This window comes from Noviherbaspirillum cavernae (genome assembly GCF_003590875.1).
Classification (GTDB): Bacteria; Pseudomonadota; Gammaproteobacteria; order Burkholderiales; family Burkholderiaceae_D; genus Noviherbaspirillum; species Noviherbaspirillum cavernae.
This window is the reverse complement of record NZ_QYUN01000003.1, coordinates 57,672-288,357: the sequence shown is the minus strand read 5'-3', so window position 1 is coordinate 288,357 and position 230,686 is coordinate 57,672. Positions and strand designations below refer to the sequence as shown.

At 60.8% G+C, this 230,686-nt stretch carries 206 protein-coding genes and 6 pseudogenes (1 of these 212 running past the window's edge); 97 read left to right on the top strand and 115 right to left on the bottom strand.

The genetic code is table 11. The features are described 5' to 3' along the window. Positions 1-316 carry the 5' portion of a Crp/Fnr family transcriptional regulator gene (locus D3870_RS19865; RefSeq protein ID WP_119742780.1) on the bottom strand. It extends 293 nt beyond the left edge of the window, so 316 of the gene's 609 nt are visible here — the first part of the coding sequence; it begins with the start codon at positions 314-316; the stop codon falls past the left edge of the window. A gap of 192 nt (positions 317-508) precedes the next feature. On the opposite strand from D3870_RS19865, the gene D3870_RS19860 reads away from it, so the two are divergent. The 11 genes from D3870_RS19860 (at position 509) to D3870_RS19805 (ending at position 17,449) form a co-directional block, all read left to right on the top strand. Then, positions 509-2,284: a thiamine pyrophosphate-binding protein gene (locus tag D3870_RS19860; protein WP_119742779.1), complete on the top strand. Its 1,776-nt coding sequence runs from the start codon at positions 509-511 to the stop codon at positions 2,282-2,284. Between the two features lie 28 nt (positions 2,285-2,312). Continuing rightward, positions 2,313-3,560: a formyl-CoA transferase gene (gene frc / locus D3870_RS19855; RefSeq protein WP_119742777.1), complete on the top strand. Its 1,248-nt coding sequence runs from the start codon at positions 2,313-2,315 to the stop codon at positions 3,558-3,560. A 54-nt stretch (positions 3,561-3,614) separates the two neighbouring features. Continuing rightward, positions 3,615-5,747, top strand: coding sequence for an acetate--CoA ligase family protein (locus D3870_RS19850; protein ID WP_119743163.1), 2,133 nt, complete (start codon positions 3,615-3,617; stop codon positions 5,745-5,747). A gap of 141 nt (positions 5,748-5,888) precedes the next feature. Further along, positions 5,889-7,610, top strand: coding sequence for an NADH-ubiquinone oxidoreductase-F iron-sulfur binding region domain-containing protein (locus D3870_RS19845; RefSeq protein WP_119742775.1), 1,722 nt, complete (start codon positions 5,889-5,891; stop codon positions 7,608-7,610). Between the two features lie 98 nt (positions 7,611-7,708). Further along, a complete protein-coding gene (gene fdhF / locus D3870_RS19840) occupies positions 7,709-10,540 on the top strand; it encodes a formate dehydrogenase subunit alpha (protein ID WP_119742773.1) in 2,832 nt (943 codons plus the stop codon). Between the two features lie 621 nt (positions 10,541-11,161). Continuing rightward, positions 11,162-11,929, top strand: coding sequence for a fumarylacetoacetate hydrolase family protein (locus D3870_RS19830; RefSeq protein ID WP_277986379.1), 768 nt, complete (start codon positions 11,162-11,164; stop codon positions 11,927-11,929). Positions 11,930-11,948: 19 nt separating this feature from the next. Beyond that, positions 11,949-12,959 (top strand): 2-dehydropantoate 2-reductase, encoded by a 1,011-nt coding sequence (locus D3870_RS19825; RefSeq protein ID WP_119742767.1) that lies wholly within the window; start codon positions 11,949-11,951, stop codon positions 12,957-12,959. Positions 12,960-13,271: 312 nt separating this feature from the next. Further along, the gene (locus D3870_RS19820) at positions 13,272-14,003 is read left to right on the top strand and encodes a TerC family protein (protein ID WP_119742765.1); all 732 of its coding nucleotides are present in this window, start codon (positions 13,272-13,274) and stop codon (positions 14,001-14,003) included. A 226-nt stretch (positions 14,004-14,229) separates the two neighbouring features. Beyond that, positions 14,230-15,225 (top strand): Bug family tripartite tricarboxylate transporter substrate binding protein, encoded by a 996-nt coding sequence (locus tag D3870_RS19815; RefSeq protein ID WP_422879681.1) that lies wholly within the window; start codon positions 14,230-14,232, stop codon positions 15,223-15,225. Positions 15,226-15,320: 95 nt separating this feature from the next. Continuing rightward, the gene (locus D3870_RS19810) at positions 15,321-15,842 is read left to right on the top strand and encodes a tripartite tricarboxylate transporter TctB family protein (protein ID WP_119742761.1); all 522 of its coding nucleotides are present in this window, start codon (positions 15,321-15,323) and stop codon (positions 15,840-15,842) included. 77 nt (positions 15,843-15,919) lie between these two features. Continuing rightward, entirely contained in the window at positions 15,920-17,449 is a 1,530-nt protein-coding gene (locus D3870_RS19805) for a tripartite tricarboxylate transporter permease (RefSeq protein WP_119742759.1), read from the top strand. Positions 17,450-17,557: 108 nt separating this feature from the next. Here the strand turns inward: D3870_RS19805 and D3870_RS19800 are convergent, their stop codons facing one another. Continuing rightward, positions 17,558-18,526 (bottom strand): GlxA family transcriptional regulator, encoded by a 969-nt coding sequence (locus D3870_RS19800; protein WP_119743162.1) that lies wholly within the window; start codon positions 18,524-18,526, stop codon positions 17,558-17,560. An 89-nt stretch (positions 18,527-18,615) separates the two neighbouring features. On the opposite strand from D3870_RS19800, the gene D3870_RS19795 reads away from it, so the two are divergent. Further along, positions 18,616-19,443 (top strand): MBL fold metallo-hydrolase, encoded by an 828-nt coding sequence (locus D3870_RS19795; protein ID WP_119742757.1) that lies wholly within the window; start codon positions 18,616-18,618, stop codon positions 19,441-19,443. Between the two features lie 27 nt (positions 19,444-19,470). Here the strand turns inward: D3870_RS19795 and glxR are convergent, their stop codons facing one another. Genes glxR through gcl form a run of 3 tightly spaced genes read right to left on the bottom strand, consistent with a single transcriptional unit; the run spans position 19,471 to position 23,012 of the window. Further along, positions 19,471-20,436, bottom strand: a complete 966-nt coding sequence (glxR, locus tag D3870_RS19790; RefSeq protein WP_119742755.1) for a 2-hydroxy-3-oxopropionate reductase — start codon at positions 20,434-20,436, stop codon at positions 19,471-19,473. 6 nt (positions 20,437-20,442) lie between these two features. Beyond that, on the bottom strand, positions 20,443-21,222 hold the full coding sequence (gene hyi, locus D3870_RS19785; protein ID WP_119743161.1) for a hydroxypyruvate isomerase: 780 nt from the start codon (positions 21,220-21,222) through the stop codon (positions 20,443-20,445). Between the two features lie 41 nt (positions 21,223-21,263). Next, positions 21,264-23,012 (bottom strand): glyoxylate carboligase, encoded by a 1,749-nt coding sequence (gene gcl, locus D3870_RS19780; RefSeq protein ID WP_119742753.1) that lies wholly within the window; start codon positions 23,010-23,012, stop codon positions 21,264-21,266. A 357-nt stretch (positions 23,013-23,369) separates the two neighbouring features. Between gcl and D3870_RS19775 the strand changes: the two genes are divergently transcribed. Continuing rightward, positions 23,370-24,281: a LysR family transcriptional regulator gene (locus D3870_RS19775; RefSeq protein ID WP_119742751.1), complete on the top strand. Its 912-nt coding sequence runs from the start codon at positions 23,370-23,372 to the stop codon at positions 24,279-24,281. Between the two features lie 77 nt (positions 24,282-24,358). Here D3870_RS19775 and D3870_RS19770 read toward each other — a convergent pair whose 3' ends face one another. Both D3870_RS19770 and D3870_RS19765 read right to left on the bottom strand, forming a co-directional pair. Further along, positions 24,359-25,207, bottom strand: coding sequence for an alpha/beta hydrolase (locus tag D3870_RS19770; protein ID WP_119742749.1), 849 nt, complete (start codon positions 25,205-25,207; stop codon positions 24,359-24,361). Between the two features lie 116 nt (positions 25,208-25,323). Then, positions 25,324-26,301: an NAD(P)H-quinone oxidoreductase gene (locus D3870_RS19765; protein WP_119742747.1), complete on the bottom strand. Its 978-nt coding sequence runs from the start codon at positions 26,299-26,301 to the stop codon at positions 25,324-25,326. 369 nt (positions 26,302-26,670) lie between these two features. On the opposite strand from D3870_RS19765, the gene D3870_RS23115 reads away from it, so the two are divergent. Next, complete coding sequence (locus D3870_RS23115) at positions 26,671-28,236, top strand: methyl-accepting chemotaxis protein (RefSeq protein ID WP_277986378.1); 1,566 nt, start codon at positions 26,671-26,673, stop codon at positions 28,234-28,236. A 130-nt stretch (positions 28,237-28,366) separates the two neighbouring features. Here D3870_RS23115 and D3870_RS19755 read toward each other — a convergent pair whose 3' ends face one another. From D3870_RS19755 to D3870_RS22190, 3 genes are all read right to left on the bottom strand, one after another. Next, entirely contained in the window at positions 28,367-29,578 is a 1,212-nt protein-coding gene (locus tag D3870_RS19755; RefSeq protein WP_119742744.1) for an MFS transporter, read from the bottom strand. Positions 29,579-29,732: 154 nt separating this feature from the next. Continuing rightward, positions 29,733-30,374 (bottom strand): DUF2242 domain-containing protein, encoded by a 642-nt coding sequence (locus D3870_RS19750; protein WP_119743160.1) that lies wholly within the window; start codon positions 30,372-30,374, stop codon positions 29,733-29,735. Between the two features lie 130 nt (positions 30,375-30,504). Further along, positions 30,505-31,377, bottom strand: coding sequence for an NUDIX hydrolase (locus D3870_RS22190; RefSeq protein ID WP_158590526.1), 873 nt, complete (start codon positions 31,375-31,377; stop codon positions 30,505-30,507). A 178-nt stretch (positions 31,378-31,555) separates the two neighbouring features. Between D3870_RS22190 and D3870_RS19740 the strand changes: the two genes are divergently transcribed. The 5 genes from D3870_RS19740 to D3870_RS19720 all read left to right on the top strand — a co-directional run bounded on the left by D3870_RS19740 (position 31,556) and on the right by D3870_RS19720 (position 36,412). Next, positions 31,556-32,587 carry a putative 2-aminoethylphosphonate ABC transporter substrate-binding protein gene (locus D3870_RS19740; RefSeq protein WP_119743158.1) on the top strand — a complete coding sequence of 344 codons (1,032 nt, stop codon included), beginning with the start codon at positions 31,556-31,558 and terminating at the stop codon, positions 32,585-32,587. A 91-nt stretch (positions 32,588-32,678) separates the two neighbouring features. Next, positions 32,679-32,864 carry a hypothetical protein gene (locus tag D3870_RS19735; RefSeq protein ID WP_119742742.1) on the top strand — a complete coding sequence of 62 codons (186 nt, stop codon included), beginning with the start codon at positions 32,679-32,681 and terminating at the stop codon, positions 32,862-32,864. Beyond that, complete coding sequence (locus D3870_RS19730; protein ID WP_119742740.1) at positions 32,861-33,973, top strand: putative 2-aminoethylphosphonate ABC transporter ATP-binding protein; 1,113 nt, start codon at positions 32,861-32,863, stop codon at positions 33,971-33,973. Before D3870_RS19735 ends, D3870_RS19730 begins: the two co-directional genes overlap by 4 nt. Further along, on the top strand, positions 33,970-35,682 hold the full coding sequence (locus D3870_RS19725) for a putative 2-aminoethylphosphonate ABC transporter permease subunit (protein WP_242490114.1): 1,713 nt from the start codon (positions 33,970-33,972) through the stop codon (positions 35,680-35,682). The genes D3870_RS19730 and D3870_RS19725 overlap by 4 nt, the downstream gene beginning before the upstream one ends. A gap of 466 nt (positions 35,683-36,148) precedes the next feature. Then, the gene (locus tag D3870_RS19720; RefSeq protein WP_147375877.1) at positions 36,149-36,412 is read left to right on the top strand and encodes a hypothetical protein; all 264 of its coding nucleotides are present in this window, start codon (positions 36,149-36,151) and stop codon (positions 36,410-36,412) included. 54 nt (positions 36,413-36,466) lie between these two features. Here the strand turns inward: D3870_RS19720 and D3870_RS19715 are convergent, their stop codons facing one another. Continuing rightward, a complete protein-coding gene (locus D3870_RS19715; RefSeq protein ID WP_119742736.1) occupies positions 36,467-37,696 on the bottom strand; it encodes a nucleoside recognition domain-containing protein in 1,230 nt (409 codons plus the stop codon). Between the two features lie 195 nt (positions 37,697-37,891). Here D3870_RS19715 and D3870_RS19710 point away from each other — a divergent pair, with 195 nt between their 5' ends. Further along, positions 37,892-39,310: a mannose-1-phosphate guanylyltransferase/mannose-6-phosphate isomerase gene (locus tag D3870_RS19710; protein WP_119742734.1), complete on the top strand. Its 1,419-nt coding sequence runs from the start codon at positions 37,892-37,894 to the stop codon at positions 39,308-39,310. Positions 39,311-39,350: 40 nt separating this feature from the next. On the opposite strand, the gene D3870_RS19705 is transcribed toward D3870_RS19710, so the two are convergent. The 11 genes and pseudogenes from D3870_RS19705 to D3870_RS19655 form a co-directional block, all read right to left on the bottom strand. Continuing rightward, positions 39,351-44,270 carry an NAD-glutamate dehydrogenase gene (locus tag D3870_RS19705; protein ID WP_119742732.1) on the bottom strand — a complete coding sequence of 1,640 codons (4,920 nt, stop codon included), beginning with the start codon at positions 44,268-44,270 and terminating at the stop codon, positions 39,351-39,353. Between the two features lie 240 nt (positions 44,271-44,510). Then, a complete protein-coding gene (locus D3870_RS19700) occupies positions 44,511-44,921 on the bottom strand; it encodes a very short patch repair endonuclease (protein WP_119742730.1) in 411 nt (136 codons plus the stop codon). Further along, entirely contained in the window at positions 44,921-46,195 is a 1,275-nt protein-coding gene (gene dcm / locus D3870_RS19695) for a DNA (cytosine-5-)-methyltransferase (protein ID WP_119742728.1), read from the bottom strand. The genes D3870_RS19700 and dcm overlap by 1 nt, the downstream gene beginning before the upstream one ends. Positions 46,196-46,480: 285 nt before the next feature. Continuing rightward, positions 46,481-47,086: pseudogene (locus tag D3870_RS19690) on the bottom strand (transposase); the annotation flags it as partial. Positions 47,087-47,222: 136 nt separating this feature from the next. Beyond that, positions 47,223-47,702: a VOC family protein gene (locus D3870_RS19685; protein WP_119742726.1), complete on the bottom strand. Its 480-nt coding sequence runs from the start codon at positions 47,700-47,702 to the stop codon at positions 47,223-47,225. 336 nt (positions 47,703-48,038) lie between these two features. Next, entirely contained in the window at positions 48,039-48,722 is a 684-nt protein-coding gene (locus D3870_RS19680; protein ID WP_119742725.1) for a DUF899 family protein, read from the bottom strand. 345 nt (positions 48,723-49,067) lie between these two features. Further along, positions 49,068-49,268, bottom strand: coding sequence for a hypothetical protein (locus D3870_RS19675; protein ID WP_147375875.1), 201 nt, complete (start codon positions 49,266-49,268; stop codon positions 49,068-49,070). A gap of 300 nt (positions 49,269-49,568) precedes the next feature. After that, on the bottom strand, positions 49,569-51,824 hold the full coding sequence (gene katG, locus D3870_RS19670) for a catalase/peroxidase HPI (RefSeq protein WP_119742721.1): 2,256 nt from the start codon (positions 51,822-51,824) through the stop codon (positions 49,569-49,571). A gap of 518 nt (positions 51,825-52,342) precedes the next feature. Beyond that, positions 52,343-53,529, bottom strand: a protein-coding gene (locus tag D3870_RS19665) for an IS3 family transposase (RefSeq protein WP_242489871.1) whose coding sequence is annotated in 2 segments (ribosomal slippage) — positions 52,343-53,253 and positions 53,253-53,529 — 1,188 coding nt in all. Because the reading frame shifts where the segments join, the coding sequence is not laid out codon by codon here. A 238-nt stretch (positions 53,530-53,767) separates the two neighbouring features. Next, positions 53,768-54,193 carry a hypothetical protein gene (locus tag D3870_RS22910; protein WP_119742719.1) on the bottom strand — a complete coding sequence of 142 codons (426 nt, stop codon included), beginning with the start codon at positions 54,191-54,193 and terminating at the stop codon, positions 53,768-53,770. A gap of 10 nt (positions 54,194-54,203) precedes the next feature. After that, positions 54,204-54,638 carry a nuclear transport factor 2 family protein gene (locus D3870_RS19655; RefSeq protein WP_119742717.1) on the bottom strand — a complete coding sequence of 145 codons (435 nt, stop codon included), beginning with the start codon at positions 54,636-54,638 and terminating at the stop codon, positions 54,204-54,206. An 87-nt stretch (positions 54,639-54,725) separates the two neighbouring features. Here D3870_RS19655 and D3870_RS19650 point away from each other — a divergent pair, with 87 nt between their 5' ends. Continuing rightward, a complete protein-coding gene (locus D3870_RS19650; protein WP_119742715.1) occupies positions 54,726-55,403 on the top strand; it encodes a TetR/AcrR family transcriptional regulator in 678 nt (225 codons plus the stop codon). Between the two features lie 504 nt (positions 55,404-55,907). On the opposite strand, the gene D3870_RS19645 is transcribed toward D3870_RS19650, so the two are convergent. After that, positions 55,908-57,332, bottom strand: a complete 1,425-nt coding sequence (locus tag D3870_RS19645; RefSeq protein ID WP_147375873.1) for a HupA family protein — start codon at positions 57,330-57,332, stop codon at positions 55,908-55,910. Positions 57,333-57,592: 260 nt separating this feature from the next. Between D3870_RS19645 and D3870_RS19640 the strand changes: the two genes are divergently transcribed. Then, positions 57,593-58,627, top strand: coding sequence for a class I fructose-bisphosphate aldolase (locus tag D3870_RS19640; protein ID WP_119742711.1), 1,035 nt, complete (start codon positions 57,593-57,595; stop codon positions 58,625-58,627). Between the two features lie 35 nt (positions 58,628-58,662). Here D3870_RS19640 and D3870_RS19635 read toward each other — a convergent pair whose 3' ends face one another. Beyond that, positions 58,663-59,877, bottom strand: coding sequence for a 6-phosphofructokinase (locus tag D3870_RS19635; RefSeq protein WP_119742709.1), 1,215 nt, complete (start codon positions 59,875-59,877; stop codon positions 58,663-58,665). A 277-nt stretch (positions 59,878-60,154) separates the two neighbouring features. On the opposite strand from D3870_RS19635, the gene D3870_RS19630 reads away from it, so the two are divergent. The 5 genes from D3870_RS19630 to D3870_RS23185 all read left to right on the top strand — a co-directional run bounded on the left by D3870_RS19630 (position 60,155) and on the right by D3870_RS23185 (position 63,852). Continuing rightward, positions 60,155-60,865, top strand: a complete 711-nt coding sequence (locus D3870_RS19630; RefSeq protein ID WP_119742707.1) for an RNA polymerase sigma factor — start codon at positions 60,155-60,157, stop codon at positions 60,863-60,865. Beyond that, positions 60,862-61,389, top strand: a complete 528-nt coding sequence (locus D3870_RS19625; RefSeq protein WP_119742705.1) for a DUF4142 domain-containing protein — start codon at positions 60,862-60,864, stop codon at positions 61,387-61,389. The genes D3870_RS19630 and D3870_RS19625 overlap by 4 nt, the downstream gene beginning before the upstream one ends. A 10-nt stretch (positions 61,390-61,399) precedes the next feature. After that, positions 61,400-61,753, top strand: a complete 354-nt coding sequence (locus tag D3870_RS19620) for a cupredoxin domain-containing protein (protein ID WP_242490113.1) — start codon at positions 61,400-61,402, stop codon at positions 61,751-61,753. Positions 61,754-61,830: 77 nt separating this feature from the next. Further along, positions 61,831-63,423, top strand: coding sequence for an FAD-dependent oxidoreductase (locus D3870_RS19615; protein ID WP_242490112.1), 1,593 nt, complete (start codon positions 61,831-61,833; stop codon positions 63,421-63,423). Positions 63,424-63,615: 192 nt separating this feature from the next. Then, complete coding sequence (locus tag D3870_RS23185; protein ID WP_158590525.1) at positions 63,616-63,852, top strand: LuxR C-terminal-related transcriptional regulator; 237 nt, start codon at positions 63,616-63,618, stop codon at positions 63,850-63,852. A gap of 286 nt (positions 63,853-64,138) precedes the next feature. On the opposite strand, the gene D3870_RS19605 is transcribed toward D3870_RS23185, so the two are convergent. Further along, on the bottom strand, positions 64,139-64,579 hold the full coding sequence (locus D3870_RS19605; RefSeq protein ID WP_119742699.1) for a thioesterase family protein: 441 nt from the start codon (positions 64,577-64,579) through the stop codon (positions 64,139-64,141). 265 nt (positions 64,580-64,844) lie between these two features. On the opposite strand from D3870_RS19605, the gene D3870_RS19600 reads away from it, so the two are divergent. Further along, positions 64,845-66,020, top strand: coding sequence for a DUF3182 family protein (locus D3870_RS19600; protein ID WP_242490111.1), 1,176 nt, complete (start codon positions 64,845-64,847; stop codon positions 66,018-66,020). A gap of 79 nt (positions 66,021-66,099) precedes the next feature. On the opposite strand, the gene D3870_RS19595 is transcribed toward D3870_RS19600, so the two are convergent. After that, positions 66,100-66,555: an Hsp20 family protein gene (locus D3870_RS19595; RefSeq protein ID WP_119742697.1), complete on the bottom strand. Its 456-nt coding sequence runs from the start codon at positions 66,553-66,555 to the stop codon at positions 66,100-66,102. A 200-nt stretch (positions 66,556-66,755) separates the two neighbouring features. On the opposite strand from D3870_RS19595, the gene D3870_RS19590 reads away from it, so the two are divergent. From D3870_RS19590 to D3870_RS19580, 3 genes are all read left to right on the top strand, one after another. Continuing rightward, entirely contained in the window at positions 66,756-67,307 is a 552-nt protein-coding gene (locus tag D3870_RS19590) for a dihydrofolate reductase family protein (RefSeq protein ID WP_119742695.1), read from the top strand. 60 nt (positions 67,308-67,367) lie between these two features. Next, positions 67,368-68,222, top strand: coding sequence for a bifunctional hydroxymethylpyrimidine kinase/phosphomethylpyrimidine kinase (thiD, locus tag D3870_RS19585; RefSeq protein ID WP_119743154.1), 855 nt, complete (start codon positions 67,368-67,370; stop codon positions 68,220-68,222). Positions 68,223-68,320: 98 nt separating this feature from the next. Further along, on the top strand, positions 68,321-68,854 hold the full coding sequence (locus tag D3870_RS19580; protein WP_242490110.1) for a gluconokinase: 534 nt from the start codon (positions 68,321-68,323) through the stop codon (positions 68,852-68,854). A gap of 27 nt (positions 68,855-68,881) precedes the next feature. Here the strand turns inward: D3870_RS19580 and D3870_RS19575 are convergent, their stop codons facing one another. Continuing rightward, on the bottom strand, positions 68,882-69,502 hold the full coding sequence (locus D3870_RS19575; RefSeq protein WP_242490109.1) for a GntR family transcriptional regulator: 621 nt from the start codon (positions 69,500-69,502) through the stop codon (positions 68,882-68,884). Positions 69,503-69,668: 166 nt separating this feature from the next. Between D3870_RS19575 and pruA the strand changes: the two are divergent. From pruA to D3870_RS19545, 6 genes and pseudogenes are all read left to right on the top strand, one after another. Continuing rightward, a pseudogene (pruA, locus tag D3870_RS19570) lies at positions 69,669-71,291 on the top strand (L-glutamate gamma-semialdehyde dehydrogenase). Between the two features lie 64 nt (positions 71,292-71,355). After that, entirely contained in the window at positions 71,356-72,561 is a 1,206-nt protein-coding gene (locus D3870_RS19565) for an ABC transporter substrate-binding protein (RefSeq protein ID WP_119742691.1), read from the top strand. Positions 72,562-72,709: 148 nt separating this feature from the next. Continuing rightward, entirely contained in the window at positions 72,710-73,483 is a 774-nt protein-coding gene (locus D3870_RS19560) for an ABC transporter ATP-binding protein (protein WP_119742689.1), read from the top strand. Continuing rightward, on the top strand, positions 73,480-74,187 hold the full coding sequence (locus tag D3870_RS19555) for an ABC transporter ATP-binding protein (protein WP_119742687.1): 708 nt from the start codon (positions 73,480-73,482) through the stop codon (positions 74,185-74,187). Before D3870_RS19560 ends, D3870_RS19555 begins: the two co-directional genes overlap by 4 nt. A 10-nt stretch (positions 74,188-74,197) precedes the next feature. Beyond that, positions 74,198-75,085: a branched-chain amino acid ABC transporter permease gene (locus D3870_RS19550; RefSeq protein ID WP_119742685.1), complete on the top strand. Its 888-nt coding sequence runs from the start codon at positions 74,198-74,200 to the stop codon at positions 75,083-75,085. A 28-nt stretch (positions 75,086-75,113) separates the two neighbouring features. Next, positions 75,114-76,145: a branched-chain amino acid ABC transporter permease gene (locus D3870_RS19545; RefSeq protein ID WP_119742683.1), complete on the top strand. Its 1,032-nt coding sequence runs from the start codon at positions 75,114-75,116 to the stop codon at positions 76,143-76,145. A 220-nt stretch (positions 76,146-76,365) separates the two neighbouring features. Here D3870_RS19545 and D3870_RS19540 read toward each other — a convergent pair whose 3' ends face one another. The 9 genes from D3870_RS19540 to D3870_RS19500 form a co-directional block, all read right to left on the bottom strand. Further along, positions 76,366-77,109: a Mut7-C RNAse domain-containing protein gene (locus tag D3870_RS19540; RefSeq protein ID WP_119742681.1), complete on the bottom strand. Its 744-nt coding sequence runs from the start codon at positions 77,107-77,109 to the stop codon at positions 76,366-76,368. A 64-nt stretch (positions 77,110-77,173) separates the two neighbouring features. Continuing rightward, positions 77,174-77,731 carry a hypothetical protein gene (locus D3870_RS19535; RefSeq protein ID WP_242490108.1) on the bottom strand — a complete coding sequence of 186 codons (558 nt, stop codon included), beginning with the start codon at positions 77,729-77,731 and terminating at the stop codon, positions 77,174-77,176. A gap of 218 nt (positions 77,732-77,949) precedes the next feature. Further along, positions 77,950-79,236, bottom strand: coding sequence for a TRAP transporter large permease (locus D3870_RS19530; RefSeq protein WP_119743151.1), 1,287 nt, complete (start codon positions 79,234-79,236; stop codon positions 77,950-77,952). A gap of 19 nt (positions 79,237-79,255) precedes the next feature. After that, on the bottom strand, positions 79,256-79,768 hold the full coding sequence (locus D3870_RS19525) for a TRAP transporter small permease (protein WP_119742679.1): 513 nt from the start codon (positions 79,766-79,768) through the stop codon (positions 79,256-79,258). A gap of 56 nt (positions 79,769-79,824) precedes the next feature. Beyond that, on the bottom strand, positions 79,825-80,763 hold the full coding sequence (locus D3870_RS19520) for a TRAP transporter substrate-binding protein (protein WP_422879680.1): 939 nt from the start codon (positions 80,761-80,763) through the stop codon (positions 79,825-79,827). 178 nt (positions 80,764-80,941) lie between these two features. Then, positions 80,942-81,721, bottom strand: coding sequence for a 2-oxo-tetronate isomerase (gene otnI, locus D3870_RS19515; protein WP_119742675.1), 780 nt, complete (start codon positions 81,719-81,721; stop codon positions 80,942-80,944). A 26-nt stretch (positions 81,722-81,747) separates the two neighbouring features. Next, entirely contained in the window at positions 81,748-82,383 is a 636-nt protein-coding gene (gene otnC / locus D3870_RS19510) for a 3-oxo-tetronate 4-phosphate decarboxylase (protein WP_119743150.1), read from the bottom strand. Then, entirely contained in the window at positions 82,380-83,648 is a 1,269-nt protein-coding gene (gene otnK, locus D3870_RS19505) for a 3-oxo-tetronate kinase (protein WP_119742673.1), read from the bottom strand. Before otnK ends, otnC begins: the two co-directional genes overlap by 4 nt. A gap of 42 nt (positions 83,649-83,690) precedes the next feature. Beyond that, positions 83,691-84,470, bottom strand: coding sequence for a FadR/GntR family transcriptional regulator (locus tag D3870_RS19500; protein ID WP_119742671.1), 780 nt, complete (start codon positions 84,468-84,470; stop codon positions 83,691-83,693). A gap of 174 nt (positions 84,471-84,644) precedes the next feature. Between D3870_RS19500 and denD the strand changes: the two genes are divergently transcribed. From denD to D3870_RS19485, 3 genes are all read left to right on the top strand, one after another. Then, on the top strand, positions 84,645-85,625 hold the full coding sequence (gene denD, locus D3870_RS19495) for a D-erythronate dehydrogenase (protein WP_119743149.1): 981 nt from the start codon (positions 84,645-84,647) through the stop codon (positions 85,623-85,625). Positions 85,626-85,812: 187 nt separating this feature from the next. Further along, the gene (gene fcl / locus D3870_RS19490; protein WP_119742669.1) at positions 85,813-86,787 is read left to right on the top strand and encodes a GDP-L-fucose synthase; all 975 of its coding nucleotides are present in this window, start codon (positions 85,813-85,815) and stop codon (positions 86,785-86,787) included. Positions 86,788-86,980: 193 nt separating this feature from the next. Continuing rightward, complete coding sequence (locus D3870_RS19485) at positions 86,981-87,373, top strand: VOC family protein (RefSeq protein WP_119742667.1); 393 nt, start codon at positions 86,981-86,983, stop codon at positions 87,371-87,373. Here D3870_RS19485 and D3870_RS19480 read toward each other — a convergent pair. From D3870_RS19480 to D3870_RS19440, 9 genes are all read right to left on the bottom strand, one after another. Next, positions 87,370-89,073, bottom strand: a complete 1,704-nt coding sequence (locus tag D3870_RS19480) for a Na/Pi cotransporter family protein (protein WP_119742666.1) — start codon at positions 89,071-89,073, stop codon at positions 87,370-87,372. The genes D3870_RS19485 and D3870_RS19480 overlap by 4 nt on opposite strands. Next, the gene (locus tag D3870_RS19475) at positions 89,057-89,860 is read right to left on the bottom strand and encodes an HAD family hydrolase (RefSeq protein ID WP_119742664.1); all 804 of its coding nucleotides are present in this window, start codon (positions 89,858-89,860) and stop codon (positions 89,057-89,059) included. The genes D3870_RS19480 and D3870_RS19475 overlap by 17 nt, the downstream gene beginning before the upstream one ends. Further along, positions 89,857-90,705, bottom strand: coding sequence for an endonuclease/exonuclease/phosphatase family protein (locus D3870_RS19470; protein WP_119742662.1), 849 nt, complete (start codon positions 90,703-90,705; stop codon positions 89,857-89,859). The genes D3870_RS19475 and D3870_RS19470 overlap by 4 nt, the downstream gene beginning before the upstream one ends. An 11-nt stretch (positions 90,706-90,716) precedes the next feature. Beyond that, entirely contained in the window at positions 90,717-91,553 is an 837-nt protein-coding gene (locus D3870_RS19465; protein ID WP_119742660.1) for a carbohydrate ABC transporter permease, read from the bottom strand. Further along, positions 91,550-92,425, bottom strand: a complete 876-nt coding sequence (locus D3870_RS19460) for a carbohydrate ABC transporter permease (RefSeq protein WP_119743148.1) — start codon at positions 92,423-92,425, stop codon at positions 91,550-91,552. Before D3870_RS19460 ends, D3870_RS19465 begins: the two co-directional genes overlap by 4 nt. 291 nt (positions 92,426-92,716) lie before the next feature. Next, a complete protein-coding gene (locus tag D3870_RS19455; protein WP_119742658.1) occupies positions 92,717-94,012 on the bottom strand; it encodes an ABC transporter substrate-binding protein in 1,296 nt (431 codons plus the stop codon). A gap of 48 nt (positions 94,013-94,060) precedes the next feature. After that, positions 94,061-95,113, bottom strand: a complete 1,053-nt coding sequence (locus D3870_RS19450; RefSeq protein ID WP_119742656.1) for an ABC transporter ATP-binding protein — start codon at positions 95,111-95,113, stop codon at positions 94,061-94,063. A 9-nt stretch (positions 95,114-95,122) separates the two neighbouring features. Beyond that, a complete protein-coding gene (gene glpD, locus D3870_RS19445; RefSeq protein WP_422879679.1) occupies positions 95,123-96,688 on the bottom strand; it encodes a glycerol-3-phosphate dehydrogenase in 1,566 nt (521 codons plus the stop codon). 5 nt (positions 96,689-96,693) lie between these two features. Continuing rightward, the gene (locus D3870_RS19440) at positions 96,694-97,695 is read right to left on the bottom strand and encodes a sugar-binding transcriptional regulator (RefSeq protein WP_242490107.1); all 1,002 of its coding nucleotides are present in this window, start codon (positions 97,693-97,695) and stop codon (positions 96,694-96,696) included. A 373-nt stretch (positions 97,696-98,068) separates the two neighbouring features. Between D3870_RS19440 and D3870_RS19435 the strand changes: the two genes are divergently transcribed. Then, positions 98,069-98,548, top strand: a complete 480-nt coding sequence (locus D3870_RS19435) for an Hsp20/alpha crystallin family protein (RefSeq protein WP_119742651.1) — start codon at positions 98,069-98,071, stop codon at positions 98,546-98,548. Between the two features lie 234 nt (positions 98,549-98,782). Here the strand turns inward: D3870_RS19435 and D3870_RS19430 are convergent, their stop codons facing one another. Beyond that, the gene (locus tag D3870_RS19430) at positions 98,783-99,145 is read right to left on the bottom strand and encodes an SPW repeat protein (protein WP_119743147.1); all 363 of its coding nucleotides are present in this window, start codon (positions 99,143-99,145) and stop codon (positions 98,783-98,785) included. A gap of 248 nt (positions 99,146-99,393) precedes the next feature. On the opposite strand from D3870_RS19430, the gene D3870_RS22425 reads away from it, so the two are divergent. Both D3870_RS22425 and D3870_RS19425 read left to right on the top strand, forming a co-directional pair. Further along, positions 99,394-99,558, top strand: coding sequence for a hypothetical protein (locus D3870_RS22425; RefSeq protein ID WP_158590524.1), 165 nt, complete (start codon positions 99,394-99,396; stop codon positions 99,556-99,558). Positions 99,559-99,665: 107 nt separating this feature from the next. Next, positions 99,666-99,974, top strand: coding sequence for a hypothetical protein (locus D3870_RS19425; RefSeq protein ID WP_119742649.1), 309 nt, complete (start codon positions 99,666-99,668; stop codon positions 99,972-99,974). Between the two features lie 278 nt (positions 99,975-100,252). Here D3870_RS19425 and D3870_RS19420 read toward each other — a convergent pair whose 3' ends face one another. The 5 genes from D3870_RS19420 to D3870_RS19400 form a co-directional block, all read right to left on the bottom strand. Further along, positions 100,253-102,946 carry a bifunctional diguanylate cyclase/phosphodiesterase gene (locus D3870_RS19420; RefSeq protein WP_158590523.1) on the bottom strand — a complete coding sequence of 898 codons (2,694 nt, stop codon included), beginning with the start codon at positions 102,944-102,946 and terminating at the stop codon, positions 100,253-100,255. A gap of 634 nt (positions 102,947-103,580) precedes the next feature. Beyond that, positions 103,581-103,793 (bottom strand): GDCCVxC domain-containing (seleno)protein, encoded by a 213-nt coding sequence (locus D3870_RS22900; protein WP_119742645.1) that lies wholly within the window; start codon positions 103,791-103,793, stop codon positions 103,581-103,583. A 108-nt stretch (positions 103,794-103,901) separates the two neighbouring features. Continuing rightward, positions 103,902-104,198, bottom strand: a complete 297-nt coding sequence (locus D3870_RS22185; protein WP_147375869.1) for a hypothetical protein — start codon at positions 104,196-104,198, stop codon at positions 103,902-103,904. 232 nt (positions 104,199-104,430) lie between these two features. Beyond that, entirely contained in the window at positions 104,431-106,167 is a 1,737-nt protein-coding gene (locus D3870_RS19405; RefSeq protein ID WP_119742641.1) for a methyl-accepting chemotaxis protein, read from the bottom strand. 56 nt (positions 106,168-106,223) lie between these two features. Then, entirely contained in the window at positions 106,224-106,700 is a 477-nt protein-coding gene (locus D3870_RS19400) for a chemotaxis protein CheW (protein WP_199710824.1), read from the bottom strand. Positions 106,701-106,968: 268 nt separating this feature from the next. Between D3870_RS19400 and D3870_RS19395 the strand changes: the two genes are divergently transcribed. The 11 genes from D3870_RS19395 (at position 106,969) to D3870_RS19340 (ending at position 119,537) form a co-directional block, all read left to right on the top strand. After that, complete coding sequence (locus tag D3870_RS19395; RefSeq protein ID WP_119743146.1) at positions 106,969-108,141, top strand: NAD(P)H-dependent flavin oxidoreductase; 1,173 nt, start codon at positions 106,969-106,971, stop codon at positions 108,139-108,141. Between the two features lie 318 nt (positions 108,142-108,459). Beyond that, positions 108,460-109,887, top strand: coding sequence for an oxygen-independent coproporphyrinogen III oxidase (hemN, locus tag D3870_RS19385; protein WP_119742635.1), 1,428 nt, complete (start codon positions 108,460-108,462; stop codon positions 109,885-109,887). A 19-nt stretch (positions 109,888-109,906) separates the two neighbouring features. After that, on the top strand, positions 109,907-110,695 hold the full coding sequence (locus D3870_RS19380) for a sulfite exporter TauE/SafE family protein (RefSeq protein WP_422879672.1): 789 nt from the start codon (positions 109,907-109,909) through the stop codon (positions 110,693-110,695). Beyond that, the gene (ccoS, locus tag D3870_RS19375; protein WP_119742632.1) at positions 110,692-113,433 is read left to right on the top strand and encodes a cbb3-type cytochrome oxidase assembly protein CcoS; all 2,742 of its coding nucleotides are present in this window, start codon (positions 110,692-110,694) and stop codon (positions 113,431-113,433) included. Before D3870_RS19380 ends, ccoS begins: the two co-directional genes overlap by 4 nt. A 329-nt stretch (positions 113,434-113,762) precedes the next feature. Further along, positions 113,763-115,190 (top strand): cytochrome-c oxidase, cbb3-type subunit I, encoded by a 1,428-nt coding sequence (ccoN, locus tag D3870_RS19370; protein WP_119743145.1) that lies wholly within the window; start codon positions 113,763-113,765, stop codon positions 115,188-115,190. A gap of 14 nt (positions 115,191-115,204) precedes the next feature. Further along, positions 115,205-115,819, top strand: coding sequence for a cytochrome-c oxidase, cbb3-type subunit II (ccoO, locus tag D3870_RS19365; RefSeq protein ID WP_119742630.1), 615 nt, complete (start codon positions 115,205-115,207; stop codon positions 115,817-115,819). Then, positions 115,819-116,007, top strand: coding sequence for a cbb3-type cytochrome oxidase subunit 3 (locus tag D3870_RS19360; RefSeq protein WP_340638456.1), 189 nt, complete (start codon positions 115,819-115,821; stop codon positions 116,005-116,007). The genes ccoO and D3870_RS19360 overlap by 1 nt, the downstream gene beginning before the upstream one ends. After that, positions 116,000-116,932 carry a cytochrome-c oxidase, cbb3-type subunit III gene (gene ccoP, locus D3870_RS19355; protein WP_119742628.1) on the top strand — a complete coding sequence of 311 codons (933 nt, stop codon included), beginning with the start codon at positions 116,000-116,002 and terminating at the stop codon, positions 116,930-116,932. Before D3870_RS19360 ends, ccoP begins: the two co-directional genes overlap by 8 nt. 105 nt (positions 116,933-117,037) lie before the next feature. Beyond that, a complete protein-coding gene (gene ccoG, locus D3870_RS19350; RefSeq protein WP_119742626.1) occupies positions 117,038-118,444 on the top strand; it encodes a cytochrome c oxidase accessory protein CcoG in 1,407 nt (468 codons plus the stop codon). Between the two features lie 219 nt (positions 118,445-118,663). Further along, complete coding sequence (locus D3870_RS19345) at positions 118,664-119,203, top strand: FixH family protein (protein ID WP_119742624.1); 540 nt, start codon at positions 118,664-118,666, stop codon at positions 119,201-119,203. A gap of 94 nt (positions 119,204-119,297) precedes the next feature. Beyond that, entirely contained in the window at positions 119,298-119,537 is a 240-nt protein-coding gene (locus D3870_RS19340; protein WP_119742622.1) for a hypothetical protein, read from the top strand. A 7-nt stretch (positions 119,538-119,544) separates the two neighbouring features. On the opposite strand, the gene fnr is transcribed toward D3870_RS19340, so the two are convergent. Beyond that, positions 119,545-120,321, bottom strand: a complete 777-nt coding sequence (gene fnr, locus D3870_RS19335; RefSeq protein WP_119742620.1) for a fumarate/nitrate reduction transcriptional regulator Fnr — start codon at positions 120,319-120,321, stop codon at positions 119,545-119,547. A 237-nt stretch (positions 120,322-120,558) separates the two neighbouring features. On the opposite strand from fnr, the pseudogene D3870_RS23110 reads away from it, so the two are divergent. From D3870_RS23110 to D3870_RS22420, 4 genes and pseudogenes are all read left to right on the top strand, one after another. Continuing rightward, positions 120,559-121,356 (top strand): annotated as a pseudogene (locus D3870_RS23110) (IS5 family transposase). Further along, complete coding sequence (locus D3870_RS19325; RefSeq protein ID WP_242490145.1) at positions 121,357-121,578, top strand: type II toxin-antitoxin system RelE/ParE family toxin; 222 nt, start codon at positions 121,357-121,359, stop codon at positions 121,576-121,578. A gap of 9 nt (positions 121,579-121,587) precedes the next feature. Then, complete coding sequence (locus tag D3870_RS23105) at positions 121,588-121,710, top strand: helix-turn-helix domain-containing protein (RefSeq protein ID WP_277986377.1); 123 nt, start codon at positions 121,588-121,590, stop codon at positions 121,708-121,710. Further along, positions 121,707-121,883: a hypothetical protein gene (locus tag D3870_RS22420; RefSeq protein ID WP_158590522.1), complete on the top strand. Its 177-nt coding sequence runs from the start codon at positions 121,707-121,709 to the stop codon at positions 121,881-121,883. The genes D3870_RS23105 and D3870_RS22420 overlap by 4 nt, the downstream gene beginning before the upstream one ends. Before the next feature lie 217 nt (positions 121,884-122,100). On the opposite strand, the gene D3870_RS19315 is transcribed toward D3870_RS22420, so the two are convergent. The 13 genes from D3870_RS19315 to D3870_RS19255 form a co-directional block, all read right to left on the bottom strand. Then, on the bottom strand, positions 122,101-123,231 hold the full coding sequence (locus D3870_RS19315; RefSeq protein ID WP_158590521.1) for an ABC transporter substrate-binding protein: 1,131 nt from the start codon (positions 123,229-123,231) through the stop codon (positions 122,101-122,103). Positions 123,232-123,341: 110 nt separating this feature from the next. After that, complete coding sequence (locus D3870_RS23100; protein ID WP_158590520.1) at positions 123,342-124,832, bottom strand: methyl-accepting chemotaxis protein; 1,491 nt, start codon at positions 124,830-124,832, stop codon at positions 123,342-123,344. A 96-nt stretch (positions 124,833-124,928) separates the two neighbouring features. Continuing rightward, on the bottom strand, positions 124,929-126,383 hold the full coding sequence (locus D3870_RS19305) for an NAD-dependent succinate-semialdehyde dehydrogenase (RefSeq protein WP_119742614.1): 1,455 nt from the start codon (positions 126,381-126,383) through the stop codon (positions 124,929-124,931). 10 nt (positions 126,384-126,393) lie between these two features. Next, complete coding sequence (locus D3870_RS19300) at positions 126,394-127,191, bottom strand: aldolase/citrate lyase family protein (protein WP_119742612.1); 798 nt, start codon at positions 127,189-127,191, stop codon at positions 126,394-126,396. A gap of 126 nt (positions 127,192-127,317) precedes the next feature. Beyond that, entirely contained in the window at positions 127,318-128,121 is an 804-nt protein-coding gene (gene hpaH / locus D3870_RS19295; RefSeq protein ID WP_119742610.1) for a 2-oxo-hept-4-ene-1,7-dioate hydratase, read from the bottom strand. Positions 128,122-128,156: 35 nt separating this feature from the next. Then, positions 128,157-128,558 (bottom strand): 5-carboxymethyl-2-hydroxymuconate Delta-isomerase, encoded by a 402-nt coding sequence (locus D3870_RS19290; RefSeq protein ID WP_119742608.1) that lies wholly within the window; start codon positions 128,556-128,558, stop codon positions 128,157-128,159. Between the two features lie 21 nt (positions 128,559-128,579). After that, a complete protein-coding gene (hpaD, locus tag D3870_RS19285; protein ID WP_119742606.1) occupies positions 128,580-129,428 on the bottom strand; it encodes a 3,4-dihydroxyphenylacetate 2,3-dioxygenase in 849 nt (282 codons plus the stop codon). A 24-nt stretch (positions 129,429-129,452) separates the two neighbouring features. Continuing rightward, positions 129,453-130,907, bottom strand: coding sequence for a 5-carboxymethyl-2-hydroxymuconate semialdehyde dehydrogenase (hpaE, locus tag D3870_RS19280; protein ID WP_119742604.1), 1,455 nt, complete (start codon positions 130,905-130,907; stop codon positions 129,453-129,455). Between the two features lie 9 nt (positions 130,908-130,916). Further along, positions 130,917-131,693, bottom strand: coding sequence for a fumarylacetoacetate hydrolase family protein (locus D3870_RS19275; RefSeq protein WP_119742602.1), 777 nt, complete (start codon positions 131,691-131,693; stop codon positions 130,917-130,919). Continuing rightward, positions 131,690-132,379, bottom strand: a complete 690-nt coding sequence (locus D3870_RS19270; RefSeq protein WP_158590519.1) for a fumarylacetoacetate hydrolase family protein — start codon at positions 132,377-132,379, stop codon at positions 131,690-131,692. Before D3870_RS19270 ends, D3870_RS19275 begins: the two co-directional genes overlap by 4 nt. Before the next feature lie 294 nt (positions 132,380-132,673). After that, positions 132,674-134,002, bottom strand: coding sequence for a TRAP transporter large permease (locus D3870_RS19265; protein WP_119742598.1), 1,329 nt, complete (start codon positions 134,000-134,002; stop codon positions 132,674-132,676). Then, on the bottom strand, positions 133,999-134,631 hold the full coding sequence (locus D3870_RS19260; protein WP_199710822.1) for a TRAP transporter small permease: 633 nt from the start codon (positions 134,629-134,631) through the stop codon (positions 133,999-134,001). The genes D3870_RS19265 and D3870_RS19260 overlap by 4 nt, the downstream gene beginning before the upstream one ends. Before the next feature lie 34 nt (positions 134,632-134,665). Next, a complete protein-coding gene (locus D3870_RS19255; RefSeq protein ID WP_119742596.1) occupies positions 134,666-135,682 on the bottom strand; it encodes a TRAP transporter substrate-binding protein in 1,017 nt (338 codons plus the stop codon). Positions 135,683-135,898: 216 nt separating this feature from the next. Here D3870_RS19255 and hpaR point away from each other — a divergent pair, with 216 nt between their 5' ends. After that, positions 135,899-136,465, top strand: a complete 567-nt coding sequence (hpaR, locus tag D3870_RS19250) for a homoprotocatechuate degradation operon regulator HpaR (protein ID WP_119742594.1) — start codon at positions 135,899-135,901, stop codon at positions 136,463-136,465. Between the two features lie 101 nt (positions 136,466-136,566). Here hpaR and D3870_RS19245 read toward each other — a convergent pair. Beyond that, positions 136,567-136,851, bottom strand: a pseudogene (locus D3870_RS19245) (IS3 family transposase); the annotation flags it as partial. Positions 136,852-136,894: 43 nt separating this feature from the next. Then, positions 136,895-137,806, bottom strand: a complete 912-nt coding sequence (locus tag D3870_RS19240; protein WP_119742590.1) for a LysR family transcriptional regulator — start codon at positions 137,804-137,806, stop codon at positions 136,895-136,897. Positions 137,807-137,947: 141 nt separating this feature from the next. Between D3870_RS19240 and D3870_RS19235 the strand changes: the two genes are divergently transcribed. The 5 genes from D3870_RS19235 to D3870_RS19215 all read left to right on the top strand — a co-directional run bounded on the left by D3870_RS19235 (position 137,948) and on the right by D3870_RS19215 (position 143,809). Then, positions 137,948-139,144 carry an ABC transporter substrate-binding protein gene (locus D3870_RS19235; protein ID WP_119742588.1) on the top strand — a complete coding sequence of 399 codons (1,197 nt, stop codon included), beginning with the start codon at positions 137,948-137,950 and terminating at the stop codon, positions 139,142-139,144. A 63-nt stretch (positions 139,145-139,207) separates the two neighbouring features. Further along, positions 139,208-139,996 (top strand): 3-oxoadipate enol-lactonase, encoded by a 789-nt coding sequence (gene pcaD / locus D3870_RS19230; RefSeq protein WP_119742586.1) that lies wholly within the window; start codon positions 139,208-139,210, stop codon positions 139,994-139,996. Positions 139,997-140,025: 29 nt separating this feature from the next. Continuing rightward, on the top strand, positions 140,026-141,066 hold the full coding sequence (locus tag D3870_RS19225) for an aromatic ring-hydroxylating dioxygenase subunit alpha (RefSeq protein ID WP_119742584.1): 1,041 nt from the start codon (positions 140,026-140,028) through the stop codon (positions 141,064-141,066). Between the two features lie 103 nt (positions 141,067-141,169). Beyond that, a complete protein-coding gene (locus tag D3870_RS19220; protein WP_119742582.1) occupies positions 141,170-142,126 on the top strand; it encodes a PDR/VanB family oxidoreductase in 957 nt (318 codons plus the stop codon). A 651-nt stretch (positions 142,127-142,777) separates the two neighbouring features. Further along, positions 142,778-143,809: a tyrosine-type recombinase/integrase gene (locus tag D3870_RS19215; protein WP_119742580.1), complete on the top strand. Its 1,032-nt coding sequence runs from the start codon at positions 142,778-142,780 to the stop codon at positions 143,807-143,809. Between the two features lie 235 nt (positions 143,810-144,044). Here the strand turns inward: D3870_RS19215 and D3870_RS19210 are convergent, their stop codons facing one another. The 8 genes from D3870_RS19210 to D3870_RS19175 all read right to left on the bottom strand — a co-directional run bounded on the left by D3870_RS19210 (position 144,045) and on the right by D3870_RS19175 (position 152,944). Further along, positions 144,045-145,250: an acyltransferase family protein gene (locus D3870_RS19210; RefSeq protein WP_119742578.1), complete on the bottom strand. Its 1,206-nt coding sequence runs from the start codon at positions 145,248-145,250 to the stop codon at positions 144,045-144,047. A 462-nt stretch (positions 145,251-145,712) separates the two neighbouring features. After that, entirely contained in the window at positions 145,713-147,101 is a 1,389-nt protein-coding gene (locus D3870_RS19205) for an FAD-dependent oxidoreductase (protein WP_119743142.1), read from the bottom strand. Between the two features lie 38 nt (positions 147,102-147,139). Then, on the bottom strand, positions 147,140-148,714 hold the full coding sequence (locus D3870_RS19200; RefSeq protein WP_119742576.1) for a methyl-accepting chemotaxis protein: 1,575 nt from the start codon (positions 148,712-148,714) through the stop codon (positions 147,140-147,142). Continuing rightward, positions 148,711-148,869, bottom strand: a complete 159-nt coding sequence (locus D3870_RS22415) for a hypothetical protein (protein ID WP_158590518.1) — start codon at positions 148,867-148,869, stop codon at positions 148,711-148,713. The genes D3870_RS19200 and D3870_RS22415 overlap by 4 nt, the downstream gene beginning before the upstream one ends. 87 nt (positions 148,870-148,956) lie before the next feature. Next, the gene (locus D3870_RS19190) at positions 148,957-149,502 is read right to left on the bottom strand and encodes a phosphonate degradation HD-domain oxygenase (protein WP_119742572.1); all 546 of its coding nucleotides are present in this window, start codon (positions 149,500-149,502) and stop codon (positions 148,957-148,959) included. A 4-nt stretch (positions 149,503-149,506) separates the two neighbouring features. Then, the gene (gene phnY / locus D3870_RS19185) at positions 149,507-150,970 is read right to left on the bottom strand and encodes a phosphonoacetaldehyde dehydrogenase (protein ID WP_242490105.1); all 1,464 of its coding nucleotides are present in this window, start codon (positions 150,968-150,970) and stop codon (positions 149,507-149,509) included. Positions 150,971-150,998: 28 nt separating this feature from the next. Then, on the bottom strand, positions 150,999-152,225 hold the full coding sequence (gene phnA / locus D3870_RS19180) for a phosphonoacetate hydrolase (RefSeq protein WP_119742570.1): 1,227 nt from the start codon (positions 152,223-152,225) through the stop codon (positions 150,999-151,001). A gap of 32 nt (positions 152,226-152,257) precedes the next feature. Then, the gene (locus tag D3870_RS19175; protein ID WP_119742568.1) at positions 152,258-152,944 is read right to left on the bottom strand and encodes a phosphonate utilization associated transcriptional regulator; all 687 of its coding nucleotides are present in this window, start codon (positions 152,942-152,944) and stop codon (positions 152,258-152,260) included. 242 nt (positions 152,945-153,186) lie between these two features. Here D3870_RS19175 and D3870_RS19170 point away from each other — a divergent pair, with 242 nt between their 5' ends. The 4 genes from D3870_RS19170 to D3870_RS19155 all read left to right on the top strand — a co-directional run bounded on the left by D3870_RS19170 (position 153,187) and on the right by D3870_RS19155 (position 158,372). After that, positions 153,187-154,236, top strand: a complete 1,050-nt coding sequence (locus tag D3870_RS19170) for a putative 2-aminoethylphosphonate ABC transporter substrate-binding protein (protein ID WP_119742567.1) — start codon at positions 153,187-153,189, stop codon at positions 154,234-154,236. Positions 154,237-154,345: 109 nt separating this feature from the next. After that, positions 154,346-155,446 (top strand): putative 2-aminoethylphosphonate ABC transporter ATP-binding protein, encoded by a 1,101-nt coding sequence (locus D3870_RS19165; protein WP_242490104.1) that lies wholly within the window; start codon positions 154,346-154,348, stop codon positions 155,444-155,446. After that, a complete protein-coding gene (locus D3870_RS19160) occupies positions 155,443-157,170 on the top strand; it encodes a putative 2-aminoethylphosphonate ABC transporter permease subunit (RefSeq protein WP_119742563.1) in 1,728 nt (575 codons plus the stop codon). The genes D3870_RS19165 and D3870_RS19160 overlap by 4 nt, the downstream gene beginning before the upstream one ends. Positions 157,171-157,244: 74 nt before the next feature. Next, positions 157,245-158,372: a 2-aminoethylphosphonate--pyruvate transaminase gene (locus D3870_RS19155; protein ID WP_119743140.1), complete on the top strand. Its 1,128-nt coding sequence runs from the start codon at positions 157,245-157,247 to the stop codon at positions 158,370-158,372. A 391-nt stretch (positions 158,373-158,763) separates the two neighbouring features. Here D3870_RS19155 and D3870_RS19150 read toward each other — a convergent pair whose 3' ends face one another. From D3870_RS19150 to D3870_RS19095, 12 genes are all read right to left on the bottom strand, one after another. Continuing rightward, positions 158,764-160,020, bottom strand: coding sequence for a CaiB/BaiF CoA transferase family protein (locus D3870_RS19150; protein WP_119742561.1), 1,257 nt, complete (start codon positions 160,018-160,020; stop codon positions 158,764-158,766). 1 nt (position 160,021) lies between these two features. Next, positions 160,022-161,209, bottom strand: a complete 1,188-nt coding sequence (locus tag D3870_RS19145) for an acyl-CoA dehydrogenase (RefSeq protein ID WP_199710820.1) — start codon at positions 161,207-161,209, stop codon at positions 160,022-160,024. A 28-nt stretch (positions 161,210-161,237) separates the two neighbouring features. Then, on the bottom strand, positions 161,238-164,825 hold the full coding sequence (locus D3870_RS19140; protein WP_119742559.1) for a molybdopterin cofactor-binding domain-containing protein: 3,588 nt from the start codon (positions 164,823-164,825) through the stop codon (positions 161,238-161,240). Then, on the bottom strand, positions 164,822-165,310 hold the full coding sequence (locus tag D3870_RS19135; protein WP_119742557.1) for a (2Fe-2S)-binding protein: 489 nt from the start codon (positions 165,308-165,310) through the stop codon (positions 164,822-164,824). Before D3870_RS19135 ends, D3870_RS19140 begins: the two co-directional genes overlap by 4 nt. 13 nt (positions 165,311-165,323) lie before the next feature. Then, complete coding sequence (locus D3870_RS19130) at positions 165,324-166,100, bottom strand: ABC transporter ATP-binding protein (protein WP_119742555.1); 777 nt, start codon at positions 166,098-166,100, stop codon at positions 165,324-165,326. Beyond that, positions 166,100-166,879 (bottom strand): ABC transporter ATP-binding protein, encoded by a 780-nt coding sequence (locus D3870_RS19125; RefSeq protein ID WP_119742553.1) that lies wholly within the window; start codon positions 166,877-166,879, stop codon positions 166,100-166,102. The genes D3870_RS19130 and D3870_RS19125 overlap by 1 nt, the downstream gene beginning before the upstream one ends. Beyond that, positions 166,879-168,801, bottom strand: a complete 1,923-nt coding sequence (locus D3870_RS19120) for an ABC transporter permease (protein WP_119742551.1) — start codon at positions 168,799-168,801, stop codon at positions 166,879-166,881. The genes D3870_RS19125 and D3870_RS19120 overlap by 1 nt, the downstream gene beginning before the upstream one ends. Positions 168,802-169,048: 247 nt before the next feature. Further along, entirely contained in the window at positions 169,049-170,254 is a 1,206-nt protein-coding gene (locus tag D3870_RS19115) for an ABC transporter substrate-binding protein (RefSeq protein WP_119742549.1), read from the bottom strand. 59 nt (positions 170,255-170,313) lie between these two features. After that, positions 170,314-170,898 (bottom strand): amino acid synthesis family protein, encoded by a 585-nt coding sequence (locus D3870_RS19110; RefSeq protein WP_119742547.1) that lies wholly within the window; start codon positions 170,896-170,898, stop codon positions 170,314-170,316. Positions 170,899-170,945: 47 nt separating this feature from the next. Further along, positions 170,946-171,587: an amino acid synthesis family protein gene (locus D3870_RS19105; protein ID WP_119742545.1), complete on the bottom strand. Its 642-nt coding sequence runs from the start codon at positions 171,585-171,587 to the stop codon at positions 170,946-170,948. Positions 171,588-171,652: 65 nt separating this feature from the next. Beyond that, the gene (locus D3870_RS19100) at positions 171,653-172,585 is read right to left on the bottom strand and encodes a UPF0280 family protein (protein ID WP_119742543.1); all 933 of its coding nucleotides are present in this window, start codon (positions 172,583-172,585) and stop codon (positions 171,653-171,655) included. 15 nt (positions 172,586-172,600) lie between these two features. Next, positions 172,601-174,223, bottom strand: coding sequence for a 6-hydroxynicotinate reductase (locus D3870_RS19095; RefSeq protein WP_119742541.1), 1,623 nt, complete (start codon positions 174,221-174,223; stop codon positions 172,601-172,603). 178 nt (positions 174,224-174,401) lie between these two features. On the opposite strand from D3870_RS19095, the gene fdxA reads away from it, so the two are divergent. The 8 genes and pseudogenes from fdxA to D3870_RS23265 all read left to right on the top strand — a co-directional run. After that, a complete protein-coding gene (fdxA, locus tag D3870_RS19090; RefSeq protein WP_119743138.1) occupies positions 174,402-174,725 on the top strand; it encodes a ferredoxin FdxA in 324 nt (107 codons plus the stop codon). Between the two features lie 39 nt (positions 174,726-174,764). After that, on the top strand, positions 174,765-175,538 hold the full coding sequence (locus D3870_RS19085; RefSeq protein WP_119742539.1) for a ferredoxin--NADP reductase: 774 nt from the start codon (positions 174,765-174,767) through the stop codon (positions 175,536-175,538). A gap of 65 nt (positions 175,539-175,603) precedes the next feature. Then, positions 175,604-176,344, top strand: coding sequence for a TetR/AcrR family transcriptional regulator (locus D3870_RS19080; protein WP_119742537.1), 741 nt, complete (start codon positions 175,604-175,606; stop codon positions 176,342-176,344). Positions 176,345-176,466: 122 nt separating this feature from the next. Continuing rightward, positions 176,467-177,657, top strand: coding sequence for an amidohydrolase family protein (locus D3870_RS19075; RefSeq protein WP_119742535.1), 1,191 nt, complete (start codon positions 176,467-176,469; stop codon positions 177,655-177,657). A 133-nt stretch (positions 177,658-177,790) separates the two neighbouring features. Continuing rightward, entirely contained in the window at positions 177,791-178,804 is a 1,014-nt protein-coding gene (locus D3870_RS19070) for an XdhC family protein (RefSeq protein WP_119742533.1), read from the top strand. Between the two features lie 25 nt (positions 178,805-178,829). Next, on the top strand, positions 178,830-179,432 hold the full coding sequence (locus tag D3870_RS19065; RefSeq protein WP_119742531.1) for a nucleotidyltransferase family protein: 603 nt from the start codon (positions 178,830-178,832) through the stop codon (positions 179,430-179,432). A 163-nt stretch (positions 179,433-179,595) separates the two neighbouring features. Next, positions 179,596-180,696, top strand: coding sequence for a hypothetical protein (locus D3870_RS23270; RefSeq protein WP_422879678.1), 1,101 nt, complete (start codon positions 179,596-179,598; stop codon positions 180,694-180,696). Beyond that, a pseudogene (locus tag D3870_RS23265) lies at positions 180,657-181,546 on the top strand (NAD-glutamate dehydrogenase domain-containing protein); the annotation flags it as partial. The gene D3870_RS23270 and the pseudogene D3870_RS23265, both read left to right, overlap by 40 nt. A gap of 168 nt (positions 181,547-181,714) precedes the next feature. Here D3870_RS23265 and D3870_RS19055 read toward each other — a convergent pair. Next, entirely contained in the window at positions 181,715-182,164 is a 450-nt protein-coding gene (locus D3870_RS19055) for a winged helix-turn-helix transcriptional regulator (protein WP_119743137.1), read from the bottom strand. 138 nt (positions 182,165-182,302) lie between these two features. On the opposite strand from D3870_RS19055, the gene D3870_RS19050 reads away from it, so the two are divergent. The 7 genes from D3870_RS19050 to D3870_RS19020 all read left to right on the top strand — a co-directional run bounded on the left by D3870_RS19050 (position 182,303) and on the right by D3870_RS19020 (position 187,860). Then, a complete protein-coding gene (locus D3870_RS19050) occupies positions 182,303-183,745 on the top strand; it encodes a DHA2 family efflux MFS transporter permease subunit (protein WP_119742529.1) in 1,443 nt (480 codons plus the stop codon). Between the two features lie 43 nt (positions 183,746-183,788). Further along, positions 183,789-184,325, top strand: a complete 537-nt coding sequence (locus tag D3870_RS19045; protein WP_119742527.1) for an SRPBCC family protein — start codon at positions 183,789-183,791, stop codon at positions 184,323-184,325. A 111-nt stretch (positions 184,326-184,436) separates the two neighbouring features. Beyond that, entirely contained in the window at positions 184,437-184,862 is a 426-nt protein-coding gene (locus tag D3870_RS19040) for a YciI family protein (RefSeq protein WP_119742525.1), read from the top strand. Between the two features lie 75 nt (positions 184,863-184,937). After that, entirely contained in the window at positions 184,938-185,354 is a 417-nt protein-coding gene (locus D3870_RS19035) for a VOC family protein (protein WP_119742523.1), read from the top strand. Positions 185,355-185,454: 100 nt separating this feature from the next. Next, positions 185,455-185,883 (top strand): YciI family protein, encoded by a 429-nt coding sequence (locus tag D3870_RS19030; protein ID WP_119742521.1) that lies wholly within the window; start codon positions 185,455-185,457, stop codon positions 185,881-185,883. Next, entirely contained in the window at positions 185,880-187,172 is a 1,293-nt protein-coding gene (locus D3870_RS19025) for an RNA polymerase sigma factor (RefSeq protein ID WP_119742519.1), read from the top strand. Before D3870_RS19030 ends, D3870_RS19025 begins: the two co-directional genes overlap by 4 nt. 70 nt (positions 187,173-187,242) lie before the next feature. Beyond that, positions 187,243-187,860, top strand: coding sequence for a hypothetical protein (locus D3870_RS19020; RefSeq protein WP_119742517.1), 618 nt, complete (start codon positions 187,243-187,245; stop codon positions 187,858-187,860). A gap of 218 nt (positions 187,861-188,078) precedes the next feature. Here D3870_RS19020 and D3870_RS19010 read toward each other — a convergent pair whose 3' ends face one another. Then, positions 188,079-189,263 (bottom strand): hypothetical protein, encoded by a 1,185-nt coding sequence (locus D3870_RS19010; RefSeq protein ID WP_119742513.1) that lies wholly within the window; start codon positions 189,261-189,263, stop codon positions 188,079-188,081. Between the two features lie 309 nt (positions 189,264-189,572). Between D3870_RS19010 and D3870_RS19005 the strand changes: the two genes are divergently transcribed. The 3 genes from D3870_RS19005 to D3870_RS18995 all read left to right on the top strand — a co-directional run bounded on the left by D3870_RS19005 (position 189,573) and on the right by D3870_RS18995 (position 196,582). Beyond that, positions 189,573-192,752 carry an AfsR/SARP family transcriptional regulator gene (locus D3870_RS19005; RefSeq protein ID WP_119742511.1) on the top strand — a complete coding sequence of 1,060 codons (3,180 nt, stop codon included), beginning with the start codon at positions 189,573-189,575 and terminating at the stop codon, positions 192,750-192,752. Between the two features lie 263 nt (positions 192,753-193,015). After that, positions 193,016-195,133 (top strand): hypothetical protein, encoded by a 2,118-nt coding sequence (locus D3870_RS19000; RefSeq protein WP_119742509.1) that lies wholly within the window; start codon positions 193,016-193,018, stop codon positions 195,131-195,133. 378 nt (positions 195,134-195,511) lie between these two features. Then, positions 195,512-196,582 carry an MBL fold metallo-hydrolase gene (locus D3870_RS18995; protein ID WP_119743136.1) on the top strand — a complete coding sequence of 357 codons (1,071 nt, stop codon included), beginning with the start codon at positions 195,512-195,514 and terminating at the stop codon, positions 196,580-196,582. Positions 196,583-196,611: 29 nt separating this feature from the next. On the opposite strand, the gene aqpZ is transcribed toward D3870_RS18995, so the two are convergent. Together aqpZ and D3870_RS18985 are read right to left on the bottom strand one after the other, a co-directional pair. Next, a complete protein-coding gene (gene aqpZ, locus D3870_RS18990; protein ID WP_119742507.1) occupies positions 196,612-197,301 on the bottom strand; it encodes an aquaporin Z in 690 nt (229 codons plus the stop codon). Between the two features lie 410 nt (positions 197,302-197,711). Then, positions 197,712-198,428, bottom strand: coding sequence for a glutathione S-transferase N-terminal domain-containing protein (locus D3870_RS18985; protein WP_119742505.1), 717 nt, complete (start codon positions 198,426-198,428; stop codon positions 197,712-197,714). A 341-nt stretch (positions 198,429-198,769) separates the two neighbouring features. Here D3870_RS18985 and D3870_RS18980 point away from each other — a divergent pair, with 341 nt between their 5' ends. Further along, the gene (locus D3870_RS18980) at positions 198,770-199,435 is read left to right on the top strand and encodes a hypothetical protein (RefSeq protein WP_119742503.1); all 666 of its coding nucleotides are present in this window, start codon (positions 198,770-198,772) and stop codon (positions 199,433-199,435) included. A 50-nt stretch (positions 199,436-199,485) separates the two neighbouring features. Here the strand turns inward: D3870_RS18980 and D3870_RS18975 are convergent, their stop codons facing one another. Next, a complete protein-coding gene (locus D3870_RS18975) occupies positions 199,486-200,541 on the bottom strand; it encodes an AraC family transcriptional regulator (RefSeq protein WP_119742501.1) in 1,056 nt (351 codons plus the stop codon). A 148-nt stretch (positions 200,542-200,689) separates the two neighbouring features. On the opposite strand from D3870_RS18975, the gene D3870_RS18970 reads away from it, so the two are divergent. The 3 genes from D3870_RS18970 (at position 200,690) to D3870_RS18960 (ending at position 203,506) form a co-directional block, all read left to right on the top strand. Beyond that, the gene (locus D3870_RS18970) at positions 200,690-201,517 is read left to right on the top strand and encodes an alpha/beta fold hydrolase (protein ID WP_340638455.1); all 828 of its coding nucleotides are present in this window, start codon (positions 200,690-200,692) and stop codon (positions 201,515-201,517) included. Between the two features lie 541 nt (positions 201,518-202,058). Next, a complete protein-coding gene (locus D3870_RS18965) occupies positions 202,059-202,892 on the top strand; it encodes a class I SAM-dependent methyltransferase (RefSeq protein WP_119742499.1) in 834 nt (277 codons plus the stop codon). A 206-nt stretch (positions 202,893-203,098) separates the two neighbouring features. Next, positions 203,099-203,506, top strand: coding sequence for a hypothetical protein (locus D3870_RS18960; RefSeq protein WP_119742497.1), 408 nt, complete (start codon positions 203,099-203,101; stop codon positions 203,504-203,506). A gap of 165 nt (positions 203,507-203,671) precedes the next feature. On the opposite strand, the gene rnk is transcribed toward D3870_RS18960, so the two are convergent. The 10 genes from rnk to D3870_RS18910 form a co-directional block, all read right to left on the bottom strand. After that, positions 203,672-204,079: a nucleoside diphosphate kinase regulator gene (gene rnk, locus D3870_RS18955; protein WP_119742495.1), complete on the bottom strand. Its 408-nt coding sequence runs from the start codon at positions 204,077-204,079 to the stop codon at positions 203,672-203,674. A 225-nt stretch (positions 204,080-204,304) separates the two neighbouring features. Further along, a complete protein-coding gene (locus D3870_RS18950) occupies positions 204,305-204,919 on the bottom strand; it encodes an REP-associated tyrosine transposase (protein ID WP_242490102.1) in 615 nt (204 codons plus the stop codon). After that, positions 204,903-205,595: a hypothetical protein gene (locus D3870_RS22180; protein ID WP_147375867.1), complete on the bottom strand. Its 693-nt coding sequence runs from the start codon at positions 205,593-205,595 to the stop codon at positions 204,903-204,905. The genes D3870_RS18950 and D3870_RS22180 overlap by 17 nt, the downstream gene beginning before the upstream one ends. A gap of 67 nt (positions 205,596-205,662) precedes the next feature. Continuing rightward, entirely contained in the window at positions 205,663-206,082 is a 420-nt protein-coding gene (locus D3870_RS18945; RefSeq protein ID WP_422879677.1) for a DUF4440 domain-containing protein, read from the bottom strand. Positions 206,083-206,239: 157 nt separating this feature from the next. Then, a complete protein-coding gene (locus tag D3870_RS18940) occupies positions 206,240-206,746 on the bottom strand; it encodes a DinB family protein (protein WP_119742491.1) in 507 nt (168 codons plus the stop codon). A 155-nt stretch (positions 206,747-206,901) separates the two neighbouring features. After that, positions 206,902-207,318 (bottom strand): DUF1801 domain-containing protein, encoded by a 417-nt coding sequence (locus D3870_RS18935; protein ID WP_119742490.1) that lies wholly within the window; start codon positions 207,316-207,318, stop codon positions 206,902-206,904. 76 nt (positions 207,319-207,394) lie between these two features. Next, positions 207,395-207,793 (bottom strand): RidA family protein, encoded by a 399-nt coding sequence (locus D3870_RS18930; RefSeq protein WP_119742488.1) that lies wholly within the window; start codon positions 207,791-207,793, stop codon positions 207,395-207,397. Between the two features lie 174 nt (positions 207,794-207,967). Beyond that, entirely contained in the window at positions 207,968-208,756 is a 789-nt protein-coding gene (locus D3870_RS18925; protein ID WP_119742486.1) for a class I SAM-dependent methyltransferase, read from the bottom strand. A 456-nt stretch (positions 208,757-209,212) separates the two neighbouring features. Beyond that, the gene (locus tag D3870_RS18915; RefSeq protein ID WP_158590517.1) at positions 209,213-210,292 is read right to left on the bottom strand and encodes an alpha/beta fold hydrolase; all 1,080 of its coding nucleotides are present in this window, start codon (positions 210,290-210,292) and stop codon (positions 209,213-209,215) included. Between the two features lie 79 nt (positions 210,293-210,371). Beyond that, positions 210,372-210,899 carry a GrpB family protein gene (locus tag D3870_RS18910; protein WP_119742480.1) on the bottom strand — a complete coding sequence of 176 codons (528 nt, stop codon included), beginning with the start codon at positions 210,897-210,899 and terminating at the stop codon, positions 210,372-210,374. Between the two features lie 7 nt (positions 210,900-210,906). On the opposite strand from D3870_RS18910, the pseudogene D3870_RS18905 reads away from it, so the two are divergent. Then, a pseudogene (locus tag D3870_RS18905) lies at positions 210,907-211,079 on the top strand (IS256 family transposase); the annotation flags it as partial. Positions 211,080-211,383: 304 nt separating this feature from the next. On the opposite strand, the gene D3870_RS18900 reads toward D3870_RS18905, so the two are convergent. Both D3870_RS18900 and D3870_RS18895 read right to left on the bottom strand, forming a co-directional pair. Beyond that, a complete protein-coding gene (locus D3870_RS18900; RefSeq protein ID WP_119742478.1) occupies positions 211,384-211,899 on the bottom strand; it encodes an OsmC family protein in 516 nt (171 codons plus the stop codon). 87 nt (positions 211,900-211,986) lie between these two features. Beyond that, positions 211,987-212,382, bottom strand: coding sequence for a VOC family protein (locus tag D3870_RS18895; protein WP_119742476.1), 396 nt, complete (start codon positions 212,380-212,382; stop codon positions 211,987-211,989). Positions 212,383-212,627: 245 nt separating this feature from the next. Between D3870_RS18895 and D3870_RS18890 the strand changes: the two genes are divergently transcribed. Next, a protein-coding gene (locus D3870_RS18890) for an IS5 family transposase (RefSeq protein ID WP_199710509.1) occupies positions 212,628-213,453 on the top strand; the annotation gives its coding sequence in 2 pieces (ribosomal slippage) (positions 212,628-212,996 and positions 212,998-213,453; 825 coding nt in all). A gap of 3 nt (positions 213,454-213,456) precedes the next feature. On the opposite strand, the gene D3870_RS18885 is transcribed toward D3870_RS18890, so the two are convergent. Further along, on the bottom strand, positions 213,457-214,350 hold the full coding sequence (locus tag D3870_RS18885) for a J domain-containing protein (RefSeq protein WP_158590516.1): 894 nt from the start codon (positions 214,348-214,350) through the stop codon (positions 213,457-213,459). A gap of 237 nt (positions 214,351-214,587) precedes the next feature. Here D3870_RS18885 and D3870_RS18880 point away from each other — a divergent pair, with 237 nt between their 5' ends. Next, on the top strand, positions 214,588-215,133 hold the full coding sequence (locus D3870_RS18880) for a phage integrase N-terminal SAM-like domain-containing protein (protein ID WP_479724601.1): 546 nt from the start codon (positions 214,588-214,590) through the stop codon (positions 215,131-215,133). Between the two features lie 296 nt (positions 215,134-215,429). Here D3870_RS18880 and D3870_RS18875 read toward each other — a convergent pair whose 3' ends face one another. From D3870_RS18875 to D3870_RS18830, 10 genes are all read right to left on the bottom strand, one after another. Continuing rightward, complete coding sequence (locus D3870_RS18875; protein WP_119742470.1) at positions 215,430-216,059, bottom strand: hypothetical protein; 630 nt, start codon at positions 216,057-216,059, stop codon at positions 215,430-215,432. 227 nt (positions 216,060-216,286) lie between these two features. Beyond that, on the bottom strand, positions 216,287-216,997 hold the full coding sequence (locus D3870_RS18870; protein ID WP_119742468.1) for an ABC transporter ATP-binding protein: 711 nt from the start codon (positions 216,995-216,997) through the stop codon (positions 216,287-216,289). Further along, positions 216,994-217,731 (bottom strand): ABC transporter ATP-binding protein, encoded by a 738-nt coding sequence (locus D3870_RS18865; RefSeq protein WP_242490101.1) that lies wholly within the window; start codon positions 217,729-217,731, stop codon positions 216,994-216,996. The genes D3870_RS18870 and D3870_RS18865 overlap by 4 nt, the downstream gene beginning before the upstream one ends. Beyond that, positions 217,728-218,645 (bottom strand): branched-chain amino acid ABC transporter permease, encoded by a 918-nt coding sequence (locus D3870_RS18860; protein WP_119742466.1) that lies wholly within the window; start codon positions 218,643-218,645, stop codon positions 217,728-217,730. Before D3870_RS18860 ends, D3870_RS18865 begins: the two co-directional genes overlap by 4 nt. Continuing rightward, the gene (locus tag D3870_RS18855) at positions 218,642-219,517 is read right to left on the bottom strand and encodes a branched-chain amino acid ABC transporter permease (RefSeq protein ID WP_119742464.1); all 876 of its coding nucleotides are present in this window, start codon (positions 219,515-219,517) and stop codon (positions 218,642-218,644) included. Before D3870_RS18855 ends, D3870_RS18860 begins: the two co-directional genes overlap by 4 nt. Positions 219,518-219,767: 250 nt before the next feature. Beyond that, the gene (locus D3870_RS18850) at positions 219,768-220,967 is read right to left on the bottom strand and encodes an amino acid ABC transporter substrate-binding protein (RefSeq protein ID WP_119742463.1); all 1,200 of its coding nucleotides are present in this window, start codon (positions 220,965-220,967) and stop codon (positions 219,768-219,770) included. Positions 220,968-221,162: 195 nt separating this feature from the next. Further along, positions 221,163-222,638 (bottom strand): benzaldehyde dehydrogenase, encoded by a 1,476-nt coding sequence (locus tag D3870_RS18845; RefSeq protein WP_119742461.1) that lies wholly within the window; start codon positions 222,636-222,638, stop codon positions 221,163-221,165. A gap of 138 nt (positions 222,639-222,776) precedes the next feature. Next, entirely contained in the window at positions 222,777-223,505 is a 729-nt protein-coding gene (locus D3870_RS18840; protein ID WP_422879676.1) for a GntR family transcriptional regulator, read from the bottom strand. Positions 223,506-223,685: 180 nt separating this feature from the next. After that, positions 223,686-225,119 (bottom strand): MFS transporter, encoded by a 1,434-nt coding sequence (locus tag D3870_RS18835; protein ID WP_119742457.1) that lies wholly within the window; start codon positions 225,117-225,119, stop codon positions 223,686-223,688. A 244-nt stretch (positions 225,120-225,363) separates the two neighbouring features. Further along, entirely contained in the window at positions 225,364-226,236 is an 873-nt protein-coding gene (locus D3870_RS18830; RefSeq protein ID WP_119742455.1) for a LysR substrate-binding domain-containing protein, read from the bottom strand. Between the two features lie 136 nt (positions 226,237-226,372). On the opposite strand from D3870_RS18830, the gene D3870_RS18825 reads away from it, so the two are divergent. From D3870_RS18825 to D3870_RS18810, 4 genes are all read left to right on the top strand, one after another. Continuing rightward, positions 226,373-227,017 (top strand): ankyrin repeat domain-containing protein, encoded by a 645-nt coding sequence (locus D3870_RS18825; RefSeq protein ID WP_199710861.1) that lies wholly within the window; start codon positions 226,373-226,375, stop codon positions 227,015-227,017. Next, a complete protein-coding gene (locus tag D3870_RS18820) occupies positions 227,017-228,285 on the top strand; it encodes a cyanate transporter (protein ID WP_119742453.1) in 1,269 nt (422 codons plus the stop codon). The genes D3870_RS18825 and D3870_RS18820 overlap by 1 nt, the downstream gene beginning before the upstream one ends. A 149-nt stretch (positions 228,286-228,434) precedes the next feature. After that, a complete protein-coding gene (locus D3870_RS18815) occupies positions 228,435-229,616 on the top strand; it encodes an NAD(P)/FAD-dependent oxidoreductase (RefSeq protein WP_119743131.1) in 1,182 nt (393 codons plus the stop codon). Between the two features lie 50 nt (positions 229,617-229,666). Further along, positions 229,667-230,152, top strand: coding sequence for an LEA/WHy family protein (locus D3870_RS18810; RefSeq protein ID WP_242490100.1), 486 nt, complete (start codon positions 229,667-229,669; stop codon positions 230,150-230,152). The last annotated feature ends 534 nt before the right edge of the window (positions 230,153-230,686 follow it).

The following is a 230,686-nucleotide window of genomic DNA, read 5'->3' as shown; positions in this document are numbered from 1 at the left end:
TGCTGTAGGGCGTCGGCGTCTTGAGGCGCCATGCGGCATAGCTCGTTTCGATGTTCCGCTCGTCGGAAAAGCGCAGGATCATTTCCTTCGCGAGATTGTTTGTCACCACGCGCTTGAGTATGCCGTCGAGGATGAAGTACTGCTCCATCTCGCGTATGCCCTGATGCAGGAGGAAGTCGCCCTTGCGGCAATCGACCACGGTGAGATGCGATTCCAGCTCGGCCATCTCGCTGTCAGTCAGATCCTTGAGAACCACGTTCTGCCTGAGCTGCACGCGAATGATGTTTCGTTCCTGATGATCTGATACTGACGGCATGGCGGTCTGTTCTGGTAATCGATCGTGTCGGACATGATCTTGTGAAAATTGACCCCGGTCAATGAGAAAAACAGACATCGCTCGGTAAGATGAATGTGAGTTCAATGAAGATTGAGTTAGCTCAAATCTGCATGGAGCCGGCTCCACTTCCGCACATGAATCCACCCTGCCACCGAACCGATAGGAGAAACCATGTCTTCAGTATTGACCGATACCAAGCCGGAAACGCCCGCGGCAACGACCACCACGACGGCAGAGGACACGCTCAAGCGAAAGAGCCGGGATGCCGACGTCATTTCAGGCGGACATCTGGTGGCGCGGGCACTGAAGAACGAAGGAGTCGATACGATCTTCACGCTGTGCGGCGGCCACATCATCGACATCTATGACGGCTGCGTGGATGAAGGCATTCGCATCATCGACGTGCGTCATGAACAGGTGGCCGCGCATGCGGCGGACGGTTACGCACGCCAGACCGGCAAGCTCGGCGTGGTGGTGACGACGGCGGGTCCCGGCTGCACCAATGCCGTGACGGGCGTGGCGACGGCCTTTCGTTCCGAGAGTCCGGTGCTGCACATCGGCGGCCAGGGCGGCATGACGCAGCACATGATGGGCTCGCTGCAGGATCTGCCGCACGTTGACATGATGCGGCCCATCACGAAATTTTCTGCCGGTGTGCATTCGACAGAACGCGTGGCCGACATGGTGGCGATGGCGATACGCGAATGCTTCGCCGGCGCGCCGGGGCCGGCCTATCTGGAAATCCCGCGGGACATACTGGATCGCGAAATCGATTTGAGCCGCGCCGTGATTCCGCAACCGGGCAAATACCGCGCCTCGGTCAAGACGCTGGGCGACGCCCACGACATCGAAAAGCTCGCCGACATCCTGGTCAATGCAGAGCGTCCGGTGGTCCTGTACGGCAGCCAGGTGTGGGCATCGCGCGGCCATGAAGAAGCGATTGCGCTGGTGCGCGCGCTCGACATCCCGGCCTACTTCAACGGCGCGTCGCGCGGCCTGCTGCCGCCTGGCGATCCGCATCACTTCGATCGCACACGGCGCGAAGGTTTTGACAAGGCAGATGTGATCGTGATCGTCGGCACGCCCTTCGATTTCCGCATGGGTTACGGCAAGCGCCTCGGATTGAACGCGACGCTGGTGCAGATCGACCAGGATTACCGCACGGTGGGCAAGAATCGCGACGTCTCGCTCGGTATCGTCGGCGATCCCGGCACGGTGCTGGCTGCAGTGTTGCAGGCGACAACCGGACGCATCGACCATGGCGCGCACGCCAAGCGCAAGGAATGGATGCAGTACTTGCAAGGCATGGAGGAAGCGGCGACCGCGAAGCTCATGTCGAAATTCAAGTCGGACAGCACGCCGATCAATCCGTTTCGCGTCGCGTATGAAATCAACGAATTCCTGCGCGATGACACGATCTACATCGGCGACGGCGGCGACGTCGTCACCATCTCGGCGCAGGCGGTGCGTCCGCGCCGTCCGGGACAGTGGATGGATCCCGGTGCGCTGGGCAGCCTCGGCGTGGGCACCGGCTTTGCGATCGCGGCAGGACTCGCACATCCAGACAAGGAAGTGCTGTGCTACTACGGCGACGGCGCTTTCAGCATGACTGCATTCGACATGGAAACGGCCAACCGTTTCGGCGTGCCGTACATCGCGGTGGTGGGCAACAACTCGGCGATGAACCAGATCCGCTACGGCCAGCTTGCCAAGTACGGCGAGGAGCGCGGCAATGTCGGCAATCTGTTGGGCGATGTTCCATTCGGCACGTTTGCCGAAATGCTCGGCGGGTATGGCGAAGAAGTGCGCGACCCGGCCCAGATCGCACCGGCCTTGCAGCGCGCACGCGAATCGGTGGCGAAAACCCGCCGCAGCGCCGTCATCAACATCTGGGTTGATCCGCGCGTATACGCGCCCGGCACGATGGCGCAGACCATGTACAAGTGATATCAAACGACGCATAAGGAGACATCGCATGAGTAAAGCATTAGATGGCGTTCGCATACTGGATTTCACCCACGTGCAATCGGGGCCGACCTGCACGCAGCTTCTGGCATGGTTCGGCGCCGACGTGATCAAGGTGGAGCGCGCCGGCGAGGGCGACGCCACGCGCGGACAGTTGCGCGACATTCCCGACGTGGACAGTCTGTATTTCACCATGCTCAACCACAACAAGCGCTCGATCACGCTCGATACCAAGCACAGCATGGGCAAGGAAGTGCTGGAAACGCTGATCAAGGAGTGCGACGTGCTGGTCGAGAATTTTGCGCCTGGCGCGCTCGATCGCATGGGGTTCAGCTGGGAGCGTATTCAGGAAATCAACCCACGCATGATCGTCGCCTCGGTCAAGGGCTTCGGTCCCGGTCCGTACGAAGACTGCAAGGTCTACGAAAACGTCGCGCAATGCGCGGGCGGCGCGGCGTCCACCACCGGCTTCGACGACGGTCCGCCGGTCGTCACCGGCGCGCAGATCGGCGACAGCGGCACCGGCGTGCATCTGGCGCTGGGCATCGTGACCGCGCTCTATCAGCGCAACGCGACGGGGCGCGGACAGAAGGTGCTGGCGGCGATGCAGGACACCGTGCTCAATTTGTGCCGCGTCAAGTTGCGCGACCAGCAGCGGCTGGAGCGCACTGGTGTCATGAAGGAATACCCGCAGTATCCGAACGGGACATTCGGTGACGCCGTACCGCGCGCCGGCAATGCGTCGGGCGGCGGCCAGCCGGGCTGGATTCTGAAGTGCAAGGGCTGGGAAACCGACCCCAACGCGTATATCTACTTCATCACGCAGGCGCCGGTGTGGGGCGCGATATGCAAGGTGATCGGCAAGGAAGAGTGGATCACCGATCCCGACTACGCCACGCCGCCGGCGCGCCTGCCGCACCTCAAGGCAATCTTTGCGACGATCGAGGAATGGACCAAGACCAAGACCAAGTTGGAGGCGATGGACATTCTGAACAAGTACGACATTCCCTGCGGTCCGATCCTGTCGATGAAGGAAATTGCCGAGGAGCCATCGCTGCGCGCGACCGGCACCGTGGTCGAAGTCGATCATCCCAAGCGCGGCAAGTATCTCTCGGTCGGCAATCCGATCAAGCTGTCCGACAGCGCCACTGAAGTGACGCGCTCGCCGCTGCTGGGCGAGCACACCGAAGAGGTGCTGGCGCAACTGGGCTACAGCGCGGAACAGATCGCGGTGCTGCGTACCGAACGCGTGATCTGACGAACGTATTTTTGATTGCTTACTTTTTCAGGCGGATACGATATGGAAAACGACATGGAAAACGCTAAAACGAAAGTCAGAGAAATTCTCGATACGGTGAAAGCCGCCGGACGAGATTCGCTCACCGCCCCCGAGGGCAAACTGGTGTGCGATGCGTATGGCATCGCCGTGCCGCAGGAAGGCGTGGTCGGCAGCGCGGAGGAGGCATCCACGCTCGCGGCATCGATGGGATTCCCGGTCGTGATGAAAATCGTTTCGCCGGACATCCTGCACAAGACGGAAGCCGGCGGCGTGGTCGTCGGCGTCAAGAGTGAAGAGGAAGCCGTCGAGGCTTACGAGAAGATCCTAGCCAATGCCAGGAACTACAAGCCGGAAGCGCATATCGTCGGCGTGCAGGTCCAGCAAATGCTTAAAGGCGAACAAGAGGTGATCATCGGCGCCGTCACCGACGGCAGCTTCGGCAAGCTGGTTGCCTTCGGGCTGGGCGGCGTGCTGGTGGAAGTGCTGAAGGACATTACCTTCCGTCTGGCTCCCGCTACCAAGGCGGATGCGCTCTCGATGCTGGACGGCATTCAGGCGGCGGAGATGCTCAGGGGCGTGCGTGGCAGCGAGCCGGTCGATCGAGACGCGCTGGCGAACATGATCGTGCGCGTCAGCGAACTGGTCAGCGATTTTCCGGAAATTGCCGAGATGGATCTGAATCCGGTATTCGCAACCAAAAACAGCGCGGTGGCGGCGGACGTGCGCATCGTGGTCGATTTCGAAGCGAAGGAGCCGCGCTATCGTCCGAGCGAAGAAGAGGTTCTCGCCAGCATGAACCGCATCATGCAGCCGCAGTCGGTCGCAGTGATCGGCGCATCGTCGGAAGACGGCAAGATCGGCAACTCGGTCATGAAGAACCTGATCAACGGTGGCTACAAGGGCAACATCTACCCGATCCATCCGAAGGCCGAGGAAATTCTCGGCTACAAGGCGTACAAGAGCGTGAAGGACGTTCCGGGTGAGATCGACACCGCCGTGTTTGCGATCCCCGCCAAGTTCGTCGCTGCCGCGCTGACCGAGTGCGGCGAGAAAAAGATTCCCGGTGCGGTGCTGATCCCGTCCGGCTTCGCGGAAACCGGCCAGCATGCATTGCAGGAAGAGCTGGTGTCGATCGGACGCAAGTACAACATCCGCATGATGGGGCCGAACATCTACGGCTTCTACTACACACCGGCCAATCTCTGCGCCACCTTCTGCACCGCCTATGACGTCAAGGGCTCCGCCGCCTTGTCCTCGCAGTCCGGTGGTATCGGCATGGCGATCATCGGCTTCAGTCGCTCAGCCAAGATGGGCGTGTCCGCGATCGTCGGACTGGGCAACAAGTCCGATATCGACGAAGACGACTTGTTGCTGTTCTTCGAGCAGGACCCGAACACCAAGGTGATCGCGCAGCATTGCGAAGACCTGAAAGACGGCCGGGCCTTCGCGGAAGTGGCGCGCCGCGTCTCCAGGAAGAAGCCGGTCATCGTTCTGAAGGCGGGTCGCACCTCCGCCGGTGCGAAGGCAGCCAGCTCGCATACCGGCGCGCTGGCCGGCAACGACAAGATCTATGAAGACGTGTTCAAGCAGGCCGGCGTGATCCGCGCCCGCAGCCTGCGTGACCTGCTCGACTTCGCGCGCGGTGTGCCGGTCCTGCCGACGCCGAAGGGAGAGAACGTCGTCATCATCACCGGCGCGGGCGGTTCCGGCGTGCTGTTGTCCGATGCCTGCGTCGACAACAACCTGAAACTGATGCCGATGCCGGAGGATCTCGACAAGGCTTTCCGCAAGTTCATTCCGCCATTCGGCGCTGCCGGCAACCCGGTCGACATCACCGGCGGCGAGCCGCCCTCGACGTACAAGAATACGGTCTTGCTCGGCCTGGAGGATGAGCGTATTCATGCGCTGATCCTGGGCTACTGGCACACCATCATCACGCCGCCAATGACCTTCGCCAGAATCATTGTCGAAGCGCGTGACGAAATGCGCGCCAAGGGCATCGAGAAGCCGATCGTTGCTTCGCTGGCCGGCGATGTGCAGGTGGAGGAAGCGGCGCAATACCTGTACGAACACGGCATCCCGGCGTATGCATACTCGACGGAAATACCGGTGGCCGTGCTGGGTGCGAAGTATCAGTGGGCGCGGGGTGCTGGGTTGCTTGAATGATGGCATGATGAAGTAACTGTAGGCGGTAGGGTGGGCACGCAGTGCCCACGCTGAATCTCGGTCCGCGCCCGCGTGGGCACTGCGTGCCCACGCTACAGATTCCTGCGTTCAATAAAGTAGTCAGATCGACCAGGAGCAAGAATGAACCAACGATTCATTCCGATTGCAGTGCAAGGAGCGTCGAAAGAACGCAAACGCCAGGGCCCGAAGGGCCGCCGCGTCGATCCTGCTGCATTGGCGGAAGTTCAGGCGCTGCTGGGCTGTGCGCCGCGCCGGCGCGATTTGCTGATCGAGCATCTGCACAAGATACAGGACCACTTCGGCTGCCTTTCCGCTGCACACCTGGCGGCGCTGGCGCAGGAAATGCGCATGGCGCAAACCGAAGTGTTCGAGGTGGCAAGCTTCTACCATCATTTCGATATCGTCAGGGAAGGCGAGGTTGCGCCACCCGCGCTGACCGTGCGGGTGTGCGACGGCTTGTCATGTGAAATGGCCGGTGCGCGCGATCTACTGTCGAAGCTGCCGGCGATACTGGGACAGGACGTGCGCGTGATCGCCGCGCCGTGCGTCGGCCGTTGCGACCATGCGCCGGTCGCGGTCGTCGGACAGAATCCGGTGCCGCATGCAAGTTGCGATGCAGTTGCCGCAACAGTCGCCTCCGGTGCTGTAGAGCATGATCTGGACGGCTTCATCGACTGCGTGCAGTATCAATCGGAGGGCGGTTACGCCTTGTTGAAGGAATGCGTATCTGGCGAACGCGATGTCGAGTCGGTCATCCGGACAATGGAGAGTTCGGGCCTGCGCGGTTTGGGAGGTGCTGGTTTTCCGGCCGGACGCAAGTGGCGCATCGTGCGGACGGAGCCCGGGCCGCGCCTGATGGCTATCAATGTCGACGAAGGTGAGCCGGGCACCTTCAAGGACCGCGCCTATCTCGAGCACGACCCACATCGCTTTATCGAAGGCATGCTGATCGCAGCTTGGGCGGTCGGGGTGGAGAAGATCTATATCTATCTGCGCGACGAGTATCACGGCAGCCGCTCCATGTTGGCAGCCGAGCTCGAAAAGTTGACAGCCTCTCTGCCGATGTACGACGTGCCGGAAATCATTCTGAGGCGCGGCGCGGGCGCCTACATCTGCGGCGAAGAATCGGCGATGATCGAATCGCTCGAAGGCAAGCGCGGCATGCCTCGCTTGCGTCCACCGTATGTGGCGCAGGTCGGTCTGTTCGGACGGCCGACGCTGGAACACAATTTCGAAACCCTGTACTGGGTGCGCGACATTCTGGAGAAGGGCGGCGAGTGGTTTGCCTCGCATGGCAGGCATGGCCGCAAGGGACTGCGTTCCTTCTCGGTCTCGGGGCGTGTCAACAAGCCCGGTGTGCATCTCGCGCCCGCAGGCATCACCATCCAGGAACTGATCGACGAATACTGCGGCGGCATGCAGGACGGACATCGCTTCTACGCCTATCTGCCGGGTGGCGCATCCGGCGGCATTCTGCCGGCATCGATGAACGATATTCCGCTCGACTTCGATACGCTGCAAGCGTACGGCTGCTTCATCGGTTCCGCAGCGGTGATCGTGCTGTCGGACAAGGATACGGCGGTTGGTGCGGCGCGCAACCTGATGCGGTTCTTCAAGGAAGAATCCTGCGGTCAATGTACCCCCTGCCGTGTCGGTACAGCGAAAGCATCCGCCTTGATTGAACAGCCGAAGTGGGATCTCGCCTTGCTTGCGGACCTGTCAGCCGTGATGCGCGATGCATCGATCTGCGGCCTGGGACAGGCAGCGCCCAATCCGGTCGATTGCGTGATCAAGTATTTTCCGCATGAACTATTGGAGCATCCAGATGAGGCTGACGGATAACGAAGGTAGGGTGGGCACCTGTGCTCACGCTGAACCTGACAACCCGTGGGCACAGGTGCCCACCCTACGTCGCATGCAAATACGCAGAGAACATCGTCATGAATGCAATCAGCAGAAATGAAATCGTGGAACTCGATGCGCCGCTTGTCAGCTTCACATTGAATGGCCGCGAAGTCAGCGGCAAGCCGACGGAAACTATCATCGAGATTGCAAAGCGCGAAGGCGTGGAGATACCGCATCTCTGCTACAAGGAGGGACTCGACACGGCAGGCAACTGCCGCGCCTGCATGGTCGAGATCAACGGCGAACGTGTGCTCGCGCCTTCCTGCTGCCGCACGCCGACCGCCGGCATGGTCGTTTCCAGCAGCAGCGAACGCGCCGTCAAGGCGCAGCAGATGGTGCTGGAACTGCTGCAGTCGGACATGCCGGAATCCGCTTATACCCGCGACAATGAAGTCGATTACTGGGCGGACCAGTTAAAGATTGGCAAGCCGCGCTTCGCGCCGCGAACCCAGGTCGTCCAGGATGCGTCGCACGCGGCAATTACCGTCAACCTCGACGCCTGCATTCAATGCACACGTTGCCTGCGCGCCTGCCGCGACGAACAGATGAATGACGTGATCGGCCTCGCGTTTCGCGGTGACCAGGTCAAGATCGTATTCGACATGGATGACCCGATGGGCGCGTCCACCTGCGTGGCCTGCGGCGAATGCGTGCAGGCCTGCCCGACCGGCGCGCTGATGCCGGCGCGCGATGCGGCATTGAATGTGCCCGACAAGAAGGTCGATTCGGTTTGCCCGTATTGCGGCGTCGGTTGCCAGCTCACTTACAACGTCAAGGACAACAAGATTCTTTACGTGGAAGGCCGCGACGGCCCGGCCAACCATCAACGGCTATGCGTAAAAGGGCGCTACGGATTCGATTACGCGCATCACCCGCATCGCCTGACCGTGCCGCTGATCCGGCGCGCCGATGCGCCCAAGCGCGGCGACTTCACGATGGACCCGGAGCGGGTGATGGATGTGTTTCGTCCGGCGAGCTGGGAAGAAGCGCTGGCGCTCGCGGGCGGCAAGCTGAAGGAAATCCGGGACACGTACGGGAAGAAATCACTGGCCGGCTTCGGCTCGGCCAAAGGCAGCAACGAAGAAGCCTACCTGTTCCAGAAACTGGTGCGCACCGGCTTTGGCAGCAATAACGTCGACCACTGCACAAGGTTGTGTCATGCGTCATCGGTAGCCGCGCTGCTGGAGGGGATCGGTTCCGGCGCGGTGTCCAATCCGGTGATGGACGTGACCAAGGCGGAAGTCGTAGTCATCATCGGTGCCAATCCCACCGTCAATCATCCGGTTGCCGCGACATGGATCAAGAACGCCGTGAAGAACGGCACCAAACTGATTCTGATGGACCCGCGTCGTTCGGAAATGGCGCGCATTGCGCATCGCTTTCTTCAGTTCAAGCCGGACACCGACGTCGCCTTGCTGAACGCGATGATGCACGTCATCGTCAATGAAGGATTGGTCGATCCGGATTTCATCGCCAGCCGTACCGTCGGCTACGACGAACTGGAAAAAAATGTACAAAGCTACAGTCCGGAGCTCATGGCGCCGATCTGCGGCATCGATGCCGACACGATCCGCTACGTCGCTCGCCTCTATGCCACGTCCAAGGCATCCATGATCCTGTGGGGCATGGGCATATCGCAGCATATTCACGGCACCGACAATGCGCGCTGCCTGATCTCGCTGACGCTGATGACCGGACAGATCGGCCGCGCCGGCACCGGCCTGCATCCGCTGCGCGGCCAGAACAATGTGCAAGGCGCATCCGACGCCGGCCTGATCCCGATGATGTATCCGGATTACCAGCGCGTGGACAATGCGGCGGCGAAGGAAAAATTCGAGAAGCTGTGGGGCATGCCGCTCGATCCGCAACCGGGACTGACCGTGGTGGAAATCATGCACGCCATCAAGGACGGCAACAAGGAAGGCAAAATTCGCGGCATGTACATCATGGGAGAGAATCCGGCGATGTCGGACCCGGATGCCAATCATGCGCGCGAGGCGCTGGCGGCGCTGGATCATCTGGTGGTGCAGGACATCTTCCTGACCGAGACGGCGTACTTGGCCGACGTCGTCCTGCCGGCATCGGCGTTCGCGGAGAAGACCGGGACATTCACCAATACGGACCGACTGGTGCAACTCGGGCGGCAAGCGCTCGATCCGCCGGGCGAGGCAAAACAGGATCTGTGGATCATTCAGCAGATGGCAATGCAACTCGGGCTGGATTGGAATTACGCGCACGTCTCGGACGTGTTCGACGAGATGCGGCAGTCGATGCCCAGCATAGGTGGTATCACCTGGGACCGGCTGGAGCGCGAGCATGCGGTGACCTACCCCTGCCGCACGGAAGGCGATGCAGGACAATCGGTGGTCTTTACCGACGACTTCCCGACCGCCACCGGCCGCGCGCGCTTTGTACCGGCCGATATCATCCCGGCGGATGAGCGCCCGGATGCACAGTATCCGATGGTATTGATTACAGGACGCCAGCTTGAGCATTGGCATACCGGCAGCATGACGCGTCGCACAATGGTGCTGGATGCAATCGAACCAGATCCGGTCGCGTTGGTGCATCCGCTCGATCTGGAGGAAATGGGCGGCAAGCCTGGCGACATCGTGACGATCGAATCGCGGCGCGGTACCGTGTCGCTCTTTGCACGCGCCGACGACAGTTCTCCGCGCGGTGCGGTCTTTGTGCCGTTCTGCTATTACGAGGCGGCGATCAATATGCTGACCAATGCCGCGCTGGACCCGTACGGAAAAATCCCTGAGTTCAAGTACTGCGCGGTACGCATGACTTTGGGCGGCGAAGTGCCGCTTCAGGGGAGTTACGGCGGAGGACAGGTTCTCGCGGGATTCATAGAGAAATAGTGCTACTGCGTTAGAAAAATCATGTTGTTTTTCTCCGGTGCTGCAAGGCGGTAGTCTCTCCGTGGAGGCTCGCCGGGGGCGGCCCGGCAGCCGCTCACTTTTCTTGTCTCGCCAAGAAAAGTAAGCAAAAGAAGGCGACCGCACAGTCGCTGCCCCTTCGGGGTTCCCGAAAAACGGCAGGGGAAGGCGGGAAGCGTGCAAACTCGCTGCGCTCAGACATGCGCGCTTCCCGCCTCACCGTCTGGTTTTGCGGGTACCCGAAGGGCAGCGACTGTGCGGTCGCCTTTCTTTGCTTACTTTCTTTGGCGAAGCAAAGAAAGTGAGCGGCTGCCGGGCCGCCCCCGGCGAGCATCCACGAAGACACTACCGTATTGCAGCACCGAAGAAAAGCAAGGTAATGAGGGGATTTTCTGACGCAGCAGTAATCCGAATAGAAGACATGCATCGTAGGTTGACGGTGAGCGCAGCGAACCCCAACATTGAATCGCGTCCGCATGATCGTGACATGAACAGCCGAATATTTTGATTCTTAACCGAAGTCAAGGATAGCGCTGAGCGCCTCTCGCACAATCCAAATGTCGCGTCTTAATAACGCCAGACTGATACGGGAAAGGTCATCACGTGACACAGCATTGGATCAGATTCATGCACGCAGGAGTCATTCAATTCGGCACGCTCGAGAATGACCGGATCCGGGTGTACACCGGCGACATGTTCTCCAATCCGCTGCCATCTGATAAAACACTGCGGCTGCATGCGGTCAAGCTTCTCACGCCCACCCAGCCGAGCAAAATCATCGCGATGTGGAACAACTTTGGCGCGCTCGGCCGGAAACTGAATCTGGCGAAGCCGGCCGAGCCCTTGTATTTGATCAAGGCCCCGAATTCGTATCTCAATCCCGGCGAAACGATTCGCAAGCCGTCATGCGAAGGCAAAGTCGCTTTCGAAGGCGAACTGGGCATCGTCATCGGCAAGCCGTGCAAAGGCGTGTCGGAAGCAGAGGCGATGAACCACGTGTTTGGCTATACCTGCGGCAATGATGTGACTGTCGTCGATATCCTGCACCGCGACCCGTCCTTTGCGCAATGGGTTCGCGCCAAGGGCTTCGACACCTTCTGTCCGTTCGGTCCGGCGGTGGCGACCGGCCTTGATCCCTTGAGCTTGATTGTGACGACGAGGCTCAACGGTGAATTGCGTCAGGATTATCCGATCAGCGACATGCATTTTTCAGTCGCGCAGCTCGTCAGCCTGATTTCCAACGACATGACTCTCGATCCCGGCGACATCATTTTATGCGGCACCTCCGTCGGTGTCGGCTCCATGAAGCCAGGCAGCATCGTCGAAGTCGAAATTGCCGGCATCGGCAAGCTCGGCAACCGATTCGAATAGCCCTACCGAAAGGACGGAAATGAAAATTGCGATCATCGGCGCCGGTGCGATCGGCGGTTACGTCGGCGCGAAGCTCGCCCTCGCGGGCGAAGATGTCACCTTCATCGTACGCGGCGCGAACCTGGACGCGATTCGCGGGAACGGCATCAAGCTGATTACCGCCGAAGGCGGCGAGCAGGTGACGAGCAATGTAAATGCGACTGATCGCTATGAAGAAGCAGGTCCGCAGGACATCGTGATTCTTGCCTTGAAAGCACATCAGCTGGAAGCGGTTGCGAATGACGTACCCAAGCTGTTCGGGGAAGACACTACCGTGGTGACGATGCAGAACGGCATTCCCTACTGGTATTTCCACAAGCATGGCGGCGAACTTGAAGGCACCCGCGTCCATAGCGTCGATCCGGATGGGCTTATCAGTGAAAGGATTCCCGTGCAGCGCGTCATCGGCTGCGTGGTCTATCCGGCCTCCGAACTGATCGCGCCGGGAGTGGTGAAGCACGTCGAAGGCGACCGCTTCCCGGTGGGCGAGCTCGATGGCTCTGTCAGCGATCGCGTCACGCGGGTGTCGGAATGCTTCATCAACGCCGGCTTCAAGGCCCCCGTTCTGGACAATATCCGCGCCGAGATCTGGCTCAAGCTGTGGGGCAACCTGACATTCAATCCGATCAGCGCCTTGTCGCATTCGACGCTGGTCGATATTTGCCGATATCCGCTTTCGCGGGAACTCGCCGCCGCCATGATGCGCGAAGCACAGACCATCGCCAACAAGCTCGGCATCGAATTCCGCGTGAGCCTGGAAAAACGCATCGCCGGTGCCGAAAAGGTCGGCAGGCACAAGACATCCATGTTGCAGGACATCGAAGCGGGACGCGCGGCGGAGATCGATGCGCTGGTGGGTTCCGTGGTGGAGCTGGGCCATCTCACGAACACGCCGACGCCGCATATCGATACCGTATACGCACTGGTGAAACTGCTGTCCAGGACAATGGAAGAAGAGCGCGGCCACGTCAGGCTGCGGAAGATAGCTTGAATGTGCGGTAACGAACGCATTCCGGGATCCGCCAGCGCACGGCAGGCCGCACGGGTCCGCCCTGCCGGCGGGTTTGTTTGCCAGGACGGGCCGGAAAAAATTTCGAATCTTAGCCGCAGTCAAGGAAATCGGCCGCGACTGCGAGCACAATCGAATGCATCGCGTGATTCCGGACAAGGGCCTCCATGGAGCCGGCAATCTGGCGCGGCGGGAAAAAGTGCGGTGCTTGCGCGTTCCGTCACCAACGACGTCATCCAATCGGTAATACTGGCTAGCGGCTTTTCCGGCGCTTAGGCAGGTTCTGGAGCCGGCATGGACTTTCTGCTTCAATTGAATTGGGTTGCCATCGGTCAGATCATTCTCATTGATCTATTGTTGGGTGGCGACAATGCCATTGTGATCGCGCTTGCCTGCCGCAATCTGCCGCCGCATCTGCGCCGGAAAGGAATCCTCTGGGGCACGTTCGGCGCAATCGCCATTCGCGTCGTTCTCATCGCATTCGCCGTCACGCTGTTGCAGGTAGCTTTCATCAAGTTTGTGGGAGGACTGCTGCTTCTCTGGATCGGCGTCAAGCTGCTGGTCGATAACGATGAAGGCCATGGGGAAATCGCAGCGAGCGACCGTCTTTTCAGCGCAATCAAAACCATTGTCGTTGCCGACTTGGTGATGAGCATCGACAACGTCATCGCTATCGCCAGTGCGGCGGAGCAGGCGGGCGGCGATCATCGGATGGCACTGGTGGTATTCGGCATCCTGGTCAGCATTCCCATCATCGTCTGGGGCAGCGCCCTGGTACTGAAGCTGATGGAGCGCTTTCCGATCATCGTCACGCTGGGTGCCGCGCTGCTCGGTTATCTGGCCGGCGGAATGATCGTCACCGATGTCGCGTTCCTGCCATGGATGGAAGCCCATGTTCCGCCTCATGCATTGTCGGTTTCCTTGCTGGGGATGCAAGTGAGTATTCCGGGATTGACCGGCGCTGTCGCGGTCGTGTTGGCGGGAACCCTGCTGGCAAAAGGCAGATGCAGTCCGCAGGCCGGATGACCATTGCCAGTCACGATGCGGGGAAGAATTGAGGGATGCGGATGATGGAGAGCGTGTTTGCTTTTTGATGTGAGGTGTTTGACCGGTTTTTGATGGCGTCGTGGCCCGCGCAATGCGGATGTCTGAAAGCTCGCCGGAGGAGATTCTTTCTCGGGCGAGACGAATATAAACAGGAGACAACATGAAAAAAGTCGTGACTTCGAATGCCAAGTGTCGCTTGGCGAAAATGTCCGCCGGTGCGTTGGCGGTAGCGGCGGTAGCGGCGGTAATGGGATTCGCGGCAGCGCCCGCGTACGCCTGGGAACCGACCAAGCCGGTGGAGTTCGTGGTGCCGGCGGGCACCGGCGGCGGCGCGGACCAGATGGCGCGTCTGCTGCAAGGCATTGTCATCAAGCACAACCTGATGAAAGAGCCGCTGATCATCGTCAATAAATCGGGTGGCGCGGGGGCGGAAGGCTTCCTGGATGTCAAGGGCGCCAAGGGCAACCCGCACAAGATCATCATCACCCTGTCCAATCTGTTCACTACGCCGATGGCGACCGGCGTGCCTTTCAACTGGAAGGACATGACCCCGGTGGCAATGCTGGCGCTGGACCAGTTCGTGCTGTGGACGAACACCGACAAGCAGTACGCTGACGCCAAGAGCTACATCGCTGCGGTGAAGGCCGCCGGTCCCAACAAGTTCAAGATGGGCGGTACCGGCTCCAAGCAGGAAGACCAGATCATCACGGTGGGGCTGGAGAAGGCGACCGGCACCAAGTTCATCTATGTCCCCTTCAAGGGAGGCGGTGACGTCGCCGTGCAATTGGTGGGCGGACACATCGATTCGAGCGTGAACAATCCCATTGAAGCGGTGGCGCAATGGCGCGCAGGCAAACTCAAGCCGCTATGCGTGTTCGACGACCAGCGGATGCCTTACAACGCGAAGGTCACCGACACCCAATCCTGGAATGATATTCCGACCTGCAAGGAAGCCGGCGTGCCAACCGACTACGTGATGCTGCGCGGCATTTTCATGCCTTCGGGAGTGAGTGCGGAGCAGAGCGCGTTCTATGTGAATCTTCTCCAGAAAATCACCCAGACTCCGGAATGGAAGGAATACATGGAAAAGGGTGCCTTCAATCAAACCTTCAAGACCGGTCCGGATTTCGTCAAGTGGCTGGAGGACGCAGAAGCCTCGCATCGCGCCCTGATGAAGGAAGCCGGATTCCTTACCCAATAACGGGACTATCCCGAGCCGGAATTGTAGGGTGAGCACGCGGTGCTCACCCTGCCTCCTTACCTTGTTCCCGTTGAAAAATCTGAAAAGGGTTCGCGATGGAAGACATCCAGGAAGCCGACGCCGGCAGCCGCACCGGCATCGCCACCAATGTCGTCGAGGCGGTCGTTGCTTTCATGATCTTCGTGATCGGTGCCGTCGTTGTGTACGGCAGCCGGAAGCTGGGTTCCGGCTGGACCAGCGATGGCCCGGGCGCGGGATATTTTCCGTTCTATATCGGACTCATCCTCTGCATCTCCAGCGCGGCGATCATTTACCAGGCATTGCTGGGCAAGGATAAAAACACCCGGGTATTTGTAGACAGCGAGCAGTTGAAGCGGGTCATGTCGGTCCTGATCCCGGCAGGCATCTACATTCTCGCGATTCAGCTATTGGGCATCTACGTGGCGTCGGCGCTGTACATCGCCCTGTTCATGGTGATACTCGGGAAGTATTCGTGGTTCAAGAGCGTGATTGTCGCGCTTGCGGTGAACACGCTGTTTTTCTTCATGTTCGAGGTGTGGTTCAAGGTTCCTCTGTTCAAGGGAAAGTTTGAACCATTGAGTTTCCTCGGCTACTGAATCTGTCACTCGCACGGGGATTTTCCCCACTCGCAGATCGCCCGCCGGCAAACCGGATTTCAAGGAGTTGACGCAAAATGGAAGAAATCAGCGCGCTGTTTCAAGGATTCGCGGTCGTGTTGAGTCCGATGAATATATTGCTGATGTTCGTCGGGATCGTGCTCGGCGTACTGATCGGCGTGCTGCCGGGGCTGGGCGGTGCCAACGGTGTGGCCATCCTGCTGCCCCTGACCTTCACGATGTCGCCTACCTCGGCCATCATCATGCTGTCCTGTATCTATTGGGGCGCATTGTTCGGCGGCGCGATCACCTCGGTCCTGTTCAATATTCCGGGCGAGCCATGGTCGGTGGCGACTACCTTCGACGGTTACCCGATGGCGCAGCAGGGGCGGGCCGGCGAGGCCCTTACCGCCGCATTCACCTCATCGTTCGTCGGCGCCTTCATGGCGGTGCTGATGATCACCTTCCTGGCGCCATTGGTTGCGAAGTTCGCGTTGAAGTTCGGTTCGCCGGAATTCTTCGCGGTGTATTTTCTGACCTTCTGCAGTTTCGTCGGGATGGGAAAGGGATCGCCGTTCAAGATTCTCACCTCCATGGCGCTAGGCTTCGCTCTCGCGGCGGTGGGCATGGATACGGTGACCGGCCAGTTGCGTCTGACGTTCGGTTCGGCGGAATTGATGCGCGGTTTCGATTTTCTGATCGCAGTCATCGGCTTGTTCGGCATCGGGGAGATTTTGCTGTCGATGGAGGAGGGGCTGCGATTCTCCGGCAAGAACGCCAGGATCAATCTCCGCGTGGTTCTCGATACCTGGAAAAAACTGCCGCAATACTGGATGACGTCCCTCAGAAGCTCCTTGATCGGCATATGGATGGGGATCACTCCCGGCGGCGCCACGCCGGCATCCTTCATGGGTTACGGCATTGCCAAGAAAACGTCCAGGAACGGTGCCAAGTTCGGCACCGGCGAAATCGAGGGTGTCGTCGCGCCGGAGACCGCAGCGCATGCCGCCGGTACCAGTGCGTTGCTGCCGATGCTGGCGCTGGGTATTCCCGGCTCGCCGACCGCGGCCGTTCTCCTCGGGGGTCTGTTGATCTGGGGATTGCAACCCGGCCCGCTGCTGTTCGTGGAGCAGAAGGATTTCGTGTGGGGCCTGATCGCCAGCATGTATCTGGGCAACATCGTCGGCTTGGTCGTCGTGCTCACCACGGTGCCGCTGTTCGCGTCGATCCTGCGGATTCCATTCGCCATCATCGCGCCCGTCATCATTGTGATCTGCGCCATCGGCGCCTACACGGTGCACAACGCGATGCTGGATATCTGGTTCATGCTGATGTTCGGCGCTGTGGGTTATCTGTTCAAGAAACTGGACTATCCGCTGGCCCCGCTGGTTCTCGCGCTGGTGCTGGGGGACAAGGCCGAGGACGCGTTCCGGCAATCCATGCTGGTATCGCAGGGCGATCTTTCCATCATGTGGTCCAATCCGCTGGTGGGCAGCATCACTACCCTGGCATTGATACTGCTGTTCTGGCCCCTGATTTCCAAAGGATGGAAAAAGCTCAGCGCCAGCCGGCGGGAAGAACTTCCCGTGGAACGTCCTGTCGATTGAGGGCGCGCGGTATCGATGGAGCCGAGGCCTGACCAAGGTCTGACTAAGGTCTGACTATTGCGAGGTGCCTGCTTCGCCGCCGATGCCCTGAAACCGCGCGGGTCCGTATCAGTTGCGTCCGTAACGCTGTCGGTACTCGGCCGGCGTCAGCGCAGTCAACTCCTTGAACATGCGCCGCATGTTCGAATCGCTGCTGAAACCCAGCTCCGCACTGATGGTGCTGGCCGGAACCGAAGTCAGGATCAGACGTTCGCTGGCCTGATTGAGCTTGATCCGGCGCGCATAGGCAGCGACCGCGAGGCCCGATTCCGCACGCACCTTGCGCGCCAGCGTGCGCTCCGACATGCCAAGCGTTTGTGCCAGTCTTTGTACCGTGATGGCCTCGGCGGGAAGCTGCTCGACAAGCATATGCAGCTTGCGCAAAAAGCGGCCGGATTGCTCGATCAGGCTGAGCGACTGGAACGCGAGATGCGCCTGTTCCGGCCGCGGCAACACCATCAGCCTGGTCAAGTCGCGAAACGCTTCCGCACTGAGGTATCGCTCGATCAGCGCCTGCGCGATCGGCAGATAACCATTGACGCCCGACGCCGTGGCGGTCCGCTGATTGACGATGCAGTTCCGTTCGCTTTGCCATTGCACCTTTGCGTGCTGCCGAATCATCGCGTCGGCCAGCCACCAGGTCACGGTCGCCGGCTGGCCGTTCAGCTTTCCGGTCGCGGCAAGCAAACAGACGCCGGTGCAATAACTCCATAGCTGTATTTTCTTCGGCAACGCAGACAGCGCGGCAATCAGATCGCCATTGTCGGCCAATGCATCGGCGACCTGCTGCGGCGACTCACCCCAGAAACCGGGAATCAGGATGGCATCGAGGTCGCCGTCGCCGGTCGATGATGCGGCGGTTAGCGAGATGCCGTGCGCGCATTCGACCGTCCCGGCATCGAGCGCAACGAAGCGCGTGTCAAACAGCATGCGGCCGGCGCGGCGATTGGCGGCGCGGACCAGGTCGGCAAACGCGAACAGGCCGGCTGGCATGCAGCGCGGGAATAACAGCAATCCGATGCGAAGGGTTGCGGGCATGGCGGAAAATGAATGTTTTATGTCGTTTTCTGCCATTGTAGCCAGCGTGGCGCAGCCTGACAATGAACCTTCTTTCGGGAGGACACATCATGAAAATCACGCAGCTTCGCAATGCCACCATCCTTATCGACATCGGGGCCGATCGCATCCTGGTCGATCCCATGCTGGCGCGCAAGGATGCGCTGCCGCCGCTACGGATTCTGGGCGGCAGAACGCAGCGCAATCCGATTGTCGAATTGCCGGCGGAAGCGGAAGCGGCGCTGGAATCGGTGACGCATTGCCTGATCACGCACTGCCAGAAGGGCCATTTCGATCATCTCGACCGGGCCGGAATGAAATGGCTGCGCGAAAAGCGGATTCCGGTCATCTGCACGCCGCACGATGCAGGCTATTTGTCCGAGCGCGGGTTGAATGTGCGGCCACTGCCTCCGCATCACGAACAGCCGAGCTCTTTTTTGGGCGGACACATCCGGACCGTGCGCTGCACGCATGGACGCGGGATGATCGGCATGTTGATGGAGCACGGCGTGGGCTATCTGATCGAAGTGCCCGGTGAGCCCAGCCTGTATCTGAGCGGCGACACGGTGCTGACACCGCGCATACGCGACTTCGTATCGCGGCATCAGCCCGATATCAGCATCGTGCCGGCGGGGGGCGCACGCATGGATATCGGGCAGGACATCATCATGGGTGTGGATGAGGTGATTGAATTCACGCACCTGTCCCGCGGCCTGGTTGTCGCGAACCATCTGGAGGCGCTCAGCCACTGCCCGGTAACGCGCACGGAACTGGCCGACGCGGCAACGCGCGCCGGCGTCGCGTCGCAGCTGCGCATTCTGGCGGACGGCGAGAGCTGGCTGGCGTCCGCTCCAGGTTCCGTGCTTTCTTCCTCGTTGCAGAGGGAAATGGTGTCTTGATGATGGCGCAGTGCGCTGTGCCGCGTATCAAGCCTCGGCGATTTGGTGATTCGACATCATTTCAATCGCGCGGCACAGCGCCGAATGGTCGAGACCGCTTATGCCGTTGGCGGCGCACGCATTCATCAATTCCTGCGCGGCGGCCGTGTTTGGCAGCGACACGCCGAGGCTCTTTGCGCCCTGCAATGCGAGGTTCAGATCCTTCTGATGCAATTCGATGCGAAAGCCGGGATTGAAGGTGCGCTTGACCATGCGTTCGCCGTGGACTTCCAGTATGCGCGACGCGGCAAAGCCACCCATCAAGGCCTCCCGCACCCTGGCGGGATCGGCTCCCGCCTTCGATGCGAACAGCAGCGCTTCCGCCACTGCCTGAATGTTCAGCGCCACGATGATCTGGTTGGCCACCTTGGTGGTCTGGCCGTCGCCATTGCCGCCGACCAGCGTGATGTTCTTCCCCATCAATTCGAACAATGGCTTGACGGTGTTGAAAGCTTCCTCCGGGCCTCCAACCATGATGGTCAGCGACGCGGCCTTTGCGCCGACCTCGCCGCCGGAGACGGGCGCATCCAGATATGGGCAGCCAAGCGCATTGATCTTTTTGGCAAAGTTCTTCGTCGCGATCGGCGAAATGGAACTCATGTCGACCACGATCTTGCCGGCGGCCAAACCCTTGGCAACACCTTTTTCTCCGAATAACACTTCTTCCACCTGCGGTGTGTCAGGGACCATGACGATGACGATCTCCGATCGATTGGCGACCGCTTCGGCGGAGGTGCATATCGTGGCGCCGCGTTCGTTGAGTTCGGCGGGGGGATTCCTGATGTCATGCAGGTACAGCTTGTGTCCGCCTTTTTGCAGATTCGCCGCCATCGGCGCACCCATGATGCCAAGACCGATAAATCCGACTTTCGCCATGTTGTTCTCCACTGTGAAAATTGATCGATGCAAGCTGGCATCCTTGCCCGCGCGGTTTGTTTGATTGAGCCGATTCAATACCTCTTACACGTCGTCCATGGCGCGCCAACCCAGTCCTTCCAGCGTGCCGGCCCTCGGCTTGTACTCGCAACCGATCCAGCCCTTGTAGCCGAGCCGGTCCAGTAGCGCCAACAGGTAGCGGTAATTGATCTCGCCGGTGCCGGGCTCGAAGCGGCCGGGGTTGTCCGCCAGCTGGATATGCTTGATGGACGGCAGATTGGTCTTGATGGTATTGGCGAGTTCGCCCTCCATGCGCTGCATGTGATAGATGTCGTATTGCAGGTACAGATTGCCGGAGCCGGTTTCCCTGATCAACTCCAGCGCCTGCCGGGTGTGCGACAGATAAAAACCGGGGATATCGAAAGTGTTGATTGGTTCGATCAACAAACGGATGTTGTGCTGTTGCAGCTTGTCGGCAGCAAACCTGAGATTGTTTACCAGCGTCGCATGCGCGATTTCCTCATTCAGTCCTTGCGGTGCAATCCCGGCCAGGCAATTCAGCTGCTTCACGCCCAGCACTTGCGCATATTCGATCGCTGTGCCGACGCCATCCTGAAATTCCCCGACGCGCTCCGGATGGCAGGCGATGCCGCGTTCTCCGGCTTCCCATTTGCCGGCCGGCAGATTGTGCAGCACCAGCTCCAGCCGATGCTGCGCTAAGCGATCGGCGATTTGCGCCGGATGAAATGCGTACGGGAAGAGGAATTCCACGCCACGGAAACCTGCCTGGGCAGTGGCTTCGAATCGTTCCATGAAATCCAGCTCGTTGAAGAGCATGGTGAGATTGGCGGCAAATTTCGGCATGATTTCTCCTTTTTCGAACAGCTGACTGCTCAAGGTTTCGCTCACTTGTCGATGATGTCGAGCACGTCTTCAAATTCGTTGATGGCGTTGATCTCGGTGCCCATCGCAATATTCGTGACGCGCTCCAGAATGATTTCCACCACCACCGGGACCTTGTATTCCCGCATCAGTACGCGCGCCTGCTTGAAAGCGGGGATGATGCCTTCCGGTTTGTGAACGCGCAGCGCCTTGCAGCCGAGGCCTTCGACGACCGCGACATGATCGACGCCGTAACCGTGGAGCTCGGGTGCATTGATATTCTCGAAAGACAGCTGCACGCAATAATCCATATCGAATCCGCGCTGCGCCTGACGGATCAAGCCCAGGTAGGAGTTGTTCACCAGAACATGGATGTAGGGCAGCTTGAACTGCGCGCCTACCGCCAGTTCCTCGATCAGGAACTGGAAATCGTAGTCGCCGGATATCGCCACGATGTCGCCCTCCGGATCGGCCGCCCGCACACCCAATGCCGCCGGAATGGTCCATCCCAACGGACCCGCCTGGCCGCAGTTGATCCAGTGGCGCGGTTTGTAGACGTGCAGGAACTGGGCGGCGGCAATCTGCGACAGCCCGATGGCGGTGACGTACCGCGTATCCTTGCCGAAGAACTTGTTCATCTCTTCGTAGACGCGCAGCGGTTTGATCGGCACGTTCTGATGATCACTGCGGCGCAGCATGGTGCGCTTGCGGTGCCGGCATTCCGCCACCCATGCGGAACGCTCCTTCAGCTTGCCGGCGGCTTTCCATTCCCGCGCGACTTCGATAAACAATTGCAGCGCCGCTGCGGCATCGGAAACAATGCCGTAGTCCGGTTCGAAAACGCGTCCGATCTGCGTCGGCTCGATATCCACATGCACAAACGTGCGCCCCTTGGTGAAGACATCGATGGAGCCGGTATGCCGATTGGCCCATCGGTTGCCGATTCCCAGCACGAAATCGGATGCCAGCAGCGTCGCATTGCCGTAACGATGGCTGGTCTGCAAACCGGCCATGCCGGCCATCAACGGATGGTCGTCGGCAATCGTCCCCCAGCCCATCAGCGTCGGAATCACCGGCACGTTCACCAGCTCCGCAAACGCCACCAGCAAGTCGGCGGCATCCGCGTTGATAATGCCGCCGCCCGCGGTGATCAAGGGACGATACGCCTGGTTCAGCATGGACAATGCCTTTTCCGCCTGCGCGCGGGAGGCCTTCGGGCGATAGACCGGCAAGGGCGCATAGGTTTCCGGATCGAACTCGATCTGCCCGACCTGTACATCGAACGGCAAGTCGATCAGGACCGGGCCGGGACGGCCGGAGCGCATCACATGGAATGCCTGCTGGAATACGCGTGGCACCAGAGCAGGTTCGCGCACGGTCACGGCCCACTTGGAAACCGGCCTGGCGATCGATTCGATGTCCACCGCCTGGAAATCTTCCTTGTATAAACGAGCGCGAGGCGCCTGGCCGGTAATGCACAGGATCGGGGATGAATCCGCCTGCGCGGAGTACAGGCCGGTGATCATGTCGGTGCCGGCAGGACCCGAGGTGCCGATGCACACGCCGATATTGCCAGCCATGGCCCGCGTGTAGCCTTCCGCCATATGCGATGCGCCTTCCACATGGCGCGCCAATACATGCCTGATACTGTCCCGTTTCCTGAGCGCAGCGTAGAGCGGATTGATGGCGGCGCCAGGCACGCCGAATGCCGCGCGGATGCCTTCCTTTTCCAGTACGCAGACAGCTGCTTCTGCCGCAGTCATTTTTGCCATGTTGAATCTCCATATGTGCAATATCCGAACCGATGGGGTCGATCGCGCTGCTGGAGAATGCGGAGCGACACACGGCGGTGCGCGGCAAGATGCGTGGCGCGTATTGAAACTTGCTTGTCGAACGCACTCGTCAATGACCTGTGATTTCCAGAGGCTCGGCAGGTGTGTCAAATGCTATCGGCGAAGCGGATTTTTGATAAGAACACGGAATGTCGTTTTATTCGATACAGAGGGTATGGAATAATCGAAAGGCCGTCTCCACATGAATCGAGATGGATGCACGGCACACGGAAAGTGAAGCGCACTTTTCGTTCACGCCAATCGCGCTGACGGTTTATTCCTGGATAGGTTCCGGCAATGGACAGACTCAAACAGATCGAGGCCTTCGTCGAAGTCGTGGAGAAGGGAAGCCTGGCACGCGCCGCACTGGAGCAGAAGGTCACGCCGGTGATGCTGGGACGCCGCATCGATGCGCTCGAGAAAAGGCTGGGAGCCAAACTCATGCGCCGCACGACGCGCCATCTGACATTGACCGAGGAAGGCACGGTATTCCTGGACCATTGCCGCAAATTGCTGGCCGAGTTGAATGCCGCCGAAAAGATCATTTCCGAAGGACGCCACAAGGCTACCGGCCATCTGGTCGTTTCCGCACCTGCAGCCTTCGGACGCAAGCATGTCGCGCCGCACGCGCCGGGGTTCGTTGCGGCCAATCCGGACGTAAAGATTTCCTTCAATCTGACCGACCATGTCATCGATCTGATGCGGGAAGGATATGACCTCGGCATTCGCATCGGCGGCGTGATCGAGCCCAGCTTCGTGGCGGTCAAGCTGGCTGCCAACCGTCGCGTGGTATGTGGCACGCCGGATTATTTCAGCCGCTACGGCATACCGAAAACCCTCGACGACCTTGCCCGGCACAACTGCCTCGCCTTCAATTTGCAAGGCGGTCAGCAGCGCGGCTGGTATTTCCAGAAAAACGGCAAACCCGTCACGATCAAGGTCAACGGCAGTCTCGACTGCAACGATGGCGAACTGCTTCATCGCTGGGCCTGCCAGAGCCTCGGCCTCGCATGGCGCTCCACCTGGGAAATCCAGCCGCAGCTTGCATCCGGCGAACTGGTCACGGTTCTCGACGAATACGCGCTTCCTCACTACGACATCATGGCGGTGTATCCGCAGCAGCGGCATCTGCCGGCAAAAATCCGTTTCTTCATCGACGTATTGAAAGCGATCTATGCCGGGCCCAACTACTGGGCCCGGACGGACTGATGGTCTGGCAGGCTGTGGGAGGCATTTTCGTTTTCATGCAGCCGGAATTTCCTGCATAACTACTGCATCCGGGCTTCTTACCGTGGAACTGGATTCACGCTGCCTTGCGGGAGGTGCTGCTCCAGGAAGCGCCCGAGCTCCACACGCCATGCTTCGCGGCTGAACAGAAAAGCGTCGTTATGACCGCCGGCTAGTTCCAGAAATGCTTTCGGCCCCTTGACGGCGGCAAACAGCCGCTCCCCATGATGAAACGGCACGATTTCGTCCTGGGGACTGTGGGCGATGAGCACCGGACACGAGACACGCTCGAGGGCGGCCAGCGTGTCGTACCGGTAGCGCGTGAGCCACCGCGCCGGCAACCAGGGATAGAGATCTGCGGCCAGTTCTGGCACGGAGACAAAGCTCGAAGCAAGTACCAGCGCACCCGGCCGCTCATCCGCGGCAAGCCGGGCGACGACGGCGCCGCCCAGGGACTCGCCCACCAGCACGATTCGTTCGGGAGGAAAGCCGCGTTCCGTCACGAGGTGGCGCCACGCGGCGCGAGCATCGGCGTAGGTGCCGGCCTCGCTCGGCTTTCCTTCGCTGCGACCGTAGCCGCGATACTCAAGCAGCAACAGCGAGTAGCCGAGGCGATGGAACAGGAGGGCGTAGTCCACCCGGTGAGAGATGTTGCCGGCGTTGCCATGGGCGAGCAGCGCCACTCCGCGCGCCGCTGGCGCGGGGATATACCAGGCCTCGATCCTGACGTCGTCTTCCGTCGTCAGCCACACCGTCTCGTAGTCGAGCCCGACGTCTCCGGGCGTCCGCAGCATCTGCCGTCCCATGTCGGGGAAGTAGAGGAGAGACCCCTGCAGCAGGAACACGCCGGCCAACAACGCGGCATACGCCGCGCCGCCCGCGCCCAACACTTTCAACAGGATTTCCATGACCGCACCGAAAAGTGGTGAAGAATGGGATCAGGCCCGATTTTGTCAGCTCAGGCCCGAGCTGATCCAGTCCGGCTTCACTGGAACGATCGCGCGTGGGATGTTGTCCGACCTGCTTAAATCGCAAGCACGATCTTGCCCACATGTGTGCTTGTCTCCATCAGCGCGTGCGCCTGGGCGGCTTGCTCCAACGGGAAGGTGCGGTAGATCGCCGGCTTGATCTTCCGCGATTCGAGCAGGGGCCAGATACGCTCGCGCAGTTGCGCCGCGATCGCCGCCTTGAACGCGACCGGACGCGGGCGCAAGGTTGAACCGGTGATCGTCAGGCGGCGCAGCAGGATCTGCCCGAGATTGATTGTCGCCTTCGAGCCGCCGAGGAGGGCGATGAACACCAGCCGTCCATCGTCGGCGAGGCAGCTGATCTCGCGCGCCACATAGTCGCCGCCGACCATGTCGAGAATCACGTCCACGCCTTTGCCGGAGGTCGCGGTCTTGACGATCTCGACGAAATCCTCCGTCCGGTAATTGATGCCGCGTTCTGCGCCGAACGCTTCGCATGCCCGGCATTTTTCATCGGAACCGGCGGTGGCGAATACACGGTGTCCCAGCGCGGTCGCCATCTGGATCGCTGTCACGCCTATGCCGGATGTGCCGCCTTGCACCAGCAGTGTTTCCTCACCCGTCAACCCTGCACGGTCGAACACATTGCTCCAGACAGTGAAAAATGTCTCAGGCAGGGATGCTGCTTCAAGCGCGCTCAATCCATTCGGCAACGGCAGGCATTGCGCAAGCGGCGCCACGCAATATTCCGCATAGCCGCCGCCCTGCAGCAGGGCGCAGATCATGTCCCCTTTCTTGAAGCCGCTCCCGCTCAAATCGCCGTCCGCGATTTCTCCGGCAACTTCCAGGCCGGGAATGTCCGATGCTCCCGGGGGAGCCGGGTACTTGCCGATGCGTTGCAATACGTCAGGCCGATTCACGCCCGCCGCATGAACCTTGATCAGGACTTCACCAGCCTTGGGAATGGGTACGGGGTGTTCGCAGATTTGCAATACATCAGCGGGGCCGGGCTGGCTTATTTCGATGGCGCGCATGGGAAAGGATCTCCGGAATGCAATGGGTTCAATGGCGATGGTAACGAGTTCAAGCTTATGAAGAAACACGGTTTCCTACCTTACGCAAGCGCAGAATCGGAATCGATCAGGCAGGAACGTCCCTATAGGTCTTCCTCAACGGCGACCTGATCGGCCCCATCGAACGTGGCATGCGAAGCCAGCCCCAGCCTGCCATTCAACATCGCCCATCAAACATCCCCTTGCCAGGCGGTTTCCCGGACGAAATTGATTTAGGTCAAAAATTCTGAAGGATTCTTTGCTACCGTGGCGCCCGGTCATGCCATTACGGCAACTTCCCGATGCTGTGCCAGATCTCAAGAGAAAGAGAAATTTCGTATGCGGTCCAACATGCCTGTCACCGATGTCGAAACCATCCTGAAGGATTCCGACATCATCGTCTCCAAGACGGATCTGGAGGGGACGATTACCTACGTCAACGACGATTTCGTGCGCATCAGCGGCTTCTCTGTGGATGAACTCATCGGGTCGCCGCAAAACATCGTGCGCCATCCGGACATGCCGCGCGAAGCCTTTGAGGATTTCTGGCGCACCATCAAAAGCGGCAAGGCGTGGACCGGGCTGGTGAAGAATCGATGCAAGAACGGGAATCACTACTGGGTGGAAGCAAACGCCGCACCGATGCTCGATCACGGCCGAATCGTCGGATACACCTCCGTCAGAGTCAAGCCATCGCGGCAACAGGTGGAAGCGGCAGACCGCGTGTACCGCGACATGCAGACCGGGGCCGGCAGATTCGTCATTCGCGAAGGCGCGGCCGTCAGGCGTTCCCTGTTCGGCGGCTTCAACCCGCTGCAAGCGCTGACGATCAAGGCAAAAATCCTTTGTTCGTTCGCATTCCTTGTCGCCATGTTCGGCATCATCCTGCTCGGCCTGCTGGCAAACGACAGGACTCTGCATCTGCTCGCCGTTGCCGGTGCCGTGCTCGGCCTGATTGTGGTCGCCGGTTTTGGCGTCGCAGAGTATTACAGCGTGGTACTTCCGGTGGAGCGCGCCAGGCGCGAAGCCGATCGCATGAGTGCCGGCGACCTGTCGGGCAGCATCACGTCGCCCGGCAATGACGAAATTTCCGCCGTGCTGCAATCACTGCGCATTTTGCAGATCAACATGAAATTGCTGGTGGGGCAAATCAAGGAGGCGAGCGAGATCGTCAACTCCGGTGCCAGCGACATCGCGACAGGAAATTCCGACCTGTCCGCGCGCACGGAATCGCAAGCCAGCGCGCTCGAAGAAACCGCATCCTCGATGGAGGAACTCACCGGCACGGTGAAGCAGAATGCGGAGAATGCGCAGCAGGCCAACGCCCTGGTGGTGGCGTCATCCGAGACGGTGGCGCAGGGCGCCTGCACCATGCGCCAGGCAGTCGAGATGATGCGATCGATCAGAGAAAGCTCGCACAAGATGGCCGAGATCATCAATGTGATCGACGGCATTGCATTCCAGACCAATCTCCTGGCATTGAACGCGGCAGTGGAAGCCGCGCGCGCGGGAGAGCATGGGCGCGGATTCGCCGCGGTCGCGGCGGAAGTGCGCGGTCTGGCGCAACGATCCGCGAACGCAGCGCGGGAAATCAATGGCTTGATCAAGGATTCGGCCGACAAGGTCAGTTCAGGCACCAGGGCGGTGGATGACGCGGGCCGCACCATGGAAGACATCGCAAGCTCGGTGCGCCGCGCCGCAGAGATCATGGCGGAAATCGCGGCTGCCAGCCGCGAGCAGAGCGCCGGAATCGAGCAGGTCAACGAGGCGGTTGCCAGAATGGACCTGGTCACTCAACAAAACGCGGCGCTGGTCGAAGAAGCGGCAATCGCAGCGGAAGGCATGAGCGCACAGGCGCTCAAGCTGGCACAGCTGATCAGCGCGTTCAAGCTGGTGTCCGAGGGGAAGAGCGGTTAGCGGCTGTAGCGGAGGTGTGTGACGCTGGCATGTTCCGTCACGGATGGGGACGGGGATGGTCCAGGTGCGGGGCACGGCGCGCAGCCGCCATACGGATATCGGTGTGCGCCATGCCTTGCCGTTCATCACGCTACGCCGGCGTCACCAGCGTGTGGCGCCGCGCCAGCCCCGGAAACAGCCTGATCCACGCAGCGACGACCAGCAGGGTGCCGACGCCGCCGATCAGCACCGACGGCACCGCGCCGAACCAGCCTGCGGTCATGCCGGATTCGAATTCGCCCAGCTGATTCGACGCGCCGATGAAGATCGAATTGGCCGCGCTCACCCTGCCGCGCATCTCGTCAGGCGTGTCCAGCTGCACCAGCGACTGCCGGATGACCACGCTGACCATGTCGAACATTCCGCTGAATGCCAGCGCCGCCAGCGACAGCACGAACGAGGTCGACAGCGCGAACACCAATGTGGCGACGCCGTACAGCGCCACCGAGCCGAACATCACCCTGCCGACGTGGCGCTGGATCGGATGCTGCGCGAGATACAAGGACATGATCAGCGCGCCGACCGCCGGCGCCGAGCGCAGCATCCCCAGACCCCAGGGGCCGACATGCAGGATGTCCTTCGCATAGATAGGCAGCAGCGCGGTCGCGCCGCCCAGCAGTACCGCAAACAGATCGAGCGAAATCGCGCCCAGCACCTCCTTGCGATTCCAGATGAAGGAGATGCCCGCGAACAGGCTCTGCAGCGTCACGGGCTGCGGCGCCCGGGGAAGCTGTGCGACGCGAATGAAAAACACGCAGGCGGTCGCCGCCAGAAACAGCAGGCCGCACGCGATATACACCACCTGCGCACCCGCCACATAGATGAAACCGCCCACCGCCGGGCCGACGATGATGGCGGCCTGATTGCCCGAGGATGCCGCTGCAAGCGCGCGCGGCAGGATCGCGAGCGGTACCAGTTGCGGCGTGAGCGCCTGCTGGGTCGGCATCTGGAATGCCTTGGTCGCGCCGAGAGCAACCGACGCCAGCAGGATCGTCTCGCGGTTCAGCCAGCCTTCCAGCGTGCCGGCCACGAGCGCCACGGCAATCAGAAACTGGCCCGCAAGGCACCACGCCAGCACGTAACGGCGGTCGAAGCGGTCGGCGACCTGCCCCGTAACCAGCACCAGCGCGAGCGATGGCAGAAACTGCGCCAGCCCCACCATGCCGAGATCGTAGGCGCTGTTGGTCAGATCGTACATTTGCCAGGCGACGACCACCATCATCATCTGGTTCGCCATCGTGGTGAGGACGCGCAGGACAAGGAAGAACAGGAAGGAGGGGTAGGCGAACAGGGGATTTTTCATTACTTGTCATCGGCACGGCAGACAACGGCATGCGTGGTCTGGTGCTTGTTCTTTCGTCGCCGGGTCAAAGAGTGCATCCGGCGAAGTGTTCCGGGCCTTGTCGCATCGACCTGCCGTGCTGCCAGCATCGAACGTCAGGGCATTGCGCCATGCATCATTCATCGACCGGCTTGACGGACAGGGTGTTCTTGTCGTCCTTGCTGCTCTGCCTGTCAACTTGCGCCGGACTGTCGCCGGCGGCGTCGAGATAGCTCTCCAGCAGCTCGAAGAAGCTTCCGTAGAATTTCTTGTTCGAGACGGTTTCGCTCGCCACCTTGACCAGCGAGTCGTCGGAAGAGCCGAACGGCAGGGACACCGAGCCCAGCGCACCGACGCCGAGGCTGGCGGAATTGCTGCTCTTGCGCAGTGAATAACGGTCGTTCACCGCATTCGCGAACACGGTCGTGCTGTTGCTTCCCTTGCTGTTAGGCGCGCATACCACATGGAACTCGGTCTGCATGTGGATGCCGCTTTCCGGCTGAAAGTTCTTGCGGCCCCTGACCAGCGACGGGCTCGCTTCATGAATGACATAACCCTGGCTGAGGAGCGCCCGCCGCCCCGCTTCGCAGGTCGCCTGCGCCGATCCGGGAAAGCTGCGGGCATACACATTCGACGAGGAAAAATCCTCTTCGTGATAACTGTCTTGCCTGTCTTGCCGGGGGATGGAACAGGCTGACAAAGCGACAACGACAATCAACGGAAACAGGGAAGTGAAGTGGAATGGCTTGTGCATCGACACGAACTCCGACAATGACATGCCCAAGATTGTATTGCCTATTGCCACCTGTTGCTGCCTATTGCCGTCCATTACCCTTTGCAAGATGTTTTCCATGCAATGCGCGCCGGGATGATTATCATGCCGGCAACAGATGACATGCGCACGCGCCTCATGCTGTGGCGTGAATGAGCGCGCGCAATTTCGCGCAGCCCTTGTCCTGTGCGCCGATCAGGCCGCGCTGCATCAGATATGCGCAAATGATGCAGCTGGCGTCGAGGGTGAGGTCGTCGGTTTCCGCAAGCCGATGCAGCAACGCATTCAGCGGAAGCAGAACGAATTCCGACACTTCGCCATCCTGATTCCGCGGTTCGAATTCCGGCGGCAGACTCAGCGCGCGGGTGTGGATCAGTTCGTCATGCCAGCCTTCGGCAACGGCTCTTTGCACCCTGATCTGTCCGGTGTCGATCGCCCCGTGCAATTGCTCTTGCCTGAGGCCGGCTTCCTCCCAGGCTTCCTTGACCAGCGTTTCGTCCGCCGTCATGTCGCCGCCGATGCCGCCGCCGACCAGCGTATCCAGCAGATTCGGATCGATAGTCTTGTTTGGGCTGCGGCGCGCGAGCCACATCGCTTCATCCTGCGCAGCATGTACGGCAAGCATGCCGAGCAGATGGACCGAACGCAGTTCCGCGCCCAATGGGCGCAGCGCGGCCCGCTCGACGAACAGCAAGGTTCGCCCGCTGTCGCTCCTGACCGGCATCTGCTCGTTGCGCCAGCCGGTAATGAGGCCCGAGTCGTGCAAGGCCTGCACGACTTCGGCAAATGCCTTCGTGCGCGACTCGGCCGAATTCAGGGTGGGGGAAACATCGACCCGGCCCGGTGAAACCTCAAAGTAGTGCGGCCAGCGCGCGAGCGCGCGCTGCATGGATTCGTTCAGTCTGCCGATGCGCTCGCCGTTCGCGTAGAGCAGCGTGCATGGCGGAGATGACGGCAGCCTTGCCTTCAAGCGTTGATGGATGAGGAGGGGGAGTGAACTTGTCGGCATGGCACGGGCGGCATGGAGGCGGCAGACGATTGTCCCATATCGGCTGCCCGCCCATCTCTGCGGCTCAGCAGGTCGTCTAGCAGCCTGCAAGACGTCACGACCTCGTAACAATCCCTCCCTAAGATTCTGCGTGCCGGTGCATTGCCATGCCGGTTCGCTCAATCCCAAGGAGTTGTACATGCCCATTCCGAAATTCCTGAAATCCCTGACACCCATTGCCGCGCTCTTCGCTTTGACGGCCGGTGCGGCGCATGCCGAAACGACGCTGGTCGTCTACACCGCGCTCGAGGCCGATCAGCTCAAGGCGTATCAGGCCAGGTTCGAATCCGAATATCCCGACATCAAGATCAAGTGGGTGCGCGATTCCACCGGCATCATCACCGCCAAGCTGCTCGCCGAAAAGGCCGCGCCGCAGGCCGATGTCGTGATGGGCGTTGCCGCAACTTCCTTGCTGGTGCTCGAGAAGGAAGGCATGCTGCAGCCGTATGCGCCGAAGGATGCCGACAAGCTGAACAAGCGTTATGTCGATTCGGCCAATCCGCCGGCATGGGCCGGCATGGACGTGTGGGGCGCAACCATCTGCTTCAACACCGTCGAAGCCGCGAAGCAGGGCCTGCCCAAACCGGAATCGTGGAAAGACCTGCTCAAGCCGCAGTACAAAGGCAAGATCGTGATGCCCAATCCGGCTTCCAGCGGCACCGGCTATTTCGACATCACTGCATGGCTGTCGCTGTTCGGCGAGAAGGAAGGCTGGGCCTACATGGACAAGCTCCACGAGAACATCGGACAGTACACGCACTCCGGCTCCAAGCCATGCAAGCAGGCTGCCGCCGGCGAATTCCCGATCGGCATCGCCTTTGAATACCGCGCCGCGAAGCTGAAGGAAGGCGGCGCGCCGATCGATCTGGTGTTCCCGAAGGAAGGTCTCGGCTGGGACGTCGAAGCCACGGCAATCATGAAAGGCACGAAAAATCTCGATGCGGCCCGCAAGCTCGCGGACTGGTCCGCGTCGAAGTCGGCCAATGCGCTGTACGCGAAGAACTTCGCAATCGTCGCCTATCCCGGCGTGGCGGCGCAGGTACCGGGCATTCCGTCCAACTACGAGCAGTTGCTGATCAAGCAGGACCTCAAGTGGTCGGCGCAGCAGCGCGACCGCATCCTCGCCGAGTGGAGCAAGCGTTACGACGGCAAGTCGGAGCCGAAGCAGTAAGACCGCCGACCGAGGCCCGGCTGTCCGGCCGGGCCGCAGCATCATTCCCTGTTTTCAAGGCGTTGCTCCGGCGCGCCCATCTGGATTTTCCATGTCTCTTTCGATCGAAGATATCCGGCATCTGTTCGCCACCGCCGGCTCCCGGCTCTACGGCGGCGAGGTGACTGCGCCCATCGGCATGCACGACGATGCCGCCAAGGTCATCGGCTTGAGCACGCCGGATGCCGAACATTTCCTGCCGCGCATCGAGGCGCTCGTGAAGAAGGAGGCGCGATGAAGTCCTTCGACCTTCCGCTGAACAATCAGGAAACCGGCGCGCATGACGGCAGCGATGCATGGTTGCGCATCGCGAACGTGAGCAAGGCGTTCGGCGCATCGCATGTCCTTTCCGACGTTTCGCTGCAGGTGCGCAAGGGGGAATTTCTCTGCCTGCTCGGTCCTTCGGGATGCGGCAAGACGACGCTCTTGCGCATCCTCGCCGGACTGGAGCAGCAGGATGCCGGCACGATCGCGATGGCGGGCCGGCGCATCGAGGCATTGCCTCCGGCCAGGCGCGATTACGGCATCGTGTTTCAATCCTACGCGCTGTTTCCGAACATGACGGTGGCCGACAACGTTGCCTATGCGCTGCGCAGCCCGCGCGAGGAGCGCATGCGGCGCGTCGGCGAATTGCTGGACCTCGTGGGACTGACGGGCAAGGAAGGACGCTATCCCGCGCAACTCTCCGGCGGACAGCAGCAGCGCGTGGCGCTGGCGCGTGCGCTCGCGACCTCGCCCGGCCTGTTGCTGCTCGATGAACCGCTTTCCGCGCTCGACGCCAAGGTGCGCGAGCACCTGCGGCAGGAGTTGCGCTCGCTGCAGCGCACGCTGGGCATCACGACCATCATGGTCACCCACGACCAGGACGAGGCGCTGGCGATGGCCGACACGATTGCGGTGATGGCGAACGGCCGCATCGAGCAGATCGGCACACCGGAACAAATTTATCGCACGCCGGCGACCCGCTTCGTGGCCGACTTCATCGGTCGCGCCAATTGGCTGCCGGTGCAGGTCTATGGCAACGGCGTCGCGATCCTCGGCGATCTGTCCTTCGACGTGCAGCTGCCCGCCGGACGTGCGACGACCGCATTCTGCCGGCCCGAGTCGGTCTGTGTCGAGAAGAACTGGCGCTCGGGAGAAAACATGACGCTGGCCGTGGTCGAGCGCGTCGATTTCCATGGCGGCGTGCGGCGCGGCGTGCTGTCGCTCTGCGTCAATCGGGCCATCCGCGTTTTCGCCGATGCGAGCCCGAATGAAGCGGGTTACGACAGCCTGGTGGTCGGCAAGCGCGTGCCGATCAGCTTTCCGGCACACCAGATGTGCTTTTTCCTGGATGCCGCAGCATGAACATGTCCATCTCCATCGGCATCCGCAAACCGGCGCCGGCTTTGGTGCGCAGTGCCGACGAACAGATCGCCGGCATGCTGGCATGGCTGCTTGTCATCGTCCTCACGCTGTTCATCGCCGGCCCCCTGGTGAGCATCTTCGTCAAGGCCCTGCACGCGCGCGACGGCAGCTTCGCCGGCTTCTCGCAGATACTGCAGGTGATTGCCGAACCGCGATTGCTGGCGGCGGCCGGCAACAGCGTTCTGCTCGCGCTCGTCACCACTGCGATCGTGGTGCCGATGGCGCTCGCCTTTGCGTTTGCGATGACGCGCTCGCGCATGGCAGGGCGCTCCGTTTTCCGCTTGATCGGTTTGTCGCCGCTGCTGGCGCCTTCCCTGATGCCGGCGATCTCGCTGGTCTACCTGTTCGGCAACCAGGGCATATTGAAAGGCTGGCTGGGGCCGCTCTCGATCTATGGTTTCCCCGGCATTGTGATGGGCGAGGTGTTCTACACGTTTCCGCATGCATTGCTGATCCTGACCGCTGCCTTGTCGGTCGCCGATGCGCGGCTCTACGAGGCGGCGGAAGCGCTCGGCGCCAGCCGGATGCGCCGCTTTCTGACGGTCACGCTGCTCAATGCGCGATACGGCATGGTGTCCGCCGCGACGCTGGTGTTTGCGATGGTGGTGACCGACTTCGGCGTGCCCAAGGTGATCGGCGGACAAACCAATGTGCTAGCGCTGGAAGCATACAAGCAGGTGATCGGCCAGCAGAATTTCAACAAGGGCGCAGTCATCGGTCTGCTGCTCCTGCTGCCGGCTGTGATCAGCTTCCTGGTGGAGCGCCGCATCAGCAGGCGTCAGGGCGCGACGATGACCGGCAAGTCGGTCGCTTACGCGCCGAAGTCGAACACCGTGCGCGATGCGGCACTCTGGATGTTCTGCGCGTTCGTCTCGGTGTTCCTGATTGCGCTGGCCGGTGTCGCGATTGCCGCGGCATTCATGAAGCTTTGGCCCTACAACCTGAGCCTGACTCTCAACCACTTCGATTTCGATCAGCTTGACGGTGGCGGCTGGCTGGCGTTCCGCAACAGCATGATGTTGTCTGCGTTGACGTCCGTGGCGGGAACGGGGCTCGTTTTCCTGACCGCATATCTGGTGGCGAAACTGCCGATCCCCCGCATGGCCTCGACCCTGATCCGCAGCCTGGCGCTGTTGCCGATGGCAGTGCCCGGCATGGTGCTGGGTCTGGGCTACGTGCTGTTCTTCAATGCACCCGGCAACCCGCTGAACGTGCTGTATGCCGGCATGACGCTGCTGGTCGCTTCGACGGTCAGCCATTTCCATACCACGGCATATCTCACGCTCGTGGCGTCCCTGCGCCAGATCGACGGCGAGATCGAGGCCGTGGCGCGCAGCCTGCAACGTCCGTGGTGGCATACCTGCATGAAAGTGACGCTGCCGATGGTCGTGCCTTCACTGCTGAACGTGGCGCGCTACCTGTTCGTTTCCAGCATGACCACGGTCAGTTGCGTGATCTTCCTTTACACCCCGGACACCGTGCTTGCATCGGTTGCCGTCATGAACATGGATGACGCTGGCGATACGGCCGCAGCGGCCGCGATGGCAAGTCTCATCTTCTTCAGCTCGCTGGCGGTGTCGCTGCTCATCAACGCCGCTGGCGCGATGATCGAGCGGCGCACCCAGAGATGGCGTAGTGCGCGTGCATAGCCGCCGCCTGAACTGTTTTCACGATTGCTCGTGAGATTGCCATTCTGATTCTCCTGTCGATTCAGGCCTGTTCCGGCAAGCGGATGCAAGCGTCATTTGTGCAATGCCTGGCAGGCAATGAACTGGTTTGCCAAGAAAAACCATACAGAAAATATCGCCGGCGCGGCATGGCCCGTTTGATATAGGCCCAGGCTTCACAGGCGGCGTTTTGGCTACTGCAATTGGCATGTCGCGAGAGCATCAATATGCACACGAGCGCACCACGTCTTTGCCATCCGTTCAATGGAAAACGTCAGAGCGTTGCCATAAGTTCTTCAAAGGAACAATTCTCCCATTCCTGCCGGAACCTTTTCCGGGCATCAATCTCATACCATGGGCTTGCGCTGCATCATCAATTGAGCGATGGCAAGTGCGTTGAAGAGAAGGAATGTCTTTGGAGAAAACACTTATAAGCAGCAATATCTTGATGTCACTTTTGTCCGCTTCCTGTGCTGCCATTTTCTTGACGGCGTGCGGCGGCGGCGGGCCGCTTGACGAAACAGAGCTGGCTGCGGCCGGTCCGCAGGCAAGCGCTGCGGCAGCCGTGGCAGCGCGCGCGCCCAAGCCGAGTGATACGTTCGGCAACTTCAATCCCGACATCTGGAACCAGCACGATTGGTACGAGTGCAATTGCGCCCGCAATCCGGAAACGACGCAGCCCGCCTCCACGCCGTGGGCGGCGGCAAACTGAAGCAGCACGCGCGAGGCACCATGCCGGTCGTCCGGCCCGCCCTTGCCGCAAGACCTACGCAAAAAACCAGTAGCACACCGCAATCGATGCCAGCACGCCGGCCGCATCGGCCAGCAACGCGCATCCGACGGCATGCCGCGCACGCTGTATGTCGACCGCGCCGAAGTAAACCGCCAGCACATAGAAGGTCGTTTCCGTACTTCCCTGCACCGTCGCCGCCAGCAGCGAGGGGAAGCTGTCGACGCCGGTCGTTTTCATCGTCTCGATCAGCATGGCGCGCGCCGAGCTGCCAGAGAACGGCTTGACCAGCGCGGTCGGCATGGCGTCCACGAAACGACTGTCCAATCCCGCGATCTCGACCAGCGCGCGCAAGCTGTTCAGAGCGACATCAAGCGCGCCGGATGCGCGCAAGACACCCACTGCGCACAGCATGACGACCAGATACGGCAGCAGGTTCCTTGCAACCTCGAATCCCTCCTTCGCGCCTTCGACAAAGCTTTCGTAAACCGGCACACGCCGCAGTGCGCCGAACAGCAGAAACAGCAGTATCAATCCGAACAACACCAGGTTGCCGAGAAGCGAAGACAGCGCCGCCAGCGCTGCCGCCGACATGCCGGCCAGCGTCGCCATCAGCGCGCCCAGCAGCAGCGCGCCGCCCGCGAGCCATGCGAGCACCACCGGATCCCGCAGCTTGAGCCTTTGCACTGCCGCGACCGACAGAAAGCCGGCCGGGGTCGATGCGGTGGTTGCGATCAGGATGGGCAGAAACACCAGCGTCGGATCGCTCGCGCCCTGCTGTGCGCGGTACATGAAGATCGAGACCGGCAGCAGTGTCAGCGACGAGGCATTGAGGACGAGAAACAGGATCTGCGCATTGCTTGCCGTATGCGGCAGTGGATTCAGTTCCTGCAAGGCGCGCATCGCCTTCAGCCCGATCGGCGTGGCGGCATTGTCCAGCCCCAGCGCATTCGCGGTGAAATTCAGGGTGATCAAGCCGAGTGCCGGATGACCGGCGGGCACGTCCGGCATCAGGCGCCGGAAAAGCGGGGAGAGCAGGCGCGCCAGCACGTCGACCAGGCCGGCCTTTTCCGCGATGCGCAAAAAGCCCAGCCACAGGGTCAGCGTGCCGAACAGCAGGATCATCACGTCCACCGACAGCTTCGCCATCGCGAACAGGCTTTCGACCATGGCGGCGAATACATTCGCGTCACCGCCAAGCAGCCAGCGACCCAGCGCACTCAGCGCGGCGATCACAAAAAAGCCCAGCCACAGGCCGTTCAGCATCGTTATTCTCCCTGTTGTTCAGGCGGGAATTTTGCCTGTGGAAAGATGCTGCATAGCATGCAAACGATGCTTGCGCTGGCATGCTCCGGCCAGGACCGTTGCGCCAGTTGATATACTTCGTGACAACATTTTTTCCGGCATGCCATCTGCAGCAACGGAAATTCATCCCGAAGAACGCAAAGCTGAAAGGTATCCATGCGTCTGGTTCCCATCATTCTGTGCGGCGGCGTAGGATCACGCCTCTGGCCGGTGTCACGCGACCATCATCCCAAGCCTTTCATCCGGCTCGCCGATGGCCAAAGCATGTTGCAGAAGGCCTTCCTGCGCGGCGCGGCGCTGCCCGATGTGGAAGACATCCTCGTCGTCACCAACCGTGAACTGTTCTTCAAGGCCGACGATGAATTCCGCGAAGTCAACCAGGACCGGCGCGCGCTCTCCTTCATTCTCGAACCCTGCGGCCGCAACACGGCTGCCGCCATCGCGGCCGCCACGCTGCAGGTCGCCGCGGCACATGGTCCCGACGCGCTGCTGCTGGTGCTGGCGGCGGACCATCTGATCGCCGATCAGGCCGCCTTCGGCAAGGCGGTTGGCGACGCCGCGGCGCTGGCGCAACAGGGCAATCTGGTGACCTTCGGCATCACGCCCGAAACGCCGGAAACCGGCTATGGCTACATCGAAGCCGAGGGCAGCAAGGTGCTGCGTTTCGTGGAAAAGCCCTCGCTCGACAAGGCGCAGCAATACCTCGCCTCCGGCCGCTTTCTGTGGAATTCCGGCATGTTCTGCTTCAGTGCGGGCGCGATGCTGCAGGCGATGCAGGAACATTGCCCCGCGATACTCGACGCCACCCGCACATGCATCGCGCAGTCGCGCATGGCGGAAGGCAAGGGCGTGCGCCAGCTCGATCTCGATCCGGAACTGTTCGCACAGGTGCCCGACGATTCGATCGACTATGCCGTCATGGAAAAATCAGACCGGGTCGCGGTCGTGCCGTGCAACATCGGCTGGAACGACATCGGCTCGTGGACCGCGCTGGGTAATCTCGCCGAGCCGGATGGCAGCGGCAATCGCGTCGAAGGCGAGGCCTTGCTGCACGACGTGACGAATTGCTACATCAAGGCCGGCAAGCGCATCGTCGGCGCGGTGGGCATCGAGAACCTCGTCATCGTCGACACCCCCGACGCGCTGCTGGTGGCCGACAAGGCGCGCGCGCAGGATGTGAAGCATCTGTACGCAAAACTGAAGGAGCAGGGCCACGACAGCCACCGGCTGCACCTGACCGTGCATCGTCCGTGGGGCACGTACACCGTGCTGGAAGAAGGGCCGAACTTCAAGATCAAGCGCATCGTGGTCAAGCCCGGCGCTTCGCTGTCACTGCAGATGCACCATCATCGCAGCGAGCACTGGATCGTCGTCAGCGGCATGGCAAGAGTCGTCAATGATCAGGACGAACTGTTCGTGCGCACCAATGAATCGACCTTCATCCGCGCCGGGCACAGGCACCGGCTCGAAAACCCGGGCGTGCTGGACCTCGTGATGATCGAGGTGCAGAGCGGCGAATATCTCGGCGAGGACGACATCGTGCGGTTTGACGATGTCTACGGGCGCTGCGTATAGACTGGTCATCCTGTGCAGACCTGCCGGCACAGGTCTGCAATCACCCCCCCGAATCATTGGCGGCGACGGCTTTCTCGTTCGCCTGTCCGGCGTAACGGATCGTCTGGATCGCCCGCATTTCCTTCACCAGCACCGACAGCATCGCCAGGTCAACCATGCTGGCCGATTGCAGATCGGCCAGGACCCCGTGATAGCGCTGCAGCGTTGCCTGGTTATACGCCTGCCATGCCGCAATCAGCTGCGCCGGCGCATCGAGCGCGGGCGACAGATTGAGCAGGTCCGTGGTCAGCGTCCGCTGCAGCGAGGTCAAGTCGTTATGCAAGGCGGTACGCGCCAGCATCTGCCAGTGCGTGTCCGCAGGCAAGGCCGCCACGCGTTCGCGGATTGCGTTGTAGTTGAGGTAGACATCAAGCGAGAAATAGATGCTGGCGACCAGTTCCAGATTGCGCCTGGTGGCGCTGGCGACTTCCGCGATGTCGAGCACCGCGCCGACGATTTCCGCGCTGGCGATACGCCGCGCCAGTTCCTGCGGCACGCCTGCATCCATCAATGCGTCGCGTTTGGCGGCGAGGATTTCCGCATCGCGGGCCGCCAGCAGGGTGACCAGTTTCGGTCCGAGGTCGTCGGCCGCGACGCGCAGCCGGGCGGCCGTGGCCTCCATCGATTCGCGCGCATCGTGGTGACGCAGGAACCATAGCGTCGCGTATTCCATCAAACGGCCGATGGCGATGAACATGTCCGTTTGCAGATCGGCGGATATCCGGTTGTCCAGCGCATCGATGCCGGCCCAGATGTCGTCCAGGCCGAACGCTTCGCGCGCGATGACGCCGGCGCGCATGATGTCCGCCGCGCTGCGTCCGCTTTCCTCCGACAGCCGATGCACGAAGGTCGGGCCGACCCGGTTGACCAGCACATTGGTCTGATAGGTCGCGATGATCTCGCGTTTGAGCGGATGCTGCTCCATCGTCGTGCGGTAGCGCTCGCGCAGCTGCTCCGGGAAATACTGCGCCAGCGCGCGTGCGATGACCGGCTCTTCGGGCAGATCGGAGTTGAGCATCTCGTGGGAGGTCCACATTTTGCTGTACGCAAGCAGCACGGCATGCTCTGGCGAGAACAAGCCTTGCTTCGCGAGCTTGCGTTCCGCGATTTCATCATCGGCTGGAAGAAACTCGATGGCACGATTGAGCCGTCCCGCCTGTTCGAGAAAGCGCATCAGGCGCGCCTCCGGTTCCAGCATGTCAGCGGCGACATGGCGGGCCAGCGCGAGCGCCTGCGTCTGGTAGTAGTTGTCGGACAAGACCATGCGGCCGACGTCGTCCGTCATGTCGGCGAGCAGGACATTGCGCTGCTTCTCCGTCATTTCGCCGTCGGCGACCACGAGGTTGAGCAGGATCTTGATGTTGACTTCATGGTCGGAGCAATCGACGCCGGCCGAATTGTCGATGGCATCGGTGTTGATGCTGCCGCCACCGGTACTACTCTGGGCAAATTCGATGCGGCCCAGTTGCGTGACGCCAAGGTTGCCGCCTTCGGCCACCACCTTGCAGCGCAGTTCGGCGCCGTTGACGCGGATCGCGTCGTTCGCCTTGTCGCCGACCTGTGCATGCGTCTCGCGCGTGGCCTTGATGTAGGTGCCGATGCCGCCGTTGTAGAGCAGATCGACCGGCGCGAGCAGGATCGCGCGGATCAATTCCGCAGGCGACAGTTCGGCGGCGCTGATGCCGAGCGCAGCGCCGACTTCCGGTGAAATCGGAATCGCCTTCAGCGAACGGGGATAGACACCGCCGCCCGGCGAGATCAGCTCGCTCTCATAGTCCGCCCAGCTCGAACGCGGCAGACGGAACAGGCGTTCGCGCTCGGCAAAACTGACGGCCGGATCGGGATCTGGGTCGAGGAAGATGTGGCGATGGTCGAAGGCGGCCAGCAACTTGATGTGCCGCGACAGCAGCATGCCGTTGCCGAACACGTCACCCGACATGTCGCCGATGCCGGCCACCGTGAAATCCTCCTGCTGCGTATTGACGCCGAGCTTGCTGAAGTGGCGCTTGACCGATTCCCACGCGCCGCGCGCGGTGATGCCCATCTTCTTGTGGTCGTAGCCGACCGAGCCGCCCGACGCAAACGCATCGCCGAGCCAGAAGCCGTATTCCGCCGAGATCGCATTGGCGTAATCGGAAAAGGTCGCGGTCCCCTTGTCGGCGGCCACGACGAGGTAGGGGTCGTCGCCGTCGTGGCGTATCACGTCCGCTGGCGGCACCACCGCGCCGCCAGCCAGATTGTCGGTGAGGTCGAGCAGGCCGCGCAGGAAGGTCTGATAGCAGGCAATACCTTCCCTCATCCAGGCGTCGCGATCGGACGCGGGAGGCGGATTCTTGACGATGAAACAGCCCTTGGAGCCGACCGGCACGATCACCGCGTTCTTCACCATTTGCGCCTTCACCAGACCCAGCACTTCGGTGCGGAAATCCTCGCGTCGATCCGACCAGCGCAAGCCGCCGCGTGCCACCTTGCCGCCGCGCAGATGAACGCCCTCGACGCGCGGCGAGTACACCCATATCTCGAACATCGGTTTCGGCTCGGGCAGTCCCGGCACCATGGCCGGATCGAACTTGAAAGAGAGATAGGGTTTCGGCGCATCGCCGGAAGCATGCTGAAAGTAGTTGGTGCGCAGCGTGGCATCGATCATGCCAAGGAACTGCCGCAGAATGCGGTCTTCGTCGAGCGACGGCACCTGCTGCAAGTCCTCCTCGATTTCCTGCTGCAATGCAGACATCCGCTCGGCGCGATCGCCGGACGACGCGAGCGCGAAGCGCGCCAGGAACAGCTCCACCAGCCTGCGCGCAATCGTCGGATTACCGTTGAGCGCCTGTTCGACATAGGCATTGCTGAAGGTCGATCCGACCTGGCGCAGGTATCTGGCATAGGCGCGCAGGATGACTACTTCGCGCCAGTCCATTCGTGCCAGCAGGACGAGGCGATTCAGATCGTCGTTCTCCGCCTCGCCCGACCATACGCGGGCGACGGCGGTCTCGAAAACCTTTTTGACGAGACCGATGTCGATCTCGCTGCCGTCCGCCGTCTCCATGTCGAAGTCGTGCATCCACACCGGCTGCGCCTCGTTGCGATCGATGCGGTAGGGACGTTCGTTGTGCACCTTCACGCCCATGTGTTCCAGCATGGGCAGGCTCTTTGACAGGGCGATCGGCGTGGCGGCGTGATAGATCTTCAGGCGCACCGAAGGGGCAGGTGCCTCGATCGGTCGATACAGGCTCATCGTCGGGTCGCCGTTGCCCTCGCTACCATTTAAGCTTTCCATCAATTCGATATCACGCACCGTGGCGCGCGCCGAATAATCGGCACGGAACGCCGCCGGAAACGCACCCGCATAGCGGCGCAGCAGCAGGCTGCCTTTTTCCTCGCCGAAGCGCTCCAGCAGCGATTCGCGCAGCTCGTCGTCCCAGCCGCGCGTGGCCTGCACGATCTGTTCTTCCAGCTCGCCGATGTTCACGTTCGGCAATCCCTCCGGACGCGCATGCACCGTGATGTAAAGACGCGCCAGCACCGATTCCGACAGCAGGGGAGTGAACTCGACACTGCTGCCGTTGAACGACTTCAACAGCAGCTTCTGTATCTGCACGCGCAACTCCGTGGTGTATTTTTCGCGCGGCACGAAAATGATGCAGGACACATAGCGATCCAGCACATCGCGCCGCACGAACAGGCGCGTGCGCTGCCGTTCCTCCAGCCGCAGAATGCCCATCGCCGTGTCGAACAGGTCGTCTTCCTCGATCTGAAACAACTCGTCGCGCGGGAACTGATCGAGGATCGCGGCGAAGGCCTTCGCCAGATGCCCGCCATGCACAAAGCTGGTACGGCCGATCACGTTCGCCACCTTCTTGCAGACCATGGGGATGTCGCTGGTCGAGCCACTGTAGGCCGGCGAGGTATAGAGGCCGAGAAAGCGGTGTTCGCCGATCACCCTGCCGTCCGCACCGTAGCGCTTGACGCCGACGTAATCGAGATGGCCCGGACGGTGAACGGTGGCGCGGGAGTCGGCCTTGGTCAGGAACAGCGGCGACGTCGCTTCGATGATGCGCCGCGCCCCTGCCGACAGTCTGGCGGCATCGCCTTCCTGGGCGCGTGCGCTACTGCGCAGGATGCCCAGACCGGTATCGGCTTTTCCCTGAAGGAAATTGTCGCCATCCTTCGTGATCAGATCAAAGTCGCGGTAGCCGAGGAAGATGAAATGCCCTGCCGTCAGCCACTCCAGAAACGCCCGGGCTTCCGTGACCTCGGCCTGGCGGGCTGCATCGCCTTGATGATCGTCCGCCAGCTCCTTGATGCTGCGCCGGGCCGCGTCCAGCATCGCCGGCCAGTCCGTCACCGCTGCGCGAACATCGCTCAATGCCTTGGCGATGCCGGTGCGCAGTGCTTCGAGCTTCTCCGGTTCGCTGCAGCGGTCCACCTCGAAATGCATCCAGGACTCCAGCGTGGCGTGTGTGGAGCCCTCGGGAAGATTGTCCGACGCCGGCTGCAGTTTCTCGATGCGGCCCTGCGCATCGCGCCACACGCGAAACACGGGATGGATGGCGGAATGCAGCGTCAGGCCAAGCCGGTTGATTTCCATCGTCACTGAATCGACCAGAAAGGGCATGTCGTCATTGACGATCTCGATCACCGTATGCGCGGACTTCCAGCCATGCTCTTCGAGTTCCGGGTTATACACATGCACACGCGGAGCGCCGCTGACGAAGCCGCGCGCAAGCTGCCAGTGAGCAAGGGCGGCGCCATACAAATCCTCGACGTTCGTGCCAAGCACGCCATCCGCCCCGACTTGCGCGTAGTAATGCGCGAGAAAGGGCTGAATGGTTGCAAAGCCATCCTGCTGCAAGCGGTCCCGTGCAAAATCGCACATGCCGGCAAGCAACTGTTGTTTCCTGTCTTCGGCTTGACTGGTCATGCTGGCCTCCCAAATGGGTGAAGCAGTCGGCTGGAACGGCTGATGATGGATCGTCACGTCTGAATGCTCATGATGCCAATGAAATTGCATCAAACCTTGATCGGCATCGGGAAAAGCGATCCGGTGCGGGGAAAGATGGCTTGAGGGCAATGGGGAGGTTCGGCATCGGTGGCGGGCCCGGTGCCATGTCCGGCGGCCGGGTCGTGATGTGCGAACGACGCGCGTGGCGTCGTTCCCGGATCATTCCGCCTTTGTAATCCGGCGATACAACGAAGCAAGTCTGCTCTCGTTGATTTCACACTCCCATATGACAAGCACGCGCCATCCCGCCTTTTGCAGTTCCTTCACGACTTTCCTGTCGCGGCGCTGGTTGTCGTCGAACTTCTTTTGCCAGAAATCGGTGTTGCTGGCCGGCGTGGTCGCATATCGGCATCCGGCATGCCGATGCCAGAAGCAGCCGTGCACGAACAAGGCGACGTTGTATCGGGCGAATACGAGATCGGGCTTGCCCGGCAGTTGTTTGACATGAAGGCGGTATCGCAGTCCGCGCGCATGGAGGAATCGACGAACCGCAAACTCGGGCGACGTATCCTTCCCCCGGATGCCTGCCATCATTCTGCTGCGCGTCGACTTGTCGACGACGTCAACCATCAGGCGGCCAATATCGGACGTTGCGGTGCAAGCGTGCCTTCCGGGGAAATGAAGGGGCGCATCACGCGCGCCATTTCGCGCATGACATCGACCACCACCGAGTTGCCGAACTGCTTGTAGGCGCGCGTGTCCGAGACCGGGATCACGTAGGTGTCGGGGAAGCCCATCAGCCGCGCGCATTCCCGCGGCGTCAGCCGGCGCGGATTCCTGCGCTTGCCCTGATCGACGAGGATTTCCGAACCATCCTTGTAATAGCGCGCCGACAGCGTGCGCGTCACCGACTCTTTTCCCGCGAGTCCGAAGCCGAATCCGTTGCCCCTGGCACGATGCTTTTCCGCGTATGCCTGCAGATAGGTCCACAGGCCATCCGTCAGGGTGTACTTGTCGTTGACCTTGCGCTTCCTGTGGTCGAAGAATCGGTCCTGGTCCCATGGCAGCAGCGGTTCGGAGCCATCGGTGCGATGCAGAATATCCTTGAGCTTCCTGCTGCCCTTTTGCGGAAGGTTCAGCGTGTTCCAGTCGAATGCGACCGGCTCGCGGAAGCCGGCGATGATGATGCGCTCGCGATGCTGCGGGACGAAATGGGCGCCATCGATGACGCGGTAGTGGACGTCATAGCCGAGCTCGTGCGTCAGCGTCCGGTGAATGACATCGAAGGTACGTCCCTTGTCGTGCGATTGCAGGTTCTTGACGTTCTCCAGCAGGAAGGCCTTCGGTTTCTTTTGCGCGATGATGCGCGCCACGTCGAAGAACAGGGTTCCCTGCGTGTCGCAGGAAAATCCGTGCGCCCGCCCCAACGAGTTCTTCTTCGACACGCCGGCGATCGAGAAGGGCTGGCAGGGAAAGCCGCCGAGCAACACATCGTGATCGGGAATGTCATCCTCGCCGATTTGCGTGATGTCGCCGGCGATGGCATGCGTCGCCGGAAAATTCGCCGTGTAGGTCTTGCGTGAGTAGGCGTCCCATTCGCTGGTGAAAATGCAGCGTCCGCCAGCATCCTCGAATCCCTTCCGGATGCCGCCGATGCCGGCGAACAGGTCGATGAAGGTGAACGCGGCATCCTCGGTCGCGGCCGGCGGCGCAGGGAGCAGTTGCTGCAGCGCATGCACGATCCGGACTGGCGGTTGCGACAGCCGCGCTTCCCAGCGGCGTATCGTGCTCACATGGACGCCTAGATGGGCCGCGATTTCAGACTGGGTGTGCTGCTGTCGTGCAGCCGCGAGAGATTCGAACACCTTTGCGGAATCCGGAGAAGGATGTGTTGCGCTGGACATGGTGCCTCTGACAGGAACAATGGCGGACATTATGACCTCAACACATCCGGGCCGCCAGGCGGCAGATCGTTTCACTGGCGAGTTCTCGCCTGGCGATTCAGGATTCGGCAGTGCCCGGCATGCCGAACTCGGCCGGCATCCTGACGTAAAACAGATGCACGTTTTCCTGTGCCAGCAATGCGAAGCGGCGATCCGCTTCCGCCGCGCTTACCATCATCGTGATCTTGCACCGGCTGATCCGCCACCTCGAAGAAATGCGCGGCATGCGTCCGGCGGTGATGACCGTATCTTGTCCTTGATGTGCTTGACGCGCCCGCAGGTCGAGAACTCCGGTTGCCGATCCGCCCGGTCGAGTTCTTCCATGTACCGGGCAATACTGTCCTCGACCTGTTCGATCCGGGTCTTGAGCTTGCGCTGCGTATAGTTCTTGTCACGGTTGTTCACCGCCTTGAACTTGCTGCCGTCGATGGCCACCTCGCCGCCCTCGAACATGTTCAGCTTGTGGCAGAGATAGACGAATTGCCGGCACACGGCGCGGATTGCCTCGCCATTGTCCTTGCGGAAGTCGGCAATCGTCTTGAAGTCGGGTGTAAGCCGGCCGCTGAGCCACATCAGTTCGACGTTTCGCTGCGTCTCACGCTCCAGGCGTCGACTGGATTGAATACGATTGAGATAGCCGTAGATGTAGATCTTCAGCAGGACTGACGGATGGCAGGACGGCCTTCCGGTATCAGCCGGTACTGTTCACCCAAACCCGAGTCCTTCGAGGTTGAGCGTGTCGACGAATGCGTCGATGACCCGGACTGCGTTGTCATCAGCTACATAGTCGTCCAATGCCGCGGGAAAAAGAATGCTCTGGGTACGGTCGGCTCCCTCAATATAGCGCTTCATCCGGATCTCCCAACGTAGTAGGCAGTATCCGTTTGATGCTTTAGACGTAAGTTCGTTTACTAAAAAGCCTCGTTTTCACACAGCCTAGACCCAAAGCAGCCGTTTACGACCAGCAGAAAAGGACGACCAATGAGCGTCAACCGCGCCGAGCCGCCTCGATCGCAGCAATGTCGATCTTCCCCATCTGCATCATCGCCTCGAAAACGCGCTTGGCCGCCGCGCGATCAGGATCGGCGATCGCGGCAATGAGGGCGCGTGGCGTGATCTGCCACGACAGGCCCCACTTGTCCTTGCACCAGCCGCATGCGCTTTCCTGACCGCCGTTTCTGACAATCGCATTCCACAAGCGGTCGGTTTCGGCCTGGTCGTCGGTCGCAACCTGGAAGGAGAAAGCCTCGTTGTGCTTGAACGCCGGGCCCCCGTTCAGGCCGATACAAGGGATGCCAATCACGGTGAGCTCGACCATCAAGACGTCGCCCTGCTTGCCAGCGGGATAGTCGCCGGGTGCGCGATGGATCGTTCCCACCGCGCTGTCTGGAAACGTCTCGGCGTAGAACTGCGCGGCTTCTGCTGCGGTGCCGTTGAACCAGAGACAAATCGTGTTCTTGCTGACCATTTTCGTTCTCCTACGGAGGATAAGAAGTACATGGCTCAAACCATAAAGACTGCCCGATTTCTTAAGCAATTGGCGTTCCTTAAGGTGGCGCATCCGCGCGATCGTCCGCCACGGCAACTGTCGTGAGTGACCGCTCATGGCCGGCTACGGAAATCTGATTGGCTGCTGTGAACGGCTACTCAATGCCGTGGAGCCGACGTTCGAAAGCGGCTCGCGAATTGGCGAGATCGACCCGGAGGCGACATTGGAGTCTGTCTTTGTGAAGACGACTTGATGACAGCTTTGCAGATTGCCTCACTATTCACAAGTCCGCGTGATTGGGCGCCAAACTACCCCTTATTCAGGATAGTTTTTTTCCAAGAATTCGGACCTGAAATTTTGTGGCGGCGTGGGAATGTCTGGCCGACCCTCTGGCGTAAAGTCCATGAGATTCCAATACGGCCACACCGTGTCGACATGATTCGCCGACAATTCAGTTCCCCAGAAATGAAAAATCTTTCCATCCTGCTTCCTGAATACATGCATCACCGGCCATTGCATATCATCAGAGTCGCCCTGGCATTTGTAATCGGCTTGATAGGGAGACTCCGATCCTGAAACCAGCGCAATCTGCGACCATCCACGTTGTTTAGCCCACGCATTGATTTTCTCGGCCGGGGCTTTGGCAATTGCGACAAACGCGGCGTGGTGAGTGACCTGATACCAGGTTCGATCAAACCCATCGACCAGCGACGTACAGGAAGGACAGGGATTGTCCCAGTTCGGACCGTACATAAATGAGTAAAGCAGCAGGGTGTTTTTGTCCCCAAATAGCTCGGAGAATTTCACACTTTTCCCTACTTTCCCATCGTTGGCCCATTGGAAGACGTAGTCCTCTTTCAACTGCCCGCCGAGAGGGAGATTGCGGCGTCTTTCTGCCACAGACCTTACTTTGTCGATAAGCTCTTGTTCGTCTTTGAGCAATGATTCGCGCGCATCGCGATACTCTCTGCTTTCGTTTGGATACCGTAGTTCACTCATTTTCGTCTCCAATTTGAAACTACTATTCGAATGTCCTCCAGGCTGTTCGTGGCCGAAAGCGCTAAACGACCAAGGGACGCAACGCGACCCAAAAGCTAACGTTCGCGGCGAGAGATCCCGCTCGTTCTTCGCTAACCATTGAATGGTAGGTGACAGGTGGCCGGTCGTTACTCCGGCTGCTATGTCCGCAACACTGTGTCGGGCGAATTCTTCCGACCATACGCTGGCGAGTGATGCGCACCTTCACACCTGCGGCGCATGCATGCGCTAACCGAGCAGGCACCCGTAGCATGAGTGGCGCCGTGAAGCGCGTAACGCTGAACCGCTTTCGCCTCGAACGCGCGGCTACGCATGCCCATCCACGCCACTGTGTCGGAGTACCGCTTCAATGAAGGATTCGGCATTGAAGAACGGCTCCTTCTCCATAAAGAGAATCGATTCTTTCGCGGCAGCAACAAAAATCGGTTCAGCAACCATTCGACCGCCATCGCTCATTTCAGCGACAAGGACCAGAGGGAGTTTGCCGCTTGTGATAAGGGCAGCCATGGCTTGCAGCCTGGAGTGAACTGCAAACGCCTTGTAATGCTGCTCTTTAAAGAGACGCGCAACGCAGGTCGTTTGTCCTCCCAATTCCGTTGCTCAGGCGGAAGCTTATGAACTTCGTGGCTCGCAAAAACCAACTCTTCCACGGAGACAGCAACCGAGTTGAGGAGAACAATCAGATTCGCGGTGTCTTGATCCATGGGCATGCCTCATGTGATGTTGCGCGCCGCGCCCAAGCAACGCGGCGCAGACGTCCCTCCGAAGGGGCGCCTGCGCTTGCTGCAGCGGTGTCGTCACACTCGTTTAGGACGCGGCGACAACCGCGCGTCGACCGTTGCCCCGCGCGAGGAGGTCGAAGCGATCGAGGTTCATGACCTTGTTCCACGCCGCCACGAAGTCGCGCACGAACCTCTCCTTCCCGTCGTCGCTCGCATATACCTCGGCCAGCGCGCGCAGTTGAGAATGGGCGCCGAAAGCGAGATCAGCGGCGGTCGCGGTCCACTTCGGATTGCCCGTAGCGCGATCGCTGCCTTCGTACACGTTCTTCTCCGAGACGGAAGGTCTCCACGCCGTGCCGAGGTCGAGCAGGTTCACGAAGAAGTCGTTGCTCAACGTGCCCGGCTGGTCGGTGAACACGCCGTGCTTCGATTGCCCGTGGTTCGCATCGAGCACGCGCATGCCGCCCAGGAGAACCGTCATCTGGGGCGCGGTCAGCTTCAGGAGGTTGGCCCGGTCCAGGAGGCGGGTCTCCGGCGACAGCGGATCTTCCGCCCGGAAATAGTTGCGGAAACCGTCGCCGATCGGTTCAAGCACATCAAAGACCTTCTCATCCGTCTGCTCCTGCGAGGCATCGGTGCGACCTGGCGCGAACGGGACGGTAAGGTTGTATCCCGCCTTTCTAGCCGCATCCTCGACAGCAGCGCAACCGCCGAGGATGATCAGGTCGGCAAGCGAAACCTTCTTGCCGCCCGATTGCGCGCCGTTGAAGTCCTTCTGGATCTGCTCGAGGGTCGTCAGGACCTTTGCCAGCCGCGGCGGCTCGTTGGACTCCCAATCCTTTTGCGGAGCAAGGCGAATCCGCGCTCCGTTGGCGCCACCGCGTTTATCGGTACCACGGAAGCTGGCCGCGGCTCCCCAAGCCGTGGAAACCAGCTCAGGGACGGACAGACCCGCGTCGAGGATCGTGCGCTTGAGGGCGGCGATGTCCTGATCGCCGATCAGCTCATGATCAACGGGTGGTACCGGGTCTTGCCAAAGTTGCGCCTCGGGAACCCAGGGTCCCAGATAGCGTGAGCGGGGCCCCATGTCTCGGTGAAGCAGCTTGAACCAGGCTTTGGCGAACGCGTCGGCGAGCTGGTCCGGGTTCTCGTGGAAGCGCTTCGCAATCGGCGCGTAGATCGGGTCGATTCTCAGCGACAGGTCTGTGGTCAGCATCGTCGGGGTATGCCGCTTCGACGGGTCGTGCGCATCCGGCACGGTGTCTTTCGCCTCGGGATTCTTCGGCGTCCACTGCTTCGCACCGGCGGGGCTCGTCGTGAGCTCCCACTCGTACTTGAACAGGTTCTCGAGGAATCCGTTGTCCCACTTCGTCGGGTTGTTGGTCCATACGCCTTCGAGGCCGCTGCTGATCGCGTGGGAGCCCTTGCCGCTAGCGTACTTGCTCTTCCAGCCCAGGCCCTGCTGCTCGATAGGGGCGCCCTCGGGTTCCGGACCGACGTTGTCAACCGCCGGCCCAGCACCATGGGTCTTGCCGACCGTGTGGCCGCCCACGATGAGTGCAACCGTCTCCTCGTCGTTCATCGCCATGCGTGCGAAGGTCTCGCGGATGTCCCGGGCAGCAGCCGCCGGATCGGGTTTGCCGCCGGGCCCTTCGGGATTCACGTAGATGAGGCCCATCTGCACGTTGGCGAGCGGCTTGGCGAGTTCCCGGTCGCCGCTATAGCGTGCGTCTCCTCCGAGCCAAGTGTCCTCAGGACCCCAGAAGATGTCCTCGGGCTCCCAGACGTCGGGCCGGCCGAAACCGAAGCCGAATGTCTTGAAGCCCATCGATTCATAAGCCACGTTGCCGGCCAGGATCAGCAGATCGGCCCACGAGATTTTCTGGCCGTACTTCTGCTTGATGGGCCAGAGCAGCCGCCGCGCCTTGTCGAGATTCACGTTGTCCGGCCAGCTGTTGAGGGGGGCAAACCGCTGCTGGCCCTCGCCGCCGCCGCCGCGGCCATCGGCGATGCGATACGTCCCGGCGGCGTGCCACGTCATGCGAATGAGCAACGGTCCATAGTGACCGTAGTCGGCCGGCCACCAGTCCTGCGACGTCGTCATGACCTCGATGAGGTCCTGCTTGAGCGCCTCGACATCGAGCGACTTGAAGTGTTCTGCGTAGTCGAAATCCTCCGCCAGCGGATTGGACATGTGCGAGTGATGATGGAGCACCGACAGATCCATCTGATTCGGCCACCAGTCCCTGTTCGTCCTCGGCTGGCTGACCTTAGGAGTTGGGGAGGGGATTGCAGGACTTTCGCTTTCGCTGACACTTTGGGTGTTTTGTTTGTCGGACATATCGATCCTCCATCGGTTAGGTGGCACTTCTTTGGGGTAATTTCTGCCGGAAGAAAGTCAAGCGTAGGCGCCTATCAATTAAGCGTGGGCCACTGTTAATAAGCGTAGGCTGTTGTTAGTGATTGTGTAATAAATTTTTTCAATTAAGGCGATAGGGCGAGCAATCGACGGTATTCGAACGGTGTATCTGGAAGCAAACGACGGCACCCTAAACTGATTGCCTACGGCGACTGCGGCTCGCCCGAGGGAACGGCCCAGTCAGGGACGCTTCGATGCGGGAGTTGTAAATCGGCACTTAATTTCGCCAACACCCTCCATGAAACGCCGCAGGCCGGTGCAGCCTGAATCCTAAATCGCATCCGTCCCTTAGACGTTGCGCAGTATTAAGTTGACTGAGTTTTAGGCCATCTTCCCTCTGGCAAGAACATGAAAATAACGCAACTTAATACTGCGCGACGCCTTGCGATGAAGAACGCTGTGATGTCTGCTTTGGGTATCTGACAGGCTCTATGTAGTGGTCAAGTATTTTCAGACACCCCGATAGGTAAAATTGCGGCCATTTTCTGTTCATAAGCGGCGGGTGGCAGATAACCCAAGGTTGAATGCAAACGGGTGCAGTTGTAAAAGCTGACGATGTAATCGGCGATGTCGCGTTGGGCCTCGCCATGATTGGCATAATCGCGCTGCCATACCCGTTCCATTTTCAAGTTCAGGAAGAAGCGCTCCATCACGGCATTGTCCCAACAATTGCCCTTGCGGCTCATGCTGCAGACGATGCCGTGCTGCTCAAGCAGCGCCTGGTACCCCAGACTTGCATACTGGCTTCCCCGGTCTGAATGCAGCAGCAATCCGCGCGGCGGCTGGCGTTGTTGCAGTGCCATGCATAACGCCGACGCGACCAGTTCGGCCGGCATGGTCGGTGCCATCGCCCAGCCCACCACTTTGCGCGAGAACAGATCCATCACGGCGGCCAGATACAGCCAGCCTTGCCGGGTGCGCACATAGGTAATGTCCGACACCCAGGCGCGATTCGGCGCGGCCACGTCGAATTGGCGATCCAGCACATTGTCCGCCACCGGCAACGCGTGCCTGCTGTCGGTGGTGTGGATGAACTTGCGCTTCCACACAGGGCGTACTGCGGCCTCCCGCATCAAGCGCCGCACGCGGTAGCGGCCAATGATCACGCCTTGCGCTTGCAACGCGCGACACAGGCGACGGCTGCCGTAAGACTTGCCGCTGGCAACAAAGGCCGCCTTGAGCTGAACGCTGGCGACGACGTCGGCCTTGCGCTCGCCACGCCGCCGATGTTGATAGTAACCGGCACGGCTGACCGCCAATACCCGGCATGCCTGCTGGACAGGAACGGCCTTCTGTTGCAACTGATGAATCAGGCGATAAGTCATTTCAGTTCGCGCGCAAAGAAGGCCGAGGCTTTTTTTAATAGGTCGTTATCCGCGCGTAATTGACGGTTCTCGGCTTCCAACTGGCGGATGCGTTGCTGCTCCGCCGTCAGCGGCTTGCCGATACCCGGCTGGCCTTCCAACTCGGCTTCATGCTGCTTGATCCAGCGTCGTACGACTGAGTCCACCAGGTCCATGCTCTGGCAAACATGGACAATGCTCAAACCCTGGTCTTTTACCATCCGCACCACTTCCAGCTTGAAGTTCGCGTCGAAGTCCCGGCGCTCCCTGCGTTTCTTGTTCATATAACTCCCTCGATAGGTGAATGATCCACCTATCGAGGTGTCTGTGTAAATTAGACCACTACACTATGAGGGTCTGTTCCTGGCCGCACAGCGCCGGATTGACGATCACTAGGAGCGGCGGCTATAGGTTGGCTTCCGGACTGTCGCCCGTCTGGCAAGAAATGACGCAGTCGACCCGAGGCGGACGCTCACACCACGCCGACACGCCGCCTGAAAGCTGCCGCTGGTTGTCCGAGTACTACGATGCGCGCAATTCGCGCGTCGCGCTGCTCAAGCTCTCGGGCCGTGCGCCGATGCGCGTGAATACCAGCCACGCAAACAGCAGCACGCTGCAGCCGACGACGATCGATGCGATACCGATCAATGGTTCGGCCGACTGGAAGCCCTTGATGCGCAGTGCCAGTGCGCCGAGCATCACTGGGGCACCAACGTTGTACATCCAGAACTGCCAGGCAGCGATGCGCCCCTCGTTGATCGACGGATGCACTGTGCCGATGAGCCCGAACAGCGCCATCGACACCCATCCCAGCAGGTTGATGTGGGCATGTACCGGGAACAGCGAGTGGTCGCCTGAAGCGCCCATCGCCACGCCGAGCATCACGCCGACTGCGAAGTAGGCGGCGGCGAGCCGAAACCATGCGCGCGAACGGAGGTTGTGAGTCATGACGTGCTCCTCATGCGCCGTGCGGCGCGTTCAGTTGCTGAAGGATGGATGCGAAGTCGAGCCAGACGTTCTCGCGCCTGATCTGGCCGTCCGGTGCCATGTCGAAGACGTGCAGCAGCCGGAAAGCCAGGCGCCGCCCGTGCCCCGGAATGCCGAACGGCGTGCCAGGCGCGGTGCCCTCCCACAGACTTTCGTCGACGACGAAGTCCGGGCCGTAGTAGCGGCGTAGCGTGGTCACCTTCTCGCCGGCAAGATCGGCGAACAGGCTGTCGTAGAAGCCCCGCGCTGCGGTCTTGCCGCGCACCGGCCCGGTGGGATATCCCACGACATCATGCTCGACGTCGTCGACCATCGTACTCAACACACCGTCGATATCGTCTTCGGCCTCGAAACGGAAATGGCGGTCAATCATGCGATCGAATCGCTGTTGCAACTCAGCATCCATAAGAGACACCCTCCTGCTTGGTTGGTTGAATAAGCGTGTATAATGAGACCATCGTCTCATTATGAGACATTTATCTCATTATTTTCCATGCCAACCACAAAGTCAAGCCCACCGCTCAGCGACACTGATCCGGAAGGCCGCGCCAACCAGAGGCGCCGCACGCGTCAGGCGCTTATCGATGCCGCCCTCGCATTGCGCGACGAGGGCCACAACCCCACCTTGGCGGAAGTCGCCGAGCGCGCGCTGGTGTCGCGCGCCACGGCGTATCGCTACTTCCCATCGATCGAGGCGCTGATTCGCGAGACCGCGACCGATCGTGGCATGAAGCCGCTCGAGCGCTTCTGGCAACCGGGCGACGACCCCGTCGAGGGCATTGGCCGGGCGGCGAACGAGTTGAACCGGCTCTTGATCGCCGACGAAGTCGGCCTGCACGTCATGGAGCGTTCGTTCATGACGGTGTGGCTCGAAAGTGAGTCGCATGAGACGCCGTTGCGGCCGGGCCGGCGCATGAACTACATCGAGCCGATCGTCGACTCGCTGAAGGACGTGTTAACGCCGGCGGCGCGCAAGCGGCTGAAGCAGGCGCTGACAATCGTGATGGGCACCGAGGCTTTGATCGCTGTGCGCGACATCAGCCGCGCGAGCATCGACGAGGCACTCGACGCCGCCGCCTGGGCGGCTCGGTCGCTCGTACGCCAGGCACTTGCGGAGGCCGAGCAAGCGCGCCGCAAGCGCAGCGCCAAGTCCCCACTTGAGAGAACCTGAGCCCTGCGTGCGCCGCGCCCAGGAGCGCCTGCGATACGGGCATGCGTCACGAGAGCCGGAAGCGCTCATGCGAAGCGCCCCGAAAGCGGCCGGTCGCGTGGGGCCGTTCCTGGCCGACTGCTGTCTGACGACAATTTTCATTGAACGGCCGGATATCATTCGAAACCGGACCATTGGGCAGAGCCGACGGCTGGTTCGTATGGGCGGCCAAGGTATCGGCATTCCGCTGATCGCCCCGAAATGAACGAGTGCGATCTGCCGAAATCACTGATCACGACCTAAACAACAGAGAACAGCGTAATCACGAGAGGCCCTAATAAAGTGCTCTCAAAGCCCGGCATGCATGTGCCATAAAAGGAGGTTTGCAACAGAATTCATCGTTGCAAACTGAAAAACCAGCATTGGCGACGTGGCTGGAATGTAAAACCCCTCTTGCTTGCTTTTTCACGAAAAAACAAGGCGACCGCGCCTTGCAGCAGCGGCCGCCCGTCAATATGCGATGCCTTACTGTCTGCGCCCGATGAAACCGCCAATTGCAGTCTGGCCGGAGGTGTCGTTCGAGAGCGAGAACGCGCCGCCGATCTCTGCGGGAATCGCGGCAGCGGTGTTTTCGGGGCCGAAGTAGCGGCCGCTCAATCCACCCTTCAGCGTGCCGTTGTCCACCGTGCCGGTCAGGTAGTTCGCGGTACTTGCGCCGGCCGCGCCCATTGCTGTCGTTGCCCGCAGCGTGACCGGTAACGCCGTCGCCGCAGCGTCGTTGCTCACCGTCTGGTCGACCGTGACGATGACTTCGCGTGCAGCGAAATTCACCGTGACCGAGGCGTTCCCGCGGAACGGTATCGCGTCGTCGGACGCATTGCGTGCGTACCAGCCATAGGCAATACCGGTGTACACGGCGGTGCCGCTGGCCGGAATGCTGGCGGGTGCGGCGACCTTGCCGAACGCGACGATGCCGCGGCGGTTCTTGTTGTGCTCCTTGCCCAGGCGGGCCCATTCATTGAGCAGCACGGTGTCCTGCGTGGTCCATGCAGCCAGGTTGCCGTACTGGAAGCTCAAGCCGTCGAAGCTGCGATAGCCCTTCGAGCCGGGGAAGGGAACGCTGAAGCCGTTGCCGCCGGGAAGAGCGGTCGGATTGCCGCCCGCGTCCGGCACATCGTTGCCGGCATGGACATCGCCGTCGCCATGCAGACGACCGGCTCTCGCCACGTCGGGATCGCTGCCGCCGCTGCGCCAATCGCCCTGATGAAAAGCCAGCCCGGCGGTCTCGATGTCGGGGCAGAAGGCGGCAGCCGGTGCGCAGCGCGACGGATTTCCGGTACGCGGGAAATAGCGGTTGTTCGCATAGTTGGCCTGCGTAGCGGCAACGTCCTTGCGCGCAAAGTCGAAGAAGTCGAGATCGGAGCTCGGCGGCAGCGCGAGCGAAGTGATCGCATCGTTTGTGCCGAGTACGGTGCGTCCCTGAGTGGGATCGAAGGTTTCGACGATCACCGGCCGCTCGACCTTGCCATCCCACGACAGGCCCAGCGTACGCAATATCAGTTCCGCCTTCGAGATCACGCCGCTCGCATCCCGTGCGAGCCGCACTTCGGCCAATCCGCCGGACGCCAGAGCGAGACCGGTGGCGGTGGTCGGATCGGCGATCACTGCGGCGAGGTCGCTGGTCGACTTGCCGTAGACCTGCACGCCGGAGCGCGTCAATGTCACGCCGTTGTCGGTCCGGATGACGCTGCCGCCGCTGCACTGGAATCCATCGTTGCAGCTCATCATCATCGCTGTGTCGCTTGCCGAGTTCGATTGGTCGGTCGGCGTTGTGGTGCCTTTGGTATTCGGATTTGCATTGCCGCTGGAGTCTCCACCGCCGCCACCGCAACCGGCCATCAATAGCGAGAGGTAAAGCGGAATGAGTTTTCTCTGCATGGTTCGCGTCATGAGTGTGCTCCTTTTGGTTAATCTCAGGAAAGTTGTCGTTAATGTAATCAGGCAACAAACCCCTCGCATTGCGCTTGCGCAAGAAAAAGAAATCTTACAGGCAACGATGATCAATTCCGTATCGCAACGTTCATGTGTCTGCATGGACACATGTTGGAAATCAAGCTCGAATCAATTGCATATGGCGATGTCACATCATCAGTGACAGCATGGTTTCAGTGCTTGTCGGGATGCGTCATTGGAGTTCACAGGAGACCGCAATGAATATCGACGAACTGAAATCGGTGGCGCGCGCCATCGTTGCGCAGCAGAAGGGCATCCTGGCTGCGGATGAAAGCGGGCCGACGATCAAGAAGCGCTTCGATTCCATCCAGGTGGAATGCACGGAAGAAAGCCGCCGCCGCTACCGCGAGCTGATGTTTACTACCGCAGGCGTCGAGCAATATCTGGGCGGCGTCATTCTCTATGACGAAACGCTGCGTCAAGCGGCGAAGGACGGCACTCCCTTCGCGACGCTGCTGTCGAGTCGAGGCATCATTCCCGGCATCAAGGTGGACAAGGGCGCGAAGATCCTGGCGATGCATCCAGCGGAAAAAATCACGGAAGGGCTGGACGGCTTGCGCGAGCGGCTGGCGGAATACAAGCAACTCGGAGCGCAGTTCGCGAAATGGCGCGCCGTGATCGAGGTTGATGCGCATGCGGTTCCGACGCCGCTTGCGATTCGCGCCAACGCCCATGCGCTGGCGCGCTACGCCGCGCTGTGCCAGGAGGTCGACATCGTGCCGATCGTGGAGCCGGAAGTCTTGATGGACGGCGCGCACGGCATCGAGCGCTGCGAAGCCGTCACGTCAGAAGTGCTGGAGCAGGTATTCATCGAGTTGGATGCGCATTGCATCGTGCTGGAAGGCATGCTGCTCAAGCCGAACATGGTGATCCCCGGCATGAAATGCGCACAGCAGGCCAGCGTGCATGAAGTCGCCGAAGCGACGCTGCGCTGCCTCAAGCGCCATGTACCGGCGGCGGTTCCCGGCATCGTGTTCCTGTCCGGCGGACAGAGCGCGGCGGATGCCACCGATCATCTCAACGCGATGAACATGATGGGGCCGCAGCCGTGGCAAGTCAGCTTCTCTTACGGGCGCGCCTTGCAGGCGCCGGTGCTGGCGGCGTGGAAGGGGCAGGAAGACAATGCGGACGAAGCGCAAAAGGCATTTTTCGCGCGCTGCCAGTTGAACGGACTGGCGCGCGCCGGAAAATATTCGCGCGCAATGGAGGGAACGGCATCTGCGGGAATATGATGCCGGACGCGTCGTTGTTCAGCGCGCAATGCCCGTCACTTGCCACGCACCTTCGCAACCGGACTCGCCCGCAGCCGGAATGCGTCTGGCATGCCGGATCCCAGTAGCGGACGCAGATAGCGGCGGAAGGCATCGGTGATGTCGGTGCCGCTGGCGGAGATGAATTCATCTTCCATCACGCGCGTCTTGCCGGCGACCGCATCCAGCGCGAGCAATTCGTAATCGACCGCATAGTCGCCGATGCGCTTGATCGCGACCGAGCCGTCGCGCTCGCCCCACATCGCGAACTGCACTGCCTTCTCGCCGGCCTCGCGCGCTTCGCGCTGATCCACGTCGGACACGCAGCCGATGAAAGAACGCTGCAGATAGCCGAAGGTGTCGCCGCGCACGCGCTTGATCCTCAGCTTCGACTTGATTTCCTCGCACAGCAGATCGGCCAGCGCGCCGGTGCCGGACAGTTGCACGTTGCCATGCGCATCGCGCTCCACTTCCTTCGCCAGCAGGCTGGCGATCGGTGCGCCCGATGCATCGTGGATGCCTTCGGACACGGCAATCACGCAGCGCCCGAAACGTTCATATGCCGTCTTCACGTCAGCCAGAAAGCTGTCGATCGCAAAGGTGCGCTCCGGCAAATAAATCAGGTGCGGCCCATCATCGGGAAACTTCCTTCCCATGGCCGATGCCGCCGTCAGGAAACCGGCATGGCGTCCCATCACCACGCCGACGTACACGCCGGGCAGGGAGGCGTTGTCCAGATTCGCGCCGGCAAAGGCCTGCGCCACGAAGCGCGCCGCGGAAGGGAAACCGGGCGTATGGTCATGTCCGACCAGATCGTTGTCGATCGTCTTCGGCACGTGAATGCAGCGCAGCGGATAGCCCGCTTTCTGCGCCTCGGCGCTGACGATGCGCACCGTATCGGCCGAGTCATTGCCGCCGATGTAGAAGAAGCTGCCGATTCCGTGCGCACGCAGCACTTCGAAGATGTCCTGGCAATACTTGACGTCCGGCTTGTCGCGCGTGGAACCCAGCGCGGAGGAGGGGGTGTTCGCCACTAACTCCATGTTGTGGCTGGTTTCCTGCGTCAGATCGAGGAAGTCCTCGTTCACGATGCCGCGCACGCCGTGCCTCGCGCCGTAGACCCGCTCGATGTCGGGGAAGCGGCGCGCTTCAAGCACCACACCAGCCAGCGACTGATTGATTACCGCTGTCGGACCGCCGCCTTGAGCAACCAGGATTTTTCCGGAACGCATCTTGATCTCCTCTCGTTGTGCCTGAATTGAAATCTTCTGGATGATTGTAGTGCGATCGGACGGCGAGTATCGCGATTGCATCAAGCTTGCCGGTCGCCGGGGAGGAAACAAAGACCGGCGTACTCGCTGCACAAGGTTGGCGGGGGGCGCGCGAATTGCCATTTTGCATATCCGCCGAGAAGCCGTGCTGCCTGGCGCATCCGCGTCTTCGGATCCGGGAACGCCGCAAGAACCGCTTTCATCTAATGCAATGACATCGTAAAAATACGACGAGACCATGCACAAAACCGCCAGCACGGCCATCAAGGCCATCGACAGGGACATGCCGGACATCGAGCTTGCGCGGCAAGTCGCGGCCGGCGATCAGCAGGCATTCGAACTGCTGATGCGGCGCTGCAACCGGCCGCTGTATCGCACGGCGCGCAGCATCGTGCGGGACGATGCCGAGGCGGAGGATGTGGTGCAGGAGGCGTATCTGCATGCGTATCGCAGCATCGGCAATTTCAGGAGCGACGCAAAACTGCAGACATGGCTGACCCGCATCGTCGTCAACGAAGCCATCGCGCGCTCGCGCAAGGCCAGCCGCCGTGCCGAGGTGATCCGGCTCGACGGCGACGTGGAGTCGATGGCAGAGGTGGATACGCATGATGAATTTGGCGAACAACCGGAGCGTGCCGCCATGCGCGACGAAACAAGACGCTTGCTCGAAAAGAAGATAGACGGATTGCCCGCCGCATTCCGCACGGTGTTCGTCCTGCGCGCGCTGGAGGAAATGAGCGTCGAGGAAGTCGCGGTTGCCCTCGGCATCCCGGAAGCGACGGTGCGCACGCGATTCTTCCGCGCCAGAAGTCTGTTGCGCGAAGCCCTGTCGCGTGAAATCGATTTCGCGCTTGAGGATGCTTTCACTTTCGGCGGCGAGCGGTGCGACCGCATCGTTGCCGCTGTACTGAAGCGTCTGGACGATTCCAATGAAAGGAACCAACCATGAAACAGCTTTCCATCACTCTCGCAGCAGCCGTATTTTCCTTGACGAGCGCAGCATCCCTGGCGCAATCGGCCGGTGCGCCCAACGATGCGCAGATTGCAGCCATCGTTGTCGCTGCCAACACGGCGGACATCAACGCCAGTACGCTGGCGAAGTCCAGGGCGCAAAGCAAGGAAGTGAAAGGCTTTGCCGAGCACATGGTCACGGATCACTCCGGCTCCAACAAGCAGGCGACGGCGCTGGTGACGAAACTCAAGGTGAAACCGGAAGAAAGTGAGACCAGCAAGAAACTCAAGGATGACGGCGCTGCGAACGTGAGCAAACTGAAAGGCATGAAGGATGCCGAGTTCGACAAGGCCTATATCGACAATGAAGTGACCTATCATCAGGCCGTGCTCGATGCCATGGACAAGACGCTGATACCGAGTGCGAAAAACGCCGAACTGAAGAGCCTTCTGGAAAAGACGCGCCCCGTTTTCGACGACCATCTGCAAATGGCGAAGAAGATTCAATCGTCGATGAAGTAGAGGCGGCATCGTGGCTATCGTGCCGGCACGGAACAGGCTTCGATACCTCGCGGTGGCGACATGCGTTGTGACTGCATTGTTGTCGGTTGACCGGGACACGCATGCAGATCCGCCGCGAACGCGCACCGTGGTCATCGAAGCCTTGCGCTATACGCCGCAGACGCTGGAGGTCAATAGCGGCGACACGGTCATCTGGCGCAACAAGGATCCTTTCCCTCATACCGTTACTTCGGAAGGCCGCGGCTTCGACTCCGGAGAAATCGCCGACGGCAAGTCGTGGAAATTCAAGGCAAGTCAGAAAGGCAGCTTTCCGTATGTATGCACGCTGCATCCGACGATGAAGGGAAGCCTGATCGTCAAGTGACAAGGGAGTAATGAGAAACCCTCGGACCGGCATGCGCCCTCCGGGCGTTTCTGGTTTGCATTGCAAGGATAGAAGACATGAATCACCTCCAACATGGATCAACTTCCGTCTGGATGGCGACGGCAAGCATGCCGCAGTTTCCCGCACTGCAGGCAAACATCGACACTGAAGTCTGCGTGATCGGCGCGGGCATCGCGGGGCTGACCACTGCGTACTTTTTGTCGAGGGAAGGCAAGGCGGTCGTGTTGATTGACGCGATGGATGTCGGCGCGGGCGAAACCGGCCGGACTACCGCGCATTTCTTCCCGCCTGACGACCGGTATTTCAAAATCGAAAGCGCGTTCGGCACCGACAAGGCAAGGCTCGTTGCGGACAGCTATCGCGAAGCGACCAGCCTGGTCGAATCGATCGTGCGGAATGAAAAGATGGATTGCGAGTTCGAACGTCTGGATGGCTATCTATTCTCGATGACGCAAGAGGGCTATCCCGACCTCGACAAGGAACTGGCAGCTGCCCGCAGGGCGGGCGTTGACGTGGAAAAACGTGAACGGGTGCCGGGCCTGAGCTTCGATACCGGGCCGTGCCTGCGATTCACGAACCAGGCGCAATTTCACCCGCTCAAATACCTGAGCGGACTGGCGGCTGCCTTGGTTCGCAACGGCAGTCATATTTACACCCACACTCGCGCATTGAGCGTCGATGGTGACAATGCTCTTCAGGTAGTAGCAACCCGGAATGGCGAGATCCGCGCCAAGGCCGTAGTGGTGGCGACCAACACGCCTTTCAATGATCGTGTGGTGATGCACACGAAGCAGGCCGCTTATCGGACGTATGTGCTGGGATTGCGCGTGCCAAGGGGCGCGGTGCCACGCATCCTGCTATGGGATACCGGAGATCCGTACTACTACGTTCGCCTGGAAACGTCCAACCGGAATGCGGAACACGAAATTCTTGTGGTCGGCGGCGCGGATCACAAGGTGGGACAGGATGAGCATCCGGAGCATCGCTACGACGAGATCGAGGCCTGGGTGCGGCAGCGATACCCGTTGGCCGGAGCGGTCGAGTTCAAATGGTCCGGCGAAGTCATGGAACCGGCGGACGGGGTGGCGTATCTCGGCCGCAATCCGATGGATGACAGAAATGTCTATGTGATCACCGGTGACTCCGGCAACGGCATGACGCACTGCACCGCCGGAGCCATGCTGATCACCGACCTGATCATGGGACGCAGCAATGCGTGGGAAGACCTCTATGCTCCATCGCGCAAAGCCCTGCACGGCATGTCGGATTTCATCAAGGAGCAGGCGAACACCTTGTCGCAATATCGCGACTGGCTGCAAGGCGGCGAGGTCGAATCGGTGCGGGAAATCGCGGCAGGGCAGGGCGCAATCGTTCGCGAGGGCACAAGGAAACTGGCGGTTTATCGCGACGAGGGAGGCGGACTGCACGTGCTGTCCGCCGCCTGCACCCATCTGGGCTGCGTCGTGGCCTGGAATTCGGCCGAACAATCGTGGGATTGTCCATGCCATGGATCGCGTTTCAGCGTTGAGGGCGAAGTTCTTCACGGTCCTGCAATGGCCTCGCTGGAAATGACGTCGTCATGCGAGCAATCGGATATTCCGAATCCGCCGAAAGATTCCCGTTCGGCCAAGGGACACAAGCAGTTGTAGGAGGATGCAAGCGGCGGAGAAATTCATTCTGGCAAGCTGCGTTCTCCTGCAGCAGCGCGGCCATGGCATCCGTCATTGCCTTGACGCGCGGCGAACGCCGGACATCCGGATGCATGATCATCCAGATGTCCGGCTCGCCGGCGCTCCATGGTCGTGAAGAGGAAGCAGCGTCCGATCGTTTTGCGCGAGAGAATGCGCGACACCATCGCACGACTGGCCTGTGATCGCCATTTTCTGCTCAGTCACGGCCTGTTGATGGCCTCCTCGCCGCTGACACCGACCGAGTACAAGCTGCTCCAGTTGCTGCTGACCGATGCATCTGATAAGCGGATTGCGGAACGCATCGACCTTGCCGAGTCCATCACGCACCAGCACGTCATGACGATCTTCCGCAAGTTCGGCGTGCGCCGCCGAGCGGGGCTGATTTGATCGGTTGGGTTCGGTCCAGTTTTTTCCCCCATGTACTGCACGTACCGACGAACTGTCGGCCATCACGAGAGAGAAATCCAGCCGGTCGGCACCGCGCAGCCGGGCAAGAAAAACGAGCTGTAGTTTGGTCCATACCCCTGCCTTTTGCCATTGTTCTGTGTCATCGCCGGAAGGCAGACTCCCTCGACCGCGCATGACGATTTGCTTCCTGCTCCCAGACTGGCAGCCGAACACGCTGAACAACGCGTGTCCATGGCGCGCGACACCATGTCTTTGCGGATGTGATTTATACCCAGTTGACCTTCGCGAACTTGCGATGGAAGGCTTCCGGCATCGGCACCACTTTCGTGCTTTTGTAATTGAAGAACACGAAGCCGGACTTGGCCATGGCGATCAATGCGCCATCGTGCGGGCGGGTGATGCGGAACGTGATGTCGCCGCCGTACTTGTTGAAGTCCATCACGCCGACTTCAAACTGCAAGCGGTCGCGCGCATGCGCTTCGGTCTTGTAGGTCGTTGCGAGGTCGGTGACGATGATGCCGACGCCGTCTTCGCGGGTTTCTTCAATGCCATATTCGAACAGAAAGCGCGCCCGCGCCTCGGAGATCATCGAAATCATCGAGTCGTTGCCCAGATGGTTGGCGGAGTTGATGTCGGTGACACGCACGGTGAGCTGGGTCGAGTAGCAGTATTGGTCTTCGGGGAATTCGAGTTGCAGGCGGGCCATCGTGGGTCTCGGTGAAGGTGCACATTTGGTGCACGCCTCGCGGGGATGAGGGAGGCGGATTGGCATTCTACCTGCCGTGGGCGCGTTCTGCGGACGCCCATGTTCGGCATCAATCCGACCGGACGTTGTCGTGCGGGCAACGCCGGGTGCGAATGCTCTGTGGCAATTCGTGCAACAGGCGGCACTCCGTAATAAATTCTGGATTCGTTGCATTGGCGGTTGCACAATGCTCTGTGCAACGCGAAAACCCATGGAAGGGGCGCCCATGAAGTCCATTCGTCAGCTGCGGCAGCAATATGCGGAGTCATGCATGGCCGGCCCGTCGGACATCGGGCGCGGTACGGTCGTGTTGTGGCCGGATCGCTTGCATGGCGATCCACTCGGCCATGAGCATGTCACGCACGATGCGCTGGCCAGGAGACTGGCGGCACTCAAGGGTTGCGAATTCGGCGGATGCTTCGATGCGGCATGCCGGTATGACGGGCCGCTGTATTTCGTGCCGGGCGATACGCTGTCGTCCATCGATCATGCGCAAGGACTCGGCATACGTGACGAACAGGATCTGTTCGGCGGCGTCGTGCCGTTTCCGTTTGCGGCGACCAAGGTCATCACGCATCCTCTGGTGCATGCCGAAGCCGCTGCGCCTTGCGGCTGGCCATGTGATTTTTCCCGCTGCACGGGCGACGCGGTGTTGCACGGTTTTTCGGCATTCACGCCGCAGGATGCCAGGAGTGCCGGCCTGCGTCTCCTGACGCTGGGCAGTGTGCGCATCAAGAAGCCGCGCGGCGTCGGCGGATCGGGACAATCGCTTGCGGTCGATGCCGATCAACTGGAAGCGCAGCTCGATGCAATCGATGACGACGACTTGCAGCGCTGTGGATTGGTGCTCGAACAGAACCTGTCGAATGTGACGACGCGCAGCGTCGGGCAGGTGCGGGTCGGTCCTTTGCTGGCAACGTATTGCGGTGTGCAGCGTTTGACCGTCGGCAATGACGGCAGGCAAGCATATGGCGGTTCGGATCTGCTGGTGGTGCGCGGAGGCTTCGATGCGCTGCTTGCGCTCGGGCTTGCGGGCGAAGTGACGCTCGCGATCATGCAGGCTCGCGCGTACCATGCGGCGGCAATGCAATCGTTTCCCGGCATGTTTGCGTCGCGCTGCAATTATGACGTTGCGCAGGGCATCGATGATGCAGGGCGCTGGCGTTCCGGCGTGCTGGAGCAATCGTGGCGGATCGGCGGCGCAAGCGGTGCGGAAGTGGCGGCGCTCGAAGCCTTCTGCGACGATCCCGCGCTCGCTGCAGTCCGTGCTTCGACCACGGAAATTCACGGCGACAATCCGGTTGTGCCGGATGACGCAATCGTGTACTACCGTGGCGTCGATGCCGATATCGGCGCGCTGGTCAAATACTCGACGCTGAAACCGCACGCGGCGGAGCGATGAGCATTCCGGTAATGAAAAACGCCAGCGGGTTGTTTTCCGCCGGCGTCATGCAGCTGATGGTGGGGATGGTGGCGATGGTTTATGCAGCCTGGCGATTGAACAGTTCCACGTTGCCGCTGCCGTTGATCTCGATCTTGCGCGGCTTCAGCGCCTCGGGGATTTCGCGCACGAGCTCGATACTGAGCAAGCCGTTGTCGAGGTTCGCGCTCACCACCTTGACATGGTCGGCCAGTTGGAAGCGCTGTTCGAAGTCGCGCGCCGCGATGCCGCGATGCAGGAAGGTACGCTTGGTTTCATCGCGCTGCTTGCGGCCGATGACCTTGAGCGTATCGTGTTCGCTCTCGATATCGAGTTCCGAACGCTCGAAGCCGGCCACGGCCATCACGATGCGGTATTTGTCCTCGCTCACCAGTTCGATGTTGTAAGGCGGGTAACTCGGCTGCGAATCGGTGCGCTGCGCTTCGTCGAAGAGTTGCGCCAGACGGTCGAATCCGATGGCGGAACGGTAAAGAGGGGTGAAGTCATAAGTACGCATGGCTATCTATCCTTTCAAATTAAGCGATATGATGTGGCGGACCTCCGATGAGCATCCGCTGAGTCCAACGTAGGTATGGCCGCCATGCTTTTCAAGGCCTTGAAAAATCGGTGGGCGATCATCATCTATTGATGATTTTTCGTGCAAATGCCTTCTCGCCTCGGACATGCAGAAATCTCTTTCTCACTGATCACACCGCCATGCAAGTATCCGTGTACATCGCAACCAGTCTCGATGGATTCATCGCGCGCCCCGACGGCAGCATCGACTGGCTGATCAACGCCGGTAATCCGGGCGATTCGGAGGATTACGGCTATGCGGATTTCATGGCGACGGTGGATTGCCTCGCGATGGGCAGAAATACTTTCGAGAAGGCACTGAGCTTTCCCGAATGGCCCTACGAGGGCCGGCGGGTTGTGGTGCTCAGTCGCAGCTTGAGCGAAGTGCCGGAATCGGCAAAGGGCAAAGTGGAATTGTTTTCCGGCACGGTGGGGGAGTTGACGCGAACATTGAAGGCCCAGGAGGTGCGTCGCTTGTATATCGATGGCGGCAAAGTCATTCAATCCTTCCTGCAAGCCGGCCTCGTCACCGACATGACGCTCACCCGCATACCTGTCCTCATCGGCGATGGACTGCCGCTGTTTGGCACGCTGCATGAGGACGTGTATGCGGAACACGTCGAGACAACATCGTTCAAGTCGGGCTTCACGCAATCGGTATACAAATTGCGTGCGCAGCAGGACGCGAACTGAACAGCAACCAATTCAATCAACAGGAAGAATGCAGTGACGCAGCAGAACACCCCGGACGACATGCAATTTCCCGACATGCCTTTTCGCTACCCGCGTGTGTTGAGCATCGCCGGCTCCGACAGCGGCGGCGGTGCGGGCATCCAGGCCGACCTGAAAACCTTCGCCGCGCTCGGCTGTTTCGGGATGACAGCCATCACCGCGATCACCGCCCAGAATACGCGCGGCGTGACCGGCATTCATGCCGTACCGGCGGAGATGCTGGCAAGGCAGATCGATGCGGTCGCGACCGATATCGGCGTCGATGCCGTCAAGATCGGCATGCTCCATGATCCCGAAGTGGCGCGCGTGGTGGCGCAGGCGATCCGGCGCTACGGATGGCAACGGGTGGTGCTCGACCCGGTGATGGTGGCAACCAGCGGCGACCGCCTGATTGCGCAGGAAACGGTCGCCGTGCTGGTGCAGGAACTGTTCCCGCTGGCGGCGGTGGTGACGCCGAATCTCGACGAGGCGGCGCTGCTGCTGGGACGTCCCTTGCAGGATGAATCGCAACTGGACGAAGCCGCCGCCGACCTGATGAAACTGGGTGCGCAGGCGGTGCTGCTGAAAGGCGGCCATCTTCCGGGCGAGCATTTGACCGATGTGCTGCTGCAAGCGGATCAGGCTGCGCTGCGCATGTCCAGCCTGCGCATCGCCAGCCGCAATACGCACGGTACAGGCTGCACGCTGTCATCGGCCATCGCATGTCATCTGGCGCTCGGCGATTCGCTCCCCGATGCCGTGCAGCGCGCTCGCAGCTTCATCTACCAGGCGATCGCGGAAGGGGCCGATGTCAGAACCGGCAATGGGCACGGCCCTCTCAATCATGGCCATGCGCCGCTGCCGTTGAAGAAACTTCCGTTGGCGAAGAGGGACTGACGCGAATATTTTCGCGGCAGGGCGGGAGCCGGGCGGCAACAGGCTGTCCGGACAATCGCAAAGCAGCTCGTCACGCGGCAGAAAGGATGTCAATCGCCATGGCGACGAAGGCAAACGGGACGGCAACTCCACCGCGGCGCTGGATCGTCATGGGCGTCAGCGGCACCGGCAAGAGCGAGATCGGGAGTCGGCTTGCCGCGCGGCTGGGCGTCGAGTTTGTGGAAGGCGATGCGGATCACTCGCCGGCCAACATTGCCAAAATGGCGGCCGGCATCCCCTTGAACGACGAGGATCGCCACGGCTGGCTATTGCTGTTGCAGGCGCGGATCGGAAAGGCGGCGGACGAGGGCAGGGGACTCGTGCTTTCCTGCTCCGCATTGAAGCGGCGCTATCGCGACATCCTGCGCGGCGGCGACCCGAATCTGGCGTTCGTGCATCTTGCCGGCGACCGCGAATTGATCGCGGCGCGCATGCTGGCTCGCCGCGGACATTTCATGCCGATGACGCTGCTCGACAGCCAGTTCCGTGATCTGGAATCCTTGCAGGATGATGAGCGAGGCATTCGCGTCGATATCCGGCTGCCATCCGAAGCAATCATCGAGCAGCTCATGCAGTCTTTTCAGAACGATTAGGGCCTGCTGCCGTTCCTGCAAACCGCCCTACAGGGCTTGCTTCATCCTGTCAGTTGCCAGCAGGTTCTTCTTGGTTTCCAGAATGTGCAGTTCCAGCAGCTTGACCGCCGCATCTGCATCCCCTTTCTTGCAGGCATCGAGAATCTCGTAGTGATCGGATTGCGGGCCTTCCTTGCCGGTCGCAATCGACATCATTTCATGCGTGTAGCGGTCGGTATTCAGGCAGAACTCCTCGATCAGTCGCCGCAGCTTGAGGTTGTTGGCGGGCGCGCTGAGGGCGAGGTGGAAGCGGCGATTGTATTCCGCCCATTCCGTGATGGATTCCGAGGCGGAATACGCGTCGAGGATCTCCTGCATCTGGTCGAAATCCATCTGCACCATGTTCGGAATGCTGAGTCTGATTGCGTGGCATTCCAGTGCGACGCGGATATCGAGCAATTCGCAGATCTGGGTGACATCCATCTCGATCACGATCGCGCCCCGATTGCGCTCGTAAGACACCAGACCTTCCGTTTCAAGTTTCCGCAAGGCTTCCCTGACCGGGATGCGGCTGGTACTGAAGCGTTCTGCCAATGCATCCTGCCGCAACTGGGTGCCGGCGGGAAGGGTGCCTTTCAGGATTTCGTCGCGCAACTGGTCGCGAATCATTTGAGGCAAGCCTTTGGATGGGGCGGAAGAAGAGCTTCGGGGGTGGGCCATGAGGGCGGATTCTTGATGTCAAAAGTCAACGAGGGCTCTATTGTGCCTGAATAAATCTCCTGCTACACTGCATCCACTCTTTTATATTTTGGATCCAATTTAGAAAAATCGTATTATGTTGACATCTAACCAGTATCCAACGTTCCCGAACGAGCCGGTTCTTTCCTACGCTCCGGGCTCCCCCGAGCGTGCAGCGCTTCAGGCTGAACTCGAAGTCCAGAAGAACCGTAGCATCGACATCAGCGTCGTGGCGAACGGCGAACGCCTGTTTGACGAAGATGGCACGACAGTGCGCGCGCCGCATGATCATCAGCGGGTACTGGCGAAGGTCAGCCTTGCGGGAGCCGATGGCATTCAAAAGGCGATCGATGGCGCATGCGCGGCCCAGCGCGACTGGAGCCGCTGGACCTTGTAGGAACGCTCCGCCGTCTTCCTGAAGGCCGCGGATCTGCTGGCCGGACCGTGGCGCGCAAAACTGAATGCGGCCACGATGCTCGGTCAGAGCAAGACCGCCTATCAGGCGGAAATCGATTCGGCCTGCGAACTGATCGACTTCCTGCGCTTCAATGTGCAGTTCGCGCATGAAATCGAGGCCGGGCAGCCGCTGTCGTCCGCCGGTGTGCGCAATCGTCTGGAATACCGTCCGCTGGAAGGCTTCGTCTACGCCGTGACACCGTTCAATTTCACGGCTATCGGCGGCAATCTCGCCATCGCGCCGGCATTGATGGGCAATACGGTGGTGTGGAAGCCCGCCACCACTGCTGCCCTCAGCAACTACCTGTTCATGGAACTGCTGGAAGAGGCCGGTTTGCCGAAAGGCGTGATCAATTTCGTCCCGGCCGATCCGATGGAGATGAGCGATATCGTCCTCAAGCATCCGTCGCTGGCAGGGATTCACTTCACCGGATCGACCGCCGTGTTCGATTCACTGTGGTCCGAAGTCGGTCGCAACATCTCCAACTACCGCGCCTATCCGCGTCTGGTCGGCGAAACCGGCGGCAAGGATTTCGTGCTGGCGCACGCGTCGGCCGATGTCGATGCGTTGGTGGTCGGGCTGGTGCGCGGCGCCTTCGAATACCAGGGCCAGAAGTGCAGCGCGGCCTCGCGTGCCTACATCCCGGCATCGCTCTGGCCGGCGGTGAAGGAACGCCTGGTCGGCATGGTGCAGACCATCAAGATGGGCGATGTCTGCGACTTCAGCAATTTCATGAGTGCCGTGATCGATCGTCGTGCGTTCGAACGGATCGGCAACGCGATCGGCCAGGCAAAGGCGGACGCCTCGGCCTCCATCCTGGTGGGCGGCGGCACGGACGACAGCGTCGGCTATTTCGTTGCGCCGACCGTGATCGAGGTCAGCGATCCGCAACACGCGCTGATGAAGAACGAAATCTTCGGCCCGGTCCTGTCGGTCTACGTCTATCAGGACAGCCAATGGGATGAGGTGCTCAAGCTGGTTGACGGCACCAGCCCCTACGCATTGACCGGCGCGGTTTTTGCTCGTGATCGCGCAGCAGTGCAGCAGGCTGCACAGGCATTGCGCTTCGCGGCCGGTAATTTCTACGTCAACGACAAGCCGACAGGCGCTGTCGTAGGTCAGCAGCCCTTCGGCGGTGCGCGTCGCAGCGGCACCAACGACAAGGCCGGGTCCGCGCTCAACCTGCTGCGCTGGGTTTCGCCGCGCACGGTGAAGGAGACATCGGCGCCACCGACCGACTATACCTATCCGTTCATGGCGTAGCAAAAACCGTCCGGGGTTCCGGATTCATTCGAAGTTCGAAGTACAACAACCAGGGAGTCAACACATGAAGAAATCCGTTTTGATGTGCAGCATCGCACTGGCCTTCGCTGCGGCAGGCCCCGCCCGTGCGCAAGTTTCCGACGACGTCATCAGGATCGGCGTGATGACGGACCTCTCCGGCGTCTACCTGGACTACGCCGGCAAGGGTTCGGTCGAGGCGGCACGGATGGCGGTCGAGGATTTCGGCGGCAAGGTGAATGGCAAGAAGATCGAGCTGATCATGGCCGATCACCAGAACAAGGCCGACATCGGCAGCGCCAAGGCGCGCGAATGGTTTGACCGCGACGGCGTCGATGCCGTCGTCGACCTGCCGAACTCGTCGGTCGCGCTGGCCGTGTCGCGCATGGCTTCCGACAAGAAGCGCGTGGCCCTGATCACCGGCGGCGCCAACCTGCGCCACACCAACGAAGAATGCTCGCCGTACATCGTGCACTATGTGTACGACACTTTTTCGCTCGCCAACGTGGCCGGCAAGGCGATGGTCAAGCAGGGATACAAGAGCTGGTACTTCCTGACCGCCGACTATGCTTTTGGTGCGTCGCTCGAAAAAGATACGTCCGAAGTGGTGAAGGCCAACGGCGGCACTGTGCTCGGCAGTGTCAAGCACCCGCTGAATGCGTCCGACTTCTCCTCCTTCCTGCTGCAGGCACAATCGTCGAAAGCGCAAGTGGTGGGTCTGGCGAACGCCGGTGGCGACGTGATCAACTCGATCAAGGCGGCCAATGAATTCGGCATCACGCCGAAGCAGACCCTGGTCGGCCTGTTGATGACGATCAGCGACGTGCACAGCCTCGGCCTCCAGCAGACGCAAAAGATGAAGTTCACCGACGCGTGGTACTGGGACATGAACGCGGATTCGCGCGCATTCGGCAAGCGCTTCTTCGACCGCATGAAGCGCATGCCGAACATGGTGCACGCCGGAACCTACTCGGCCGTGTCGCAATACCTGAAGGCGATCGCCGCCACCGGCAGCGATGATGCGGACAAGGTCATGGCGCAGATGAAGAAGGTCAAGATCAACGACATGTTCGCCAAGAATGCGTACATCCGTGAAGACGGCCGCATGATGCACGACATGTACATGATGGAAGTGAAGACCCCGGCGGAATCCAAGTCCCCGTGGGATTACCTGAAGCTGGTTGCGACCGTTCCCGCAGCGGAAGCCTTCCAGCCTCTGACGGCTTCGCGCTGCAGCATGGTCAAGCGTTAAGCCTCCGTCTGCTGTTGTAATCAACACCGAAGGATGCACCGCGTCGCCCTGATGGGTTGCGTGGTGCGTCAACGCGCAGTCTCCGTGTCTGCACTTTGTCTCCAGGCAAGGTGTCGGACGCCATCCTGTCGTTTTCAATTTCTACACTATGCAAACCAACGTACTCGAAGTGCGGAACCTGACGAAGGAATTCAAGGGGTTCACCGCCGTGAATGACGTCAGTCTCAAGGTCAGGCGCGGTTCGATTCACGCCCTGATCGGGCCGAACGGCGCCGGCAAGACGACGTTCTTCAATCTGCTGACGAAGTTCCTGACGCCCACGGCCGGCGCGATCCTGTACAACGGCGACGACATCACGGCCCTGAAGCCGGAGCAGATCGCGCATCGCGGCGTGATCCGCTCGTTCCAGATCTCGGCCGTGTTCCCGCACCTGAGCGTGCTGGAGAACGTGCGCATCGGCCTGCAGCGCGCGCTCGGCACCTCCTACCACTTCTGGAAGAGCGAACGCACGCTGGATCAGCTCAACGGCCGCGCCATGCAGCTGCTGGCCGAGGTCGATCTGGAGAGCTTCGCCGACACCCTGACGGTCGATCTGCCCTACGGCCGCAAGCGCGCGCTCGAGATCGCCACCACGCTGGCGATGGAGCCGGAACTGATGCTGCTGGACGAGCCGACCCAGGGCATGGGGCACGAGGACGTGCACCGCGTGACGGAACTGATCCGGAAGGTGTCCGCAGGCCGCACGATCCTCATGGTGGAGCACAACATGAGCGTGGTGTCGGGCATCTGCGACCGCATCTCGGTGCTGCAGCGCGGCGCGCTGCTGGCCGAAGGCAACTACGAGGAAGTATCGAACAATCCGCAGGTGATGGAAGCCTACATGGGCACCACCAGCGGCGCGCTGGAAGGAGCGCACGGATGAGCAAGGCACTCGAAATCACCAACCTGCAGGCGTGGTACGGCGAATCGCACATCCTGCACGACGTCAATCTTTCCGTGGACCAGGGCGAGGTCGTCACGCTGCTGGGCAGAAACGGCGCGGGTCGCACCACCACGCTGCGCGCCATCATGGGCCTGACCGGACGGCGCACCGGCTCGATCAAGGTCGGCGGGGTGGAATCGATCCACCTGCCGACACACCAGATCGCGCATCTCGGCATCGGCTACTGCCCGGAGGAACGCGGCATCTTCGCCTCGCTGTCGGCGGAGGAAAACCTGCTGCTGCCGCCATCGGTGTCGAAAACCGAGCGCGGCATGTCGGTCGAGGAAATCTACGCCATGTTCCCGAATCTGGCCGAGCGCCGCATGAGTCAGGGCACGCGGCTGTCGGGCGGCGAGCAGCAGATGCTGGCGGTGGCGCGCATCCTGCGCACCGGCGCGCGCCTCTTGCTGCTGGACGAGATCTCGGAAGGACTGGCGCCGGTGATCGTGCAGGCGCTGGCGCGCATGATCACGACCCTGAAGGCGCGGGGCTACACGATCGTGATGGTGGAGCAGAACTTCCGCTTCGCCGCGCCGCTGGCCGACCGCTTCTACGTGATGGAGCACGGCCAGATCGTGGAATCCTTCGCTGCATCCGAACTGAATGACAAGATGCCGGTATTGAATGAATTGCTGGGCGTGTAGTGAGGACGATATGACAGAAATCTTTGGAATTCCGCTGCAAGCGATGTTGAGCCAGCTCTTGCTGGGACTGGTCAACGGCTCGTTCTACGCCATGCTGTCGCTGGGGCTGGCGGTGATCTTCGGCCTGCTCAACGTGATCAATTTCGCGCATGGCGCGCTGTACATGATGGGCGCGTTCCTCGCCTGGATGGGGCTGAACTACCTCGGCATCGGCTACTGGCCGATGCTGCTGCTGGCGCCGCTGGTGGTGGCGGCCTTCGGCATCGTGATCGAGAAGACCATGCTGCGCTGGCTGTACAAGCTGGACCACCTGTACGGCCTGCTGCTGACGTTCGGCATCACGCTCATGGTGGAAGGCCTGTTCCGCTCCTTCTACGGCGTCTCCGGCCAGCCGTATTCGGTGCCGGAGGCGCTCTCGGGCGCCTTCAACCTCGGCTTCATGATCCTGCCGAAGTACCGCGCCTGGGTGGTGGTCGCCTCGCTGGCGGTGTGCCTCGCCACCTGGTTCGTGATCGAGAAGACGAAACTGGGCGCCTACCTGCGCGCCGGCACCGAGAACCCGCGGCTGGTGGAGGCGTTCGGCATCAACGTGCCGCTGATGGTGACCCTGACCTACGGCTTCGGGGTGGCGCTGGCGGCCTTCGCCGGGGTGCTGGCGGCACCGGTGATCCAGGTCTCGCCCTTGATGGGCAGCAACCTGATCATCGTGGTGTTCGCGGTGGTGGTGATCGGCGGCATGGGCTCGATCCTCGGCTCGATCGTGACCGGGCTCGGGCTGGGCGTGATCGAGGGCCTGACGCGGGTGTTCTACCCGGAACTGTCGGCCACGGTGGTGTTCATCATCATGGCGATCGTGCTGATGATCCGGCCGGCCGGGCTGTTCGGCAAAGAGAAATGAGCAAAGAGAGAAACAAGGGGAGTTGGTGATGGACAAGAGAGTCGGATATGCAATCGCAGTGGCGGCCGCCGTGGCGGCGCCATTCTTCCTGTACCCGGTGTTCCTGATGAAGGTGCTGTGCTTTGCGCTGTTCGCGTGCGCCTTCAACCTGCTGATCGGCTTCACCGGCCTGCTGTCGTTCGGCCATGCCGCCTTCTTCGGCGGCGCCGGCTACGTCGCCGGCCATGCGCTGAAGGTGTGGGGTGTGCCGTTCGAGCTGGGCCTGCTGGCCGGCACGGCGGCGGCCGCCGCCATCGGCCTCGTGATGGGGGCGCTGGCGATCCGCCGCCAGGGGATCTACTTCACCATGATCACGCTGGCCTTGGCGCAGATGCTGTACTTCGTGTGCCTGCAGCTGCCGGCCACCGGCGGCGAGGACGGCCTGCAGGGCGTGCCACGCGGCAAATTGCTGGGGATCATCGATCTGGGGCACGACCTGACGCTGTACTACGTGGTGCTGGCGATCGCGGCGGCCGGCTTCGCGCTGATCGTGCGCACCGTGCATTCGCCGTTCGGCCAGGTGCTGAAGGCGGTCAAGGAGAACGAGCCGCGCGCCGTTTCCCTGGGGTACGACGTCGACCGCTTCAAGCTGCTGGCGTTCGTGCTGTCGGCGGCGCTGGCGGGGCTGGCGGGGGCCACCAAGACGGTGGTGCTGGGCTTCGAGACGCTGACCGACGTGCACTGGAGCATGTCGGGGCTGGTGGTCTTGATGACGCTGGTGGGCGGCCTCGGCACCCTGACCGGGCCGATCGTCGGCGCGATCGTGATCATCGCGCTGGAGAACAAGCTGGGCGACCTCGGCAACTGGCTGGCGGTGACGACCAATGTCGAGTGGTTCCGCACCATCGGCGAATCCGTCACCATCGTCACCGGCGCCATCTTCATCGTCTGCGTGCTGGCCTTCCGCAGGGGCATCGTGGGGGAGTTGGGCGCGTTGTTCAAGAAGCTCAGGAAGCCGAAAGAGACGAAACAGGCTGCATCCTCGCTTCATGCAACGGCGGTCAAGACCACGGAGGGGTAGCATGCCAACACTTGCCTGACTGCGGATGGCATCGTTGTCGGGCAAGTGCCTCCCTTGAGCGGCGTGCCGCGTTCAAAACGCTTGAACGTCCTGCGCCGACTGGCATGGCTTTTTGAATCGCATACCACTCATCGCTCCAGCCTGGCTGCCCTGCGGCCATCATTGCCGCATTCACGGTCGATGACATATCGGCCGCTCTTGCATGCGGAATGATTTCACTTCAAGCCGGCGGCACGAGCCCCGCGAGCAATGCTTGCATGCGTTCCCAGTGTGTCCCTTCCCAGAAGATTCCATGACATACCTCGCAGGTGCTGAATTTCTCGTAACGGGAAAGTACGCCAGATGGAACAACATGCTTCGCCCTTTCCTTGCCTATGGATTGCAAGGGCGTATTGCAATGCAGACACAAGGTGAAGGGCCGCATGCTGCCGACCAGATCGAGGCGCTCGAAAATTTCGCGCAGCTGCCGCGATGATTTCAATTCGCGCACATAACAGCCATGCGTGATTTCCCGTCGCATGAGCAATTCGCGGTCGCGCGTGAGGACAATGCGATTGTCGCGTGCCGAGATGGCGGAAATTTCCTCGTCGCGGAAATATGTTTCATAAAGCGTATCGAATCCGGCCATGCGCAAGAGCCGCGCCAGCCCTCCCAGATGCACATCGGCAATGAATCGCGTCACGCGCAACGGATATTCGCGCACGCGTAACAGGGGCGTGATATCCAGCGTCTCGCACATCGGATAGACGGCGACACGGTCGCCTTGTTGCAGCAGGCGGTCGAAGCCGGCCGACTCGCCATTGACCAGGATGAATTCGACTTCAGTATGCGGTACGCCGAGCGCCTCGATCATGTGCTTGGTGGTCGCGGCGCGCGCGCAGCGGCAGTCGAATTCGTGCTTGCGCCGCTCGGGCGCGAGGAAGTCGTTCAGTTCCTCATAGAAACGGAATGTCGCCGTGACCATACGGCCATCTTACGCTCCGCGGAACACGGAATGCGCGTCACCGGGCGCATAGTGCGCGTCGAGATCATGTCGACACTTTCTTGTCCTCGCTCTTGGCTTCCTTCATCGCCTCGGGCTCGATTTCCTCGACGCTTTTGTTCAGCTTCACGAACACGCCCCATGCCGCAAGCAATACTGCGGCAGCGACTCCGATGGACGAGGCCTGCGGCAGATGCATTGGATCGTCGTGAATGAATTGAAACACCGCGACCAGGCATTCGATGGAGAGCGACACGATGATCACGACCATGAATCGTGACAGAAACCGTCGCACCCGCGTTGGCGCGCTCATCTGCGCCGTTCGAAGCACTTCTTCCTCAAGAATCATTTGCCCCAGCTCAAGCGCCGCGACGGCGATGGTGAGCAAGCCGACGCATTCGACGACGGAGTTGAAGCGGGCCCGTAACGGAACATCGGCTCCCGCGCCGATCCCGTGCCATAGCTCGAGAATGGCGAACACGATCAGGGCAAGGGCGCAACAGAAGAACAGCACGATGATGGCGATATAGCCGGCCGCGAATATCCTGTTGATGAATTTCATCGCCGAGCCTTTGTCGAGATTGGAGGTGGTCGACAAAAGCATACAGGGCGATTGCGGGCGGGCACTTGATCTTTTTACAGACAAGACACGTTTTATCGCAGCAATGCGCGCAAAGCCTGTGCCGTCTCGTCATTCCGGCGACGGCCGGAATGACGAGGTCTTTGCGACGCGGCCGGCTGTTCGCAGCCGCTATGCATGATGCCGGCCTGTTCAATGATGACGCTGAACAGGCCGGTGTTTCCGACAAGAAGTCAGTCAGGCTACTTGAATCCCAACAAATGAGGCAGCCCGGTCGAGAGCGACGGGATGAAGGTCAGCAGCATCAGCACGATCGCGTGCGCCACAAGGAACGGTTTCAGTTCGCGGGTGAGTTCGGGCAGCGGGATCTTCGCCACATTGGACGTCACAAACAACAGACCTCCCACTGGCGGCGTAATCATGCCCAATGTGAGATTGAAAATGACGATCATCGCGAAGTGAATCGGATCGACCCCGGCGGCGGCGGTAACCGGCGCAAGAATCGGCACGAGAACCATTACGCCGGGCAGCGGTTCGATAAAGATTCCGAAAATCAATAACAGGATATTGATGGCAATGAGCAGAAGCCAGGGCGACAACTGCAACTGCGTGATCCATTCGGCCATCGCATAAGGAACCCGTTCCACCGTCAGGATCCATGCGAACGCTGCCGAGAAGCCGATGATGATCAGTACCGCAGATGTCAGCAGCGCGGATCGCACGAGAATGTGCGGGAGCGCTTCCCACTCCAGCGTGCGATACATCCATTTGCCGCAAATCAGCGCATAGAAGACCGCGACGACGGAGGCTTCAGTCGGGGTGAACCAACCGGCCCGCATGCCGCCCAGGATGATGATTGGCAGCAGCAAGGCCGGAATGGCGGTCCATGTGTTGTGCAAGACTTCCCTGATGGGCGGAAAGCAGCCGTCGCCGCGATAATTCCGCTTGTTGGAGACATACCAGTTCACGACCGACATCGCGATGGCGATCAATATGCCTGGGACGAATCCGGCCACAAACAATGCCCCGATCGAGACCCGTTCATCCTGCAGTCCATAGATGATCATGATGATCGAAGGCGGGATGATCGGCCCGACAATCGCGGTCGATGCGGTCAGTGCACCGGCATATGCGCGGCCATAACCTGCCTTGTCCATCATCTTGATCATCATCGAACCCGGTCCTGCGGCATCGGCAAGCGCCGAGCCGGAAATTCCGGAAAAGAATGTCAGCGAAACGATGTTCGTGTAGCCCAGGCCGCCCCGCTTGTGTCCGACAAACTGTCCGGCAAAACGCAGCAGAACGTGCGTCAGCGACCCGCCGCTCATCAGTTCCGCTGCCAGGATAAAGAAGGGCACTGCCATCAGCGGGAAACTATCGATGCCGGTGAAGGTCTCCTTCAGCACAACGATCATCGAGAACTGGCCGACGGCCAGCACCGCTATGCATGCGGAAAGGCCGAGCGCAAATGCGACAGGCATGCCGATCGCCATCAGCACGCAGACGGAAATCACCAGAATTAAACTCATGCTCATAATCAGTTCCGATCTACAGTGATGCGCTCGCCGTGGCGTCGAAGTCTTCGTCGGCGATGAATTCCCGGCTTTTCAGCCAGGGGCGCGCGATCAATGCCAGATGCACCAGCATGAGTGCGCATCCAAGCGGCATCGCCAGATAGATGTAGCCGAAGGGGATCTCTGTCGCAGCCGTCGTCTGAACCATGGTGCGGCTGACGTAGATGCAGCCGAAATAGAGAAGCAGCGACAAGAAGGCCACCATCAGCAGCAGCACGATGCCGCGCAAGACGCGCGCATATCGCGGCGCAAGGGCATCCTGCAGATTGTCGATTGCAATATGGCCTCCGCTGCGCAGCACCAGTCCGCTTCCCAGGAAGGTGAGCCAGATCATCATGTGGCGCGATACCTCTTCCGACCACGGGATCGATGCATCCGTGACGTAGCGCATGACGACATTGGCAAACACGATGACCGACATGGCCGCCAGCAAGGCAATCAGGATCCAGCGGTTGAGCGCAATGAATCCTTCTTCAAACTTGTTCATAGGGATTCTCAATAAGGGAATGCCCCGCATCAGCGGGGCATTCGGTCAACGGTGATTTACTTGACGTCTTTGATCTTGTCGAGATTGGCTTTGCCAAACTGCTTTTCAAAGTCGGCAAACACGGGAGCCAGTGCGGCCTGGTATTTTGACTTGTCTACCTTGTCAACAACTTGCATGCCCTTGCTGCGCAGATCATTCACAGCGACCTTTTCGTCGGCGTCGACGCGTGCGCGGTTCGCTTTTGCGGCTTCCTTCGCGGCGTCGAGGAATGCCTGCTTATCCGCCGCCGACAGCTTTTCGAATACCGCCTTGTTCATCAGGAACACGCCCGGCGAGTAGACGTGGCCGGTCAGTGTCAGATGCTTCTGCACTTGCTCGAACCTGTTCGCGGTGATGACGGACAAGGGATTTTCCTGGCCATCGACCGTGCCCTGCTGCATGGCGGAAAACACTTCGGTGAAGGACATCGGCGTCGGGATGATGCCAAAGCCCTTGTATGCCTGGATGTGCACCGGATTTTCCATGGTGCGCAGTTTCAAGCCCCGCAGGTCTTCCGGAGCATTCACTGCACGCTTGTTATTCGTCATGTGGCGGAATCCGTTCTCGCCCCAGGCCAATGCCTTGAATCCTTTTGGCTCGAACTTCTTCAGCATGTCCTGGCCGATCGGGCCGTCCAGCACTGCGCGCGCATGGCCATAGTCGCGGAACAGGAAAGGCACGTCGAAAATCTTCACGTCCGGTACAAAATTCGGAATCGGGCCGGTGGAAGTCCAGGTGAGCTCCTGCGTGCCCAGTTGTACCGCCTCGGTCGCTTCGCGTTCCGCGCCAAGCGCGCCGCCGTAGAAGGTCTGAATCTTGTAGCGGCCGTTGGTGCGCTTTTCCACTTCCTTGGCAAGCGTATCGATCGCCACGCCCTGATGCGAGTTCTGCGCGGTGGATACGCTGATGCGCATGACGGTCTGCGCCGATGCGGATTGGGATGCGAAGCCGAACATCAGACCGGATACGGCGAGTGCGATGACGCTGGAACGGTAAATCTTCATGTGTGTCTCCTCGATATTGATTTGAGTTGGGGTGAATCGTGGTGCAGGGTGAAGCGAGGTCTCGGGATTATCTCCAAAAAACCGGAAAAAGCGAATGTTGTGAAATGGTTAATCTCCTCTGAATGGCAAATCAAGGGCACAGCGCCTTCATCCATCCGAGTCCTTCGACCGTGCCTTTCGCCGGACGGTACTCGCATCCGAGCCAGCCGTCGTAGCCGAGCTCGTCGAGCAGTCGGAACAGATAAGCGTAGTTGATCTCGCCGGTATCCGGCTCATGGCGCTCCGGCACGCCGGCGATCTGGATGTGGCCGACATGCGGCAGATAGCGCCGCAGCTTCATCGCGATGTCGCCCTCGACGATCTGCACATGATAGAAATCCATCTGCACCTTCAGATTGTCCGCACCGACTTCCTCGCGGATCGCGTGCGCATCGGCCTGGGTGTTCAGGAAGTAGCGCGGGATGTCGCGCGTGTTGATCGGTTCGATCAGGATCGTGATGCCGTGCTGTGCCGCTTCCGCGCACGCGTAGCGAAGATTGTCGATAAATACCTTGCGATGCACCGCTGCGTCCGCGCCTTCGGGAAGCAAGCCGGCCATCGCGTGCAGGCGCGGCGTGCCCAATGCCTTTGCATACGCAATCGCCTTCGCCACACCTGCGCGGAATTCCGCTTCGCGTCCCGGCAGTGAGGTGATGCCGCGCTCGCCCGCCGTCCAGTCGCCGGGTGGCATGTTGAACAGCACATTCTCCAGCTTGTTGGCCTTGAGTTGCGCGGCAATTTCATCGGCGCCGTGCTCGTAGGGGAACAGGAATTCGACCGCCGTGAAGCCGGCCTGCGCGGCAGCAGGGAAGCGCTGCAGGAACGGCACTTCGTTGAACATCATGGTGAGATTGGCGGCGAACTTGGGCATGGTGCTTGGTTTCTCGTTGAATGGATTTAATCGAGCTGGAACACGCGCCTGAGTTCCGCGATCTGCTCTTCGTTCAGCGCGCGCGGATTGTGGCCGCGCAGCATCAGAAACAGCTTGGCGGTCTCCTCCAGTTCTTCGCTCGCATACATGGCTGCTTCCAGCGTCTTGCCCGAGACGACGGGACCGTGGTTGGCGAGCAGCACCGCGCTGTGCTTGCCAGCCAGGCCGCGAATCGCATCGCCGAGCTGCGGGTCGCCTGGACGGTGATACGGCACCAGCGGCAGCTTGCCGATCTTCATCACGAAGTAGGCGGTCAGCGGCGGAATGCAGTCGCAGGCATCGAGCCCCGACATGCAGGACACGGCGGCAGAGTGGGTCGAATGCAGATGCACGATCGCGCCGGCGCTGCCGCGCTCCTCGTACATCGCGCGGTGCAGGAAGGCTTCCTTCGAGGCCGGATCGCCGGAGATCAGATTGCCCTGCCAGTCGAGCTTGGACAGGCGGGCCGGATCGAGATGGCCGAGGCAGGCGTTGGTCGGCGTCAGCAGCCAGCCGTCGTCCAGCCGCACGCTGATGTTGCCGCTGCTGCCGGTGGCAAGTCCGCGGTCGTACAGCGACTTGCCGCAGCTGCAGATGTGTTCACGCAATGCCGATTCGTTCATCGCAACATGCTCCATGCCTTGGTAAAGAAATCCGTCGTGCCGAAATTACCCGACTTGAGCGCCAGCGCCAGCGGCCGCTCGCCGATGCTGGTCGTCCACGGCACGCCGGGGTCGATCTGCGGACCGATGTGCAGGCCCGTCACGTTCAGCGCCTGCACCACCGCGCCGGAGGTCTCGCCGCCTGCCACGACCAGTTGTCGCACGCCGCGTTCGACCAGGCCTTGCGTGATCGCGGACAAGGCTTCCTCCACCAGCGCGCCGGCACGCTCGATGCCGATGCTTTCCTGCGCCGCCTTCACGCGGGCCGGGCTGGCCGTCGCATAGATCAATGGCGGGCCGTCCGCCAGCAAGGGCGTCGCCCATTCGAGTGCTTCCGCGACAACGTCCTCGCCAGCCGCCAGCCGCAGCGGATCGACCGCAAACGCAGGCCGTCCCGCATTGATGAAGTGCGCAACCTGCGCCTGCGTCGCCACCGAGCAGCTGCCGGATATCACGGCGCGCAGCCCGGCCGGATACGTCAGCGCGTCGGCAGCCGACTGCGTGTCGAGCAAGCCCCATGCGCGGAAATTCTGCGGCAATCCGAGCGCGATGCCGGAGCCTGCCGTGAGCAGCGGCAGGTCCGCACAGGCGGCGCCGATCTGCATCAGGTCATCGTTCGAGATTGCATCGACGATGGCGATTTCCACACCCTCATCCTGCAATTGGCGGATGCGTTTCTCGATGGCTTCCTTGCCGCCGCCGATTGCCTCATGACCGATCAGGCCGACCTTGCGCGCCGTCTGTCGTTGCAGCACGCGGACCAGGTTGGAGTCGGTCATCGGCGTCAGTGGATGGTGGCGCATGCCGCTGTCGCTCAACAACTGATCGCCGACGAACAGATGGCCCTTGAATATCGTGCGCTTGTTTTCCGGGAAGGCGGGGCAGGCGATGGTGAAGCGCGTATCGAGCGCCGTCATCAGCGCGTCGGTCACGGGCCCGATGTTGCCGACATCGGTGGAATCGAAGGTCGAGCAGTACTTGAAATAGAACTGCCGGCAGCCGGCATCGCGCAGCCACTGCAACGCGGCCAGCGATTCCTCGACCGCCTCGCGCGGCGGCGTGGTGCGCGACTTCAGCGCGATCACCACGGCATCGACGTCGCGCGGCAGCGGCGTCGTTGGCACGCCGATCATCTGCACGGTGCGCATGCCGGCGCGCACCAGCATGCCCGCCAGATCCGTCGCGCCGGTGAAGTCGTCGGCAATGCAGCCAAGTAAGAGAGTCATGTCGGTATTACTCGTTGTTCGTTTGTTGTCTTGCATCGCAGTTCATGTCTGCCGAGGCTTGCTTGTGCGCCGTCGCGGCTTGCTGCCGCCGTTGGTCTTCGGCTCCATGGTCTGGATGCGTTGCGATGCCATTTCCATGTGCTGCCGCGCCGCTGTGCGGGCGGCCTCCGGGTCCTTGCTCGCGATCGCCTCGTAAATCGCCTTGTGCTCGTCGATCACCTGGCGGCGCGTCGCTTCCTGTTGCGCTTCGAGAGAACGGGTGATCGCCATCGCGCCTTTCAGGAACTGGCCGACGAAATCCCACAGCGCGACGAAATGCGGATTGCCGGTTGCGCGCGCGATGCTGCGATGAAATTCCATGTCCGCATCGACGCCATCCTTGCCGGCGGCAACATCGGCATCGATGGCCTTGAGCGCGGCGCGGATTTCCGCAATCTGCTTTTTCGTGCAGCGTTCGGCGGCCAGTGCGGCAATCTCCGCTTCCAGGCTGCGCCGCAGTTCGGCGACCTGCAATACCGCCTGTACCGACTCGACCACCATCGGATCGATGCGGAACGGCGTATCCAGGCTGACCTCGCGCACGAACACGCCGCTGCCCTGGCGCGACTCGACCAGCCCTTCGGACTTCAGGCGTGATACCGCTTCGCGGATCACGGTGCGGCTGACACCGAAGCGCTCGGCCATCTGCGCTTCCGACGGCAAGCGTGACTTCGCCGGGTATTCGCCGCTGCGGATCAGTTCCAGCAATGCCTGCGTCACCCGTTCCGGCATGGTGGCCGAAGCGTTCAGGGGCGTGACTCGGAATTGAGGGGCATTCGCCATTTTTCACCGACCTTGTGTGCGGGGTCAACAAGCCAAAAGATATATGATGTATGCTTATCATACAACTTGAATCGGCGGACCACAACTGGCCGCGCTAGGGCGGTCGGAGCGGGTTCATTGGCGTGCCTGCGGATACGACAGGCACGACGCATCTTGAAAATTGGAAAGGGAATCATGCAGGTACTGATCACAGGCGGCGCGGGATTGCTGGGTGCGCGATTGGCGCGGGAACTGCTCAAGCGCGGCACATTGACCAACGCGCAGGGCGAACAGACACCGATCACGCGCATCACATTGCTCGATGTCGTGCCGGCCAGGGGCTTCGACGATCCGCGCATTCAGATCGTGACTGGCGACATCGCCGATGAAAAGGTGATCGACAGCGTGCTGACGCCGCAGACGCAATCCATCTTTCATCTGGCGGCCATCGTCAGCGGCCAGGCCGAGGCGGACTTCGAACTCGGCATGCGCATCAACTTCGATGCGACGCGCCTGATTCTCGAACGGGCGCGCAAGAACGGCAATTGCCCGCGCGTTGTCTTCACCAGTTCGGTCGCGGTGTTCGGCGGCGACCTGCCGGCCGTCGTGCCGGATGCGCAAGTGCTGACGCCGCAGAGTTCCTACGGTGCGCAAAAGGTGATGGGCGAACTGCTGGTCAACGATTACAGCCGCAAGGGCTTCATCGACGGCCGTGCGCTGCGCATGCCGACGGTGTGCGTGCGTCCCGGCGCGCCGAACAAGGCCGCGTCCAGCTTCGCCAGTGGCATCATCCGCGAACCGCTCAACGGTGCCGAAGCGATCTGCCCGGTCGCTCCAGAAACCCCGATGTGGCTGCTGTCGCCGCGCCACGCGATCGAGAGCCTGATTCATGGTCACGACATCGACGGCAGTCTGTTCGGCAGCAGTCGCGCGCTGAGTCTGCCGGGTCTTGCCACCACGGTCAGCGAGATGGTGGCCGCGCTGGAACGCGTCGTCGGCGCGGAAGTCGTCAAGCGCATCCGCTGGCAGCCGGATCCGGCCATCATCCGCATCGTCAATACCTGGCCCGGCAACTTCGCCACCGTGCGCGGCGACGCGCTGGGCTTCCAGCGCGATGCCAGCTTCGACGACATCGTGCGCGGTTACATCGAGGACGAGTCGATACGCGTGGTGTGATACTGCATACGCGGATAGCTGTTTCAGGAGAAAAACGGGAGCGCACAGGTTCCCGTTTTTTGTTCGGAGCGGGAAACGCGATGCGCCTGTATTTGAGGAAAGTCCACATGCTTGTGCGAAAGTTGGCATAGGATTAACTTCCCTTGACATTCCTGCGTGCCAGCAGACTCTGTGGAGAACAATCACCGTGATTCGTGAACTTGATGCAAGCATCTTCGTGGCCGGCGACCGTGGCATGGTGGGTTCGGCCATCGTCCGGCGCCTGAAGAATCTCGGGTACCGGAACATCGTAACCGCCAGTCGCGGCGAGCTCGATCTGACGCGCCAGGCGGAAGTCGAGGCGTTCTTCGAGAGCCGGGTGATCGACCAGGTGTATCTCGCGGCTGCGAAGGTGGGCGGCATTCACGCCAACAATACCTATCCGGCGGAATTCATCCACGCCAATCTGATGATCGAAGCCAATGTGATGCATTCGGCGCACGTCTCCGGCGTGCAGAAACTGATGTTTCTCGGCTCGTCCTGCATCTATCCCAAATACGCGGCGCAGCCGATGGTCGAGGAGGCCCTGCTTACCGGCACGCTGGAAGCCACCAACGAGCCGTATGCCATCGCCAAGATCGCCGGCATCAAGCTGTGCGAAAGCTACAACCGGCAGTACGGGCGCGATTATCGCAGCGTCATGCCGACCAACCTGTACGGGCAGGGTGACAACTTCCATCCGGAGAACAGCCATGTCATCCCCGCCTTGCTGCGCCGCTTTCACGAAGCCGTCGAGCAGGGCGCGCCAGAGGTCGTGATCTGGGGCAGCGGCACGCCCATGCGCGAATTCCTGCACGTCAATGACATGGCCGCAGCCAGCGTGCACGTGATGGAACTCGATCATGCCACCTATGCCGCCAGCACGCGGCCAATGCTGTCCCATATCAACGTCGGCACAGGCATCGACTGCACGATCCGCGAACTGGCAGAAAGCATCGCGCGTACCACGGGATTCACAGGACGCCTGACATTCGACAGCAGCAAGCCCGACGGCACGGCGCGCAAATTGATGGATGTGTCGCGTCTGAAATCGCTCGGCTGGCAGGCCTCGATCGGACTGGACGACGGCTTGCGCGACACGTACCGCTGGTTTCTCGACAACGAGGGCAGGGTGCGAGACTGACACCGCGTCTCATTGATTGCATCGGTGCGGGACAGACATGCACTGCCGGCCCTGCCGAGCTGCCCGATGTTGAACAGCATGCCCGCCTTGACGTGGAAAGGCGGAGGAAATTCATCCAGCCATTCAAGCCGAGCCCGCTTTGCGGCTCGGCTTGAATCCGGCGTTACGCTTCATTCAAAGGAGTTCCGTGCAAATGAAATTCGGCTACACCATCATTTACGTCCCCGATGTCGCGGCATCTCTCGCATTTTTCGAGCGCGCGTTTGGCTTCTCCTGCCGCTTCCTTCATGAATCCGGAACGTACGGCGAGCTGGAAACCGGCGAAACCACGCTCGCCTTTGCAGTGCACCAGCTTGGAGAAATGAACTTCCCGTCCGGTCATGTGGCCGCGCACGAATCGCCGCAACCGCTCGGAATGGAGGTGGCGTTCGTCACACCCGAAGTCGAAAAAGCGCATGAGAAAGCGCTCTCCGCCGGTGCAACGGAACTGTCGTCACCGACAGCCAAGCCATGGGGTCAGGTTGTCTCCTATGTGCGTTGTCCGGATGGAACGCTTGTCGAACTTTGCACGCCGGTCGGTACTTAGGGCGGGAAAGCCCCTGCTGCCGCATCGCTGACACTATTCGCAACCAGCACGACCGCTTCCTGCTCGGTATTGATTCTGCTCTTGTGCAGCATGCCCGCCGCGTCCAGTACGGAGTAGGCGGTCGAGCAGAACAGGGAATGCAGGCGCTTCATGTCGCTGATCAGGTCCAGGTGCAGTGAGCTGGTTTCGATGCTTTGCTGCGTTTCGCCGGCGAGTCTGATCAGGTGGGTCTTGGCGTAGGTGCGTTCCAGATCGCGGAATGCTTCTTTTTCGGATATCAGGCGCTGGGCATTTTTCAGGTCGCCGTTCAGGAAGACCGACAGGCCGAGGCGAAGGCTTGCCAGCAGGCGCGCATGCAACTCGCTCACTTCGGTCATGCCGGCGCTGGAGAACGTTCGTTGCGGCGCGATCTTCTTGCTTTCGACGTCGGTGACGATGCGCTCGATGATGTCGCCTGCCTGCTCGAGGTTGATCGTCAGCGTGATGATCTCGGTCCAGCGCCGCACTTCTTCGGCATTCATTTCTTCGCGCGATACGCGGGCGAGAAACATTTTGACTTCCGTATAGAGCCGGTCGACATCGTCATCGAGCTTGCGCACATTGTTGGCCTGAAGCAGATCATTGTCGCGGATGACGAGCATCAGGCTGGCCAGCATGTTCTCGATGATGTCGCCGATGCGCAGGACTTCACGCGCGGCGTTGGCAAGCGCCAGCGACGGCGTGCCAACGGCGGCCGGGTCCAGATAGCGGGCTTGAATCACGTCGCTGTCCCTGGGCGATGCCGGCAGAAGTTGCATGCACAATCTGGACATCGGTCCGACCAGCGCCAGCAGCAGGCTGCAGCGCACCGTGTTGTAGATCACGTGGAAAGCGACGACGCCGACGCGCACATCGCTGCTGAGGTAGCCGATCCAGATTTCCGCATACTGAATCAGTGGCAGCGCGACGGCCGCGCCGGCGAGGCGGAACAGCATGCTGCCGAGCGCGACGCGGCGGCCGGCGGCATTCTGCCGGCTTGCGCTGATCAATGCCAGGATGCCGCTGCCGAGGTTCGCGCCGATCACCATGCACAGCGCCACCTTCAGCGAAATGACGCCGGATGTGGCCAGCGTCGCCGCCAGCAGCACCGCAGCCAGGCTGGAGTAGGTCAGCATGGCGAATACCGCGCCGACCACAGCGTCCAGCATGACGTCGCCGGTCAGCGAGGAAAACAGTACCTTGAGGCCGGCGGCCTGCGTCATCGGACGCGTCGCCGCGGCAATCAGTTCCAGCGCGAGAAGGATCAATCCGAGGCCGATCGCGGCACGCCCGAGACGGCCGATGCTGGTATGCCGGCGCGAGAGGTAGACCATCACGCCGCAGAAGATCAGCAAGGGCGATATCCACGACAAGTCGAAGCTGAGAACGCCGGTCATCAGCGCCGTGCCGACATCGGCACCCAGCATGATCGCCAGCGCCGGTGCCAGCCCGACCAGGCCTTGCGCGACGAAGGAGCACACGATGACGGCGGTGGCATTGCTGCTCTGTACCAGGCTGGTGACGCCAACGCCGGCCAGAAAGGCATAGCCGCGCCGCGTAATGCTCGTGCTCAGGATGCGCCGCAGTTGCGCGCCGTACACGCGCAGGATGTCGGTGCGCACGATATGCGTGCCCCACACCAGCAGGGCCAGCGCCGAGAGCAGATTAAGAAGCGTGACCATGGTCCGACAGGAGATGCTGCGCCAGTTCCGCGAACCCGGCACCGCAGGCATCGTGCGTGATGTAATGCGGCGGATGCGGCAGTCGATCGGAAAATGCCAGTACGTTCGCCACGCCGACCGACAGGGGGAAGTAGGCGAACATCGGCGCGTCGTTCGGCGAGTCGCCGGCAAACACGCAGCGTGCGCGCTGCTCCTCGTCGCCCAGATCGATGCCGTAGCGCTCGCGCATCATGAGTCGCGCCATGCTCAGTTTGTCGTAGTCGCCAAACCAGCCGTTGACATGGATCGAGCTGATCTTCGCAGTCATCCCGGCCTGTTCCATGATCCGGACGATGCGATCAACATCGTCCCGCTCCAGCGCCGGTACGTCTTCGCAGAAATCGATGGCGAGATCGTACTGGCGGCAGAACTGGTCGGAGGCGACTGCGCAGCCCGGCACCTCGCGCAGAACCTGTTCGCGGACCTGCGCCAGGCGCGCCGCGTTGCCGGCCCGCTCCGGCGCATCGAGCAAGTGGCGCGTGCGCAGCTTGCCCGATGCATGGTCATGCCACATGTACAGCGCACCGTTTTCTCCAATGATGCCGTCCACCGGCCACATGCGCGCGATATGGTCGCACCATCCGGCCGGGCGTCCGGTGACGGGGATGACGCGCAGTCCTGCGTCCTGCAATGCCTGCAGCGCCGCGTATGCCTGTGCGCCAAGCTTGCCTTCGGTGGTCAGCGTGTCGTCGATGTCCGTGAAGACGGTGGTCACCTGTGCTGCCGGCAACTGGTTGACGGGTTTCATGCAAGCTCCAGCAGTTGCGGTTGATGATCGGATGAGCGCGTTGCGCCATCGACCTTGAAATTGCGCACCCGCGGCAGCAGGTCCTCGCTCGCGAAGATGAAGTCGCAGGTGAAGGCTTCCGGCCATTGCTCGCGGTCGTAGATGCCGACGTTGTGCGGATGGGGTTCATTGCCGTGCAGGTATTGCCAGGTATCGCGCAGACGCGGGATGCCGTTGTCGAAATCCTGCTGCAGGCGCGCGTGAAGCGGGTCCTCGGGGCGGAAATTGAAATCGCCGGTCACGATCGTGCGGGTGGAGTCGGCAAATGCGTGATAGGGCGATCCGCTCGTGTCGCGCACGCGGCTGCCGGTTGCGCGCAGGCAGGCTTGCGCGTGGAGCGTGCGGATCGCTTCGACCTGCTGCTGCCGTTGCGACGCGGAGTAGTACTCCAGATGGGTATTCATGACGCGGATTGCGCCGAGCGGCGTGTCCAGCGTCGCCTCGATCAGGATACGCGGCATGCTGATGACGCCGGCATCGAGCGGCCACGGCAATTGATGCCGCAGCACGCGCAGCACGGGGTAGCGCGACAGCAGCATGTTGCCGAAGCAGCGGCGCGAGCCATCCGGGGCCGCAACGTCCACCGCGGCAGCAGGCACCGGCGTGAAGCCGGGAAGCAGTTCGGCGAACATCGCGAACTGGTTTTCGCCCTTGCTGCCGGCCAGCGACGGATAATTGGCGGCGACCTCCTGCAGGCACAGCACGTCGAAGTCGCCGAGCTTGCTTGCGTCGTCGATGATGCGCTGCGGATCGACGATGCCGTCGACGCCGCGCGACCATTGGATATTCCAGCTGATCAGTTTCATCCGTGTTCCTCCTAGCGAATGCCGGCGCGCATGAACGATTGCACGAACTGGCGCTGGAACAGCAGGAAGGCCAGCAGCAGCGGAGCCGATGTCATCAGGGTGGCCGCCGTGATGATCGACCAGTCGACGCCCTGGTCGGTCGATGAGAAGACCTGCAGGCCGACGGTCAGGGGCCGCGACTCGACCGAATTGGTGACGATCAGCGGCCACAGGAAATTGTTCCAGTGGGTGCTGACCGATACCAGGCCGAACGCCAGGTAGATCGGCTTGGCCAGCGGGACATACACCTTCCACAAGGTCTGCAAGGCGCTCGCGCCTTCCACCGTCGCGGCTTCATCCAGTTCGCGCGGCACCGTCTTGAAAGTCTGGCGCAGCAGGAAGATGCCGAAGGCCGAGGCGAAATAGGGCAAGCCGATTGCGAGAATCGTGTCGCGCAGCGAGAGCAAGTTCATCGTGTTGTAATTTTCGACGATCAGAATGTCGGGCATGACCATCAATTGCATCAGCACCAGCATGAACATCAGGTTGCTGCCGCGGAACTGGTAGCGGGCGAATGCGTAGGCCGCCATTGTTGACAGCACGATCTGCGCGGCGAGAATCATCGTCACGAGCAGGAAGGTGTTCAGGAAATAGCGGGGGAAGGGCGCGGCATGCCATGCGTTGACGAAATTCTGCAGGCTCAGGGGCGCTGTCAGCGAAAAGCGCGTGGCGAATTCCGCCGGATGGAACGCGGTCCAGATCGCGTACAGCAGCGGCAACACCCACAGCAGCCCGAGCGTCCAGGCGGCGACGGTTTCCAACAGCTTGCTTTGTTCGCCGAACGGATTGGCGGCTTGTGCATTGATCATTGGTAATGAGTCCTTCGGTCGAGAATGCGGAACTTGACCAGCGCCACGAGCGCGAGCACCAGCAACAGCACCACGGTCAGCACGGCGGCGTAGGACGAATCCCAGAAGCTGAAGCCGACTTCATAGATGTAATAGAGCAGCAGCGAGCTGGCATTGTCCGGCCCGCCCTTGGTCATCACGACGATGTGATCGACCAGCCGGAAGGAATTGATGAGGGCGTTGATCAGCACGAACAAGGTGGTTGGCATCAGCAGCGGGAACTGCACGCGCCAGAAGTACTGCCAGCGCGAAGCGCCTTCCAGTCCGGCCGCCTCGGCCAGCGTCGGGGAGATCTGCTGCAGCGCCGCCAGGTAGAAGATCATGAAGAAGCCGGCTTCCTTCCAGATCGCCACCACCATCATCGAACCGAGCACGGTGTTCGGATTGCCGAGCCAGTTGTGGGAGGGCAGTCCGAGCGCCTGCGTCACCTGTTCCAGCAGGCCGTATTGCGGTGTGTAGAAGAACAGCCAGATGTTGGCCACCGCGATCATCGGCAGCACGGTCGGCGTGAAGAACGCCATGCGCAACAGGCCGCGTCCCGCCAGCCTGTCGTTGACCCAGAGCGCCATCATGATCGCCAGTGCGATCGAGACCGGGATCGTGCCGAGCGCAAACCAGATATTGTTGGTGAGCACGCGCCAGAAAACCGGGTCGTCGATCATCAATGCATAGTTTTCCAGGCCGACGAAGACCGCGGGATTGGCTCCCTTGGGCGTCGAGAAGAAGCTGTGCCAGATCGTGGCGACGGCCGGATAGTGCGTGAAGCCGAGCAGCAGCACCATCGCGGGCAGCAGGAGCAGCCACGGTGTGAGTGGAGAGTGAATGCGATTCATCAAAAGCCTTTGCCGCAATGCGGCGATATTCATGGCGTGTGTTGCGGTTGTCATGCGATGCGTTGCCGTTCAATGAGTATCCGGCGAAGCAGCAGGCGACGATGCGCGGCCACCATCGGCCACCATCGGCCACGTTCCCTCCCTTTCACGAAGAGAGGTAGGGAGGGGATGGGTTAAAGCAGACCACTTCAAACCCATCCCCATCCCATCCTTCCCCTTGAAGGGGAGGGAGACTCTGGACAAACGATCGTTATCCGGATTCCGGATCGATACGCAAGCCGCCGCGAGCGATCAACGCTGCCAGCTGCGCAGGATGCGCGTCGCTTCGCGCTGCGCATCCTTGAGTGCGGCTTCCGGCGTCTTGGTGCCGGACAGCGCAGCCTGCAGGTTGTCGTTGAGTGCCTTGGTCACGCGCTGGTTGTCGTGGGTCGACAGCTCGGCGACGCTGTACTGCAGCTGATCGCGTGCCACGCCTGCGGCCGGGACTTCCTGCAGATACTTCTTCATCTCGGGCGTCTCCCATGCGTCCGGACGGGTCGCGACGTAGCCGGTGGCGATGCTCCATTGCGCGGCGCGCTGCGGTTCGGTGGCCCAGCGGATGAACTTCATGGCCGCCTTCTGCTGTTCTGGCGAGGTCTTGTTGAAGACGTAGAAGTTGCCGCCGCCGGTCGGGCTGCCCGGATGCTTGTTGGCCGGCAGCATCGCGACGCCGAACGGGAAGGTGGCATTGGCGCGCAGATTGGTCAGGTTGCCGGTGGTGGTCCAGACCATGGCGGCCTTCTGTTCGAGAAAATCCTTCGGCGTGGTGCCCCATTCGATCACGCCGCTCGGCATGACCTTGTGCTTTGCGGACAGGTCGACCCAGTACTGCAGGGCCTCGACCGCGCCGGGCTTGTCGAAGTAGGTTTGCGTTCCGGCCGAGTTCATCAGGATCGTGTCGTTCGGCGTGGTCATGCCCTGGAAGATCCAGTACGTGAAGCCGGTTGACGGAATCTTGACGCCCCATTGCGTGACGTTGCCGTTGGCGTCGGCCTTGGTCAGCTTCTTCGCGTAGCTCACGGTTTCGGCCCAGTTGGCGGGCGCCTTGTCCGGATTCAATCCGGCTTCCTTGAACAGGTTCTTGTTCCAGAACATGACGATGGTGGAGCGCTGGAACGGAATGCCCCAGGTCTTGCCGCCGGTCTGGCTGTTTTCCATGAAGCTCTTGTAGAAGCCGCCGATCCATTTCTTGTCGTCCGGCGTCGATGCGAGGCCGTCGATCGGCACGATCGCGTTCTCATCGATCAGCGTGAACAGATCGGTCGACAGCAGCACCGCAATCGTCGGCGGGGTGCCGCTCTTGTAAGCGGTCAGCGCCTTGACGATGCTTTCCTGATAGGTGCCGGCATACACCGCCTTGATCTTGATGTCCGGATTCTGCTTCTCGAATTCGGCAACCATGCCGTCGATGGTCTTGGTGACCGGTCCGCCGACGGCGACCGGGTAATACAGACTCACTTCGACCGGATTGGCAGCCAGTGCCGGTGCGACGCCAAATGCCGTGCTGACGGCCAGGGCGGCCATGGATTTCAGTAGAACTCTGCGCATGCTAGTCTCCTCGGTTGATGATTCGCTTCAATTTTCCGGCCTGCGGGTCTAGGCCAGGTGACGCCGCAAGCCTGTCTTCTTGTCGAAGAAATACTGGTTCGACTCATCCCAGCCGAGTTGAACCGTGTTGCCTGCATCCAGTGCCAGTTGACCCGGCACTCGTATCAGCAGCGGTGCGTTGCCTACTCTGGCGCCGACGATGGTGTCGGCGCCAAAATATTCGATGTTCTCGACGACGGCGGGGATGCCCCGCTCGACGAGGCGGATATGTTCGGGCCGCACGCCGAGCTGCCATTCCTCGGCGGCGTTGTGCGGCAGGACGGCCGGGCCGTTGCTGCCGTCGATCACCATGCCGGCCGGGGTGGCGCTCAATGGCAGGATGTTCATCGGCGGCGTGCCGATAAAGCGCGCGGCGAAGATCGACGCCGGCTGCGCATACAGTTCGCCGGGCGGTGCGTTCTGCTCGATGCGGCCGTCGCGCAGCAGGATGACCTGGTCGGCCATGCTCATCGCTTCGGTCTGGTCATGCGTGACGTAGATCATCGTCATGCCCAGCTGCTGCTGCAATGCGCGGATTTCGCGACGCATTTCCTGGCGCAGCTGCGCATCGAGATTGGAAAGCGGTTCGTCCATCAGGCACACCGGCGTCTCGGCGATGATGGCCCGGCCCAGCGCGACGCGCTGCTGCTGGCCGCCGGAGAGCTGGCCGGGACGCCGGTCGAGCAGGTGGCTCAGACCGAGAATGTCGGAAACGCGCTTGAGCCGGGTTTCGAAATGCTTGCTGGGTTCCTTGCGCACGCGCACGCCGAACAGGATGTTGTCGCGCACATTCAGATGCGGAAACAGGGCATACGACTGGAAGACCATCGCGATCTTGCGTTGCGCCGGCGGCAGGTTCGTGACGTCGCGCTCGCCGATGCGGATGTTGCCCGTGGACGGCGTGTCAAGGCCGGCGATCAGGCGCAGCGTGGTCGACTTGCCGCAGCCGGACGGGCCGAGCAGCACCGTGAAGTCGCCCGATTTGACCTCGAAGTCGATGCCCTTGACGGCTTGCGCCTCTCCCCAGTTCTTTGTGATGCCTTGTAGCGAAATTGCTGCCATCGCAGTCCTTTAATTTGTGATTGGATGTTGAGTCCGGTCCGCTGCGCCGTCGGCCGCAGCACGCGTGCCGCGCGCAGCGAAATATTCGGCGAATGCGGATCTTTGCTGCTCGCTCATGTGCAGGCCGCACTTGGTGCGCCGCCAGAGAATGTCGTCGGCGCTGTGCGCCCATTCGTGCAGCACCAGGTAATCGACCTCGCGCTGTGTCAGGCCGCCGCCGAAATCGCGCCCCAGCTCCTCATGGGTTTGCGCTTCTCTCAAGATGTTGTATGCATTCAATCCGTGACGGGAAAACAGCTGTCCGAGGAAGCGTGGCGCAAGTTTGCCAAACTTTTCTTGCAGGCGTGTGACTTCCTTTGCGCGGTCGGCGCGCTTGAAATTCCCGCCGGGCAGCGGCTCCTGTTTCGTCCACGATCCGCGGCGGGTGCTCGTCCATGGTGCGAGCTTGTCGAGCACGGATTCGGCCAGGCGGCGGTAGGTCGTGATCTTTCCGCCATAGATGGACACGCACGGAATATTCTGTTCATCCTGAAGGACGAGCGTGTAGTCGCGCGTGACGGCCGAAGGATTGTCGGATTCGTCATCGAACAGCGGCCGCACGCCGGCATATCGCCAGACGATATCGCCGCCGGCGATCGGCTTCTCCAGGTAGGCATTGACGGCGCGCAGCAGGTAGGCCTCCTCGTCCGCGCTGATGCGCGCGCCCTTGTCCATGTTTTCCTGCGGCACATCGGTGGTGCCGATCAGCGTGTAGCGCTCCTCGTAGGGGATCATGAAGACGATGCGCCGGTCGTCGTTCTGCAGGATGTATGCATGTTCGCCGGCGAACAATCGCGGCACGACGATATGGCTGCCGCGCACCAGCTTGACCGCGGCATGTCCCGATGCCGACTTCGGCGCAGGATTCAGCAGGCGATCCATCGTCGCGACCCAGGGGCCGGTCGCATTGACAATCGCCCGTGCGGTGACCGTCTGCTGCGCATGAGTGAGCGTGTTTTCCAGTACGCACCGCCACGCCCCGTCCGCACGCTCGGCGGCAGCGAGCCGGGTGCGCGCAAGGATGTCGGCGCCATGTTCCTGGGCACTGAGCAGATTGAGGATCACCAGCCGCGCATCATCCACCCATGCATCGGAGTAGGCAAAACCTCGGGCGATGTCATGGCGCAGACCGCTGGATGCGGGCAGCCGGTTCAGGTCCACCGCCTGCGAATGCGGTAGGCTGATGCGCCCGCCGATGTGATCGTACAGCCACAGGCCGAGCCGGATCATCCAGCGCGGACGCAGGCCTTTGACGTGCGGCATGATGAAACGCAGGGGCCAGGAAATGTGCGGCGCGATATCGAGCAGGTGTTCGCGCTCGGCCAGCGCCTCGGACACCAGGCGGAACTCGTAATACTCCAGATAGCGCAGGCCGCCGTGAATCAGCTTGGTGCTGGCGGACGAGGTCGCGCCCGCGAAGTCGTTCTGCTCGCACAGCGCCACGGACAGGCCGCGGCCTGCCGCATCGCGGGCGATGCCGGCGCCATTGATGCCGCCGCCGATGATCAACAGATCGTAAGTAGCCGTGTTTGTCATCTTGGTCATCTTGTATTCTTGCGTCGTTTCTTTTCCGCGACCGGCCGCGCCATGCCGATGTCGCCAATGAGGAGTCGCGCGGTCGGTTCGTCGATGACCAGCTCGTTGATGAAACCGCCCAGGAGCGCCGCCTGCAGACCGGGGATCTTGCCCTTGCCTGACACCACGCAGATCGAGTGGTCCGCGCGTTGAAAGCGGTTCAGATCGGGGCCGCTGCTGCGTGCGTTCAGCGTGATGTCGCGCCAGCTGCCGTCGCCGCGGAAGAACATCGTTGCGATATCGCCGACCACGCCGTCCTTGCGGATGTCCTGCAGGTCCTTCTTGTCCAGGTAGCCGCCGGTATAGATGTGGCTGCTGGTTTCCATTGCGCCGATGCTGAACAGCAGGATCGATGCGTTGTCCTGCAGGCTGCGGATGGACTTGATGCTGCGTTCCCGCCACAGCGCCGCACGGGTTTCTGCATAGTCAAAGAACGCCGGAACCGGAAAGCTGTGCGCTCTGCCGCCGTAGTTCTGCGCAAAGCGCGACACGATCGATTCGCCGAATGTGTTGACGATATCGAGGCCGGTGGCGGAACCGTTCAACTGCACCACGTCGATGGCATGCACATGCTTGGGCATCAGGTTGTCGGCAATGGCGGCAACCGTGTTTCCCCATGCCAGACCCAGCACCGACGAAGGCACAACCAGGGTATTGAGGTAGGCGGCGGCATGCGCGGCGACGCGCTGCAGTTTCTCCTGTTCGCTGGCCGTGTCGGACACCGGAACGACCTGAATCGAGCGCAGTTGATAGTGTTCCTTGATCGCTTCTCCCAGCGAGCCGGATTGCTCGCTCGGATCGTGCACGCGGATCTCGACCAGGCCTTTTTCCTTTGCGTACGACAGCAGGCGCGACACCGTTGCCCTGGACGTTCCCATCTCTTCCGCAATGACGGCGGTCGTCATCTCCTGAAAGTAGTAAAGGCGCGCCACGCGCACAGCGGCGAGGGCGGTTTCCTGGCGATCCATGTTGGTCATTGCATGCTTTGAACAGATGATCACGGCTATTGAACGTTTGTACAATAGCTGAACGATTCGCGAAAATCAAGAAGTGCGCATGCTGCGTTGCGTCATGCGCATGCGGCACGCAAGCCGGGCCGCAGGAGTGCAGCAACTCGCCGCAGCGGCACGCTGAATAATGAACAGGATCGCGTCGCAGGGTTATCAAGATTGCATTCAAATATTGAAGTCATGCGAATGCCTCTACGTAGATCCGCACGGCGAGCTGCTTCGGCAGCCTGCACGCGCAGCCGCACTCTTGAAATCGCTGTCTGGAAGGCTATAAAGAAAGCATGGGGCGAGATGAGCCCGATGTGATGAAAGACAGTGAAAGGAGGCGGTCATGAACATCATCAGACGTCATGCTTCACCGCTTTCAACGTACCGTCCCGCGTCGATGGACGATTCCTTCGGACGGATGGTTGAAAACATGTTTGAGGATTTCCTTGCGCCAGGTTCGCCGTATTCCGCGTTGTCGCGGCAGGGTGCGGACGACATCGCCAGCCCGCGGCTGACAGTCACGGAAAACGACAAGTCGTTCGAGGTCGAGGCGGAAATGCCCGGCGTCAAGAAGGAAGACATCAAGGTCGCGGTCGAGAATCAGCGCGTCTCGATCGAAGGCGAAGCCAAACGCGAGTCGGCGCAAAAAGAGGGCGAGAGCATCGTCTATGCGGAACGCATAACGCGGCATTTCGCACGCAGCTTCACGCTGCCCTCGGAAGTGGACGAGAGCGCCGCCCAGGCCCGGCTGGAGAACGGCATCCTGATGCTGTCCCTGCCGAAGAAGCGCGCGACGGAGGCGAAAAAGCTTACCGTGCAATAGTCGTCATGCCGTCGGCATGCGGCCAGAGAGCCGTGCAGCGATGCACGGCTTTTTTGTTGCCGATTTTTGCCGATAAACGGGAGCATAAAAAAATCCCGCAGCGGTATCTCTACCGGCGGGATAGTCGCACCGCTCGTTGCGGCGGGCGGACCGCTTCAGCGGCTCCCGGCTGCATCCTGATGCGCCTTGATGCTCCTGCGGCGCATCCTCATGCCGCCTGTGTCGTCGCTCCAGTCAGACATGCAGCTTTTGCCGCCATGCGGCGAACTCCTTGTCATGCGTCATCGCCCATGCAGCGAGTGCCGCCACAAACACGCCGACGATTACCGCATTTGCCGTGATGTCCCTGTACATGGAGAATCCCAGCACCCAGGGAGAAATGACGAGCCAGAGGCCAAACAGCATGTTCAAGCCTTCTTCCCATGCGCGCGGCAAGTATATTGCGATGATCGCAAACACCACGATCGCGCTGCCGAGAATGTAGGCGTTCCACATCGCACTCGGTACATCAGCCGGATACAGCATTACCCAAGGGGATACAAACAGCCATGCTCCAAGCAACAAGTTGCCCCAGTCTTGCCATCGCCTGGTTGTCATTTTCGCGTCCATATCCTTGCTCCTTTACGTATGCGCCCCCTTGCCTTCCTGAACATTAGATATTTCAAAAATGGAAATGTTCCAGGATGTGCATCAGGCCGCCGTTCAGCGGCAGCGCCGCCTCGCTGCGGCAGGTGTGACGCCTGCCGCAGCGCGCCGCAAAATCATTTGTTTCTTGTGTGGAACTAATTACCGAATTGACGATCTAGAGCAAATGTTGCAAGTGTTTTAGTTCCAAGGGGATGACAATGAAATGGTATTACCGGCTGAAGTTGAGGAAGATGCTCGCCGAAATCGAAACGCTCAAAAGATCGACAGAATCTCCACTGACAGACAGTTACTACACGGATCACGCGAGGTTGCGTATGCTGAACGTGCTGGCGGCACAGCTGGAGCAGCGGCTGGCGAGCTGATCCGCATTTTCAAACAAGAATTGCAACGCGCCGTAGTTGCCCGTTCTCGCGGACCCGTGCCCGGTTTTTACCGGCGCGGCCCGTGAACGGATCGGAATGGGAGTCCGATGGAACAATCAAAACAACAGGAAAGCGAACGCCACGACAGTCTGGCAAAGCTGCTGGCCATGGTGGAGAAAGCCGCGCAGGCGATCGAACAGCTGCAGGCAAAGGCGGAACTTCAGCACCGGAGAATCATGGAGTTCGAGCAGGCCGAATCCACGCTGCGCCAGGATGCCGAACGCTATCGCCGCTTCAGGACATACGTGCAGTCGCTGCCCGAATCGGAAGGCGGATTCAATGCGCACGGCAATTCGTATGCATCGTTTGACGAGGCGTTTGATGCGGCGTATGCGGTTATCCGGAAGCCGGAGTGAAACGGGCGGGCAAGAGCCCGTTCACTTCATTCATCGGCCATGAAGGCAATTGCATGAGCAATTCATGTTTCCACATGCGGATGCCTGGTCCTAGTGTCCCGAGTTCGAAATTCGTTGCGAATAAAAGTGATGAAATCGCGACGAGACAAGGAAAAAAGCGCAGCAAGGCCGAGGCCTTGCGCGCATTTTTGACGCGGTATCGGTGCGATTCTCGTCATCTTTTATGCAGCGAATTTCCAACTCGGGACACTAGTTCAATGACGGATGGTTCGCAAGCGTCACGCTGTCGACGGGAAAAACCACCTGGGCAGAATGGGTTGCGTGTCGGACGGGGGCAATGGCCTTGAAATATAGAACCCTTGAATCTCATCGCACTTGAGCGACTTGAGTATTCTTATCTGTTCGAGGGTTTCAACGCCCTCGGCCACTACCCGCATCCCGAGTGCATGCGCCATGGTGATGATGGCCTTGAAAAACACGTTGCCTTCCCCGGTTCTCTCCAGCCCGGATGTAAACGCGCGGTCGACTTTCAGTACATCAAAATCCAGCCGTTGCAGCTGTGACAGCGATGAATAGCCAGTTCCGAAGTCATCGACCAGCAGTTTGATGCCCATTTTCTGGATTGCCGTGAGCGCATTGGCAACATCGTGACTGTCTCCCATCATCGACGATTCGGTGAGTTCGATTTCAATCAGTCTCGGATCGACGTTGTGGCGTGCCAGAGACGTTGAAAGGATTTTGGCGACGTCCGTCTCATTGAATTGACGGGGAGAGACATTGATGGACACAGGTACCAGTTGCTGACCCCGTTGCGCCCAGCATGCCAGCTGGGCGCACACCTTGTCGATCACCAGCGCGCCCAGGTCCAGGATAAGGCCGGTCTCTTCTGCCAGCGGAATGAATTCGAGCGGTTCTAGCACCCCTCTTGATGGATGCGCCCAGCGTACCAGTGCTTCCATGCTGGATGTCGTGCCAGTCGAGATATCGACACGCGGCTGGTAGTGCATCACCAACTGGTCATGCCCTATGGCATGCCGAAGCTCTGCTTCTCTCTCCAGACGCGCACGCAAGGCGTCATGGAACTTCTCATCATAAAAGCGGTAGTTCCTTTTTCCGCTGGTTTTTACCGAATACATGGCAATGTCGGCATTGCGTAACAATGTTTCGGAGTCTGTTCCGTCAGTCGGGAAAATGCTGATTCCGATCGATGTTCCAATCGCGTGCACGCCCTGCAAAAGATGGAAACCATCCTGGAAGGCATGCAGTATGCGTTCCGCGACATGCGCGGCGTCCGCCTTCTGCGCAATGCGTTCGAGGATAACCACGAACTCGTCGCCGCCCAGACGGGCCACGCAGTCATGAGGGCGAACAGCAACTTTCAAACGCCGGGCTGCATTGCGCAAGACCTCATCTCCCGCCTCATGGCCCAGCGTGTCGTTGACCGCCTTGAATCCGTCCAGGTCGATGAACAGCGCCGCCAGCATGTCATTGTTTGCCGCCGCATGTTCGATTGCCGTCGGGAGCGAGGTCTGGACCCAATGTCGATTCGGCAGGCCGGTCAATGCATCTTCATTGCTGCGCCGTTCAAGTTCCGCGACATGCGCTTTTGTGTCACTGATGTCGCGTAGTGTTACCGCAAGGTCGCCGTCGGAGCGGATGGCTTTCAGGTGTGCCCATCGGCCCGTAAACGGGCTTTCGCCAGGCACTTCCAACTCGGTTTCATGCGAGCCGGCCTCCATGGCCAGGCAAAGCAATTTGATTATTCGGTCAGATGGGGTCCGGTCATAGAGGGTCGAAATCGTCTTGCCGATCAGCTCTTCACGTCGATGAAGGAAAAGCTCTGCACCTCGCTGGTTGCAGTCAATTGTCATGAAGTCCACAATTGCCCCATGCACATCCCGAATGGGACGAGATATGTAAAATCCCTCGTTCCCTCCTTCCGTGGCCATGCGATAGGTAGTGCGGGTCATCTCCAGCTGATGCTTCCTCCAGGCCAGGCGTAGCGAAAGTATCATCGCGATCAGTGTGAATACTGCCAATGCCAGCGTGGCTCCCAACGCGGTGCGGATTGCAGCGGCCCGATTTTCCCGGTAAGGCGTCAGCATGTCCTGCGCGTCCAGCCCGGCCATTGCAATAAGGGGATATCGCTCAACGGCGTGCCACCCGACGTACCGGCTGCGTTTGTCAGCGAACCATTCATTGCCGTTCAGGACGGCGCTTCCGCTTTTTTGTGGAGCAAAACGCGGCACCGAAACAAAGGCGTGCACGTTTGCGGAGTGAACGGTGTGACCTATGCGCGTGACGCGCATTTTATGGTCATCACCGACGATCCCCAAAAGACCATTCTTTCCAAGAATTGCTTCGTTATAGCTCGACGTAAAGTAATCAGGAGAAACGGAAACCACCACGATGCCGTCAAAGCTTCCATCCTGATCCAATAGTCTCCGCGTGAACGGAATGGTGTTTCTTCCGGAAACGGGGCCGACAAAGGACGCACCGACATACAGGAAATCTTCGGTCGCCGCTTTTTGCGCCAGAAAGTCTTCTGTATTTCCCAGGAATCTATTCTTCGGTGGTGGTAGCGTACCCGTGATGAGCATGTCATTGCGATCAATGACAGCGACGAAAAAGATGGAGGTGGGAGGGAATAATCCTTCTGCCTTGGCGTCGTCCAATTGGAGCTTGCCGTTCGAAAGCTTCCAGTCATATCGAACGTGAAGCGTGATCTGGTCAATTGCCTCCACGGTTCGGGTAACCTGGTCGGCATAGCGTCTGGCCATGGCTTCCGCTTCTCGCAGAGCGTGTGTTTCAAGCGATTCCCGGTCTGCGTTCAACCCCGAAAGCAGGAAGTTCCATCCGACGATGCCTGAAATCAGTGCGACGATCGGCCACACAGCTGCCAAGCGGTAATTTCCGGACAGGAAGGCCAGCCTTTCACGAATGTTCGCCAGATAACTCGTAGCCATAGCCATTGTCAGCGCCGTTATTTCTTGAACTTCACATGTCGTCGTGGGAAGGATCAGTCCTTGAATGTGCGGCCGCACAAGAGTGCGCTCGCACATTCAAGAAGCATAAGTCAGCGGAGCCTGTTTGACTTTGTGCTGGTGCATGCTTTGTATTAGCAATTTCATTGCCGAGATGAAAGCTCACAGTGAATGGGCGAGGGCAATGGCCGCACGTTCGGCAACGGTGGCTGGCGCCGTTGCCGTCGGCTATGCCGGGAATGTGATCAAGAAGCGCGCACGTTCGGCAACGGTCAATGATATCTCGGCGCGCGCGTAAAGATGCTTATCTGCGGGTAGAACGGACGATTTGTAACCGCTGCGTTGCTGTTACGGCAGAACTTCCGGAGGCCGACTTAAGGCTACGCTGAACAAGTCCTCACGCTTCGGTGCATTGTGCATCCTGAGTTCGGGCGGTCCGCGGCGTTGCAACCCCTGCAGGGCGCGCACAGGCTTGCAAGCCTGTGCCGTTACGCAGGCGGACAGCATGCTGTCCGAATTCCCTGCTTCACCCTCGCCATGGCCCCGCCATGTCTGCGGTTTGCGCCTTGCAGCCCATCCCGAACTCAGGCGCGCGCCATCGCGGGACTTGTTCAGCGCAGCCTTAATCACGGCATCTGCGTTGTTCCTGTACTGACGGACACTTCACCGACCCGTAGGAACAATAGACACAGCAGTCACCAGGCGTTGGGCGTAAAACTGCGTGGCAATTTTCGCATTCGTAATAGAACTGACAGGCATTCGTCGGCATGATTTCCTGCTTTGCAAAACCGCATTGCGGACAGGTCACGATTGATTCAAGAGCAGTTGTTTTCATCCTTGTTGCTCTTGCCAATCGGATTACGGCAGCTTTTGTCACACGTGCGCATGACATCGATCTCCTGGCGAGAACATGCCGTTGCGTTCGCCTTTCACGACAAAGGGCTCATGCGCCTTTCGTTGAATCTGTTCGTGCGCTGCCGGTCGGTCCGGCATGCTCCTGACCGGGTCTTTCACGCCGTTCCATGCTTCTTATGGCGTTTTCAACGCTATCGATTTCGCCCAGAACGGACGCCAGCAGGGTCCCGATAGTCAACGGACTGGGGGCTGGCACTTTGCAGGCTTGTACTTCCTTCACGAGAGGATCATGCAGCTCCAACCGGGTGCTGAGCCATCGTTGGTCTGCCGTAAGCTGATCCAGCACGCCTTTCAGATTGGACCAGCGGACTTTCAAGTCCGGCAAGCGGGTTTCCGACTCTAAACGTGACAACTTGGGTGCCTTTGTCAGATGGTCATGCTGCTTTCACTATAGGCATGTCCCTCTCTGATGCGTTTGAGCGATGAACCTCACCTTGATCAATATCAATATTCGACGTTGAGTCAGCGCCCTTGCTCGTGAAATAACGGCGATCAAGGGACGGAGATGAAACAAGGGCGGGAGACGAAGCTCCCGCCCGTTCCTGTTTTTCAACGGTTCAGAACTGTTCCCATTCATCGCCGCTGACTGCTTGCGCATTGGCGATACGCGCTGGTTTGGGCGCGTTGATGCCAACGCCGCCGATGCTCCGTTTTGCCGTGACCTTGGGAGTCAAGCGATTGACATTGGCTTTCACTTTCGCAAGGTCGACCGTTCGCCCGGCATTGGCAGACAGCCGCGCCTGGTGTCCATCCACCTTGAACACGCTGACCGTTTGCGCCAGCTTGCCGGCCTGTTCCTGCAAGGCCTCGGAGGCGGCGGCGGCTTCCTCCACCAGCGAAGCGTTCTGCTGCGTCACCTCGTCCATCTGGCTGATCGCCTGGTTGATCTGTTCGATGCCGGCGGTCTGCTCCTGGCTGGCGGCACTGATCTCACCCATGATGTCGGTCACGCGCTTGACGCTGTCGACGATCTCCTGCATCGTCGCGCCGGCCTCGTCGACCAGCTTCGCGCCGGTGTCGACCTTGTTGACCGAGTCGTCGATCAGGGACTTGATCTCCTTTGCCGCCGAAGCCGAGCGCTGCGCGAGACTGCGCACCTCCGATGCCACCACCGCGAAGCCGCGGCCCTGCTCGCCGGCGCGGGCCGCCTCGACCGCCGCGTTCAGTGCGAGGATGTTGGTCTGGAAGGCGATGCCATCGATTACGCCGATGATGTCCACGATCTTCTTCGACGACGCATTGATCGAGGCCATCGTGTCCACCACCTGGCCGACCACCGCGCCGCCCTTGCTCGCCACTTCCGAGGCCGACAGCGCGAGGCCGTTGGCCTGGCGCGCATTGTCGGCGTTCTGCTTGACGGTACTGGTCAGTTCCTCCATCGAGGAGGCGGTTTCCTCCAGCGAACTGGCCTGCTCCTCGGTACGCGAGGACAGGTCGAGGTTGCCGCTGGCAATCTGGTTGGAGGCGGTGGCGATGGTGTCGGTGCCGCTGCGCACCTCGCTGACGATGGTCACCAGGCTCTCGTTCATGTTCTTCAGTGCCACCAGCAGCTGGCCGGTCTCGTCCTTCGATTTGACCTCGATGCGGCTGGTGAGGTCGCCGGCAGCCACGGCCTGCGCCACGGTCACGGCTTCCTGCAGCGAGTTGGCGATCATGCGCGACAGCCACAGCGCCAGCACGAAGCCGAGCGCGATCGAGCCCACCAGCAGGGAGATGATCCAGATGCGCGAGGTCGCATAGAGTTCGTCGCCGAGGTCGCTGGCCTTGACACCGCTGTCCTCGTTGAATTGGACGATCTGTTGTATCTTGGCTTCCATTTCGCTGTACAGCTTCAATCCATCGCCCCGCATCAGTGCCGCGGCTTCCGCCGTATTCATCGCACGAGACAGGTCGATCGCGGTCTTTCGCTGCACCGTGTACGCTTCCCGCAGCTTGATGAACTCACCGTAGATCTTCTTCTCCTCCGGTTCGGACATGAGCGATTCATACTTCTGCAGGTCCTGCTGCAGCTTGTCCAGCATTTCTCCTATCGTCTTCTCGTATCTGTCCTTGGAGGCCATGTCGTCCGACATGATGTGTTGCAGGGTTGCCGAACGCAGCCGCGAGAGGCCGTATTTGATATCGCCTGCAGCCTTGATGGATGGCATCCAGTTGTCCGCCAGATCGGTGGCGGTCTGGTTCACCCGCTGCAGCTGGATGATGGAAAAGATGCCGAGGCATGCCGTCAGCAACAGCACGACAATGAACGACACAAGCAGCTTGGTCGCGATTTTCAGGTCATAAAACCATTTCATGATGTCTTCTCGATGTTGGAAACTGTAAAAGGGGAGGCTATGTGTCCGTTGGACGCTTACGCGGCAAGCTGTTCAATCAATCCCATTTCCGTACTCGACATGAGGCGGTCGATGTCGACCAGGATCACCATGCGCTGGTCGATGGTGCCCAGACCGATCAGGTAGTCGGTGTTGAGCGCGGTGCCCATCTCCGGCGCCGGCTTGATCTGCTCGGCGGGTAGCGTGATCACGTCCGACACGCTGTCGACCACCATGCCGACCACGCGCTCGCCGATGTTGAGGATGATGACGACCGTGAACTGGTCGTAGGTGGGCGTGCCGAGATTGAACTTGATGCGCATGTCGACGATCGGCACGATCACGCCGCGCAGATTGACCACGCCCTTGATGAACTCCGGCGCGTTGGCGATCTTCGTCACCGCGTCGTAGCCGCGGATTTCCTGCACCTTCAGGATGTTGATGCCGTATTCCTCGCTGCCGAGCTTGAATGCCAGTGCTTCGATCTGGCCTTGATTGTCTTGAACGTTTTCCATTGTTTGCATCCAGTGTTTGCCTGTGTCACCAACATGCCGGCGCAATCTTGTCGTCCTGACGCTGTCGCCGGTTCTCCCTGTAACGACGGCACGCCATGTGACTTGATAGATGAAACTGTTCATTCGCTGACGCCATGCGGCATCGGCTGGACATTTCGACAATGCGCACGGCTGTTCTCCTCAAGACGGCAATGCTTGATCAAGATCAAACAAATTGAAGTTGCGCTTTGCTACATTCGCTGCCGACAATGAAACGGGAGGAATCGAGATGCTGCAAACCGAATGCCGGTCACTGAACATCAGGGGCAAAGCCTTGCTGCCCATCGTGCAAGGCGGCATGGGCGTGGGCATTTCGGCGCACCGGCTGGCCGGCAGCGTGGCAAGGCAGGACGCGCTCGGCACCATCTCCAGCGTCGATCTGCGGCGGCATCATGCCGACCTGATGGCGCAAACCGGAAAGTCGCGCGACAAGGAATTGATCGACCGCGCCAACCTGATAGCACTCGACCGCGAGATCAAGGCAGCCAGAGTGCTCGCGGAAGGCAAGGGCATGATCGCGGTCAACATCATGCGCGCAGTGGCGGAGTACGCCGCGTATGTCAGGCAGTCCTGCGAGAGCGGTGCGGACGCGGTGGTCGTCGGTGCCGGCCTGCCGCTGGACTTGCCCGAACTGACGGCGGACCATCCGCAGGTCGCATTGATCCCGATCCTGTCCGACGTGCGCGGCATCTCCCTCGTGCTGAAGAAGTGGATGCGCAAGAATCGCCTGCCGGATGCCATCGTGATCGAGAATCCGCGCCACGCGGCCGGACATCTCGGCGCATCGCGGCTGGAGGACGTGAACGATCCGCACTTTGCATTTTCCGTGGTGATCGAGGGTACGCTGGAATTGTTCCGGCAACTGGGTATCGAGCGCGAGCGCATTCCGCTGATCGCGGCGGGCGGCGTGAACAGCCACGACACCGTGCGTGAATTGTTTGCGATGGGCGCGGCTGCCATCCAGCTCGGCACGGCATTCGCGGTGACGGCGGAAGGAGACGCGCAGCCCGCTTTCAAGAAGGTGCTGGCGCAGGCGAAGCCGGAAGACATCGTGACCTTCATGAGCGTTGCCGGATTGCCGGCGCGTGCGGTGCGCACGCCGTGGCTGGCGAACTATCTGGACAAGGAGGCGAAGCTGCAGAAGAAGGCAGGGCAGAAGCCATGCACCGTCGGCTTCGACTGCCTGCAGCAGTGCGGCCTGCGCGACGGCATCGGCAAGGCGGGGCAATTCTGCATTGACACGCAGCTTGCCTTCGCGCTGAACGGCGATATCAAGCGCGGCCTGTTCTTCCGTGGCTCGGAGCCGCTGCCGTTCGGCAGCGAGATCAGGTCTGTGGTCGAGCTGATCCGGTATCTGCTTTCGGGCGTGCGTCCGCCGTTGCCGGAGCCGTCTGCGGCGTAGGCGCGGCATCGCGCTTGTCGCGTGCATTGTTGACATGATGCTATGCGCGGCCCGCGCGACGTGAAACGGCGGCAGCAAGTCGCAGTGAACAAGCGTGTGCCGCAAAACCCATGCCGCCGATTTCGCATTCTGCAGAGCGCGATTCGACACATGCCGCCTGCCGGTTTTCCAGACGATGGCGCGGTGCACGCCCATCCGTTCGCGAGGATCAACCCGGCCATTTTTGACATGGATCAAGGTAGCGCCGCGTATCGCAAACGTACACTGCCTCCCGGTTGAACCATTCCCCACCCCGGGGACACGGCAGGAGTTGGCAACATGACATTCCACGCAGCACAGTCCGCGATTGCGCCCATCCAGTTCGATGCGCCGCTGATCCACAAGCTCTCGCAGCAGGGGCCGCGCTATACCTCGTACCCGACGGCGGATCGTTTCACCGAGGATTTCCGTTCCGGCGATTATCTGCAGGCGGTGTCCGGCGTGCGCGCAATGGGCGCACGCAATCCCTTGTCGCTGTATGTGCACATCCCGTTCTGCGATACCGTCTGCTATTACTGCGCCTGCAACAAGATCGTCACGAAGAACCGCGGCAAGGCCGACACCTATCTCGCCTATCTCAAGCGCGAGATCGACATGCAGGGGCGGCTGTTCGCCGGCATGAACCGGGTGGAGCAGATGCATTTCGGCGGCGGCACGCCGACCTACCTGAGCGACGCGCAGCTGGGCGACCTGCTGGCGCATCTGCGCCGCTGGTTCAGTTTTGCGGCGGACGGGGATGGCGAGTATTCGATCGAGATCGATCCGCGCACCGTCACGGCGGCGCGCATTCATTCGCTGCGCGCGCAGGGATTCAACCGCATCAGCCTCGGCGTGCAGGATTTCGATGCGGATGTGCAGAAGGCGGTCAACCGCATTCAGCCGGAAGAAAAGACGCTCGAAGCGATTCGCGCCGCGCGCGATGCCGGTTTCCGATCCGTCAGCATCGACCTGATCTACGGCCTGCCGAAGCAGTCCGTCGTCACGATGGAACAGACCCTGGCGAAGGTCATCGCCGCCGACCCGGATCGCATCTCGATCTACAACTATGCGCATCTGCCGCATCTGTTCAAGCCGCAGCGCCGCATCGACGAGGCGGAACTGCCGAGTGCCGAAACCAGAATCGACATGCTGTCGCTTTGCATCGAACGGCTGACCGGGGCCGGTTATGCGTATATCGGCATGGATCATTTCGCCAGACCGGGCGACGATCTGGCGATTGCGCAAAGGCAGGGACGATTGCATCGCAACTTCCAGGGGTACTCGACCCACGCCGAAGCCGAGATGGTGTCCTGCGGCGTGTCCGCCATCAGCTCGGTCGGCGGCACTTACAGCCAGAACGAAAAAACGCTGGATGCCTATTACGAGTGCATCGAGCAGGGCCGGCTGCCGATCACGCGCGGCATCCGGCTGGACATGGATGACCTGCTGCGTCGCATTGTCATCCAGACATTGATGTGCAACTTCGAGTTGTCGATCGCGTCTCTGGAGCTGGCTTATCCGATTGCGTTCACGGCGTACTTCGCGGAGGAAATGGACAAGTTGCGCTCGTTCGAGTCGGACGGTCTGCTGCAGATCGGCGATGAATGGCTGACCATCACGCCAAAGGGGCGTCTTCTGATCCGCAATATCTGCATGGTTTTCGACCGCTATCTGAACGGCAGGCAGGAGATGAAGCCGCAACGTCTGCGCTATTCGAAAACGATTTGAGACGACTGGAGGAATCGCGGTGAACCTTGTGCCCGTATTCATGATCGGCCTGCTGGGCAGCGTGCATTGCATCGGCATGTGCGGCGGCATCGTGAGTGCGCTGTCGATCGCGCCCGGCACGCGCAAGGTTTTTCCGGTCGCGCTGGCCGGCGGGTCCGGGATTGCCGCACCGACGGCCGTGCACGCCGATGTCATGCATGTCATTGCCTACAACGCCGGCAGGATCGGCAGTTACGCAATGGCGGGCGCAGTGGCGGGCGGTATTGCGCAAGGCGTGCGCGGACTGTCCGTGATGCCCTCGCTGCAGCTTGGCACGTACTGGCTTGCCAACCTGATGCTGATTGCACTCGGCCTGTATCTGATGGATGCATGGCACGGGCTGACGCGGCTGGAAGCCGCGGGCAGATTCGTCTGGCGTCGCGTGCAGCCGCTCACCGCGCGTTTGCTGCCGATGGACAATTCGCGCAAGGCGCTGGCCCTCGGCGCATTGTGGGGCTGGCTGCCGTGCGGCATGGTGTACAGCGTGCTGCTGACGGCGATGCTGAGCGGATCGGCATTGGATGGTGCGTTGGTGATGGCCGCGTTCGGTTTGGGAACGCTGCCGATGGTGGCGAGCATGGGCATGCTCGGCATGCGCCTGCAGGGCTGGCTGCGCCGACGCCGGGTGCGGGTGGCGAGCGGCCTGGTGATCCTGGCGTTCGGCATCGCGGGGTTGGCAAGGGCAGGCAGCGGCTTCACGGCGGACTGGCTCGAAGAGGTCTGCGTCAGCCCCTTGAGTTCCCATGCATCGGATCGGACAGAACAATGAACGCGATACAGGACACGATACAGGACACGACACAGGACACGACACAGGACACGACACAGGACACGACACAGGACACGACACAGGACACGACATGCTTTCATTGCGGCCTGCCGGTGCCGGCCGGCGCAACATGGTCAGTCAGCATCGGCGACACGGAGCGCCGCATGTGCTGCCCCGGCTGCGAAGCGGTGGCGCGCACGATTGTCGACAGCGGCCTGGGCGACTACTACCGGACCCGCAGCGGATTCTCCGCGTCTGCCGACAAGGAGGCGCTGGTGCCGCCGGAGCTGGCGCACTATGACCAGCCGGAAGTGATCGGACAGTTCGCGGAGCGATCCGGCGAGCAGGACGAGATGCGCGAAGCCACCTTTTCCGTCGAAGGCATCCGCTGCGCCGCATGCGTATGGCTGATCGAAAGGCGCTTGAAGCGCGTCGCCGGTCTGCAGAGCGCCAATCTGAACGTGGCGACCGAGCGGCTCCATGTGCGCTGGCGAAACGACCTGTGCAAGCCGAGCGACATCCTGAAGGCGGCGCGGGAGATCGGCTACACCGTCTATCCGTTCGACGCGGTACGGCACGAAGAGCAGTTGCGCCGCGAAAGCAGAACGCTGTTCAGGCAGATGTTTGTCGCCGCGCTGTCGATGATGCAGGTGATGATGTATGCGGTGCCGGCCTACATCGCCGACGACGGCACGCTGGACGCCGACATGGCGGGGTTGATGCGCTGGGCCAGCCTGCTGCTGACGGTGCCGGCGGTGTTCTACTCGGCGCTGCCGTTCTTCCGCGGCGCATGGGCCGACATGAAGAACCACGCACTGGGGATGGATGTGCCGGTCGCGCTTGGTATCGCCGCCGCGTTCGCGGCCAGCACAGTGGCGACATGGCGCGGGGAAGGCGAGGTGTATTTCGATACGGTGACGATGTTCATCTTCCTGCTGCTGTGCAGCCGCTATCTGGAATCCATCGCGCGGCGCAAGGCCGCTTCCGCGCTGGAAAAATTGCAACATGCTCTGCCCGCATCGGCGTCGCGCATGCCGGATTATCCGGCCAGCCGCGCGGTCGAATGCGTGCCGGCGGCACAGTTGTGCGAGCGCGATGTCATCCTGATCAAGCCGGGCGAGGCGATCGCCGCCGATTGCATGCTGCTCGACCCGAGCACGGCAATCGATGTGTCGCTGCTGACCGGCGAAAGCCAGCCGGTGCACAAGCTGTCGGGCGAGATTCTGCCGGGCGGGGCGGTCAACATGACGCAGCCGGTGGCCGCCCGCGTCGTCAAGCCGATGAGGGAAAGCACCTTGTCGATGCTGCTGAAACTGATCGACAAGGCAGGGCATGCGAAACCCCGCTTGTCGCTGTGGGCGGACAAGGTCGCGGCATGGTTCATCGCAGGACTGCTGCTGTTTGCCGCGTGCGTGTTCGTGCTGTGGCAGTGGCACGATCCTGCGCGCGCCTGGCCGATCGCGATTGCCGTGCTCGTGGTGTCATGTCCATGCGCGTTGTCGCTGGCGACGCCGACCGCACTGGCGGCGGCAACCGGCAGGCTGACGGGGCAGGGCGTGCTGGTGGTGCAGCCGCACGTCCTGGAAACCCTGCATCGCGCCACGCATGTCGTGTTCGACAAGACAGGCACGCTGACTGCCGGCAAACCGGTCCTGCGCAGCATCGAACGCTTCGGCACCATGCAATCCGCCGATTACCTGTCGATTGCGGCGGCACTGGAGACGAACAGCGACCATCCATTCGCCGCGGCGATCATCAATGCGGTACAGGGAGCTCCGGCCGCAAGACGGAACGCAAGCGAAGTGCGCTACGTGGCGGGGAAAGGGCTGGAAGGCATCGTCGATGGTATTCGCTATCGGCTCGGCAATGCCGGCTTTGTCGGGGAGCTCGCGGGCTCGCCGGCGAGAGGGCGTTCCGTCGCCGGCACGACCCAGGTGTATCTGGGCTGCGCCGATGGATGGCTCGCGCGGTTCGACCTGGTGGATGCGGTGCGCAGCGATGCAAGAAGCGTGGTCCAGCAGTTTCAATCCATCGGCAAGACCGTGGTTCTGTTGAGCGGCGATCAGGACGACATCACGCAGCACATCGCGCGCGAGCTTGGCATCGGCATTGCACACGGCGAGTGTCTGCCGCAGCAGAAAGTCGAATACGTGCAGCGCCTGCAGGCCGGCGGCGCGGTGGTTGCCATGACGGGCGACGGCATCAACGATGCCGCCGTCATGCGCGCCGCCGATGTGTCGTTTGCCATGGGCAGCGGCGCGGCGCTGGCGCAGACCCACGCGGACGCGGTCTTGCTGTCGGGGCGGCTGGTGTCGGTGTGGGAGGCGGCGGATATCGCATCGCGGACGATGTCCGTGATCCGGCAGAATCTGGCGTGGGCGATGCTCTACAACGCCGTCGCGATTCCCGCTGCGGCAATCGGCCTGCTCAATCCATGGCTGTCCGGCATCGGCATGTCGCTCAGTTCTGCCATCGTCGTCGTGAATGCCTTGCGTCTGCGCCGCGCACGCACGCTGCAGGAGAAACGTCGCCCCCGAGGCCATCCATCGACGCATCGCGTGCGAACACGTGAAAGGATCAGACACATGGAATCGCTCTACATACTGGTGCCCTTAAGCGTGCTGATCGTGTTCGTCGCGATCTGGGTGTTTTTCCGCATGTCGGACAGCGGGCAGTTCGATGACATGACGGGACCGGCCTTGCGTATTCTGCAGGATGACGATCGGCCCGAGGGCTAGCATTGACGTGATTTGCAACCGAGGCATCTTCGGCGCGGCGACCATGCGGGTGTTGGAGATTCCTCACGTTCGTTCGGAATGACAGCGTGGCGCGTTGCCTGTTCCTGATGCAAGCGCGCCGCACCAATACCCTCATCGACTCTTTCGTGCGCTCATCGCGCAAGGGTGGATCTCGTCTTTTCATTTCGCGATACGACTCGCAAAAGCGCGCTCGATGATATCCGCTGCGACGCATCGTCAAGTCCGGCATTTTTGACTCAGGTCAAAGTTTTTTCACATCCGAACTCGTAACCTCGCTTCCATCATTGATGGACACCTGGAGATCGTTTGTGAACAAGTCACTGGACTACAACTACAAGGTCGTGAAGCAGTTCACGATCGCGACCGTAGTGTGGGGCGTGGTCGGCATGCTGGTCGGCGTATTCATCGCCGCGCAACTGGCGTGGCCGGCGCTCAATTTCGATATCGCATGGTTGAGCTATGGACGCCTGCGTCCGCTGCACACCAATGCGGTCATCTTCGCATTCGGCGGTTGCGCATTGTTCGCGACTTCGTATTACGTGGTGCAGCGTACCTGCCAGGTGCGGCTGTTCTCCGACGCGCTGGCAGCCTTCACGTTCTGGGGTTGGCAACTGGTGATCGTCGCTGCCGCGATCACGCTGCCGCTGGGTTACACGCAGGGCAAGGAATACGCCGAACTCGAATGGCCGATCGATATTCTGATCGCGCTGGTGTGGGTGGCATATGCCTTCGTCTTCTTCGGCACGCTCATCAAGCGCAAGGTGTCTCACATCTACGTCGCCAACTGGTTCTACGGCGGCTTCATTCTCGCCGTGGCCCTGCTGCACATCATCAACAGCGCCGCGTTGCCGGTCTCCGCAGGCAAGTCGTACTCCGCCTATTCCGGCGTGCAGGACGCGATGATCCAGTGGTGGTACGGCCACAACGCCGTGGGCTTCTTCCTGACCGCCGGCTTCCTCGGCATGATGTATTACTTCATCTCCAAGCAGGCCGAGCGCCCGGTGTACTCCTACCGTCTGTCGATCGTCCACTTCTGGGCGTTGATCTTCACCTACATGTGGGCTGGCCCGCACCATCTGCACTACACCGCGCTGCCTGACTGGACACAATCGATCGGCATGGTGTTCTCGCTGGTGCTGCTGGCACCGTCGTGGGGCGGCATGATCAACGGCATGATGACCCTGTCCGGCGCATGGCACAAGCTGCGCACCGATCCGATCCTGAAGTTTCTCGTCGTCTCGCTGTCGTTCTACGGCATGGCGACCTTCGAGGGTTCGATGATGTCGATCAAGACGGTGAACGCGCTGTCGCACTACACCGACTGGACTGTCGGTCACGTGCATGCCGGTGCGCTGGGTTGGGTCGGCTTCATCACGATGGGTTCGATCTACTACCTGATCCCGCGCCTCGTCGGCAAGAGCGAGATGTGGAGCACGCGTCTGATCGATCTGCACTTCTGGGTGGCGACCATCGGCATCGTGCTGTACATCGCCTCGATGTGGATTGCCGGCGTGATGCAGGGCCTGATGTGGCGCGCGGTCAATGCCGACGGCACCCTGACCTACACCTTCGTCGAATCGGTCAAGGCAACGTATCCCTACTACGTCATCCGCTTTAGCGGCGGCCTGCTGTACCTCGTCGGCATGGTGCTGATGGCGTACAACATGACCATGACGATGCGCGACGGCAAGAGCGTGACCGCGCGCATTCCGCAACTCGTCCCGGCGAATGCCTGAATCTGGAGTAATCGATGAAGTTTTCACATGAATGGATTGAAAAGAATCCCTGGCTGCTGCTGGTGATGGTGGTGCTGGTGGTCAGTGTCGGCGGACTGGTCGAGATCGTGCCGCTGTTCTTTCAGAAATCGACGACCGAACCGGTGGCCGGTCTGAAGCCGTACTCGGCCCTGCAACTGGCTGGCCGCGACGTCTATGTGCGCGAGGGTTGCTACAACTGCCATTCGCAGATGATCCGGCCGTTCCGCGCCGAGACCGAGCGTTACGGTCACTATTCCGTCGCCGGCGAATTCGTCTATGACCGTCCGTTCCAGTGGGGCTCCAAGCGTACCGGCCCGGATCTGGCGCGCGTCGGCGGTCGCTACAGCGACGAATGGCATCGGGTGCATCTGAACAACCCGCGCGATGTGGTGCCGGAATCGAACATGCCCGGCTATCCGTGGCTGGCGACGGCCAAGCTCAATCCGCTGGAGGGCGCGTCGAAGATGCGGGCGCTGAAGAAGCTGGGGCATCCGTACACGGAAGAAGAGATCGGGCAGGCGGCGCAGACGCTGGCCGACAAGACCGAACAAGATGCCTTGATCGCATATCTCCAGGGCATGGGCACACAGATCAAGGCAAAGAGGTAATGATGAATTTCGACAATCTGATTTTTGATGCGCGCAGCTTTGTGACGGTGGCGAGCTTCCTCTCCTTCCTCGGCATCGTCTGGTGGGCCTACAGCGGCCGGCGCAAGGCAGACTTCGCGGAAGCGGCCAACCTGCCGTTCGCCGACGACGACATGGATGCACGGAACACGGAGCAGGGTCATGGCTGATTTCACAAACGATTTCTGGAGTGCCTACATCGCCTTGCTGACGCTGCTCGGTCTTGCCGGCTGCGGCATCCTGTTGTGGGCGCAATCCAAGGTGAAAATACCGGTCTCGAAGGACGGCAAACAGCAGACTACCGGTCACAACTGGGACGAAGGGCTGGAAGAGCTGAACAACCCGATGCCGCGCTGGTGGATGTGGATGTTCTACATCAGCATCGTGTTCAGCGTCGTTTATCTGGTGCTGTATCCGGGGCTTGGTGCGTTTGCCGGCAAGCTTGGCTGGGAGTCAACTGGCCAATATCAGGCGGAACTGAAGAAGGCCGATGCCGACTACGGTCCATTGTTCGCCAAATATCAGCAGCAGGACATCAAGACCGTCGCTGCCGATCCGCAGGCGCGCGCCATCGGCGAGCGATTGTTCCTGACCTATTGCGCCCAGTGCCACGGCTCGGATGCACGCGGCAGCAAGGGCTTTCCGAACTTGACCGACCGCGACTGGCTGTACGGCGGCGAGCCGGGCGTGATCAAGACCACGATCATGGAAGGGCGGCACGGACAGATGCCGTCGATGGCGGCGGCGCTCGGCTCGGACAAGGATGTGGAGAACGTCGCGCATTACATATTGAGTTTCTCCGGCTCGGCGATGTCCGATCCGATCAAGGCCGCGTTCGGCAAGGGCAAGTATGGCGCGTGCGCCGCCTGTCATGGTGCGGACGGCACGGGCAACCAGGCGCTCGGCGCGCCGAACCTTGCAGACAAGGTCTGGCTGTATGGCGGCAGTTCCGAATCGGTGATGGAAACCATCCGCAAGGGCCGCGACAACACCATGCCGCCATTCAAGAATTTCCTTGGTGAAGCGAAGGTGCATGTGCTGTCTGCCTATGTCTGGAGTCTGTCCAATGACACGACCAGTCTGGCGCGGAAGTAGTCAGGTGGATAGCTGTCTCGTCATTCCGGCGAAGGCCGGGATGACGACCGCTTTGCGGCACCTTTACCCGTTTTTCAAATCATCAATAGACGTAACGAGATTGCAATGAGCGAAGCTGCTCCGGAATTTTCCGTCATCAAGATGTACGCCGCGCGCGAGGAAATCTATCCGCGCGAGATCAAGGGCTGGTATGCGAACTGGCGCTGGGTCTGCGTCTGGCTGACGCAACTGGTGTTCTACGGCTTGCCGTGGCTGTCGTGGAACGGGCGGCAGGCGATCCTGTTCGACCTCGGCGCACGCAAGTTCTACATCTTCGGCGTGGTGCTGTGGCCGCAGGATTTCATCTATCTCGCCGCGCTCCTGATCATCTGCGCGTACGCGCTGTTCCTGTTCACGGCGGTGGGCGGGCGCCTGTGGTGCGGCTACGCATGTCCGCAAACGGTCTATACCGAAATCTTCATGTGGATGGAGCGCAAGATCGAGGGCAACCGCAGCGCGCGCATGCGCCTGGACAGGCAGCCATGGTCGCTTGAAAAGCTCGCCCGCAAATCCGCCAAGCACGCCGCATGGGGCGCGGTCGCGCTGTGGACCGGTTTCACCTTCGTCGGCTACTTCACGCCGATTCATATTCTGTGGGGTGCAGCAGGGACATTGACACTGGGGCCGTGGGAATGGTTCTGGGTGCTGTTCTACGCCTTCGCGACCTACGGCAATGCCGGCTGGATGCGCGAGCAGGTGTGCAAGTACATGTGTCCGTATGCGCGCTTCCAGAGTTCGATGTTCGACCAGGACACGCTGATCATCACCTACGACCAGGAACGCGGCGAACCGCGCGGAGCATGGAAAAAGTCGGGGAGCAAGCCGGCGCAGAAGACAGTACAGGGCGACTGCATCGATTGCACGATGTGCGTGCAGGTCTGTCCGACCGGAATCGATATCCGCAACGGCCTGCAGTACGACTGCATCGGTTGCGCGGCCTGCATCGATGCCTGCGATTCGGTGATGGACAAGGTCGGCACGCCGCGCGGCCTGATTCGCTACGCGACGGACAACGCCATCAAGAACCATCTGTCGCCAAGGCAGATCTGGCAGCGCGCGCTGCGGCCGCGAGTGCTGGTGTACACCGGCATCCTGCTATTGATCGTGACGGCCTTCCTCGGCTCGCTGGTGACCCGCACGCCGCTCAAGCTCGACGTCATCCGCGACCGCGGCTCGATGGGGCGCGAAGTCGAGGACGGCATCATCGAGAACGTCTATCGCCTGCAGATCATGAACACCGATGAGCGCGTGCATCGATACCGGATCTCGGTATCCGGGATCGATTCGATCACGCTGGCGACGCCGGATATCGTGGAACTGAAGGGAACCGAGGCGCGCGCCGTGCCGGTGCGGGTGCGCGTGGCACACGGCATGGGTGAAAAGGGTTCGAACAGGATCATGTTCAAGCTCGAGGCGCTGGATGATGCGGCGCTGCAAGTGAAGGAAAATGCGGTGTTTTTCGTGCCGCGCTGAGAGCTTTTTTCAGAATAAGGGCGTCTAACAAAATGAAGCGAAGCGGTTCTGAGTAGGGTTGAGCAGGGAATTCGGGCAGCCTGCTGCCCGCCTGCGTAACGGCACAGGCATGCAAGCCTGTGCGCGCCCTGCAAGGGTGCCGCCGCAGACAGTACGACTGTACGGCAAGGCGGCGCAACACCCTCAGAATCATTTTGTTAGACGCACGAAGGGATCGCAATGCAAACCACAAACTCCATGCCGTGTGTCACTGCCGGCACTGAAAAACCCTGGTACGCCCATCGCTGGCCGTGGCTGTTGATGCTCGGCCCCGTGCTGGTCATCCTCGCAGGCATTCACACGACATGGCTGGCGTTCTCGCAGCCGGACGCACTGGTGGTGGATGACTATTACAAGCAGGGCAAGGCGATCAATCAGGACTTGCGGCGCGATCGCCTGGCGCAAGGTCTTGGCATGGCGATACAGCTGCGCTACGACGCCGAGGCCGGTCGACTGCAGGGCAAGGTTTCAAGCCGCGTGCCGCAGCAGGGGAACATCCTGATCAAGCTGGTTCATTCGACGCAGCCCGACAAGGACATCGCGCTGCACGCGACGCCGGATGCACAGGGCGGTTTTTCCGTGGCATTGCCGATGCTCGACATCGCGCGCTGGCAAGTGGTGGTCGAAGGCGAGCGCCGCGACTGGCGTCTGCACGGGGTATGGCCATGGCCGCAGCAGAAGGAAATGGATATCAGGACGGACACGGCGCTGGCAGGGTAGACGTCACGGAATTTTCATCCCGGCGAAGACCGGAACCTATCCGTCGCAGCCGGATGGCACGGCGGATTACAAGCAGAAAAAAAGGAGGAGATATATGGTGCGACTCGTGATGGTCGTTTTGTGGCCGTCTTTTCTCGTGGCGATCGTCGCGGAAGGCTTCTTTTTCTCGCTGTTCGATCCGCGCGACCTGTCGGTGGCGGGCAACCATGTCGAGGCGCCGCTCGCTGCCGTCTATACCGTCGGATTCTTCTGCTTCTGGCTGTTCTGCGCGCTGGCGAGCATGCTGACCTGCTATTTGATGAGTGTGCCGGACAACCAGCGCAGCCGGCTTTGACAGGTGTTTAACTGCAGGTTTCGGTGCCGGCCGCCAGTGCCTTCACGATCGGAAGATCGACGATCTCGAGCTCGCGGTTGCTGACCTTCAGCAGACCGCGTTTCTTGAACTTCGACAGCAGGCGGCTGATGCTTTCGATCGTCAGGCCGAGATAGTTGCCGATTTCCTCGCGGCTCATGCGCAACTGAAAACTGGTGGACGAGTAGCCGCGCGCCGCATAGCGCGACGAGAGGTTCACGAGAAACGCGGCAAAGCGCTGCTCCGCCCGCATATTGCCCAGCAACAGCATGACGCTCTGCTCGCGCGTGATTTCCTGGCTCATCATGCGATGGAAGTGGCGCAGCAGCGTCGGCATGTCGCTGAACAGATTCTCCAGCCGCGCAAATGGAATCTCGCATACCTCGCTGTCTTCCAGCGCGACCGCATTGCAATGATGGCGATCGGTGCTGATCGCATCCATGCCGAGCAATTCGCCGGCCATCTGAAAACCGGTGATCTGCTGGTCGCCGTCGGGATTGATCTGATACGTCTTGAAGTGGCCGAGGCGGATCGCGTACAGGTTGGTGAACGGATCGCCGACCCGGTACAGGGTGCTGTCGCGTACTACCTTGCGGCGGCGGCCGATGATCTGATCCAGCCGGTTCATGTCCGCTTCGTCCAGTCCCATCGGCAGACACAGTTCGTGCATGCTGCATGCCGAGCAGCGGTTGCGCAATTCCTCGACGCTCAATGAGGCATAGGCGGAGGAGGGATCGGGACTGACGATGGGGATGGAATTTGACATGGCTGGAAAATGGGACATTGCGCGGCGGGCGCGATGTCTTAAGAGTCTTGTATACAGGATGCTGCCTGCAGCTACTTTAACGTAAAAGCGCACGCTTGTCCGTCTGGCAGGCAGGAGGGAAGCGATAGATCAATTGGCAACCGCAGGCGAAAACGGCATCGGCAATGCAATGCGCTGCAACCGAGCAAAGAGTTCTAAGAACTTGTTTACGATCCCTTCAATCACGATAATGTGAGGATGAAGAGAAAACGATACGCGAGCGATATCAGCCGAGAGAAGTTTGAAGAAATTGAGCCGCTGCTGCGTAGCGTGCGGCGGCGCACGAAGCCAACGACGGTGGATCTGTATGAAGTGTTCTGCGCGGTGCTGTATCTGCTACGTACGGGGTGCCAGTGGAGGTTTCTGCCGAGTGAATTTCCGAAGTGGCAAATAGTCTATGCCTACTTCTCCAAGTGGAGCCAGCCCGACCAGCACGGCGTGAGCGTGCTGGAGCGGGCATTAAAAAAATCAGGTTGGCGCGGCCCGCGAGAGACTGGGGCGCAACGCCAAGCCGACGCTGTTGATCGTGGACGCGCAGAGCGTGAAGAACTCGGACACGGCCGGTAACAAAGGCTATGACGCAGGCAAGAAGGTTTCGGGCATCAAGCGCCATATCGGCGTGGACACGCAGGGACTGCCTCACGCCATTGCCGTGACGACGGCCGACGTGACCGACCGCAAGGGCGCGCTGCAGGCGATGCAGCGTGGCAAGGACCGTCTGGACAAGGTGCAAGCGTGCTGGCCGACAGCGGCTATGTGGACGAACCCTTTGCCCAAGGGGTGCGGGACACCTTGGGAGAGGCGGTCACGGTGCAAATCGCCAAGCGCAGTGAGTTGCACAAGTTCGCAGTGATCCCCAAACGGTGGGTGGTCGAACGCAGCTTTGCCTGGCTGGAGAAAAACCGCCGCTTGTGGAAAAACTGCGAACGTTGGCTCAATACCAGCTTGCAGTTCATCCACCTGGCCTTCTTGGCGATTCTGCTCAGAAGATCGTAAATACTTTCTAAGAACATCGAGCGCGTTGCGCGTCGGAAGCTGCTGATGATTCATGCAGCGACCATGCTGGATACGCTGAAAGTCCCTCCGGGGCTCCGATTGGAGCCACTGTACGGTGATCGCAAAGGACTGTACAGCATCCGAATCAACGACCAGTGGCGCGTTTGCTTTCGATGGGCCGACGATGGCGTATATGACGTAGAAGTCGTGGATTACCACTAGGAGTAAATGATGGCAAAGAAACTGGATGAAATTCACCCCGGCGAGATTCTGGTGGAAGAATTCGTCAAGCCGATGGAAATAACCAATGCACGGTTGGCGTCGGATATCTGCCGTCCTACAGCCTGGAATTGAACCCGGACGAACTGTTGAATGCCAATTTGAAAGAAGCCGTCACCAAGAAGGCGCCTGTGCGCCACAAGGGAGATTTGAAAAAAGTCGTCATCCGGCATCTGCGCAGAATTAGCAATTCACCGAATCGCGTGAAAAAGTACTTTCAACATGCGCCAGTGAAGTACGCCGCTTGACTTATAGCGAGTTGAACAAACCTATGCCGGATCAATAAAGCGGCGCGCCGGGCATGGCGCAAGGTTCGCGACTATCCTGAAAAAGACCGGCGGTATTCTTCCGTTTGGTACACTTATCCACAGCGGCATAGTCAAAGTGCCGCAACCGGCCCTGGGTCAAATTTCAATCGGCCCTGGGTCAAAATTCAATCGGCACGAACAGGCCAGCAGACCCTTTTCAGTAAATAAGCCTTCCACTGGACGTAATGACCGACAAATCGACGAAGCGCGAGCCGGTATGGTTGTCAGGCGAGAAACTCAGCAAAAAGCCTCCCAAGTCGATGTTCTGCATTTGCTCCAGCCCTCTGCGCACACCTTCTGCCGAAGCGTCTTTCGACTTCCTGATTGCTTCGTAGATCAGCCTGGCGCTCACATAGCCTTCGAGATTGAAGTAGGTGGGGGGCTGCGTTGTGCCGCCGAATTTCTCGTAGTCGTCTTGGAAGGAGCGAATCAGCGGCAGGATAGTTTTGTTCAGATTTGGCATCACCTGCACGATGCCAATGCCGGCAGCATTCCTCTGACCCAATGCATCGATCAGCATCTGATGATCGGTATATGACAAGGTATACACGGGCGAGCGAACTCCGGCCTGCCGGATGGCGACCACCGTTTCCACTACTGCCTTCGGCGGGGCAAAGACGATGATTGCCTGCTGGGGATGCGACTTCAATGCCGCAATCACCCCGCTGAAATCGGTCGAGGGCGCGATTTTGAAGATCGGCTTGCAGTCCGCCTTGGCCCCATGTCCGGCAAGGGCCTTTTCCGCCAGATCGCCCGCCTGCAGCCCGAACGGATTTTCGGACATGACGATGCAGATGTCGCGGTAACCTACGGTCACCAATTGCCTCGTCAGCGCCGTGATCTGATCCCGGTCGCCGGCACGGAAGTGAAAGATATTCCTCTGCAGCACGCGGGACGAAATCGGGCTCGGCACCGCGCCAACGATAGGCAGAGAGGCCCTGTCCAGTATTCCGCTCTTGATGACCGAGAGCAGTCCTGCGGAACCGGTGGTCGGCAACAGCGCGGAAGCCTTGCCGATCATCGCACCGACCAGTCGCAAGGTCTCGGCAGGGTTGTATTTGTCGTCTGCTGTCACGATTCTGAATTTCCGGCCTTCGTAGCCTCCTTTTTCGTTCACATTGTCAAAGAATATCTTCGCGCCGAGATGAAGGTCGTTCGCGTCCTTGGAAACCGGGCCGGTGTACCCGGACACATGGCCTATCAGAATGTCTTCTGCCCAGCCTGGCTGCACACCGCACAGAAGCGCCGCCACCGGCAGCAGGAGCTTGATCAGGATTCCATTGCGCATCTTCCTCTCCTTTGAACGAATTGAATGAAGCGGGAACGATATGCGGCTTGCGCCTTGCAGCCCATCCCGAACCCAGGCGCGCGCCATCGTGGGACTTGTTCAGCGTAGCCTTATCGCTTGTAACAGCCGCAAATGAGCAGAATGTCATTGACGCGTTCCACGTAGGCGGCCTTTTGCATGATTTCCTTCGTGACCGGATGCGGGAATTTGTACTCGACCCAACCGCTGCCCGGTCCTCGCCCGACTGCATTCATCTCCTTGACGAAGAACTTGCCGCCGGCATCTTTCTGTTCCATGTTGCTGGCGCCGTACTGGCGCGCGTTGGCGCCGTGGGCAAGCCGGTTGCCATTGAGATCGTTGACGACCAAGTAGAGATCGCGATCGATGAACCGCCCCTTGGAGAAGCGATTGACTTCATCGATCAGTGCCTGTGCGCCGTGCTGCCGTACAAAGGCGGCTGCTTCCTTGATCATTGCGACCGCATCATCGGCATTGCCGAATTCGCGTGCGCCGAGGTCGAACGATGCCACCGCCTGCGTCAATGCTATGGCCTGCTCATGCAAGCTGGCCGCGGCCCTCGACGCATCTTCGCCCAAGGCTGCGTTCTTCTGCGTCATGCCGTCGAGTTGGATGACGGCGTGGTTGACCTCCTCGATACCGCTGCTCTGCTCCCGGCTCGCATCCGCGATTTCCTTCACGATGGCGGCGACATGCCGCACGGACGTGGCGATGTCGCCCATCGCGCTGCCGGCATCATCGACCAGCCGGACGCCGGTATCGACCTTCTCGACGGAATCCTTGATCAAGTCCTTGATTTCCCTGGCGGCCTGCGCGGAGCGCTGCGCCAGGCTGCGCACTTCGGCTGCCACCACCGCGAAGCCGCGGCCCTGCTCGCCGGCCCGTGCCGCTTCCACCGCCGCATTCAAGGCAAGGATGTTGGTCTGGAAGGCGATGCCATCGATCACGCCAATGATGTCGGCGATTTTCTTCGAGCTATCCTTGATTGAAGTGATCGTGGCGATCACCCGGTCAACAGCCTCGCCGCCGCGATGCGCATGGGCTGCGGCCGAATCGACCATGTGCCGAGCGGTTTCTGCGTGGTCTGCATTCCGGCGGACGGTGGCGGTGAGCTCTTCCATCGACGAGGCGGTTTCTTCCAGCGAGCTGGCCTGCGTCTCGGCGTGAGAGGCGAGGGCGGCGCTGTCGGCATTGATCTGGCCCGAGGTGGTCGCCACTGCCACGGTGCCGGAACGGACTCCGGCGATGACCTTGAACATCCGTTTGCCGATCTCTACCAATGCGTTCTGCACATCGCCGATCTCGTCAACACGCCTGGAGCCGAGTTCGGCCGTCAGATCGCCGGCCGCCAGCCGGGCAGCATCGGTTCTTAGTTGCCGCAAAGGGTGCAGGACGCTGCGCACGCCCAGCAGGGCCGAAACAAGACTCACCACGAGGCAAGCCAGGCCGGCGCACGCCACCGCAGCACGCGCTGCATCGGGTGCAACGCTCAGAGCAACAGCGGTCATGCCAGCCAGGGCCAGCAGCATCGAGCCGAACGCCAGGCCCAGACGAACGCTCAATTTCATGTGCTTGAGTCGCATGACGTCTCCCTCGTTTTCTTTTTATGTGGATCGAACTCCGGCCACGACATGGGGCAACATCGCCCTGCCCAGGCCGCCTGATCTGTATCGTCGTCTCTACTGGCCGGCCATCGCGACGTATTTGATCTGAAGATAATCCTCCAGACCGTACTTCGAGCCCTCCCTGCCCAGACCGGAATTCTTGATGCCGCCGAACGGGGCTACCTCGGTGGAAATCATGCCGGTGTTGACGCCCACCATTCCGTATTCCAGCTTGCGCGATACGCGCCAGGCGCGCCCGTGATCCCGGCTGTAGAAGTAGGCGGCGAGGCCGTATTCGCTGTCGTTGGCCATCGCGATCGCTTCCTGTTCGGTCTTGAAGCGGAACAATGGGGCGACCGGCCCGAAGATCTCTTCCCGCGCCAGGTGCATATCCGGTGTCGCGTCAGCCAGCACCGTCGGCTCGTACCAGGTGCGGCCCAGCGCATGCCGGCGGCCGCCTGCCAGTGGCCGTGCGCCCTTTCCGATTGCGTCGTCAACCAGCGCCTCCACCTTGGCGAGTGCACGCTCGTCGATCAGAGGTCCCTGTACCACGCCATCGTCGATACCCTTGCCGACCTTCAGCGCCCGTACTGCCTCGGCGAGTCGGTTGGCGAACGCCTCGAACACACCGTCCTGCACCAGGAAGCGATTGCTGCATACGCAGGTCTGGCCCGCGTTGCGGAATTTGGAGGCAAGCGCTCCGGCCACCGCCGCATCCAGATCGGCATCGTCAAAAACGATGAACGGCGCGTTGCCGCCCAGTTCCAGCGATACCTTCTTTACCGTTTCCGCGCATTGCCGCATCAGCAGCCGTCCGGTCGCGGTCGAGCCGGTGAAGCTGAGCTTGCGCACCAGCGGACTGGATGTGAGGGCGCCGCCGATGGCACGTGCATCGCCGGTAACCACGTTGAACACGCCCGGCGGAATGCCGGCGCGCACGCCGAGTTCGGCCAATGCGAGCGCGGACAATGGCGTCTGCTCGGCCGGCTTGGCCACCATCGTGCAGCCGGCTGCGAGTGCGGGCCCTGCCTTGCGGGTGAGCATCGCCATCGGAAAATTCCACGGCGTGATTGCCGCGCAAACGCCGACCGGCTCCTTGGTGACGACGATGCTGCTGTCGGGGAAAGGCGAAGGGATCACGTCGCCGTAGGCGCGCTTGCCTTCCTCGGCGAACCATTCCAGATAGGAAGCCGCGTAGGCGATCTCGCCCTTCGCCTCCGCCAGCGGCTTGCCCTGCTCAGCCGTCATCAGCCGCGCCAGGTCATCCTGGTTTTCCATCAGCAGCTCGAACCAGCGGCGCAGGATGCGACTGCGCTCGACCGCCGGACGCGCCGCCCATGCCGGGAATGCCGCCTGCGCCGCCGCGATCGCGCGCTGCGTCTCCGACTCACCGCAGTACGGCACTGAAGCGATCGTCTCGCCGGTAGCCGGATCGGTCACATCCAGTGTTTCGCCGCAGTCCGCAGCACTCCAGTTACCGCCGATATAGCAGTGCTGACGCAGCAGGGATGCATCTTTCAATTGCAACATGTTTGTTTCCTTAGTATGCCGCGCCGGTCTTGACCATCGTTTGCGTCCTGAATGAAGACACAAGGCCGATCGCCGCATTGCGCAGGATCAGCGTATCGACGCCGACCGAGAAAAAGCGCGCGCCGCTCGCCTGATAGAGACGTCCCGTGGCGACGTCCGACGCGAACACGCCGGGCGCCTTGCCGGATGCTGCGATCCGCGCCAATGCCTTCTCGATCGCGCTTTTGATGTCGGCATGGCCCGGATTGCCGAGATGCCCCATCGATGCGGCAAGGTCGGACGGCCCGAGAAACACGCCATCGATGCCATCGACTTGCAGGATGTCGTCGAGCGCGTCCAGTCCGGCCTGCGACTCCACCTGCACGATCAGGCAGGTTTCGGCATCGACCTGCTGCAGATAGTTGGCCACGCCGTTCCAGCGCGCGCCGCGTTCGAGCGCCGTGCCGACGCCGCGAATGCCGACCGGCGGATAGCGCGTTGCCTGCACCAGCGTGCGCGCCTGCTCCGCGCTGTGCACCATCGGCACCAGCAGGGTCTGCACGCCGATGCCGAGCAGTTGCTTGATCAGTGCGACGTCATGACTGGGCGGGCGCACCACGGCCTGTACCGGATACGGTGCCATCGCCTGCAGCTGCGCCTGGATCGAGCGCAGGTCGTTGGGACCGTGCTCGCCGTCGATCAACAGGAAATCGAAACCGCAGCCGGCGAGAATTTCCGTCGATAGCGGATTGGCAAGGCCGAGAAAGAGGCCGATTTGCGTCTGTTGCGCGGCGAGCGCGCGCTTGAATGAATTGAGTGGCATGTCCATGCTGATTTTCCTTAAGAGCGTCTAACAAAATGAAGCGAAGCGGTTCTGAGTAGGCGCGCCGCCGCAGACAGTACAGTTTGTACGGCAAGGCGGCGCAACACCCTCAGAATCATTTTGTTAGGTGCTCTAAACGATGCGGAAGGCGATTTGCCCGAGCGGGCCATAATCTGCCTGAAAATTGTCGCCCGGCACGGCCAGCACTGGCCGCGTGAACGAGCCAGCCAGCACCACGTCGCCGGCGTTGAGTTGCTCGTCATGCGGCGCAATCTTGTTCGCCAGCCATGCCACGCCGGTGGCAGGGTGATTCAGCACCGCCGCGGCCACGCCGGTTTCCTCGATCACGCCATTTTTATAGAGCATCGCACTGATCCAGCGCAGATCGATGTCATGCGGCCGAACCGGGCGGCCACCGAGCACGACGCCTGCATTGGCCGCAAAATCGGAGATGGTGTCGAATACCTTGCGCGGCGCTTTCGTTTCGCGGTCGAACTGTTCGATGCGGGCATCGATGATCTCGATTGCCGGCGTGACATATTCGGTCGCGGCCAGTACGTTGAACAAGGTGATGCCCGGTCCCTTGAGCGGCTTGCCGAGGATGAAAGCCAGTTCGACTTCGATGCGCGGCGCGATGAAGCGCGAAAACGGAATGTCGGTGCCAGACTCGAAGAACATATCGTCCAGCAAGGGCGCGTAATCCGGCTCGGTGATCTGCGAGGAAATCTGCATCGCGCGCGAGGTCAGGCCGATCTTGCGGCCCTTGATTACGCGTCCCTCTGCCAGCTTCAGCTTGACCCATTCACGCTGGATCGCGTAGCCATCCTCGATGGTCATGGCGGGATGCGCCTGGGAAAAGTGGCGCAACTGCGTGCGCGCCTTTTCGGCACGATGCAATTGATGGGCCAGATCTTGAATCACATTGGTTGGCAGCATTGGTCTTCTCGGTGAATTCGGTGATGGTTGCTGGATCAGGAGCGGCGATAACGCGCATGCAGGTTGTTGTGCTTCCAGGTGCCCGCTTCGCTGAATTTGGCGATTTCGAGCGATAGCGCCAGGCCCATGCTGTCGTACAGGGCGGCGAAGTGCGTCTTCATCGTGTCGAACAGCGCGTTTCCGGTGATTTGCCGCACCGCTTCGCTGCGTCCGCTGCCGATCTTCAACGTGGCGTGCACGAAGGCCGCATCGGCTGCGCCATCGGCGATGCAATATTCATCGACCGCGATTGCGCGCACGCGCACGCCGCCGATCGGATAGACAGGTTTGCCGTCGGCTTGCTGCGCGACCAGGCAGCTTGCAAGCTTGGCGCACAAGGCCGATAGCTCGCCCGTCGCTTTCAAATTGCCGGAATATTCGAGTGTCAGATGAGGCATCGCAGGTTCCTTGCGTCGTGGTCAAAGCGGAAAGACTGCATTGATCTGCCCGGTGCCGGAGCTGCCGAAGTAGGGCGTCACGATTTCGGCCTTGCCGGTATATTCTTCCGCGCCCAGCACGCCGAGCAGCATCGCGGTGTCGTGCATGAATCCTTCGCCATGGCACTTGTAGGCGTACTCCGGCAGCATGCCGACGAAGGTTTTCCAGTCGCCGTTCTTCCACATTTCGACCACGTGATGGTCGGTGGCTTCGAGGAAGGGATTCCAGACCTTGTGCATGAATTGTTCGGCGACGCCGTTCTGCGCGAAGCGATGCGAGAGAGAACCGCTGGCGAAGACCGCCACCGTGCCGTCGTATTTTTCCTCGATGGCATGGCGCACGGCGCGCCCCAGCGCAATGCTGTCCTCTAGGCTGTGCACGGTGCACAGGGCCGATACCGACACCACGCGGAAGTGGCGGTCGGAGTTCATGTAGCGCATCGGCACCAGCGTGCCGTATTCCAGCTGCAGCGTGGTCGCATCATGCGCGCGGGTGTGGACGCCGCCGGCGGTCGCTTCTTCCGCCAGCAGCTTCCCGAGCACCGGATTGCCGTCGTAGGCGAACGGCATGTTCTTGATGAAATGCGGCAATTCGTTGCTGGTGTAGATGCCTTCGAAGTGCGGCGCGCAATTGACGTGGTAGCCGGAATTGACCAGCCAGTGCGTGTCGAACACGACGATGGTATCGACCCCGAGTGCGCGGCAGCGGCGGCCGATCTCGATATGGCCGTCGATGGCGGGCTGGCGGCAACCCTTGTGCGGACCGTCCTGCTCGGACAGGTACAGCGACGGTACGTGAGTGATTTTTGCAGCGAGTGCGAGCTTGCCCATGTTGCAGTCTCCTTGTCAGAATATTCAAACGCCCCAGCGCGGAATCGGATGCCCGCCCAGCGACATGCAGACGTTCTTCGCCTCGGCAAAGACTTCGAAGCTCCAGTGTCCGCCCTCGCGGCCGGTGCCCGATGCCTTGGTGCCGCCGAAGGGTTGGCGCAGGTCGCGCACGTTCTGGCTGTTGACGAACACCATGCCAGATTCGATGCCGCGCGCCATGCGCAAGGCGCGGCCGGTGCTTTCGGTCCACACATAGGACGACAGGCCGTAGGCGACATCGTTCGCGATCTGCAGCGCCTGCGCCTCGTCCTTGAAGCGGATCAGGCAAGGTACCGGTCCGAAAATTTCTTCCTGTGCGATCCGCATGAGGTTGTCGACATCGGCGAATACCGTGGGCTGTACCCAGAAACCGTTGCGGAATTTTTCCGGCACCTCCGGCGTGCAGCCGCCGAACACCACGCGCGCGCCTTCCTGTTTGCCGAGTTCGATGTAGCTGGTGACCTTTTCCCAATGGTCGCGGCTGATCATGGGGCCGATGATGGTATCGGGATCGAGCGGATCGCCGACCTTGAGGCGCGACGCACGCGCGGCGAAGTCGGCGACGAAGCGGTCGTAGATCGACTCTTGAATCAGGATGCGCGAGCCTGCCGTGCAGCGTTCGCCATTGTTGGAGAAGATCATGAACACGGCCGCATCGAGCGCACGTTCGTAGTCGGCGTCATCGAAGATGATGAAGGGAGATTTGCCGCCGAGTTCCATCGAGTATTTTTTCAGGCCGGCATTCTGGATGATGCGGGTGCCGGTTGCGGTGCTTCCGGTAAACGAAATCGCGCGCACATCGGGATGGCGCACCAGCGCGTCGCCGACGGTTGCGCCGTAGCCCTGCACCACGTTCAGCACTCCGGCGGGGATTCCTGCCTCCAGCGCGAGTTCCGCCAGGCGGTCGGCGGTCATCGGTGACAGTTCGCTCATCTTGAGAACGGCAGTGTTGCCAAGCGCGAGGCAGGGCGCGGTCTTCCATGTCGCGGTCATGAACGGCACGTTCCACGGCGAGATCAGCGCACAGACGCCGACCGGCTGGAACATCGTGTAATTCAGATGCGTGTCATCGGACGGGTAGCAATCGCCATCCATGCGCGTGCAGACTTCCGCGAAGAAGTGGAAGTTGTCGGCTGCGCGCGGCACCAATGCCTTCTTTGTCTGGCCGATTACCTGGCCGGTGTCATTCGTTTCCATCTCGGCGATTTCCGGCACGTTCTTCGTGATGAGTTCGCCCAGGTTGCGCATCAGCTTCGCGCGCTCGGCCGCCGGTTTCGCGGCCCATGCAGGGAAGGCGTCCTTGGCCGCCTGCACTGCCGCTGCAATTTCTTCCGCGCCGCCGGCTGCGACTTCGGCCAGCACTTCGTTGGTGGCCGGATTGCGCGTCTCGAATACCTCGCGGCTTTCGACGCGCTTGCCGTTGATCATGTGTTTCAGCATGTTGTTCCTCTATCCAGTGTGTTTTGCATTGCCGAAGAAGGTTTCGTCATCGACGATGCTGTTCATCAGGCAGCCGATGCCTTCGATTTCGGTTTCCACCACGTCGCCCGCCTTGACGTCGGCCAGTCCTTCCGGCGTGCCGGTCAGGATGATGTCGCCGGGCGACAGCGTCATGCATGAGGACAGCCAGGAAATCAGCGTCGGAATGTCGAAGATCATGTCGGCGGTGGTGCCGCGCTGCGTCACGCTGCCGTTCACACGCGTGGTCAGCGCCAGCCGCATCGGGTCCGCGATGTCGTCGCGCTCGACCAGCCAAGGGCCGATCGGCGTGCAGCCGTCGCGGTTCTTCACGCGCAGGTTCGGCCGGTAATAGTTCTCCAGGTAATCGCGAATCGCGTAGTCGTTGGCGACGGTGTAGCCGGCGACGTATTCGTATGCATCTTCCTTCGCGATGCGGCGGCCTTCCTTGCCGATCACGACCGCGAGTTCGCATTCGTAATGCATGTAGGTGGCATCCGCGGGCCGCCGCGTATGCGCGCGGTGGCCGATGAAGGTGTTGGGCCCCTTGAGGAAGACCAGCGGCGTCTCCGGCGCCTTGAACGCGAGTTCCTTTGCGTGATCGGCGTAGTTCAGGCCGAGCGCGAACACGGTGCGCGGCGCGACTGGCGGCAGCCATGTCGGTTCGGTTTCGGCCAGCATGCGGCCATCCGCCAGCAGCACGCAGCCATCTACTGCCTGCGTGACTTCGTGAATCGCGCCTTCCCAGGCGATGCGTCCGCGCTTCATGCCTTGCCTCCTTCCGCTGCGATGGAGAATGTCAGCGTACCCAGTTCCGGCCGGTTCGCGCCTACCTGGACGCGGCTGCCGGCAACGGCCTGCGGCGCGAGATAGGGAACGCCAACCAGCACCATGTCGCCGGTGTCGAGGGACATGAATTCGGTGATGTCGGCCAGCAGTTGCGGCACGTCGCGCACCAGATGGGCCAACGGCCACTGCGCGACCAGCCGGTCGTCTATCGTTGTCTGCAAAACCAGTTCACGCAGATCGCCGGCCAGATCGGCGGCGGCGACATTCCCGACGGGGCAGGAAGCGTCGAAGCACTTCTCCCGGATCGCGGGACGGTAGTAACTCGCATGCGGCAGGCTCAGGTCGGCCACCAGCGCGAAGCCGGCGATGACCGACATTGCATCGGCCGCGTGCAGGCGCGCCGCCGGCCGGCCGATCAGGATGCCGACGGTGGCGCCGATCTCGACTGCATCGGCGCCTGCCGGCAGCTGCACCACCGCGCCGGAGCCGGTCAGCGTGTTGCGCGGCTTGATGTACATGACCGGCGCTTTCGGCGCGCCCTTGTATGGCGCATCCTCCAGCGCAGCGCCGATGCTGTTGAGCGAGGCGCGGTCGTTGAGGACGACGCCATAGACCGTGCCGCTGATGGCGGGGCAGGGCGGTTGGCGCGTGCTTGCAGATTGCATGTCAATTCTCCCTTGCATATGTCACTTACAGAGAAGTCCGTAGTAATTCAGGTGGCAACATTGCGATCGCATCCCCTTCCCTTCAAGGGGAGGGTTAGGGTGGGGATGGGTTAAATCCGCAACGTAAAACCCATCCCCATCCCGGCCGTCCCACGCATTGCCTTGCAAGGCAATGCGATTCAGCAGGCGCAAAGCATGCTTTGCGAAACCCCTGCTTCATCCCCTTGAAGGGGAAGGAGTTGAAGCAATGCAGCCGTTGTCCAAATTTCCGACTACTGAGTATTTCAGCGCATGTCAGCCGAACGCATGGACCAGCCACAGGCTCAGGCCCGGGATGAATACCAATGCGATGATGCGCAGAAAATCCGAAGCGAGGAAGGGCATCACGCCCCATGCCGTGTCCTTCATCGGCACATCCTTGCTGAGTTTGTTGATCACGTACAGATTCATGCCGACGGGCGGATGCACCAAGCCGATCTCGACCACCATCAGCGCGAGGATGCCGAACCAGACCGACTTGTCGGCGACCGACATGCCGAAGAAGTCCAGACCCATCACGACCGGATAGAAAATCGGAATGGTCAGCAGGATCATCGCGAGTGAATCCATCACGCAGCCAAGGATGATGTAGATCACGAGGATCGAGAACAGCACCAGCAGCGGCGGCAGGCCGCTGCCCTGCACCCAGTGCGCGAGTTCGGTCGGCATCTGCGACAGTGCGAGGCTGGAGTTCAGCAGGTCCGCGCCGATCAGCACCATGAAGATCATGGCCGAGGCGACTGCGGTGCCGTAGATGCTGGCGAGGAAGCTGCGCATGCGCATGCCGCCGGACAGCACGGCGATGATGCCGCAGGAGGCCGCGCCGATCGATGCTGCCTCGGTCGGATTGGCCCAGCCGCCGTAGATACCCACGATGACGACGAGGAACACGATCAGCACCGGAATGATCCTGACCTGCGCCTTGACCACCTCCGCGAACGACGCCTTCTTGCCGGCCGGTCCGGCGCTGGGGTCGCGTCGCACGATCAGCGCGATGACGAGCAGGTAGCCGAGGGCAGCGATCACGCCGGGCACGACCGCCGCGACGAACAGCTTGCCGATCGATTCCTGCGTCAGGACCGCGTAGATGACGAGCGGCACCGAGGGCGGGATCAGGATGCCCAGCGTGCCGCTGGCCGCCAGCGTGGCGGTGGCGAGCTTGCCGGAGTAGCCGTGATTGCGCAGTTCGGGCAGCGCAACCTGTCCCATGGTCGCGGCCGTAGCCAGCGATGAGCCGCAGATCGCGCCGAATGCGCCGCAAGCCGCCGTTGACGCCATCGCCAGGCCGCCGCGCCAATGGCCGATCAGCGTGCCAGCGGCATGGAACAGCGCCTTCGACAGCCCGCCATGGGTCGCGAATTGCCCCATCAGAATGAACAGGGGGATGACCGCGAGATCGTAGTTGGATACCCGTGCATAGACCAGGTTGTTCAGAGTGAACATCAGGCCGTTCAGCTCGCCCTTGCTCATCACGAGATAAATGCCGGAGCCGACGACGAACATCGTGATGGCAATGTGAAAGCGTGCCGCCAGCAACAGCAGCAGAATGGCAAAGCCGAGCAGGCCGACGGTGGTTCCGCTCATGCTGTTCTCCCTGACAATGGTTTCGACGAACGGAACGACGCGACGGCGCGGTACATCGCACACAGCGTCGTGAGTGCAAGGATCGGCACCAGCGCGGCGACCGGAATCCATACCGGCAGCGACACCAGCGTGGTGACTTCGCCCGCCTCATGCAGGGCAACCGCAGACAGCGCGGTGCGCCACGTCAGCAGGGCGACGACCAGCGCCAGCAGACACTCGGCGACGCCGTCGATCGGGCGCTTGAGCGATTCGCGCATGTTCTCGGTGAAAAAATCCACCTTGATATGCTCGCCCTGCAGCGTGCAATACGGCAGGAAAGCCATCGCCGCCACGGCCGTGCCCGCCTGCATCAACTCGATATCGCCCTCGACCGGGCCAAAGCCGAGCTTGCGCCCGATGATGGATATCAGCGACATGACAATCAATGCGATGAACAGCAGACCGCCCGCGATTGCCGCCGTTTTGGCGGCGGCAATCAGGACGTGCTTCATCGGCTCGTGCGCCACCGGCTCGTGCGCCACCGGCTCGTGCGCCACCGGCTCGTGTGCCACCGGCTCGTGTGCCACCGGCTCGTGTGCCACCGGCTCGTGTGCCACCGACTGGCGCGGCAACTCCATTGGATTCATCATTGTTTCGATTCCGAAAATGGTTTATCCGATGGTCTTACTGTCCAGTCGCGAGCGTGCGCGCGGCGGCAGCGAGGCGCTTGCCGTCATGGCCTTTCTCGGTGACCTGCCTGATCCAGTCTTCATCGACGCTCGCCGTTGCGCTGCGCATGGCAGCCATCTCGGCCGGTGTGAAGTCGATGATCTGCCCGCCGGAGGCCAGCACCTTCTTGCGCGAATTTGTCGCTTCCTCATCCCACACACGTCCGAAACGCTCGACCAGCTCCGCGCCGCTGTGCCTGTCGATGATGGCTTTCAGGTCTGCCGGCATGCCGTCGAATTTCTGCTTGTTCATCAGCAGCATCAGCACGGTGGTGGAAGGATAGGGCTGGCCTGTGGGCGGCTGCGAATGCAGTTTGGCCACTTCATCCAGCTTGGTCGGCAGCACCACTTCCCATGCGCCCATCGCGCCATCGACCACGCCCTTGGAGATCGCTTCGGTCACTTGTGCCGGCGGCATCGCAACCGGCGTGGCGCCGAGTGCGATCAGGGTCTTCGCGCCCAGCCGTGTCGAGGAGCGCAGCTTCTGTCCCTTCCAGTCCGCTACGGACTTCACTTCCTTCTTAGCGGTATGGACCGCCTGGCCTCCATCGACGTGCAGCGCCAGCATCTTAAAGGCCGAAAACTCCTGCTGCGCGTGCTGCTGGTAGAACTTCCATGCGGCGCGGCTGCCCGAGCTTGCGTCGGAAATCATGAAGGGCAATTCGAAGGCTTCGATCAGCGGGAAACGCCCGGTGGAATATCCGGGCGCGGTCCACACCACGTCCGCCACGCCGTTCCTCACCTGGTCCACCAGTTGCGCGGGCGTGCCGCCCAGTTGCATGGCCGGATAAATCTGGCACGCGATGCGACTGCCCGAATCCTTCTTCAGGGCATCGCACCAGGGTTGCAGCACGCGCACCTGCGCCGGTGCGGCCGGCGGCAGAAAGTGGGCGACCTTGATCGTGAATTCCTGGGCTGCGACAGGCAGCGCGACAGCCAGACAGCCAATTGCGGCGAAACGATGAAATTTCATGACTCCTCCTCGATGCGTTGTTTTGATTAGTCAGGCCCTCGGACCTGCTGCATATTCACGGTGATCACAGCAAGACGGGTGCAGGGAACGGGCAGCGACATTTGCTATGATGATAGTAATATATTCGCTATGATCATAGCAAGTCAAGCGATATAATTGATGCGTCGCATCACCCATTTCACATTGCTGCAATCTCACAAGAAGGTGGATTGATTCATGAATCAGCGGATTTCCTATCGCAACCTGCCCCAGCTTTTTCTGAAGGCGCGCGAGCATCTGATGTCGCACTTCCGGCCCATCCTCAATCACTTCGGCCTCACCGAGCAGCAGTGGCGGATACTGCGCGCGCTGGACGAGGACAGGCAGCTTGAGCCCAGAGAGATCTGCGACATCTGCCAGATCATCAGCTCCAACATGGCCGGCGTGCTGGCGCGCATGGAAGACATGGATCTCATCGTACGCAGCCGCAGCGCGGAGGATCAGCGGCGCGTGCTGGTGCGCCTTTCGCGCAAGGGCGAATTGCTGGTGGACGACATCGCGCCGCTGATCGAGGCCCAGTACCACCATATCGAGGAAGCGTACGGCGTGAAGCTGTTCGGCGATGTGTTCAAGGTGCTTGAGAAATTCGTGCTGGCGGACGACGCATCGGTCGAGCATGTCGCGTTGCCGGCCGCAAAATCCGTATCACTGGAACGCGCCTCGGTCAGGGGGGCAGGAAAAGTGCAAAAGCGGCAGACAGCACAGAAAGCATTCGCAGGCAAGCGGCAGCAAGGAGACAAGTAAATACGATCCGACTTCCTTATCTGACTTCTGACGACGATTGCCGCTTCCGGGTCCGCCATTGGCGTGAGCTTGGTTGTATTTTCCGGATACCAACGACTTCATCACGCCACCAGCTTTTGTTCCGCCATCCAGGCAGCATGATGCTGCGCCGGGCTCTTGTAGCGCAACGCGGAGTGGCGACGTGTCCGGTTGTAAAACACTTCGATATAGTCAAACAAATCCTGCCTGGCTTCTTCCCGCGTGGCGTAGTCTTCATGAAACACGCGCTCGTTCTTCAAGCTGTTGAAGAAACTTTCTATCGGCGCGTCAGAGCAGTGCTCTGACTCCCAGCAATTGCCCTTGCGGCTGATGCTCGCCATCATGCCGTATTCGGCCAGTCTGCGGCGGCGCGCCTACTCAGAACCGCTTCGCTTCATTTTGTTAGACGCTCTAAATGCCCATGGAGAAGCAGTCATAAATGATCCCGCGTAGCCATTGGTTGGCGGCGTCTCGATGATAACGGGCATGCCAATGCTGCTTGAGATCGAATGTGGGCGCCTTCATCGGCAACTCCAGCATTCGTAACTCGCCAAGTCTCGCGAACGACTGGGCGCATGAGTAGGGAACGGTGACCAGCATGTCGGACTCGGGCAGCAAGTGCGGAATGCTCATGAAATGAGGAATGCTCAGTCCGACCTTGCGGACAATTTTCTGCTCTTCCAGATAGCGCTCGATGATCTCCTGACTTCGCCCTTCAGCCCGTATCACGACATGATAGACATCCAGGAACTGCTTCATGGTGAGCTTCGTCTTGATGGTGGGGTGATCACGGCGGACCAGACAGGCAAACGTATGTGTAAACAGATGCTGCTGGTAGAAATTGGCCTTTGTGATGTCCGGGAAATAGCCCAGCGCCAGGTCCACATCACCCGCTGCCATCGCCTCTTCCAGACGCGCCGGTGGCATGGACACCGACTTGAGGGTGATGCCCGGTGCATCCGTACGCAGACGCCTGAGCAACTTGGGCAGGAAGACCATCTCGCCGACGTCTGACAGACTCAGCGTAAATGTGCGCTGGCTTGTGCGTGCATCGAATTCGTCTTGCAGGAAGATGTCTCGCTGCACCACTTCCAATACATGCCGAACCGGATCGGCCATCCTTGACGCTCTGGGTGTCGGTTCCATTCCCCTGGAGGTTCGGACGAACAAGGGATCCGCCGTCAGCGTGCGCAGTTTGTTCAAGCCAAAGCTCACCGCAGGCTGGCTCAGGCCGACAATTTCCCCGGCCAATGTGACGTTCCTGGTGCGCATCAGAGCATCGAAGACGCGCAGCAAGTTCAAGTCGATTTCTGCAATATTCATGGCGTAAATTCCAGTTATTTGTTCATCTGATTGACAGATAATACCCCGGCTCGCAGAATCGAACCAAGAGCAAAGAACACTTTGCTGCTTGATTCATATAACAAGCACCTTCCATTCAGCTTGGATCTACAGGAGACATCAATGAGCACTCGTCGGCAATTCACCTTGCTACTGGCCTCGGCCGGCTTCGCATTCCTTTCCGCTCCCTATGCCACTGCCCAGGAAGACACGATTCGGGTCGGTCTGATTCTGGAAAAGTCGGGCCCGTTCGCCAGCTATGGCAAGCAGATGGAGAACGGTATCCAATCCTTCATGAAGATCCATGGGGACAAGGTAGCCGGCAAGAAGGTGGAGTTGTTCGTGCGTGACAGCACGGGCCCGGCTCCCGAAGTCGCCAAGCGACTGGCACAGGAATTGATCGTCAACAATAAAGTGCATTTCCTGGCCGGTTTTGGATTCACTCCGAATGCCCTGGCTGCCGCACCAATCGCCACGGCGGCAAAGACGCCAATGATCGTGATGAATGCTGCGGCATCTACCATCTCGACGCGCTCGCCTTACATTGCCCGTGTTTCCTTCACGACACCGCAAGTCTCCATGCCGATGGGGGACTGGGCTGGCAAGAATGGCATCAAGAAGGTCTTCACGGTCGTTTCCGACTACGGGCCGGGACACGATGCGGAAACCTATTTCAAGAAGGGCTTCCAGGCAGGCGGTGGGCAGATAGCAGGGGAAGTGCGCGTGCCGCTTTCCGCCAGGGATTTTTCTTCATATCTCCAGCGCGTCAAGGATGCCAAGCCTGAAGCGGTCTTCGTGTTCCTCGCTGCCGGCGAGCCTACGGTTTCGTTCATGAAGGCCTATGGCGAACGCGGGATGAAGCAAAGCGGCATCCGCATTCTTTCAACCGAGGGCTGGGCCGACGATCGTGAGCTGAACCTGATCGGCGACGCCGCCATGGGCGCGGTTTCGACCGGCTTCTATTCCATGACGCATGACAGTGCGAAGAACAGGGAATTCGTGAAGACCTATCTCGACATCGACAAGTCCGGGATGGTCCCCGACTTCATGGCCGTGTCCGCCTACGACGGCATGGCAGCCATTTATGCGGTCGCCAACAAGCTGGGCGGGCAAATCGACGGCGAACAGGCTATGAAAGTTCTCAAGGGTTTGCAGATCGATAGCCCGCGCGGCCCCCTGGTGATCGATGCCGAGACCCGGGATCCAGTACAGACCGTCTACGTTCGCAGAGTGGAAATGCGTAACGGAAAAATGGCAAACGTCGAGTTCGACAGTGGCTACAAGAATGTCAAGGACCCCGGCAAAGACGCCGCGAAGTAACGACTCTCTACACCAGCTCATTTTTTCACGCATTTTTTTGATAAGTCAGTTCAGGAGTAACAAGTGACGCAGATTTCCGTCAATGACATTCACCTTCACTACCAGCTGGACGGGCCGGAATCGGCTCCGGTGCTCGTATTCGTCAACTCCATTGCCACCGATCTGTCCATTTGGGATCAAGTGACTTCGGTCTTGCAGAGCTCGTTCCGGATATTGCGCTATGACGCACGAGGGCAGGGGCAATCGAGCGCGCCGGACGGACCATACTCGATCGAGTTGCTCGCAAGCGATCTGATCGGCTTGCTCGATGCGCTTGGCCTGGTCAGGGTGAACCTGTGCGGCCTGTCTCTTGGTGCCATGGTCGGAATGTGGATCGCGACGCATCATCCGGAACGTATCGAGCGGCTTGTGCTTTGCAATACCGCGGCCCGGGTCGGCCCGCCGGAATCCTGGGATGCAAGGGCGGCTGCGGTACTTGAACGGGGCATGCAGGCGATCCGTCCGGCGGTGCTTGAACGCTGGCTTTCTCCCCACTTCGTATCGGCAAATCCGCAAGGCGCGGAACGGGTGCTGGCCATGGCGCTCGGCTCGCCGGTCGCGGGCTACATCGGATCCTGCGCCGCAATTCGCGACATGGACCAGCGCGAATCGATCAGCACGATCAGGATTCCGACGCTGGTCGTTGCCAGCAGCGCGGATGCGGCAACGCCTGTGGCCGATGCCAGACATATTGCCAATTCGATCCAGGCCGCCGTCTATACGGAGCTGTCGGGCGGCCACCTTTCCAACGTTGAGCAAGCAACAGGACTGGCCACGGCAATGATGGGTTTTCTGCAAGGCCGCACAGCCTGAGCCTCACATCTGAACAAAGAGGAGACATCATGTTCATTCGCAATGCATGGTACATCGCCGCCTGGGCGAACGAAGTCAGTGATACGCCGTTGGCAAGACGGATTCTGAACGAGCCCGTGGTGCTGTTTCGAGACAAGGAGGGAAAAGCTGGAGCCCTCGCCGACCGCTGTTGCCATCGCGCCGCACCCTTGTCGCTCGGGCAGGTAACGGATGCAGGGTTGCAGTGCGGCTACCATGGGCTGACATTCGATTGCTCAGGCCGGTGCGTTGCCATTCCCGGCCAGGAAAAAATTCCGCAGAAGGCACGCGTGCGCAGTTACCCGCTGGTTGAGAAAGATGAATTCCTGTGGATCTGGATGGGGGAAGCCGAGAAGGCGGACGTCTCGAAGATCCTCGATTACCCATACCACAACGACTACAAGAAGTGGCCGCACAAGCATGGCCTGTACCAGGTCAAGTGCAACTACATGCTCCTCGTCGATAACCTGATGGACCTGACCCACATCGGGTACATCCATGGGAAAACCATTGGCGGCAGCCCAATGACCCACGTGCAGGCGGAAATGGAAACGACACCGACCGATACCGGCCTGAAGTTCACGCGCTGGATGCCGAATTCCGCACCACCGCCCACGTACTCCAAAGCCGTGCCGTTCGCGGGCAACGTCGACCGCTGGCAGGAATTCGAGTATGTCGCACCGACATCGATCATTCAATGGAGCGGGGCCATCGACGTCGGCAAGGAAGCACGGACAAACCGTGACCAGCCAGGTTTTTCATTGAAGCTGTTTCATGGCCTGACGCCGGAGACGGAGACGACCACATTCTATTTCTGGTCCACTGCAAATGGCTACCGGCAAGACGACCCGGAGGTAACCGAGCTTCTGTATCAGGAGATCGGCAAGGCGTTCCTGGAGGACAAGGAAATCGTCGAAGCACAGCAGAAGCGCATCACCGAAATGGGGGAGGAGGCGCTTGTCGACGTCGTCTCCGACCGCGCACGCATTCACATGCGACGCACCGTCGAGCGCATGCTCAAGGAAGATGGGCAGGCGCAGGCAGCTGCCTAGGGCAACAGGTCCTGGTGCTCAATGCGGACCGTATTCGATTACCACGTTCAATCCGAGAACCGGCAGACCAGGCATCTGCCGGCAAAGAAGGTATCAACATCCAATGGACAGCATCGCAGTCAAGGTAGTCAGGAAAGTCAAGGAAGCGGAGGACGTCTTCTGCTATGAGCTGGCTCGCATCGATGGCGCACCACTGCCGCCATTCAGTGCCGGTGCGCACATTGACGTGCACATCGGCGCGAAATTGACCCGTCAATATTCGCTTTGCAATGATCCAACGGAAAACCAGCGCTACCAGATCGGTGTACTGCGCGATCCGCGTTCCCGTGGCGGGTCCGTTGCCATGCACGACAAGGTACATGTGGGCGATACCCTCAAGATCAGCCCACCGAAGAATCACTTTCCCCTGGCGCAGGCAGACAAGACATTGCTGTTTGCAGGCGGCATCGGCGTGACTCCCATCCTTTGCATGGCTGAACGCCTCGCCCGGATCAATGCGGATTTCGAGATGCATTACTGTACTCGCGCAAGGGAACGCACCGCCTTTCTCGATCGGATCAAGGCGACATCCTTTGCATCAAGGGTGCATTTTCACTTCGATGATGGCCCCCCGGACCAGAAGCTGATCCTGGAGGAGGTGCTTGCCAAGCCAAATGACGGCAAGCATCTCTACGTCTGCGGACCGGCCGGTTTCATCGAGCATGTCGTCAGCACAGCGAAGCGACTGGACTGGGCCGGTGAGCACGTGCATTTGGAGCATTTCGGTGCAGTTGCGGTCGAGTCGACGGGCGACAGCGAATTCGAAGTCCAAATCGCCAGCACCGGCAAGTGCTATGTCATTCCTGCCGGCCGCACTGTTGTGGAGGCGCTGGGAGAGCAGGGCATCGAAATCCCTGTGTCTTGCGAGCAGGGGATATGCGGCACCTGCATTACCCGGGTTCTCGGTGGCACGCCAGACCATCGGGACACGTATTTCAGCGATGCCGAGCGCGACAGGAACGACCAATTCACGCCATGCTGTTCACGCGCGAAGATGGACAGGCTGGTTCTGGACATTTAGGTTTTGGTCGGTTTGCCCACGTTGCCTGTGCCGATGGTCGTTGTCGGTTGAGCGGAACATGCAAGCCCTCTGTGCTGGTTTTATTGGCACTCAAACGATCGCGTTTCGGAATGAAGAACTTCACAAGTACAGTTTCTCCATTCGAACAGCAGGGACTGCGTGAAGCGCTTCGACGTGACGCAAGGTCCGAGCAAACGACAGCCATTTCGGACTGGGAGAATCACGATCAGCCCCAGCAAAACGCAAGGAACAGCATTCACTTGATGGGGCACTGAATCCCAAATCGAAACATCGGTCGTCTGCTGATGCAACCCGCCTCGAACATCAAGCATGCGATGGAAACAACGCTGTCCTTCATGAGGATATGTCCGAGCGGGCCTCTTCGATAAGCCAAATAACGATGCGATTTATGTCCCACACGCCACTGCGATCTGATTCAGGAATTAAGGGGAGGCGTGGAGAGGGGTGGCTTTACAACTAAAAATGCAACTAACGGTCCAGAAAACTCAACAGCAATCCATCGCGCTGCGCGCGCTCGTCATCAGCCCAATCGATGAAAAGAGCCACCTCGGCAGGCAGGTAAACTTCGATTCTTCTCCCCCACCTGCAGTTTTGATATATTTTGAAGACCGTTAGTTGCAATTCCAAGCCATGGCCCAAGACCTGTTCGAAACGCACTATTTCTGGAAGACCGCTCCGGTCGAGGCGTTTTCCGCCTTCGTGAAGACCGAGGATTATCTGAAGCTGTCGCGGCGTACAACGTCCAGGGAAAAGGAGGATGAAACCTCCCGCCCCTTGCGAGACAGCTCGGCCCAGGTGTATATCCACATGTTCAGCCGATTTGCGCGCTGGATGGCACGGGAAAATCTCGATGTCTTCAGCATCACTGCCGCGCACCTGCGCGCCTTTCTGGAATATCGCGAGAGCGAGGAGGGCAAGCCGCCGAGGGCACTGACCAGCTCGATCCGCGTGCGCTATCTGCGGATGCTGGAACGGGTATTTGCCCATCTTCAGTTGCAGCCCAATCCCGCCCGGCATGCCGCGTTCGACGTCTATCGCACCCCGGCCGCCGGCCGGGACAAGCCCAAGGCCGTCCTGTCTCCCGCGCAGCACGCGGAATTCATGCGCGCCTTGCCGTCCGCGCCGCCGCTGGTCGAGGAAGACATGGACAATCCTTCATGGAAGCGCCGCCGCGACCGCGCGATGCTGGCGATGATGCTGGGCGCCGGCTTGAAGGTTTCCGAAGTCATCGGCATCCGCACCGCCAGCGTGGGCGTCATGGACACCACGGGTTCGATTCCGGTGACCATCACGCCGAGGTCGGTCGGCGGCAGCGCGAAACACCACGAGACGCAGCTGCGTCCTTTCGCCGCGAGGGAGGTGACCGCATGGATCGCAGAGCGCAAGATGCGCAACATCCCGGGCGAGCTGCTGTTCCCCGCGAGCCTGCAAGGCGGCCTCCTGAACAAGGCCACCGTCTATCGGTATGTCAAGGAAACCCTTGCCAGAGCCGGCATCGACGTACACCGAAAGGGGGGCCGAACACTGCGCAATTCATTCGCCGTGCGCGAACTGGAGTCAGGTGGCAGCGTCGAACTGGTCGGACAGTTCCTCGGACACAAGAAGCGAAAATCGACGGAAAAATACCTTTTGCAAAAGCCCGGAACAACGCTTCCTGATTGAATCTCCTCCCGAGCGACCGGGGACCTCGGCGCGTCTCTTGCGGCACGCTCGAAGATTCCTTGCGTGCCCTTGCGTCGCCACACTCAAGTCATCCGATGGTTTCCCCATTTTGACGCGGCGCGAAAGCAGAGCCATGCAGCCACGGCAAATTTCTGTTTCGAGGTATTTCCGCCACGAACTACGTCGGCGTGCGTGATGAGAACCCATAACCAATCGATCGCGGACTCTCGGACGCTCAATGAGCTGCATCTCCACCACGACGCATCAAGGTGTCTGCACCAACAAATTCCTTCGCCAGCGATGGCGCCGCACGGTTCTCTCGCGGACGGGATCGCTTGCCAAGCCATTTTCCCAGCCTCATGCCCGGGACTTCGATGAATCTGTATGCAAGCGCCGAAAGCATCAATGTCGTCAAGACGATCAACGGGAGGGCGTACATCAGAAAGTTGAATTTTCCTATCTCGGGGAATGCATGCTGCAAGCAGGCAAACCACGCGTACAACACAAGCATGTGGATCATGTAGATCGAATACGAAATCCTTCCCATCCATTGCAGCATGGGTTGTCGCAGGACGCCGATAAACATCCTTTGGAACAGCGATGGCGCAGGATGCCTTTCAGCGATGATCGCGATGAAAACGACAACCCACAACATCAGCGAAATGGTTCTGCTCATCGTGAAATACACGATTGCAATCGCAAGCAATCCCATGACTTCAATGAAGCGGAAATCATGTTGCCGGATGAGGTTGGACTTTTTCCAGACAAAATACGAAACGATCCCGATCAAGAAGTATGCGCCTTGATTGATCGCAAATCCTGCACTGCCATAGTTCACGGCCCGCAAGACGCACACCACGACAATGACCGCCGCCAGTGCATACCATCGACGCGCCGCGATGAGGAAGAACAATGCAGGCGCAATCAGGTAAAACTGCCATTCAACCGAAATGCTCCACGCCGGTCCGACGATCGCATACTGACTGCTCGGCAGAATACTGTCCGCAATCGCGCCGTGCAGCATCGCAAAATGCGCGAGAAGGTGTTGCGGCAGGTATTGCAGGGCGTCGAGGTGAATCCGCATGTCGTTGGCAATCGATTGATTCTTCCATGGCGTATTGGCAATCACCGAAACCTGCCAATCCAGCGTGAGGGCGGATATCACGAGGATCAAGAAGAACAGCGGGGCAAGGCGGAAAAAGCGGCCGACAATGAATTCGGTATAGGAGCTTCGTTGACGGTCGAGCAGCATGAAAATGACGAAGCCGCTCAGGATAATGAAACAATCCACCGCAAGTCCCGGATTGCCCAGGATCGCGAAGACGCCCAGTTCGGCGTCCGTGTAGCCCGAGTGCTTGATCGTGTGCCCCACCGTGACCCACAAGGCCAATAACCCACGCAAGGATTCAAGGGACAGGATTCTGCTGGCATTTTCATTCATCTTGAATCGTTTAAAAACTTGTTGTTTGAATACGGGATTGTGCCAGATCGCTTCAGGCCGAACCGAGGACTTTCCGGTTTTCGGAAAACGGTGAGCGCCCGCAATTCAGTTTCCGCGCACGGCACGATCCGGATCAGTCCGCCAACGCCAACATAAACTCCTCGCTTCGTTACGCCGACAACCAACTCTCGGATGGCATTCGGAAATCCACGCGAATCACAGCCGTACCGTTTCCATAATCAATTCCTCGCACATCAGTGGAAAGCAGATTGATAAGTAAATTCGAATGGCAAAGCGACGACAAAGCAATCCGGCGGGATTCGAATTTATCAATACTAGCGAGACGTTGATTACCTGAACACATTGTTCAGTGACCTGACGGTTGCGGAAAATATTGCGACAGGGCAGCCAGTTCTCCAGCCATGAGTGGCAGGCGTTCACCTTGCCACTCCGCGCAGCTTGTCAGGCCTTGTCCGCCTTGCCGGCCGCGTTCGCGAACTTGCTCAGCATCTTGTCCAGCAGCCAGGGATTGCGGTTGTGGTCCTCGGCATTTTCCTTGCGGCGAATCGCATTGCGCACCACCAGCGAGCCGATGTAGCGGATCGGCTCGGGCGGGAAGTGGCCGCACGGCCCCCTGGTGAGCGGACTGCGGCTCCATGCGTTGTCGAGCCCGAGCACCAGCGAGGACAGCACCTGTCCTCCCATGTAGCTGGGGCCGACGCCGTTGCCCGAATAGCCGAAGCCGTAAAACACGTTCGACGCGTCATCAAGCCTGCCGAAAAACGGGAAGCCGGTGACCGAGCGATCGGACGGGCCATTCCAGCTCGCAGTAATGGGAACGCCCGCCAGCGCCGGAAAGAATTCCCGCAGGCTTGCCGTCAAGGCCTGTTCGTACGGCGAACGCTGATCGAATACCGGCAGGATGCGACCCCGCCACGCAAAGGTATTGCCGCCCTTGCCCAACATCAGGCGGCCATCCATCGTGGTGCGGTAGTAATAGACGAAGGTGCGCGAATCGAGCACCGACACGCCATTGCTCAAGCCAATCTGCTGCAACAGTTCCGGACATTTTTCGGTGATCACCATGTCGCTCGAAACCACCGCGATGGTGCGTTCGAATTGCGGAAACCTGCTGGCCATCCACGCATTGATCGCCAGCACGAGCTTGCCGGCGCGCAGGGTGCCGGACGGCGTACGCACCGTGACTTTTGCGCCGTTGGCGAAGTCGAGCATCGGCGTGCGTTCATGGATGCGGATGCCCATCTCCAGCGCGACACGACGCAGGCCGCGCACGAGCTTGCCCGGATGGACGGTCGCGGCGTTTGGCGAAAACACGCCGGACAGGTTTTTTGCCGAACCGGAGCGGCGCTGCACTTCCTCCGGCGCGAGCGGCTGCCAGGAACTGATGCCGCGCGCTTCCAGCTCGCGCAGCACCGGATCGAGGACACCGATCTGCGCCTGCGCGGTCGAGGTGTACAGGGTGCCGTCAAGCCGCAGCTCGGCATCGATGCGATGCGCGCGGCAGAAATCCGCGATGTGCTGTACCGCCGCTTCGGAAGCATTCACGAGGCGCGTTGCCTCGGCTTCACCGAACAACCGGCGCAGCGTGAAGAACTTGGTGGACCAGGTGAGCAGACAGCCGCCGTTGCGCCCGCTGGCGCCGGCGCCGCACAAATCGCTTTCGATGATGGCGATATCGAGCGCCGGATTCTGCTGCTTCAGCTGGATCGCGGTCCACAGGCCGGTGAAGCCGCCGCCAACGATGGCGACGTCGGCGGTGTGATCGCCCACCAGCGCGGGGGCGAGTTCGCCGTCCCGGAAGAGGGCTTGTTCAAGCCAGAAAGGGCGCATCATTTGTTCTCCACATCAGGTGTTCGCACAACTCGACATCATTCAGGTGACATGCCAATCGCGTTGACTTGCCGCTGGTCCAGCTTGAACACGCTGACGGCCCGTGACAGCGAACCAGCCTGATCCTGCATCGCCTGCGCGGCTGCAGCCGCCTGCTCGACCAGCGCCGCATTCTGCTGCGTGACCTGGTCCATTTGCGTGATCGCCTGATTGACCTGCTCGATACCCTGGCTTTGCTCCTCGCTGGCGGCGGTGATCTCGGTCATGATGTCGGTCACCTTTTTCACGCTCGCGACAATCTCGTCCATTGTCGTGCCGGCCTGGGCGACCAGCGTGCTGCCGGCGTCGACCTTCTCCACCGAATCGTCGATCAGCGACTTGATCTCCTTGGCGGCGCTGGCCGAGCGTTGCGCCAGGCTGCGCACTTCGGCAGCGACCACCGCGAAGCCGCGCCCTTGCTCCCCGGCGCGCGCGGCTTCGACTGCAGCGTTCAATGCGAGGATGTTGGTCTGGAAGGCGATGCCGTCGATCACGCTGATGATGTCGACGATCTTTCTGGACGAGGCGTTGATCGAGTCCATCGTCTCGATCACTTGCGCCACCACGTCGCCGCCCTTGATCGCCACGCCGGATGCGGTGGCCGCCAACTGATTGGCTTCGAGTGCGTTGACCGCGTTCTGCTTCACGGTCGACGTCAGTTCCTCCATCGATGACGCGGTTTCTTCGAGCGAACCGGCTTGCTGCTCGGTGCGCGCGGACAGATCATGGTTGCCCGTCGCAATCTGGCTCGAGGCGGCCGCGATCGATTCGGTGCCGCTGCGTACTTCGCTGACGATGCGCACGAGGCTGCTGTTCATCTCTTTCAAGGCCAGCAGCAACTGGCCCGTCTCGTCCTTGCCGCTCGAATCGATGTCGCTGGTCAGGTCGCCCGAGGCAACCGTGCGCGTAATGCCGACAGCCCTCTTCAGCGGTCGCGTGATGCCGACGGCCAGCAGCCCGGCGCAGATTGTGCCAAAGGCGAGTGCAAATACGCCGAGCGCAACGAGGAGGTTGCGGCTTGTCTTGTAAATGCCGTCAATTTCATTTGCGGTCGCATCGATGCGGGCGCGCTGCATGTCGAGCAGTTCCTGTATCAGCTCGACATAGGCTTTCGAAGCGGGAACAAAGGTGCGTTCGAAGATCTGGTTGGCGCTGTCGAATCCGCCGTCCGCTTTCATCTTGAAGATGGTGTCGCTCGACGAGAGATAGATTTTTCTTTTCTCTGCGATCTTTGCAAACAGGGTCTTTTCCTCCGGCGTTTCCAGACGCGCCTCGAGCGCCTTTTGCAGTTCCCCGGAAGCCTTCCCGCTTGCCGCCGCCTCATCCGCGAAAAAGGCACCCAACTCCTCATCCGAACTTTTCACGATGGCCGTCGTGCGGCGCACGCCGGTATGAATGTTTCTGTACCAGTCGCTGATGATGCGCTCCTTCGCGACGGGATTTTCCATCATGTCACGCGTGGCCTCTGCAACCGCATGCAGCCGCCATATGCCGATGGCAGTCATGAGCGCCAGCAGCACGAGCACGATGGCGAAACCAATACCCAGACGGGTGCCAATTCTCAAGTTCTTCATGCCGACTCCTTGAAGGTCATACGCCAAAAAAACGTCTGCACAAAGTTGCATGCCGCGGCCCGCTGCCAAATTGCGGGACATTCGCGATCAGGAAAAAGATGCAATTTCCATGCCGCAATTTCCAGGCAGGAAAAATGACCCGTCTCGTCTTTCATCGAACCCGGAAATTCCTGATTCGCATTGAGGAAGTGTCCGCTCAAATAGCGGACACTTTCCTCGACGGACTGATGGTCCCCTGTCCTCTATGAACAGGCGCACGCACGCATTACGGGCACAAAGCTCGCAAGCGAAGGCGTTTCCATGCCCGCCACCTTCGCCAGATCGTCCCATCTGCGCAGGCGTATCGCGTCCTCCGCAAAGGGCTTCCCGATGAATTGCGTGGCCTGCTCTGGCGTAAAGATACCACCCTGCAACTGCAGGCTGCGCTTCGAATCCGGCGACAGATGCAGCGCGTATTCAAAGTCGGTCGCGCAGATGTAGCGCTTCGCGTCAACATGCAGCCGGATCGGTTCCAGCACGGCGTCGGGGAACAGTCCGCGCAGGAAGGGCAGCACCTGATACTGGTGCAGGTCGTCGATGCCGCGCTCGGTCGGCGTCTCGCCCTGGTCATTGATCAGGTGTCCGAGGTCGTGCAGCAATGCAGCGCAAACCAGCGCGGAGGAGGCGCCGGATTGCTGCGCCATGGTTGCCGATTGCAGCGCGTGCTCGAGCTGCGTGACCGGTTCGCCCGTATAGGCGCGATGCCCTTTTTCATCAAACAAATTGCAAATCTGTTCGATCGTCAGCATCGCGTCATCCCCATGGCAGCGAATAGGTCTTGGTATTGCAGAAGCTCTTCATCGCTTCCAGCACGCCTTCCTTGTAGCCGAGGCCGGAATCCTTGATGCCGCCGAATGGTGTCAGCTCCAGGCGGTAGCCCGGCACTTCGCGCACGTTCACGGTGCCGACCTGCAGTTCGCGCACGAAGCGCGTGATGTAGTCGAGGCGGTTGGTGCAGACGGAAGACGACAAGCCGTAGGGCGTGGAGTTGGAAATGCGGATCGCATCGGCAATGTCCTTGCAGCGGATCACCGGCGACACGGGTCCGAAGGTTTCTTCCGCCACCAGCGTGCAGGTTTCCGGCACATGATCGAGCACCGTCGGCGAATAGAGCGCGCCGCGCCGCACGTTGCCATGCAAGAGCTTTGCGCCATGCGCGACCGCATCGTTGACCTTCGCTTCGAAGGCGCGCGCGGCGCCCTCGTCGATCACCGTGCCCATGTCGTTGCTTGCGTCCATCGGATCGCCGTATTTGATCGCCTTGGTCTTTTCGACCAGCAGTTCGACGAAGCGATCGGCCACTGCCTGATGCACGATCATGCGCTTGATCGCGGTGCAACGCTGGCCGGAATTCTTGTACGAACCCGACACGGCCAGCGCGGCGGCTTCCTCGATATCCGCGTCTTCCATGACGATGATCGGATCGTTGCCGCCCAGTTCCAGCACCTGGCGCTTGTACACCGCCTTGGCCGCGATGTATTTGCCGATGGGTACGCCGCCGGTGAAGGTAACCAGATCGACGTCGGCATTGGTCAGCATCTCGTCGGCGATATCGCGCGGGTCGCCGGTGACGACGGAAAACATTTCGGGCGGCAGTCCTGCTTCATACAGAATATCGGCCAGCAACAAGGCGGTCAGCGGCGTCTTCTCGGTGGGCTTGAGCACCATGCGGTTGTTGGTCGCAATCGACGGCGCGACCTTGTGCGCGACCTGGTTGAGCGGATGGTTGAACGGCGTGATCGCCGAGATCGCGCCCAGCAGCGGCTCGCGCAGCGTATACACCTTGCGTTGCTTGCCGTGCGGCGTCAGGTCGCAGGAGAACACCTGGCCGTCGTCGACCAGCGCCTGATTGCCGGCGAACAGGAAGACGTCGCAGGCGCGGCCCACTTCGTACAGCGTGTCCTTCTTGCACAGGCCGGCTTCGGCGGTGATCAGGTCCGAAATCGCCTCCGCGTTCGCCCGCAGCAGCTCCGAAGTACGCAGCATGATCTTGTAGCGATCGTAGCGGGTGAGGGGGGATTTGAATTCCCTCGCGGTACGGAAGGCACTCTTGATCTGCTCGACATTCGCCCTGGGCACGCTGCCCACCAGCGCGCCGGTGTACGGATTGCGCACTTCGATGACGCCATCGCCGCCGACCAGCTTGCCGGCGATGCGCATTTTCTGGTGCAGGGGTTCGCCGCGACGCAGCGCGCTCAATTCAGTCAACATCGACATCTCGTTGTCTCCTATGGCGAAAGTAGGTTTACTGCGCGCAGTTCAGCGCAAGATGCAGCACATCGAAGTTGCGCAGCCGGGCCACGCCATGCGCGCCTTTCAGCTTGCGGTTGAGCAGCAGCGGCACGCGCTGTTCGGAGATGCCGCCGTGCGAGCGCAAGGGCAGGTCGAGTCCGGACAGGTCGTGTTTCGAGGCCGAGGTGCCGATGACGGTCAGGCGTTCGCTCACCACCACCAGATCGCCGATGCGGTCGGGCGGCAGTTCGAAGCGTTCCGCAGCCTCCTTGCGGCTCAACACGACCTCGACACCGGAAATGGCCCTGATACGCGCGGCCAGTGCAACGGGATCAACGTCCTCGCCGGTATACACGGTGGCGTAGGAACCGAGCGCGCCGTGATGCACGACATAGGGATCGGTGATCGGCAGGATGACGCGCGTCTTGCCGGCGCCCAGCATCTCGTTCAGCGTGTCCTGCAGGTAGATCACGTTCGGCGTGCCGGCGGAATCGGTCTTGGCATTCATGCCGTGGTCGGCAGTCACCGCGACGGTCGCGCCCAGGGCATCGAGCTGCGCCAGATAGCGGTCCATCATCGCGTAGAACGCATTCGCGCCCGGCGTGCCGGGTGCGAACTTGTGCTGGATATAGTCGGTGGTGGAGAGGTACATCAGATCCGGCCGCACCTTTTCCAGCAGCTTCACGCCGGCGGCGAACACGAACTCCGACAGTTCGGCGCTGTACACCGACGGCACCGGCATGCCGACCAGCGACACGACGTTCTCGATGCCGTATTCCTTCAGATCGGCCTGGTCCGCCTTTTCCGCCGAGAAGCAGATGCCGTGCATCTTGTGGCCGAGCAGGCTGCGCAGCTTGTCCTTCGCGGTGACGACCGCCACCTTCGCGCCCGCATCCGCAAACGCCGCCAGCACCGTGCCGGCGCGCAGGTACTTCGGATCGTTCATCATCACTTCCGCATCGGCTTGCGCGTCGTAGAAGAAGTTGCCGCAGATGCCGTGCACCGCCGGCGGCACGCCGGTCACGATCGACAGGTTGTTCGGATTGGTGAAGCTGGGCACGACGCAATCGCCGGCCAGCACCGTGCCGCTCTTCGCCAGTTTTGCCAGGTAAGGGGTCGCGCCGGCCTGGATGGCCTGGTTGATATATTCTTGCTCGCAGCCGTCGACGCACACGATCACGACGGGGCGTTCCATCCATTGGTACGTGCGGCCATTGACGCTAATAGTAGTGGCAGTCATCAGTCAACCTTTCATGGTGGCTAGAGGGAAAATCAATTGGGCGTGCTGCCTGCCCGGGCTTTATGCATTCGGCTCACGCTCTCCATGACATGAGCGCGCATCATTTCACCGGCTGCCGTGGCATCCCGGCTGGCAATGGTGTCGACAATGTCATGGTGCTCGCGCGTGGAAATCGGCAAGGAACCTTTCTGGCCCAGTGCCGTGCGGCGAAACAGGTTCAGTTCATTCACCAGACGGCGGTAGGTATCCAGCAGCTTGCGGTTGCCGGCCATCTGCACCAGGGTGTCGTGGAATTCCAGATTCAGTTTGGCGTAGGCGTCGACGTTCTTGTTGTCGACATGCTGATCCATGCGCGCCAGCATGTCGCGCAGTTGGGCCAGCTGTTCTTCCGTGATCTGCTGCGCCAGCTTGCGTCCCACCAGTTCGTCCAGCGAGGCGCGGACTTCGTAAATCTCGTCGGCTTCTTCCACCGAGATTTGCCGTACGAACACACCTTGGTTCTTTTCTTGCTTTACCAGGCCGGAAGCTTCGAGCGCACGAAAGGCTTCGCGCACCGGTCCGCGCGACACGCCCAGCAGTTCCGCGAAGAGGGCTTCATTCAGCTTCGAACCGGCTGTCAGCTCGCCCGAAAGGATGCGTCGCTCGATTTCCATCTGCACCAAATCCGGGAGCGAGTGCTGCTGCAAGAAGGCAATTGGCTTGGTTTCACTAGGGTTCATGCATGCTCCATTTCAGTGAAAATAATTTTATGCGAAAAAATGTAGATTGTCTACAATCTACGATATACAATTCATTTGTCGTTATGATTTTTTTGATATGTTGTTATTTTTTGGTACTGCTTGGTAGAAACTGCAACAGGCAAGGGCTGGGGATATAGACCATTGCCAATGAGGCACAGGTAACAAAGCAACGAAGCTGCATCTTTTTTGATTTCTCATTAATCACAAGGAGAAGATTCGCGATGAAACATTCCCTCACCAGGTTATTGCGCTTGTGCGCCGCCGCCGTACCGGTCCTCGGTTTGTTTGCCGCCGATGCCGGCGCGCAATCCAAGACCCCGCTGCTTGTTTACACCGCGATCGAAACCGACGCGATGAAGGCCTACAAGACCGCATTCGAAAAGGCCAATCCCAATATCGAGATCCGCTGGGTGCGCGACTCGACCGGCGTCATCACCGCCAAGCTACTCGCCGAGAAGGCGAATCCGCAAGCCGACGTGGTGCTGGGCCTCGCCGCCAGCAGCCTTGCCTTGCTGTCGCAGGAAGGCATGATGCTGCCGTACGAACCGGTCGGTTTTTCGCAACTGACGCGGCGCTACTCTGACCAGAAGCAGCCGCCGGCATGGGTCGGCATGGATGTATGGGGTGCCGTGATCTGCTACAACACCGTCGAAGCGAAGAAGCTGGGCCTGCCCAAGCCGGAAACCTGGAAAGACCTGACCAAGCCGATCTACAAGGGCAAGATCAGCATGCCGCATCCGGCTTCCAGCGGCACCGGCTATCTCGACGTCACCGCCTGGCTGCAGATGTGGGGCGAGGCCGAGGGCTGGAAGTACATGGATGCCTTGCATGAAAACATTGCGCAATACGTGCACTCCGGCTCCAAGCCCTGCAAGCAGGCCGGCGCAGGCGAATTCCCGATCGGCATTTCCTTCGAGTTCCGCGCGCATCAGGTGCAGCGCAGCGGAGCGCCGATCGACCTGATCTTCCCGAAGGAGGGATTGGGTTGGGACATCGAGGCCAGCGGCATCATCAAGAACACCAAGAAGCTGGACGCCGCCAAGAAGCTCGTCGACTGGATGGCGAGCAAGGAAGCGAACCAGATCAGCTCCACCTGGTGGGCCATCGTGGCATACCCGGGCGTCGCCCAGAAGATGGAAGGTATCCCCGACAACTATGAAAGCATGCTGGTCAAGCCCAACGACTTCGAATGGGCGGCGAAGAACCGCGACCGCATCCTGACCGAATGGAGCAAGCGTTACAACGCGAAGGCGGAGGCGAAGGGCAGTTAATCAGTGCATCAAACAGCTTGAACATGCGCAGCCTGCTCGACACAGGCTGCGCATGCCCGGAAAAACTGCAACAGCCAGCCCGGCCATGATTGGAAGGAGACCCCACCAAATGAGCATGCAAGCGAATTACCTGTCACTGAAGGGCATCAAAAAGTCGTTCGGCAATTTCAATGCCCTGCACGATATCGAACTCGATATTGCCAAAGGTGAGTTCGTCTGTTTCCTCGGACCGTCCGGTTGCGGCAAGACGACCCTGTTGCGCATCATCGCGGGACTCGAAATCCAGGACGAGGGCAATATCAGCCAGTCCGGCCAGGACATTTCCTGGCTGCCGCCGATCAAGCGCGATTACGGCATCGTGTTCCAGTCCTATGCGCTGTTCCCCAATCTGACGATCCACGACAACGTCGCCTACGGCCTCGTCAATCGCGGTCAGTCGAAAGCGGACATCAACAAGCGCGTACAGGAATTGCTGACACTGGCGGGCCTGCCCGACAGCGGCAAGAAATATCCCGGCCAGCTGTCCGGCGGCCAGCAGCAGCGCATCGCGCTGGCGCGCGCGCTGGCAACTTCGCCCGGCCTGCTGCTGCTCGACGAGCCGCTGTCCGCGCTCGACGCGCTCGAACGGGTGCGCCTGCGCAGCGAGATACGCCAGCTGCAGCAACGGCTCGGCGTCACCACCATCATGGTCACGCACGATCAGGAAGAAGCCCTCAGCATGGCCGACCGCATCGTCGTGATGAACCATGGCGTGATCGAACAGATCGGTACGCCGGAGGAAATCTACCTCAAGCCGAAATCGTCCTTCGTCGCCTCATTCGTCGGCAAGGTCAATGCGCTGCATGGCGAATCGCTGGGCGGCGGCCGCTTCCGGCTCGGCAACGTCGAACTGGGCTGCGGCGCGACCCTGCATCACGTGCCCGCCGGACAGACCGTCAAGCTCTACCTGCGGCCGGAAGACTTTGTTGCACGCAAGACCGACGGCGCTGCGCCATGCGCAGTGGCGGTCATCCAGAAGATCGAATTCCTCGGCTCGCACAGCTATCTGACGATGACGGTGGAGGGCATGGAGAATCAGCCGGTGCTGACCTCGATCCCCTTGAACCAGCTTGAGGAATCCGGTCTGACCGTCGGCAGCCGCACCGGCATCGACATCGTGCCCGACCGCGCGCGCGTGTTTGAACACCGTTGCACAGCGGGGGCCGCATGAAGCCGACGGCGGCGACCATCGCCGCGCCTCCGCCGGTCGCCTCGCGCCCGACCGCCGCCGGACGGCAGCAGAACCACTGGCACGACCGCATTGCGCATGTATTGCTGCTGCTGGTGTGCGCGATCCTCTGCATCTTCCTGCTGCTGCCGGTGGTCGCGATCCTGGTCAAGAGCGTGCAGGACAAGGACGGCAACTTCGTCGGCTTGAGCCTGTTCATCGACTACATGTCGACGCCGGCATTGCAGCAGTCCATCCTCAACACCTTCCTGATGGCGAGTGCGGTGACGGTGATCGTGATCCCCGCAGCGTTCACCTTCGCCTACGCGCTCACGCGCAGCACGATGCCGGGCAAATCGATGTTCCGCACGATTTCGCTCGTGCCCATCCTCGCGCCGTCGCTGCTGGCCGCAATCTCCTTCATCCAGTGGTTCGGCACGCAGGGCATCCTGAAGCATTTGCTCGGCAGCACCTCGATCTACGGACCGCTCGGCATCATCATCAGCGAATGCTATGGCGTGTTCCCGCACGCATTGATGATCCTCATCACCGCGCTGACGATGGCCGACGGCCGCCTGTATGAGGCAGCGGAATCGCTCGGCACCAGCCGCCTCCGCAAGTTCTGGACGATCACCTTGCCCGGCGCGAAATACGGCCTGATCAGCGCCGCGCTCGTCGTGTTCACGTTTACGGTGAACGACTTCGGCGTGCCGAAAGTCATCGGCGGCAACTTCAACGTCCTGTCGATCGACGTCTACAAGCAGGTGATCGGACAGCAGAACTTCAACAAGGGCGCGGTCGTCAGCCTGCTGCTCCTGCTGCCGGCACTGGTCGCGTTCGCGATCGACATCATCATCCGCCGCAAGCTGCGCGCCCAGCTTTCCGCCCGCGCCGTACCCTACGTGCCGAAGAAGAACAAGCTGTTCGACGCCGCGATGTTCACCTACTGCTCGCTCATCTCGATCTTCATGCTCGGCGTGCTGGGCATGGCCATGTTCACCTCGGTGATCAAGCTGTGGCCCTACGACCTCTCGTTCAGCCTGCGCCACTACTATTTCGGCCTGGTGGAAGGGGGCATCCTGGAGTCGTACTTCAACAGCGTGAAGCTCGCGCTGTGGGTGGTCGTGGCCGGCATCACGCTGGTGTTCGGCACAGCGTATCTCACCGAGAAGACGCGCGGCATGGACAGCGTGCGGCCCATCATCCGGCTGCTGGCGGTACTGCCGATGGGCGTGCCGGGACTGGTGCTGGGTCTGGGCTACATCCTGTTCTTCAATGAGCCGGGCAACCCCTTGAACTTCATGTACCACACGATGGCCATCCTGGTCGTATCGACCGTGATCCATTACTACACCTCCAGCCATCTCACTGCAGTCACGGCCCTGAAGGCGATCGACAACGAATTCGAAGCAGTGTCTGCCTCGCTGAAGGTGCCGTTCTACAAGACCTTCTTCCGCGTCACGGTGCCGGTGTGCCTGCCGGCGATTCTGGACATCGGCCGCTACCTGTTCGTCAATGCCATGACGACGATTTCGGCAGTGGTGTTCCTGTACTCGCCGGACAGCACGCTCGCTTCAGTGGCGATCCTGAACCTGGAAGAGGCGGGCGAGATCGGACCGGCGGCGGCCATGGCCACGCTGATCGTGTTCACTTCGACCGGAGTCTGCCTGCTGTATGCGCTGGCAACGCGAGTCCTGCTCAAGAGAACGCAGGGCTGGAGAAGCTAGATTGAAAACGCCGCGAGCGCGTCACGTTCGCAACCGTTGTGTGCTGTGTCATTACCAATACGAGGATGAAAACCATGAGTCTAGTTAGCCGAGATCCTGTTCTTCTTACACCTGGCCCGCTGACCACGTCCCTGCAAACCAAGAACGCCATGCTGCGCGACTGGGGATCCTGGGACGCCGCGTTCAACGCCGTCACCGCCAAGGTGCGCAAGCAATTGCTCGACATCATTCACGGCCACGAAACGCATGTCTGCGTGCCGATGCAGGGCAGCGGCACCTTCTCGGTCGAAGCCGCCGTCAACACGCTGGTGCCGCGCAACGGCCACATGCTGATCCTGATCAACGGCGCCTACGGCAAGCGCATGGCGCGTCTGGTGGAAATGATGGGACGCAAGGTGTCGGTCTTCGAGACCGCGGAGCACGTGCCGACCACCGCCGCCGACGTCGATCGCCTACTTTCCGCCGACAAGAGCATCACCCATGTCGGCCTGATCCATTGCGAAACCAGCACCGGCATCCTGAATCCGCTGCCGCAAATTGCCTCGGTCATCGCGCGTCACGGCAAAAGCCTGATCATCGACGCGATGAGTTCCTTCGGCGCGCTGGAAATCGACGCCCGCAGCGTGCCCTTCGACGCCGTGATCGCCGCCAGCGGCAAGTGCATCGAAGGCCCTCCGGGAATGGGATTCGTTCTTGCGCGCAGGAGCGTGCTGGAACAATCCGCTGGCAACTCGCTGTCGCTGTCGCTCGACCTCTACGACCAATGGGTCTACATGGAAAAGACCACGCAGTGGCGCTTCACACCGCCGACGCACATCGTGATGGCCTTCCACGAGGCGCTCAACCAGTTCGTCGCCGAAGGAGGGCAGCGCGCCCGCCTGGCGCGCTACACGAACAACTACGAAACGCTGATGGCCGGCATGGAAGAACTGGGACTGAAACCGTTTCTTGATCCGAAAATCCAGGCACCCATCATCGTCACCATCCACGCACCCGACAGCCCGAAGTACAACTTCAAGGACTTCTACAACCGCGTGCGGGACAAGGGATTCATCCTGTATCCGGGCAAGCTGACGCAGGCCGAAACCTTCCGCGTCGGCTGCATCGGCGCGATCGGTGCCGCGGAAATGCGGCAGGCAGTCAATGCCATGCGCGATGCGTTGATCGAGATGGGAATAAGCGAATCGGTTGTGGCTGCATAGGGAAGTGCCGCTTGCGCGCCCAGGATCGACTTCATGGCGCGCAGGTGGCACACAAAACCCTGATCGCCGCCTACTCGATCATCGCAGTTGCCAATTGCTGCAACCGATACCGGTCGACGTGCGTCCTTCTGGCTATGCGTCGGAGACACATATAACCAGCGGTACGGGCGTCGCACAATCCGCAAATTCTTGTCATCAAGGTGAGGTGTTTTTTGGCCGGCATCACGCCGGCCGATTTTTTCCTCTGAAAGCCGACGCTTTTACTTCAATCGCCGAGGGATTGCGTGCGTTGTCAATATACGTCCATCTGCGCCATGATTTTACATAAGACAAATTATGCCTCATTAAATAACCTTCCTGACACATCCCTCAAACGACAAGGCTACGCCGACTACCGGATGACCGCATCATCCTTCAGTCGTCGCAGCTCGTTATCGGACAAGCCAAGCCAGTCGGCGAGCACTTCATCCGTATGCTGGCCACGCAATGGCGGAGCACGCCGGTATTGAACTGGGGACTCCGACAGCCGGATCGGATTGGCGACCAGCGGCACCGTGCCTGCGACGGGATGCGGCAGCGTCACGCGTAGTTGCCGCGCTTTCACTTGCGGGTCGTCGAATACCTGATCGATGCGATTGATCGGCCCGCACGGAACACCCGCCTGTTCAAGTGCGACAATCCATTCCTGCGTCGGGCGGAATACGGTCGCTTGCCGAATCAGGGGCAATAGCGTCGCACGGTTTTCGACGCGGGCGCGATTGGTGGAAAAACGCGCATCGCTTGCCCATTCGGGATGACCGGCAACCTCGCAGAAGCGGGCAAACTGCGCATCGTTTCCAATGGCGAGAATCATGTCGCCGTCGGCTGTCGGAAAGTCCTGATAGGGAACGATATTCGGATGCGCATTACCCATGCGCTCGGGGACGATGCCTCCGATGAGGTAATTGGCCGCCTGATTCGCCAAGGCGGCCACTTGCACATCGAGCAATGCAACGTCGATGTGCTGCCCTCTGCCGGTCTTTTCCCTGGCGGCCAGCGCCGCCAGCACACCGACGGTGGCATACAGTCCGGTCATGACATCGGTGAGCGCAACGCCGACCTTTTGCGGTCCGGCGCCCTCTTCCCGTTCATGCCGCCCGGTCACGCTCATCAGGCCACCCATGCCCTGAATCAGGAAGTCGTAGCCGGCGCGCGTCGCATAGGGACCGTCCTGGCCGAAGCCTGTGATCGACGCATAGATCAATCGCGGATTGAGTTTCAGCAGCGATTCGGCGTCCAGGCCGTATTGCTTGAGTCCGCCGACCTTGAAATTTTCAAGCAGCACATCCGCCTTGCATGCCAGCTCGCGAATCAGTGACTGTCCCTGCGCCGTGCTGATATCGATGGCAAGCGAACGCTTGTTGCGATTGGCGCTGAAAAAGTAGGCGGCATCCTCGGTCGGGTTTCCTGCTTCATCGCGCAGCCAGGGAGGCCCCCAACTACGCGTGTCGTCACCTGCTCCGGGGCGCTCGACCTTGATCACGTCCGCACCGAGATCACCAAGCAGTTGTCCCGACCAAGGGCCGGCAAGGACGCGGGACAGGTCCAGCACCTTGATGCCCTGCAGGGACGAGGATTGTTCCTGCGCCGATGGAGTTGCAGTGTTCATGTCAGAAGGCGGCGATGCCGGTCTGCTCCCTGCCGAGAATCAGCGCATGAATGTCGTGCGTGCCCTCGTAGGTGTTCACCACTTCCAGATTCACCATGTGCCGGATCACGCCGAACTCATCCGAAATCCCGTTGCCGCCCAGCATGTCGCGCGCCAGCCGCGCCACGTCCAGCGCCTTGCCGCAGGAATTGCGCTTCATCATCGAGGTGATCGAGGTTGCCGCCGTGCCTTCGTCCTTCATGCGGCCGAGGCGCAGACAACCCTGCAGGCCGAGCGTGATCTCGGTCTGCATGTCGGCCAGCTTCTTCTGGATCAGCTGGTTGGCCGCCAGCGGCTTGCCGAACTGCTTGCGGTCGAGCACGTACTGCCGCGCGGTGTGCCAGCAGCTTTCGGCGGCACCCAGCGCGCCCCAGGCGATGCCGTAGCGGGCGGAATTGAGGCAGGTGAACGGGCCCTTCAGGCCGCGCACGTCGGGGAAGGCGTTTTCGTTCGAGCAGAACACGTTGTCCATCACGATCTCGCCGGTGATCGAGGCGCGCAGGCCGAACTTGCCGTGGATCGCCGGCGCCGACAGGCCCTTCATGCCCTTTTCCAGCACAAAGCCGCGGATTTCGCCTTCATCATCCTTGGCCCACACGACGAACACATCGGCAATCGGCGAGTTCGAAATCCACATCTTGCTGCCGGTGAGGCTGAAGCCGCCCTGCACCTTGCGGGCGCGGGTTTCCATCGAACCCGGATCGGAGCCGTGGTTCGGCTCGGTCAGGCCGAAGCAGCCGATCCATTCGCCGGACGCCAGTTTCGGCAGGTATTTCTGTTTCTGTTGCTCGCTGCCGAATTCAAGGATCGGCACCATCACCAGCGAGGATTGCACGCTCATCATCGAGCGGTAGCCGGAATCGACGCGCTCGACCTCGCGCGCGATCAGGCCGTAGCTGACGTAGTTCAGGCCGGGGCCGCCGTACTGCTCGGGAATGGTCGGGCCGAGCAGGCCGAGCGCGCCCATTTCGCGGAAGATCGCGGGATCGGTCTTCTCATGGCGGAAGGCTTCCAGCACGCGCGGCTGCAGCTTGTCCTGGCAATAGGCATGCGCGGCGTCGCGCACCATGCGTTCCTCGTCGGTCAGCTGCTCGTTCAGCAGCAGCGGATCATCCCAGTGGAAACTTGCTTTGGCCTTGGACAAACTCATGACAACTCCTTCGATGGTGATTGGCTAATCAATTTTTCGCGTGCTCGGCATTGCGCAATCGCGCAACCGTACTCTCTATATCGTTCCAGACAGGTTTGTCGGGCGCATATCGTTGCCGCATGTAAGCGGCGATCTGCGCAATCTGCTGGTCGTTCAAACTATGCATGAATGCGGGCATGTAGCCGGCATCGTGGCTTGCGGTTTCACGAACACCACGCAGGATGATCTGCACCAGATTGTCGGGTGTGCTGCTGTGCAGATTGCTGTTCAATACAAGCGGACGATTGACGCCCACCAAGGCAGGTCCATCGCCGTCGTGATGACAACTGCCGCATGCCGTCGTGAAAAGCCGGCTATCGGCGTTGACGACGCGTTCCGCACCGAGCCTGGAGGCAGTAACCAGTTCCTGCGAAGCCTTCTTCGCCTCCTGCTCCGACACCGGCGTATTGAAAGACGCGAGGTAGTGCGCCATTGCCCGCACATCTGTTTCCGGCAGTGCTGCGAGTTCTTGCACTACTGGCAGCATCGGCCCCGACGCCACGCCGTGATGCTCGGTATGTCCATGGCGCAGATAGCGGAACAACTCTTCTTCGCTCCACGGTACCGGCGCGTGAGTAATAGCGGTCAGCGGCGGCGCTTCCCAACCCTCAACCATCGCGCCGCCCAGATAGTACTTCCCGAATTTTTCCGCACCCAGTTCATTGCGGGGCGTGTGGCATGCGGTGCAATGCCCAAGTCCATTCACCAGATACGCGCCGCGATTCCATTGCGCAGAACGCGCCGGATCGGCGGTTTCCGGGCCGGGTTTCAGGTACAGCGCATTCCACAATCCCATCAGCGGACGCACGCTGAACGGAAATGCCAATGCGGTCTTCGGCACTTCGGCCCGCACCGGCTCCTGCGACATGAGATAGGCATAGATCGCCATCAGGTCGTCGTCGGTGGTCTTGGTGAACGAAGTGTAGGGAAAGGCCGGATACAAATGGTGACCGTCGCGGGAAATCCCTTCGCGCATCGCGCGCTGGAAAGCGGTGAACGACCATTTGCCGATGCCGGTCTCCGGATCGGGTGTCAGATTGGTGGTGTAAATCTTGCCGAACGGCGTGTCCAGCGCCCGCCCTCCGGCATTGCGCACGCCGTTGGACGCGGTATGGCACACCGAGCAGTCGCCTGCGGCGGCCAGACGGCGACCGCGTTCGATGACCTCCGCCGAGTAGATCGACGGATCGATGCGCGTCACCTCGGGAATGGCGGACTTCCATCCCAGCATGGCCGCGCCGATTCCCATCGCTCCCGCCAGCAAGGCGCCCGGAACCGCCCACCATGGCCGGCGCGTGCGTGGCGGGTTTGCGGGCTCGGCCGGCGGCGGACTCAAGGCCGCCTTGACCAGCTCGGCAGTAAAGGGCGGCTGCCGGAAACGGATACCGGTCGCATCGAAAATGGCATTGGCAATGGCGGCGGTCCCCGGCACCGATGAGGATTCGCCCGCCCCCTGCGGCGGCTGATCGTTGCGCGGCATCATCATCACGTCGATGACGGGCACTTCGCGGAAATTCAGGATCGGATAACTTCCCCACTCCTTGCTGATGACTGTGTTGGTTCGCGCATCGACCTTGACCTCTTCCTTGAGCGCGCGGCTGGTTGTCTGCACCACATTGCCGTGAATCTGGTGTTTCACGCCATCCGGATTGATCATCAGACCGGCATCGTGACCGACCACGACGCGCCGCACGTGGACCTCGCCGGTGTTGCGATTGACTTCCACATCCGCGACCCACGCTGCCCAGGCTGCGCCGAAGCCGGGAAAGCGGCTATGGACATAGCGAGCATAGGCGACACCCTGCCCCTTGAGAAAATCACCGTCGGCTTCCTGTTGCTGCGGCTTCACATGCGGCATCCAGCCGGCGCGCTCGGTCGTGGCACGCAGCAGTTCGGCGGCCCTGTCGTCCTTCAGGTAGCGCAAACGATATTCGACCGGATCGACACCCGCCTCGGCGGCCAGCTCGTCGATGTAACACTCGTGCGCGAACGAATTGGGCAATGCGGATACGCCGCGCAGCCACGACGCGCGCAGGATCGGCGCCATGTCGTTGATCGTCACACGGAGGTTCTGGTAATCGTAGGGCGGCACCGAAGTGCGGTCGCCCATTTCGTAGGCAATCGGCTGCGGACTGACTTTTCCGGTCAGCAGCAGCGCCAGCGTGACGGCACCGTTCGACGGATAGGAAGTCTGGAAATCGTAGCCGGCAACGCTGCCGTCGGCATTCAAGCCGCCGTGGATTTCCATCAATTGCGCCGCGCCCTTCGGCTCCCATTGGTGCTCTTGCTCTCTGGTCAGTTGCACGCGCACCGGGCTGCCGACCGCGCGCGATAGCAACGCGGCGTCCGCCGCAACATCGTCGGCACAGTTGCGTCCATAGCATCCGGCCGCTTCCATGCGGATGACGTCGATGGCGACATCGGGCAGGTCCATGAGCTTGGCGAGATCCGCGCGCAGGACGTGCGGGTTTTGCGTTCCCGCCCATACCGTCATTCGTTCGGCATGCCAATCGGCCACCGCACAGGAAGGCCCGATGGATGCATGCAGCTGGTAAGGCCAGACATACGTCCTGTCCATGCGCACCGCGGCATTGGCGAGTGCAGCATCGACGTCGCCCTGATTGGCGACCACCCTGCGCGTGGAAGGGTTGTCGCGCAGCGCCACTTCGAGATTGGCGAGGTCGGGCAAGGCGGGCCATTCCTTCCACTTCACGGCCAACTCCCGCATCGCCTGCTCCGCATGTTCCTCGCGCAGCGCGACAACGCCGACGAAGTCGCCGATCACGACCGTCGTGACGATACCCGGAATATGTGCGATCGAACTTTCATCGACCGACTCCAGCGTATTACCGATGAAGTCGCCATGGTCGGCACCGGCGTATGGCGGCCGGATCACGCGACCGTGCAGCATCCCCGGCACGCGCACATCATGCACGAAAGTCAGCTCGCCCACGGCCTTGGACGGAATATCGACGCGCGGCGTGCTCTGTCCGACCAGACGATAATCCTCGGGCCGCTTCACCGCCGTATTCAAGTCGAGCAGCAAGGCGGTGTGGCGTCCCCGAACAAGATCGGCGTAACTGATCGCGTGCTCCGAATTTCCGCGCACCGACACGATTCCACCGTTGACTTCCAGTTCGTCGATTGCGGCATCAAGATGCGCCGCTGCCTGAGATAGCAGCCATGCGCGCGCCTGCGCCGCGGCCGCACGCAAGGGATTGGCATGAATCTGGATCGATGCGCTGGCAATAGTGGCACCCTGGTTCGGCGCGCGTGTGGTATCGCCAAGGACCATGTTGATCTGGTCCATGCGGACGTCGAGTTCTTCCGCCGCGATCTGCGCGAGTGCGGTGCGAATGCCGGTTCCGAGATCGACATGCCCGCTCAATGCGGTGACGCTGCCGTCGTCCCAGACCGCAATCAGAATCTCGACACCTTCAGCGGGATTTCCCGGCACTGCGGCTGGCTGACCTTTCACCGGCGGTGGCGCAGGCGGCGGCTCGCGCGTGATCAGCAGCACGCCCTGCGCTTCATGAAAATCACGCCGGCTGTACGGCGTGTCGGCGCGACGGGTCATTTCGGCTCCTTCTCCGCGGCGGCGAGTTGCATGGCACGCCGGACCGCCTTCAGTATTTCGACATGCGTGCCGCAACGGCACAGGTTATGTGCAAGCGCATTCCTGATCTGCTCGTCGGTCGGACAGGGATTTTTTTGCAACAGCGCAACGGTCGACATGATCATGCCGTTGAGGCAATAACCGCATTGCGCGGCCTGTTCCTCGATGAATGCTTGCTGCACATAATGCAGCGCTGTCTTGCTACCCAGTCCCTCCAGCGTCGTCACATGCCTACCGGCGGCACCGCTTGTCGGAATCACGCAGGAACGCGCACTCTTGCCATCAATCAGAACCGTGCAGGCACCGCACTGCCCGAGGCCGCAGCCATACTTCGGCCCGTTGAGTCCGAGATCGTTGCGCAGCACGAACAGCAGCGGCGCGTCGCCCGGCACATCGAGGCAACACTGCTGTCCGTTCACCGTCACCCGCAAAGGCGATGTGTTCATTCCGCGTGCAGGCTCATACGCTGAGATAGGCTTGCCTGACGGCTTCGTTGGCGGCAAGTTCTTCCATCGATCCCTCGAAGCGGATCTGGCCTTTTTCCAGCACGTAGGTCCGGTCGGAAACCAGCTCGGCGAAATGCATGTTCTGTTCCGACAGAAGAATGCTCACGCCCTCCGCCTTCAACTCCAGAATCATCTGTGCCATCTGCTCGACGATCACCGGCGCTACCCCTTCCGATGGTTCATCCAGCAAGACCAGATACGGGTTTCCCATCAGCGTGCGTGCCACCGTGAGCATCTGTTGTTCGCCGCCGCTCATGCGGCCGCCGGGGCGATTCGGCATTTCTCCCAGGTTAGGGAACAGTTTGAACAGGCGCTCCGGCGTCCACACCGGAGCCAGCGAACCATCGGGCCAATGACGTTTTTTCTGACGTCCGACATCGAGGTTTTCCATCACGCTCAGATCGGTGAAGATGCGGCGATCCTCCGGCACGAAGCCCAGCCCGCGCGCTGCCGTTTCATGCGGCTGCGAGGTCGAGACATCGTGTCCCATGAAGGACAATGCCCCGCGCCGTTTCGGCACCAGGCCCATGATGGCCTTGAGCGTCGTCGATTTTCCCGCGCCGTTGCGTCCCATCAGGGCAACGACTTCGCCGCGACGGACATCGAGATCGACGTTGAACAGGATTTGCGCCGCGCCATACCATGCACTGAGCGCCTTGACGTCCAGCAGTGTTTCCTTGACGGGGCCGGCTGCCCCTCCCTGCGTTGCATTGTCTGCCGTGACGCGCATCACGCGATCTCCCTGGATGTTTTTTCTTTTTCAAACGTCTTGCCGGTGCCGAAATAGACTTCCTGCACTTTCGGATGATCGCGGATATCTTTCGGCGCGCCGCCTGCGATCAGGCGACCACGCGCCAGCACGATCATGCGGTCGGCGTAGGCAAAGACGACATCCATGCTGTGCTCGGTGAACAGCACCGCCATGTTGCGTTCGGTCACCAGTTTCTTGGTCAATGCCATCAGCTCGTTGCGTTCCTTGGGTGCCATGCCGGCAGTCGGTTCGTCCATCAGCAAGAGCTTGGGCTTGTTCGCCATCGCGATGGCGAGTTCGACGCGCTTGACGTCGCCATAGGCAAGCACGCTGCATGGGCGGTCCGCCTGCGCCGCCATGCCGACCTGATCCAGCAAGGCCAATGCCTCTTCGCGCTTGTGCGCAGAAGCGGGACGCCACATCGAAAATAATTTTCTGTCAGCGGACAGCAGCGCCATCTGCACGTTCTCGACCACGGTCAGCGAAGAGAACGTTTCGGCAATCTGGAAAGTGCGGCCGACGCCCAGTCGCCAGATTTCGCGAGGCTTGAGTCCCACCAGCTCTTTGCCATCGAACTTGATCGATCCCACGTCGGCTGTGAGCTGGCCGTTCACCATGTTGAAGGTGGTGGACTTGCCTGCGCCGTTCGGGCCGATCAATGCCAGCAATTCGCCCGCGTGGAGATCGAAGCTGATGCCGTCGACTGCCTTGACGCCGCCGAACGACTTTCCGAGGTTGGTCACTGTCAACAGGCTCATCAGTGTGCCTCCTTCGTTTCGGTCTTGCCGTCATTGCTACTGTTGCGCCCGATGCGTTCAAACAATTGCCGCACGAAACCGGCAATCCCCTGGGGAAAGAGCAATACCAGCAGCAGGATGATCGCACCCAGCGTCGCGCGCCAGTAATCGGTGCTGCGCGCAATCGTGTCGTGCAGCCAGTTGAAGGTGACCGCGCCGACGATGGGGCCGATCAGGGTCTGGATGCCGCCCAGCATGACCATCACGATGCCATCCACCGATTTGCTGACGTGGAGCGTTTCCGGCGAAATGCTGCCCTTGGAAAATGCGAACAGCGCGCCCGCGATACCCGCGAACAAGCCGGCGACAGTGAATGCGACCCATTGCATCCGCTTCACGTCGATCCCGATGGCATCGGCCCGCAGGAAGGAGTCGCGGCTGGCGCGCATGGCGTAGCCGAAGGGTGAAAACAGCATGCGGCGCAATAGCAGGATACCGGCAAGCGCAACCGCAAGAGTGAGATAGTAGTACGCAGTCTTGTCGGCCAACCACGGTGCCGGCCACACGCCGGTCAAACCGTTGCTGCCGCCGGTAACGGCATCCCATTGGTAACAGATCGCCCAAGTAATCTGCGCAAAAGCCAGGGTCAGCATCGCGAGATAAATCCCCGACAGACGCACGCAGAACCAGCCGAACAGCAGCGCCCCACCAGCCGCCAACAATGGCGCAACCACCAGCGATGCTTCCATCGGCAAGCCGAAGCTGCGCACCAGCATCGCTGCGCCATATGCGCCCAGTCCGAAATACGCGGCGTGCCCGAACGAATGCATCCCGGCCGGTCCCATGATGAAGTGCAGACTGGCCGCGAACAATGCCGCCACCATCAGATCGATCGCCAGCACGGTCATGTATGGCGAATCTTTCATCAACAGCGGCAAGACAACCAGCGCCACGACGAGCACCACTCCTGCCAGCTTGTACAGCTTGTGCGCGGGGCGCAACGGTTCTTCCGCCGCGCCGTAACTGCGACTCGGCGCCTGCGGCCTCCCCAGCAGTCCGCAAGGACGAACCACGAGCACCGCGGCCATCACAAGGAACTCCACGACCAGCGTCAATTTGGAGAACGACACGCTGACGCCGAATACATCGACAAGTCCCAGCCAGATGCAGATCGCCTTGACCTCTGCGATCAGCAAGGCGGCGATATACGCACCGGGAATCGACCCCATGCCGCCCACCACGACCACGACAAATGCGGCGCCGATCGTGATGAGGTCCATTTCCAGATTCGCCGGTTCGCGCGGAAGCTGCAACGCGCCCCCCAATCCTGCAAGCACGGCACCCAATGCGAAAACGCTGGTGAACAGCCAAGCCTGATTCACGCCCAGCGCGCTCACCATCTCGCGATCCTGTGTGGCGGCACGAACCAATGTGCCCCAGCGCGTGCGCGTCAGCAGCAACCAGAGCAAGCCGAGTACGACAGGCCCGATAACGATCAGGAACAAGTCATATTGAGGAAACTGACGCCCGAGTATGGTGACCGAGCCGGACAATCCCGGCGCACGCGGCCCGAGCAATTCATCCGGCCCCCACAACCACAACGCGGCATCCTTGATGACCAGCACCAGGGCAAAGGTCGCCAGCAACTGGAACAATTCGGGCGCGCGATAAATGCGGCGCAACAGCACGATCTCCACCACTGCGCCGAGTACACCGACCACCAGCGCGGCCAGCACCAACGCCAGCCAGAAACTCATGCCGCCGCCCAGTCGCTCGACCAGCGTATAGGCGACATAAATACCGACCATGTAAAACGAGCCATGCGCGAAATTGACAATGCGCGTCACGCCAAAAATCAACGACAGTCCGGCTGCCACCAGGAAGAGCGACGAGGCGCCCGCCAGACCATTGAGTAACTGAACCGCGAAACTGGAAAAGTTCATGAACCGTGCCTTCTTTCAGCGGAATGTGAAGTGCGTACGGCAAAATCGCCTTTATCGTCATTCCGAATGAAGCGAGGAATCTCAAACCTCAATGCAAGCGCATCCGGTGGAGATCTCTCGTCAAACCAAGCGGAACACTGTCGTGTCGATGAGCAGTCACGACAGTGCATTTTGAAAGATGTTCGACGCTCCTGCGGCATGGGCGACGGCGTTCCCGCTGCCGCCCATGCGTCCACAGATCCGTGACTTAATCAACCGCTCGGCGCTTCGCCACCTCAGCGGCGGAAGGCTGGTACTTTGCGCCGTCGAGGTAGTGATAGTTGACCATCACGCCCTTGCCGCCCTCGTTCTTGGTGCGTCCCACGTAGCCACCCATCGTCGATTGATTGTCCTCGGGGCGGTACGTGATCTGCCCGAACGGCGTCATGAGTTGCAGCCCCTTGAACGCTGCGACCAGCTTTTCAGTCTCGGTCGATTTTGCTTTTTTCATGCCCTCTGCGAGCGACATGATTGCGCTATAGCCGACGACGGAACCAAGGCGCGGATAGTCCTTGAACTTTGCTTCATATGCACTGCGGAACGCTTTATGTTCCGGCGTCTGGATGCTGTACCACGGATAACCGGTGACGATCCAGCCGTTTGGCGTTTCATCCTTGAGCGGGTCCAGGTATTCCGGCTCGCCAGTCAGCAAGCTGACCACCTCGCGCCCCTGGAACAGGCCGCGCGTATTGCCCTCACGGACGAATTTCGAGAGGTCAGGTCCAAAGAGCACGTTGAAGATCGCATCGGGTTTGGCATCGGCAAGCGCCTGGACGACGCTGCCGGAATCGACCTTGCCCAACGGTGAAGCCTGTTCGGTCACAAATTCCACATCGGGCTGCGCGGCCTTCAGCAATTCCTTGAATGTCGCCACGGCGGATTGGCCGTACTCATAGTTGGGGTACACAAGCGCCCAGCGTTTCTTCTTCAGCGCAGCGGCTTCCGGCACCAGCATGGCGACCTGCATATAGGTCGACGGGCGCAAACGGTAGGTGTACTTGTTGCCGTTCTGCCAGACGATCTTGTCGGTGAGCGGCTCCGCAGCCAGGAAGAAGAATTTGCGCTGCTTGGCGAAATCCGTCAGCGCCAGGCCGACGTGCGACAGGAAAGTCCCGGTCAGCACATCCACCTTCTCGCGCGAAATCAGCTCCTCCGCCGCGCGCACCGCATCGCCCGGATTGCCGTTGTCGTCGCGAATCACCAGTTCCAGCTTCTTGCCGTTGACGCCGCCGCTTGCATTGACCTGATCCACGGCCAGTTCGAGGCCCTTGCGGTACGGCTCAAGGAAGGCTGGTTGCGCCTTGTAACTGTTGACTTCCCCGATCTTGATCACTCCTTGCGCATGTGCCGTGAGTGCATTGGCGGCGGCCCAGAGAACAGCAACTGTTGCGAGCCAACTGCTTGTCTTCTTCATGTACCTCTCCTTGTAGTGGATCAATCAATACAGCGTTCGTGCGCAATGCAGCTCACTCTCTAGCGCAAACCGTCTTCTCCTTTGATTTCGTGGGGCTGCAGCCCTCCCACGCGGGGTAATGGTCGGCCGCTGTCGGTGACGACAACGGCAACGACGATTTCGTTGGCCCGCGGCGCGTCAGCCACCCGTGCTTCCATCGCGTCGAAATGACTGCGGACGAATGCGGCATCCTTGTGGCCGAGCGGCACGTCGATGGCGGATCCGACGCCGCCCATCTTCTTGCTCGACGGGACGAGTGCGGCGCCCTTGCTCACCGCCTGACGCAGCGGTGCGCCGAGCTTGGGATGAAGGATGGCCGCAGCGTGTTCGAGTTCTCCCGCCTCACCGACGATGGCAGCCTTGCCGTAGCTTTCCGCCTTCTCCGGCGCGATGCCCAGCGCCTGCACGCAGCGCGTTCCCAGCAGCCCGCCCAGTTCCTCGCCGATGGCGATCAGTTCATCGAGCGACTCTGCATAACGTCCGGCGTAGGGATTGTCGATGACAGCCATCGCCAGTGCTTTCCGTACGGGCGGATCGATGGACTTTCCCATTTCGGAGCGGGTCTCGTCAACTTGCACGATCAGTTTTCGAATCTTTGCAGGCATTGCGTTGTTACCTTTCCATGTGTGAGTTGGAAAACGCGCATCGGATATCAGCGCAGGCCATCCCATTTTGCGATGTCGGCCGCCTTCAGACCACCGACGCGCGCGTGAACACGCGCTCCGGTGCTCATCGCGAGAATGACAACCAGTTCATCGGGACGCGGCGCACCGGGAACCCGCACTTCGATCGCATCGAAATGGCTGCGCACATAGGCCGCGTTAATGTGCGTCAAGGGAACATCGAGGGTCGCGCCCGGACCAGCCACCTTCTTCGTGGATGGCACGATGGCCAGCGCGTTGCCTGGCTGCCCCTTCACTCCGCTGCCCTGGCCCGCCGCATAAGCGGCCGGATCGCCTTTCCAGCCCAGCAGCTCCCGCATCGCATAACCGCCCGGCACATGCCAGAGCGCACCATGCTCCAGCTCGCCGTGTGCACCGATCAGCGCACCCTTGCCGTAGCCTTCGATTCTTTCGACAGGAACATCAAGATCGTCAAGCAGATGGCGCGCCAGGCTGATACCCACGTCGTTGAGTCGCTCCATCATGGGAAGGATGTCGGGTTCATGGCGTCCCGCATAGGGATTGGTGAGGATGCCGGCAATATAGCCGCGCCGGAGCGGTACCGCAGGCACCGGGCCGAATTCGTGAAAAATGTCTTCGACATGACTGAAGACACGGCGGATCTCGATCATAAGCATGTCCCTCTGATTTTCGATTCGATGCTGTTCGGCATGAGCGCAAGCTTATCCGAAATATTTCAACACACTATAGCGGAAGACCGGTGCGCCGCCTTTGCCGGACCGTTCAAGGCGCGCCGGAAAAACTGCAGTGTTCCCGCCATGTATTCATCCAGATGTGCAGCCCTTCCCTGACACACCAGAAACGCATCACGAATCAGTCCTGCTTCTTGCAAGTCGCGTGCCTGCACAAGACCGGCGCGCAACGCTTCGTCGACAAGCGCCGCCTCGAGCCGCGGCACATCGACGGTCACTGGCAGGCTTCCGAGATCCGTGTCGTCCTTGAGTTCGCATGCGGGAAGACGCCGGATGCGCATGTCGTCCACGTTGACCGCATTCGCAATCACGGTTGCCGCGGCATCGGCCTGCGCGGCGGTCGCGGCAAGCACCGTCACGCTGTCGGCAATGCCGAGCGAGAAACTGCGGCCGCGCCATCCGCTCGTTGCGATACCGCGCACCGCCATGTGCGCGTCGATCATAATTTCCCCGTCGGCGCGCAGCTCGCCACGCATGGCATCACCGGTCGCCGCGACAATATCGGTGCAGATACCGACCCGCCATGACTCGCCCGCACTCAGATGGAGCGCGATATCGCCGCCATTGTTGATCGCGGCCCGATCGATGCCGGGTTGTTCGTAGCAGCCGATGAGTTCCTGGGCGACCGAACCTGCCACCGCCGCCATGGGAGTGATATAACGAGCACGGAACGGATGACAGGCCTCCCACATGCGCCGGGCGATTGCGCCATTGACGCGGCATGTCTCGCGCACGGGGCGACGAAGTTCATCAAGTTCGCTCACCAGTTCCGGCAACACGCTCTCGAATCGGCGCCATGCCCGACGATGTGCTGCGTGGACCGCATCGGCGTGACCGTCGGCCTGGATCACGAGATCGATCGGCCCGTGAGAGAAATGCTGACGGCCATCCGGGAGCGAAGTGCACTGGGGCGCCATGATCTCTCCTTCCGTTCAACCGAGCATCGGGCCGACATCGGCCGGCCACGCATTGATTGAAGGCTGCTGCAGCCATCTTCTGCGTGTCGGTGCGCCCTCGTTGTGCCATGCGCCCGTGCCGAGCACCGACGACAGCGAGCGCACGTAATCCATATGACCGCCAAGCGCCTGATAGTCGGCCAGCTTCATGGTGAATTCTATCGGCGCGACGATTGCCGGCGTCGGCACGGTGCCGAAGCTGTTGTCAGGCATGCGCATCACATCGGTCATGACGGTAATGCCGCCGCCGGGCCAGACATATGCGGGCGCTCCACCACATGTCACATTGACCAATGCCTGCTTGATGGATCGGGTCAACAGGACCGGGTTCTCGGTGACGCCTGCGCGCAGGCTGCCACCCGCGCCGCCGAGGAACAGGACGGTCGTCAATGACGGTTCGCAGTTTTCGCCGATCCGCTGCACGACCTTTTCGACCTCGGCCGGCATGTCCTGCTCGATGGGGCACAGGCTGTCGTCCAGCACGAACCAGGCAGAATGCTCGCCCGTGGTGGAGGTCATCAGCAGACGCAGTCCCGGCCATGCCACGTCAGGATCCCATCCTTCGATGATGCTGATCGGATCGGAGATGTCGGTGCCGCCCCACCCGATGCCTGGGTTGGCGACCTGGAAGTAACGGCCCGGCGTCGACTTGCGTCCGCGGATTTTCACGCCGGACGGCGGAATGTCGAGACAGCGCCCGGCCTGATGCTCGGTCAGCACGCCGGTGATGTGGTCGTCCACCACGATCACCTCATCCACCTTGCCGTACAACTGCTTGGCAAAGATGCCGATCGTAGCCGACCCGCAGCCGACCCGCATGCGCTGTTCTTCGATGCCGTTGACGATAGGCGCGCGACCAGCATGGATCATGACCTGGGAGCCGCCATCGATGGTCAGTTCCGCCGCCTGCTTGTTGCCGATTACCTGCATCATCTCGGCCGTGAGGCGCCCTTCCTTCTTGCTTCCTCCGGTGAGGTGATGCACACCACCGAGCGAGAGCATTTGGGAGCCGTACTCGGCGGTCGTCACGTGTCCAACGACTTCGCCCTTGTAACGGACATTGGCCTGCTCCGGGCCGAGATATCTGTCGGTGTCGATCTTCACCTTGAAGCTGCAGTAGCTGAAGATTCCTTCAGTGACGACGGTCACCATGTCGACGCCCTCGGCCCTGGACGACACGATGAAGGGCGCGGGTTTGTAGTCGGGATAGGTGGTCGATGAACCGACGCCGGTGACGAACACCTCGCCGGCGTGCAGCAGGTCGCCGTTCCACTCGGATTCCGCAACGGGACTTTCGCCGGACTTCCCTTGCGTGTCGTCTTCCTCCATGCCCGGACGTCCTGTAAAAGGCACGACCGCGCCATCCGAGGAACCAAGAACCTTTTTCAGGAGAATGACCGGATCCACGCGCACAAGCGTTCCATCCACATTGGCGTAGCGGTCGCACGCGCCCGATCTGCCGGCAGTGATCTGGCACAGCACGGGACAGGCATTGCATTCGATCTTGTCGCTTGCCATGCGCTCGCTGCGCGGCTTGGCTCGCTCAAGTATTTGCGGCTCGATTCCTGGCAAGCCGTCGGTCTTCGTGTGCTCGGTCATGATGCCTGCGTCTCCGTTGTTCCTTGATCGCACATCCCGTTTTATTTAATGTAGTGTACACTACATTTTCGTTTAGTATATGCTACATATTGATGCTGCAAGCGCAAAATTGAGCGAAGGGCGACGCACCTGCCGCATGCCGGCAATGCCGCAGCGCCTCGCATGCCGGGAGACTGCAATGACACATGTGGTGACTGAATCCTGTATCCGCTGCAAATACACCGACTGCGTTGACGTATGCCCGGTCGACTGCTTCAAGGAAGGGCCGAATTTTCTGGTGATCGATCCCGAGGAATGCATCGATTGCGCGGTGTGCATAGCGGAGTGTCCGGTGCAGGCAATCTGCGCGGAAGACGACCTGCCGGCAGCGATGCATTCATTCGCCGACCTCAATGCCGACCTGGCCAGAAGCTGGCCGACCATCTCGAAACGCAAGGGCCCGCTGCCCGATGCGGAAATCTGGAGAGAGAGAACGGATAAAATTACATATCTGGAGCGTTGATTGCTCCATTTTCTTGAATAATTTGATTGTGGCAACGATATGAGCAACCTGCACGAAGAACGAGTACTGAGCGTCCACCACTGGACCGACCGCCTGTTTACCTTCACGACTACCCGCGATCCCGCGCTACGCTTCAGCAATGGTCATTTCACCATGATCGGCTTGCGGGTGGAGAACAAGCCCCTGTTGAGGGCATACAGCATCGTCAGCGCCAACTACGAGGATCACCTCGAGTTCCTGAGCATCAAGGTGCCCGACGGCCCGCTGACTTCCAGACTGCAGAACATCCAGGTCGGCGACACGATCATTGTCGGCCGCAAGCCCACCGGCACGCTCGTCACCGACTATCTGTTGCCAGGAAAGCATTTGTATCTGCTATCCACGGGCACCGGACTCGCGCCGTTCATGAGCATCATCCGCGATCCCGAGACCTACGAAAAATTCGACCAGATCGTCCTCGTTCATGGCGTGCGCCAGGTTGACGAACTTGCATATCATGATCTGCTGGTGGAACACCTGCCGAACCACGAATTCCTCGGCGACATGGTGACCAGCAAGCTGCGCTACTACCCCACCGTCACCCGCGAGCAGTACAAGAACATGGGCCGCGTGACCGACCTGATCACCAGCGGCAAAATCTTCTCCGATCTCGGCCTCCCCCCGCTCGACCCCAAAGCAGACCGGATCATGATCTGCGGCAGCCCCGGCATGCTGCGCGACCTGAAGAAGATGCTTGAGGAAGACGGCTTCAAGGAAGGGAATACGTCGACACCAGGCGATTTCGTCATCGAACGCGCGTTTGCAGAGCAATAGCATCCGCTCCGCCATGTGCTCTGCGGCTTGATGGCTTTGGATAACTTTTCAATAACGGCCTGAACATGGCGACAACTTCCCCACGACGCACCACTGCCAATACAGCGGCAAGGCGGCCACGCGTGCGCGAGCTGGCCGCGCAAACGACGCAGGAAAACATCCTGCGCGCGGCGACGAAGGTGTTTGCAAAGCACGGTTTCGCCGGCGGCCGCATCGAACAGATCTCCAAAGCCGCCAAGTCGCACGACCGCATGATCTATTACTACTTCGGCAACAAGGAAGAGTTGTTCATTGCCGTCATCGAGGATACCTACCGGCGCTTCAACGACGCAGAGTCGAAGGTCATCCTGAACATGGATGATCCGGTCGAGGATCTGAAGACGCTGGTGCGGTTCATGTGGGACTACTACCAGCAGAACCCCGAGTTCATCACGCTGCTCAACAGCGAAAACCTGCATCGGGGCAAGCACATTTCCAAGTCTCTGCGCGCGCGCGAGTATTCCTCGCCGGCGATCTCGCTGATGGGGCGCGTGCTGGCGAGAGGCGCCGAGATGGGCGTTTTCCGGCCTGACGTCCGGGCACGCGACATCTACCTGATGAGCGCGGCGCTGGCCTATTTCTATACATCCAACCGCTTTACGCTGTCGGCCTTTCTGGGCGAAGACCTGGGAGCACCGGACGCGCTGGCGCATTGGGAAGGATTCATTACATCGGCGGTGATACGGCAGGTATCGATGACGGAGAGTACGAAACAGAATACGAAACCGCCAGACAAGCCGAAGGCCGGCAGGCGAAAGGTGACCTGACAGCCCCTGCCTTTTTTGTGTTGCGTTTATGTGTTGCGTTTTTATGATGAATACGCAGCCGATACATCCTTCTTTTTACGTTACATCGTCGGGAAAATCTCATCCAGAACAGGGGACAACTCATGGCAGACGCAGGCACCACATCGAAATCCGGGAAAGTCGTCATCAAGAACATCGGTCTTCTCCTCTCGGGCGACATCGACCAGCCGATTCTCCAGGCCGATACCATCGTCATTCATGACGGCGTGATCACCGCGGTGGGCGCAGAGTCGGATTGCGATACGGCGCAGGCGGACACGGTCATCGATGCGCGTCAAACCTGCGTGGCGCCGGGCCTGATCGACAGCCATGTGCATCCGGTGTTCGGCGACTGGACTCCCCGTCAAAACCAGCTCGGCTGGATCGATTCCACCATGCACGGCGGCGTGACCACCATGATTTCCGCCGGCGAAGTGCACCTGCCGGGCCGCCCCAAGGATATCGTCGGCCTGAAGGCGCTTGCCATCACCGCGCAGCGCGCCTTCGACAATTTCCGCCCCGGCGGGGTCAAGGTGATCGCCGGCGCGCCCGTCATCGAGAAAGGCATGACCGAGGAAGACTTCAAGGATCTCGCGGAAGCCGGCGTCACACTGCTTGGCGAAGTCGGCCTCGGCTCGGTGAAGGCAGGCGAAGAGGCACAGAAGATGGTGGCATGGGCGCGCAAGTACGGCATCCAGAGCACCATCCACACCGGCGGTCCTTCCATTCCCGGTTCCGGACTGATCGACAAGGACGTGGTGCTCGAAGCCGACGCCGACGTCATCGGCCACATCAACGGCGGCCACACGTCGCTGCCCGAAGCCCATGTCTGCGAGCTGTGCGAAAAATCGAGCCGTGCCATCGAGATCGTCCACAACGGCAATGAACGCGTCGCCATTGCGGCCGCACAAGCCGCCATCCAGCTCAAGTGCCCGCATCGCGTGATCCTCGGAACGGACGGCCCTGCCGGCTCGGGCGTCCAGCCGCTCGGGATGCTGCGCATGGTCGCCCTGCTGTCGAGCCTCGGACGGATTCCAGCGGAACTGGTGTTCTGCTTCGCAACGGGGAACACGGCGCGCATCCGCAATCTCAACCGCGGACTGATCGAGGTCGGCCGCGCGGCGGATTTTGTGTTCATGGACAAGGCGCAACATTCCGCCGGACGCAATCTTCTCGACAGCGTGCAGCTCGGCGACATCCCCGGCGTCGGCATGGTGATGATCGACGGCATCGTGCGCTGCGGCCGCAGCCGCAATACACCGCCAGCCACCGAGATACCGGTCGTCGTCCACTGAGAGTTCAGCAAATACCTGACACTCGTTTCGTCATCCCGGCACACGTCGGAATGGCGAACCTTTGTGGCGACTTCCAGCAATTCAATAACTTCGAACAGGTCAAGGCCAGCAACTCACGAAACGGGAAAGCGTCATGGACAGCATCGATCTCGAGGTTTTGAAGACTGCCTTGAAATGGTCCGATAGCGGCGCCCGTACGCTGCTGGCGACGGTGGTGCGAACCTGGGGTTCGGCACCGCGTCCGGTCGGCTCGATGATGGTCATTCGCGAAGACGGGCACGTCAAGGGATCCGTCTCCGGCGGTTGCATCGAAGACGATCTGATCCGGAAAATCCGGGCGGGCGAATACCGCGATCGCAGTCCGCGCATCCTGACTTACGGTGTGTCGGCCGACGAAGCGCATCGCTTCGGCCTGCCGTGCGGCGGAACGCTGCAAATCGTCCTTGAGTGCGTTTCTGCACAGTCGCAGCTGGCTCCGCTGCTCGATGCCGTGCAGCAGCAGCGGCTCGTGACCAGGGAGCTCGATCTTGCATCGGGCGCGGTCACGCTCGCGCCCGGCGCTCATGCCGCCGCACTCGCCTTCGACGACGCGCGGCTGATTACGGTGCACGGCCCGCGCTACCGGCTGGTGATCATCGGTGCGGCACAACTGTCGCGCTACGTCGCCGCCTTGGCGAAGATGCTCGACTACGAGATCATCGTCTGCGACCCGCGTGAGGAATATCTCGCCGAATGGGATATCGACGGCGTGCAGCTGTCGACCGAAATGCCCGACGACCTGATCCTGCGCCTGCAGCTCGACTCGCACTGCGCCGTGCTGGCACTGACGCACGATCCCAAACTCGATGACATGGCCTTGCTGGAAGCATTGAAATCGCCCGCGTTCTACGTCGGCGCGATCGGTTCGCGCGCGAACAACGACAAGCGTCGCCAGCGGCTCGCGCTGTTCGACATCAGCACTGCCGAAATCGCCCGGCTGCACGGCCCGGTCGGCATGCATCTCGGCGCGCGCACGCCGCCGGAAATCGCGATTGCAATACTGGCGGAAATGACGGCGATGCGGAACGGCGTGCCGGTCCTGCAGACGCATGCCATGCGCGAACATGCAGCGGTGACAACAGCGTCATCAGGCTGCAGGTTCGGCTGAGCGACTGATCGGGCACACATCCTCGATGACCTGCGCCGAAGCAAAACCCCGCTACGCCGGCATCCTGCTCGCCGCAGGACGGGGATGGCGCTTCGATCCGGAAGGCAGACAGAACAAGCTGCTGCAGACTCTCCCGGACGGCACCACCATCGTGGCCGCTGCCGCACGCCATCTGCAAGCCGCAACTGACTCCCTGCTTGCCGTGGTGCCCGCCGATTCACCCGTCCTCTCCGCCCACCTTTCCGCGCAGGGCTGCGCGGTGACCAAGTGCGCCGCCGCCGATACCGGCATGGCCGCGTCGCTGGTACATGCATTGCGCCTCGCCCACGATGCGCCGGGCTGGATCATTGCCCTTGGCGACATGCCCTTCGTCTCGCCCGACACGATCCGACAGCTTGCCGCCGCGCTCGCGCAAGGCGCGGATATCGCAGTGCCGGTCCATCAGGGGATGCGCGGCAATCCCGTTGCATTCAGCCGCAGGCACCTCGACGAGCTGTTGCAGCTGCGCGGCGACATCGGGGCACGCCGACTGATGCAAACCCATCCTGTGCACGAGGTTCCCGTAAGCGACCCCGGCATCCTTCGCGACATCGACACGGCGTCCGATCTGGAGAAATGCCGGTTTTGAGCAGCGCCATTGCGGGCGCTGATTGACGCACGGAAGTTTCGTCACACTCATTCTCGAAATCGCTTTTCCCGATGCCGATCAACGTTTGGCCAAATTTCATTGGCATCATGGACAGGCAGGCGTGACGATCCATCGTCAGGCGTTTCCGCCGACTGCTTTACCCATGAGGGAAACCAGCATGAACAGCCAAGCCGAAGACAAGAAGCAACAGTTGCTCGCCAGCATGCAGGAATTTGCGCGCAGCCGTTTGCAACAGAATGACTTTTCGATCGTCCAGCCTTTCCTCGCGCATTACTACGCGCAGGTCGGCGCGGACGGCGTACTCGGCACGAATGTCGAGGATTTGTATGGCGCCGCCCTTGCTCACTGGCAGCTTGCGCGCGGCTTCGTCAGCGGCGCGCCGCGTGTGCATGTGTACAACCCGGAACTCGAAGAGCATGGCTGGAAGTCCGCGCATACGGTGATCGAGATCGTCAATGACGACATGCCCTTCCTCGTCGACTCGGTGACGATGGAAATCAACCGGCTTGGCCTGACGCTGCATTCGGCCATCCATCCCGTATTCCGTGTGTGGCGCGATGGGCAGGGCCGCATCGAGAAAGTGCAGCCGGCGTCGGACAATCTTCCCGATGGATCCACACACGCCACGCTGGAGTCCTGGATGCATTTCGAGGTGGACCGCTGCAGCGAGCCGGAGAAGCTCGAAGCACTGCGCACCGGCATCGCCAAGGCATTGAGCGATGTCCGCGCAGCGGTGACGGACTGGCCGGCGATGCTGGACGCGGCCCGGCGCAGCATCAAGGAGCTGGCGGACGATCATCAAGGCGATGCAGCCCGCCAGGCCGAGGTCACGGAAGCCCGGGCGTTTCTGGAGTGGCTGACGGCAGGGCATTTCATCTTCCTCGGCTATCGCGACTTTGACCTGATCACGAAGGATGGCGACAATTTCCTTCAGGGAAAAGCCGATACCGGTCTGGGCATTCTGCGGCTGGAGGAACGGCAGCGCACGCGCCTGTTCGTGCGGCGCGATGTGCTGGATCGCTACGTGTCCTGCATCATTTTCGTGCCGCGCGAAAAATACACCACGGAGTTGCGCGTGCAGATACAGAAGCTGCTGTTGAAGTCGTTCAACGGCAGCAGTGTCGAGTTCACTCCCCTGCCGTCGGAATCGGTGCTGGCGCGTCTTTACATCACGGTGCATGCGCGTCCGGAGGGATTGCCGAACGTGAACAAGTGGTGGCCGAAGGCGGCAACCTGGGTGTGACGCAACTCGGCCGCATCGAATTTGCCCAGAGTAGTACCGGTGGCGGCAGAATCAACACCGACGCCATCGACAACTCGGCCGGCGTCGATTGCTCTGACCATGAAGTCAAGATCAAGATCCTGCTCAACCTCGTGGTCGGCGACGGCGAAATGACGGAGAAGCAGCGCAATGTCTTGCTCGCCGACATGACGGACGACGTCGGCCGCATGGTCTTGTCCGATAACTACTACCAGACGCAGGCGCTCGCGCTGGCCCGCCATGTCGCCGCTGACATGCTGGAGCCGGAGGTGCGCCTGATGCGCTTTCTCGAACAGGCGGGACGGCTCAATCGTGCCATCGAGTTTCTGCCCGCCGATGATGAAATCGCGGAACGCAAACTCGCGAAGCAAGGCTTGTTCTTGCCAGAGCATGCCGTGCTGCTTGCGTACAGCAAAATGTGGACCAACCACGAGATGCTCAACTCCGATCTTCCAGAAGAGCCGGTCATCGCACGCGCGCTGGCGCAGTATTTCCCGGAGCAGCTGCGCGAGCGCTACCGCGCGACGATGGAGCAGCATCCGCTCAAGCGCGAGATCATCGCGACCTATCAGACCAATGGTTCCTGCGTCACCACGATGCGCGCGAATCGATGGAGGCCACGGCCGCCCGGCTGCGCGTCGCGGCCGACGACCTCGGACCGAAACTGGTCACCCTGCTGGCGGCCCGCGATGCGGAAATCGTCGGCGCGGTGCTCGACATCGCGGAAGTCGCCAGTATCTATTTCTCGCTTGATGTCTACCTCAACTACAACGCGATCCGCGAACGCGTGGCGGCCTTGCCTGCGGATACGCACTGGCAGATGCTGGCGCAGTTTCTGGTGGGTGCGATGCTCGTGGCGGGGACGCAGGTGGTGTATATCGTGTGCGGCCTGCTGTTTCTAGCGGCGACCGCCTGCGTGTTTTTCATTCGCGTCGAACAGGCTTCGCGCGCGCCGCAGCCGGTGACGCTGGCGTAGCGGATAGATGGAAGCACGCCCGCTTCAGCGCTTCACCAGCGCATTATCACCACCGAACAGCGAACCGCCGCGCCGCACCACGTCCTGAATCCGCCTGAACATCTTGTCCCTGTCGGCATAGACCGCATCGACGAACTGCATGGGCGCGGTCGTCTCGGGGTCATGCTGTGCGCTCCAGCCGGACATTTCCAGCAGGATGGGGATCAGCCCCAGCCCCTTTTCCGTCAGCGCGTAGACATCCTTGCGGCCATCCTTCTCGTGCGGCCCCTTGACGAGTATGCCCTTCTGCTCCAGATGGGCGAGGCGCGCGGCAAGCACGTTGGTGGCAATGCCCTCGCTCGAATCGCGAAATTCGCCGTAGGTCCTTTTTCCCCAGAAGACAATGTCGCGCACGATCAGCAGCGACCACGGGTCGCCGAATGTTTCGAGCGCGAAGTTGACGGGGCAATGCGATTTATTTTCAGCGCGTTTCATGAACTTATTGTAACATGCTTGCATCATGCAAGCGAAATGCTATACTGCGACGAAACGCGGCTTGAAATATCGGCAACAATTCGGCCCGGAAAGACATCCTGAAACCCCATAACAACGCAAAACAACAAGGAGAATCGTTTGACAAAACACATCGATGGGCAAAAGCGCTGGCTGGCACTGACGGTCCTCTGCTTCGGCGTGCTGATGATCGTGCTCGACACCACGATCGTGAATGTCGCCCTGCCGTCGATCAGGAGCGATCTCGGCTTTTCCGAAACCTCGCTGGTCTGGGTGGTGAACGCATACATGCTCACCTTCGGCGGCTTCCTGCTGCTCGGCGGCCGGCTGGGCGACCTGTACGGCCACCGCCGCCTCTTCCTGATCGGGCTCACGCTCTTCACGCTGGCATCGCTGGCCTGCGGCATGGCGAATTCGCAGGCATTGCTGATCGGCGCACGCGCCGCGCAAGGGCTGGGCGGCGCGGTCGTTTCGGCAGTTGCGCTGTCACTCATCATGGATCTCTTCACCGAGCCCGCCGAACGGGCAAAGGCAATGGGCGTCTACGGTTTCGTGTGCGCCGGCGGCGGAAGCATCGGCGTGCTGCTCGGCGGCGTCCTGACCAGCGAGTTCAACTGGCACTGGATTTTCCTCGTCAATCTGCCGATCGGCGTCGCGGTGTTCGCGCTCTGTCTCGTGCTGCTGCCGGACGGCCGCGGACAGGCAGCCGGGGAACGTCTCGACGTCGCCGGCGCGGCAACGATTACCGCGTCGCTGATGCTCGCCGTCTACGCGATCGTCAACGGCAACGAAGCGGGCTGGGGATCCGCGCAGTCGATCGGGCTGCTTGCTGCAGCTGTTGCGCTTCTCGCACTCTTCCTCGGCATCGAAGCGCGGGTGCGTGCGCCGCTCGTGCCGCTGGCACTCTTTCGCCTGCGCAGCGTCACTGTCGCGAACATCGTCGGCGTGCTGTGGGCGGCCGCGACGTTCGCGTGGTTCTTCATTTCGGCGCTCTATCTCCAACTCGTTCTTGGCTATGACGCGATGCAGGTCGGTCTTTCCTTCCTGCCGGCCAATCTCATCATGGCCGCATTTTCGCTCGGCCTCTCCGCCAAAATCGTGATGCGCTTCGGCATCCGTCTGCCGCTCGCGGCAGGACTGCTGGTGGCGGCGACCGGCCTCGCGCTGTTTGCCCTCGCACCGGTGGATGGGAACTTCACCATGCACGTATTGCCCGGCATGACGCTCCTCGGCATCGGCGCCGGCATTGCCTTCAATCCGGTCCTGCTGGCTGCCATGAGCGAAATCGAACCGGGCCAATCCGGCTTGGCGTCCGGTGTCGTCAACACCTCGTTCATGATGGGTGGCGCGCTCGGACTGGCGGTTCTCGCCAGCCTCGCTGCCGCCCGCACCGAAGGCTTGCTTGCGGCTGGAACGGCTCCTGCCGTCGCACTCAACGGCGGCTACCAAATTGCTTTCGCCGTCGGCGCGGTCTTCGCGGCTGCGGCGGCCTTGCTGGGAATCTTGCTGCCTGATTCACGGCAGCACGCGCCCGCGCAGGCAGCCGTGTCGGCAGCGTCGTAGCCCGGACATCGACATTTCCGCATCAAACACACTGGAGGCATTCATGTTGAAAATCATCGGTATCTCGCTTGTCGGCATTGTCGGCATTGTCGTCATCGTGCTCGCCCTGGCTGCAACCCGGCCGGACACCTTCCGCGTCCAGCGTACGACAAGCATCCAGGCAACGCCGGAAAAAATCTTCCCGCACATCAACGACTTGCGCCGCTTCAGCGTGTGGTCGCCGTATGACAAGAAAGACCCGGCGATGCAGCGCACCTACAGCGGCGCTGCCAGCGGCAAGGGCGCGGCGTATGCATGGGAAGGCAATGGCGAGGTGGGCAAGGGCCGGATGGAAATCGCGGAATCCGCTGCGCCCGCCAAGGTCACAATCAAACTGGACTTCATTAAGCCATTCGAGGCCCACAACATGGTGGACTTCACGCTGATACCGCAAGGCGACGCCACCGAAGTCACCTGGTCAATGCAAGGACCCGCACCTTACCTGGCCAGGATCATGCATCTGTTCTTCGACATGGACAAAATGGTAGGCAAGGACTTCGAAGTTGGTCTTGCCGATCTGAAGGTTCTTGCGGAGAAGTAAGCTGTAAAAAATATGCGCGGCCCGTGTCGATTTTCCGCCGCCTTGTTCGTCGTGCAATCAGAGCCGTGGAATTTCCCATGCTCTCCAACCCAACCCGACAGGAGATATGCGATGCGATTCATGATCATCATCAAGGCTGACAAGAACACCGAGGCAGGCATGATGCCTGACGAAAAACTGCTGACCGCGATGGGCAACTTCAATGAAGAGCTGGTGAAGGCGGGCGTGCTGCTGGCCGGCGAGGGACTGCATCCGAGTTCGAAGGGCGCGCGCGTCCGGTTTTCCGGCGATACGCGCACGGTGATCGACGGGCCGTTCGCCGAGACGAAGGAGCTGATCGCCGGCTACTGGTTGTGGCAGGTGAAGTCGAAGGAAGAGGCGATCGAATGGGTCAAGCGCTGCCCCAATCCGACCGGTGCGGAAAGCGAGATCGAGATCCGTCAGATATTCGAGGCCGAGGATTTCGGCGCGGAATTCACGCCTGAATTGCGCGCGCAGGAAGAGCGGCTGCGCGCCGAAACAGCAACCTGGCGCTGACGTCGCAAGCGGTTGCGCGCACGCTGTCTGCAACATCCCTCAAACCATCCCTCAAACATCAAGAAGGAGATTGCCATGCAAGTTCAACCCTATCTGTTCTATAACGGCCGTTGCGAGGAAGCCCTCGAGTTCTACCGCAAGACGATCGGCGCCGAGGTGGAGGTGCTGATGCGCTTCAAGGACAGTCCCGAACCGCCGCAACCCGGCATGGTGCCGCCCGGCTCCGAAGAGAAAGTGATGCATGCGAATTTTCGCATCGGCGACACCACCCTGATGGCATCCGACGGCTGCAACAGTGGACAACCGGAATTCGGCGGATTTTCGCTGTCGCTGACTGCGCCCGATGCCGCCAGGGCGGAGCAATGGTTCAAGGCGCTGTCCGATGGCGGCAAGGTGACGATGCCGCTCGGGAAGACCTTCTTTGCCGAAACTTTCGGCATGCTGGAAGACCGTTTCGGCCTGGGCTGGATGATCATCGTCGAACCGAAATGATGGTTTCGGCTGTCGATTTCGGCCGGTCTCGATCGTCGTACTGTTGAAGTGAGGTAGCGGGACAGCCGCCCCGCTCCCAACCCGAAAAAGGAGAGACGACATGCGATTCATGATGCTGATGATTCCCAAGGGATACGAAAGCGTGGCACCGGGCACTCTGCCGGACGCCAAGGCGATTGAAGTGATGATGCGGTACAACGAAACCCTGCAAAAGGCCGGCGTGCTGCTCACGCTGGACGGCCTGCATCCGCCGTCGATGGGTGCGCGCGTCAGCTTCTCCGGCGGCAAGCCGACGGTGACCGACGGGCCGTTTGCCGAAGCGAAGGAAGTGCTCGGCGGCTACTGGATGATCCAGGTACGCTCGAAGGAGGAGGCGATCGAATGGGCTTCGCGCTGCCCGGCCTCGGATAACGAAATGATCGAGATCCGTCAGGTGCAGGAATTCGCCGACTTTCCGCCCGACGTGCAGAAGGCGGCGGCCGGTTTCGTCGAGATGCAGACGCAGAACGGCCAGTATCAAGGCGCGTGACCGACTCCGGTACACATCGGGCGATCGACGCGGTGTGGCGGATCGAATCCGCCGCCATCATCGCCCGAGTTGCGCGCATGGTGCGCGACGTCGGCCTGGCCGAAGAGCTTGCGCAGGATGCGCTCGTCACTGCGCTGGAGCAGTGGCCCGAAAAAGGCGTGCCGGACAAGCCGGCCGCCTGGCTCATGACCGCCGCGAAGAACCGCGCGCTGGATCATCTGCGGCAACGCAAGCTGCACCAGGCAAAGCATGAAGAGTTCGGCCACGAACTTGAAATCGAGGAGGCGCTGCGGCAGGAACACGCCGTCAATGCAATCGATGCCGCGCTCGACGACGATATCGGCGACGATCTGCTGCGCCTCGTCTTCACCGCATGCCATCCGGTGCTGTCTGCCGACGCGCGCGTGGCGCTCACGCTGCGCCTGCTGGGCGGCCTGACCACCGGGGAAATCGCGCGCGCCTTCCTCGTGCCGGAAGCGACCATCGCGCAGCGCATCGTGCGCGCCAAGCGCACGCTGTCCGAGGCCCGCGTGCCGTTCGAAGTGCCGCGCAAGGATGCGCTTGCGACGCGGCTGTCGTCGGTGCTCGACGTGCTCTATCTCATTTTCAACGAAGGCTATGCCGCCACCAGCGGCGGCGACTGGATGCGTCCGGCGCTGTGCGAGGAAGCCTTGCGCCTGGGTCGCATCGTGGCCGAGCTGGTACCGGACGAACCGGAAGTGCACGGACTGGTCGCGCTGATGGAAATCCAGGCATCGCGGGCGGCTGCGCGCATCGGCCCCGGCGGCGAGCCGGTCCTGCTGCTGGAACAGAACCGGTCACGCTGGGACCAGTTGCTGATCCGCCGCGGACTGGCCGCACTCGAACGCGCTGCGCAGCATGGCGGTGCGCTCGGACCGTATGCATTGCAGGCTGCGATTGCCGCATGCCATGCCCGCGCGCGCACTGCGCAGGAAACGGACTGGGGTCGCATCGCGGCGCTGTACGACGCGCTCGGACAGCTGGCGCCCTCGCCCGTCGTCGCGCTCAATCGCGCGGTCGCGATCGCGATGGCCTATGGACTGGCGGCGGGACTGGAACTGGTGGATGCACTGACGGCGGAGCCGCAGCTCAAGGCCTATCACCTGTTGCCGAGCGTACGCGGCGACCTGCTGTGCAAGCTCGGCCGCCACGACGAGGCACGAACCGAATTCGAACGTGCCGCCACGCTGACGCACAACGTGCGCGAACAGCACTTGCTGCTGACACGCGCGCATGCATGTGCAATGGATGCGAAATCGCTGCCGTAAGGAAAATCCCGTGCATTGCGGTTGAACGTTTTTGCAGATCGCGCGCCCAATCTGATTTGGAGAAGCCACGATGAACAAGCGGCACGACCCCAATACGATCAACCGGCTGATCGGCAGATTTGCGGATTTGCAAGAACGCTGGCAAAACAATCCTGCGAGCTTCGATTGGGCCGATCTGCAAGCATTGGCGCAGGAAGGCGCGCACGCCTACAACGAAGGCGCGGGCCCCTCCTTTCACGCGCTCGCGCTCGACGGCACGCAGCACACCGAGTTTCACGAACGCTTTCTCACGTATTCGCTGGAAGCCGGATTCGATCCCTTCAAACTGGTCAAGGCCGGCTCCGGCGATACCGAACTGCCTGTCATTGACCACGCGGGCATGGCCGAAGAAGCGCAGTGGAATGCGTCGTCGGCGCGCATGCGGGCGGCGCTGATGGATGTTGCGCGGACGCACTTCACGCCACTGGCGCAGGAAATGCGGGACGGCAAGGCTGATCTGCCGCAAGAGCAACTGCGAATCGTCGAAGCAGGCGCAGAATCCATCCCCGCCGATCTGCTCGAACAGATCGCGCCGAATCTGCTCAAGTCGCCGGATCGCGTGGAGCGCAAACAAGACGTCGATCCGGTCGAAGGCTATCTCAGCACGGCGGAAGTGATGGTGGACAGCAACTCCAAGCCTTACGGTTAAGCGAAGTTATGCGCGAAGCCATGCGCTTTTTGCATCGGTCCCGCGAACAGCCAGCACGAAATCCAGACGGTACGCCGCCCGCCTGCGGAAACGTTGCCGCTTGCTGGCAGCAACGCGCCCTGCCAGGGGAAATCCGGTGCCATGTCGGTACGGGAAACGACGCAGGACTTCCTTCTTCGCCGGGACGGCACCGGGATTCATCAAACGAATTCTGATCATCAGTTGTCGAGCATCGTGACGATGCGCTCAAGATCCAGGCTGTTGTAGATGCGCATGCGCGCGGCATATTTCTCGTTCGATTCCTGCATGACCTGGCGCTTGATGGTGCTGATCACGATCAGCGCGATGCGGTCGGGTGCCAGGCCTTTCCAGTAATCGGGATTGGGTTCGACCAGCATCCGGTCCGCCTTGCAGCCGCCTTCGGCCAACTGCCCCGTCAAGTCGATGCATACCGGCGCCATGCTGCGCGCCGCCTCGCCGCTGGCGAGTTCGCGTTTCATGCGAGCGAGCAGGTCGCGCCGCTGCTGCCTGGAGCGCAGCTCGGCGGCGGACGGCGCATGCAGCTTGCGCCCCTGCCTGATGGCCAGCTCACGCAAGGCTTCATCGACCTGCTCCAGCTTCGCCATCTCCGCTTCCATACGCGGCACGACTTGCTGAAGATAACGCTGGCGCGGCACCTGCCGCCACGGCAGGATTTCTCCGCGTGTGAGGATGATGCTGCGGTCGTTGAAGCGCGTGATGCGGCCCTGCTGCGATTCGATCGGCAGGACGTAATAGCGGTGCTCGTCATCGCTCGAATTCGCGTGTGCAAAATCGTTCAGGAACAGGACGCTGTCATGGTTGATCGCATAGCCGACGCCGGTGCCGGTCATGCGATGGCATTTGCCGTTGGTGAAACCGATCGGCAGATGCGTATCGAGCACCGCTTGCGCCATGCCATTGCGGCCCAGCCCCATCTCGATCCACGAACTCAGCCGCATGCACAAGGGCGGCGGCGGCTCGGTCACTGCACCGAGCGTGCGCAGGTAACTGACGAGGCCATCGACGCGCTGGCGAAATTGCGCGACTTGCACCGGTTTGAGATTTTGTATCTTCGTCCTGGGGTCAAGCGCCAGTTCGAAGCGCTTATCCGCGCCGGCAGGCACGACAGGCACCTGGTCGGCGGCGCATGCCCAAGCGGCGAGCGCGCACAGCGGCAACAGCAGGGTGCTTCGCATGAGGACTGCGGCGTGTCGCACGCGCGCGCGGCAGGCGCCGACATGGGACACGGACCTGGTCCAGCCCGGCACCAGACCCGCGCCCTTCTCGTGGCAGGCGTTGCGGAAAATGCGGCGCTTCAGCCCGCGCAATCCGGTCTCGGTCGGGATCACGACCTTCCATGGATCCTGCTTTTTCTTCTTCATGTGAAAGAACTCTCGACAGACGAACCGGCGCGACCTGCTTCCCTTCATGCGCGCGGGCTGATTTGATCAACTGATGAAATGCATTCCGGGAACGAAGCCTATGGCGGGCGGGATTACAGATGATGTACAGATATAATATTTCGCCATGGACATCATGCCGCGCAGGCCGTGTCCCCGGGTCAATGTCACGAATGGACAACACAACAAGACCATTGACGATATCCGGCTGAAATTCGGCAGCTTGAGAATGGATGCCGCACCGGATACCGCGCCAGGCGCCCCCCGTAAAAGAATCCGCACCGAGAATCCATGCTGCCCGACCGCTCGCCCACCTACGCCAAACTCTCGCCGCCGCGCGTGCATGAAGCGGTGCCGCGCACGCGTCTGTTTGCGCGTCTGGACGCCTTGTGCAAGACGCATGCGGTGATCTGGCTCGCCGCGCCGCCGGGTGCCGGCAAGACCACGCTCGCCGCCAGCTATCTGGCCGCCGCACAAGTGCCTTCCGTGTGGTGCCAGATCGATCAGGGTGATGCCGATCCCGCCAGCTTCTTCTTTTTCCTGAGCGAGGCGGTGCGCGGTGCCGGCCCTGCCCTGCCCTGGCTGGCGCCCGAACTGGAGGGCAACGTGGTGCGCATCGCGCGTCTGTTCTTCCGCGACTTCTATGCACGCCTGCCGCGAGGCGCGGTCGTCGTCTTCGACAACATCCAGGAATTCGACTGGAGCAATTCGGGCGAATTGATGGAAATCGCGTTCAGCGAAATCCCCTACGGAGTCACGGTGCTGGCCCTGAGCCGGGATGCGCCGCCCGCGCGTCTGGCACGACTCGAGGTGCACGGGCTGCTGGTCACGCTCGACTGGAACGAGCTGCGCCTGAATGCGGATGAAGCGCGCGCGCTGATGCAACTCGATGACATCGACTGCCCTCACCGCCAGGTCTGGCTCGACAAGATCGATGGCTGGGCCGCCGGCATCGTCATGCTGCGCGAGCATCTGGCCGAGCATCTGGGACAGACCGATGTGCCGCTGCTCGAAGGACGCGAGGCCGTGTTCCGCTATTTTGCCGGCGAGATTCTGGAACGCATGCCGAGCGCATGGCAGCACTCGCTGCTGCTGCTGTCCAGCCTGCCGGGCATTTCTCCCAGCGATGCGCAATTGCTGACCGGCGATTCGGCGGCTTCCGGCATATTGAGCCAGCTGTTCCAGCATCGCCTGTTCGTCGATCGCCGCGGTCCGGCGCCGTACACCTATCATTTCCACGCGCTGTTCCGCGAATTCCTGCAGTACGAGGCCCGGCAGCGGCTTGACGCCGACGAACGCGCCGCATTGCTGGAACGCGCCGCCACGATCGCGGACACGCAAGGCCGCACCGACGAGGCCGCCCGCCTCTATCACGAGGCCCGTGCCTGGCCACAGCTCGCGCGCCTGCTGCTGCACCGTGCAAGCGACATGCTGACCACGGGGCGCGGCCAGACATGGCGCGAATGGCTGCACTGGCTGCCGCCGGCCATGGTCGAGGCCGAACCCTGGCTCCGGCACTGGCAGGGCGCTTCGCTGAATCACGTCGATCCTGCATTGGGACGGCAATTTCTGGTGCAGGCTGAACAGGCATTCCACGCCGGCGGCGACGTACGCGCACGCCTCCTGACCGTCGCCGCGATCATCGACAGTTACACCTACGAATGGGCGGGCTTCAGCGCGCTCCGGGAGTGGGCCGAAGTGATGCTCGATGGCTTGGCACAGCTCGATCCCGCCACACTGGACCCGCTGACGGACCTCAGAATCCATTCGCGTCTCACCCTGGCCTTGTTCTTTACCGCGCCCGACTCGCCCGCGCTGGCACGAAGCGCCGAGCGCGCCTTGAAGGCGATATCGCTGGTCGACGACCGCACCGAGCAACTCGCCGCCGGCACCTTCCTGCTGGATTATTTCAGCACGACCGATATCGTCGCCGCGCGGGAACTGACCGCCTCGCTCGACCGGCACGCCGACGACCCGGCCATCGGCCCCTTCCACCGGATCTGGTGGTATCGCTCCGCGTCCTTCCGGCACCAGCTCGACAGCAATTACCCGGCCGCCGAAACCATGGTCGCCAATGCCCGAAGGCTCGCGACCGAATTCGGCCTCGACCATCTGCTGATCCATTTCAACCTCAGAGCAGCGATCGGCCTGCTGGGCGCGGGCGATCTCGCCGCGACCGCCGCACTGCTGGGCGACCTCCGCCGCTCGCTGCCGTCGGCGCGCAAGCTCGACCTTGTGTATCTGCGCTCGATCGAGGCCTGCTATCTCGCCCAGTGCGGCGACATACGGGCGGCGCTGCCCCTGGCGCAAACCGCGCTCGACCTCGCGACGGATGCCGCCGTCAGTCCGACGACGCGCTGCCAGCTGCACGTCTCGCTCGCCTGCTGCCACGTACAGGCCGGCGACTATGCGGCGGCGGAACAGCAATGTGCCGAAGCGGTCGCGGACATGCATGGCTACAACAAGGACTATGCGCGCAATGCGCAGCTGTTCGTCCGAGCCTGCGCCTCCCTGTTCCGCAATGACGAAGCACAGGCGGCTGAAATCCTCAGGCAACTGTTTGCCGAGCTGCGCCGTCCCGACGCCACGCTGTCGGTCACCTTTGCCTCCTATCCGCATCTGGCGCGCAGCCTGTTTGCACTGGCCTTGCGCGAAGGGATCGAGGTCGATTACGTGCGTGGCCTCATCGCGCGGCAAAAACTGGCCGCGCCCGACCGCGTCACGCCGGACTGGCCATGGCCGGTGGTCGTGCGCTGCCTGGGCAAGTTCGAACTGTCTCTCGCGGGCGGCGGCGTCGCGGCGAGCGGCAAGGCGCAGCAGCGCCCCTTGATGCTGCTGAAGGCATTGCTGGCCTCCGGCGATGCCGGCCAATTGCAGCAATCGCTGGCAGTTCGGCTCTGGCCCGATGCCAGCGATCCCAAGGCCGCGCTCAACATCAACGTGCACCGCCTGCGCAAGCTGCTCGACAACGACGAGGCAGTCGTGGTCGCCGCAGGAAAAATCATGCTGGCCGAGACCCGCGTATGGTCCGACGTCGCCGCGCTGATCGAGATATGCGAGCAGTGCGGTCGTCTGGACGACGGCACGAGCGGCCATGTTGTCAACCGCCTGGCCTCCATGCTGCTGAACCTGTACCGCGGTCCGTTCTGCGACGGCGAGGAAGACAGCTGGCTTTTGCCTGCGCGTGAGCGCCTGCGCGGCCGTTTCCTGGCGGCGGTGGAACAGCTCGGACAGCGGCTGGAACAGGCGCGCGAATGGGCGCTTGCGCATCGCCTCTACCTGCGCGCGCAGGAAGCCGAACCGCTGGCCGAAACGGTCTATCGCGGCCTGATGCGCTGCGCCCACGCGCAGAACGATCCTGCCGCCGCCTTCAGCACCTATCGCCGCTGCCGCGACACGCTGTCCATCGTCCTCGGACGCAAACCCTCCGCCGAAACGGAACACCTGGCCGCCGTGCTCGACCTGAAATAAGTCCCGGCAATCCGCCGCCTCGCCACTTCGCCCCCCTGCGCGCATGCGCCGCAAGCGGCAGCCATTCCCTCATCTGTAATCCATTTGTAAGTGCCGCGGCACTATGCTCCGTCCGCACGACAAACCCGCATCGGGCAAGCATCCGAGGCCGTCAAGGCGCTCATTTCCATCCATGCAAGCCAGCCGCGACGAGTCTGATCGCACGTCTTTGCAGCCCGGTAATCGCCGCAGGACGCTCTCCATTTTTTTATAGATCGACGTTGATGAAAAAAGAAGCTCAAGAACAAGGCACAGGCAAGGACCGTCCGCCACTGGAGCGGCGCGCTTTCCTCGGATGGATGTCGGCCGGCGCAATGGCGGCGGCCTTGCCGACGCTCGCATCGTGTGGCGGCGGAGGCGAAAGCGGCGGTGATGGCGGAAGCGGCAATCCCGGTTCCGATGGCGGTGCTGGCGGCAGCGCCGGCGGCAGCATCGATGCCGCCGCGCGCATCGCCGCACTGGATGCCGTTCAGGCGCGATACCAGAGCCTGTCTGCCGGCGGCATGACCGAACTCGATCGACTCAATGCCGTGAGCGCGTTCATGGCAGGCCGCCCCGAATACGCGGCAGCCGGCGTGGACGAGGAAACACTGTCGGCGTGGGGCATCTTCACCGACGGGCGGGTTCACATCATTGCGAACAATCGCGCGCCCGATCCCGACGGCGCGCCGATGCCGAAAATGGCGGGCGAGATGCATGCCGCAGGCGCCGCATCGCTCGCGGCGACGCCGGTGGAACTGCCCGCCTCGGTCAATGCGCGCCTGATGCACGCCTTCGGCCAGCACTTTCCGGGACAATCGACAGTGAACGACATAAGCGCCTGGATGGCCTTGCGCGGATACAAGATTCGCGGCGGCGTCGAGGGCGATGCCCGCATATCCACGCTGCGCGCAGTGACCGGCGACGGCTTCTTCTACATCAACACGCACGGCGGCGCAGCCACCTACACCGGCAAGGACAAGACAGGCGTGGCGCTCTACTGCATCTGGTCGTCCACCGCCGTCAGCGACCTGCTGGAAAAGATGCCCGACTTCCGCGACGACCTCGACAACCTGCGCCTGACCTATTTCACCACATCGACCGGTGACGTCATCATGGAGGGCGATGAAGAAGTTCCGGTGATGGAGTGCCGCTACGGCATCACCTACAAGTTCGTCGAGAAGTACTGGCAGTTCGCAGCCGACAGCATCGTCTTCATCAACGCCTGCAACGTTGCCAATCCGCAGGTGTATTCCGCCGCCGCCTTCGTCAATGCCTGCCACGACAAGGGTGCCGGCGTGGTGCTGGGCTGGACCAAGACCGTGTCCAATGTCGGTGCCTACCGCGCGCCGCGCTACTTCGTGGACCGTCTCATCGGCGCGAATGCAGACTCGCCCGAGAGCCCGGAGCAGCGGGCTTTCGCGTGGGACAAGGTGATGGAAGACATGGCTGCGAAAAAACTGGACATCGATCCGCACAAGGGTGCAAAACTGATCGCCCTGCCGCGCCCGAGTGAAAACAAGAGCCACATCCTCGCACCCGGCATCCGCGAGGTGAAACCGATCGAGCTGACCGACCAGCTCATGCTGATCGGCGACTTCGGCTCCATCGAGGGCAAGGTCGTCATCGGCGGCGTCGAGGCCGCTGTCGTCAGCTGGAAGCCCGATCGCATTTTCTGCAAGCTGGAACGTCCCGGCAGCGCCGGATCCTGCGGCCCGGTGTTCGTGCGCGTGGGCGACCGCAAGAGCAACATACGCCAACTGTCGCAGTGGACGACCAGTCTGAAATACCTGTTCGAGGATGTCGACCGGCCCGGACTGAAAACGCAAGGCATGGCCAAGATTGTCCATCGCGCCGATATCGGCAAGATCCGGGACACGCCGGCCGAGAAACCCAGGGACGTAACGGGATATGCGATCGCCACCGCCGATTCTGCGCTGTCCCTGACGGCGAGCGGATCGTATCCGCAGCCGCCGGACTGCACGATCACCTGGAGCGGATCGATGACCTATCCCGGCCTGCCGGATGCCGGTGGTCATGTCATCTTCGCCTACCTGAAGGTGAACACCGCGAAACGCACGGGCGCCCTGGGCCTGGGACTTGGCAGTTTTGCACCCGACTTCACGGAAAAGGGTTGCAGCGACTCGCACAAGTTCGGCACGAACTTCGGCTTGCTGCAAGGCCTGGAAGAATTCGAGCGTGAAACCGGCATCGGCATCGTGGAGGTTCCATTGACGGCGGTCCAGGTGAAATACGGCGCCGACTTCACCCTCATCGGCGACACCTTCTCGAAAGACGGACTGACGATCACCTGGAGCAGCGCAACGCCGCAATACCCGCCATTGGCGGACGATGTGATCTGAGGCAGGGAGGCGCAACGCTCATCGCACGCTTGTTGAGCGCTGCGCCTTTTCTGCCGGCAGCGCAGCCTTGCGCTTGCCCGCGCTTGCCCACTTTCGCGACGCGCCGCATCCTCCCTTCCTGTTCGCCTCCCGCGCCGCATTCTTGCCGCTGTCCGGCGCAAGCATGTGATGTCGCTTTCCCTCGCGCATCAAAACAAAAACCGGCCAGCGCAGTCAAAGGAATGACACACTGCATTACCTAGGGGCAGAAAAACATTGCAATGTGCAATGCGCCATTCGAATCCGGTGCTGCATATCGATAAGTCGCCGTTCCATTCGCTGAAGAAATCTCCTTCCGACTGTAAACTCCGTTCATCGACTTTCCGGAAACCCATCATGCTGATCTTTCGCCAACTGGCCGACCCGACCTCCTCCACGTATACCTATTTGCTCGCCGACAGCGACAGCCGCGAAGCAGTGTTGATCGATCCGGTCTTCGAGCAGGTCGAACGCGACGCGGCGATCCTGCACGAACTGGACCTGCGCCTGCTCTACACGCTCGACACCCACGTCCACGCCGACCACGTCACCGGCGCGTGGCTGTTGAAGCAACGACTGGGCAGCAAGATCGCGGTATCGGCCGCGAGCCAGGCCGAAGGCGCGGACAGGTATCTGGCGGACGGCGATCTGGTGCAATTCGGCGCGCGCCATCTCGAAGCCCGCGCCACACCGGGCCACACGAGCGGCTGCCTGACCTACGTGCTGGACGACCGCAGCATGGCCTTTACCGGCGACGTGCTGCTGATCCGCGGCAGCGGCCGCACCGATTTCCAGCAGGGCGATGCGCACAAGATGTACCAGTCGGTCCACCGCCGGATCTTCACGCTGCCATCCACCTGCCTGCTCTACCCCGCCCATGACTATCGCGGCCTGACCGTCACCAGCGTGGAAGAAGAGAAGCGCTTCAATCCGCGTCTGGGCATCGCCATCGGCGAAGAGGATTTCGTCGGCTACATGAAGAACCTCGGACTGCCGCATCCCAAGCAGATCGACATCGCCGTGCCCGCCAACATGAAATCCGGCCAGCCGGCGGACGGGCAGGACAAGGCATCGGCGCAGCACTGGGCGCCGCTGACCTACACGTTCGCCGGCATCTACGAAATCCAGCCGGACGCATTTGAAGAGAACGCGGCAACAATACAGCTGGTCGATGTGCGCGAACCGAGCGAGTTCGATGGCCCGCTCGGCCATATCGCCAGCGCCACCCTGGTGCCGCTGGGCCAACTCGGCACATCCATCGACCGACTCGACCGCACCCGCCCGGTCGTGACCGTATGCAGATCGGGCGCGCGCTCGGCGCAAGCGACAGTGCTGCTGCAACGCGCAGGATTCGCGCAGGTCGCCAATCTCGCGGGCGGCATGCTGCGCTGGCGCGCGGAAGGGCATCCGGTGGTTGGAGGAAAGGCGTAGCCGGTGTTCTGCGCCTGGTTCCGGCGTCGTCAGCTGTCCTCGCTGGCGATGGCGCGATAAGTCACCGCGCCCAGCAGCGCACCAACGATCGGCGCAAACCAGAACAGCCACAACTGGGCGACAGCCCAGCCGCCAACATAGACGGCGACACCCGTGCTGCGCGCCGGGTTGACCGAGGTGTTGGTGACCGGAATGCTGATGAGGTGGATGAGCGTCAAGGCAAAGCCGATGGCGATCGGCGCAAAGCCTGCCGGTGTACGCTTGTCGGTGACGACAAGGATGATCACCAGGAAGAACATGGTCATCACCACCTCGCTGACCAGCCCCGCCAGCAGCGAGTAGCCGCCTGGCGAATGCGCCCCGTAGCCGTTCGAGGCAAAGCCCTTGGAGACATCGAAGCCCGGTGCGCCGCTGGCGATGACATACAGTACGCCGCCGGCCACGATGCCACCCAGCACCTGCGCCACGATGTAGGGAGCAAGCTTGCTGGCCGGGAAGCGCCCACCTGCCCAGAGCCCCACGGAGACGGCCGGATTCAGATGGCAACCGGAGATATGCCCGATGGCAAACGCCATCGTGAGCACGGTCAGGCCGAAGGCAAGCGCAACGCCATGCAGACCGATGCCAACCTGCGGAAAGGCAGCAGCGAGTACAGCGCTGCCGCATCCACCAAGAACAAGCCAGAAGGTTCCAAGAAACTCCGCACTGTATTGCTTCATGAACGCGTCCTCATGGTGATGATGAATTCCCAAAGCGTCTGACAGCACCCAAGGGCTTGCCGTGGATGCCAGCAGACAATGGCATGAGTGCTCACGTGAAGCTGCTGCCACCTTCATGCGAAGCTTAACAAGGCCGATAGCGCCGATGTTTGTGCGATGGCAAACAAGTTCGTGAAGATCTGTCATGCAAGGCTGCGAGATGGCGGCCGTAGCCAGGAACCTTCAGGAACCTTCAGCGACCGTCTCGACCGCCCACACCTTGGTGTGACCGTATGCAGTTGAGATGCCCCGCACAGCGGAAATGACCGCAAGCCCGATCGGCAAGTCGGCAGGCGATGCATTGACGTGATTGGGCTGCCAGAACTCGGCATCCACCGTCCCTTGCGCACGATGCAGATGGCCGCTCCCGCTTATGCGCCGGTCGAATGCCGCCTCGGAATTTCAAGGCCGCGTGCAACTGCCGGACGCGCCAGGAACGCATCGAGGACGCGCGTGACATGCGGAAAATCCGCAATGCCCACCAGATCGCCGGCTTCGTAAAAGCCGATCAGGTTGCGCACCCAGGGGAATGTCGCCATGTCGGCAATCGTGTAAGTCTCGCCCATGATCCAGTCCCGGCCTGCAAGCCGCTGGTTGAGTACGCCGAGCAGGCGCTTTGATTCCGCAACGTAGCGGTCGCGCGGGCGTTTGTCGTCGTATTCCCTGCCGGCGAATTTGTTGAAGAAGCCAAGCTGGCCGAACATCGGGCCGACGCCTCCCATCTGGAACATGAGCCACTGAATCGTTTCGTAGCGGCCGGCGGAATCCTGCGGGATGAATTGTCCGCTCTTGTCGGCGAGATAGATCAGGATCGCGCCGGATTCGAACAAGGCACGCGGCCTGCCATCGGGTCCGTTGGGGTCGATGATGGCGGGGATCTTGTTGTTCGGATTGAGAGAGAGAAATTCCGGCGTCATCTGGTCATTGGTGCCGAAATCGACGAGATGCGGCTCATAAGGCAGCCCCGTCTCTTCAAGCATGATCGACACCTTGACGCCATTCGGGGTAGGCAGGGAATAGAGTTGAATCCGGTCGTGATGCCGCGCGGGCCATTTCTTCGTGATGGGAAAGGCGGAAAGATCGGTCATGTGCATCCTTTAAAAATAATTGTGGCTAACCCTTCCGGGCGGCCGTGCTCGTCGGCCAGGAGGACGAATCATAATCGCCTCGGTCAGGTTTGTCTGATGCGCCCGGGAGCAAGAGACGAGAAGACCGTGCAGGAATCATTCAGCCGCCTGTAAAGCCATCCGGTGTGGGGCGCGGCGATGCCGATCTTTCCCGTCAGCGTGGCCACGCGCTTGCGTCTGCCATCGCGTTATCGTGTTTAACGCACCCCTTGTAAAACCATGCAAAGCTGTTGCGCCTCGAGCAATGCGCCTGCATGGACCCGTGTAATATGGACGCTTACGTTCCCCAGAAGAAATAATCCATGGATAAACTACTTTGCCGGGCAGGATTCGCGCCACAACTTGTTCTTCTCGTTGCCGTCATTTCGCTCACCAACTGGCTGTTTCTTCCCTACGAAACGACCATCATGCTTTTCGAGGAAAGCGGCTTGATCGAGAACGCGACTGTCTTTCTCTATTACCTGGCGATCATCGCTATCTGGCTGTTCCGGCCTCCTGCCTTGAATCGCCTGAGCGCGGCGGCGCTGCACATCATCCTGACGGCGATGGCGGCGCGCGAACTCGACTTGCACAAGCGGCTGGCGGACATGAGTCTGCTCAAGCTGCGCTTCTGGACCAACAGCGGCACGCCGTGGCTGGCGAAAGTGGAGGCGGCGGTCATTCTCTTGCTGATCATCGCGGCCATCGCGTATCTCGCCAAAACCCACGCTCGCGGATTCTTCGCGCAGATTCGTCGCGCGGAGCCGGTGGCCGTGACGATACTGACCTTTTTCATCACGCTCGTCGTTTCCAAACTTGCCGACCGGTCGCTGGGCGTGCTGCGGGAAGTCTTCGGTTACATCGCACCGGACTGGCTCATGGCGCTCGGACAATCGTTCGAAGAGCCGTTCGAGATGATCTTGCCGCTGCTGATCATGCTGGCGGTCATGCAGGCGGCGCTCGGCGGCCGCAGGAACGTCGCGCCGTGAACGATTCCGTACGAAACAAGCGCAAACGGTTTTCTTGACTGGCCGCCGGCCTACGAGCGTCGCGCGTATCCCTGCGCGGCCATCCCGTCTCGCTCGATACGCGAGACGGCGTTCATATCCATTGTGCCCGCCTCTCGTTCCTGGCTCGTGCGCCAACTCGCCGGCGGGAGTCCGAACTCGCGCTTGAAGGCGCGGCTGAAGGCGGCCTCGGAATCGTATCCGACTGCATCCGCCACCTCGGCCAGCGACTGACGGCCGCTGCGCAACTGGCGCGCCGCCGTGTGCAGCCGCCAGCGCGCCAGATACTGCATCGGCGGCTGGCCGAGCAGATCGGTGAATCGCTGCGCGAGCGCGGAGCGTGACAGTCCGACATTGCCCGCAAGCTCATCGACGGTCCATGGATGCGCGGGTTGCGCGTGCAGGCGCGACAAGGCGCGTCCGACATAGCGGTCGCGCACTCCGGCAAGCCAGCCCTTTTCATGCTGCGGCAGCGTATCGATACAGCGCCGCAAGGCTTCGACGAACAGCAGCTCCGACAGCTTGGCGAGCACCGTGGCGCTGCCGGCGCGCTGTCCGGCCGCTTCTGCAGCGGCGAAACCGAGCGCCGACGCGAGCCACGCCGATTCGACCGTTCTGCTCACGTCTACCTTGAAGATGCGCGGCAGCGAAGCCAGCAGAGGATTGCTGAGCATTTCGTCACAGGTGAGAAAGCCGCATACGATGCGCGTCGGCGCACCGCCGCCGCCGTACATGACGCGCATGACTTCTCCCGGCAGCGTCTCCAGATGCTCTGCCAAAAGCGGCGCGGCGCGCGTGGGCGTCATGTCGAGCGTGCTGCCCATCAAATGCTCATCCCCTTGCGGAACCACCAGCAGCTCACCGGCATCTACGCGTAGCGCCGAATGCTCGTCATCGACCAGCCTTGCCACGCAGGAACCCTCGACGATGAGGTGATACGACACCACGCGCTCGGAGCGCGGCAGATAGGCGGCGCAGACGTCGCTGTCGGCTTCGCTGATCAGGCACCACGGTGCCGTGAACTCGCCGTTGAGAAAGACCGCACCGCTGAGTTGCACGACGCGCAAGACATCAGACAAGGCATCCATGGCCGTTTCTTTCGAGAGCTGGCGTCCCGGTCAAAAGAACCGGACGCCTGATCATTCAATATGGAAGACAAGGGATTGATACTCGCATTGTGCTCCGCATCGAACAAGGATGCGAGTAATGCCATAAGGCAGGAACCCGGTCGACAGTATGTCGGCAGTATTCGCAATGGAGGCATGCATGCATCAGCCCGTACCCTATTTCCGTGAAGCAGGAACCGGCCCCGGGGTCGTATGCATACACTCGAACGCGAGCACCTCGGGCCAATGGCGAGGATTGATGGATCGTCTCGCCGACACGTTTCACGTCCTCGCGCCTGATTCCTACGGTGCCGGAAAAAGTCCGGAGTGGTTCTCGGACCGAGCCGTCACGCTCGGGGACGAAGTCGTGTTCATTGAACCGGTCCTCGCCATGGCAGGCGCACCGTTTGCGCTGGTGGGGCATTCATACGGTGCCGCAGTCGCGCTGATGGCAGCCCTGGAGAATCCCGGTCGCATACGTGCGATCGCCCTGTACGAGCCGACCTTGTTTGCGCTCCTCGACGCGGAGACGCCTGCACCCAACGACGCCGATGGCATCCGCAACGCGGTGGCCGACGCAGGCACCGCTCTTGACGCGGGAAACCATGATGCAGCCGCCGAGCGTTTCATCGACTACTGGATGGGCGATGGCAGCTGGAAGCAGACGCCGGAGGCGCGCAAGCCGCCCATCGCCGCGTCGGTGACGAATGTGCGCAGATGGGGACATGCCTTGTTTACCGAGCCCACACCCCTGAAGGCATTCCGCGAGCTCGATGTCCCGGTGCTCTACATGACGGGCAAGCGCTCAAGACGCTCCGCACACGGGGTGGCACGCCTGTTGACGAGCGCGCTGCCGCGTGTGGAGCATGTGGAGTTTGAAACGCTTGGCCATATGGGGCCGATTACCCATCCTGACCAGGTGAATGAAGTCATCGAACGGTTTCTCGAACGGGCCTGATTCTCCGTTCGGAAAGAGCGCATCACGGCAATCCCATATCCGGCGTCTCGGGCAAGAAAGGCGGGGGCCGGATCATTCCATGGAGAGGATTAGAGATCGATACTGGCACTGCGTTCCGTATCGAACAGGAACGCAGGCCACGATGGCCCGCGTCATCGGCAGTTCGAAGTTCGAAGTTCGAAGTTCGAAGTTCGCAGTTCGCAGTTCGCAGTTCGCAGTTCGCAGTTCGCAGTTCGCAGTGTGCTTGTGGTGCCAGTCTGCACCGTCCATCACGTTGCGCACAGCACTACCGCAGTACGACGTCAGAAGGACGAATGCAAACCACCAAGGAGATGCATCATGAGCAATGCAAAAGCCAGCAAAGGAAGCCGCGTCTGCGACGCGGTTCGGTTCACGGCCAGCGGTGACACAGCCGGAATGGGTGATTGCCATGTGGAGTCGCGTCGAAGACGGGGCGGCCCGGCCGAATAGCACATCGACTCACCCCGGCAGTTCAAGCTTCACGAATTCAATCCCCATTCAAGTCACCAGGAGTACAGCCATGTCCGCAGTTGTTCCCAACTCATCCCCCGCCATTGACCTCGTCGCAGTCAAGACGCGTCAGCAAGCCGCCTGGTCCTCAGGCAACTATGCCGTCGTCGGCACCACTCTGCAGATCGTCGGTGAAAATCTGTGCGAGGCGCTCGACCTGCGCGCCGGCACAAGCGTGCTCGACGTCGCCGCCGGCAACGGCAATGCCACCCTTGCCGCCGCGCGCCGCTGGTGCGACGTGACGTCGACCGACTATGTACCGTCGCTGCTCGAGTCCGGACGAGCGCGCGCGCAGGCCGAGGGCCACACGATCCAGTTCCAGGAAGCCGACGCCGAGAACCTGCCGTTCGGCGACGCATCATTCGACGTCGTGATGTCCACCTTCGGCGTGATGTTTACCCCGAACCAGGAAAAAGCAGCAGCCGAACTCGCACGCGTCTGCAAGAGCGGCGGCAAGATCGGTCTGGCGAACTGGACGCCCGAAAGCTTCATCGGGCAGGTGTTCAAGACCATCGGCAAGTACATTCCCCCCGCGCCAGGCGTCCAATCACCGGCACTGTGGGGCACGAAGGCGAGACTCGATGCGCTCTTCGGAGAAACCGCAAGGGAGATCCGCACGACCAGCCGCGACTTCGTCTTCCGCTACCGCTCGCCGGCACACTTTCTCGACGTGTTCCGCACCTACTACGGACCGATGAACAAGACTTTCGGCGCGCTCGATGCCGAGAAGCAGGCCGCTTTCACCAAGGAGTTACTGGCGCTCATGGAAAGCCGCAACCGTTCGGGCGACAGCACCTTGGTGCTGCCAAGCGAGTACCTCGAAGTCGTGATCGACCGGAAGTGATGACGACTGCAAACAATCCATCCGCTCACCCGCAGACCCCGCCACGGCGGGGTTTTTCTTGTGCGGATGACATCGCATCCGCACATCGCCTGCCGTCACGCGTCGCGCCTCGTCATGCCACGAAAGAGGAAACACAGGTTTGACAGCGCATCGTCGGCAAACGATACTCGGAGGATCGACAACCCATCCTCCGCAGTGTGATCCCCATGTTGCAACCGGTCCCCTTTCCAATCCGCAAGGAGTGCCCGCCCGGCGCCTGCATATGCGAGCGCGAGCGCCTGTTGGACGACCCGCAAGGCGACACGCGCATACTGCGGCTGACGAGCGAGGAAGAGAAAAGACTCGTCGCACGCATCGACAGCATTTCCACCTACGCCGACTTGCAACACATCGAAGAACGCATGCGGGAACAACTGGGCATCGACCTTCGCATCTCGCCAGGCATGCACGAAGTGCGCACCGTGCGCGGCTTCAACATCCAGATCGTGGAACGCCCCGGCCTTTGCAGAAAGACCCGCCAGTCGATTCCCGCCGCCATTCGCCGTTGTCTCGACAAGAATCCGGACATCGCGTATGCCATCCTCAATGCGCACGACCTGCTTCGTGATGACTGAACGGCGCAAGCTTGCTTCAACAATCCGGTCCAACACTCCGCGATTGACCGGCAAATGCTGATGGGCTGATCGTCGCGATGCGACACCACAGGGAGCATGGACACAGCGTGTTCGTGCAAATGGACGCTCGCTCCTTGCAGACCGACGACTTTGTTGGCGGCGCAACTACCGCCGATACTCGCCAGCACGTTCCGGCTGATAGGTGACATCGTCGATCCGCACCCGCAACACGCCGCCGCCGGGCTTCGGCCACTCGATTTCATCGCCTTTGGAAAGGCCGAGTAGCGCACTGCCGACAGGGGCAAGGATGGAAATGGTGCCGCCACTGGCATCGACGTCCTTCGGATATACCAACGTCAGCGTGAACGCTTCGGACGACGATTCCATTCTGAATCGCACGGTCGAATTCATCGTCACCACGGTTGGCGGCATCTCTTTCGAATCGACGACTTCTGCGCGAGCGAGCTCGGCTTCCAGATCCTCCCTGCCCGGGAATGCGTGAGCAGGAAGAGACTCCAACAATTGCTCCAACCTATCGGCGTCGAGCGATGAAATGATGATCTTCGGTTTCATGGCTATCCTCTTTCGTGAGCATGCGCTGTCGCAGAAAAATGCGTATGGCCTGAATTGCCTGACGTTGCCGTCAAGTCACGTCGACACGCGTCAGTCTGGATGACTCGCAAGAAAGCATTTCAATGGTAAAACTCGACATAGAACGTCACCTTTCCCATCGGTTTTACATGATGCAGCGCGGTAGGTTGGGCTGCAAAGCCCAACATCCTCAAAACGTGATGCCGCCTATTCATCACGTTCTTCTTTCTTAATACATCCCCAATCGGCATCGAGACTTCCCCTCTCGATTTCCCGATGAATGGACGAATACGGCCAGTCCGACGCCCTGGTAACGTAACCGTGCTTTACCGGATTGAAGTGAACGTAAGCCACGTGCTTTTCCAGATCGTCGTCTCGAATCTGATGCTCCCAATAACGCCGCTGCCAGATCCCTCGCTCTCGCTTTAATCTTCTGCTGCTTCGTATCGCCTCGGTTTTCGGCATCTCCCTTGAGAACGCCGCCTTGATCAGGGACCAGCGCAACGAAAAATCCGCATCACCCTCCGGCAAGCGCCAGATCGCGTGCAAATGATCGGGCAACACCACCACCGCCATCGTTTCGAACGGATGGGATTGGCAAATTTTTCGCATGGCGTTGCGGAGTACTTCTATGTGCTCCGTCAGGAGACTGCTTTTTCGATCCGCGAGATTGACCGTGAAAAAATACGTCCCGCCAGCGATGTTCGATCTTCGATATCTCATCGTCTTGATGTCATTGGTAGCGCGGTCGTGAATGTTGGGCTTTGCAGCCCAACCTACCGCGCTGTTCGCGCGTGACCTCCATTCAACCAGGAAGGGCATCCATATTCAAAGTTAATGATGGTCGATTTTCTTCGACTCGATACCATTTCAGAAATGGATTCTGTAGGTCAATACTTTCAATAGCGTCCCAGTTTGTCGGAGAGAACTCAAAGCTAAATACGTCTTTCTTTGCCGCCGTATCCAGTAAATGCAATTTCCCGGCTTTTGAAATTCCGATGTGATTTGGATATGTCCAGTCAACCACTATAGCCCCACAGGAAATTGTCGTCTTACTGTTGGCAATAGCCATATGACCGAATATTGACGACCCAGTCGGCTCTATCTTTAGGTTGCCACCTCCGTGCCGAATCGATCGCACATGAATTTCATCATCATTGACCGACAAAATATGCCATTGGTATTTGGCATATCGATTTAGAAGAATTTTCGTATCCGGCGAAGACTTATTTTGTGATCGCTCTGTCCAGTTATGATGGAATTCTGTAATTTGAATCGCACATAAAGCATCATCTTTGCGAACCAATGTGAATTTTCCTAATGGGATCGATACCCCATACCAAGATATCGAAGCACTCGTCCTTGCTTTCATTTCAATGGCTGAAATGCCTTCCTCTGTGGAATACGCTGCATTTTGTGCGATAGACAGAGATGGAAAGACTCCGAAGCAAGTAGAAAAGAAAAGCGCGACATAGGCCTTTAGAGAACAATTTCTCATTTTCTATATATCCTTTGCGCCATATTGGAATTGGCCTTGTTCGGATAACAGCGCTGGTATCCCGCTGTTACTTCTTCTCTGGCATTGCGGAGGAATGATGACTGGTAATGAGCCACGTCGAACCATCCCAGCGATAGGTATAGCTATAGCGGCCACTGACCACTGCGCCTGTCTTGGCGAACGTGAATGTGTAGAGGCCGGCATCGACAGCGGTATTGCAACCCATCTCGACGAAGCGCAGATCAATCTTTCCGGAAGGGCGATTCTCCAGGAAATGATGAAAATAATCTTCCTTGTCCGCCGGGGTCAGGCGCGGTTTGTTCGAAACGGTAGGCAACAAAATGGAACGCTCCGCATAATTGGCAACGACCTTACGCGGATCGCCAGTCTGCAATGACTGATTCCACCGATCAAACAACGATGCGATTTCCTGTTCGGTGATGACCTTGCAACGTTCGGTCTGCGCGGTCTGAGCGGTGGGCGGCATGCCGCCCTTGGAGGCGCATCCTGCAAGGACTGCGCAACCAGCAAGTGCAACCAAGGCGAGTGATTTCATCGAACCGCTCCTTTCAGCGTGGGTTGGGAAACATGGAGGACAAGGTAAAGAACGCGGAGATTCATCCTCGTCCGAATTCACTGAGTGGTCAGCCCCGCAACTGAACACGCGAAGCCTCGATTTTTCCCAGCAGCCACTGCAAGCCTGCCAGATGTTGCTGATCATGGCTGCACAGGTAATGCACCAAACTGCGCAAGGACAAAGGTCCGTAGCCTTCGAACTCGGCGGTTCGGTTGAACTGCTCTTGGCTCAGGCCGGAGATGAGCGCAATTGTCTTCGCGCGCGCCTCTCGAAAGGCCACAAAGACTTCATCGGCGTTTGCGGTGGCGTAGGAGCGCTCCTTGGCCAGAGCTTCACCATCGATGGAGACCAGCATCGGTTTGAATTCATCAAGAGTACGCTGGAATCGCACGTGATAGCCATCGATTTCTATATCGCGCACGTGGCAAATCTGCTCTATGGCGGTGAAGGGCTCACTCGGCACGCCTTCCCATGACGACGGGGACCAATGCCTGAACCCGGCAGGAATGGCGGCGTAGTGCGCCTCCAACTGCTGAGGGAATGCTTCCAGAGTGTTCAGCGTGATGGGGTTCATTCTGACTCCTGGGGTGAACGAGGGGCTAACGCCTGAATCAAGCCGAATCGCGAAGCGGCGTCGGCTTGAATGATGGGATTGTCAGGCCGATGCCTTGGTCTTGCCCTTCAACGGCGCGCCATGGAACGCCAACGCCAGCGAGCAACTCCCGCAGCCTACTTCGCTCGTCTCGCCGTTGCCTTTTCGACAGATGTATTGAGGGCGACCGCGGTACGGATGAGTGCCTTGAACGCGTCCGCGTCGACCTCATCCCCCTCATGGATGTCAATCGCTCGCCGTACGTTCCCGTCGAGGCTCGAGTTGAAGAGCCTGGCCGGGTCTTCCAACGAAGCCCCCTTGGCAAAGGTCAACTTCACCTTCGCTTTGTACGACTCGCCGGTGCAGATGATTCCATCATGTGACCATACGGGCGTGTCCACCCACTTCCACTCTTCGACGACGTCCGGGTCTGCCTCCTGGATGAGCTTGCGCATCTTGGCCAAGGTCTCCCCCCGCCAGTCCGCAAGCGCGGCGATTCTTGCGTCAATCAGCCTGGATGCCGATTCGTCCTCGGTCGAACCTGATTTTTTCATATGTTCTCTTCCTCCGCGAATGGGAGCCGGTAGTCGGTCCAACGCTGTGTTATGCGGCAACACGTGATGACTGAAACTAATCAGCTCTGGCGACCGCTTCTACTTCCACAAGCGTGGCTTTCGATGCGAGAGACGCGACACCGATAGCCGTTACAGCCGGGCGTGAACTGCCAAGAAACCCGGCCAGGATTGGCACCAATGATTCCATGTGATCCTCGAGTTCTCCACGGATATATAGCCGCAGATGCAGCAGGCCGTCGACGCTCGCGCCGGCAGCCACGAGTACCGTCCGTAAATTTTCCAGCGCGGCTTCAAACTGGCCCGTGACGGAGTTCCGGGACACCTGGTATTGGTGATTCCAGTCGACCTGACCGGAAACAAACACCAGCGAACTCTCGGTATCAAGCACTGCCTGCGACATTCCAAAGGGAGTGCCGTCATACAGTCTGTCAGGATTCACTAACTTCTTGGTCATTTATTCACCTCTGCTCATTGATCGTGCGCATAACATTCGCGTTCAGCGGCCGCCGAAGGCTGTCGGCTGCAACGCCTTATCATGCGGCATTGGATTGCTTCGACTTTGCACCAATTCAAAATCTGCACAAGTAAATCGACTTTTCCAAAGTCACACAGAGATTCATCCTTGAAATCAGTTTGGTACGTGACCCTTTACTGCGTTGGCCCGGGCACTATAGGTGATACGGCCAATGGCATCTGCCGGCAGGCGCGCGCGCATCCGCGCTTTGAGAAGCGCGAGATCCTCGGATGCCATCGCTGCGAGCTGTGGACCGACGCTCGGCCCCCCGAGGATGGTCGTCCAGTAGTCGTCAAAATCGGCGAATGTCCGTTGCACGGTGATCTCCCGCGTTTCGACAGCATCCAAACCCGCACCAGCCCACAAGTCCCGCATTGCATCTATTCGAGACGCGCCAGGGCTCGGCGGTACCGGAACCGCAACGCCTAGCCCACGCATTTCAACCTGCAACGCCTCGTAAGGAAAACCACCGCCGAACATGTCCCACGCATAGGCTGTGACGGTACCGCCCGGGCAGACCACTCGCGCCATTTCGGCAACGCCCTTGGCCGGGTCGGGAACGAAGAAAATCACCAGCGGCATGACAGCCGCGTCGAACGTGTCGTCGGGGAAAGGCTGTGCCATTGCATCGCCCTGACGAAACTGTGCGACACGCGACGCGGGTCGTGTGCGAGCATAGGCAAGTTGCCCCTCAGACGGGTCTATCCCCTGTACCGAGACTGGTGCACACCGCTCGACGAGCATTTCGGTAAAGGCGCCGTTGCCGCAGCCAACGTCGAGCCATCGCAAACCTGATTTTGGAGCAAGCCAGTCGAGGAAAGTTTCACCTGCAAGCTGGCTCCACTTCCCCATGTATCGTTCGTAGGCAGCCCCGTCGTCGAAGCGGATTTGGTTGGTCATCATTAGTGTTTTCCTCCGGTTGAACTACCTGCGAAAAGTGGTGCTATATGTCTGTGTCCAGCAACGAGTTAAACGGTATCTCTTTCATGCTCATGAGTTTTCACTAGGGAATAAGAGATAGGAAAACGTCCTTACGTGAGCCGAATATCCCGATCAGCAATAACAACGTCCCGGCAATGAGAAATCCCCAGAACCCAAAGTGATTGAATGGGGAAACAAAGAACAAAAACCATCCAGCGACACCGAGGCAGCTTGTGCCGATGAGTACATGGATAGCACGAGCCACTACTTCCAAAAATGTACGGTGTTGGTCGGCCATATATCTATCTCGATGTTTAACGTTTGACATGAGAGGCGCCCCGGCAAGCCGGGGCGCCTCTCGATTGATAGGATGGACTCTCCCCGTCTTTTTGCGCCAAAGTCCATATAGGAAGAGTCAGGCCGGCGAGGCAGCACTTCTTAGCCGGGCGCGCTTCCCGACTCGCGAAGCACGCGCATCAGCAATCCATGGAACTCGCCGGGTTCCTCCCATTGAGGAAAATGGGCGGATTTTTCGAACCAGATCCATTCCTTCTTTGGTGCCGTGAGTCGAGAAAAATACGCGAACGCGAGAGAAGGTGACGCCAGCAAATCGTGTCGCCCGACGGCAAAATAAACCGGAACCTCAACTCGCGGAACAAGCCTGGCCATATCGAGCTTGAGCAGATCAGGAAGAAGCGCCTCGAAGGATGTCTCCGCTGCACGGTTGAAGGAAAGCTTTTCCGGCCAGGAGTACTCCTCCGCTGCGATCATCCAGCGGACAGGGTTGAATCCGGGCTCGGCGTGCCAAAGACTCCCGTACTTCTCGAGCAGCCCCACGTACTTCGCCCGCTTGCTCTTTCCTTCCGGGCCCACATACGGAGGCTCGCCGAGCGCATTGATCTCTGCTTCCAGCGCCTTGTCGCTGCTGCGGCCCGCGTGTTCGAGGAGCGCTTGGTAGCCCGCCGAGGTCGCATTCGAAAAGCTTGTCATCTGGCCAGTGCTGACAAACGCGCGATACAGCCGAGGCGCGTGATCAACCGCCTGCAATCCAACAGCGCTTCCCCAGGAATGCCCGACCAAGGTGAGTCGGTCTTGATTGAAGCGCTTCAATAAGTATTGGCTCAGCTCGATCGTGTCCGAGACGATCTGCTCCATGGTCAAGCCGGCAGCAGGAACGTCGGCAGACTTTCCCGCTCCGCGTTGGTCCCACTCCACGATCAAGAAGTCCTGCTCAAGCAGGTTGTTGAATTGCACAGTGGCCATTTCCGCCTGGCCCGGTCCGCCGTGAAGCTTCAGAACCAGCGGACTCGATGCGTTCCGACCTCGTATCAAGATCCATTGCTTTACTCCGCCGAGCGTCACCTGCTCCAGTGTGGCCACACTACCGGCAACGTGTTTGCCATCAATGTCTACGATAGGTTTGGTGCTCGTGGAGGCACAACCGCTCAAGAGGCAGACGAAAGCCAGCAAGCAACAGGCAGCGAAGGATCGGTATCTTGTTTCGATGGTTTTTTGCATTTTTCCCTCCCCCGGTTTCACGGACACATCGTTAAGTACCTTGTGGATTTTCAGATGGTACGGACTGATCGAGACGCCGCTACCTCGTGCTTGCGTCCATCCCGTTTTTCCATTCAATGGCTTTTGCTTCATGGTGCTTGACGAAAGCGTCCTTGCCGTCGCAATAGAAATCCAGATCGTCATTGCACTCCGTCGCCAACCTGATCTTCAATTCCTGATATTCACGACGGACATCAGGATGGTGGTTCAGGTAATCCCGAAAAGCGAGATGTCGAAAGATGTTCGGATCGCCAGCCTTGAATGCATGGATCTGGTGTGTCCTGAATGATCCGCCCTTCCTGAAATACCGTCTCCCGGAAATGCCGAACTCCCCCATGGCTTCATAGTCCATCAGTTCCAGCGCGGACGCGGCTTGATCGAGAGCTTCAAGCGACCGGACTTCGAGAATGATGTCGATGATGGGTTTTGCCGCCAGTCCCTTGACGGCGGTACTTCCAATGTGATGGGCCTGCACGACGATATCGCCAAGTGAGCGTTCTATCGCCAAGCGCTCGCTTTCGAATTGAGCAGGCCAGAGAGGGTTGCAAGGTACGACTTCAATCTTCATCGGATGTTTGCGCAAGATCGTCAAGAACCATGGCCACTTCCCCAGCGACGAGGCGGCCGGCACGCTGCTCTACCTGACATCGCGCAATTTCGAGAAGGATTGGAAGATGCCCCTGTGAACTGGAAGCAGGCAGCCAACCTGTTCGACCTCCTGTTCGGCGACCGATTCGCCAACGCCTTGCATCGGGATTTTTTAACCCCACCTCAGCACACGGAATTTCTGACACTACCCCCATCATGGCAAACCGGGACGCATCCACGCTGTTTGACGCCGATAACCCTTCCGGCAGCGACACGCCTGCCGCTTGCATCGATTGGCGCAACGGTGACGCGGATTCCATGTCGGCACGGGCCGCCACAGAGCCCACCATCGATGCCGGATATACGACTGCAGGCTTATCCCTCTTGTCACATCCACCGATCAGTTTCTTGTAATTTGACGGGCGTCCATATAGGGGGTAGGGCGCTTTGTGCAAGCGTAACTGTCAGGCAACTTCGACCTCCGTGCTGCACGGTATGGCCCTGCGCAGAGCATCGCCGACCGGTGAGTGCGATTCCGCCCAGTCGACTATCTGACGAAGCAGTTCCGGTGAGGCGCCGTCGGCGGCGACAAGTACATGAACTCGTATGCTGAGAGGACCCGCAGGGGCGATATCTCCGACGCCAAGCAGCCCTCGATCGTCCGAGTCACTGTCGACGGTAACCTCCAGCCTTGTAAGGGCCACGCCAAGCTGCGCAGCACGCATGGCAATGACCGTTGCGTCGCAATTTGCAAGTGCGGCGCGCAATAACCAGCCTGGCGTTGGCGCCGCCCCGCCACCGCCTATGCCTTTGGGCATGTCGCTAACCAGGACTTCGCCGTTTGGGCCCTCGGCTTTGCACCGAAGTCCTTCCTGGATGACAGCTACAGCGGCTTTGTCTGTAGATAGGGCTTTCTCCGGATGCTCGGAGTAAAACTTGATGACGCTTTCAATCGACTGCTGAATCTGAGCAATGGCCATGAGGATCCTCCGCGGCAAGGTTCATAGTGTTGTGCATCAGCGCGCTAACCAAGGTTCGGCGTCGTCACGCGACGATACCACGTGGGATCAACTTGCGGGCGAATGGCAGACGACACAAAGCTTGTTTCCGTCCGGATCCCGAAAGTAGGCGCCGTAGTAATGTTCGTGGTACTCGGGCCTCACGCCAGGCGCACCTTCCGACGTTCCCCCATTGGCCAGTGCCACGGCGTAGACCTTGTCCACGAGGTCCCGGCTCTCTGCGTCGAACGCGACCATCTGGCCGTTGCCCGGCGCATGCGCAAGCTTGTCGTATGGCGCGCCGATGAGGAAAAGCGGACGTGGCCCGCGACTTGACTGCCATCCGGCCCACGGACGCTCGCGCTCGCAGAAGCGAGGTTTGATGCCGAGGGCGGACATCACGGGGTTGTAGAAGGCAAGTGCGCGATCGAAGTCGCTGACACCGAGGAAGATGTGGGAGAACACGACGTATCTTTGAAGTTGATGGTTCGACGTTTAACGTTCCGGTGAGAGTTTGCAGTTTGTAGGGTGGGCACGCAGTGCCCACTCGGCGGTGGCGTTCAAGTAATCGCGAAATGAGGATTATCGATGTCCGCGTGGGCACTGCGTGCCCACCCTACTCGACTAAGAGCCTATCCCGGTAGGCCGTCGGCAAGGGAAATTGCGAGGTAAATGGTGGTCCAAGCGCATGTTGGCGAAGGAGGTTCGACATGGGCATGGTCAAGCAGGACGACGGCTGGCGTTTGCCAGACAGACTCTGGGCGCAAATGGAGCCGCTTTTACCGCCACGCAAGCCACATCCGCTGGGCTGCCATAACCCGCGTGTCTGCGACCGGGCAGCCATGGATGCGATCTTGTTCGTGTTGCGTACCGGTTGCCAGTGGAATGCATTGAACGGTACCGGCATTTGTTCCAGCAGTTCGGCGCATCGGCGCTTTCAGGAATGGGTTGATGCCGGCGTGTTCGAGGAGTTCTGGATGCATGGGCTGTTGTCGGCAGCGGCGTTGCGGGAAATCGACTGGTCCTGGCTGTCACTCGACGGCGCGATGACCAAGGCTCCTCTGGGTGGGGAAAAAAATCGGCCCCAATCCAACGGATCGCGGCAAAGGCGGCGTCAAGCGCAGCCTGCTGACGGACGCACACGGCATTCCCCTGGCCATCGTCATTGATGGTGCGAACCGCCATGACATGAAGCTGGCGCGACCGACACTGGAGTCGCTGGAAGTGGGGCGACCGTCATTGCTTGCGGTGTGGCCACAAGGACTGTGCCTGGACAAGGGCTATGACTATCCGCAGATCCAGCAGTTGGCGCTTGAATTGGGCTACCGGGCGCACATCCGGTCACGCGGGGAGGAAGCGCAGCAGCGGCAGACGGGAACGAGAGCCCGCCGCTGGGTGGTGGAGCGTACGCATAGCTGGCTGAACCGGTTTCGTGGCTTGCTGATTCGTTGGGCCAAGAAGGCGAAGAACCATCTCGCGTTCCTTCATCTCGCCTGCGGCATTATCACCTGGCGAAGCATAGGCCTACTGGGATAGGCTCTAAGCAGCAGGTAGAAGTGTGTTCTTCACCCATTGCACAAACGCGACAGAGTTTTTGAAGATGACCAAGTCGCCTTTCGGCGGTTTGACATGAACCTCTGGAGCTGACAGAAAACCACCTCCGACTTCTTGTGTTTGGTAGCCGTGCAGATCGGCGAGTGCGCGAGCCTCTCGATAGTGGCCGTACACACGAACTGCAGATGCAAGGCTCTGGTGGTCTCGTTGACGTTGTCGCGCTGCTGCTTCGCGTTCTCTGGAAGTTCGTATCCCGAAGTCTGTGTCAACTTTCGAGATCAAGCGTGAGGGTTCGACGTTGGATCCCATGACATCGACCAATCGGTTGAGAGCCTTCGCTGCATCGCGATGACCAGAGTAAATCAACTCTTCCGCGTACTTCAGGATCTCGGCGTTTGTACCGAAGTAGCGTTCAAGGAACGCGCTCTTGAGTGCCTCCGCGATTTCATTTCGCTGCTCATACATCTTTATCTCAAGAATGGCAGTTACGTATGAAAACGCGAGTGACGTTGAAACCGCTCCAAGTTTCTTCCGAAGACCAACTAGATCGGGATAGATTGAGCAGGCGACCAGCCATCGGTCTTCCACCTCGGACAAGCCCGACGCAAACGCCTCGGTGAACTCGCTACTTTCTTCGGATGAGAATTCTGCTTGTTGACCTTTGACACGAGCCCTGTCGTACTCCGCTCGTAGGGTCTTGTCGCGCAGAACGCGGTAGGCCTCATTTAGGACGCTCATCTTTCCGTGTGCTTCAGTGGGGTTTCCTGTCCACCGATCAGGGTGATAGCGCTGTGCAAGGGCTCGATATGCCGCAGCAACAACGACGTCTTCTGCATCTGGGAGGATGCCTAGCACTGAGTAGTAGTCTGGTGTGGCCACTTGGCTATTCCATGCGTTGAAGATTTGAGTGGTGCTGACGAAGCCGACTGGCGCGCTCTAACTTGATTTATCCAGCATGGTTTGTCCTCATAATCTGGCGCCTGCTGTATAACGCAGCGCCCGATATCCCTTGGAAAGCGGCTTGCATGTTTGCCTTCCTGTCAACATTCTGTATTTATGTACAGCATTAATGAAAATGCAAAAACCGGCAAGCCGATTCTACAGTCGCCACGACTGTTGGATCAACTTCGCGAGAGCATCCGTTACAAGCACTACAGCCACCGTATCGAGCAGGCCTATGTGTATTGGGTACGCTGGTTCATCCGTTTTCATGGCTTGAAGTATCCGAAGGAGATGGGGGCGGCAGAAGTCGAAGCGTTTTTGCGCCACCTGGCGAACGAACGCAAAGTGGCGGCGTCCACGCGCAACGTGGCCTTGTCGGCACTGTTGTATCTGTACAAGGAAGCGCTGGTGGTGGAGTTGCCATGGATGACTGAGCTTGGCCGGGCTTCGACCAAACGGCGTCTGCCGGTGGTGCTGTCACCCGATGAGATTCGCGGGATTTTTTCGCATCTGGAGGGAGCACATCTGCTGCTTGCTCGTCTCCTGTATGGCACCGGCATGCGCATCACGGAGGCCTTGCGGCTGCGCGTCAAGGATATCGAGTTCGACCGGATGACCATCATTGTGCGCGAGGGGAAAAGCGGCAAGGACCGGGCCGTGATGTTGCCGCAGCTTGTAGGGTGGATACTCAGTGCCCACGCGGCGGTGGCAGTCAAGTAATCGTGAAATGGCGATTATCGATGCCCGCGTGGACACTGCGTGCCCACCCTACCTGACTGAATACAATTCGCCAAAACATGTTGTCCATATTTAATCTATAAGCAATTTATTTAGACGTTCTAACTTAATCACTCTCTCGCTAGACTGAATGTGAAGCAGGACATAGCAGGCGTAGGGTGCGCTCAGCGCACCAATGTCGACAGCTCGTCCAATTCGCTTCTCTACGTTACAAGGTGGTGCGCCGAGCGCACCCTACGCTTGCTTGACTTTTCGTGCAGGTTCGGAGGAATGATGGGTTAGCCGCCAAAGAGCGTTCGCAAGGCGGTAATGATGCTCGAAAAATTTGCCCCAATGGTCGTTTCCTTTTCAAGTTTCTCAAGCTTGCTCACAGCTTGTGAGTCTGCGGCATACTGAATATTTACCATGTCGATATGCATCGTTGGCGGCGATCCTCCTGGAGTAGATTGGTCTCTCTCCTCCCTCTTCTCTTCAGGAGATGCTATCGATTTGTAACGCTCCTTAGACACGAGAAATTCTTCTGTCGGCACTGTTTCATAAGCAGCATCGCCCTTTAGCGCGACGACGCGACGAATTCGCTTAAGTTCGGAATCAATGCGAATGGCGATGGATGCGTAAGTTGTGTGATCGATATTTTCCTTCTTCACTCGTACCCGCCAGTTATAGAGATCGACAGGGTTATCAAACGGATAGAGCAAGTCGAGCCCCAAGTAGCACAGGCGCTCACGCGCCTTTGGACCAAGTGCAATTGCACACGAATGGACTTCAATCGCAAAGTCACATAGTTCAGGCGGGCCGAATTCGGTGTGCGGCCCATTCTTGGAAAAGAGTGGATAGTGCTCCAATAGCAAGCTAAAGTACTTATTGTGCGCTGCCTGAAATGCGTCGAGTATCGAAACTTTGTCCATAGCAGTAATTGTCGAGAGGTTGGCGGCGAACTTGATTTATACATCATGGATTGTCCGGATAATCTGGGGCTTGCCGTATAACGCAGCGCCTTGGATTGATCGGAAAGCCACTGGTACACTTGCATTCGTGTCGATGGATTGTGTATTAATGCGAATGCAAAAAACGGCACGCACCGATGACTCTACCGTCATCGGTGCGTGCGTCATATTGATGCCCCAGCGGAGCATCACATCCCCAAATACGACTTCCGTATCCTCTCCCCCTGCAACAACTCCTGCCCCGGCCCTTCGGCCACGACCTGTCCCTGTTCAAGGATGTAGGCGTGATCGCAGATGCTCAGCGCCTGTCGCACGTTCTGCTCGACCAGCAGCACGCCGGTGCCGCTCTGGCATATCTGCTTCAGGATGCGGAACAGCTCCGCCACCATCTTCGGTGCGAGCCCGAGCGAAGGCTCATCCAGCAGCATGCACTTCGGCTTGCCCATCAATGCGCGACCTACCGCGACCATCTGCTGTTCGCCGCCGCTCATGGTGCCGGCCAGTTGCTGCCGGCGTTCGGCGAGGCGTGGAAACAGTTGCAGCACCTGCTCCTTCAGCGCGCGCCGTTCGGACGAGCGCAGCAGGTAGCCGCCGAGTTCCAGGTTCTCTTCGACCGTCATCTGTGCAAACAGGTGACGGCCTTCCGGCACGAGGACGAGGCCGTTGGCGACGCGCCTGGAGACGTTGAGCGATTCCACCGCTGCGCCGGCGAGTGTGACGCCGCCTTCGGTCAGCGGGAGGATGCCGGACAGTGCGCGCATCAGCGTGGTCTTGCCTGCGCCGTTGGGACCGACGATGACGGTGAGCTGCTTTTCCGGCACCTTGATGTTGATGTTGCGGATGATACGCAGCGGGCCGTAGCCTGCGCCCAGTTCTTTTGCTTCCAGCAGTACGCTCATTCACTCACCTCGTCGCCCAGATAGGCGCTGATCACGCGCGGGTCGGCGGCCACTTGTTCCGGACTGCCGTCCGCCAGCAGTTGGCCGAAATTGAGGACCGCGACGCGGTCCACGGTTTTCATCAGGGTGCGCACCGCGTGCTCGATCCAGACCACGGTCAAGCCGTATTGCTGGCGCAGGCGCGAGATCAGGCGGGCGACATCCTCGACCTCGCCTTCGGTCAGGCCGGCCGCGACTTCGTCCAGCAGCAGCAGGCGCGGCGAGGTGGCGAGCGCCATTGCGATTTCGAGCTGGCGCTGGCGTGCCGGCGGCAATGCGCCGGCGATCTCGTTCTTCAGTGCGCCGATGTGCGTTTCCTCGATCACTTCGTTGATCAGTTCTTCGCTCGCGCCGTGATTGCCGAACAGGAAGGCAAAGCGCACGTTCTCCAGCACCGTCATGTCGCCGAAGATGCGCGGGGTCTGGAAGGTGCGGGCGATGCCGGCGCGGCAGAAGGCGTCGGGCGTCTTGCCCTGCAGTTCCGCGCCATCGATCAGCACCTTGCCGCTGGTCGGCACGTGCACGCCGCTGATGGCGTGGAAGAAGGTGGTTTTGCCTGCGCCGTTGGGGCCGATCACGCCGACGAATTCGCCGTGCTTGACGTCCATCGTCACATCCGACAATGCCTTGAGCCCGCCGAATTGCATGCCGAGCATCTGCACCGAAAGCATGGATGCCGCAGTTGTTGCTGTCATGCTGCCTCCTTGCGTTTGCCGAGCAGATTGCGCCACTGGATGCTGGCGATGCCGCCGGGGATGAAGAGGACGCACACGATCAGCAGCACGCCCAAGAGAATGAGATAGGCCTGCGGGAAGTTGAGACGCAATGCATCCGACAGCAGGCTCAAGACGATGGCGGCGATCACCGGGCCGCGCCAGGTGGTCGCGCCGCCGATCATCGCGATCAGCACCGTCTGGAATCCGATCAGCGGGCTGAAGGCGGAATGCGGGTCGATGTAGGTCCAGCGTACGGCCATCGCCGCGCCGACCGCGCCGGCGAACCAAGCGCTCAGCGCGAAACCGATCAGCTTGACCTTGCGCGGATTGACGCCGAGGGTCGCGGCACGCTGTTCGTCGGCGCCGATGCCGCGCATCGCGAAGCCGAGGCGCGAATTCGCGACCAGCTTGTAGGTAACGACGGCGAGCATGGCGAGGATCAGCATGGTCCAGTACAGGGTTTCATTGGACGGCACTTCGGTCAGCACGCGTCCGACCGTGCCGAACACGCTCTTCTCGGTGTAGGTGATGGAATGCTTGACCAGTTCGCCCAGCCCGAAAGTCAGCACGGCGAAGTAGGTGCCGCGCAGATGCATGACCGCCGCGCCAGCGAGGAACGCGAACAATGTCGCCACCAGACCGCCGGCGAATATCAGGAGCGGCCATGGCAGGTACGGCATGGCCATTGCGGTGGTGTAGGTGCCGAGGCCGAACAGTGCCGAGGTGGCCAGCGACAGATAGCGCGTCGCGCCGCTGAACATGGCCCAGCTGACTGCCAGCGCGGAATACATCATGCACGTCATCAGGAGCGATACCCAGAAGTCGGGCAGCGCCCACGGCGCGCAGGCGAGAATGGCGCCGACCGCGAGGACGGCGAACAGGAATTTTTTCATTTGGCGAACAGTCCCTTTGGTCTTGTCATCAGGATCAGGACGAAGATGCCGTAGCTCAGCAGCATCTTCAGCGATGGATTGGTGAAGTGGGTGCCGAAGCTTTCCACCAGCCCGAGCAGCATGGCGGCGGCGAAGCTGCCGGCGATGCTGCCGAGTCCGCCGAGCGTGATGACGATCAGGGCCATGACGGTGTAGCTCTCGCCGATGGACGGCGACACTTCGTAGATCATGCTCAGGAGCGCGCCGGCCAGTCCGGCCATTGCGATGCCCAGCGCAAACATGAATGGATGCAGGCGCTGCGTGTCGATGCCGACCAGCCACGCGCCGAGCGGCGATTGCAGCATGCCGCGCACGGCCTTGCCGAGCAGCGTGCGTTGCAGCAGCACGATCAGGCCGACGCTCGCGACCAATGCGAGGAACAGCACCAGCAGGCGGTTCTGCGTCACGATCACGCCGCCGTACTTCACCGGCTCGCTCATGAAGTCATAGCCGCGCAGGTCGGCGCCCCAGACCAGCGACGCGACGTTCTGCAGGATGAACATCAGGCCGAAGCCGACGATGAGGCTGCGCTCCTCGACCTGGTCCAGCGACTTCGAGGTCGCGGACAGGCGCTTGAACACGAGGCGATGCAGCAGCAGTCCCGCCGCGAAGCAGATCAGCACGACGACCGGCAGGAAGAGCAAGGGACTCATGCCGGTGACCGTGTGCAGGGTGAACATCAGGAACGCCCCGATCATCAGGAATTCGCCGTGGGCGATGTTCAATATGCGCATCAGGCCGTACTGCATGTTCAGCCCGATGGCGATGACGGCATAGATGCCGCCGATTACCAACCCGTTGACTATGAGGTCGGCAAACAGGGAGAGATCCATTGTTGTTCCTGTTCGTTTGCTTGGATATGCGGCATGACTCCTTCCCCTTCAAGGGGGTGGAGTCGGGGTTTCGGGCGATATATCGCCCGCCGATGAAACGGTACGGGCTTGCAAGCCCGTACTCCGTTTTTTCAGATGAGGATGGGCTTTTATGCACGTGTATCGAAATCCATCCCCACCCTAGCCCTCCCCTTGAAGGGGAGGGAACGTTGTGCCGCCTAAGCTATTGATTGCTACAAGCGATGCGCACTTACTTCCACGCCGGCTTCGCCGTCACCAGCTTCGCCGTCGCACGCGCTTGCGGCCACACCACCTCGAACTCGCCGTTCTGCCACTGCCCGACCGTACCCGGCACGCTGGCATTTTCGCCACGGCTGAAGCGGATCTTGCCGAGGATGGTGTTGAACTCGTTGTTGGCGATGTAGTCACGCAGCGCCTTGCGGTCGAGGCCGACCTTGTCCACCGATTGCTGCAGGATTTCCAGGCCGGCCCATGCGTGGCCGCTGGCCCAGCGGTCCGGCTCCTTCTTCATCTGCGACGTGTGCGCGTCGAAGTACACCTTCGCTTCCGGCGTCACCTTCGAGTTCCACGAGCCCATGCCGAGCACGCCTTCCGCATTCGCGCCGATGCGCTGCTTGTAGAGCGGGAACGCGGTGCCGACCGAGGCGTAGAAGAACTTCGGATTGAATTCGATTTCACGCGACTGTGTGGACGCGAGGATGGTATCGGGCGGATAGGTGATGCCGATGAAGGCATCCGGGTTCATCGCCTTGATCGATTTCAGCACTGGCGACAGATCCTTCACGCCGAGCGGATAGCTCTTGCTCTCGATGATCTGGATGTTGGTGCCGCGCAATGCAAGACGCAGCGATGCCATGTTCTCGATGCCGAACAGGTCATCCATGTAAACCACGGCAATGGTCTTGACGTTGTTCGCCTTCAGCATGTCGACCAGCGCGCCCATCATCTTGTCCGGTTGCTGCAGCAGCGAGAAGAAGTACGGCAGCTGCATGTCGATCAGCTTGCGTGACAGCGCGGTCGGCGCGAGGAAGGGATAGCCGTAGCGGTTCGCCAGCGGCGCGATGGCGAAGTTCATGGCCGAGCCCCACGGCGGCAGGATCAGGTCCACCTTGTCGCTGCCCATCAGCTTTTCATAGGTACGCACGGCGGTTTCGATTTCGCTGCGGTCATCGTAGGCGACCAGTTCGACCTTGCGCTTCTGGCCCTTGACCGACAGGCCGCCGGCGGCATTGACCTGTTGCGCCCACAGCACGTAGTTCGGCTCCTGCGACACCTGCGCGCCGGGCGCATACGGACCGGTGCGCGACATGGTGTAACCGATGCGCACGGGCTTGTCGGCGGATTGCGCAAAGCTGATGGCGGGTGCGGCGATGGCGGCGGCGAGCGCAGTGACGATCGCTCTGCGTCTGGCGGTGAACGTCTTCTTCATTGTTGTCTCCTTTGAGTTGGTGGGGCGTGGTGTTTTTTGCTGTCTTTATAAGTCACGAAACTGCGTAGCACGACGACGACTACGTTCCCTCCCCTTCAAAGGGAGGGTTAGGGTGGGGATGGGTCAATCTCGCTGCGTAAAACCCATCCCCATCCCAACCTTCCCCTTGAAGGGGAAGGAGCTGCAGTACCTCGATCAGAACGGGTAAGCCGTCGCCTTGTCCTGGATCGTGATCCATTGCCACTGGGTGAATTCCTCCCAGTTCGCCGGGCCGCCGTGCCGGCCGCCGTTGCCGGAAGCGCCCATGCCGCCGAACGGCACCCATGGTTCGTCGCCGACGGTCTGGTCGTTGATGTGCACCTTGCCGGTCTTGACGCGGTGCGCGACATACATTGCACGCTCCAGCGACTTCGTCAGGACGCCGCACGACAGGCCGTACTCGGTGTCGTTGTTCAGAGCGATCGCTTCATCTTCCGTCTCGAAGGTGACGATGGACGTGACCGGGCCGAACACTTCCTCATCGTAGGCGCGCATGCCGGGCTTGACGTCGGTCAGCACGGTCGGGCGGTAGAACAGTCCCTCGTAGCTGCCGCCCGCGCGCAGGGTCGCGCCCGCCGCCACGGTGTCCTTCACGATGCTGTCGATGCGCTGCAGCTGGCGCTGGTTGATGACCGGGCCGAGCGCGACATGCGCGGTGGCCGGATCGCCGACCGGCAGGTGTTCCGCCTTCTCCGCGAGGCGCTTGATGAATTCCTCGGCGATGCTCTTCTGCACCAGCACGCGGCCGGTCGTCATGCAGATCTGGCCCTGGTGCAGGTAGCAGCCCCATGCGACGTTCGAGGCGGCGACGTCGAGATCGGCGTCGTCGAACACGATGATCGAATTCTTGCCGCCCAGCTCCAGCGTGACGCGCTTCAGGTGGCGGCTCGCCAGTTCGCCGACGCGGCGGCCGGCATTGGTGGAGCCGGTGAAGGAAATCATCGACACGTTCGGATCGGTGACCAGCGCCTCGCCGGCATCGACGCCGCCCGGCAGCACGTACAGGCAGTCTTCCGGCAGGCCGGCTTCCAGCAGCGCCGCCGCCAAGACGTAGCCACCGGCGTAAGTGGTTTGCGGATCGGGTTTCAGCACGACGGTATTGCCAAGCGCCAGCGCCGGTGCGACCGCGCGCGTCGACAGCGCCATCGGTGCATTGAACGGTGCGATCACGCCGACCACGCCATGCGGCACGCGGCGGCCGATGCTCATGCGGTTGGCGGTGCTGGGCAGCAGTAGTCCGTGCGGCTGCGTCAGCAGGGCCGCCGCTTCGCGCAGCATGCCGATGCCGAGACCCAGTTCGAAATCGACCTTCGGCGGCACGCTGCCGGTCTCGCGGATGAAGCGCGGCTTCATTGCGTCGCCGCTGCGTTCGAGGATGTCGGCGGCGCGGCGCAGGATCGCGGCGCGCTCCTCGAACGGCGTCGCTTCCCATTTCGGTTGCGCGGCCTTGGCGCGCTTCGCCGCTTCGGCGATGTCCTGCGGATTGGCCAGTCCCACGGTGTGCAATACCTTGCCGGTCGCGGGTTCGATCACGTCATGGCGTCCGCCGGCGGTTTCGCTCCAGCCGTGCGACAGGGCCTTTCCCTCCCATGCGCGGGAATCTGCAATTGCACTCGGTACCGTGGTGGTCATCGTCTGTCTCCTTTGATAGTGCGGCCATGTCGCCGCGTTGATGCATCGGCGGGAAAACCCGCGCCGTTTTTTCCGCGCAGCAGACGCGACGCGATGTCGCATCGTGTCCGCTGCATTCCGTTCACCGAGGTGAACGGTTCATGAAATCAGGTCGAGCCGCAGCACCGGCAGCACGTCGTCGGCGTCGCCTTCGGCATGTTCGGTGGCGTGTTTCAGATTCATCAGCGCGATCTGCCGATGTTCCTCGGCCAGTGCCTGCGCGCGCGCGCTCTGTCCCCGGCGCAGCGCCTCCACCAGCATGTGATGCTGGCGATGCGCAAAGCGCATCAGGTCGTCGCTGTGCGGCAGTTTCGATTGGAATGGCAGCATTCCGCCCGCGGACGCGAACGGGATGCGGTCGAGCATCTCCATGCATTGCTTGAGTACTTCATTGCCGGAAGCATCGACGATGAGCTTGTGGAATCGCGTGTTGGCCGCAAGGTAGGCGGCGATGGCGTCCATGTCGAGTTCGGAAGGACTCAGGGCGCGGTCGCCCTCGTCCAGGCAGGCCTGCAATTCATCGCTCAGGCTGCGCGACACGCCCTGCTCCGCGACGAGGCGCGCGCACATGCCTTCGAGATTGGCATGCACGGCGATAGCTTCGGAAATCTCGCGGGCGGTGTACTTGCGCACCACGTAGCCGCCGCCCTGCGCGCGCTGCACCAGCCCCTGCTGCTCCAGCATCAACAGCGCGGAACGCACCGGCGTGCGGGATGCCTGCAGGCGTTCCGACAGCACGGCTTCGACCAGCCGTTCGCCGCCGGGGAATTCGCCCTTCATGATCATGTCCCGCAGCGCCACGACCAGCCGCGCCGTCTGGGTATCCATGCGTTTTTCGTTTTTCATTGTTCTGCCTGATCTTCTGTCTGTTGCAGATGTCTCCACGCACAAGGTACACCGGAATGGCATTGATGTATACCAAGATTCCATCTTTGGGCGCTAATCGCACAATATTTGCGCATTTTTGCTCAATTATGAGGCGCTTGGTATACCAAGGTTTAAACTGCCTTATTCTTCCTGCTCCGTGGACGCGAAGAGAGGCGCAGCCACTTCTTCCAGCGGCTTGCGCTCCGCATCCACCGCAAAGCGCAATGCCAGCAAGCCGGCAAACACGACGAGCGCCGCGCCGATGCCATAACCGACCGCCACCGCGCCGCGATTGCCGGTCTCGATCAGCATCCCGAACAGGACGGGCGCGGCAAATCCGCCCGCGCCTGTTCCCACCGCATAGAAGACCGAGATGGCGACCGCGCGCATTTCCAGCGGAAACACTTCGCTGACCGTCAGATACGCCGAACTGGCGGCCGCCGATGCCAGAAAGAAGACGGCCGACCAGCACCACGCCTGGCTGCGCGCATCGAGCCAGCCTTGCATGAACGCCCAGCCGGTCAGCGCGAGTCCGATGCCGGACAGCACATAGGTCAGCGCGATCATCCTGCGCCGCCCGACCTGATCGAACAGCGGTCCAAGCAGGAGCGGGCCCAGCACGTTGCCGAGCGCGAAGGGAAAGATGTAGAGCGCGACCCGGCCTTCCGGCACGTGATGGAAGCGCGTGAGCACCAGCGCATAGGTGAAGAAGATCGCGTTGTAGAAAAACGCCTGCGAAATCATCAGCGCCAGCGCCACCACGCTGCGCCGGCGGTAGCGATGCAGCAGCACCCGCGCCACCTGCCGCAGCGATGGCGCGGCATGCGCCGGGAAGGCGATGCTGCCGGTGACGGCGGGCAGCGTGCCGCATTGTTGCGCGACCTCGGCCTCGATGCGCTCGATGATGCGTTGCGCCTCCGCGGCACGGCCATGCGTGAGCAGCCAGCGCGGGCTTTCCGGTACGTTGCGCCGCACCAGCACAATTGCCACCGCCAGCAGCGCACCGAGCACGAAACCGGCACGCCAGCCGACGACCGGACCAAGCACGCGCGGGTCCAGCAGCACCAGACTCAGCGCCGCGCCGAGCGCCGTGCCGATCCAGAAGCTGCCGTTGATGGCCAGATTGACCCGGCCGCGCACCCGCGCCGGGATCAATTCGTCAATCGCGGAATTGATCGCCGCATACTCGCCGCCGATGCCGAGCCCGGTGATGAAGCGGCATGCCGCGAAGAACGCGAAATCCGGCGAGAACGCCGTCGCCAGCGTGGCCAGCATGTAGACCGACAGCGTGGCAAGAAACAGCCGCTTGCGGCCCAGCCGGTCGGTGAGCCGACCGAACACCAGCGCCCCGACCACCGCGCCGCCGACGTAGAGCGAGCCCGCCCAGCCGATCTGGGCAGCAGTGAGCGCGAGCGTGTCGGGCCTTTCCAGCACGCCGCCGATGGAACCCACCAGCGTCACTTCCAGTCCGTCGAGCACCCACGCCACGCCGAGCGCGATGACCACGCGCCAATGCCAGCGCGACCACGGAAGGCGGTCGAGCCGGGCAGGGATGTCGCTGTGTATCACTGTCATATGGTCACTCCCATATGATCACTGCCCTGCGATCATCGTCATGCGCATGTCCTCGATGTCATTCGACGGAACAGAGGCAATCCGGCCCGCGCTGCCGTGCGCGAGCGATTGCTGCAATCGAATGTAGCAAGCATGGGCAGGAAAGGGTTTGCGTGGCGTCTACCGTGTTTTGCGAAACATGCAGGCGGTGGATAGGCAGGCCGCCATTCCGCAAGGCATTGCAGCGAAAGCTACTGCCTTGGCGTCAATCCTGAATCGATTGACACAGCGCGATCAGGCAATCGGCCAGCTGCCGCACCGCCGGACTCGCATCCGGACGGCAATGCAGCGCGAGTTCCACGGTGTTGACCACCGGCAGGCCGCTGCGGGGACCGATGATGCGGTGCCGGCGTGTCACTGCCCGCGCCGGCAGCAGGCTGATGCCGAGACCATCGGCCACCGCCGCCTGCAGGCTCGTCAGGCTGGTGCTGCAATAGCTGATCCGCCAGCGGCGGCCGCTCGCATTCAGCGCCTCGATCATGTCGTCGCGGTACATGCCGCGCTGCGGAAAGACCGCGAGCGGCACCGGGTCGCGCGCAAATGCCGGATGCACGCGGCTGTCGATCCAGCGCAGCCGCTCCGGCCACGAGGCGATGGCTGTGCGGCTGCCGACCAGCTGCTTCACCAGCACGATGTCCAGTTCCTGCATGTCGTAGGCGTGCAGCAGACGCGCGCTCAGATCGCTCGTCACATCCAGCCGCAACTGCGGGTGCCGGCGCGCGAAGCCGGCCAGCACCCGCGTCAGCATCTGCGTCGTAAAGTCCTCCGGCACGCCCAGCCGCAGGACGCCCTCGGCGAGGCCGTTTGCCAGCACCTCGAATGCCTCATCATTCAGCTTGAGGATGCGCCGCGCAAAACCCAGCAGGCGCTCGCCCTCCTCCGTCAGCACCACGAGCCGGCTGCTGCGGTCGAACAGGACCGCGCCCGCGCTGTCCTCCAGACGCAGAATCTGCTGGCTGACCGTGGACTGCGTCCGGTGCAGCCGCCGCGCCGCACTCGTGAATCCGCCGCTTTCGGCAACCGCAATGAAGGTGCGCAACAGATCGAGGTCCAGATTGGCCATGTGCAAACTATTCATGAATCAGATGGTTTCGATCCTATCATTTAATTTCACAATCGAAGGAATCCCGCCTATCCTGTACCCAACCGACAACATGCCAGACAGCATATCCATGGACTTCTCCACCCGCCTTGCCCGGCAGTTCGGCACATTGATGCTGACTCTGCTGTTTGTCCTTCCCTCTTTCACTCATGCAAGCACTCCCGCAATGGACCAGGAACTGATTCAAGCCGCAGAACAGGGTGACCTGCCGACCGTGCAAGGTCTGCTGCGCGCAGGCCGCGACATCGAGGCGCGCGACCGGAGCGGCCGCACGGCCCTGCTGGCAGCGACGCAGCACAATCACGAAGCCGTCGCCGAGGCGCTGATCAAGGCCGGCGCCGACGTCAACGCGCAGGACAGGCAGCGCGACAGCGCCTACCTGCTGGCCGGCGCGCGTGGCTATCTCGGCATCCTGCGTCTGACGCTAGCGCATGGTGCCGATCTGAAAAGCACCAACCGCTACGGCGGCACGGCACTGATCCCGGCCTGCGAACGTGGACACGTGGAAACCGTGCGCACCCTGATCGCGGCCGGAGTCAAAGTCGATCATGTCAACAACCTCGGCTGGACCGGCCTGCTGGAAGCGATCATTCTCGGCACGCGCGGCGATGCGCAGACGAAGATCGTCCGCATGCTGCTCGACGCCGGTGCCAATCCTGCTCTCGCCGACAAGGATGGCGTCACGCCGCTGCAGCACGCGCGCCAGCGCGGCTATCACGACATCGCGCAAATGCTGATCAACGCGGGAGCGCGTTGATGGCCTTGTCCGCACCCGGCGGGGACACGCTCGCGGCTCCGGCGTCCGCTCGAAAGTTCGCGCAGCGGACAGTCGAGCGCAGCGGCGTCTGGCTGCTGCTTCTGGTGCTTGTGAGCCTGAATCTGCGGCCGCTGCTGACCTCGGTCAGTCCGCTGCTGCCCGATATCCGCAGCGCCACCGGCATGGGCTTTCAGACAGCCTCGATGCTGACGGTGCTGCCGATGGTGGCGATGGGCATCGTCGGTCTGGCCGGTGCCCGGATCGGCAGCCGGATCGGCGACCGCCATGGCATATCGGCGGGCCTGCTCGCGATCGCCATCGCGTGTGCCTGCCGCTGGTTCGCCGGCAGTGCCGCCACGCTCGTCTTCAGCGCCGCGCTGGCGGGTGTCGGCATCGCGCTGATCCAAGCCCTGATTCCGGGCGTGATCAAGCACAACCATGCGACGCGCATATCCGCCGTGATGGGGCTGTATTCCGCCGCGATGATGGGCGGCGGCTTGCTGGGCGCAATTGTCGGCCCGTGGAGCGCGCAACTATCGGGCGACTGGCATCTCGGCCTCGGCATGTGGGCGATACCGGCCGCGTTCACGCTGCTGCTGTGGACCGCCGTGCGCGTTCCCATGCCGCCCTTCGGCAAAGTCGGCACAGGCAGCGCCACCGCGAACCCGAGGCCGATGCGGCCCATGTACAGGAATGCCCGCGCATGGTTGCTCGCGATCTATTTCGGCTGGATGAATTGCGCCTACACCAGCCTCATTGCATGGCTGCCGCCGTTCTATGTCGAGCGCGGCTGGAGCATGCAGAGCAGCGGCGCGCTGCTGGGCGCGATGACCGCGGCACAGATGGTCGCGAGCATCGTCCTGCCGCTGCTCGCCGCGAGAGGCACCGACCGCCGCCCCTGGCTGGCGGCCGGCTTCCTGGCGCAGTTCGCGGGCTTCGCCGGATTGATCGCCGGCGCGGACCGCTTCGCGTTCGTCTGGGTATCGGTGCTCGGCTTCGGCCTGGGCGGCCTCTTCGCGCTGTGCCTGATCCTCGCGCTCGACCATCTGAAAGACCCTCGCAGGGCCGGCGCGCTGGCCGCATTCGTGCAGGCCATCGGCTATCTCATCTCCGCCGCCGGCCCGATCGTGACGGGATTCATTCGCGACCTCACCGGCAGCTTCGTTGCCGCATGGATCATGCTCGCCTGCTCGGTAGTGGCACTGCTGTGCATCACGCTGCGCTTCAATCCGGCAACGTACCAAAGCACCATGCACGGGATGGAGTGAAGGTCGCCAGCTTGACGTAAATCGACAATCGCGTCGCACCTTTCGTTGCATCCCGGATGTCGGCAAGACAGCCCGGTGTGAATCTGCGACACTCGCAGGACCCCGCCGTGCCGTCCCGGTCCGCAGCGGATACGAGCAAGGAGGAGGCGATGAACACTTCCCGAAACCGTTTCGACGTCGTCATCATCGGCGGTGCGATCATGGGCTCCAGCGTGGCGTACTTCCTCAAGCAGCGCGACCCGGCGCTGGAAGTGGCGGTCATCGAGCCCGATCCGACCTACGAATTCGCCTCCACGCTGCGCGCTTCCGGCGGCGCGCGTCGCCTGTTTTCCTGCCCGGAAAACATCGAGATGTCGAACTTCAGCATCGACTTCATCAAACGCTTTCCGCAAGACATGGCAATCGACAGCGAGCCCGCGCACATCGGCTGGATCGAGCAAGGCTATCTGTTCATCGTCAATGACGCGAACATGCCGATGCTGGAAGACAACGCGAAGACGCAAACCGCACTCGGCGCGGAAATCCGCCTGCTCGACCGCGATGGATTGCGCCAGCAATTCCCGTCGATGTTCGTCGACGACCTCGCGGGCGGCGCATGGTCTCCGGGCGATGGCTGGTGCGATCCGAACAGCTTTCTGCAAGGCATGCGCAAGAAGGCGAAGTCGCTCGGCGTCGAAACCATTCGCGACAAGGTCGTGTCGCTTGCGCATGACAAGACAGCGGTCAGGAGCGCGTCGCTGGAATCAGGCCGCACGCTGTCGGCCGAGACCTTCGTCAACGCCGCCGGCGCGTGGTCGAGCGGCATCAGCGCGATGGCCGGCATGCCGCTGCCGATCAGCCCCTTGCGCCGCTTCGAACACTACTTCACCGGCCATCGCAAGATCGAGCCTCTGCCGTATGTGAAAGACCTCGCCCGCCTCGCCTTCCGTCCCGAGGGACAAGGCTACTCCGGCGGCCTCGTGAATTCCGACGAGCCGCGCGGCTTCAACTTCGACGTCGACCACGACTACTTCGAGCGCGTCGTCTGGCCCGCGCTGGCGCACCGCTTCCCCGCCGCCTTCGAAGGCGTCAAATGCCATCGCACCTGGTCCGGCCTGTACGAGCAATGCGAACTCGACGGCAATCCGATCATCGGCAACTGGCAGGGCCGGCTGGAGAACTTTTACGTTGTGAGCGGATTTTCCGGGCACGGCATGATGCATGCGCCGGCAGCCGGGCGCGGCATCGCGGAACTGATCACGGCGGGACGTTTCGAGACGATTGATCTTGCGCGCTTCGGCTATCGCCGTGTGGAAGAGAACGTGCCGTATCGTGAGCGTGGCATTCTCTAACGAGGCACGAACACCTTCTCGAACACCTGCCAATCGCGACGGAGATTGTCATGTCAATTGCTCGGAACGCGCTGCTCCTACTCCTTGTCTTCGGAATGCTTCTATTTGGTGGCTGTGCCAGTCTTCAGCGTCACGAACCGATTGAAGTCATCATGGTGGGCGTCGAGCCGCTTCAAGGTGAGGGATTGGAGTTGCGAATGCTGGTCAAGCTGCGCATTCAAAATCCGAATGATGTACCGCTGGACTTCAACGGTGTGTCAGTCGTGATGGATGTGCAAGGCAAGCGCTTCGCTACTGGCGTGAGCGACGCCGGTGGCAGCGTGCCGCGCTTTGGCGAGACCATCGTTGCCGTTCCGGTAAGCATTTCGGTATTCCGCATCGCGCGTCAGGTCATGGGCGTCGTGACCAACGAATACCGTGGGAAGCTTGCGTACGAGATGACCGGAAAACTCGCCGGACCCGCGTTCAATAGTCTGCAATTCAAGTCGTCCGGGGAGTTTACGTTGCCCTCAGAAATCTTCGAGAGCGGCAAGTGAGTCGGCCGCGGTTTCGTTCCTGCCCCTCGTGCAGTCGAACTCCGCGAGCGGGTCGATCAGCTCGTGCATGACGCCGAAGCGGTTCTCCGCCCTGTGGAGAACCGTCGCCAAGCCTGCGGCAAACGCTGCGGCACCTGCCAGAAGAGTGCGCCGATCCACTGCATTTCCTCCCGACCATGACGATTGGAATTCTCAGGCAGTCAACGAAGTATCTTGAACCTATCGCACGCTATCGCCTTTAATGCAGATCATGCCGCATCACTTTCGTGTCGACCTGAGCAACTCCAGCGGCATTGCGGAACTGATCACGGCGAGGCGTTTCGAGACGATTGATCTTGCGCGCCTCTGTGATCGACGCGTCGAAGAGAATGCACTGTATCGGGAACGCGGGATTCTTTGATCTCCGGCCGCAGAACGCCGGGACAGTACCGGCACCAGCCATCCGGTTCGATGCACTGATCCGAATCAAACGGTGCCGGGCTTTGCCGTGATGAACTTAGGCACATCGTTGACGTCACACATCTGCATCAGAAA

Coding starts and splice junctions, on each gene's coding strand:
- D3870_RS19860 (WP_119742779.1), top strand. CDS start 509: ATGTCTTCAGTATTGACCGATACCAAGCCGGAAACGCCCGCGGCAACG.
- frc (WP_119742777.1), top strand. CDS start 2,313: ATGAGTAAAGCATTAGATGGCGTTCGCATACTGGATTTCACCCACGTG.
- D3870_RS19850 (WP_119743163.1), top strand. CDS start 3,615: ATGGAAAACGCTAAAACGAAAGTCAGAGAAATTCTCGATACGGTGAAA.
- D3870_RS19845 (WP_119742775.1), top strand. CDS start 5,889: ATGAACCAACGATTCATTCCGATTGCAGTGCAAGGAGCGTCGAAAGAA.
- fdhF (WP_119742773.1), top strand. CDS start 7,709: ATGAATGCAATCAGCAGAAATGAAATCGTGGAACTCGATGCGCCGCTT.
- D3870_RS19825 (WP_119742767.1), top strand. CDS start 11,949: ATGAAAATTGCGATCATCGGCGCCGGTGCGATCGGCGGTTACGTCGGC.
- D3870_RS19820 (WP_119742765.1), top strand. CDS start 13,272: ATGGACTTTCTGCTTCAATTGAATTGGGTTGCCATCGGTCAGATCATT.
- D3870_RS19815 (WP_422879681.1), top strand. CDS start 14,230: ATGTCCGCCGGTGCGTTGGCGGTAGCGGCGGTAGCGGCGGTAATGGGA.
- D3870_RS19810 (WP_119742761.1), top strand. CDS start 15,321: ATGGAAGACATCCAGGAAGCCGACGCCGGCAGCCGCACCGGCATCGCC.
- D3870_RS19805 (WP_119742759.1), top strand. CDS start 15,920: ATGGAAGAAATCAGCGCGCTGTTTCAAGGATTCGCGGTCGTGTTGAGT.
- D3870_RS19800 (WP_119743162.1), bottom strand. CDS start 18,526: ATGCCCGCAACCCTTCGCATCGGATTGCTGTTATTCCCGCGCTGCATG.
- D3870_RS19795 (WP_119742757.1), top strand. CDS start 18,616: ATGAAAATCACGCAGCTTCGCAATGCCACCATCCTTATCGACATCGGG.
- hyi (WP_119743161.1), bottom strand. CDS start 21,222: ATGCCGAAATTTGCCGCCAATCTCACCATGCTCTTCAACGAGCTGGAT.
- gcl (WP_119742753.1), bottom strand. CDS start 23,012: ATGGCAAAAATGACTGCGGCAGAAGCAGCTGTCTGCGTACTGGAAAAG.
- D3870_RS19775 (WP_119742751.1), top strand. CDS start 23,370: ATGGACAGACTCAAACAGATCGAGGCCTTCGTCGAAGTCGTGGAGAAG.
- D3870_RS19770 (WP_119742749.1), bottom strand. CDS start 25,207: ATGGAAATCCTGTTGAAAGTGTTGGGCGCGGGCGGCGCGGCGTATGCC.
- D3870_RS19765 (WP_119742747.1), bottom strand. CDS start 26,301: ATGCGCGCCATCGAAATAAGCCAGCCCGGCCCCGCTGATGTATTGCAA.
- D3870_RS23115 (WP_277986378.1), top strand. CDS start 26,671: ATGCCTGTCACCGATGTCGAAACCATCCTGAAGGATTCCGACATCATC.
- D3870_RS19755 (WP_119742744.1), bottom strand. CDS start 29,578: ATGAAAAATCCCCTGTTCGCCTACCCCTCCTTCCTGTTCTTCCTTGTC.
- D3870_RS19750 (WP_119743160.1), bottom strand. CDS start 30,374: ATGTCATTGTCGGAGTTCGTGTCGATGCACAAGCCATTCCACTTCACT.
- D3870_RS22190 (WP_158590526.1), bottom strand. CDS start 31,377: ATGCCGACAAGTTCACTCCCCCTCCTCATCCATCAACGCTTGAAGGCA.
- D3870_RS19740 (WP_119743158.1), top strand. CDS start 31,556: ATGCCCATTCCGAAATTCCTGAAATCCCTGACACCCATTGCCGCGCTC.
- D3870_RS19735 (WP_119742742.1), top strand. CDS start 32,679: ATGTCTCTTTCGATCGAAGATATCCGGCATCTGTTCGCCACCGCCGGC.
- D3870_RS19730 (WP_119742740.1), top strand. CDS start 32,861: ATGAAGTCCTTCGACCTTCCGCTGAACAATCAGGAAACCGGCGCGCAT.
- D3870_RS19725 (WP_242490114.1), top strand. CDS start 33,970: ATGAACATGTCCATCTCCATCGGCATCCGCAAACCGGCGCCGGCTTTG.
- D3870_RS19720 (WP_147375877.1), top strand. CDS start 36,149: ATGTCACTTTTGTCCGCTTCCTGTGCTGCCATTTTCTTGACGGCGTGC.
- D3870_RS19715 (WP_119742736.1), bottom strand. CDS start 37,696: ATGCTGAACGGCCTGTGGCTGGGCTTTTTTGTGATCGCCGCGCTGAGT.
- D3870_RS19710 (WP_119742734.1), top strand. CDS start 37,892: ATGCGTCTGGTTCCCATCATTCTGTGCGGCGGCGTAGGATCACGCCTC.
- D3870_RS19705 (WP_119742732.1), bottom strand. CDS start 44,270: ATGACCAGTCAAGCCGAAGACAGGAAACAACAGTTGCTTGCCGGCATG.
- D3870_RS19700 (WP_119742730.1), bottom strand. CDS start 44,921: ATGGTTGACGTCGTCGACAAGTCGACGCGCAGCAGAATGATGGCAGGC.
- dcm (WP_119742728.1), bottom strand. CDS start 46,195: ATGTCCAGCGCAACACATCCTTCTCCGGATTCCGCAAAGGTGTTCGAA.
- D3870_RS19685 (WP_119742726.1), bottom strand. CDS start 47,702: ATGGTCAGCAAGAACACGATTTGTCTCTGGTTCAACGGCACCGCAGCA.
- D3870_RS19680 (WP_119742725.1), bottom strand. CDS start 48,722: ATGAGTGAACTACGGTATCCAAACGAAAGCAGAGAGTATCGCGATGCG.
- D3870_RS19675 (WP_147375875.1), bottom strand. CDS start 49,268: ATGGCTGCCCTTATCACAAGCGGCAAACTCCCTCTGGTCCTTGTCGCT.
- katG (WP_119742721.1), bottom strand. CDS start 51,824: ATGTCCGACAAACAAAACACCCAAAGTGTCAGCGAAAGCGAAAGTCCT.
- D3870_RS22910 (WP_119742719.1), bottom strand. CDS start 54,193: ATGACTCACAACCTCCGTTCGCGCGCATGGTTTCGGCTCGCCGCCGCC.
- D3870_RS19655 (WP_119742717.1), bottom strand. CDS start 54,638: ATGGATGCTGAGTTGCAACAGCGATTCGATCGCATGATTGACCGCCAT.
- D3870_RS19650 (WP_119742715.1), top strand. CDS start 54,726: ATGCCAACCACAAAGTCAAGCCCACCGCTCAGCGACACTGATCCGGAA.
- D3870_RS19645 (WP_147375873.1), bottom strand. CDS start 57,332: ATGACGCGAACCATGCAGAGAAAACTCATTCCGCTTTACCTCTCGCTA.
- D3870_RS19640 (WP_119742711.1), top strand. CDS start 57,593: ATGAATATCGACGAACTGAAATCGGTGGCGCGCGCCATCGTTGCGCAG.
- D3870_RS19635 (WP_119742709.1), bottom strand. CDS start 59,877: ATGCGTTCCGGAAAAATCCTGGTTGCTCAAGGCGGCGGTCCGACAGCG.
- D3870_RS19630 (WP_119742707.1), top strand. CDS start 60,155: ATGCACAAAACCGCCAGCACGGCCATCAAGGCCATCGACAGGGACATG.
- D3870_RS19625 (WP_119742705.1), top strand. CDS start 60,862: ATGAAACAGCTTTCCATCACTCTCGCAGCAGCCGTATTTTCCTTGACG.
- D3870_RS19615 (WP_242490112.1), top strand. CDS start 61,831: ATGAATCACCTCCAACATGGATCAACTTCCGTCTGGATGGCGACGGCA.
- D3870_RS23185 (WP_158590525.1), top strand. CDS start 63,616: ATGCGCGACACCATCGCACGACTGGCCTGTGATCGCCATTTTCTGCTC.
- D3870_RS19605 (WP_119742699.1), bottom strand. CDS start 64,579: ATGGCCCGCCTGCAACTCGAATTCCCCGAAGACCAATACTGCTACTCG.
- D3870_RS19600 (WP_242490111.1), top strand. CDS start 64,845: ATGAAGTCCATTCGTCAGCTGCGGCAGCAATATGCGGAGTCATGCATG.
- D3870_RS19595 (WP_119742697.1), bottom strand. CDS start 66,555: ATGCGTACTTATGACTTCACCCCTCTTTACCGTTCCGCCATCGGATTC.
- D3870_RS19590 (WP_119742695.1), top strand. CDS start 66,756: ATGCAAGTATCCGTGTACATCGCAACCAGTCTCGATGGATTCATCGCG.
- thiD (WP_119743154.1), top strand. CDS start 67,368: ATGCAATTTCCCGACATGCCTTTTCGCTACCCGCGTGTGTTGAGCATC.
- D3870_RS19580 (WP_242490110.1), top strand. CDS start 68,321: ATGGCGACGAAGGCAAACGGGACGGCAACTCCACCGCGGCGCTGGATC.
- D3870_RS19575 (WP_242490109.1), bottom strand. CDS start 69,502: ATGATTCGCGACCAGTTGCGCGACGAAATCCTGAAAGGCACCCTTCCC.
- D3870_RS19565 (WP_119742691.1), top strand. CDS start 71,356: ATGAAGAAATCCGTTTTGATGTGCAGCATCGCACTGGCCTTCGCTGCG.
- D3870_RS19560 (WP_119742689.1), top strand. CDS start 72,710: ATGCAAACCAACGTACTCGAAGTGCGGAACCTGACGAAGGAATTCAAG.
- D3870_RS19555 (WP_119742687.1), top strand. CDS start 73,480: ATGAGCAAGGCACTCGAAATCACCAACCTGCAGGCGTGGTACGGCGAA.
- D3870_RS19550 (WP_119742685.1), top strand. CDS start 74,198: ATGACAGAAATCTTTGGAATTCCGCTGCAAGCGATGTTGAGCCAGCTC.
- D3870_RS19545 (WP_119742683.1), top strand. CDS start 75,114: ATGGACAAGAGAGTCGGATATGCAATCGCAGTGGCGGCCGCCGTGGCG.
- D3870_RS19540 (WP_119742681.1), bottom strand. CDS start 77,109: ATGGTCACGGCGACATTCCGTTTCTATGAGGAACTGAACGACTTCCTC.
- D3870_RS19535 (WP_242490108.1), bottom strand. CDS start 77,731: ATGCTTTTGTCGACCACCTCCAATCTCGACAAAGGCTCGGCGATGAAA.
- D3870_RS19530 (WP_119743151.1), bottom strand. CDS start 79,236: ATGAGTTTAATTCTGGTGATTTCCGTCTGCGTGCTGATGGCGATCGGC.
- D3870_RS19525 (WP_119742679.1), bottom strand. CDS start 79,768: ATGAACAAGTTTGAAGAAGGATTCATTGCGCTCAACCGCTGGATCCTG.
- D3870_RS19520 (WP_422879680.1), bottom strand. CDS start 80,763: ATGTTCGGCTTCGCATCCCAATCCGCATCGGCGCAGACCGTCATGCGC.
- otnI (WP_119742675.1), bottom strand. CDS start 81,721: ATGCCCAAGTTCGCCGCCAATCTCACCATGATGTTCAACGAAGTGCCG.
- otnC (WP_119743150.1), bottom strand. CDS start 82,383: ATGAACGAATCGGCATTGCGTGAACACATCTGCAGCTGCGGCAAGTCG.
- otnK (WP_119742673.1), bottom strand. CDS start 83,648: ATGACTCTCTTACTTGGCTGCATTGCCGACGACTTCACCGGCGCGACG.
- D3870_RS19500 (WP_119742671.1), bottom strand. CDS start 84,470: ATGGCGAATGCCCCTCAATTCCGAGTCACGCCCCTGAACGCTTCGGCC.
- denD (WP_119743149.1), top strand. CDS start 84,645: ATGCAGGTACTGATCACAGGCGGCGCGGGATTGCTGGGTGCGCGATTG.
- D3870_RS19485 (WP_119742667.1), top strand. CDS start 86,981: ATGAAATTCGGCTACACCATCATTTACGTCCCCGATGTCGCGGCATCT.
- D3870_RS19480 (WP_119742666.1), bottom strand. CDS start 89,073: ATGGTCACGCTTCTTAATCTGCTCTCGGCGCTGGCCCTGCTGGTGTGG.
- D3870_RS19475 (WP_119742664.1), bottom strand. CDS start 89,860: ATGAAACCCGTCAACCAGTTGCCGGCAGCACAGGTGACCACCGTCTTC.
- D3870_RS19470 (WP_119742662.1), bottom strand. CDS start 90,705: ATGAAACTGATCAGCTGGAATATCCAATGGTCGCGCGGCGTCGACGGC.
- D3870_RS19465 (WP_119742660.1), bottom strand. CDS start 91,553: ATGATCAATGCACAAGCCGCCAATCCGTTCGGCGAACAAAGCAAGCTG.
- D3870_RS19460 (WP_119743148.1), bottom strand. CDS start 92,425: ATGAATCGCATTCACTCTCCACTCACACCGTGGCTGCTCCTGCTGCCC.
- D3870_RS19455 (WP_119742658.1), bottom strand. CDS start 94,012: ATGCGCAGAGTTCTACTGAAATCCATGGCCGCCCTGGCCGTCAGCACG.
- D3870_RS19450 (WP_119742656.1), bottom strand. CDS start 95,113: ATGGCAGCAATTTCGCTACAAGGCATCACAAAGAACTGGGGAGAGGCG.
- glpD (WP_422879679.1), bottom strand. CDS start 96,688: ATGACAAACACGGCTACTTACGATCTGTTGATCATCGGCGGCGGCATC.
- D3870_RS19440 (WP_242490107.1), bottom strand. CDS start 97,695: ATGGATCGCCAGGAAACCGCCCTCGCCGCTGTGCGCGTGGCGCGCCTT.
- D3870_RS19435 (WP_119742651.1), top strand. CDS start 98,069: ATGAACATCATCAGACGTCATGCTTCACCGCTTTCAACGTACCGTCCC.
- D3870_RS19430 (WP_119743147.1), bottom strand. CDS start 99,145: ATGACAACCAGGCGATGGCAAGACTGGGGCAACTTGTTGCTTGGAGCA.
- D3870_RS22425 (WP_158590524.1), top strand. CDS start 99,394: ATGAAATGGTATTACCGGCTGAAGTTGAGGAAGATGCTCGCCGAAATC.
- D3870_RS19425 (WP_119742649.1), top strand. CDS start 99,666: ATGGAACAATCAAAACAACAGGAAAGCGAACGCCACGACAGTCTGGCA.
- D3870_RS19420 (WP_158590523.1), bottom strand. CDS start 102,946: ATGGCTATGGCTACGAGTTATCTGGCGAACATTCGTGAAAGGCTGGCC.
- D3870_RS22900 (WP_119742645.1), bottom strand. CDS start 103,793: ATGAAAACAACTGCTCTTGAATCAATCGTGACCTGTCCGCAATGCGGT.
- D3870_RS19405 (WP_119742641.1), bottom strand. CDS start 106,167: ATGAAATGGTTTTATGACCTGAAAATCGCGACCAAGCTGCTTGTGTCG.
- D3870_RS19400 (WP_199710824.1), bottom strand. CDS start 106,700: ATGGAAAACGTTCAAGACAATCAAGGCCAGATCGAAGCACTGGCATTC.
- D3870_RS19395 (WP_119743146.1), top strand. CDS start 106,969: ATGCTGCAAACCGAATGCCGGTCACTGAACATCAGGGGCAAAGCCTTG.
- hemN (WP_119742635.1), top strand. CDS start 108,460: ATGACATTCCACGCAGCACAGTCCGCGATTGCGCCCATCCAGTTCGAT.
- ccoS (WP_119742632.1), top strand. CDS start 110,692: ATGAACGCGATACAGGACACGATACAGGACACGACACAGGACACGACA.
- ccoO (WP_119742630.1), top strand. CDS start 115,205: ATGAAGTTTTCACATGAATGGATTGAAAAGAATCCCTGGCTGCTGCTG.
- D3870_RS19360 (WP_340638456.1), top strand. CDS start 115,819: ATGATGAATTTCGACAATCTGATTTTTGATGCGCGCAGCTTTGTGACG.
- ccoP (WP_119742628.1), top strand. CDS start 116,000: ATGGCTGATTTCACAAACGATTTCTGGAGTGCCTACATCGCCTTGCTG.
- ccoG (WP_119742626.1), top strand. CDS start 117,038: ATGAGCGAAGCTGCTCCGGAATTTTCCGTCATCAAGATGTACGCCGCG.
- D3870_RS19345 (WP_119742624.1), top strand. CDS start 118,664: ATGCAAACCACAAACTCCATGCCGTGTGTCACTGCCGGCACTGAAAAA.
- D3870_RS19340 (WP_119742622.1), top strand. CDS start 119,298: ATGGTGCGACTCGTGATGGTCGTTTTGTGGCCGTCTTTTCTCGTGGCG.
- fnr (WP_119742620.1), bottom strand. CDS start 120,321: ATGTCAAATTCCATCCCCATCGTCAGTCCCGATCCCTCCTCCGCCTAT.
- D3870_RS23105 (WP_277986377.1), top strand. CDS start 121,588: ATGGCAAAGAAACTGGATGAAATTCACCCCGGCGAGATTCTGGTGGAA.
- D3870_RS19315 (WP_158590521.1), bottom strand. CDS start 123,231: ATGCGCAATGGAATCCTGATCAAGCTCCTGCTGCCGGTGGCGGCGCTT.
- D3870_RS23100 (WP_158590520.1), bottom strand. CDS start 124,832: ATGCGACTCAAGCACATGAAATTGAGCGTTCGTCTGGGCCTGGCGTTC.
- D3870_RS19305 (WP_119742614.1), bottom strand. CDS start 126,383: ATGTTGCAATTGAAAGATGCATCCCTGCTGCGTCAGCACTGCTATATC.
- D3870_RS19300 (WP_119742612.1), bottom strand. CDS start 127,191: ATGGACATGCCACTCAATTCATTCAAGCGCGCGCTCGCCGCGCAACAG.
- hpaH (WP_119742610.1), bottom strand. CDS start 128,121: ATGCTGCCAACCAATGTGATTCAAGATCTGGCCCATCAATTGCATCGT.
- D3870_RS19290 (WP_119742608.1), bottom strand. CDS start 128,558: ATGCCTCATCTGACACTCGAATATTCCGGCAATTTGAAAGCGACGGGC.
- hpaD (WP_119742606.1), bottom strand. CDS start 129,428: ATGGGCAAGCTCGCACTCGCTGCAAAAATCACTCACGTACCGTCGCTG.
- hpaE (WP_119742604.1), bottom strand. CDS start 130,907: ATGCTGAAACACATGATCAACGGCAAGCGCGTCGAAAGCCGCGAGGTA.
- D3870_RS19275 (WP_119742602.1), bottom strand. CDS start 131,693: ATGAAGCGCGGACGCATCGCCTGGGAAGGCGCGATTCACGAAGTCACG.
- D3870_RS19270 (WP_158590519.1), bottom strand. CDS start 132,379: ATGCAATCTGCAAGCACGCGCCAACCGCCCTGCCCCGCCATCAGCGGC.
- D3870_RS19265 (WP_119742598.1), bottom strand. CDS start 134,002: ATGAGCGGAACCACCGTCGGCCTGCTCGGCTTTGCCATTCTGCTGCTG.
- D3870_RS19260 (WP_199710822.1), bottom strand. CDS start 134,631: ATGATGAATCCAATGGAGTTGCCGCGCCAGTCGGTGGCACACGAGCCG.
- D3870_RS19255 (WP_119742596.1), bottom strand. CDS start 135,682: ATGAAATTTCATCGTTTCGCCGCAATTGGCTGTCTGGCTGTCGCGCTG.
- hpaR (WP_119742594.1), top strand. CDS start 135,899: ATGAATCAGCGGATTTCCTATCGCAACCTGCCCCAGCTTTTTCTGAAG.
- D3870_RS19240 (WP_119742590.1), bottom strand. CDS start 137,806: ATGAATATTGCAGAAATCGACTTGAACTTGCTGCGCGTCTTCGATGCT.
- D3870_RS19235 (WP_119742588.1), top strand. CDS start 137,948: ATGAGCACTCGTCGGCAATTCACCTTGCTACTGGCCTCGGCCGGCTTC.
- D3870_RS19225 (WP_119742584.1), top strand. CDS start 140,026: ATGTTCATTCGCAATGCATGGTACATCGCCGCCTGGGCGAACGAAGTC.
- D3870_RS19220 (WP_119742582.1), top strand. CDS start 141,170: ATGGACAGCATCGCAGTCAAGGTAGTCAGGAAAGTCAAGGAAGCGGAG.
- D3870_RS19215 (WP_119742580.1), top strand. CDS start 142,778: ATGGCCCAAGACCTGTTCGAAACGCACTATTTCTGGAAGACCGCTCCG.
- D3870_RS19210 (WP_119742578.1), bottom strand. CDS start 145,250: ATGAATGAAAATGCCAGCAGAATCCTGTCCCTTGAATCCTTGCGTGGG.
- D3870_RS19205 (WP_119743142.1), bottom strand. CDS start 147,101: ATGCGCCCTTTCTGGCTTGAACAAGCCCTCTTCCGGGACGGCGAACTC.
- D3870_RS19200 (WP_119742576.1), bottom strand. CDS start 148,714: ATGAAGAACTTGAGAATTGGCACCCGTCTGGGTATTGGTTTCGCCATC.
- D3870_RS22415 (WP_158590518.1), bottom strand. CDS start 148,869: ATGAAAGACGAGACGGGTCATTTTTCCTGCCTGGAAATTGCGGCATGG.
- D3870_RS19190 (WP_119742572.1), bottom strand. CDS start 149,502: ATGCTGACGATCGAACAGATTTGCAATTTGTTTGATGAAAAAGGGCAT.
- phnY (WP_242490105.1), bottom strand. CDS start 150,970: ATGTCGATGTTGACTGAATTGAGCGCGCTGCGTCGCGGCGAACCCCTG.
- phnA (WP_119742570.1), bottom strand. CDS start 152,225: ATGACTGCCACTACTATTAGCGTCAATGGCCGCACGTACCAATGGATG.
- D3870_RS19175 (WP_119742568.1), bottom strand. CDS start 152,944: ATGAACCCTAGTGAAACCAAGCCAATTGCCTTCTTGCAGCAGCACTCG.
- D3870_RS19170 (WP_119742567.1), top strand. CDS start 153,187: ATGAAACATTCCCTCACCAGGTTATTGCGCTTGTGCGCCGCCGCCGTA.
- D3870_RS19165 (WP_242490104.1), top strand. CDS start 154,346: ATGAGCATGCAAGCGAATTACCTGTCACTGAAGGGCATCAAAAAGTCG.
- D3870_RS19160 (WP_119742563.1), top strand. CDS start 155,443: ATGAAGCCGACGGCGGCGACCATCGCCGCGCCTCCGCCGGTCGCCTCG.
- D3870_RS19155 (WP_119743140.1), top strand. CDS start 157,245: ATGAGTCTAGTTAGCCGAGATCCTGTTCTTCTTACACCTGGCCCGCTG.
- D3870_RS19150 (WP_119742561.1), bottom strand. CDS start 160,020: ATGAACACTGCAACTCCATCGGCGCAGGAACAATCCTCGTCCCTGCAG.
- D3870_RS19145 (WP_199710820.1), bottom strand. CDS start 161,209: ATGAGTTTGTCCAAGGCCAAAGCAAGTTTCCACTGGGATGATCCGCTG.
- D3870_RS19140 (WP_119742559.1), bottom strand. CDS start 164,825: ATGACCCGTCGCGCCGACACGCCGTACAGCCGGCGTGATTTTCATGAA.
- D3870_RS19135 (WP_119742557.1), bottom strand. CDS start 165,310: ATGAACACATCGCCTTTGCGGGTGACGGTGAACGGACAGCAGTGTTGC.
- D3870_RS19130 (WP_119742555.1), bottom strand. CDS start 166,100: ATGCGCGTCACGGCAGACAATGCAACGCAGGGAGGGGCAGCCGGCCCC.
- D3870_RS19125 (WP_119742553.1), bottom strand. CDS start 166,879: ATGAGCCTGTTGACAGTGACCAACCTCGGAAAGTCGTTCGGCGGCGTC.
- D3870_RS19120 (WP_119742551.1), bottom strand. CDS start 168,801: ATGAACTTTTCCAGTTTCGCGGTTCAGTTACTCAATGGTCTGGCGGGC.
- D3870_RS19115 (WP_119742549.1), bottom strand. CDS start 170,254: ATGAAGAAGACAAGCAGTTGGCTCGCAACAGTTGCTGTTCTCTGGGCC.
- D3870_RS19110 (WP_119742547.1), bottom strand. CDS start 170,898: ATGCCTGCAAAGATTCGAAAACTGATCGTGCAAGTTGACGAGACCCGC.
- D3870_RS19105 (WP_119742545.1), bottom strand. CDS start 171,587: ATGATCGAGATCCGCCGTGTCTTCAGTCATGTCGAAGACATTTTTCAC.
- D3870_RS19100 (WP_119742543.1), bottom strand. CDS start 172,585: ATGGCGCCCCAGTGCACTTCGCTCCCGGATGGCCGTCAGCATTTCTCT.
- D3870_RS19095 (WP_119742541.1), bottom strand. CDS start 174,223: ATGACCGAGCACACGAAGACCGACGGCTTGCCAGGAATCGAGCCGCAA.
- fdxA (WP_119743138.1), top strand. CDS start 174,402: ATGACACATGTGGTGACTGAATCCTGTATCCGCTGCAAATACACCGAC.
- D3870_RS19085 (WP_119742539.1), top strand. CDS start 174,765: ATGAGCAACCTGCACGAAGAACGAGTACTGAGCGTCCACCACTGGACC.
- D3870_RS19080 (WP_119742537.1), top strand. CDS start 175,604: ATGGCGACAACTTCCCCACGACGCACCACTGCCAATACAGCGGCAAGG.
- D3870_RS19075 (WP_119742535.1), top strand. CDS start 176,467: ATGGCAGACGCAGGCACCACATCGAAATCCGGGAAAGTCGTCATCAAG.
- D3870_RS19070 (WP_119742533.1), top strand. CDS start 177,791: ATGGACAGCATCGATCTCGAGGTTTTGAAGACTGCCTTGAAATGGTCC.
- D3870_RS19065 (WP_119742531.1), top strand. CDS start 178,830: ATGACCTGCGCCGAAGCAAAACCCCGCTACGCCGGCATCCTGCTCGCC.
- D3870_RS23270 (WP_422879678.1), top strand. CDS start 179,596: ATGAGGGAAACCAGCATGAACAGCCAAGCCGAAGACAAGAAGCAACAG.
- D3870_RS19055 (WP_119743137.1), bottom strand. CDS start 182,164: ATGAAACGCGCTGAAAATAAATCGCATTGCCCCGTCAACTTCGCGCTC.
- D3870_RS19045 (WP_119742527.1), top strand. CDS start 183,789: ATGTTGAAAATCATCGGTATCTCGCTTGTCGGCATTGTCGGCATTGTC.
- D3870_RS19040 (WP_119742525.1), top strand. CDS start 184,437: ATGCGATTCATGATCATCATCAAGGCTGACAAGAACACCGAGGCAGGC.
- D3870_RS19035 (WP_119742523.1), top strand. CDS start 184,938: ATGCAAGTTCAACCCTATCTGTTCTATAACGGCCGTTGCGAGGAAGCC.
- D3870_RS19030 (WP_119742521.1), top strand. CDS start 185,455: ATGCGATTCATGATGCTGATGATTCCCAAGGGATACGAAAGCGTGGCA.
- D3870_RS19020 (WP_119742517.1), top strand. CDS start 187,243: ATGAACAAGCGGCACGACCCCAATACGATCAACCGGCTGATCGGCAGA.
- D3870_RS19010 (WP_119742513.1), bottom strand. CDS start 189,263: ATGAAGAAGAAAAAGCAGGATCCATGGAAGGTCGTGATCCCGACCGAG.
- D3870_RS19005 (WP_119742511.1), top strand. CDS start 189,573: ATGCTGCCCGACCGCTCGCCCACCTACGCCAAACTCTCGCCGCCGCGC.
- D3870_RS19000 (WP_119742509.1), top strand. CDS start 193,016: ATGAAAAAAGAAGCTCAAGAACAAGGCACAGGCAAGGACCGTCCGCCA.
- aqpZ (WP_119742507.1), bottom strand. CDS start 197,301: ATGAAGCAATACAGTGCGGAGTTTCTTGGAACCTTCTGGCTTGTTCTT.
- D3870_RS18985 (WP_119742505.1), bottom strand. CDS start 198,428: ATGACCGATCTTTCCGCCTTTCCCATCACGAAGAAATGGCCCGCGCGG.
- D3870_RS18980 (WP_119742503.1), top strand. CDS start 198,770: ATGGATAAACTACTTTGCCGGGCAGGATTCGCGCCACAACTTGTTCTT.
- D3870_RS18975 (WP_119742501.1), bottom strand. CDS start 200,541: ATGGATGCCTTGTCTGATGTCTTGCGCGTCGTGCAACTCAGCGGTGCG.
- D3870_RS18970 (WP_340638455.1), top strand. CDS start 200,690: ATGTCGGCAGTATTCGCAATGGAGGCATGCATGCATCAGCCCGTACCC.
- D3870_RS18965 (WP_119742499.1), top strand. CDS start 202,059: ATGTCCGCAGTTGTTCCCAACTCATCCCCCGCCATTGACCTCGTCGCA.
- D3870_RS18960 (WP_119742497.1), top strand. CDS start 203,099: ATGTTGCAACCGGTCCCCTTTCCAATCCGCAAGGAGTGCCCGCCCGGC.
- rnk (WP_119742495.1), bottom strand. CDS start 204,079: ATGAAACCGAAGATCATCATTTCATCGCTCGACGCCGATAGGTTGGAG.
- D3870_RS18950 (WP_242490102.1), bottom strand. CDS start 204,919: ATGCCCTTCCTGGTTGAATGGAGGTCACGCGCGAACAGCGCGGTAGGT.
- D3870_RS22180 (WP_147375867.1), bottom strand. CDS start 205,595: ATGAGAAATTGTTCTCTAAAGGCCTATGTCGCGCTTTTCTTTTCTACT.
- D3870_RS18945 (WP_422879677.1), bottom strand. CDS start 206,082: ATGCCGCCCACCGCTCAGACCGCGCAGACCGAACGTTGCAAGGTCATC.
- D3870_RS18940 (WP_119742491.1), bottom strand. CDS start 206,746: ATGAACCCCATCACGCTGAACACTCTGGAAGCATTCCCTCAGCAGTTG.
- D3870_RS18935 (WP_119742490.1), bottom strand. CDS start 207,318: ATGAAAAAATCAGGTTCGACCGAGGACGAATCGGCATCCAGGCTGATT.
- D3870_RS18930 (WP_119742488.1), bottom strand. CDS start 207,793: ATGACCAAGAAGTTAGTGAATCCTGACAGACTGTATGACGGCACTCCC.
- D3870_RS18925 (WP_119742486.1), bottom strand. CDS start 208,756: ATGATGACCAACCAAATCCGCTTCGACGACGGGGCTGCCTACGAACGA.
- D3870_RS18915 (WP_158590517.1), bottom strand. CDS start 210,292: ATGCAAAAAACCATCGAAACAAGATACCGATCCTTCGCTGCCTGTTGC.
- D3870_RS18910 (WP_119742480.1), bottom strand. CDS start 210,899: ATGAAGATTGAAGTCGTACCTTGCAACCCTCTCTGGCCTGCTCAATTC.
- D3870_RS18900 (WP_119742478.1), bottom strand. CDS start 211,899: ATGGCCATTGCTCAGATTCAGCAGTCGATTGAAAGCGTCATCAAGTTT.
- D3870_RS18875 (WP_119742470.1), bottom strand. CDS start 216,059: ATGGACAAAGTTTCGATACTCGACGCATTTCAGGCAGCGCACAATAAG.
- D3870_RS18870 (WP_119742468.1), bottom strand. CDS start 216,997: ATGAGCGTACTGCTGGAAGCAAAAGAACTGGGCGCAGGCTACGGCCCG.
- D3870_RS18865 (WP_242490101.1), bottom strand. CDS start 217,731: ATGACAGCAACAACTGCGGCATCCATGCTTTCGGTGCAGATGCTCGGC.
- D3870_RS18860 (WP_119742466.1), bottom strand. CDS start 218,645: ATGAAAAAATTCCTGTTCGCCGTCCTCGCGGTCGGCGCCATTCTCGCC.
- D3870_RS18855 (WP_119742464.1), bottom strand. CDS start 219,517: ATGGATCTCTCCCTGTTTGCCGACCTCATAGTCAACGGGTTGGTAATC.
- D3870_RS18850 (WP_119742463.1), bottom strand. CDS start 220,967: ATGAAGAAGACGTTCACCGCCAGACGCAGAGCGATCGTCACTGCGCTC.
- D3870_RS18845 (WP_119742461.1), bottom strand. CDS start 222,638: ATGACCACCACGGTACCGAGTGCAATTGCAGATTCCCGCGCATGGGAG.
- D3870_RS18840 (WP_422879676.1), bottom strand. CDS start 223,505: ATGGATACCCAGACGGCGCGGCTGGTCGTGGCGCTGCGGGACATGATC.
- D3870_RS18835 (WP_119742457.1), bottom strand. CDS start 225,119: ATGACAGTGATACACAGCGACATCCCTGCCCGGCTCGACCGCCTTCCG.
- D3870_RS18830 (WP_119742455.1), bottom strand. CDS start 226,236: ATGAATAGTTTGCACATGGCCAATCTGGACCTCGATCTGTTGCGCACC.
- D3870_RS18825 (WP_199710861.1), top strand. CDS start 226,373: ATGCTGACTCTGCTGTTTGTCCTTCCCTCTTTCACTCATGCAAGCACT.
- D3870_RS18820 (WP_119742453.1), top strand. CDS start 227,017: ATGGCCTTGTCCGCACCCGGCGGGGACACGCTCGCGGCTCCGGCGTCC.
- D3870_RS18815 (WP_119743131.1), top strand. CDS start 228,435: ATGAACACTTCCCGAAACCGTTTCGACGTCGTCATCATCGGCGGTGCG.
- D3870_RS18810 (WP_242490100.1), top strand. CDS start 229,667: ATGTCAATTGCTCGGAACGCGCTGCTCCTACTCCTTGTCTTCGGAATG.